The 226727-nt window shown below is 63.0% G+C and carries 215 protein-coding genes, 3 pseudogenes and 1 riboswitch (2 of these 219 running past the window's edge); of the genes and pseudogenes, 139 read left to right on the top strand and 79 right to left on the bottom strand.

What is annotated here, in order from left to right:
* Both gdhA and priA read right to left on the bottom strand, forming a co-directional pair.
* Nucleotides 1-1257 carry the 5' portion of an NADP-specific glutamate dehydrogenase gene (gene gdhA / locus ACYQ8E_RS16705; RefSeq protein WP_066725292.1) on the bottom strand. It extends 90 nt beyond the left edge of the window, so the window shows 1257 of its 1347 coding nt (coding positions 1-1257); it begins with the start codon at nucleotides 1255-1257; its stop codon lies off the left edge, out of view.
* 298 nt (nucleotides 1258-1555) lie between these two features.
* Nucleotides 1556-3751, bottom strand: coding sequence for a replication restart helicase PriA (gene priA / locus ACYQ8E_RS16700; protein ID WP_066725290.1), 2196 nt, complete (start codon nucleotides 3749-3751; stop codon nucleotides 1556-1558).
* A 264-nt stretch (nucleotides 3752-4015) separates the two neighbouring features.
* Between priA and ACYQ8E_RS16695 the strand changes: the two genes are divergently transcribed.
* Nucleotides 4016-5380 carry a glycerate kinase type-2 family protein gene (locus ACYQ8E_RS16695; RefSeq protein WP_066725288.1) on the top strand — a complete coding sequence of 455 codons (1365 nt, stop codon included), beginning with the start codon at nucleotides 4016-4018 and terminating at the stop codon, nucleotides 5378-5380.
* A 166-nt stretch (nucleotides 5381-5546) separates the two neighbouring features.
* Here the strand turns inward: ACYQ8E_RS16695 and ACYQ8E_RS16690 are convergent.
* Nucleotides 5547-6647, bottom strand: a pseudogene (locus ACYQ8E_RS16690) (IS4 family transposase); the annotation flags it as partial.
* A gap of 237 nt (nucleotides 6648-6884) precedes the next feature.
* Here ACYQ8E_RS16690 and ACYQ8E_RS16685 point away from each other — a divergent pair.
* Nucleotides 6885-7580 (top strand): DUF6901 family protein, encoded by a 696-nt coding sequence (locus ACYQ8E_RS16685; RefSeq protein WP_066725287.1) that lies wholly within the window; start codon nucleotides 6885-6887, stop codon nucleotides 7578-7580.
* A gap of 12 nt (nucleotides 7581-7592) precedes the next feature.
* Here the strand turns inward: ACYQ8E_RS16685 and ACYQ8E_RS16680 are convergent, their stop codons facing one another.
* From ACYQ8E_RS16680 to tnpA (ACYQ8E_RS16665), 4 genes are all read right to left on the bottom strand, one after another.
* Nucleotides 7593-8123, bottom strand: coding sequence for a GAF domain-containing protein (locus tag ACYQ8E_RS16680; RefSeq protein ID WP_066725285.1), 531 nt, complete (start codon nucleotides 8121-8123; stop codon nucleotides 7593-7595).
* 193 nt (nucleotides 8124-8316) lie between these two features.
* Nucleotides 8317-9513 (bottom strand): FprA family A-type flavoprotein, encoded by a 1197-nt coding sequence (locus tag ACYQ8E_RS16675; protein WP_066725283.1) that lies wholly within the window; start codon nucleotides 9511-9513, stop codon nucleotides 8317-8319.
* Nucleotides 9514-9669: 156 nt separating this feature from the next.
* Nucleotides 9670-10680, bottom strand: coding sequence for a 3-deoxy-7-phosphoheptulonate synthase (gene aroF / locus ACYQ8E_RS16670; RefSeq protein WP_066725281.1), 1011 nt, complete (start codon nucleotides 10678-10680; stop codon nucleotides 9670-9672).
* 223 nt (nucleotides 10681-10903) lie between these two features.
* Entirely contained in the window at nucleotides 10904-11359 is a 456-nt protein-coding gene (tnpA, locus tag ACYQ8E_RS16665; protein WP_082820217.1) for an IS200/IS605 family transposase, read from the bottom strand.
* An 82-nt stretch (nucleotides 11360-11441) separates the two neighbouring features.
* Between tnpA (ACYQ8E_RS16665) and ACYQ8E_RS16660 the strand changes: the two genes are divergently transcribed.
* Nucleotides 11442-11642, top strand: coding sequence for a GSU3473 family protein (locus ACYQ8E_RS16660; RefSeq protein ID WP_066725279.1), 201 nt, complete (start codon nucleotides 11442-11444; stop codon nucleotides 11640-11642).
* 15 nt (nucleotides 11643-11657) lie between these two features.
* On the opposite strand, the gene ACYQ8E_RS16655 is transcribed toward ACYQ8E_RS16660, so the two are convergent.
* The 5 genes from ACYQ8E_RS16655 to ACYQ8E_RS16635 are packed head-to-tail and all read right to left on the bottom strand — an operon-like array spanning nucleotide 11658 to nucleotide 15298.
* Nucleotides 11658-12668: a hypothetical protein gene (locus ACYQ8E_RS16655; RefSeq protein WP_066725277.1), complete on the bottom strand. Its 1011-nt coding sequence runs from the start codon at nucleotides 12666-12668 to the stop codon at nucleotides 11658-11660.
* Entirely contained in the window at nucleotides 12665-13354 is a 690-nt protein-coding gene (locus ACYQ8E_RS16650) for an ABC transporter ATP-binding protein (protein WP_231875389.1), read from the bottom strand. The genes ACYQ8E_RS16655 and ACYQ8E_RS16650 overlap by 4 nt, the downstream gene beginning before the upstream one ends.
* A gap of 5 nt (nucleotides 13355-13359) precedes the next feature.
* A complete protein-coding gene (locus tag ACYQ8E_RS16645; RefSeq protein WP_066725268.1) occupies nucleotides 13360-14526 on the bottom strand; it encodes an ABC transporter permease in 1167 nt (388 codons plus the stop codon).
* Nucleotides 14526-14822, bottom strand: a complete 297-nt coding sequence (locus ACYQ8E_RS16640) for a hypothetical protein (protein WP_066725266.1) — start codon at nucleotides 14820-14822, stop codon at nucleotides 14526-14528. Before ACYQ8E_RS16640 ends, ACYQ8E_RS16645 begins: the two co-directional genes overlap by 1 nt.
* Nucleotides 14819-15298 (bottom strand): nitrous oxide reductase accessory protein NosL, encoded by a 480-nt coding sequence (locus tag ACYQ8E_RS16635; RefSeq protein ID WP_082820193.1) that lies wholly within the window; start codon nucleotides 15296-15298, stop codon nucleotides 14819-14821. The genes ACYQ8E_RS16640 and ACYQ8E_RS16635 overlap by 4 nt, the downstream gene beginning before the upstream one ends.
* Before the next feature lie 174 nt (nucleotides 15299-15472).
* On the opposite strand from ACYQ8E_RS16635, the gene ACYQ8E_RS16630 reads away from it, so the two are divergent.
* From ACYQ8E_RS16630 to def, 3 genes are all read left to right on the top strand, one after another.
* Nucleotides 15473-15742 carry a cytochrome c3 family protein gene (locus ACYQ8E_RS16630; RefSeq protein ID WP_066725264.1) on the top strand — a complete coding sequence of 90 codons (270 nt, stop codon included), beginning with the start codon at nucleotides 15473-15475 and terminating at the stop codon, nucleotides 15740-15742.
* A 300-nt stretch (nucleotides 15743-16042) separates the two neighbouring features.
* Nucleotides 16043-16582, top strand: a complete 540-nt coding sequence (locus tag ACYQ8E_RS16625; RefSeq protein ID WP_066725262.1) for a glycine cleavage system transcriptional repressor — start codon at nucleotides 16043-16045, stop codon at nucleotides 16580-16582.
* A gap of 4 nt (nucleotides 16583-16586) precedes the next feature.
* Nucleotides 16587-17087 (top strand): peptide deformylase, encoded by a 501-nt coding sequence (def, locus tag ACYQ8E_RS16620; RefSeq protein ID WP_066725259.1) that lies wholly within the window; start codon nucleotides 16587-16589, stop codon nucleotides 17085-17087.
* A gap of 49 nt (nucleotides 17088-17136) precedes the next feature.
* Here def and hemG read toward each other — a convergent pair whose 3' ends face one another.
* Together hemG and ACYQ8E_RS16610 are read right to left on the bottom strand one after the other, a co-directional pair.
* Nucleotides 17137-18546, bottom strand: a complete 1410-nt coding sequence (gene hemG, locus ACYQ8E_RS16615) for a protoporphyrinogen oxidase (RefSeq protein ID WP_459861474.1) — start codon at nucleotides 18544-18546, stop codon at nucleotides 17137-17139.
* A 65-nt stretch (nucleotides 18547-18611) separates the two neighbouring features.
* A complete protein-coding gene (locus ACYQ8E_RS16610; RefSeq protein ID WP_066725253.1) occupies nucleotides 18612-19040 on the bottom strand; it encodes a MarR family winged helix-turn-helix transcriptional regulator in 429 nt (142 codons plus the stop codon).
* A 143-nt stretch (nucleotides 19041-19183) separates the two neighbouring features.
* Here ACYQ8E_RS16610 and ACYQ8E_RS16605 point away from each other — a divergent pair, with 143 nt between their 5' ends.
* Together ACYQ8E_RS16605 and ACYQ8E_RS16600 are read left to right on the top strand one after the other, a co-directional pair.
* The gene (locus ACYQ8E_RS16605; protein WP_066725250.1) at nucleotides 19184-20071 is read left to right on the top strand and encodes a DnaJ C-terminal domain-containing protein; all 888 of its coding nucleotides are present in this window, start codon (nucleotides 19184-19186) and stop codon (nucleotides 20069-20071) included.
* 106 nt (nucleotides 20072-20177) lie between these two features.
* The gene (locus tag ACYQ8E_RS16600; RefSeq protein ID WP_197463735.1) at nucleotides 20178-23000 is read left to right on the top strand and encodes a sensor domain-containing diguanylate cyclase; all 2823 of its coding nucleotides are present in this window, start codon (nucleotides 20178-20180) and stop codon (nucleotides 22998-23000) included.
* Between the two features lie 10 nt (nucleotides 23001-23010).
* Here the strand turns inward: ACYQ8E_RS16600 and ACYQ8E_RS16595 are convergent, their stop codons facing one another.
* From ACYQ8E_RS16595 to ACYQ8E_RS16505, 19 genes are all read right to left on the bottom strand, one after another.
* Nucleotides 23011-23478 carry a Crp/Fnr family transcriptional regulator gene (locus ACYQ8E_RS16595; RefSeq protein WP_066725242.1) on the bottom strand — a complete coding sequence of 156 codons (468 nt, stop codon included), beginning with the start codon at nucleotides 23476-23478 and terminating at the stop codon, nucleotides 23011-23013.
* Between the two features lie 14 nt (nucleotides 23479-23492).
* Nucleotides 23493-24101, bottom strand: a complete 609-nt coding sequence (locus ACYQ8E_RS16590) for an MlaC/ttg2D family ABC transporter substrate-binding protein (protein WP_066725240.1) — start codon at nucleotides 24099-24101, stop codon at nucleotides 23493-23495.
* Between the two features lie 17 nt (nucleotides 24102-24118).
* On the bottom strand, nucleotides 24119-24859 hold the full coding sequence (locus ACYQ8E_RS16585) for an MlaA family lipoprotein (protein ID WP_197463734.1): 741 nt from the start codon (nucleotides 24857-24859) through the stop codon (nucleotides 24119-24121).
* Nucleotides 24860-24886: 27 nt separating this feature from the next.
* Nucleotides 24887-25333 carry an outer membrane lipid asymmetry maintenance protein MlaD gene (mlaD, locus tag ACYQ8E_RS16580; protein WP_066725234.1) on the bottom strand — a complete coding sequence of 149 codons (447 nt, stop codon included), beginning with the start codon at nucleotides 25331-25333 and terminating at the stop codon, nucleotides 24887-24889.
* A complete protein-coding gene (locus ACYQ8E_RS16575; protein ID WP_459861470.1) occupies nucleotides 25320-26132 on the bottom strand; it encodes an ABC transporter ATP-binding protein in 813 nt (270 codons plus the stop codon). The genes mlaD and ACYQ8E_RS16575 overlap by 14 nt, the downstream gene beginning before the upstream one ends.
* A 7-nt stretch (nucleotides 26133-26139) precedes the next feature.
* The gene (locus tag ACYQ8E_RS16570; RefSeq protein WP_066725230.1) at nucleotides 26140-26928 is read right to left on the bottom strand and encodes an MlaE family lipid ABC transporter permease subunit; all 789 of its coding nucleotides are present in this window, start codon (nucleotides 26926-26928) and stop codon (nucleotides 26140-26142) included.
* A gap of 112 nt (nucleotides 26929-27040) precedes the next feature.
* Nucleotides 27041-27232: a hypothetical protein gene (locus ACYQ8E_RS16565; RefSeq protein WP_066725228.1), complete on the bottom strand. Its 192-nt coding sequence runs from the start codon at nucleotides 27230-27232 to the stop codon at nucleotides 27041-27043.
* Entirely contained in the window at nucleotides 27225-28205 is a 981-nt protein-coding gene (gene hemH / locus ACYQ8E_RS16560) for a ferrochelatase (RefSeq protein WP_066725225.1), read from the bottom strand. Before hemH ends, ACYQ8E_RS16565 begins: the two co-directional genes overlap by 8 nt.
* A gap of 74 nt (nucleotides 28206-28279) precedes the next feature.
* Nucleotides 28280-30085 carry a caspase family protein gene (locus tag ACYQ8E_RS16555; protein WP_157471783.1) on the bottom strand — a complete coding sequence of 602 codons (1806 nt, stop codon included), beginning with the start codon at nucleotides 30083-30085 and terminating at the stop codon, nucleotides 28280-28282.
* A gap of 77 nt (nucleotides 30086-30162) precedes the next feature.
* The gene (locus tag ACYQ8E_RS16550; protein ID WP_459861467.1) at nucleotides 30163-30624 is read right to left on the bottom strand and encodes a hypothetical protein; all 462 of its coding nucleotides are present in this window, start codon (nucleotides 30622-30624) and stop codon (nucleotides 30163-30165) included.
* A gap of 244 nt (nucleotides 30625-30868) precedes the next feature.
* Entirely contained in the window at nucleotides 30869-31081 is a 213-nt protein-coding gene (locus ACYQ8E_RS16545) for an SUMF1/EgtB/PvdO family nonheme iron enzyme (protein ID WP_459861465.1), read from the bottom strand.
* Nucleotides 31078-32106, bottom strand: a complete 1029-nt coding sequence (locus tag ACYQ8E_RS16540) for a reverse transcriptase/maturase family protein (RefSeq protein ID WP_066725219.1) — start codon at nucleotides 32104-32106, stop codon at nucleotides 31078-31080. The genes ACYQ8E_RS16545 and ACYQ8E_RS16540 overlap by 4 nt, the downstream gene beginning before the upstream one ends.
* Entirely contained in the window at nucleotides 32090-32326 is a 237-nt protein-coding gene (locus tag ACYQ8E_RS16535) for an HRDC domain-containing protein (protein WP_459861464.1), read from the bottom strand. Before ACYQ8E_RS16535 ends, ACYQ8E_RS16540 begins: the two co-directional genes overlap by 17 nt.
* 92 nt (nucleotides 32327-32418) lie before the next feature.
* The gene (locus ACYQ8E_RS16530) at nucleotides 32419-32640 is read right to left on the bottom strand and encodes a hypothetical protein (protein WP_459861462.1); all 222 of its coding nucleotides are present in this window, start codon (nucleotides 32638-32640) and stop codon (nucleotides 32419-32421) included.
* 94 nt (nucleotides 32641-32734) lie between these two features.
* Nucleotides 32735-33727, bottom strand: coding sequence for a formylglycine-generating enzyme family protein (locus tag ACYQ8E_RS16525; protein WP_459861459.1), 993 nt, complete (start codon nucleotides 33725-33727; stop codon nucleotides 32735-32737).
* Between the two features lie 182 nt (nucleotides 33728-33909).
* Entirely contained in the window at nucleotides 33910-34209 is a 300-nt protein-coding gene (locus ACYQ8E_RS16520; protein ID WP_459861601.1) for a HepT-like ribonuclease domain-containing protein, read from the bottom strand.
* Nucleotides 34210-34244: 35 nt separating this feature from the next.
* Nucleotides 34245-34529, bottom strand: coding sequence for a nucleotidyltransferase family protein (locus tag ACYQ8E_RS16515; protein WP_459861457.1), 285 nt, complete (start codon nucleotides 34527-34529; stop codon nucleotides 34245-34247).
* Nucleotides 34530-34706: 177 nt separating this feature from the next.
* A complete protein-coding gene (gene hemE / locus ACYQ8E_RS16510; protein ID WP_066725210.1) occupies nucleotides 34707-35744 on the bottom strand; it encodes a uroporphyrinogen decarboxylase in 1038 nt (345 codons plus the stop codon).
* A gap of 96 nt (nucleotides 35745-35840) precedes the next feature.
* The gene (locus ACYQ8E_RS16505) at nucleotides 35841-36950 is read right to left on the bottom strand and encodes a radical SAM/SPASM domain-containing protein (protein ID WP_066725208.1); all 1110 of its coding nucleotides are present in this window, start codon (nucleotides 36948-36950) and stop codon (nucleotides 35841-35843) included.
* A 154-nt stretch (nucleotides 36951-37104) separates the two neighbouring features.
* Nucleotides 37105-37212, top strand: a riboswitch (TPP riboswitch).
* A gap of 50 nt (nucleotides 37213-37262) precedes the next feature.
* On the opposite strand from ACYQ8E_RS16505, the gene thiF reads away from it, so the two are divergent.
* The 12 genes from thiF to ACYQ8E_RS16445 all read left to right on the top strand — a co-directional run bounded on the left by thiF (nucleotide 37263) and on the right by ACYQ8E_RS16445 (nucleotide 50944).
* Nucleotides 37263-38069: a sulfur carrier protein ThiS adenylyltransferase ThiF gene (thiF, locus tag ACYQ8E_RS16500; protein WP_066725204.1), complete on the top strand. Its 807-nt coding sequence runs from the start codon at nucleotides 37263-37265 to the stop codon at nucleotides 38067-38069.
* A gap of 10 nt (nucleotides 38070-38079) precedes the next feature.
* The gene (thiS, locus tag ACYQ8E_RS16495) at nucleotides 38080-38280 is read left to right on the top strand and encodes a sulfur carrier protein ThiS (RefSeq protein WP_066725201.1); all 201 of its coding nucleotides are present in this window, start codon (nucleotides 38080-38082) and stop codon (nucleotides 38278-38280) included.
* A gap of 109 nt (nucleotides 38281-38389) precedes the next feature.
* Nucleotides 38390-39160 (top strand): thiazole synthase, encoded by a 771-nt coding sequence (locus ACYQ8E_RS16490; RefSeq protein WP_066725198.1) that lies wholly within the window; start codon nucleotides 38390-38392, stop codon nucleotides 39158-39160.
* A 57-nt stretch (nucleotides 39161-39217) separates the two neighbouring features.
* Entirely contained in the window at nucleotides 39218-40348 is a 1131-nt protein-coding gene (gene thiH, locus ACYQ8E_RS16485) for a 2-iminoacetate synthase ThiH (protein ID WP_066725195.1), read from the top strand.
* 4 nt (nucleotides 40349-40352) lie between these two features.
* Nucleotides 40353-41024: a thiamine phosphate synthase gene (gene thiE, locus ACYQ8E_RS16480; protein WP_066725192.1), complete on the top strand. Its 672-nt coding sequence runs from the start codon at nucleotides 40353-40355 to the stop codon at nucleotides 41022-41024.
* Nucleotides 41025-41236: 212 nt separating this feature from the next.
* Nucleotides 41237-42049 (top strand): hypothetical protein, encoded by an 813-nt coding sequence (locus ACYQ8E_RS16475; RefSeq protein ID WP_066725189.1) that lies wholly within the window; start codon nucleotides 41237-41239, stop codon nucleotides 42047-42049.
* Nucleotides 42042-42554, top strand: coding sequence for a hypothetical protein (locus ACYQ8E_RS16470; RefSeq protein ID WP_066725186.1), 513 nt, complete (start codon nucleotides 42042-42044; stop codon nucleotides 42552-42554). Before ACYQ8E_RS16475 ends, ACYQ8E_RS16470 begins: the two co-directional genes overlap by 8 nt.
* Nucleotides 42551-43093 (top strand): hypothetical protein, encoded by a 543-nt coding sequence (locus ACYQ8E_RS16465; protein ID WP_066725183.1) that lies wholly within the window; start codon nucleotides 42551-42553, stop codon nucleotides 43091-43093. Before ACYQ8E_RS16470 ends, ACYQ8E_RS16465 begins: the two co-directional genes overlap by 4 nt.
* 240 nt (nucleotides 43094-43333) lie before the next feature.
* The gene (locus ACYQ8E_RS16460) at nucleotides 43334-45340 is read left to right on the top strand and encodes a TonB-dependent receptor plug domain-containing protein (protein WP_459861453.1); all 2007 of its coding nucleotides are present in this window, start codon (nucleotides 43334-43336) and stop codon (nucleotides 45338-45340) included.
* A gap of 11 nt (nucleotides 45341-45351) precedes the next feature.
* The gene (locus ACYQ8E_RS16455; protein ID WP_066725172.1) at nucleotides 45352-46299 is read left to right on the top strand and encodes an ABC transporter substrate-binding protein; all 948 of its coding nucleotides are present in this window, start codon (nucleotides 45352-45354) and stop codon (nucleotides 46297-46299) included.
* Between the two features lies 1 nt (nucleotide 46300).
* On the top strand, nucleotides 46301-48394 hold the full coding sequence (locus ACYQ8E_RS16450; RefSeq protein WP_066725169.1) for an ATP-binding protein: 2094 nt from the start codon (nucleotides 46301-46303) through the stop codon (nucleotides 48392-48394).
* A gap of 162 nt (nucleotides 48395-48556) precedes the next feature.
* Entirely contained in the window at nucleotides 48557-50944 is a 2388-nt protein-coding gene (locus ACYQ8E_RS16445) for a sensor domain-containing protein (RefSeq protein WP_066725166.1), read from the top strand.
* 77 nt (nucleotides 50945-51021) lie between these two features.
* Here ACYQ8E_RS16445 and ltrA read toward each other — a convergent pair whose 3' ends face one another.
* The 5 genes from ltrA to ACYQ8E_RS16420 all read right to left on the bottom strand — a co-directional run bounded on the left by ltrA (nucleotide 51022) and on the right by ACYQ8E_RS16420 (nucleotide 57911).
* A complete protein-coding gene (gene ltrA / locus ACYQ8E_RS16440) occupies nucleotides 51022-52425 on the bottom strand; it encodes a group II intron reverse transcriptase/maturase (protein WP_066724184.1) in 1404 nt (467 codons plus the stop codon).
* 613 nt (nucleotides 52426-53038) lie between these two features.
* On the bottom strand, nucleotides 53039-54604 hold the full coding sequence (gene traF / locus ACYQ8E_RS16435; protein ID WP_197463732.1) for a conjugal transfer protein TraF: 1566 nt from the start codon (nucleotides 54602-54604) through the stop codon (nucleotides 53039-53041).
* A 266-nt stretch (nucleotides 54605-54870) separates the two neighbouring features.
* Nucleotides 54871-55761, bottom strand: a complete 891-nt coding sequence (locus ACYQ8E_RS16430) for a radical SAM protein (protein ID WP_066725160.1) — start codon at nucleotides 55759-55761, stop codon at nucleotides 54871-54873.
* Between the two features lie 2 nt (nucleotides 55762-55763).
* Nucleotides 55764-56570 (bottom strand): TrmH family RNA methyltransferase, encoded by an 807-nt coding sequence (locus ACYQ8E_RS16425; RefSeq protein WP_066725157.1) that lies wholly within the window; start codon nucleotides 56568-56570, stop codon nucleotides 55764-55766.
* A 153-nt stretch (nucleotides 56571-56723) separates the two neighbouring features.
* Entirely contained in the window at nucleotides 56724-57911 is a 1188-nt protein-coding gene (locus ACYQ8E_RS16420; RefSeq protein ID WP_066725154.1) for a rhomboid family intramembrane serine protease, read from the bottom strand.
* 130 nt (nucleotides 57912-58041) lie between these two features.
* Here ACYQ8E_RS16420 and ACYQ8E_RS16415 point away from each other — a divergent pair, with 130 nt between their 5' ends.
* A complete protein-coding gene (locus tag ACYQ8E_RS16415; RefSeq protein WP_066725151.1) occupies nucleotides 58042-58644 on the top strand; it encodes a trimeric intracellular cation channel family protein in 603 nt (200 codons plus the stop codon).
* Nucleotides 58645-58928: 284 nt separating this feature from the next.
* Here ACYQ8E_RS16415 and tnpA (ACYQ8E_RS16410) read toward each other — a convergent pair whose 3' ends face one another.
* A complete protein-coding gene (gene tnpA / locus ACYQ8E_RS16410) occupies nucleotides 58929-59363 on the bottom strand; it encodes an IS200/IS605 family transposase (RefSeq protein WP_066724805.1) in 435 nt (144 codons plus the stop codon).
* Between the two features lie 229 nt (nucleotides 59364-59592).
* A complete protein-coding gene (gene tnpA, locus ACYQ8E_RS16405) occupies nucleotides 59593-60015 on the bottom strand; it encodes an IS200/IS605 family transposase (RefSeq protein ID WP_459861599.1) in 423 nt (140 codons plus the stop codon).
* Between the two features lie 417 nt (nucleotides 60016-60432).
* On the opposite strand from tnpA (ACYQ8E_RS16405), the gene ACYQ8E_RS16400 reads away from it, so the two are divergent.
* Entirely contained in the window at nucleotides 60433-61089 is a 657-nt protein-coding gene (locus ACYQ8E_RS16400; RefSeq protein ID WP_066725148.1) for a fumarylacetoacetate hydrolase family protein, read from the top strand.
* 10 nt (nucleotides 61090-61099) lie between these two features.
* On the opposite strand, the gene nfi is transcribed toward ACYQ8E_RS16400, so the two are convergent.
* From nfi to ACYQ8E_RS16335, 13 genes are all read right to left on the bottom strand, one after another.
* Nucleotides 61100-61786: a deoxyribonuclease V gene (gene nfi, locus ACYQ8E_RS16395; protein ID WP_082820191.1), complete on the bottom strand. Its 687-nt coding sequence runs from the start codon at nucleotides 61784-61786 to the stop codon at nucleotides 61100-61102.
* Between the two features lie 95 nt (nucleotides 61787-61881).
* Nucleotides 61882-62310: a hypothetical protein gene (locus ACYQ8E_RS16390; protein ID WP_066725142.1), complete on the bottom strand. Its 429-nt coding sequence runs from the start codon at nucleotides 62308-62310 to the stop codon at nucleotides 61882-61884.
* A 195-nt stretch (nucleotides 62311-62505) separates the two neighbouring features.
* On the bottom strand, nucleotides 62506-63465 hold the full coding sequence (locus tag ACYQ8E_RS16385) for a D-2-hydroxyacid dehydrogenase (protein ID WP_066725140.1): 960 nt from the start codon (nucleotides 63463-63465) through the stop codon (nucleotides 62506-62508).
* Between the two features lie 228 nt (nucleotides 63466-63693).
* Nucleotides 63694-66354 carry a pyruvate, phosphate dikinase gene (gene ppdK, locus ACYQ8E_RS16380; protein ID WP_066725138.1) on the bottom strand — a complete coding sequence of 887 codons (2661 nt, stop codon included), beginning with the start codon at nucleotides 66352-66354 and terminating at the stop codon, nucleotides 63694-63696.
* Nucleotides 66355-66658: 304 nt separating this feature from the next.
* Nucleotides 66659-68722: a glycine--tRNA ligase subunit beta gene (gene glyS / locus ACYQ8E_RS16375; RefSeq protein ID WP_066725135.1), complete on the bottom strand. Its 2064-nt coding sequence runs from the start codon at nucleotides 68720-68722 to the stop codon at nucleotides 66659-66661.
* Nucleotides 68723-68761: 39 nt separating this feature from the next.
* Nucleotides 68762-69631, bottom strand: a complete 870-nt coding sequence (gene glyQ / locus ACYQ8E_RS16370; RefSeq protein ID WP_066725129.1) for a glycine--tRNA ligase subunit alpha — start codon at nucleotides 69629-69631, stop codon at nucleotides 68762-68764.
* Nucleotides 69632-69775: 144 nt separating this feature from the next.
* On the bottom strand, nucleotides 69776-70531 hold the full coding sequence (gene recO, locus ACYQ8E_RS16365) for a DNA repair protein RecO (RefSeq protein ID WP_066725127.1): 756 nt from the start codon (nucleotides 70529-70531) through the stop codon (nucleotides 69776-69778).
* A gap of 56 nt (nucleotides 70532-70587) precedes the next feature.
* Nucleotides 70588-70839 carry a CDGSH iron-sulfur domain-containing protein gene (locus tag ACYQ8E_RS16360; protein ID WP_066725125.1) on the bottom strand — a complete coding sequence of 84 codons (252 nt, stop codon included), beginning with the start codon at nucleotides 70837-70839 and terminating at the stop codon, nucleotides 70588-70590.
* Nucleotides 70840-70879: 40 nt separating this feature from the next.
* Nucleotides 70880-72235 (bottom strand): magnesium transporter, encoded by a 1356-nt coding sequence (mgtE, locus tag ACYQ8E_RS16355; RefSeq protein WP_066725123.1) that lies wholly within the window; start codon nucleotides 72233-72235, stop codon nucleotides 70880-70882.
* Nucleotides 72236-72366: 131 nt separating this feature from the next.
* Nucleotides 72367-73482: an AI-2E family transporter YdiK gene (gene ydiK, locus ACYQ8E_RS16350; RefSeq protein ID WP_066725121.1), complete on the bottom strand. Its 1116-nt coding sequence runs from the start codon at nucleotides 73480-73482 to the stop codon at nucleotides 72367-72369.
* A gap of 19 nt (nucleotides 73483-73501) precedes the next feature.
* Nucleotides 73502-73945: an Lcl C-terminal domain-containing protein gene (locus tag ACYQ8E_RS16345; protein WP_066725120.1), complete on the bottom strand. Its 444-nt coding sequence runs from the start codon at nucleotides 73943-73945 to the stop codon at nucleotides 73502-73504.
* Between the two features lie 119 nt (nucleotides 73946-74064).
* On the bottom strand, nucleotides 74065-74733 hold the full coding sequence (locus ACYQ8E_RS16340) for a response regulator (RefSeq protein ID WP_066725118.1): 669 nt from the start codon (nucleotides 74731-74733) through the stop codon (nucleotides 74065-74067).
* On the bottom strand, nucleotides 74730-76187 hold the full coding sequence (locus ACYQ8E_RS16335; protein WP_335339863.1) for an ATP-binding protein: 1458 nt from the start codon (nucleotides 76185-76187) through the stop codon (nucleotides 74730-74732). Before ACYQ8E_RS16335 ends, ACYQ8E_RS16340 begins: the two co-directional genes overlap by 4 nt.
* Before the next feature lie 222 nt (nucleotides 76188-76409).
* Between ACYQ8E_RS16335 and ACYQ8E_RS16330 the strand changes: the two genes are divergently transcribed.
* Nucleotides 76410-76859, top strand: coding sequence for a Spy/CpxP family protein refolding chaperone (locus tag ACYQ8E_RS16330; RefSeq protein WP_066725116.1), 450 nt, complete (start codon nucleotides 76410-76412; stop codon nucleotides 76857-76859).
* 436 nt (nucleotides 76860-77295) lie between these two features.
* Here the strand turns inward: ACYQ8E_RS16330 and ACYQ8E_RS16325 are convergent, their stop codons facing one another.
* Nucleotides 77296-78345, bottom strand: a complete 1050-nt coding sequence (locus ACYQ8E_RS16325; RefSeq protein WP_066723639.1) for an IS110 family RNA-guided transposase — start codon at nucleotides 78343-78345, stop codon at nucleotides 77296-77298.
* Between the two features lie 359 nt (nucleotides 78346-78704).
* Here ACYQ8E_RS16325 and ACYQ8E_RS16320 point away from each other — a divergent pair, with 359 nt between their 5' ends.
* From ACYQ8E_RS16320 to ACYQ8E_RS16300, 5 genes are all read left to right on the top strand, one after another.
* Nucleotides 78705-80099, top strand: coding sequence for an MFS transporter (locus tag ACYQ8E_RS16320; RefSeq protein ID WP_066725114.1), 1395 nt, complete (start codon nucleotides 78705-78707; stop codon nucleotides 80097-80099).
* Nucleotides 80100-80178: 79 nt separating this feature from the next.
* Nucleotides 80179-80964 carry an ABC transporter permease gene (locus ACYQ8E_RS16315; protein ID WP_066725112.1) on the top strand — a complete coding sequence of 262 codons (786 nt, stop codon included), beginning with the start codon at nucleotides 80179-80181 and terminating at the stop codon, nucleotides 80962-80964.
* A gap of 24 nt (nucleotides 80965-80988) precedes the next feature.
* Nucleotides 80989-81645 (top strand): ATP-binding cassette domain-containing protein, encoded by a 657-nt coding sequence (locus ACYQ8E_RS16310; RefSeq protein ID WP_066725110.1) that lies wholly within the window; start codon nucleotides 80989-80991, stop codon nucleotides 81643-81645.
* Nucleotides 81642-82613, top strand: a complete 972-nt coding sequence (locus tag ACYQ8E_RS16305; protein ID WP_066725107.1) for an MlaD family protein — start codon at nucleotides 81642-81644, stop codon at nucleotides 82611-82613. The genes ACYQ8E_RS16310 and ACYQ8E_RS16305 overlap by 4 nt, the downstream gene beginning before the upstream one ends.
* Nucleotides 82606-83550, top strand: a complete 945-nt coding sequence (locus ACYQ8E_RS16300) for a tetratricopeptide repeat protein (RefSeq protein WP_066725104.1) — start codon at nucleotides 82606-82608, stop codon at nucleotides 83548-83550. Before ACYQ8E_RS16305 ends, ACYQ8E_RS16300 begins: the two co-directional genes overlap by 8 nt.
* Before the next feature lie 90 nt (nucleotides 83551-83640).
* On the opposite strand, the gene ACYQ8E_RS16295 is transcribed toward ACYQ8E_RS16300, so the two are convergent.
* The 3 genes from ACYQ8E_RS16295 to ACYQ8E_RS16285 form a co-directional block, all read right to left on the bottom strand.
* The gene (locus ACYQ8E_RS16295) at nucleotides 83641-84201 is read right to left on the bottom strand and encodes a hemerythrin domain-containing protein (protein WP_066725101.1); all 561 of its coding nucleotides are present in this window, start codon (nucleotides 84199-84201) and stop codon (nucleotides 83641-83643) included.
* A gap of 2 nt (nucleotides 84202-84203) precedes the next feature.
* The gene (locus ACYQ8E_RS16290) at nucleotides 84204-84659 is read right to left on the bottom strand and encodes a hypothetical protein (protein WP_066725098.1); all 456 of its coding nucleotides are present in this window, start codon (nucleotides 84657-84659) and stop codon (nucleotides 84204-84206) included.
* A gap of 63 nt (nucleotides 84660-84722) precedes the next feature.
* On the bottom strand, nucleotides 84723-84941 hold the full coding sequence (locus ACYQ8E_RS16285; RefSeq protein WP_066725096.1) for a hypothetical protein: 219 nt from the start codon (nucleotides 84939-84941) through the stop codon (nucleotides 84723-84725).
* Between the two features lie 313 nt (nucleotides 84942-85254).
* Here ACYQ8E_RS16285 and ACYQ8E_RS16280 point away from each other — a divergent pair, with 313 nt between their 5' ends.
* The 3 genes from ACYQ8E_RS16280 to ACYQ8E_RS16270 all read left to right on the top strand — a co-directional run bounded on the left by ACYQ8E_RS16280 (nucleotide 85255) and on the right by ACYQ8E_RS16270 (nucleotide 87581).
* The gene (locus tag ACYQ8E_RS16280; RefSeq protein ID WP_066725094.1) at nucleotides 85255-86472 is read left to right on the top strand and encodes a hypothetical protein; all 1218 of its coding nucleotides are present in this window, start codon (nucleotides 85255-85257) and stop codon (nucleotides 86470-86472) included.
* 69 nt (nucleotides 86473-86541) lie between these two features.
* The gene (locus tag ACYQ8E_RS16275) at nucleotides 86542-87075 is read left to right on the top strand and encodes an FMN-binding protein (protein WP_066725091.1); all 534 of its coding nucleotides are present in this window, start codon (nucleotides 86542-86544) and stop codon (nucleotides 87073-87075) included.
* A 101-nt stretch (nucleotides 87076-87176) separates the two neighbouring features.
* A complete protein-coding gene (locus tag ACYQ8E_RS16270) occupies nucleotides 87177-87581 on the top strand; it encodes a hypothetical protein (protein ID WP_459861441.1) in 405 nt (134 codons plus the stop codon).
* A 53-nt stretch (nucleotides 87582-87634) separates the two neighbouring features.
* Here ACYQ8E_RS16270 and ACYQ8E_RS16265 read toward each other — a convergent pair whose 3' ends face one another.
* The 3 genes from ACYQ8E_RS16265 to polA all read right to left on the bottom strand — a co-directional run bounded on the left by ACYQ8E_RS16265 (nucleotide 87635) and on the right by polA (nucleotide 92040).
* Complete coding sequence (locus ACYQ8E_RS16265; protein WP_066725085.1) at nucleotides 87635-88501, bottom strand: NAD(P)-dependent oxidoreductase; 867 nt, start codon at nucleotides 88499-88501, stop codon at nucleotides 87635-87637.
* A gap of 85 nt (nucleotides 88502-88586) precedes the next feature.
* Nucleotides 88587-89240, bottom strand: a complete 654-nt coding sequence (locus tag ACYQ8E_RS16260) for a class II aldolase/adducin family protein (RefSeq protein WP_066725082.1) — start codon at nucleotides 89238-89240, stop codon at nucleotides 88587-88589.
* 127 nt (nucleotides 89241-89367) lie between these two features.
* On the bottom strand, nucleotides 89368-92040 hold the full coding sequence (polA, locus tag ACYQ8E_RS16255; protein WP_066725079.1) for a DNA polymerase I: 2673 nt from the start codon (nucleotides 92038-92040) through the stop codon (nucleotides 89368-89370).
* Nucleotides 92041-92340: 300 nt separating this feature from the next.
* Here polA and gspC point away from each other — a divergent pair, with 300 nt between their 5' ends.
* The 14 genes from gspC (at nucleotide 92341) to lon (ending at nucleotide 107759) form a co-directional block, all read left to right on the top strand.
* Complete coding sequence (gene gspC / locus ACYQ8E_RS16250) at nucleotides 92341-93231, top strand: type II secretion system protein GspC (protein WP_066725072.1); 891 nt, start codon at nucleotides 92341-92343, stop codon at nucleotides 93229-93231.
* 9 nt (nucleotides 93232-93240) lie between these two features.
* A complete protein-coding gene (gene gspD, locus ACYQ8E_RS16245) occupies nucleotides 93241-95346 on the top strand; it encodes a type II secretion system secretin GspD (RefSeq protein ID WP_066725068.1) in 2106 nt (701 codons plus the stop codon).
* The gene (gene gspE / locus ACYQ8E_RS16240; protein ID WP_082820189.1) at nucleotides 95347-97041 is read left to right on the top strand and encodes a type II secretion system ATPase GspE; all 1695 of its coding nucleotides are present in this window, start codon (nucleotides 95347-95349) and stop codon (nucleotides 97039-97041) included.
* A gap of 13 nt (nucleotides 97042-97054) precedes the next feature.
* Nucleotides 97055-98272, top strand: a complete 1218-nt coding sequence (gspF, locus tag ACYQ8E_RS16235; RefSeq protein ID WP_066725064.1) for a type II secretion system inner membrane protein GspF — start codon at nucleotides 97055-97057, stop codon at nucleotides 98270-98272.
* Nucleotides 98273-98352: 80 nt separating this feature from the next.
* Nucleotides 98353-98793: a type II secretion system major pseudopilin GspG gene (gspG, locus tag ACYQ8E_RS16230; RefSeq protein ID WP_066725061.1), complete on the top strand. Its 441-nt coding sequence runs from the start codon at nucleotides 98353-98355 to the stop codon at nucleotides 98791-98793.
* Nucleotides 98786-99355: a pilus assembly FimT family protein gene (locus tag ACYQ8E_RS16225; RefSeq protein WP_197463731.1), complete on the top strand. Its 570-nt coding sequence runs from the start codon at nucleotides 98786-98788 to the stop codon at nucleotides 99353-99355. Before gspG ends, ACYQ8E_RS16225 begins: the two co-directional genes overlap by 8 nt.
* Before the next feature lie 13 nt (nucleotides 99356-99368).
* Nucleotides 99369-99773 (top strand): type II secretion system minor pseudopilin GspI, encoded by a 405-nt coding sequence (gene gspI, locus ACYQ8E_RS16220; protein WP_197463730.1) that lies wholly within the window; start codon nucleotides 99369-99371, stop codon nucleotides 99771-99773.
* Between the two features lie 2 nt (nucleotides 99774-99775).
* On the top strand, nucleotides 99776-100372 hold the full coding sequence (locus tag ACYQ8E_RS16215) for a type II secretion system protein GspJ (protein ID WP_066725053.1): 597 nt from the start codon (nucleotides 99776-99778) through the stop codon (nucleotides 100370-100372).
* A complete protein-coding gene (gspK, locus tag ACYQ8E_RS16210) occupies nucleotides 100369-101292 on the top strand; it encodes a type II secretion system minor pseudopilin GspK (protein WP_082820186.1) in 924 nt (307 codons plus the stop codon). The genes ACYQ8E_RS16215 and gspK overlap by 4 nt, the downstream gene beginning before the upstream one ends.
* Before the next feature lie 4 nt (nucleotides 101293-101296).
* Nucleotides 101297-102676 (top strand): PilN domain-containing protein, encoded by a 1380-nt coding sequence (locus tag ACYQ8E_RS16205; RefSeq protein ID WP_066725045.1) that lies wholly within the window; start codon nucleotides 101297-101299, stop codon nucleotides 102674-102676.
* Complete coding sequence (gspM, locus tag ACYQ8E_RS16200; RefSeq protein ID WP_066725043.1) at nucleotides 102673-103200, top strand: type II secretion system protein M; 528 nt, start codon at nucleotides 102673-102675, stop codon at nucleotides 103198-103200. Before ACYQ8E_RS16205 ends, gspM begins: the two co-directional genes overlap by 4 nt.
* Nucleotides 103197-104081 (top strand): type II secretion system protein GspN, encoded by an 885-nt coding sequence (gene gspN, locus ACYQ8E_RS16195; protein WP_066725040.1) that lies wholly within the window; start codon nucleotides 103197-103199, stop codon nucleotides 104079-104081. Before gspM ends, gspN begins: the two co-directional genes overlap by 4 nt.
* A complete protein-coding gene (locus tag ACYQ8E_RS16190; RefSeq protein WP_066725036.1) occupies nucleotides 104078-105097 on the top strand; it encodes a DUF3187 family protein in 1020 nt (339 codons plus the stop codon). The genes gspN and ACYQ8E_RS16190 overlap by 4 nt, the downstream gene beginning before the upstream one ends.
* A gap of 97 nt (nucleotides 105098-105194) precedes the next feature.
* Entirely contained in the window at nucleotides 105195-107759 is a 2565-nt protein-coding gene (gene lon / locus ACYQ8E_RS16185) for an endopeptidase La (RefSeq protein WP_082820185.1), read from the top strand.
* Here lon and ACYQ8E_RS16180 read toward each other — a convergent pair.
* On the bottom strand, nucleotides 107661-108875 hold the full coding sequence (locus ACYQ8E_RS16180; RefSeq protein ID WP_066725531.1) for an IS256 family transposase: 1215 nt from the start codon (nucleotides 108873-108875) through the stop codon (nucleotides 107661-107663). The two genes, lon and ACYQ8E_RS16180, sit on opposite strands and share 99 nt — an antisense overlap.
* Nucleotides 108876-109029: 154 nt before the next feature.
* Between ACYQ8E_RS16180 and ACYQ8E_RS16175 the strand changes: the two genes are divergently transcribed.
* The 3 genes and pseudogenes from ACYQ8E_RS16175 to ACYQ8E_RS16165 all read left to right on the top strand — a co-directional run bounded on the left by ACYQ8E_RS16175 (nucleotide 109030) and on the right by ACYQ8E_RS16165 (nucleotide 111292).
* On the top strand, nucleotides 109030-109269 hold the full coding sequence (locus ACYQ8E_RS16175) for a hypothetical protein (RefSeq protein ID WP_066725031.1): 240 nt from the start codon (nucleotides 109030-109032) through the stop codon (nucleotides 109267-109269).
* A gap of 287 nt (nucleotides 109270-109556) precedes the next feature.
* Nucleotides 109557-109862: a hypothetical protein gene (locus ACYQ8E_RS16170; protein WP_157471772.1), complete on the top strand. Its 306-nt coding sequence runs from the start codon at nucleotides 109557-109559 to the stop codon at nucleotides 109860-109862.
* 473 nt (nucleotides 109863-110335) lie between these two features.
* Nucleotides 110336-111292 (top strand): annotated as a pseudogene (locus tag ACYQ8E_RS16165) (IS1595 family transposase).
* A 145-nt stretch (nucleotides 111293-111437) separates the two neighbouring features.
* Here the strand turns inward: ACYQ8E_RS16165 and ACYQ8E_RS16160 are convergent.
* Nucleotides 111438-111701 carry a Txe/YoeB family addiction module toxin gene (locus ACYQ8E_RS16160; protein WP_459861432.1) on the bottom strand — a complete coding sequence of 88 codons (264 nt, stop codon included), beginning with the start codon at nucleotides 111699-111701 and terminating at the stop codon, nucleotides 111438-111440.
* Nucleotides 111698-111949 carry a type II toxin-antitoxin system Phd/YefM family antitoxin gene (locus ACYQ8E_RS16155; protein WP_082820183.1) on the bottom strand — a complete coding sequence of 84 codons (252 nt, stop codon included), beginning with the start codon at nucleotides 111947-111949 and terminating at the stop codon, nucleotides 111698-111700. The genes ACYQ8E_RS16160 and ACYQ8E_RS16155 overlap by 4 nt, the downstream gene beginning before the upstream one ends.
* Nucleotides 111950-112150: 201 nt before the next feature.
* Here ACYQ8E_RS16155 and ACYQ8E_RS16150 point away from each other — a divergent pair, with 201 nt between their 5' ends.
* Together ACYQ8E_RS16150 and ACYQ8E_RS16145 are read left to right on the top strand one after the other, a co-directional pair.
* A complete protein-coding gene (locus ACYQ8E_RS16150) occupies nucleotides 112151-112453 on the top strand; it encodes a (2Fe-2S) ferredoxin domain-containing protein (RefSeq protein WP_066725028.1) in 303 nt (100 codons plus the stop codon).
* Between the two features lie 56 nt (nucleotides 112454-112509).
* Nucleotides 112510-112935 carry an EamA family transporter gene (locus ACYQ8E_RS16145; protein ID WP_066725025.1) on the top strand — a complete coding sequence of 142 codons (426 nt, stop codon included), beginning with the start codon at nucleotides 112510-112512 and terminating at the stop codon, nucleotides 112933-112935.
* A gap of 9 nt (nucleotides 112936-112944) precedes the next feature.
* Here the strand turns inward: ACYQ8E_RS16145 and ACYQ8E_RS16140 are convergent, their stop codons facing one another.
* Complete coding sequence (locus ACYQ8E_RS16140) at nucleotides 112945-114186, bottom strand: GGDEF domain-containing protein (protein WP_459861428.1); 1242 nt, start codon at nucleotides 114184-114186, stop codon at nucleotides 112945-112947.
* Between the two features lie 149 nt (nucleotides 114187-114335).
* On the opposite strand from ACYQ8E_RS16140, the gene ACYQ8E_RS16135 reads away from it, so the two are divergent.
* From ACYQ8E_RS16135 to ACYQ8E_RS16125, 3 genes are all read left to right on the top strand, one after another.
* Nucleotides 114336-115109 (top strand): hypothetical protein, encoded by a 774-nt coding sequence (locus ACYQ8E_RS16135; protein ID WP_066725019.1) that lies wholly within the window; start codon nucleotides 114336-114338, stop codon nucleotides 115107-115109.
* Nucleotides 115110-115341: 232 nt separating this feature from the next.
* Nucleotides 115342-116307: a tryptophan--tRNA ligase gene (gene trpS, locus ACYQ8E_RS16130; RefSeq protein ID WP_066725016.1), complete on the top strand. Its 966-nt coding sequence runs from the start codon at nucleotides 115342-115344 to the stop codon at nucleotides 116305-116307.
* A 132-nt stretch (nucleotides 116308-116439) separates the two neighbouring features.
* On the top strand, nucleotides 116440-116619 hold the full coding sequence (locus tag ACYQ8E_RS16125; RefSeq protein ID WP_066725013.1) for a hypothetical protein: 180 nt from the start codon (nucleotides 116440-116442) through the stop codon (nucleotides 116617-116619).
* A gap of 6 nt (nucleotides 116620-116625) precedes the next feature.
* On the opposite strand, the gene ACYQ8E_RS16120 is transcribed toward ACYQ8E_RS16125, so the two are convergent.
* Nucleotides 116626-116796: a DUF4177 domain-containing protein gene (locus ACYQ8E_RS16120; RefSeq protein WP_082820182.1), complete on the bottom strand. Its 171-nt coding sequence runs from the start codon at nucleotides 116794-116796 to the stop codon at nucleotides 116626-116628.
* A gap of 97 nt (nucleotides 116797-116893) precedes the next feature.
* On the opposite strand from ACYQ8E_RS16120, the gene ACYQ8E_RS16115 reads away from it, so the two are divergent.
* The 6 genes from ACYQ8E_RS16115 (at nucleotide 116894) to ACYQ8E_RS16090 (ending at nucleotide 121576) form a co-directional block, all read left to right on the top strand.
* Nucleotides 116894-117163 (top strand): hypothetical protein, encoded by a 270-nt coding sequence (locus tag ACYQ8E_RS16115; RefSeq protein ID WP_066725009.1) that lies wholly within the window; start codon nucleotides 116894-116896, stop codon nucleotides 117161-117163.
* A gap of 432 nt (nucleotides 117164-117595) precedes the next feature.
* Nucleotides 117596-117862 (top strand): DUF485 domain-containing protein, encoded by a 267-nt coding sequence (locus tag ACYQ8E_RS16110; RefSeq protein WP_066725005.1) that lies wholly within the window; start codon nucleotides 117596-117598, stop codon nucleotides 117860-117862.
* A gap of 13 nt (nucleotides 117863-117875) precedes the next feature.
* The gene (locus ACYQ8E_RS16105) at nucleotides 117876-119819 is read left to right on the top strand and encodes a sodium/solute symporter (RefSeq protein ID WP_066725002.1); all 1944 of its coding nucleotides are present in this window, start codon (nucleotides 117876-117878) and stop codon (nucleotides 119817-119819) included.
* A 127-nt stretch (nucleotides 119820-119946) separates the two neighbouring features.
* Nucleotides 119947-120558 carry a hypothetical protein gene (locus tag ACYQ8E_RS16100; protein ID WP_066724998.1) on the top strand — a complete coding sequence of 204 codons (612 nt, stop codon included), beginning with the start codon at nucleotides 119947-119949 and terminating at the stop codon, nucleotides 120556-120558.
* A 99-nt stretch (nucleotides 120559-120657) separates the two neighbouring features.
* Entirely contained in the window at nucleotides 120658-121050 is a 393-nt protein-coding gene (locus ACYQ8E_RS16095; protein ID WP_066724996.1) for an RNA recognition motif domain-containing protein, read from the top strand.
* Between the two features lie 73 nt (nucleotides 121051-121123).
* Nucleotides 121124-121576: a YaiI/YqxD family protein gene (locus tag ACYQ8E_RS16090; protein ID WP_066724993.1), complete on the top strand. Its 453-nt coding sequence runs from the start codon at nucleotides 121124-121126 to the stop codon at nucleotides 121574-121576.
* A gap of 113 nt (nucleotides 121577-121689) precedes the next feature.
* Here the strand turns inward: ACYQ8E_RS16090 and asnS are convergent, their stop codons facing one another.
* On the bottom strand, nucleotides 121690-123093 hold the full coding sequence (asnS, locus tag ACYQ8E_RS16085; protein WP_066724990.1) for an asparagine--tRNA ligase: 1404 nt from the start codon (nucleotides 123091-123093) through the stop codon (nucleotides 121690-121692).
* A 170-nt stretch (nucleotides 123094-123263) separates the two neighbouring features.
* Here asnS and ACYQ8E_RS16080 point away from each other — a divergent pair, with 170 nt between their 5' ends.
* The gene (locus tag ACYQ8E_RS16080) at nucleotides 123264-125411 is read left to right on the top strand and encodes an ATP-binding protein (RefSeq protein ID WP_066724986.1); all 2148 of its coding nucleotides are present in this window, start codon (nucleotides 123264-123266) and stop codon (nucleotides 125409-125411) included.
* 92 nt (nucleotides 125412-125503) lie between these two features.
* Here the strand turns inward: ACYQ8E_RS16080 and ACYQ8E_RS16075 are convergent, their stop codons facing one another.
* Nucleotides 125504-127090, bottom strand: coding sequence for a peptide chain release factor 3 (locus tag ACYQ8E_RS16075; protein WP_066724983.1), 1587 nt, complete (start codon nucleotides 127088-127090; stop codon nucleotides 125504-125506).
* A 139-nt stretch (nucleotides 127091-127229) separates the two neighbouring features.
* Nucleotides 127230-129077, bottom strand: a complete 1848-nt coding sequence (locus ACYQ8E_RS16070; RefSeq protein WP_197463729.1) for a sensor histidine kinase — start codon at nucleotides 129075-129077, stop codon at nucleotides 127230-127232.
* Nucleotides 129078-129375: 298 nt separating this feature from the next.
* On the opposite strand from ACYQ8E_RS16070, the gene malQ reads away from it, so the two are divergent.
* The 3 genes from malQ (at nucleotide 129376) to ACYQ8E_RS16055 (ending at nucleotide 132403) form a co-directional block, all read left to right on the top strand.
* Nucleotides 129376-130875, top strand: a complete 1500-nt coding sequence (gene malQ, locus ACYQ8E_RS16065) for a 4-alpha-glucanotransferase (protein WP_066724977.1) — start codon at nucleotides 129376-129378, stop codon at nucleotides 130873-130875.
* Nucleotides 130876-131003: 128 nt separating this feature from the next.
* Nucleotides 131004-131768 carry a hypothetical protein gene (locus tag ACYQ8E_RS16060; RefSeq protein WP_157471770.1) on the top strand — a complete coding sequence of 255 codons (765 nt, stop codon included), beginning with the start codon at nucleotides 131004-131006 and terminating at the stop codon, nucleotides 131766-131768.
* 176 nt (nucleotides 131769-131944) lie between these two features.
* Complete coding sequence (locus ACYQ8E_RS16055; RefSeq protein ID WP_066724966.1) at nucleotides 131945-132403, top strand: universal stress protein; 459 nt, start codon at nucleotides 131945-131947, stop codon at nucleotides 132401-132403.
* Between the two features lie 13 nt (nucleotides 132404-132416).
* On the opposite strand, the gene uvrC is transcribed toward ACYQ8E_RS16055, so the two are convergent.
* Entirely contained in the window at nucleotides 132417-134261 is a 1845-nt protein-coding gene (gene uvrC / locus ACYQ8E_RS16050; RefSeq protein WP_066724963.1) for an excinuclease ABC subunit UvrC, read from the bottom strand.
* Nucleotides 134262-134436: 175 nt separating this feature from the next.
* Here uvrC and ACYQ8E_RS16045 point away from each other — a divergent pair, with 175 nt between their 5' ends.
* The 15 genes from ACYQ8E_RS16045 to ACYQ8E_RS15975 all read left to right on the top strand — a co-directional run bounded on the left by ACYQ8E_RS16045 (nucleotide 134437) and on the right by ACYQ8E_RS15975 (nucleotide 148768).
* Nucleotides 134437-135303, top strand: a complete 867-nt coding sequence (locus ACYQ8E_RS16045; protein WP_066724961.1) for a hypothetical protein — start codon at nucleotides 134437-134439, stop codon at nucleotides 135301-135303.
* An 84-nt stretch (nucleotides 135304-135387) separates the two neighbouring features.
* Complete coding sequence (locus ACYQ8E_RS16040; protein WP_066724959.1) at nucleotides 135388-135930, top strand: Crp/Fnr family transcriptional regulator; 543 nt, start codon at nucleotides 135388-135390, stop codon at nucleotides 135928-135930.
* Nucleotides 135927-137066: an AI-2E family transporter gene (locus ACYQ8E_RS16035; RefSeq protein ID WP_066724956.1), complete on the top strand. Its 1140-nt coding sequence runs from the start codon at nucleotides 135927-135929 to the stop codon at nucleotides 137064-137066. The genes ACYQ8E_RS16040 and ACYQ8E_RS16035 overlap by 4 nt, the downstream gene beginning before the upstream one ends.
* An 81-nt stretch (nucleotides 137067-137147) precedes the next feature.
* Nucleotides 137148-139115 (top strand): cache domain-containing protein, encoded by a 1968-nt coding sequence (locus tag ACYQ8E_RS16030; protein WP_066724953.1) that lies wholly within the window; start codon nucleotides 137148-137150, stop codon nucleotides 139113-139115.
* 40 nt (nucleotides 139116-139155) lie between these two features.
* A complete protein-coding gene (locus ACYQ8E_RS16025; protein WP_066724950.1) occupies nucleotides 139156-140535 on the top strand; it encodes a sigma-54-dependent transcriptional regulator in 1380 nt (459 codons plus the stop codon).
* A 427-nt stretch (nucleotides 140536-140962) separates the two neighbouring features.
* Nucleotides 140963-141556: an acetate uptake transporter gene (locus tag ACYQ8E_RS16020; protein ID WP_066724946.1), complete on the top strand. Its 594-nt coding sequence runs from the start codon at nucleotides 140963-140965 to the stop codon at nucleotides 141554-141556.
* A 121-nt stretch (nucleotides 141557-141677) separates the two neighbouring features.
* Nucleotides 141678-142049, top strand: a complete 372-nt coding sequence (locus tag ACYQ8E_RS16015) for a hypothetical protein (protein ID WP_157471768.1) — start codon at nucleotides 141678-141680, stop codon at nucleotides 142047-142049.
* Nucleotides 142050-142202: 153 nt separating this feature from the next.
* On the top strand, nucleotides 142203-142520 hold the full coding sequence (locus tag ACYQ8E_RS16010; RefSeq protein WP_082820180.1) for a c-type cytochrome: 318 nt from the start codon (nucleotides 142203-142205) through the stop codon (nucleotides 142518-142520).
* 138 nt (nucleotides 142521-142658) lie between these two features.
* Nucleotides 142659-143000: a transposase gene (locus tag ACYQ8E_RS16005; protein ID WP_066724938.1), complete on the top strand. Its 342-nt coding sequence runs from the start codon at nucleotides 142659-142661 to the stop codon at nucleotides 142998-143000.
* Nucleotides 142997-143866, top strand: a complete 870-nt coding sequence (locus tag ACYQ8E_RS16000; RefSeq protein ID WP_066724935.1) for an IS3 family transposase — start codon at nucleotides 142997-142999, stop codon at nucleotides 143864-143866. The genes ACYQ8E_RS16005 and ACYQ8E_RS16000 overlap by 4 nt, the downstream gene beginning before the upstream one ends.
* Before the next feature lie 58 nt (nucleotides 143867-143924).
* Nucleotides 143925-144626, top strand: a complete 702-nt coding sequence (gene trmB, locus ACYQ8E_RS15995; protein ID WP_066724930.1) for a tRNA (guanosine(46)-N7)-methyltransferase TrmB — start codon at nucleotides 143925-143927, stop codon at nucleotides 144624-144626.
* A complete protein-coding gene (truD, locus tag ACYQ8E_RS15990; protein ID WP_066724926.1) occupies nucleotides 144619-145851 on the top strand; it encodes a tRNA pseudouridine(13) synthase TruD in 1233 nt (410 codons plus the stop codon). The genes trmB and truD overlap by 8 nt, the downstream gene beginning before the upstream one ends.
* 81 nt (nucleotides 145852-145932) lie before the next feature.
* The gene (locus ACYQ8E_RS15985) at nucleotides 145933-146289 is read left to right on the top strand and encodes a DUF4212 domain-containing protein (RefSeq protein WP_066724922.1); all 357 of its coding nucleotides are present in this window, start codon (nucleotides 145933-145935) and stop codon (nucleotides 146287-146289) included.
* Complete coding sequence (locus tag ACYQ8E_RS15980) at nucleotides 146279-147799, top strand: VC_2705 family sodium/solute symporter (protein ID WP_066724920.1); 1521 nt, start codon at nucleotides 146279-146281, stop codon at nucleotides 147797-147799. The genes ACYQ8E_RS15985 and ACYQ8E_RS15980 overlap by 11 nt, the downstream gene beginning before the upstream one ends.
* A gap of 153 nt (nucleotides 147800-147952) precedes the next feature.
* Nucleotides 147953-148768 (top strand): sugar phosphate isomerase/epimerase family protein, encoded by an 816-nt coding sequence (locus ACYQ8E_RS15975; RefSeq protein ID WP_335339862.1) that lies wholly within the window; start codon nucleotides 147953-147955, stop codon nucleotides 148766-148768.
* Between the two features lie 39 nt (nucleotides 148769-148807).
* Here ACYQ8E_RS15975 and ACYQ8E_RS15970 read toward each other — a convergent pair whose 3' ends face one another.
* Nucleotides 148808-149260 (bottom strand): universal stress protein, encoded by a 453-nt coding sequence (locus ACYQ8E_RS15970; RefSeq protein WP_066724918.1) that lies wholly within the window; start codon nucleotides 149258-149260, stop codon nucleotides 148808-148810.
* 266 nt (nucleotides 149261-149526) lie between these two features.
* On the opposite strand from ACYQ8E_RS15970, the gene ACYQ8E_RS15965 reads away from it, so the two are divergent.
* Nucleotides 149527-150309, top strand: coding sequence for an IclR family transcriptional regulator (locus ACYQ8E_RS15965; RefSeq protein WP_066724913.1), 783 nt, complete (start codon nucleotides 149527-149529; stop codon nucleotides 150307-150309).
* A 239-nt stretch (nucleotides 150310-150548) separates the two neighbouring features.
* A complete protein-coding gene (locus ACYQ8E_RS15960) occupies nucleotides 150549-151325 on the top strand; it encodes an alpha/beta hydrolase (protein ID WP_066724910.1) in 777 nt (258 codons plus the stop codon).
* On the opposite strand, the gene coaE is transcribed toward ACYQ8E_RS15960, so the two are convergent.
* The gene (coaE, locus tag ACYQ8E_RS15955; protein WP_066724907.1) at nucleotides 151291-151905 is read right to left on the bottom strand and encodes a dephospho-CoA kinase; all 615 of its coding nucleotides are present in this window, start codon (nucleotides 151903-151905) and stop codon (nucleotides 151291-151293) included. The genes ACYQ8E_RS15960 and coaE overlap by 35 nt on opposite strands.
* A gap of 105 nt (nucleotides 151906-152010) precedes the next feature.
* Here coaE and ACYQ8E_RS15950 point away from each other — a divergent pair, with 105 nt between their 5' ends.
* The 3 genes from ACYQ8E_RS15950 (at nucleotide 152011) to ACYQ8E_RS15940 (ending at nucleotide 156899) form a co-directional block, all read left to right on the top strand.
* Nucleotides 152011-153870, top strand: coding sequence for an AMP-dependent synthetase/ligase (locus ACYQ8E_RS15950; protein WP_066724905.1), 1860 nt, complete (start codon nucleotides 152011-152013; stop codon nucleotides 153868-153870).
* A 75-nt stretch (nucleotides 153871-153945) separates the two neighbouring features.
* A complete protein-coding gene (locus ACYQ8E_RS15945) occupies nucleotides 153946-155559 on the top strand; it encodes a HEAT repeat domain-containing protein (RefSeq protein WP_157471766.1) in 1614 nt (537 codons plus the stop codon).
* A 2-nt stretch (nucleotides 155560-155561) separates the two neighbouring features.
* Entirely contained in the window at nucleotides 155562-156899 is a 1338-nt protein-coding gene (locus ACYQ8E_RS15940; protein ID WP_066724899.1) for an HD-GYP domain-containing protein, read from the top strand.
* A gap of 89 nt (nucleotides 156900-156988) precedes the next feature.
* On the opposite strand, the gene ACYQ8E_RS15935 is transcribed toward ACYQ8E_RS15940, so the two are convergent.
* The gene (locus ACYQ8E_RS15935) at nucleotides 156989-157555 is read right to left on the bottom strand and encodes a HEAT repeat domain-containing protein (RefSeq protein WP_082820178.1); all 567 of its coding nucleotides are present in this window, start codon (nucleotides 157553-157555) and stop codon (nucleotides 156989-156991) included.
* Between the two features lie 155 nt (nucleotides 157556-157710).
* Entirely contained in the window at nucleotides 157711-158172 is a 462-nt protein-coding gene (locus ACYQ8E_RS15930; protein ID WP_157471764.1) for a single-stranded DNA-binding protein, read from the bottom strand.
* A 183-nt stretch (nucleotides 158173-158355) separates the two neighbouring features.
* On the opposite strand from ACYQ8E_RS15930, the gene ACYQ8E_RS15925 reads away from it, so the two are divergent.
* The 32 genes and pseudogenes from ACYQ8E_RS15925 to ACYQ8E_RS15770 all read left to right on the top strand — a co-directional run bounded on the left by ACYQ8E_RS15925 (nucleotide 158356) and on the right by ACYQ8E_RS15770 (nucleotide 195611).
* The gene (locus ACYQ8E_RS15925) at nucleotides 158356-159312 is read left to right on the top strand and encodes an IS1595 family transposase (RefSeq protein WP_066723323.1); all 957 of its coding nucleotides are present in this window, start codon (nucleotides 158356-158358) and stop codon (nucleotides 159310-159312) included.
* A 72-nt stretch (nucleotides 159313-159384) separates the two neighbouring features.
* The gene (locus ACYQ8E_RS15920; RefSeq protein ID WP_066724894.1) at nucleotides 159385-160101 is read left to right on the top strand and encodes a lysophospholipid acyltransferase family protein; all 717 of its coding nucleotides are present in this window, start codon (nucleotides 159385-159387) and stop codon (nucleotides 160099-160101) included.
* A 34-nt stretch (nucleotides 160102-160135) separates the two neighbouring features.
* The gene (locus tag ACYQ8E_RS15915; protein WP_459861408.1) at nucleotides 160136-161848 is read left to right on the top strand and encodes a ribonuclease J; all 1713 of its coding nucleotides are present in this window, start codon (nucleotides 160136-160138) and stop codon (nucleotides 161846-161848) included.
* Between the two features lie 70 nt (nucleotides 161849-161918).
* Nucleotides 161919-162710 (top strand): undecaprenyl-diphosphate phosphatase, encoded by a 792-nt coding sequence (locus tag ACYQ8E_RS15910; RefSeq protein ID WP_066724886.1) that lies wholly within the window; start codon nucleotides 161919-161921, stop codon nucleotides 162708-162710.
* Nucleotides 162711-162759: 49 nt separating this feature from the next.
* A complete protein-coding gene (locus tag ACYQ8E_RS15905; protein ID WP_066724883.1) occupies nucleotides 162760-165045 on the top strand; it encodes a DNA translocase FtsK in 2286 nt (761 codons plus the stop codon).
* A gap of 214 nt (nucleotides 165046-165259) precedes the next feature.
* Nucleotides 165260-166024 carry a nickel pincer cofactor biosynthesis protein LarB gene (gene larB, locus ACYQ8E_RS15900; RefSeq protein ID WP_066724879.1) on the top strand — a complete coding sequence of 255 codons (765 nt, stop codon included), beginning with the start codon at nucleotides 165260-165262 and terminating at the stop codon, nucleotides 166022-166024.
* Entirely contained in the window at nucleotides 166021-167208 is a 1188-nt protein-coding gene (gene larC, locus ACYQ8E_RS15895; RefSeq protein WP_066724876.1) for a nickel pincer cofactor biosynthesis protein LarC, read from the top strand. Before larB ends, larC begins: the two co-directional genes overlap by 4 nt.
* Nucleotides 167209-167243: 35 nt before the next feature.
* A complete protein-coding gene (locus ACYQ8E_RS15890; RefSeq protein ID WP_066724873.1) occupies nucleotides 167244-167702 on the top strand; it encodes a phosphatidylglycerophosphatase A family protein in 459 nt (152 codons plus the stop codon).
* A 33-nt stretch (nucleotides 167703-167735) separates the two neighbouring features.
* Nucleotides 167736-168980, top strand: coding sequence for a CinA family nicotinamide mononucleotide deamidase-related protein (locus tag ACYQ8E_RS15885; protein ID WP_066724870.1), 1245 nt, complete (start codon nucleotides 167736-167738; stop codon nucleotides 168978-168980).
* Nucleotides 168981-169017: 37 nt separating this feature from the next.
* Nucleotides 169018-171882: a sensor histidine kinase gene (locus ACYQ8E_RS15880; protein WP_066724866.1), complete on the top strand. Its 2865-nt coding sequence runs from the start codon at nucleotides 169018-169020 to the stop codon at nucleotides 171880-171882.
* Entirely contained in the window at nucleotides 171879-172463 is a 585-nt protein-coding gene (thpR, locus tag ACYQ8E_RS15875; protein ID WP_066724864.1) for an RNA 2',3'-cyclic phosphodiesterase, read from the top strand. The genes ACYQ8E_RS15880 and thpR overlap by 4 nt, the downstream gene beginning before the upstream one ends.
* A gap of 24 nt (nucleotides 172464-172487) precedes the next feature.
* A complete protein-coding gene (gene recA / locus ACYQ8E_RS15870) occupies nucleotides 172488-173504 on the top strand; it encodes a recombinase RecA (RefSeq protein WP_066724862.1) in 1017 nt (338 codons plus the stop codon).
* 4 nt (nucleotides 173505-173508) lie between these two features.
* Nucleotides 173509-174675, top strand: a complete 1167-nt coding sequence (locus ACYQ8E_RS15865) for a type IV pilus twitching motility protein PilT (RefSeq protein WP_066724859.1) — start codon at nucleotides 173509-173511, stop codon at nucleotides 174673-174675.
* Nucleotides 174644-175126: a regulatory protein RecX gene (locus tag ACYQ8E_RS15860; RefSeq protein ID WP_066724857.1), complete on the top strand. Its 483-nt coding sequence runs from the start codon at nucleotides 174644-174646 to the stop codon at nucleotides 175124-175126. The genes ACYQ8E_RS15865 and ACYQ8E_RS15860 overlap by 32 nt, the downstream gene beginning before the upstream one ends.
* Nucleotides 175127-175141: 15 nt before the next feature.
* Nucleotides 175142-177784, top strand: coding sequence for an alanine--tRNA ligase (alaS, locus tag ACYQ8E_RS15855; protein WP_066729676.1), 2643 nt, complete (start codon nucleotides 175142-175144; stop codon nucleotides 177782-177784).
* A gap of 69 nt (nucleotides 177785-177853) precedes the next feature.
* Nucleotides 177854-178201, top strand: coding sequence for a cupin domain-containing protein (locus tag ACYQ8E_RS15850; RefSeq protein ID WP_066724855.1), 348 nt, complete (start codon nucleotides 177854-177856; stop codon nucleotides 178199-178201).
* A 15-nt stretch (nucleotides 178202-178216) separates the two neighbouring features.
* Entirely contained in the window at nucleotides 178217-179341 is a 1125-nt protein-coding gene (locus ACYQ8E_RS15845; protein ID WP_157471760.1) for a sensor histidine kinase, read from the top strand.
* A 143-nt stretch (nucleotides 179342-179484) separates the two neighbouring features.
* The gene (gene hslV, locus ACYQ8E_RS15840; protein WP_066724852.1) at nucleotides 179485-180015 is read left to right on the top strand and encodes an ATP-dependent protease subunit HslV; all 531 of its coding nucleotides are present in this window, start codon (nucleotides 179485-179487) and stop codon (nucleotides 180013-180015) included.
* A complete protein-coding gene (gene hslU, locus ACYQ8E_RS15835; protein ID WP_066724849.1) occupies nucleotides 180012-181355 on the top strand; it encodes an ATP-dependent protease ATPase subunit HslU in 1344 nt (447 codons plus the stop codon). The genes hslV and hslU overlap by 4 nt, the downstream gene beginning before the upstream one ends.
* A gap of 65 nt (nucleotides 181356-181420) precedes the next feature.
* Complete coding sequence (gene argB / locus ACYQ8E_RS15830; protein ID WP_066724845.1) at nucleotides 181421-182311, top strand: acetylglutamate kinase; 891 nt, start codon at nucleotides 181421-181423, stop codon at nucleotides 182309-182311.
* Nucleotides 182308-183501 (top strand): acetylornithine transaminase, encoded by a 1194-nt coding sequence (locus ACYQ8E_RS15825; protein ID WP_066724842.1) that lies wholly within the window; start codon nucleotides 182308-182310, stop codon nucleotides 183499-183501. Before argB ends, ACYQ8E_RS15825 begins: the two co-directional genes overlap by 4 nt.
* A gap of 66 nt (nucleotides 183502-183567) precedes the next feature.
* Entirely contained in the window at nucleotides 183568-184476 is a 909-nt protein-coding gene (gene argF / locus ACYQ8E_RS15820; protein WP_066724840.1) for an ornithine carbamoyltransferase, read from the top strand.
* Nucleotides 184477-184489: 13 nt separating this feature from the next.
* Entirely contained in the window at nucleotides 184490-185116 is a 627-nt protein-coding gene (locus ACYQ8E_RS15815) for an RDD family protein (RefSeq protein WP_066724837.1), read from the top strand.
* Between the two features lie 99 nt (nucleotides 185117-185215).
* Nucleotides 185216-186436 (top strand): argininosuccinate synthase, encoded by a 1221-nt coding sequence (locus tag ACYQ8E_RS15810; protein WP_066724834.1) that lies wholly within the window; start codon nucleotides 185216-185218, stop codon nucleotides 186434-186436.
* 140 nt (nucleotides 186437-186576) lie between these two features.
* Nucleotides 186577-187080, top strand: coding sequence for an NUDIX domain-containing protein (locus ACYQ8E_RS15805; protein WP_066724831.1), 504 nt, complete (start codon nucleotides 186577-186579; stop codon nucleotides 187078-187080).
* Between the two features lie 4 nt (nucleotides 187081-187084).
* Entirely contained in the window at nucleotides 187085-188242 is a 1158-nt protein-coding gene (locus tag ACYQ8E_RS15800; protein WP_066724828.1) for a hypothetical protein, read from the top strand.
* A 42-nt stretch (nucleotides 188243-188284) separates the two neighbouring features.
* On the top strand, nucleotides 188285-189673 hold the full coding sequence (gene argH / locus ACYQ8E_RS15795) for an argininosuccinate lyase (RefSeq protein ID WP_066724824.1): 1389 nt from the start codon (nucleotides 188285-188287) through the stop codon (nucleotides 189671-189673).
* Between the two features lie 303 nt (nucleotides 189674-189976).
* Nucleotides 189977-191077, top strand: a pseudogene (locus ACYQ8E_RS15790) (IS4 family transposase); the annotation flags it as partial.
* A 121-nt stretch (nucleotides 191078-191198) separates the two neighbouring features.
* Entirely contained in the window at nucleotides 191199-191954 is a 756-nt protein-coding gene (locus ACYQ8E_RS15785) for a fibronectin type III domain-containing protein (RefSeq protein WP_066724821.1), read from the top strand.
* A gap of 135 nt (nucleotides 191955-192089) precedes the next feature.
* On the top strand, nucleotides 192090-192965 hold the full coding sequence (dapA, locus tag ACYQ8E_RS15780; RefSeq protein ID WP_066724818.1) for a 4-hydroxy-tetrahydrodipicolinate synthase: 876 nt from the start codon (nucleotides 192090-192092) through the stop codon (nucleotides 192963-192965).
* A gap of 62 nt (nucleotides 192966-193027) precedes the next feature.
* On the top strand, nucleotides 193028-193831 hold the full coding sequence (gene dapB / locus ACYQ8E_RS15775; RefSeq protein ID WP_066724814.1) for a 4-hydroxy-tetrahydrodipicolinate reductase: 804 nt from the start codon (nucleotides 193028-193030) through the stop codon (nucleotides 193829-193831).
* 544 nt (nucleotides 193832-194375) lie between these two features.
* The gene (locus tag ACYQ8E_RS15770) at nucleotides 194376-195611 is read left to right on the top strand and encodes an LL-diaminopimelate aminotransferase (RefSeq protein WP_066724806.1); all 1236 of its coding nucleotides are present in this window, start codon (nucleotides 194376-194378) and stop codon (nucleotides 195609-195611) included.
* Between the two features lie 463 nt (nucleotides 195612-196074).
* Here the strand turns inward: ACYQ8E_RS15770 and tnpA (ACYQ8E_RS15765) are convergent, their stop codons facing one another.
* On the bottom strand, nucleotides 196075-196509 hold the full coding sequence (gene tnpA, locus ACYQ8E_RS15765; RefSeq protein ID WP_066724805.1) for an IS200/IS605 family transposase: 435 nt from the start codon (nucleotides 196507-196509) through the stop codon (nucleotides 196075-196077).
* Between the two features lie 1072 nt (nucleotides 196510-197581).
* On the opposite strand from tnpA (ACYQ8E_RS15765), the gene ACYQ8E_RS15760 reads away from it, so the two are divergent.
* The 8 genes from ACYQ8E_RS15760 to ACYQ8E_RS15725 all read left to right on the top strand — a co-directional run bounded on the left by ACYQ8E_RS15760 (nucleotide 197582) and on the right by ACYQ8E_RS15725 (nucleotide 211372).
* A complete protein-coding gene (locus ACYQ8E_RS15760; RefSeq protein WP_459861396.1) occupies nucleotides 197582-200524 on the top strand; it encodes a hypothetical protein in 2943 nt (980 codons plus the stop codon).
* Between the two features lie 242 nt (nucleotides 200525-200766).
* A complete protein-coding gene (locus ACYQ8E_RS15755; protein ID WP_066724799.1) occupies nucleotides 200767-201426 on the top strand; it encodes a transposase in 660 nt (219 codons plus the stop codon).
* A 406-nt stretch (nucleotides 201427-201832) separates the two neighbouring features.
* Nucleotides 201833-202168, top strand: a complete 336-nt coding sequence (locus tag ACYQ8E_RS15750) for a YegP family protein (protein WP_066724793.1) — start codon at nucleotides 201833-201835, stop codon at nucleotides 202166-202168.
* A 454-nt stretch (nucleotides 202169-202622) separates the two neighbouring features.
* On the top strand, nucleotides 202623-205187 hold the full coding sequence (locus ACYQ8E_RS15745; RefSeq protein WP_066724791.1) for a hypothetical protein: 2565 nt from the start codon (nucleotides 202623-202625) through the stop codon (nucleotides 205185-205187).
* A 108-nt stretch (nucleotides 205188-205295) separates the two neighbouring features.
* Nucleotides 205296-206846, top strand: a complete 1551-nt coding sequence (locus ACYQ8E_RS15740) for a hypothetical protein (RefSeq protein ID WP_157471758.1) — start codon at nucleotides 205296-205298, stop codon at nucleotides 206844-206846.
* A 527-nt stretch (nucleotides 206847-207373) separates the two neighbouring features.
* Complete coding sequence (locus ACYQ8E_RS15735; RefSeq protein ID WP_066724785.1) at nucleotides 207374-209542, top strand: PKD domain-containing protein; 2169 nt, start codon at nucleotides 207374-207376, stop codon at nucleotides 209540-209542.
* 121 nt (nucleotides 209543-209663) lie between these two features.
* The gene (locus ACYQ8E_RS15730) at nucleotides 209664-210344 is read left to right on the top strand and encodes an SOS response-associated peptidase (RefSeq protein WP_066724775.1); all 681 of its coding nucleotides are present in this window, start codon (nucleotides 209664-209666) and stop codon (nucleotides 210342-210344) included.
* Nucleotides 210345-210736: 392 nt separating this feature from the next.
* Nucleotides 210737-211372, top strand: coding sequence for a flavodoxin family protein (locus ACYQ8E_RS15725; protein WP_066724772.1), 636 nt, complete (start codon nucleotides 210737-210739; stop codon nucleotides 211370-211372).
* A 109-nt stretch (nucleotides 211373-211481) separates the two neighbouring features.
* Here the strand turns inward: ACYQ8E_RS15725 and ACYQ8E_RS15720 are convergent, their stop codons facing one another.
* Nucleotides 211482-212174 (bottom strand): SDR family oxidoreductase, encoded by a 693-nt coding sequence (locus tag ACYQ8E_RS15720; protein ID WP_066724769.1) that lies wholly within the window; start codon nucleotides 212172-212174, stop codon nucleotides 211482-211484.
* A 149-nt stretch (nucleotides 212175-212323) separates the two neighbouring features.
* Here ACYQ8E_RS15720 and ACYQ8E_RS15715 point away from each other — a divergent pair, with 149 nt between their 5' ends.
* The 10 genes from ACYQ8E_RS15715 (at nucleotide 212324) to ACYQ8E_RS15670 (ending at nucleotide 218189) form a co-directional block, all read left to right on the top strand.
* The gene (locus ACYQ8E_RS15715; protein ID WP_157471753.1) at nucleotides 212324-212473 is read left to right on the top strand and encodes a hypothetical protein; all 150 of its coding nucleotides are present in this window, start codon (nucleotides 212324-212326) and stop codon (nucleotides 212471-212473) included.
* A 37-nt stretch (nucleotides 212474-212510) separates the two neighbouring features.
* Nucleotides 212511-213194 carry a metal-dependent hydrolase gene (locus tag ACYQ8E_RS15710; RefSeq protein ID WP_066724766.1) on the top strand — a complete coding sequence of 228 codons (684 nt, stop codon included), beginning with the start codon at nucleotides 212511-212513 and terminating at the stop codon, nucleotides 213192-213194.
* A 323-nt stretch (nucleotides 213195-213517) separates the two neighbouring features.
* Nucleotides 213518-213733 carry a DUF3185 family protein gene (locus ACYQ8E_RS15705; protein WP_066724763.1) on the top strand — a complete coding sequence of 72 codons (216 nt, stop codon included), beginning with the start codon at nucleotides 213518-213520 and terminating at the stop codon, nucleotides 213731-213733.
* A 5-nt stretch (nucleotides 213734-213738) separates the two neighbouring features.
* On the top strand, nucleotides 213739-213933 hold the full coding sequence (locus ACYQ8E_RS15700) for a hypothetical protein (protein WP_066724761.1): 195 nt from the start codon (nucleotides 213739-213741) through the stop codon (nucleotides 213931-213933).
* Nucleotides 213934-214225: 292 nt separating this feature from the next.
* Nucleotides 214226-214624 carry a DoxX family protein gene (locus ACYQ8E_RS15695; protein ID WP_066724759.1) on the top strand — a complete coding sequence of 133 codons (399 nt, stop codon included), beginning with the start codon at nucleotides 214226-214228 and terminating at the stop codon, nucleotides 214622-214624.
* Between the two features lie 108 nt (nucleotides 214625-214732).
* Nucleotides 214733-215929: a 6-phosphofructokinase gene (locus ACYQ8E_RS15690; RefSeq protein WP_066724757.1), complete on the top strand. Its 1197-nt coding sequence runs from the start codon at nucleotides 214733-214735 to the stop codon at nucleotides 215927-215929.
* 243 nt (nucleotides 215930-216172) lie between these two features.
* Nucleotides 216173-216631, top strand: a complete 459-nt coding sequence (locus ACYQ8E_RS15685) for a hypothetical protein (protein WP_066724754.1) — start codon at nucleotides 216173-216175, stop codon at nucleotides 216629-216631.
* Between the two features lie 99 nt (nucleotides 216632-216730).
* Nucleotides 216731-217135: a hypothetical protein gene (locus tag ACYQ8E_RS15680; protein ID WP_066724752.1), complete on the top strand. Its 405-nt coding sequence runs from the start codon at nucleotides 216731-216733 to the stop codon at nucleotides 217133-217135.
* A gap of 47 nt (nucleotides 217136-217182) precedes the next feature.
* Nucleotides 217183-217857, top strand: coding sequence for a spermidine synthase (locus ACYQ8E_RS15675; RefSeq protein ID WP_066724749.1), 675 nt, complete (start codon nucleotides 217183-217185; stop codon nucleotides 217855-217857).
* A 53-nt stretch (nucleotides 217858-217910) separates the two neighbouring features.
* Nucleotides 217911-218189 carry a hypothetical protein gene (locus ACYQ8E_RS15670; RefSeq protein ID WP_066724746.1) on the top strand — a complete coding sequence of 93 codons (279 nt, stop codon included), beginning with the start codon at nucleotides 217911-217913 and terminating at the stop codon, nucleotides 218187-218189.
* Nucleotides 218190-218218: 29 nt separating this feature from the next.
* Here the strand turns inward: ACYQ8E_RS15670 and ACYQ8E_RS15665 are convergent, their stop codons facing one another.
* The 3 genes from ACYQ8E_RS15665 to ACYQ8E_RS15655 all read right to left on the bottom strand — a co-directional run bounded on the left by ACYQ8E_RS15665 (nucleotide 218219) and on the right by ACYQ8E_RS15655 (nucleotide 221916).
* Nucleotides 218219-219067: a class I SAM-dependent methyltransferase gene (locus tag ACYQ8E_RS15665; RefSeq protein ID WP_066724744.1), complete on the bottom strand. Its 849-nt coding sequence runs from the start codon at nucleotides 219065-219067 to the stop codon at nucleotides 218219-218221.
* A complete protein-coding gene (locus tag ACYQ8E_RS15660) occupies nucleotides 219064-219330 on the bottom strand; it encodes a YheU family protein (RefSeq protein WP_066724743.1) in 267 nt (88 codons plus the stop codon). The genes ACYQ8E_RS15665 and ACYQ8E_RS15660 overlap by 4 nt, the downstream gene beginning before the upstream one ends.
* An 87-nt stretch (nucleotides 219331-219417) precedes the next feature.
* The gene (locus ACYQ8E_RS15655) at nucleotides 219418-221916 is read right to left on the bottom strand and encodes a glycogen/starch/alpha-glucan phosphorylase (protein ID WP_066724741.1); all 2499 of its coding nucleotides are present in this window, start codon (nucleotides 221914-221916) and stop codon (nucleotides 219418-219420) included.
* A gap of 416 nt (nucleotides 221917-222332) precedes the next feature.
* Between ACYQ8E_RS15655 and ACYQ8E_RS15650 the strand changes: the two genes are divergently transcribed.
* The 6 genes from ACYQ8E_RS15650 (at nucleotide 222333) to ACYQ8E_RS15625 (ending at nucleotide 225739) form a co-directional block, all read left to right on the top strand.
* A complete protein-coding gene (locus ACYQ8E_RS15650; RefSeq protein ID WP_066724738.1) occupies nucleotides 222333-222533 on the top strand; it encodes a cold-shock protein in 201 nt (66 codons plus the stop codon).
* A 149-nt stretch (nucleotides 222534-222682) separates the two neighbouring features.
* Nucleotides 222683-222808, top strand: coding sequence for a hypothetical protein (locus tag ACYQ8E_RS15645; RefSeq protein ID WP_257722364.1), 126 nt, complete (start codon nucleotides 222683-222685; stop codon nucleotides 222806-222808).
* 399 nt (nucleotides 222809-223207) lie between these two features.
* Entirely contained in the window at nucleotides 223208-223939 is a 732-nt protein-coding gene (locus ACYQ8E_RS15640) for a substrate-binding domain-containing protein (RefSeq protein WP_082820176.1), read from the top strand.
* A 105-nt stretch (nucleotides 223940-224044) separates the two neighbouring features.
* Nucleotides 224045-224845 carry a putative 4-mercaptohistidine N1-methyltransferase gene (locus tag ACYQ8E_RS15635; RefSeq protein WP_066724734.1) on the top strand — a complete coding sequence of 267 codons (801 nt, stop codon included), beginning with the start codon at nucleotides 224045-224047 and terminating at the stop codon, nucleotides 224843-224845.
* A gap of 71 nt (nucleotides 224846-224916) precedes the next feature.
* Nucleotides 224917-225186 carry a hypothetical protein gene (locus ACYQ8E_RS15630; protein ID WP_157471751.1) on the top strand — a complete coding sequence of 90 codons (270 nt, stop codon included), beginning with the start codon at nucleotides 224917-224919 and terminating at the stop codon, nucleotides 225184-225186.
* Nucleotides 225176-225739, top strand: a complete 564-nt coding sequence (locus tag ACYQ8E_RS15625; protein ID WP_066724725.1) for a DUF3750 domain-containing protein — start codon at nucleotides 225176-225178, stop codon at nucleotides 225737-225739. Before ACYQ8E_RS15630 ends, ACYQ8E_RS15625 begins: the two co-directional genes overlap by 11 nt.
* Before the next feature lie 88 nt (nucleotides 225740-225827).
* Here the strand turns inward: ACYQ8E_RS15625 and ACYQ8E_RS15620 are convergent, their stop codons facing one another.
* Nucleotides 225828-226727, bottom strand: partial view of a DEAD/DEAH box helicase gene (locus tag ACYQ8E_RS15620; RefSeq protein ID WP_082820174.1) — the 3' portion only. The gene runs 384 nt beyond the window's last position; only the last 900 of its 1284 coding nucleotides appear in the window; its start codon lies off the right edge, out of view; it ends in the stop codon at nucleotides 225828-225830.

Raw genomic sequence — 226727 nt, 5'->3', positions numbered from 1 at the left:
TTCGAGGGCGGTTTCGTAGCACGATTCGTGGATGTTCTTCATGATCTGCTGCAACCGCTGCTCGGTGTACTCAAAGTTCCAGGAGTCGCGGCTGGCGTTCTGCTGCATCTCCAGAGCGCTAGTGGCAACGCCGCCGGCGTTGGCCGCCTTGCCCGGACCGTAGGCGATGTTCGCCTCGAGGAAGACCTTGACCCCCTCGGGAGTGGTCGGCATGTTCGCCCCTTCGCCGACCGCGATGCAGCCGTTCTTCACCAGCAGCTGGGCATCCTTGCCGTTGATCTCGTTCTGGGTCGCCGAGGGCATCGCCACCTGGCAGGGAATGGTCCAGATATTGCCGCCCGCCACGTACTTGGCATCCTTGTGGTAATTGACATAATCCTTGATACGGCGCCGTTCCACTTCCTTGAGCTGCTGCACCAGGTCGAGGTCAATCCCCTTCTCGTGAACGATATAGCCGTTGGAGTCGGAGCAGGCGATCACCTTGCCACCGAGCTGATGGATCTTCTCGATGGTATAGATCGCCACGTTCCCCGAGCCGGAGACGACACAGGTCTTGCCGTCGAAGGAATCCTTGCGCACTTTCAGCATCTCGTCGACAAAGAAGGTGGCGCCGTAGCCGGTCGCCTCGGGACGCACCAGCGAACCGCCCCAGTCGAGCCCCTTGCCGGTCAGCACGCCCGATTCGTAGCGGTTGGTGATGCGCTTGTACTGGCCGAACATGAAACCGATTTCGCGCCCGCCGACGCCGATGTCCCCGGCCGGGACGTCGGTGTACTCGCCGAGGTGGCGATAGAGCTCGGTCATGAACGACTGGCAGAAGCGCATGATCTCGTCGTCCGACTTCCCCTTCGGATCGAAATCCGAGCCCCCCTTGCCGCCGCCGATCGGCATGCCGGTCAGGGCGTTCTTGAAAATCTGCTCGAAGCCGAGAAACTTGATGATGCCGAGATAGACCGAGGGGTGGAAGCGCAGGCCGCCCTTGTAGGGGCCGAGGGCGCTGTTGAACTCGACGCGGAAGCCGCGGTTGATGTGGACCTGCCCCTTGTCGTCCTGCCAGGGAACCCGGAAGATGATCTGCCGCTCCGGCTCGCAGATCCGCTCGATGATCTTGTGGTGGGTGAACTCGGGGTGCTTGACCAGCACCGGGCCGAGAGTTTCGACCACTTCGCGGACCGCCTGGTGGAACTCCACCTCGCCGGGATTGCGGTCAAGCACTTCCTTGTAGATCGGTTCCAGCTTTTCGTCGAGCTTGGTCATGGGGTCTCTCCTCCTGTTGGGTTGGTGGATTTGCCTAACAAATGACCACCTTAAATTTTTAACGTTTAGCCTGACTAAGTTTTATTATCCACAATCCATGCCAATTTGCCCATTTTTTGCCCTTCATGCCAAAATTCGCGGCACAACTGGGCGCGAGACAGAGAGGGGGACCTGATCAGACAGAGAGGCCAGTCGGCAAAAATGGCAAAAAGAGTACCGAAGGCACTCAACAGGGTACTCCTCGATGACTCAGCGGGGAGAAGGGGAGGCTTGTTGTGACCGGGCCGGGCCGCCGGGGCTAGAGCATATCGACCGGGTCGACGTCGATTGCCAGGGAGACGGCGGCCGGCAACGATTTCTGCAGGGGAGGGAGGCGATCAAGCAGGTGGCGCAGCGCTGGGCGGGTGGCCGACTTGAGCAGGAGCTGGCGCCGGTGCCGGCCACGCAGTCGGGCCAGGGGACAGGGTGCGGGGCCGAGCACCTCGACCGCGCCGGCATGGCGGGAAATCCCGGCGGCAAAGCGGTCGGCGGCCGCCTCGACCTGCTCGCCGTTGTTGCCGGAAAAGACGAGATTGACCAGATACCCATAGGGGGGATAGCCAAGCTCGCGGCGGAAGGCGAGCTCCTGCTCGGCAAAGGCGAGGTAGTCATGCTGCGCCGCGCATTGCAGCGCGTAGTGCTCCGGGCTGTAGGTCTGGATCAGCACCTGGCCCGGCCGGTCGCCGCGGCCGGCGCGGCCGGCGACCTGGGCGAGGAGGGTGAAGGTCCGCTCGGCACTGCGGAAGTCGGGGAAATTGAGGGTCGCGTCGGCGCTTGCCACGCCGACCAGGGTCACTCCCGGAAAGTCATGCCCCTTCGCCACCATCTGAGTGCCGACCAGGATATCGATCTTGCGCGCCAGCATCTCTTCGACCAGGGCCCGGTGGGCGCCCTTGCGGGTCGTGGTGTCGCGGTCCATGCGCGCCACCCGCGCTCCCGGCAGGAGCACGGCGAGTTCCTCCTCGAGCCGCTCGGTCCCCGCGCCCTGGGGGAGGATATTGATGCCGTTGCAGCCGGGGCAGAGCTCCGCCGGCCGTTCGACATAATCACAGTAATGGCAGCGCAGCCGGCGCTCCCCCTGGTGGTAGGTGAGGGTGATCTCGCAGTTGGGGCAGCGAAAGGTGGTGCCACAGTCGGCGCAGAGCAGAAACGGGGAAAATCCGCGCCGGTTGAGCAGGAGCAGCGCCTGCTCGCCGCGCTCCAGGGTCTCGGTGAGCGCCTTCACAAGGGGGGGCGCCAGCACCCCGGCCGGCGCCGCCTGCCGCAAATCGAGCAGTTCCACTGCCGGCATCGGCCGGCCACCGACGCGGTTGCCGAGGGAGAGATAGCCAATCTGGCCCTCCCGGGCGCGCTGAAAGCTGGTCAAAGCCGGGGTCGCGCTGCCAAGTAGGACCGTCGCCCCTTCCATCTGTCCGCGTAGCAGGGCGAGATCGCGGGCATGGTAACGAAACCCTTCCGCCTGCTTGTAACTCGCCTCATGTTCCTCGTCGACGACAAGGATTCCAAGTTCGGCGAGAGGGGCGAAGATCGCCGAGCGCGCCCCGATCACGATCGCGATCTCGCCGGCGGCGATGGCGCGCCAGGCATCGTAGCGCTCGCCGTCGGAGAGCCCGGAATGAAGGACGGCAATCGTCTTGCCGGCGCCGAAGCGGGCCCGGAAGCGGGCGACCAGCTGCGGCGTCAGGGCGATTTCCGGCACCAGCACCAGCGCCCGCCGTCCCGCCGCGAGGGCACCGGCAATCGCCTGCAGGTAGACTTCGGTCTTGCCGCTGCCGGTCACCCCGTGCAGCAGCAGCGGCCGGAAGCCGCCAGCAGCAATCGCCGCGGCAATCTGTTCCAGGCCCGCCGCCTGCTCCGCGGTCGGCACGGCCGGGCGGTCGGGAACCAGCGGCAGATCGAGGAACGGGTCGCGGTGGCGTTCGACCTCCTCGACCGCCAGAAAGCCGAGTTCCACCAGGCGCTTGAGGGGCGCGTGGGGAGCAGCGAAAAGGGTGCGCAGGGTCGACAGGGAAAGCGGGCCGGCGGCACGGATCTGCGCCAGGACTTCCCGTTGCCGGCTACCGGCGGGCTGGTCGTCGCGGGGGAGCGCAGTGTAAACCGCTTCGTGGAGGATCGAGACCTCGTTCCCCTTCCCGGAAAGACCGGCCGGCAGGGCGCAACGGATCACCTCCCCCGGCGGGTGCCGATAATAGTCGGCGGCGCGCAGCAACAGGCGGATCAGCTGCGGTGTCAGCAGCGGGGCCGGATCGAGTACCCTGCGAATCGCCTTGAGCCCGGCGGCATCCCCCGAACCGAGGGCGAGCAGGTAACCGACGACTTGGCGCCGTCCGAGGGGGACCTCAAGGCGCATGCCGACCCGCGCCTGGTCCCGCAATTCGGCGGGAACCAGGTAGGAGTAGGGCTTGGCCAGGGGGGCGGCCACGGCCACAGTAGCGATCAGGGCAGACTCGGTCATAGGGAAGACATTCTAGCGCAGGGGTCACCACGGGACCAGCATTCTTTCAACTGCGCCGCAAGCACCGGCCACACCGCCGGGAAGAGTCGGAAACAACGTCAAGAGACCGGAAATTTCAAGAAAAGGTGACCGGACACTTCTCTTTTCAAAAAGTCGGGGTATCTTAATCCTGCGCCCGCGTGCTAAGGAGCGGCCTGAAAGAATCATGGCCGACCCGATGCGGAGGGCCCGAACCGGCAAATGCATGGAGAGCAAGGGGGCACGATGCAACACCCCGTCCCCGGTAAGGAACTCGAAGAAATCTTCCGGGCCGCTCTCGCCAGCGTCGACCCGCAGCAGCTGATCGCATCCCGCCTGCAGCTCTCCGGCTCCCGGCTCACCGTCACCAGTGAATCGACTCCCCTCACCATCGACCTTGACGACTATGATCAGCTCATGGTTTTCGGCGCCGGCAAAGCGACCGCCGCCATGGCACGTGGCCTGGAGAAGCTTCTCGGGTCCCGCATCGGCAACGGCCTGATTGTCGTCAAGTACGGCCACACCGCGCCCCTGACTCGCATCGAAACCCTGGAGGCCGGACACCCGATCCCCGACCAGGCGAGCCTGCTCGGCGCCCGGCGCATCGCGGCGCTGGCCCTCCGGGCCGATTCCCGGACCCTGGTCATCAATCTGATCTCCGGCGGCGGTTCGGCCCTGCTCGCCGCGCCCCGCACAGACTCGGGCCTGGCCTTGAGCCTGACCGACAAACAGGCGACCACCCGCCTGCTGCTCCGCTGCGGGGCGACCATCGATGAACTGAACTGCGTGCGCAAACACCTCTCGGCCCTCAAGGGGGGTGGCCTGGCGCGCCTGCTCGCCCCTGCCCGCAGCCTCAACCTGATCCTCTCCGATGTCATCGGTGACCGTCTCGACGTCATCGCCTCGGGACTCTGCGTCCCCGATCCGACGACCTTCAGTGACGCTCTGGCGATACTCGACCGCTACCGCTTGCCGGACCGGGTACCGGGTCCGGTCCTGGACCTGCTCCGGGCCGGCGCCGCCGGAAAGATCGCGGAAACTCCGAAACCGGGAGACCCGGCCTTTCGCTGGTGTGACAACCTCCTGCTCGGCAACAACAAGGTGGCGCTGCAAGCAGCATCCCGAGAAGCATCATCTCGTGGCTTCACAACCACCATCGTTACCGACCACGCCTGCGGCGAAGCCCGGGAACTGGCGCGACGGCTGCTGGCGGCCGCTCTCGACTATCGGGACCGGCAGCGCCCCGGGCGCGGTCCCGCCTGCCTTTTGGCGGGCGGGGAAACGACGGTTACCCTGCGGGGGGATGGCAAGGGGGGCCGCAACCAGGAACTTGCCCTCGCTTTCCTCGCGGCAATGGCGGAATTACCCGACCTTGGCACCGGTCTCTACCTCCTCTCCGCCGCCAGTGACGGCAACGACGGGCCGACCGACGCTGCCGGCGCCTTTGCCTGCAGTGAACTTTTGGCCGCAGCGACCGTGGCGGGGCTCGACCCCGCCGACTACCTGGCCCGCAATGATGCCTATTCTTTTTTCGACCGCCTCGGCGCCCTGCTGCGGACCGGGCCGACCAACACCAATGTCTGCGACCTGCAGCTGATCCTGATCCCCTGAGACACTCCAGCGCCCCCATGGGGCAGGCAACCTGCCCATCCTGCTTCCAGGCAGGACCTTTGGTCCGGTCATTTTTCCCCTCTCCATCAGTAGTGTCCGGTTAAGAAGTTGCATAGGCTCCGAAGTCCAAGTCAATGATATCGGGAGGCCCTAAGCCTGCGGCCGCATCCTCGGCGGCCTCGTTGCGAATATTGTTGCGAAGCTCACGCACCCTGTTGATGCTGACACGTTCGCCATGCTCTTCGTGGCAGTAGATGGCCAGAAGCAAATAAGTAATCAACCCTGCGAGGATCTGCACCAGCAGGCCGTAGGGACTGCGGGCAATCAGGTGATACACCTTGAGGTGGCGCTTCCACCAGGCGAAGAAGGACTCGATCGTCCAGCGTAGCTTGTAGATCAAGGCAATCTGCTCGGCGGTCAGATCGAAGCGGTCGGTGGCGACCCAATAGGATTTTTGGTCAACCTTGTAGCCGACCACACGCACTTCTCGTTCGGTCTGGTTGACATCTTTGGTGCCGAGCAACACCCTGGCGTCATAGAAAACATGACTGCCGGGGACAACAGGATTGGCGCTCAACTCCGTCTTACGAGAACTGGCTTTGATGCGGCAGACAAAGTGGCGCCCCTGATCCTGCCAGTCGTCAAAGTTTTTGTAACACTGGTAATAGCGGTCATAGACACCTGTCTGACCGGGAGCCACGAGCCGTTCCGCCTGAGGACGCTCGTCGCCCTTGCCGTCGGTTAATGTGACTTTCTGGGGGACACCACGACCGATATCGAACCCCAGGTGAACCTTGGCCTTTTTGGCTCCGTCTCGATAGTCCGCCCAGAGCATGGACAGCGTAGCGTCAATCAGCGAACCATCGACGGCGATCAGATCGCCGAGATCGGAGATGTCTTTGGCGACAGGAATCTTTTGTGAGACCTGTTTCTGCAGGTCTTCGTAAACATGAATCATCTGCTCCAGCCCTCGGGTATTGATCGCCTCAAAGAAGGCGCTTTTCCGGATACCGCCGGGCGGTGCAATATGAGTCGCGGCAAAATCTTCCTGCGTCAGAACCTGAAGCAGATGACGCCCCGAAGAATGCTCTTCGAGGTGATAGTAGGTCAGGATTTTCAACTGATCTTCAAACGTCATCTGCAGTGGCCTGTTGCCTCGGGCCTCAAGAACCGGGGCATGTTCGAGAGCGCCCTTGAACGGGGTAAAAAGTCGGACAATGGAGCGCCTGCTAAGCCGGGTACGGTGGCAGCGAACAAGTAATGACATTTTCGTAAATCCTCATATAAAATAGGTATTTACGAAAATCACCGCGCCGACTTCACGACGATTTGTCAAGCAAAAAATACGCTAACTTGTGAAAATATTTACAATTATCTGCAACTTTGGGTGAATGCAATTTGCTAACCGGACACTACTGCCTCTCCATGGCAAAAAACACCTTAACGACTGCCATTGGATCGGGTATCCTGATTACTCACTTGTAAAAGGGGAGGGAACCGAATCATGGAGCATGGTCTGAGCATTGCCTACCGGTTCAGTTTCGACAACGGAGAGACCAAGGAGTTTTCGGTTCTGCTCGACAGCGAAACCCTGCACATGGCACCCCCGCCGGTCCCCCGGCCGCCGGTCTGGACCGCGCTCGACAGCCATCGCTGCCCCTGTTGCCGGTTCGACCGCACCACAACCCTCTGCTGCCCGATTGCCCTGAACATGGCCCAGGTCGTCGAAGAGTTCAAGGAATACCTCTCCTACGACGAGGCCGAGGTGACGGTCACCACCGCCGAACGGAGTTACGTCAAGCGCACCTGCCTGCAGCTCGGGCTGAGTCCGCTGCTCGGCATCATCATGGTCAGCAGCGGCTGTCCGTCGATGGAAAAGCTCAAACCGATGGTCCGCTTTCATCTCCCCTTTGCCTCGCTGGAGGAGACGATCTTTCGCGCTATATCGATGTACCTGGTCAGCCTCTACTACCGGCAGCGGCGCGGAGAAGCGGTGAACTGGTCATTGCAGGGGATGGATGCGATCTACCGGGAGGTTGGCGTGGTCAACAAGGCCTTTGCCGAAAGGTTGCGGGAGGCGGCGAAAAAGGATGCCAACGTCAACGCGCTGGTCAACCTGCACTGCCTCGGGGAGATGGTGCCGCCAGCGGCGGAGGAGATGCTCGACCAGCTGCAGGGGCACTTTGCCGCCCTGGTCTGAAGTCGGGGGTTGTCAGAGGTAATTGCCGACCTCGCTGGCCAGGATCAGCAGAGCATCGGCATCGGCTTGGCTGAAATCATCAATTTCCGGACCATCGAGATCCCCCTTGCGGGAGATTTGGATCACGCCGATAACGGTCTCTCCCTGCAAAATCGGCGCGCTGATGATCTTGCGAATCGGCTTCGGGGGTGACGAGATACCCGGCTCCAGCCGCACCTTCTCGTAGGCATTGGCATGCCGCTGGGCCGCAAAGGTATTCTCCAGGAAGACCACCCCTTCCCGGGCGGTGCGGGCCGCCAGGGAATCGAGGCTTGAGAAGGGGATGGCTCCGACCTGGCGCAGCTTGGCCGGCCAGAGGAAGCGCAGCAGATTGCGGTCGGCGCTGAGGCGAAAGAGGGCCACTTCGTTTTCGCTGACGCCGAAGGCCCCGCTCAGTGTGGCAACGATCTTTTCGACCTGAGCGTCACCTGTCCCTTTCGTCGCCGCAAGATCATCGGCCAACTGAGCGCAGAGCGCCTGCAGTGTCTGCTCGTCGAAACCCATGGTTCACCTCGTCAGAGGGAGAAAAATCCGGCAACCGCCCTCCCCTTTTACCATGAAAGATCCAGCGGGAAAAGGGGAGAGGGGCGCGGACCACCCGTTTTTTTTTCAGGCGTCCGCTTCCGGTTCGACAACAAAGCGCAGCAGCCGCTATCGGCTGCTGCGCTTTGTCCTTCTTCATTCCCGGTTGCCTGGCTTACTCCTCGCAGAGAACGGCGTTGGCCACCTGGTCGGCAAACTGCCGGCAGGTCTGAAGGTTTTCTGCAGTCGGGGTAAAGCGGAAGGAGATGCTCGGCGCCGCCAGCTTGTAACGAAGTCCTTCGAGTCGCTGCTCAACCATCTTCACCGCCTCGCCGCTCCAGCCAAAGCTGCCGAAGACGGCGCCCAGCTTGGCCTTGGGCGTCACCGAGGAGATCAGCGTCAGCGCATGCCAGACATGGGGGGGCGCATCCCGCTGAATGGTCGGCGTGCCGATGATCAGGACATCGGCCTGTTCCAGGGCGTTGCGGTAGTCATCGTCCCGCATGCCGCAGAGGGCAAATTCATTGACCTCGATCCCCTGTCTTTCCAGCTCCTCGCGCACCACCTGGGCCATGGTCCGGGTATTGCCATGGGAGGAAAGGACCGCCAGCAGGGCCCGTGGCTTCTCTTCTTTGGGCGGCGGTGCCGCCCATTTGCGATAGGCATTGATCGCGTGGTCAAAGCTGGAACGCAGGAGCGGCCCGTGGGAGGGGCAGACCATGCGCAGCGGCAGACCGTCGAGCTTGGCCAGAGCGTCGCGGATCTTGTCCTTGAAGGGACGCATGATGCAGTCAAAATAGAAATGGAAATCGGCGGAAAAATCGGCGATCTCGTCATCGAAGAGTTTGCTGGCACAGTAGTGGGCACCGAAGGCGTCGCAGGGGAAGAGGATCTGGTCCTCGACCAGGTAGGTGAAGATGGTATCGGGCCAGTGCAGGTAGGGGGCGAGGATAAAGCGCAGGGTGCGCCCCCCCAGATCAACCTCTTCGCCGTCGGCGACGACATGGGATTTGAAGGGCTTGTGAAGCAGCTGCTTGAGAAAATTTTCCGCCGCCTTGCTGCAATAGACGGTAATCTGCGGGTTCTTTTCGATCAGCCCGGCGAGAGCGCCCGAGTGGTCCGGCTCGGTGTGATTGACGACGACGATATCAATCTGCTTGAGCGGGAGGAGCTTCTCGACCTTGGCAAAGAACTCGGCGCTGAACGGCTCCTTCACGGTGTCGATCAGGGCGTTGCGGGTGCGACCGCGGATCAGGTAGGAATTGTAGGTGGTGCCGTTGTGGGTCGGGAAAAGGTCATCGAAGACCTGCAGTTCCCTGTGCTTGGCACCGACCCAGTCGATACCGGGAGCAATTTCAACACTGGGTGTCATGAGCGTCCTTCCTTTGGCTGCAGTTGCCGCCTTGGTGCTGCGATTCGACCAAAAGGATAGACCAACCTGGCGACGGTGGCACGTCGTCTATCCAGCCCAGGACCGGAGTCCGTTCTCCGGACAACCTCTCTTCAACCAGCCCGGTTGCTACGGCTGTCAATACCCAAGGTAGCCAAGCAGGCCGCGAATATCAACCATGAGTTCGCCGAAACCATCCCCCGTCAGGCTCTGGGCGCCATCGCACAGGGCCTTTTCCGGCTCGGGGTGGACCTCGACCATGACACCGTGCGCACCGGCAACCAGGGCCGCCTTCGCCATCACCGGCACCAGCGAACGCTTGCCGGTCGCGTGGGACGGATCGACGATAATCGGCAGGTGGCTCATCGAACGGATCAGCGGAACGACCGACAGGTCGAGGGTGTTGCGGGTCGCCCGCTCAAAGGTGCGGATACCGCGCTCGCAGAGAATCACCCGGCCATTTCCTTCGGCCAGCAGGTACTCGGCAGCGGAGAGAAATTCTTCGATTGTCGCCGACATGCCGCGCTTGAGAAGGACCGGATGGGAAAGGCGCCCGACCTCCTTGAGAAGATCGAAGTTCTGCATGTTGCGGGCGCCGATCTGCAGGATGTCGGCATAACGGCAGACCGCTTCGAGCTGCTCGATGCGCATCACCTCGGTGATCACCGGCAGACCGACCGCATCGCCGGCCTGGCGCAACAGCTTCAGCCCCGGCACGCCGAGCCCCTGAAACGAATGGGGACCGGTACGGGGCTTGAAGGCGCCGCCCCGCAGCACCTGGCCGCCGCCAGCTTTGACCACCTGGGCAGCGGCCAGCATCTGCGCCTCGCTCTCGATGGAGCAGGGCCCGGCAATCACCACCGGCCTGGCGCCATCGCCGATGCGAACCCCGCCCACCTCGACCACCGTCGGTTGCGGATGGAAATCCCGGGAGACCAGTTTGTAGGGCTTGCTGACATGAATGATTTCGCGTACGCCGGGCAATTCGCGAATCGCCGTATCGTCGACCGGCCCCTGGTTGCCGAGCACGCCGATGGCGGTACGCTGGCTCCCCGGAATCGGCTCGGCCTGAAGACCGGCCGCGGTGACGGTTTCGATAACCGCCTGGATCTGCTCCGGGGTAGCACTGTGGTCCATGACAATGAGCATCGAACCCTTCTCCTTGGTTGCAGCCGGCCGTTGCCAGCTGGATCACACTTTAAGGCAGGACAGTCCTGAAATCAGGGCTCCAGAGTCGCTAAGCTTAGCGAGGCGCGGAGTGGATTTCAAGCCTTTTCCCTTGCCCTGCCATACCACTCTTTTCCCCTGTTGCCATCAATGACCGATACGGTAATATATTCCCATAAAAACTAATGAACTACCCCGCAGCAAGCTACGGGGTATCAAAAAGCGTTAACTGCTCGCGGTGCAATTGCTGATACTCTTTTTCTCGGCCTTGATTTCTAACATAGGTCGCAATGGTTTTCTCATTACCCTTTTGGCCTACAGTGTTCACAAAATAGCCCTTTGTCCAAAATTCGCCACCCCATAGTTGCTTTTTAACCGATGGGACTCGTTTGAATATTTCTCTGGCCGTAATGCTTTTGATGACTCGTGCAATCTGCGTTGGGCTGTACATTGGAACCGACTGCACCAAAAAGTGAACATGGTCTTTGTCGGTCCCAATTTCTACGAACTGAATCTCGTATCTTTTGGCGATCTCAAGGCAGACCTCTTTGAGACAGCCATCAACCTCTGGGGTGAAAACAACCCGGCGGTATTTTGCTGGGCAAACAAGATGGTATAACAGCACAGAAACATTATGACTTTTGTGTACATATTCGCTCATGTCGCCAATATTTCATATTGGCGATAGCGAAGCAAGCTTCGGGGAATTGGACCCCCCTGAGATTCAACCAGGGAGGTTTCCCATGATGATCCAGGTTCAGTATACCGATGGCCGGCACGATATGGTCAAAGCGCATCTGCTCGACCGCCTCTTTGAATCCCACAAGCTGGCCCGCTTTCGCCGCCGCGCCGGCTGGGTGGTCGTCGGCAAGGATCCGGTCCGGCGAAAACCGTCCGCACTGCTCACGCCAAGGCCGGGGGACCGGCGCCACGCTCACGTCTGAGTCACCTGGGCAGCTTCAACCATAACCGATCAGGACCATCTGCCCCAACAGGGCGGGTGCCGTTGCCAGGGCGAGGAAAATCAGCAGGGCAACCAGCGCCCGCCACAACCAGCGCCGATCAGTTTCATAAAGCGCGGTGGCGAGAGACGGGTGACGTGCCAGGGGCCGGAACAAGCCCGGCAGCGCACCGTAAAGGACCGCAGCAAACAGGCTTAGATAGAGGGGGTAGCCGATAAAATGATAATGCCCCTGGAACAGGTCGAAGGGGCAGTGATGACTCGGCATCTGGTAGATATAAAGGGAGATGAAGGAGATAACCGCGGCCAGGGCGAGGGGGAGAAAGCCGGCCGCCACCAGCGTCAGTAACAGCCGCAACCAACCGGACCGCCAGACCAGACAGGCCATCAACAGCACCAGCAGCACCCCGGCCCCGCCATAGAACGCGATCATCGCCGGCTTTGCCGGCAGCCCGGCGAGTTCCCCGGCCAACCCGCCACCGCTGGCGGTGAAGAGGGCGCCACAGCAGGAGGTGATGACTTCGGGCTGCAGGCCGAGAAAATAACTGAGCTGGTAGTAACAGTCGAGTCCGACCAGGTAGGTGACCAGCGGCAGCAGGGCATACTTGACCCGCACCAGGGGGAAGTCCTCGGCCTGCTCGTCAAAGCGGTTGAGCACTAGCCAGAGGGCGGCGACAAACCAGATGGCGAGCTTGACGAGGAGGGCGTTCCAGCCCACCGGGTTGGCGTTGAGAGAGCCGGTGGCGCACATGGCGCCGACGAAGAGCGGGTGCAGGTCGTCGACGGTGTAGATGAAGAGGATCCCGGAAAGGATCTCGAAAGCAAGGGCGTAGCGGACCAGGGTCGAGACCAGGACGGTGCGCAATTCGAGCTGATACTGCAGTTCGCTGCTGCTGCTGCGATCCCAGCGCAGCAGAATGCGGGCCCCGGTGACCGACGCGTAAAGGCAGAGAAGCAGGACGATGCCGCTACCGGTGAGCAGCGCGAGGATACCGGGATGGAGAATCACGGCGCCTCCACCGCGAGGCGCCCGTCACGCATTGCCACCACCCGGGTGATCAGCGGATGTTCGAAGACGAAGCGGTCATGGGTGGCGATGACAATGGTCTTCCCCTCCCGCTGCAGACCCGTCAAAATTTCCAGCAGTTCTGCCGCCAACTCACTGTCGAGATGAGCGGTCGGCTCATCGGCGACCACGATCTGCGGCGCGTTGACCAGCGCCCGCGCAATCGCCACCCGCTGCTGTTCGCCGCCGGAGAGCTGGCGGACCTTGAGCTGGCGCCGCTGGCCCAGGCCAAGCTGGTCGAGCAGTTCCGTGGCACGGCGCTGCATCTCCCGCGGCGGGCAATCCTGCGGGTAGAGGGGGAGCAGGACATTTTCCAGCACCCCGACATCCCGCAGCAGGTTGAATTGCTGAAAAATGAATCCGAAGGTCTGACGGCGGACCTCGGTCAGAAAACGCTCCGGCAGACGGGAGACATCGCGCCCGGCCACCGTCACCCGCCCCGAAGTGGGGCGGCTCATGCAGCCGAGCAGGCTCAGCAGCGTGGTCTTGCCCGACCCGCTCGGACCCTTGAGGGCCACCACCTCCCCCGCCTCGATCTGCACCGACACCCCCTGCAGGGCACGGATTTCATCCGGTCGCCCCGGGTTGTAGGTCTTGTACAGATCCATGGTTTCAATCAGCGGCGCCATCGCTATCAGCTCCTCATCATGCTTTCCGGGTCGGTGATTGCAGCCTTCCACGAAGGGATGACGGTGCTGGCCACGTACGGGGTGACGGTCAAAAACGCAATCACGCAGAGCTGGTAGAGATCGACGGCCGGCGTCAGCGCGAAGGGGGGAAAGAGGATCGACCACCCCTTGAGCACCGGCGCCAGCCACTGGGAGTCGAACCAGAAGACATGGAGCCAGGCGAGGATGAGGCCGATCAGCAGCGCCGTGAGGGAGAGGATGAGCCCTTCCCAGAATTTGAGGGCCAGGACATCGGCCGTATCCCAGCCGACCGCCTTGAGTATCCCGATCTCCCGCTTCTCCTCGGCACTGAGACCGGTCGCCTTGTCCCAGGCGAGGATACAGAAGGCGAGCAGCGCGGAAGCAAAGACGGTGAGCAGCATGCCGCTGCGCCAGCTGAAGACCGAATCGTAGGTACGCAGGATCTCACTGCGGGTGATCGGGCGGGTATCGGGCAAAAGCTGCTTGATCTTCGCCGCCACCGTATCCACCTCCTGGGGATTGAAGACCTCGACGGCGAAGTCGGTGGCCCGGTCATCCGGCATGGCAAAGAACTGGCGCAGATCCTCTTCCCCGAGCAGCACCAGGTCGTTGGTCAGCAGCGCCGAATCGCTGGCAAAAACCCCGGTGACCTCAAAGACGACCCCGGTATTGCGACTGTCGACGATGATCAGGTCCCCCTCGGGACCGGTGCGCCTGATGCCGGCGACGCCGGCCCCGAGGGCACATTCCCCTGGGCCCTGCGGCAGGCTTCCGCGCAACAGCTCCAGCCCAACCGGGGCCGCTGCGCCGACACCCATCAGGGTGTAGTTGCTGTGGGTCAGGCCGTCGTAGTAATACCCCCAGACTCGCGGCGTCACCTTGCCGACCCCGGGGATTGCGGCCAGGGTCTTGCCGTAATCGAGGGAGATCAGATCATGGCGGCCGGCGATAACCCGCTGCACCACCAGTTCCGGAGCCCGGGCCAGCAGCTGGGCCGCCTCCTCCTTGAGCCCGCGGGTCAAAAAGAGGATCGAGGCGAGGACCGTGATGACCAGGGTGTAAACGATCAGGATCGACAGGTTGCGGCCACGCTGGCGCAGGGTTGCCGCGAGGGCGAATTCGAGGATTTTCAGCTGGCGGGTCACAGACATCAGCGGATCAGGTCGGCAGGGGGAGGAGGAATGATCGACCCCGCGGGAAAGTGGTCAAAGGCGCCGGGCAGATCCTGAAAGGCGGTGAAGCGGTCGGCCTGGGAGGGATGGCGGGCATAGCGGGCCTCGGTCCAGATCGCCAGGTCGGTGAGGCCGAGCGCTCCGCCGAGCCGCGCCAGCGCCGGGCCACTGGTGGCAGCAAAGTGCCGGGCCTGCAACTCCCCATTCACCAGCAGTGCCGCCAGCACCAGCACCAGCACCGTGGTCAGGGCCAGAAAGGCCAGGGCACGATTCATTCGGCGTCCCGCACTTCGACCAGGGCCTTGCCGTTAAACTGCATCAGCTTGGCACCACCGTGGTCACGCATGAACCCCCGCGCCTGCTCCAGGCCGGCGACCGGGACTATCTCCTTCCCCATGGGGCCGAGCACATCGCTGCCACTGACAAAATAGACCTCCGTCGCCGCCATGCTCAGCATCGAATAATACTCGGTGACAAAGATCACCTCGATGTCGTCGGGAGTCCCCGCCGGGCGGTATTTGCCCAGGTCGAAAAAGTAGCGGAACATATCCTTGGGCCCGTCAAAGAAGACGCGGCTGCCATCCTTAAAAACCATCGAGCTGACCCAGTTGGGATAACCGGCGACAAACATGCCGCAGGTCGGACAGCGGTCCCCTTTCCCCGGAGGTTGCGGCTCAGCCGCGGTAGCCGGGACAACAACCATAAGGCTCCCGAGCAGGGCGAAAAAAACGGGAAGAAATTTGCCACGCATGCCATTTTACTCCTTCACACAGGTCTGACAGGTGTACTGAAAAGGTAGCCGATCTACCCGCCAGATGCAAGCCGCCCCCCCCCCTGCCAAAAAGTCTTGACAAGGATTCATGAGACAATTACAGTTAGCAACATTTAATTCCCATCAACACCAACTGAAGGAGGAAACACCGTCATGAAGAAACTGCTCGTTGCTACCCTGCTGGTCCTGTTTGCTGTTGCCCCGGCTCTCGCCGTCGACAGCGTCGTCCTGCCCGCCAAGAACGGCGACGTCACCTTCAACCACAAGGCTCACAGCGAAACGATGGAGTGCAAGGTCTGTCACGGCGAAGGGACCCCGGCCAAGATCGAGCTCACCAAGGACTCGGCCCACGCCCTGTGCAAGGACTGCCACAAGACCAAGGGTGCCGGTCCCACCAAGTGCGGCGACTGCCACAAGAAGTAATCCCGCCAAAACATGAATTCAGCGGTCCCAGGGACCGCGAATCGGATAACGGCCTTCGTGGCCAACCCTGCGCGGGAACGGCGTCAGCCGCTCCCGCGCTTTTTTATTTTCCCGGCACCTCTCCCGGCCCTGCAGGGAAATCTGGAATTTCCGGCCAAAAGATGGTACTAGGAGACTGTCGGACTATCCATGCGCCGACTGCAAATCCGGCTGTTCTCCAATATCCGAATTTTCGCTTCGCCCCGCATAGTCCGACAGGCTCCTAGAAGCTGCAACAGCAACTGCAACAGGGAGGTCATCATGCAGCATTTCGCCCTGACGATCATCGGCCGGGATCGCCCCGGCATCGTCTCCCAGGTCACTGAAATCCTTTTTCGCCTCGGCTGTAACATCGCCGATTCGAGCTGTTCGATTCTCGGCGGCCAATTTGCCATGATCCTGATCATCTCCCATCCGGCCTATACCGGTCGGGAAAGTTTCGGTGCTGCGTTTGCTCCCCTCGAGGAGAGCGGGCTCTCGGTTTTTTTGCGCACGCTCAAGCCCGGCGGCGAAAGGCATCCGCAGATGACCGGTGAGCTCTGCCTGATTTCAGTCTACGGATCGGACCAACCGGGGATCGTCTACCAGGTGGCCAAGGAACTCGGCGACCGTCAGGTCAATATCACCGATCTCAACACCAAGCTGGTGGGGAGCGAGGAACGGCCCGTCTACGTAATGATGCTGGAGGCGGTCCTCCCCCAGGGGGTCGAGGTCGACGACCTTTCCCTCGTCATGCAGCAGCTGCGCGACCGGCTCAAGGTCGATATCAGCATCCGCTCCATTACCCCGGTGGAGTTCTGAAACCATGGCGGTCAGGGAAATTCTGCTTTACCCCGACCCACGGCTGAAAGCGGTGGCGGAGCCAGTGGCAGCTGCGGACCCCAGCGTTGACGCCCTGGTCCAGGATCTGATCGACACTATGGTCGCCGCCGGGCATTCGGTCGGGGTGGCCGCGACCCAGATCGGCGATGGGCGCCGGGTGGTGGTGGTCGACGTCTCCCACAGCAAGCTCGGCCGCGAATGCAACCACGGCCTGCTGGCCATGATCAACCCGGAAGTGCTCGAGGGGGAAGGACAGCAGTCGATGCGCGAGGGGTGCATGAGCGTCCCCGACTATACCGGCAATGTCACCCGTGCCGAGAGTATCGTGGTCCAGTTTCTCGACCGCGACGGGCAGGAGCGGGTGATCCGGGCCAGCGGGTTCGAAGCCGTGGCGATCCAGCACGAGATTGACCACCTCGACGGCTACCTCTTCCTCGACCGCGTCTCCAGCCTCAAGACCGACCTCTTCCGCCGCAAACGCTGAAGGCGCGCCACCCGGCGCGCCTTCAAACCTCAAACTTCAAACCTCAAAACTACCCCCGCTTCAGCAGAAAAGCGACCACCCGTGCCGCCGCCTGATTGGAGGCATTGACGCAGTCGTTGAGGCCGACGCCGAAAAAGGCATTCCCCGTCAGGAAGAGTCCCGGCAGGGCATCGAGGCGTTCCGCGATCGCCTCCAGGCGGCGTCCGTGGCCGGCGACGTATTGGGGGATGGCCCGCCGGTGGCGAAAAATCCGCACAAAGTCGGGAGCAGCGGTGATCCCCATGATCTCCTTGAGGTCGGCCGCGACCCGGGACTGGACCTCGCTGTCGGCGAGCTCGATGGCACCGGGATTGGTGGCCCCGCCCATCATCGAGCGCAGCAGCACCGAACCCTCCGGCGCGCGGTTGGCAAAGATGCTTGAGTCCCAGAGGGTGCCAAGAATCCCCTTCCCCTCCTTTTTCGGGATCAGGTAGCCAAAACCGTCGAGATCCCGGGCGATCTTCTCCCGCTGGTAACCGAAGCAGACGACGTTCATCGGGGCGTAGGGAATCTCCCGCAGCAGCAATGCCAGGGCCGGATCGAGGCCGGCGACCTGTCCGGCGACGGCCCAGGACGGGGCGGCACTGACCACCAGGTCGGCTTCAACGCTGCCGCCGGCAGCGAGATCGAGAGCATAACCCCCATCGAGGCGCCGAATGGCGGTTACCGCGGCGCCCAGGCGCAGCTCAGCGGCAAGGGCCTGGCCTATCCCGGCGGTCAATTCCTGAATCCCCTCGGCAAAGGAGGTCAACACCCCGCCGGGACCGGCGGCGCTGGCCACCGCCTTGCCCGCCTTGCGTTCGGCCTTCTTCTGTTTCGCCAGCCGGACCATCGCCTTGATCAGACCGCCGTACTCGACTTCGAGCTGACGGATGCGGGGAAAACAGCTCTTCAGGCTCATTGTCTCCGGGTCGCCGGCGAAAATGCCGGAGACCATCGGTGCGATCAGCTTGTCGAGGGCCTCCTGGCCGAGACGCCGGCGGGCGAAATCGGCCAGGGTCTCATCCGCGTCGTCCCGCCGCGCAGGGATCAGCGGTTCGCAGGCCAGGCGCAGCTTGCCCGGCCAGGAGATCAACCCCGAGCGGAGAAAGGAGGGGCCATTTTCCGGCAGCTGGTGGAGCTTGCCACCGCTGTAGATGAAACGTTTGCGGGCGTTGTCATCGGACCGAAGCAAGCGATCACTGATGTCCAGCTGCCGGCAGAGGTCGAGAGTCATCGGCTTGTTGTCAAGAAAACCATTGGGCCCCCACTCGCACAGGTAGCCCTCCTCCCGCCGGCTCCAGATTTTCCCCCCGCTCCGTTCCTCCTTCTCGAGTAGGACGATCTGCACGGGGAGGTCTGCAGCTTTGGCAAGGGACTCAATAGCCCAGGCGGTCGACAGACCGGAAATCCCGGCTCCGACGATGGCAATACGGGTCATGGTAGCGATTCCTTTCACGGACAGATGGGCGGAAATAACCTTGGATGGTCCGGGGTCCTGGGCCGTCACGTCACCTTGCCGAGAATCCGGGCGATCGACTCGAATGCGGTAACCAGTTCCTCCTGCTCGGCCGGGTCGAGGGCTTTGAGCAGCTTGCGGTAGCGCGCCAGGATGCCACGCCGCAGTTCGCCGATCAGCGCCTGCCCCCGCGGCGTGAGGCGGATAATGACCTGGCGCCGGTTGTCGGCGTCCTGCTGACGCTGGACCAGGCCCTGGGCGACCAGCCGGTCGACCATCTGGCTGGCGCTGCTCATGGCGACCTCCAGTTCCCGTCCGAGATCCCCGAGGGAGCAACGCCCGGAGGCGGCAATGGTCAACAGGGTCTTGTACTGGTTGTAGGTCAGATCGATCCCCTCGTGGACCAGGGCCCGCAACCGCCCCATGCGCCCAAGAAGTTCCGGGTATAAATGCTCGAGCCGCTCGATCTTCTCCATTGTTCGACCTCCAAAAGTTTAGCCTGCCGAAATATTAGCCGGTCCCGGGCGAGAGGTCAACCATTTCCGCACCGCGCCCTTGACGGGACCCCCGGCCGACCCTATATTGACAGGGCACAACACCTGCGCCCCAAGGAGCGACCATGGCCAAGGACTACTACCAGGTGCTCGGTGTCCCCAAGGGGACCGACAGTGCCGGGATCAAGAAAGCCTACCGCAAGCTGGCCCTTAAGTATCATCCCGACAAGAACCCCGGCGACAAGGCGGCCGAGGAACGGTTCAAGGAGATTACCGAGGCCTATGCGGTCCTCTCCGATCCGGAGAAGAAGAAGCAGTACGACCAGTTCGGCGAGGCCGGTTTTCACCAGAGATATTCCCAGGAGGATATCTTCCGCGGCTTCGATGTCGGCGACCTCTTTCGTGAATTCGGCTTGGGTAACGACGACATCTTCAGCCAGCTCTTCGGCGGCGGCAGGGGGCGCACCACCTTCCACGCCGGCGGGCGTCCGCGACCGGTTCGCGGCCAGGATTTTTCCCTGCAGGTGGCGATTCCGCTGCGCCAGGCGATCTCCGGTGGCGAGCGCCACATCGCCTTCAGCCATGCCGGCAAGAGCGAATCACTGCAGGTGCGCATCCCCGCCGGCGTCGAATCGGGCCAGAAACTGCGTGTCGCCGGCAAGGGGGGGGCAAGCCCCGGCGGCGGTCCCGCCGGCGACCTTTACCTCGAAATCGAGGTCGAGCCCGACCCGGTCTTCCGCCGCGAGGGGAAGGACCTCCTTGTTACCGTGAAGATTCCCTTTTCGGCGGCCTGCCTCGGGACCAGTGTTGAGGTCCCGACCCTCGATGGTGAAAAGCGCGTCAAAGTCCCGGCCGGCATGGTCCCAGGCGGCAAAATCCGCCTGCGCGGCTTCGGGGTGCCGGGTGACGGCAAGAAGGGTGATCTCTACGCAGTCATCGAAGTTTTCGTCCCCACCCACCTCAACGACACCCAGCGGCAACTGCTGGAGAAGTTGCGCGACCTCGGCCTCTAGGGCGGATAGTCTCTCCCGAATTTACCGCTTGTCTTCCCGACAAGATCCGTTAGAGTGAAGTTCTTTAGCGAAGTTGCGCAAGCCTGCCAGCAATTGGGACACCAGCGTGGCGTCATTGAGCCTGAAAACCAAATTGGCGGGAACTGTCGGCCTGCTGCTCTGCGTGCTGCTGAGCCTGCTCGGGGCTGCGACACTTCATTTTTTTGCCACCGAATTCCGCCATTTTATCGGCCGCCAGCAACTCACGGTCCTGAGTGGAAACGCCCAGGCCCTCGACCAGAACCTGGCCTATGGCCGCGAATTGATTGTAAAGACCGCGGCCAGCATCCCGCCGGAGATTGTCGCCAACCCCGACCTGGCCCAGGCCTTTTTCGACCAGCGCCTTGGCATCGGCACGACCCAGTTCTTCGACAACGGCATCTTCCTGTTTTCGGCCAACGGCGACCTGATCGCCGAATGGCCCTTCAAGCCGGATCGCCGCGGGAGGAGCTATGCCTTTCGCGACTATTTCCGCCGCACCATCGAAAGTGGTGCCCCGATCATTTCCGACCCCTACCTTTCCAGCCAGCCCCACCACCATCCGGCCGTCAACTTCACCGCCCCGCTCTTCGACCCGAAGGGACAACTCCTCGGCGTTCTCGCCGGCAGCCTCGACCTGACCCGGGACAATTTTCTCGGTCGCCTCTCCCGCACCCGGATCGGTGAAACCGGTTATTACTACCTCTTCAACACCGACCGCTTGATGATCATGCACCCCGATCCGAGCCGGGTGTTGCAGAGGGACATCCCGCCCGGCGCCAACCTGCTGCTCGATCAGGCCATCGAAGGGTTTGAGGGGAGTGGGGAGACGGTGAATTCCCGGGGGGTGCCGATGCTCGCCGCCTTCAAGCACCTCGCCGCAACCAACTGGATTCTCGCCGCAAACTACCCGCAAAAGGAAGCCTATGCTCCCCTGCACCGCGCCTTGCGGGGAACCGCGGTCGGGGTCGTCGCGGCCCTGGCGATCTGCACCCTGATCTTCTGGCTGGTTCTGCGCCGGCAGTTGCACCCCCTGGCCCTGCTGACCCGGCAGGTCCGGGAACTCTCCGCCCAACCCGAGCCGCGGCGGCCTCTCCGAATCAGCAGTGGCGACGAAATCGGCGCCCTGGCCGGCGCCTTCAACCAGCTCATCGGCGAGGTCACGCAACAGACCACCCTCTCCCGGGAGCGCCTCGATTTTCTGCAGATGATTCTCGATTCCATCCCGTTACCGGTCTACTACAAGGGACTCGACGGCCACTACCTCGGCTGCAACACCGCCTTCGAGCTGAGTTTCGGCATCCCGCGCGCTGAACTCCCGGGCAAAACAGTCAGCGATCTCGTCCCGGTGGACGAAGCGGCGACGCACCTGCGCATCGACGCCAAACTTTTGAACGAACACAGCTCGATCGTGGAAAGTTTTGAACAGACCCTGCCCCTGGCTGACGGCAACCGGCACGACATCCTCTTCTTCAAGGCGGGCTTTCGCAACCCCCAGGGGGAGCCGGCCGGGCTGGTCGCCACCATGATAGACATTACCGAGCGCAAAGCGGTGGAAGCGGCACTTGCCGAACAGCGGGAATTTTCTGAAAATCTGCTGCAGAATTCCGCCGTCGCCTGCTTCGTTCTCGACTCCAGCCACCGGGTCCTGACCTGGACCCGGGCCTGCGAAGAGTTGACCGGCATTGCCGCCGCCGAGGTCCTCGGTACCAACTTGCAATGGAAAGCGTTCTACAAAGAACCGCGCCCCTGCATGGCCGATTTGATTATCGACCAGGACCTGGAAAAGACCCTCGATCTCTACAGCACCTTCGCCAGTTCGCAACTGATCCCCGAAGGGTTGCAGGCGGAAGGATGGTTTGCCAACGTCGGCGGAAAACGCCGCTATCTCTTCTTCGAAGCAGCGCCGATCCGCAACCGCCAGGGTGAGATGATCGCCGCCATTGAAACCCTGCAGGACCTCTCCGCCCTCAAGCAGGTCGAACAGGCGCTGCGCGAGAGCGAACAGAGCTATCGCGCCCTCATTGACCGCTCGCCCGATGCCATCGTCGTCCATCGCAAGGGGAAAATCATCTTCGCCAACCAGGCCGCCGGTCGACTCTTCGCCGCCAACGAAGCCGACCAGCTTGCCGGCATGGACAACCTCGACCTGATTCACCCCGAGTTCCGTGATCTGGTTGAGGCACGCGTTCAACAGGAGGGAGAGCTGCAGAAGGATCACCCCTACATTGAGGCCCGAATTGTCCGCCTCGATGGCCTGCCGGTCGAGGTCGAGATCAGCTCGGCGCCGGTCTTTTATGGTGGGAAGTGGGCAGTGCAGACTATTCTGCGGGACATCACCCTGCGCAAGGAACTGCAGGAGAAGATCTGGCACCAGGCCAATTTCGACGCCCTTACCGGACTACCCAACCGCATGCTCTTCCACGACCGGCTGCGCCAGGCCATTGAACAGGCCCGGCGGGAGGGGTATCGGGTGGCGTTAATGTTCATCGATCTCGATCACTTCAAGGAGATCAACGACACCCTCGGCCATGATGCCGGGGATTGTCTGTTGCAACTGGCGGCGCAACGGCTGCTGCAATCGGTGCGTAAGAGTGACACTGCGGCGCGTCTTGGAGGTGACGAATTCACCGTCATCATGCCCTGTGTTACTGCCGCCACCCAGGTCGGCGTGGTCGCCCGCCGGATTCTGGTTGCCCTGGATCGGCCTTTCGACCTGCCGGGCGGCCGGCGGCGGATTTCAGGTTCCGTCGGGATTGCGATCTTTCCGGAGGATGGGGAGGAGATGTCGGCCCTGCTGGAAAACGCCGATGCGGCCATGTACCGCGCCAAACAGGCAGGACGCAATGCTTACTGCTTCTTTCGGGGGGCGGCTCCCGGTGAAGAACCGGGGCCGGGCAGGACGGGGTAACGGGAGCGAATCAGAAAATCGATGCCAGTCGCTCGAAGGATTTGCGCAGGCGGATGGAAACCACCATCAGCATCCCCTTGAGGAGCTTGCTCCCCAGGGCCGGGTTGACGGTCAGCAACTGTTCCAGATTGTCCCGGCTGAGGAGCAGCAGCGCGGTCTCTTCCAGGGCGACCGCGGTGACCGCCCGCGGACGATCCTCCATGATACAGAGCTCTCCGACCACCGTCCCCGGGCTGTAGACGCCGACCACCACCTGCTTGCCGGGGAATTCGGTCTCCTTGCTGATCTCGACCTTCCCTTCGATAATAAATGCCTCGAAGTCCCCCACGTCCCCTTCGCGCCAGAGGGTATCGCCGGCGCCCACCGAGGCGCAGGTGAAATAGTCGGTCAGCTCAGGAAGATCTTCGGCCTGCAGAAAATGGAAACAGCGCAGCTGGTTTTTGAGGAGCGCGCAGCGCTCGGCCTGGACCTGAATCATCGTTGCTCTTCTCCCTACCCCTTGCGGGCAGCCCGCGCCTGGCGCTGCTCCTCGACCTTTTGCGCCACCTGTTTCAGCAACCCCTCAATTCCATCCTTGCGGGCAATTTCACCAAAGCTGCCGCGGTAGGTTCGCACCAGGCTTACCCCCTCAATCACCACGTCGTAGACCTTCCATTCCGTACCTTCCAGGCTCAGACGATAATTCAAGGGGATATTGGCCTGGGCGGTAGCGATCTCCGTCTCCACCTCGGCCCGCTGGTCTTCGATCCGCTCGCCGATAAAATGGACCTTTTCATCGGTATAGGACTCGACCTTGCCCAGGTAACTCGCTTCCAGCAGGTCGCTGTAGAGGTCGATAAAGCGCCGTTGCTGGTCCGGGCTGGCCTGGCGCCAATAGGTACCTAGGGTCCATTGGGACATCAGGGCAAAATCGAACCGGTCCCGCACCAGGGTGCGCAGCTGCTCGCGCCGGGCGGTCTCATCGAGCCCCTTGTTGCGCAGCACTTCGAGGACCTGGTTCACCGTCGCACGGACCTGGTCGATGGCACTGGGGGCGGCCAGCGCCGGCAGGGGGAGGAGTAAAAGCAGAGGAAGGAGGAAAATCAGCACCTGTTTGTTCATGGCGGCAACTCCTTGGCCTATTTTTCGACCTGCGCCTGGCGGCGCTGGAGGTAGGCATTGCGAATAAAAAGGTAGGGATCGACGGCATCCTGTTTGATCCCTTCGTAGGTATCCCTGTCGAGAGAAAGCCAGTTGATGGTCTGCCCCGCCCTGAGCCCGCCCCGTTCGGCCAGGGTCAGACCGGTATAAGCGAGGGGATCGAGAAAGGAATCGCCGACCGACCCGAGGCCATCGCGCAGGCTCGAAGCGCCGAGCAGCGGCAGAACCAGGTAGCAGCCATGACCGATGCCGTACGAACCGAAGGTCTGGCCGAGGTCTTCGACCTGCGGCCGCAGTTCCGGGATGTTGCTGGCGGGATCGAACAGCCCGGCCAGGCCGATGGTCGAATTGATCAGGAAGCGGTCGAACTCGATCGTGGCTGCGCGGAATTTCAGCTGCAGCAGGTTATTGACGAAGCGCACCGGGAAGGCAAGATTGGTGAAGGCCTTGCCGACCGAACTCCGCACCGGCCTCGGCACCACCCGGTAGCCCCGGGCAATCGGCTTGAGGAGGTAGAAGTAGAGCTTGTCGTTGACCCAGAAAACACCGCGATTAAACGGTTCGATCGGATCGGCGATGCTCGGCGCCACCACCTCGTCGGCGAAGGGGTCGGGCCCTGGGTCGAAAGGCTCCTCGGCCCACGCCAGTGCGCCCCCCGAAAGAGTCAGGAGCACCAGAGCGAACAAAAGGATTCGCCCCTGCTGAGCGATCCGCAGCATGATTAGCGAGGCATCCATCAATTCGGCTCACTTCTTCTCAAAGATATACTTGCTCACCAGTTCCTCGAGATTGATCGCCGACTCGGTCTCGGTAATCTTTCCGCCCGGCGCGATCAGTTCCGGGGAGCCGCCGGGGGAGATAGCGACGTAGCGGTCGCCAATGATGCCGGCGGTGCGGATCGAGGCGATACTGTCTTCCTGCAGCTGGACACCATTATCAATCTCCAGCTTCACCTGCGCCTGGTACAATTCCGGGTCGAGGGTAATGGCTGCGACCTTGCCGACCGGGACACCGGCAATTTCGATGGCCGCGCCGACCTTGAGGCCGGAGACCGATCCGAAACGGGCCTGCACCGTGTAGGTGCGGTTGGCGAAGAGGTTGACGTCACCGAGGCGCACCGACAACCAGGCGAAGCAGGCGAAGCCGACCACCATGAAGAGGCCGACTGCAATTTCCAGGTTAAACCGTTTCATAAAGACCCGGCTCCTCCTCTGCGCTTGAGTAGATCGGACCCATGGTCGTCTCCACGTAGTCACGGATCAACGGGTTGTCCGCCATCTGAAAAGCCTCGGGGGAGAGACAACCCTGAATCTTCCCCTCGGCGAGCAACGCCACATAGTCGGACAGCTTGAAGATCTTCGGCACATCGTGGCTGACAATCACCGCAGTATAACCCAGCTGCTTTTGCGTTTCGAAAAAGAGCCGGTAGATCTCGTTGCTCTTGTGGACATCAAGACCGGTGGTCGGCTCGTCGAAAAAGACCACCCTGGGATCGAGGACCAGCGCCCGCGCCAGCCCGACCCGCTTGCGCATCCCGCCGGAGAGCTGAGCCGGGAACTTGGCCTGGCTCCCCTTGAGATCCATCAGGGCCAACCGGGATTCGACGATGGTGCGAATTTCCTCGTCCTCCTTGGCGGTTCGCTCGCGCAGGGGGAGCGCCACATTATCGAAGACCGTCATCGAATCGAAGAGGGCTCCGTTCTGGAACAGAACGCCGAAGTTCATGCGCATCGCCCCCAGTTCCTTGCGGGAAATCTTCGCCAGATCCTGGCCGAAGACCAGCACCCGGCCGCGGTCGGGCCGGACCAGGCCGAGCATGTGCTTGAGGATGACGCTCTTCCCCTGGCCGCTGGCGCCGACGATGACGGTGGTCTTGCCGGCCATCACCTTGAGATCGATGCCGCGCAGCACCAGCTGGCGCCCAAAGCGCTTGGTCACCCCGTCGAGTTCGATCGCCACCTCTGGCGAATCCTGATCCTGGGACTGTGTCACCGTATCCTCACAACATGATGGCGCTGAGCAGGTAGTCCCAGACCAGGACCGTGACCGAAGCCATCACCACCGAACGGGTGGTGGTGCGACTCACCCCTTCGGCGCCGAATCCGCCATCCCGCTCCAGATGCAGGTAGTAGCCGCGCGCCGCCGAGATCCAGACCAGCAGCAGACCGAAGACCAGCGACTTGACCAGTCCCATCTTGATATCGGCCCAGACGACGCTGGCGAACATCCCCTGGAAGTAGGCGCCGTCACTGACGCCAAGCAGTTTGACCCCGACCAGCCAGCCGCCCCAGATGCCGACGACGTCGAAGATGGCGGTGAGCAGAGGGAGGGAGAGGATGGCGGCGATGAACTTGGGGGCCATCAGGTAGCGGCAGGGTTCGATCGCCATGCATTCGAGGGCGTCGATCTGCTCCGAATTGCGCATGATGCCGATTTCGGCGGTGATCGCCGACCCGGCGCGCCCGATCACCATCAGCGCGGCGAGGACCGGCCCGAGCTCGCGGATCAGACTCAGGGCCACCGCCGAGCCGAGGGCACTCGTCGAGCCGTACTTGGTCAGGGTGTAGTACCCCTGCAGGCCAAGGACCATGCCGGTGAAGCCGCCGGTGAAGAAGATGACGAAGATCGAGCGGGCGCCGATAAACTGCAGCTGCTGCAGGATCGCCCCCAGCTTGTAGGGGGGGGTGACGACGCAGCGCAGGCACGCCAGCAGAAAAAGCCCCATACGGCCGGCCATCTCCAGCACGTACAGGGTCTGGTCGCCAATATTTTCCAGGACCCGTCGCATGGCTAGATCATAGCTGACAAAATGGGTTTTTGAAAGGGGGAGGAAAGCGATGAGCGATGAGACCCGAGTGAGGAGCGATCCCAAAGGAACTCATCGCTCATCGCCTTCTTTTTCACCCTTCGCCGAACTCCGGGCAGTACATCATCGCCAGGGTGCCGCGGCTGGCGAGGCAATCGCGGCACAGGGCGCCGGCATCGCCATAGCGTTCGAGGGCGACGTAGGCGCCGGCCTCCTCGGCCGGGGAGGCCGGCGGGGCGGGGGTGAAGGGCGCACCGCAGATGGCGCAGGGACGCGGCTCAGCCATGGACCGCCTCCCGGCTGCGCACCAGCGCCGCCATGGCATCGAGAAGGTCGGCGCCGTCGTTGAGCGATGGGGCGCGGAAGAAGTGGCGCAGCCCGTGGAGCTCGGCGTGGTGGCGGTACTCGATGTCGATCTCGTGGAGGGTTTCGATATGGTCGGAGACGAAGGAGATCGGCACGATCAGCACCGCCGTCTTCCCCTCCTCGGCGAGGCGGTCCATCACCGCCACCGTGTCCGGCTCCATCCACTGCACCGGGCCGCTGCGGCTCTGAAAACCGACCGTCCAGGGGCGCGCGCCAACCCGTTCCATGGTACCGCGCACCGTCGCCATCACATGGTCAAGATAGGGGTCCCCTTCGTCGATGAACTTTTGTGGCAGGGCGTGGGCGGAGAAGAGGATCTGCACCTCGTCGCGCAGCAGCTCGTGGAACTTCTCCAGTCCCTGGTTGATGCGGTTGGCCAGCGCGTCAAGGTAACCGGGCCAGTCGTACCACTGCTCGATGACGGTCAGTTCCAGCCCGGGATGGATTTTGGCGACGGCGCGCCTGAAGTCACCCAGACTGCTGCCAGTGGTGGCGCTGGTGTAGTGGGGATACATCGACAGCACCACCGCCTTGCCAATCCCCGCCGCCTTGATCGCCCGCACCGTCTCCTCGGCCCGTGGCGCCGTGTAACGCATCGCCACGAAAGGGACCCAGTTCGCCCCCAGCCGCTGCGTGATCCCCGCTGCCTGCTTGTTGGTCCACTCAAGCAGCGGCGATTTGCCGCCGATCGCCTGGTAATTGAGACGTACCCGCTTGGCGCGGAAATGACTGATCAGCCTGGCGAAGGGTTTCTGCAACAACGCTCCGGCCGGCAGCCGGATCAGCTCGCGGTCGGAGAAGAGGTTGTAGAGAAACGGCTCCACCGCCGCCAGCGAGTCGGGCCCCCCCATGTTGAGGAGGACCAGGGCTCTTTTTTCAGAAGATACAGACATTCCCAAGGGTACCCCATCGTTTCAACGGATGTAGGATGTAGGTTGGGTAGAGCGCAGCGAAACCCAACACAAAGTTACCGCAGTTCCGCCAGCACGGCATTGCGGTCGCCGGAAACCTGCGGCGCCTGCGCCGCCCCCTTGAGCCGCCGTGCCATGCGCGGCACCTCGGCGTCCAGGTAGTTTTCCATCTCCGCCACCGTCACCTTGCGGTTACGGTCGGCGTCGGCCTCGCCGCCGAGGCCTTTGAGGAAGTAATAGGTAAAAAGGCTGTGGCGCTTCTCATCGTACCAGTTGGACATCTGGTCGTCGCGGGAACTGGCGAAGACCGTCAGCTGTTGCGGCGCCGTCACCGCCTTGGCCCGCAGGCTGATCGAGCTGACCCCCTTGAAGAGGAGTCCGCCGGCCGAATTGCCGGAGAAGCAGGAGTCGAGCACCACGGTGACCGACTTGGCCGGCAGCTGCGCGAGGTTGTCGTAAAAGGTCTGCAGGCGATAACCACTGGTGCGCAAAAACTGGGGATCGGCATCGACCGGCACGAAGTAGGCATCGCCCGTCTCCGGGTCAGGAGCGCCGTGGCCGACGTAGTAGACAAAGACTTCCGATTTTCCCGGCACCACGTAATTGGCGAGTTTGCCGCGCGGATCCCCCTGGCGGCCAAAGAGCTGGGCGAAGCCGGCATAGGTGGCGTTCTCGACATAGAGAATGTTCTTGGCATCAAAACCGAGGGTCTTCTCCAGGTACTGACGCATCACCGCCGCGTCGCGCTGGGCGTATTCGACGTTCGGCGTCCCCGCCACGCCGTAGTTGCGGTTACCGATCACCACCGCCACATCGTCACGGCCGGCCTGCTTGCCGGCCGGAATCTTCTCGTCGATGTCGACCCGCAGGTTGATCTCGCCGGCCGACGCGGCGCCGCCGCCGAGCCCCGCCAGCAACGCCTCCGCCGAGCCCGAAGCCGCCTGGGTGCGGCGCTTGCCCGCCTCGGGGACGGCAATGGTGGTGGCGTCGGCAAGGAGCGCCTCCAGCAGTTTGTCGTAGGCGCTCTTCAGCGCAGTGACCTGCGGGTAAGCCTCGGAGAGCCCCTTCGCCTGCTGCACCGCCTGCGCCGTCTTGCCGCTCTGGTAATCACTGTAGAGCGCCGCCGCCACCTGCTCGCCCACCTCGCCAGCCGCCTCGCGGATGCTGTTGTCGCCGGGGAAATCGCGCTGCGCCGCGCCGACCGCCTGCAGGGCCGCCTCGCCTCGACCGATGCGCGCCAGCGCCAGGGCGTAAGTACGCGCCCCGGCGGGGAGGAAGGTGACCGCCTTCAGCCCGGCCAGGGCCGGCTCGGTCTCCCCCTGTTGCAGGCGACTGAGATACGCGGCCAGGTAGCGGTCAAGCAGAAGGTCGCGTGTTTTGGTCAGGGTGGAATCGCTTTCGGCCGCCAGCCCGCGCAGTGCCGCCACTTCCTGCCCGGAGGCAAAACGCGCCTGCGCCAGGGTCTCCTTGATGGCAACGGTCGACCCGTCGAGCCTGGCCGCCTGTTCCGCCAGCTTCAGCGCCTGGTCGGCCGGCAGCCCCTGCTCCAGCCGCACCACCGCCAGGTTGTTGAGCCAGAGCGCCTTGCTGCCGTCGGCGGCCACCGCCGCTTCCAGCAGCGGCAGGGCATCGACGGGACGCCCGTACTGGTAGTAGGCGACGCCGAGGTTGTAGCTGTAGGCCGCCTCGTTGGGGCAAAGTTCCTTCGCCTTGATCAGCAACTTCAGCCCCTCCGCCTTGTCGGCAGCAAAGGTTTTCGCCCCCTTTTCCGCCAGGGTCGCGGCGAGATCGCAGGTGTCGGCGGCCAGGGCTGGAGCGGCGACAATGGCCAGAAGCAGAATGGTGAGGATAATACGTTGCATGGTTCCCTCCAATTTCAATTCCCTCATCGGATCGGTAGGTTGGGTAGAGCAAAGCGAAACCCAACACACCTATTAATCTACTCCTCCCGTACGCCCCAAGCGTTGCGGTGCGCCACGGTGTCTGCCCGGTGGGCGGTCAGATCGGCGGCAATACTATCGATTTTGGTATCCAGTTGATCGAATCGGCTGTCGTGGCCGTCGACCTTGGTTTCCAGCCTGTCGACCTTGGTTTCCAGCCTGTCGACCTTGGTTTCCAGGTTGTCCACCTTGGTTTCCAGGTTGTCCACCTTGGTCTCCAGCCTGTCCATGCGATGTTCCACTGCTGTCAGGCGCACTTCAACGCGCTCCATCTTCACTTCCAGGTTACCGACCCGGCCATCGAGATGATCGATCTTCTCGCCCAGCATCTGCTGCCCCTCGACTACCAGGTCGAGCTTGTGCTGAAACGCCTCATGGACGACACCAATCTGGGTGCTGATCCGTTCGGCGATCTGGTCGCCGATCTGATGTGCTAACTTTTCCACCTCTGCCTTGTCCATGTTTCTCCCCTCCTTCGATGTTTTTTTTGCAACTATCGCCCTCGCAACCGGTCACCACCAACGTAGGTTGGGTAGAGCAAAGCGAAACCCAACATTTCCCCCAACACCGGAGACCGCAATGGTTTACACCCGAATTATTCACCGGCGGTGCGGTGCCGACAACGTTGGGTTTAATTCCATTCAACCCAACCTACCATGCTTTCGATTTATTCGGCCCCGCAACCTTCGAACCGTCTCCGACGGCCTACCAGCAACCGGGCCGTGCTGCTCTCTTCGCCCCACACATAACGGGGACGGGATGCCGTTCGGGTCGGCGACGGTCTTCGCGCATCGCCGAGCTGGCGGGGAAAGCCAGCCGGAAGCCGAGGTGGTCGTAGCGGTAGTCGGGCGTGTTCCTGTTGCGATTCGCCGACCGCACGTTCTCCGGCCTGTTGTTCCAGCTGCCGCCGCGATTCACGCGGTTGGAGCCCCTTGTAGAACGGCACCCTTTCTTCTGTTGGTCAGCACCTGTCGTCGAAAACTGGCGGCAGATGCAACGCGGGTAAACTCTACCAGCGGACCGACATGACAGGCAAGCTCTGCTTCGTTCCACGACCCGGCCGCAAAAAACGTCTCATACTCAACGAGCCGCCTGGCAAAACGTTCACGACTGCGCGGCGCCAGACGCACAGTATGCGGGTAGAGACGAAAACCAAGAAACGGCAGCCCGTGCGCGACGCGATTGAGCTGGATATTCTCTTTCAACTCCAGGCCGAGATGATCGCGAATAAAAGTTTCAATCGCCGCCAGTTCGGTACGCAGGGTCTCGCGGTCGGCGGCAAACAGCACAAAATCGTCCATGTAACGCAGATACCCTTTGACTTGCCGCTGCTCTTTTAGCCAATGGTCGAGAGCCCCAAGATAGAAGTTGGCAAAATGCTGCGACAGCAGGTTGCCGATGGGCAGACCGCGACCGGGCTCCGTCTCATAGGCGGCAAGAATACGCGCGAACAACTCCAGAAGGTCCCTGTCCTTGAAGCGCCGCGCCAACAGCGCCAGCAGCCGGTCGTGGGGGATACTGTCGAAATACTTGCGAATGTCGAGCTTCAGATACCAGCTGTTACAGCGCGTAAATTGCTGCGCCCGCTTGAGAGCTGTATGCAACCCCTTTCCTTGACGGCAGGCGAAGGAATCGTCGATAGCATACCCTTCAAGCACCGGCTCGCAGATATTCATGATCGCGTGATGCAACACCCGCTCGCGGAAACTCGCCGCGCAGATCTGCCGCACCTTGGGGTCACGCACGATGAAGAAACGATAATCGCCGACGACGACCTCATGCGCCAGAAGTTGCCGGTGCAGCTCCATCAGGTTGGCGTCGAGGTTGGCGGTATACTCACGCACCTCCCGCCGCTGCCGCTTGCCACGCGCCGCCTTGAGAAAAGCCCGACGCAGGTTGTCCGGGTCGGCAATTGACAGATAAAGGTTACCGACCCGCTTCATTCAGCACCGCCAGGAGGTTATTTCCGTAGCGCTCGATGCGCCCCTTGCCGATGCCGTCGATCTCGGCCAGCGCCGCCGCGCTGGCGCAGCGCCGTTGGGCCACCTCAGCCAGCTGCTCGTTGGTGAAGATGGTGTAGACCGGCACCGCCTCCTCTTCGGCCACCTTTTTCCGCCACTCCCGCAGCCGGGCATAGAGAGCGAAATCCTCGGGCGAGAGCACCTCGCGCCAATCAACCTTGTTTCGTTTACCCGATTCGCGGCGGGCGGCTACGCCGCCCTCGCATGAATCTCCCCGCAGCAAGCTACGGGGTATCAAAAGTTTAGATTGATCGCTTTCATCGAAGCAAGCTTCGGGGAATTCGACCCACCTGAGATTAAAAACTCCACGGCCAAAGCCCAATACGAACTTTCGCCCTGCACGACAAACTCTCGGTGTACCGCCAGGACCCGCGCCCCGCGCAAAAACCGGTTGAATTCCGAGGCCGCCTCAGCGCCATTATTCACCGGCACCCGAAAAAATTGCCATTGCTGCATCGCCCCCTCCTAATCGAAGACCCTCGCTCCAGCACCCGTCCAGCGCCTGGCCTGCGGCTCCGCCTTGTCCTTGCGCTTCCCGTCGCGCTTCCGCTTACCTGGCGGGGAAAGCCAGCCGGAAGCCGAGGTGGACGTAGCGGTAGTCGGGCGCGCCCCCGCCGCGAAACGCCGACCGCACGTACTCCGGCCCGAAGCGCCAGCTGCCGCCGCGAAGCACGCGGTAGGAGCCCCCGGTCGGCCCCTGCGGGTTGTTGCGCAGGCTCGACCCGTAATAGTCGTTGCCGTACCAGTCGCTGCACCACTCCCAGACGTTCCCCAGCATGTCAAAGAGTCCCAGACCGTTGGGCAGAAAACTACCCACCGCGGCGGTGGTCTCGTAACCGTCGTCGCAGTCGTGGACGGTCCAGCCACTCCACTTGCGCTTCGCGGTCCGGTCGGCCACGTTGGCATAGCGACAGGCCTGGCCGGAATCTTCCCCCCAGAAGCGGGCGCTGCGGGTGCCGGCGCGGGCGGCGTACTCCCACTCGGCCTCGGTCGGCAGACGCAGCGAGCGACCGCTCTTGCCGGCGAGCCACTTGGCGCAGGCGACGGCATCGTTCCAGGAGACATGCACCACCGGGTGCCGGTCGTCGGCCGGGCCGTCGCCCAAGGCGTTGCGGCGCCAGTTGACGCCGGCCTGCTTCTCCCACTTCGCGCCCTTATAGACATAACTACCGTCGCCACTCTCCGCCTCGGTGCGGTAGCCGGTTGCCTCGACGAAGCGGCGGAATTGAGCGACGGTCACCTCGGTCTTGCCCAAATAAAAATCATCGACGCAGACCTCGTGCACCGGCCCCTCATCACCATCGCGACCTGTTTCGCTGGCGGGGCTCCCCATCTGGAAACACCCCCCCTTGACGAATACGAACTCCATCCCGGTGGTCGGGTCGGTCCAGGAGCTGCCAGAGTTGGTCCCGCCGGACGGGGCCGGTAAGGAGGCACGCCGGTACTTCTCCCACACCGGTTCGAACCCGGGGATGAAGCCGGCGATAACAGGCTGGGCGGCGCAGAAGACAAGGGCGAACAGGGCGATGGATGATTTAACCATGGGGATACCCTCCAAACAGATCAGGACCGGGAAAGTTCCATTTCAGGACAAAATGTAGGTTGGGTAGAGCAAAGCGAAACCCAACATGCTCCGCGACCCCGGAAACCACGCTGGATTTCACCCGAATTATTCACCGCCGTTGTGATGCCGGCAACGTTGGGTTTCATTACATTCAAGCCAACCTACGCGGCGAGCATCGCTTCAAGTGCGCGCTTCAACAGGGGGAGTTCCTTCTCAACCACCAGCCAGATCAATTTCAGATCGATCCCGAGGTAATCATGAACCAGAATATTGCGGAATCCGGAAATTGCCCTCCAGTCAATTTCTGGTCGGCTCTCCTTGCACCCGTCACTCAAACGCTGACTTGATTCCGCCATCGTCTGAAGATTCCTGATGACCCCGTCCTGCACCAGATCGGAGGCGAAAAACCGCTCACTCTCCCCCGCAGCATACTTTTCAATGCGGGCGATGCACTCCAGCATATGTTCGATCAGCAACTGATCTCGATCTGCCCCGGTCACAGGTCAACTGCCTGTTTCAGGACATCTTCCCGAATGCGAGGATGCAGGGCCATCGGGGTCACCACATCGACCCGTCGGCCGAGGCATTCTTCAAGATCCTTCAGCAGCCCGCCCAAAGCCAGGGCGGAACGTCCCTCCTCAAGATCAACCAGCAAATCGATATCGCTCTTTGGTCCTCCCTCATCCCGCGCCAGGGAACCAAACAGCCTGACCCGGGTGGCGCCGCGAAGAGTCGCCAGGCGCTTGATGATTTCTCGATGTTCTTCAATGAATTTATCCATTGTTTCGCTCCTGGAAAGTATCAGAATTATTCACCGCCGTTGCGATGCTGGCACCGTTGGGTTTCATTGCATTCAACCCACCCTACGGATTCCCCAAAAAAGCAGGAGGCACAGCACCGGGGGACGTTTGAAGTTCTCCGTGCGCTGTGCCTCCTGAGCGATGGTTAAAAAGTTGGCTTACTTCCCGCTCAAGCGGTGTACGCACTCCACCATGTGAATCGCATTCTCCGGCGGCACCGTCGGCAGGATGCCGTGGCCGAGGTTGAAGATGAAGCCGGGGCGGCCGGCGTTCTCGTCGAGGATGCGCTGCACTTCCTTCTCGATGTAGGGTTTCGGGGCGTAGAGGACGGTCGGGTCGAGGTTCCCCTGCACGGCGATCTTGTCGCCGAGGATGTCGCGGGCCTTGCCGAGATTGACGTGCCAGTCGAGGCCGAGGACATCGGCGCCGGCTTCCTTGACCAGCTCGAGCATGGTGCCGCCGTTCTTGACGAAGTAGATCACCGGGATCCCCTTGCGGTCGAGGCCGTCGATCAGCTCCTTGACGTAGGGGAGGATGTAGCGCTCGAAGTCGTGGGGGGCGAGGAGCCCGCCCCAGGTGTCGAAGATCTGGATCGCCTGGGCGCCGGCGGCGATCTGCATGTTGAGGTAGCGCCGGTCCATCTCGGTGATCTTTTTCATCAGGGCGTCGTAAAGGGGGAAGTCGGCGTACATCATCTGCTTCAGTGCCGCGAAGTCCTTGCTCCCCTTCCCTTCGACCATGTAGCAGGCAAGTGTGAAAGGGGCGCCGCCAAAACCGATGAGCGGCACCCGCCCTTCGAAGGCTTTACGCAGGCGCTGGATGATCGCCGGCACGTAGGGCACGGCCTGGGCCATATCCTCCGGCACGATGAGCGCGTCGACATCGGCGGCGGTACGGACCGGTTTTTCGAAGACCGGACCGGGCACAAAATCGAGGGCCATCCCCATCGGCTCGATGGGGGTGAGGATGTCGGAGAAGAGGATCGCGGCGTCGACGCCCAGGATATCGATCGGCTGGATCGTCACCTCGGCGGCGCGCTCGGGGTCCTTGCAGAGGTCGAGAAAGGTGCCGCCCCCCTTGGCGCGGACATCCTTGTAGCACTGCAGGTAGCGGCCGGCCTGGCGCATCAGCCAGACGGGGACATAATCGGTCGGCTGGCCCCAGCAGGCCTTGAGAAAGGTGTATTCGGTGGACATCGGTTTATTGCCTCCTGAAAAAATAGCGATGAGCAACGAGCGATGAGCAACGGGAAAGGCATCCTTCTCATTGCTCATCGCTCATCGCCGGGAACTTCACTTGGGCGCGTTTTCCGCGGCTTCTTTCTCCATCCGCTTGCGGGTGCGGTTGGGGATGTAGTTGCAGAAGGGCTCTTCTGCCATGTAGTCACCATGGACGGCGTCGGCGCGGGCGCGGCAGCCGCCGCAGGCGTTGATGAACTCGCACTCGCCGCATTTCCCCTTGTACTTCTTGAAGTCGCGCAGGTCGTTGAAGACCCTGGAATTGAACCAGAGATCCTTGAAGGAGATCTGCTTGACGTTGCCGACCGAGGAATGGAAGTAGGAGCAGGGCTTGAGGTTGCCGAAGCAGTCGATCAGGCAGATCGTCTGGGCGGCGATGCACCCCTTGCCGCCGCCGGTGGAGAAAGTGAGGCTGCGGCGCTTGAAGTCGACCCCCTCGGCCTTGGCCATCTGCGGCACGATGCGGTAATAGTGGGGGGCGCAGGTCGGGCGCATCAGGATGTCCTCCTCCCCCTTCTCCTGCTCGTAGTGCCAGGCGAGAATCTCCTCGTAGTCGTCGGCGCTGATCAGTTCGTTCATGATCTCCTCGCCGCGCCCGGTAGGGACGATCATGAACATGTACCAGGCAGTGGCGCCGAGTCCCTTGGCGACCTTGAAGGTGGCGGCGATATCGGCCTGGTTGCGTTTGGTGAAGGAGGAGTTGACCAAAAACTTGATGCCGTTGCGCTTGAGGGTTTCGGCGCCGCGCACCACCCCTTCGAAGGCCCCGGGGCAGGAGCGGAAGTCGTCGTGGATGGCAGCGGTGGAGCCGTCGAGGGAGAGGGAGACCATCTTGATATCGGCCTCCTTCATCTTGGCGCAGACTTCGTCGGTGATCAAGGTGCCGTTGGTCGCCATGCACATGCGCAGCCCCTTCGACGTCCCGTACCTGGCGATGTCGAAGATGTCGGGGCGCAGCAGCGGTTCGCCGCCGGAGAGGACCATCACCGGCGTGCTGACCTCGCAGATGTCGTCGATCAGTTTGAAGGCTTCCTCGGTATTGAAATCGCCGATGGCGGCATCCATGTCGGAGGAACAGCGGCAGTGAACACAGTTGAGGTTACAGCGCTGGGTCGATTCCCAGGCGATCCATTTGGGGATGAACTCGGGATTGGGTGCGGTCATCATGACTCCTTTGTCGAAACGCCCTGCCCTATCCGGCAAAGCTCGCTAATCCTACACCAAACCGCCGCGAAAAAACAAGGCTTCCGGGCGCCGACCGAAGACAAAGCCGTTGACAAGCGACGGCCGCGGCTGGTAGGTTCAGCATACAATTCGACAGCAGCCCTAGGGGAGTGATTTTCTTTCACTGAGAGTCCGCGCGAGCGGACGACCCTTCGAACCTGATCCGGGTCATTCCGGCGTAGGAAAGCGGCGCACCATCCGGACGCATTGTTCCGCAGGGGCCGCTTTTCGCGGCCCTTGGTATTTTCGGACATGCGCATCTTTGTCAACGAACAATCCCACGACATCCCCGCCGGCACCACCGTCGCCGCGCTGTGCCAGCAATTCAAACCCGACGCCGACCTGGTGATCCGCAACGGCTTCCCCCTGGAGGGGGACCAGCCCCTGGCGGAGGACGACCGCCTGGTGCTGATCCGCCGCGGCGAAATCCCCGCCGCCGAGGAACTCGAAACCCTGCTCGTCGCCCGCCACACCCCGGGAGTCCATGCCCGGCTGAAGAAGGCCCATGTCGGCATCGCCGGCGTCGGCGGTCTCGGCTCGAGCATTGCCGTCGCCCTCGCCCGCTGCGGCATCGGCCGGCTGACCATCGCCGACTTCGACCTGGTCGAACCTTCCAATCTCAACCGGCAGCAATACTTCATCGACCAGCTCGGCCTGCCCAAGGTGGTGGCGCTGCGGGACAACCTGGCGCGGATCAACCCGTATGTGCAGGTCGCCACCCATCACCTCCGACTGACGACCGACAACATCCCGACCCTCTTCGCCGGCGTCGATGTCATGGTCGAGGCCTTCGACCGTGCCGAGCAAAAGGCGATGCTGGTCGAAACCTTCCTCGGCAAGGTCGCCGACAAGCCGCTGGTCGCCGCCTCGGGGATGGCCGGCTTTGGCCCCGCCAACACGATCGTCAGCCGGCAGGTCGGGGGCCGCCTGACCCTGGTCGGCGACGGCACCAGCGCCGCCGCTCCCGGCCAGGGGCTGATGGCGCCGCGGGTTGGGATCGCCGCCCACCACCAGGCCAACGCCGTACTGCGCCTGCTGCTCGGCGCAGACCCGGTTTAGGAGAGAATCCATGCAGATCATCGCCAACGGCAAGCCCGTCGACATCCCCGCCGGCAGCAGCGTTGCTTCGCTCCTCGCCGCCCTCGGCCTCGACCCCGCCCGGGTCGCGGTGGAGCGCAACCGCGCCATTGTTCCCCGGGCCGCCTTCGCTGCCACCTTGCTGGCGGAGGGAGACCAGGTCGAGATCGTCCAGTTTGTCGGCGGCGGATAAGGATCCGGGACGAGGAACGCAGGACGGGAACGATCCCGTCCTTGCCTGTCCGCGTCCCTCCTCCCACGTCCCGAACAAAAGCAACCAAGCCTTAACCAAGGATTCGATCATGGACAAACTCATTATCGCCGGCCGCGAATTCACCTCCCGCCTCCTCGTCGGCACCGGCAAGTTCGCCTCCAGCGCCCTGATGGTCGCGGCGATGGAGCAGTCCGGCTGCGAGATCGTCACCGTGGCGTTGCGCCGGATCGACATCGACAACCCGGCCGACGACATGCTTGCCCATATCGACCCGGCCCGCTATCTGCTCCTCCCCAACACCAGCGGCGCCCGCGACGCCGAGGAGGCGATCCGCCTGGCGCGGCTCGCCCGCGCGGCCGGCTGCGAACCCTGGGTCAAGCTGGAGGTGACCCCCGACCCCTACTATCTCCTCCCCGACCCGATCGAGACCATCAAGGCGGCGGAGGTCCTGGTCAAGGAAGGATTCATCGTTCTTCCCTACATCAATGCCGACCCGGTGCTGGCCAAGCACCTGCAGGAAGCTGGTACCGCCACGGTAATGCCGCTGGGGGCCCCCATCGGCACCAACCGCGGGGTGCGCACCCGCGAGCAGATCGCCATCATCATCGAGCAGGCGATCGTTCCGGTCATCGTCGATGCCGGCCTCGGTGCCCCCTCCCACGCCGCCGAGGCGATGGAGATGGGGGCCGACGCGGTGCTGGTCAATACCGCCCTCGCCGTCGCCCGCGCCCCCGGCGCCATGGGTGCCGCCTTCAAAAAGGGAGTCGAGGCCGGCCGCGAAGCGTTCCTGGCCGGGCTCGGCGAGCAGCGCACCCGGGCCGAGGCGAGCAGCCCCCTGACCGGTTTTCTGCGGGATTAGCAAGAGCTTTTTATAGGTCCCATACGACTTATGGGACCCATAGGATCTATAACGACCATGAGTTTTCTCGACATTATCCAGCGTTACACCCCCGAACAGGTCGAGTCCGACATCGCGGCCAAGACTTCCACCGACGTCGAGCGGGCCCTGGCAGCCGAACGGCTGACCGAGTCCGACTACATGGCGCTCCTCTCGCCGGCCGCCGAGGACTACCTGGAGCCGCTGGCGCAGAAGGCGCACCGCATCACCCGGCGCCGCTTCGGCAACACCATCCTCCTCTACGCCCCGATCTATCTCTCCAACGAGTGCCACAACGGCTGCCGCTACTGCGGCTTTGCCGCCCAGAACCGGGTCGCCCGCAACACCCTTAATCTCGATGAAATCGAGGCGGAGGCCCGGGTCCTCGCCGACCAGGGGTTCCGCCACGTCCTGCTCTTGACCGGGGAAGCCCCCCAGGCCGCGGATGTCGGCTATCTCGAGGCTGCCGTGCGCCGGGTCCGCCCCCTCTTCGCCTCCATCGGCCTCGAAGTCTTCCCGATGGCAGCGGACGAATACCGCCGTCTGGCGGCCGCCGGGGTCGATGCCCTGACCATCTACCAGGAGACCTACGATCCGGCCCTCTACGCCGAGATGCACCCCTTTGGCCGCAAGCGCGATTACGCCTGGCGCCTCGCCACCCCGGAGCGCGGCGGCGCCGCCGGCCTGCGCAAACTCGGTATCGGCGCCCTCCTCGGCCTCGGCCCCTTCCGCAGCGAGGCCTTCTTCACCGGTCTGCACGGCCGCTACCTCGCCCGCCACTTCTGGCGCAGCCAGCTGACCGTCTCCTTTCCACGCATGCGCCCCGCCGACGGCGGTTTCCAGCCACCGTATCTGGTCTCCGACCGCAGTTTCGTGCAGCTGATCTGCGCCATGCGCCTGCTCCTCCACGACGCCGGCCTGGTCCTGTCGACCCGGGAGAGCGCCACTTTCCGCGACCACCTCCTCCCTTTGGGTATCACCCAGATGAGCGCCGGTTCCTGCACCGCTCCCGGCGGTTACGCCGGGGCCGGGAAGCAGACCGAACAGTTTGCCATCGACGACGACCGCACCCCGGCCGAGTTTGCGGCAATGCTGCGCAGCAAGGGATACGACCCGGTCTGGAAAGACTGGGACAGCGCCTTTCTCGACCGAACCACCGGGGCGGCCTGACCTCATGACGCCCGCCATCCCCTTCTCCCTCTACCTGATTACCGACCGCCACGTCGTCCCCGGTGGCGACCTCCTCGCTGCGGTTGAGCGCGCCCTGGCCGGCGGCGTAGAGGCGGTGCAACTGCGGGAGAAGGATCTGCCCGCAGCGGAATTTCTCCACCTCGCCCGGCAGTTGCGCAGCCTGACCTCCCGCTACCACGCCAGGCTGCTGATCAACCGGCGTCTCGATGTCGCCCGGGCCGTCGCCGCTGACGGCCTTCATCTCGGCCCGGACCCGCCCGCCCTTCTCGAAGCGCGGCGGCAGCTCGGGCCCAGGGCGCTCCTCGGTGTCTCCACCCACGACCTGACGGAGCTGCGCCGGGCCGCCACGGCCGGGGCCGACTTCGCCACCTTTGGCCCCATCTGGCATACCCCCGCCAAGGCCCCCTTTGGCGAGCCGGTCGGCACTCCCCAGTTGGCTGCGGCCTGTGTCGCCGGGGCACTCCCCGTCTTTGCTCTCGGCGGCGTCACCCCGGACCGCGTCCCGCAACTGCGCACCGCCGGGGCTGCCGGAGCCGCGGCCATTGCCGCCCTGCTCGCCGTCGCCGACCCGACCCGCGCTGCGCAGCAGTTCCGCGCCGCACTCGATGCTGCGCCCCCCTCAATCTCCTCGTCTGGTTCCTTGCCACCCTGCTGATCCCGCTCTTCTTCCCCTTCTGAAGCTCCCCCCGGTTATCCAATCCTCTCCCATGCGCCAGCCGCTGCCCGCGACCGGTCAGTTAATTAGTGCCCCCCGGCTGCTACCCTAGGGTTCAAAGCCCCGCTGCCGGAATCCTCCTGCAGCGGATTTGCCAGGTCTCACCGGTCACCCCGGGGGACTCCCATCAGCGTGGAAAGGAGAATACCGCCATGTACGTCAACGCCCAAACAGCTCGTCTCGCCCTGTGGCAGCGCCGGGAAGATGCGCAACTCCAGGAACGGTTAAGGAATGACCTGGGGCCCCTCCCCGACTTTCTGCGGGCGGGTCCGCGGGCGGTCCTCGCCCGGCAACTGGCAACCCCCAACTTCGAATTCCATATCTTTGCAGCCCGGGTCCGATCGGTCGGTTTGAAAATTGTCTGTCCCGACTATGGCGAGGACAAATTCTGTTCCGGCAATCCGGACAAACTCTCCTTGGCCAAGCAGACCTTTTACCTGGGCGAGGGGAAGAACGGCGGTTACCGCACCCGAAGCCACTGGCTTATCGATGTCGAACGTTACGACGGCAAGCCCTTGCGGGTGGTTCAAACCCGCTGGGGGGAAGGACTTATCCACTTCCATCATCGCCTCCTGCAACAGCATTTCCCCGGGGTGGAAGTTCTGGACAACAGTCGCTGGCTGGCGCGGATGGGGGGGCAGCCGGCCCGCTTCTGGCCGAAACTGCTGAGCCTCTTCATCTGTGATGGCATCCTCTTTGAGAACTTTCACACCGAGGGTCAGGAATCGGAATTCACCCGGCGGATCATCCGCCCGGCGTTCCAGGAGGTCACCGCCCGCTACGGACTCCAGCCGCTGATCGTACCCCTGCTGCCGATTGCCAGAGAGCGGGACCCCTACTGGTCCTGGTACCCCTCGCTGCTGGAGCAGGAGGTACTGCGGGCGCTGCCCGCCCCTTCTCCGGTGGCGGAGGACTGCACCTTTGTGCCGCTCCCCCTGACGACCTGGGGAGAGCACCATGCCTGAGCGGCCGATCAAATCCGAACGCCGCTCGCGACTGCTGCTGGCGGCCCTTGTTCCGACCTTTTACCTCACCGAATGGCTGCTGCTGGCGGTCAGTGCCACCCTGTTCGGCTGGCTGAAACTGCGGGGGTTTTCGACGACCGAGATCTGGCTGGCCTTCTGGGCCGCAAACCTGGCCCTCGCCAGCTTCTTCATCCGTTGCAATGACCGCCTCGGCGTAGATATCACCCTGATGCAGGCGTTGCGCCGCTGGACCGAGTTCTCCGGCAACCGCACCCCCTGGGTCGGCCACCTGCTGGAAGGGGCGATCTGCGTCCGGCTGCTCCTCTGGGAGGGCCCCTGCCAACTCCTGATCTACCTGCGCCGACGCCTCACCTCCCGCGGGGCGCAACTGGCCCTGCTGGTGGCCGCCAGCGGCCTCCAGATGTTCATCTGGGTCCAGGTCTATACCCTCGGCTGCGGTGGCATCACCGACCTGATTCTTCTCTGGAAAGGAGTCCAACCATGAATCGCCTCATCCGAATCGAAATCGCCGCGGGCTGCCAACCGCAACTGGTCGCCGAGCTGGTCGCCTTGCAGCAGAGCGCCTTTCCCCCGCGCATGCAGTTTCCGGACCCCGAAGCCTACTACCGGCAGGGCCTCTCCGACCGGTTGAATATCAACGTGATCGCCCGGACGGTGGAAGGGGTGATCGCCGGCTATCTCCTGGCCATTCCCCAGGATCGGGTTGGCGCCGAGCTGCGTCCCTGGGACCCGGCGATGACGGAGAATCCCCGGACTCTCTACATCGACCTGATCCAGACGCTACCGGGGCGCCGCCAGACGGTCGGGGTCAAATCCCTGATGGCCGGCCTCTGCCGGGAAGCGGGGGAACGCGGTTTTGACCGGCTGTCGGCCCATGTCCGCACCACTACCGGGCTGAGCCGGGTGATGCAGCGGATGATGATGGGCTGTTGCTGCCTGCGCCGACTTGACAATTGGTTTGACAGCGGCGAGAGTTTCGATTACCTCGAATCGATGACCCGCCTGCAGCGCCGGGAGAGCTGAAAAAGCGGCCCGGGTTCCGGCGCCTTCCGCCGGAGTCCGGGCCGCCATCCGGGGGAAATTGACAGACCCCTTATTTGCGATATAAGTAGTCAGCATTAATGTCAGGTCATGCGTACCTGCAGACATTCATTGGAATCGCCCGGTACAAGGCCGGTGCATGCAAAGGTTGCGGTCCGGGAGCATTACCCTCCGGCCCGCCCCGCGAAATGACCCGCTACCCATTGCTGTCTGGAGGGCACCGTGGCTGACCGGCGACATCTCCTGGGACGCAGTTTCTGCCGCCTGGTAACCATGGGCCTCCTGCTCGGGAGTGCCTGCCCAGGGCTGGCCCAACCTCCGGGAGGCGAAGAGAACATCCTGTTCGCGGAAATTCCCTCGGTCTTTACTGCCTCCAAGTACGAACAGAAAGTCACCGCGGCGCCATCGGCGGTCAGTATCATTACCGCCGCGGAAATCCGCAAATACGGTTACCGCACCCTCGCCGACATTCTGCGCAGCCAGCGCGGTTTTTACACCAGCTACGACCGGCAGACCGAATTTCTCGGGGTCCGTGGCTTCGGCCGCCCCGGCGACTTCAATTCCCGCATCCTCCTCCTGATTGATGGCAGTCGCAGCAACAACAACATTTTTGACACCGCTGCCATCGGCAACGACTTCATCCTCGATGTCGCCCTGATCGATCGAATCGAGGTGGTCCGCGGTCCGGGGTCCTCCCTCTACGGCAGCAACGCCTTCTTTGCCGTCATCAATGTCATCACCCGCCGCGGGCGTGACCTGCAGGGGACTGAATTGGCTGCCACCGCTGCCAGCCAGGAGACTTACCGCGGTCGCCTCAGTTACGGCAGGCGCTTTCCCGGGGGGGGCGAGTTCCTCCTGTCCGGCAGCAGCTACCGCAGCAACGGGGATTCGTCCCTCTACTACGCGGAATTTGACGCTCCGGAAACCAACGCCGGGGTCGCTACCGACCGCGACGGGGAGAAGGTTTATACCCTGTTCGGCAAGGTCTCCCTCGGCGACTTCACCTTGGAGACCGCCTTCGGCGACCGTGAAAAGGAAACCCCCACCGGGGCCTTCGGCACCGTCTTCAACGACCCCCGCAACCGGACCTCCGGGCGCCAGGCTTCCGCCCGCCTCCACTACCAGCACCTTTTCCCCGGGGAGCTGGAGCTGCTCTTCCGCGCCAGCTATGAAGACTTCCGGGCCGAGGGTGACTATGTCTATGACTTTGCGCCGGTCCCGCCCCCGTTGCTGGTCGTCAACCAGGACCGGTTCAGGGGTGAATGGTGGGGGAGCGAATTCCAGCTCGGCAAATCGATCGGACCACACCATCTCGTCGCCGGCGGCGAGTACCGGGATAACTTCCGCCAGGATCTGCAGAATTCGGACCTTGCCGTCAACCTCGATTCCCGGCAGCAGACCTCCAATATCGGCCTTTTTCTGCAGGACGAATACCGGGTCGGCCAGGACCTTTCGCTCAGCCTGGGGGTGCGCTGCGACCGTTTCAGCACCTTCGGCTGGTCCACCAGCCCGCGCCTCGCCCTGATCTACACCCCCCGGCCAAAAACGGCGCTGAAGTTTCTTTACGGCCAGGCCTTCCGTGCCCCGTCGGCCTTTGAAAACTACTATCACGACGGACTCGTGACCCAGAAACCGAATCCCGACCTCGACCCGGAGACGATCCGGACCTGGGAACTGGTCTGGGAGCAGTATTTCGGAGATGCCCTGCGCGCAGTGGCCACCGGATACTATTACCGGATTGATGACCTGATCAATCTGACCCTCGACCCGGCAGACGGACTTCTGGTATTTCGCAATCTTGACAAGGTGGAGGCTAGAGGGCTGGAACTGGAGCTGGAAGGACGCCTTAACGGCGGCTGGGAAGGACGGGGGAGCTACACCCTGCAGCGCGCTGAGGATCAGCGCAGCGGGGAAACGCTCAGCAATGCACCGCGCCACCTGGTAAAATTCGGCCTGGTCGCCCCCCTGGTGACCGAATACCTGTTCCTGGCGGTGGAAGAGCGCTATACCAGCAGCCGCAGGACCGTCTCCGGCAGGGAGTGCGGCGGGTTCGCGATTACCAACCTGACCCTTTCCGGAAGAAAACTGCTGCCAGGTCTCGAACTGACCCTGAGCCTCTTCAATCTGTTCGACAAGCGTTATTCCGACCCGGTTTCGGCGGCTCACCTTCAGGACAGCATCGTCCAGGACGGCCGTACCATCCGGGGCCAATTGACCTACAGTTTCTGAAGGGACCGGCGATGGTTTCAGTCCCCGACATGCGACGGCTGGCCTGGGTGCTGGCCCTGACCCTGGCGCTGCTCCTTTTGGCGCTCGCCGGGTTGGCGCATGCCGCCGTGGTCGTCTCCGTGGTGACAACCCAGGCCGAGGCCCCGGTCACGGCGATGCTGGCAGGTTTCCGGGAGCGCTTCGCCGGCCTCGGCGAGGACCTCGATCTGGAAGTCTATTCTCTGGCCGCGGACGAATCGCTGGTCGCCGAGCAGATCGCCAGCATCCGCAACCGCCGGCCGCAGGTGATCTTCGTTCTCGGTTCGCGCGCCCTTAACACCATCGCCAGCGAGGTCGCCGATATCCCCGTCGTTTTCGGCCTGGTTCTGAGTGAACAGCTGCTCCCCGTGAATGCCAACGTCACCGGGGTGGTGCTCGATTTCCCGGTCGCCACCCAACTCGCCTGGCTGCAACGGCTGCTGCCGCAGGCCCGCACTATCGGAGTCGCCTACAACCCGGCGGAAAATGCCGCGCGCATCGCGGATGCCCGCGAGTTTGCCCGGCGCAGTGGTCTCACCCTGGATGCTGTTCCCATCACCTCCCCCCGTGAGCTACCGGCGGCCTTGACCACCCTGGCCAGGCATGCCGATGTCCTGTGGGGCCTCAGCGATCAGATGGTGATCAACACCCAGACGGCACGCAGCCTGTTGCTCTTCTCCTTCCGCAACCGCATCCCCTTTTTCGGACTTTCTGCGGCCTGGGTCAAAGCAGGAGCTTTGGTCGCCCTGGAACGTGATTATCAGGATATCGGTCGCCAGTGCGCCGAACTGGCACAACAGGTCATTGCCGGGGCCAGCCCCGCCAGCCTGCCGTTGCAGACACCGCGAAAGGTTCTTTACACCCTCAACCGGCGTACCGCCGAGCAGATGAAGATCGAGTTCCCGGAGAAGGTCCTGCGGGCTGCCCAGGAGGTTTACTGATATGGAGCTGCGGCGACCCTGGAAAGACGGGCACAGCTGGCGCCTTGCCACCAAATTCAACCTGCTGACGATCGGGTTGATTCTGGTTACTGCCCTCGCCTTGGGCGCCTATCTGGCCGTAACCGAGATTCGTTCGCACACTCAACAGCTGGTCAACCGGCTGAAAACCACTGCGGCCATGGTTGCTCAGAACAGCGCATACGCCATCTATACCGCCGACCCCGCTGCCTTGCGTGAACTGATCGACCTGGCCTTTGCGGACGAGAATATCGCCTATGTCGCCATCTTCGACCACCAGCAGCAGCTGCTGATCCAGGATCCTGCGACCCCTGGCGGCTCCTTCAACGAAATTTCTGCCGAACCCGCCCCTGGGAGCCTGGACGCAGCCCCCCGCGAATGGACCGGCAGCAACGGCCACCCCTACCTGGAACTGGTGGTGCCAGTCTTCGGCCAGAGGGGTGATGTCATCGCCAGAATCAACCACGGCATTGCCCCGGCTCCCGGACTCATCGGCAGTATCCGCCTCGGCCTCGACCTCGGCCCCCACCGCGAGAAGATTACCGCCCTGGCCCTTTCTACCGGATTGACCTCACTGTTGCTCGCCCTTGGCGGAGTGGCGCTGACCGTTATCGCAACCCGAAAAATTACCGCGCCGCTCAAGGCCCTGGAAGAGGCGACCCGGAATATAGCCGGTGGCAACTTCGATCAGAATGTTGCCATGACCGGTTCCCGGGAGATTGTCGCCCTTGGCGACGCCTTCATGCTCATGCTTGAACATCTGCGGGACTACCGCCACCGGGTTGCCCGGCAGCAGGAGGAGCTTGAAGAACTGGTCGCGCAACGCACACGGGAGTTGCAGAAGGCTCTCGATATCTCCGTCGACCTGGCCGACCGGGCCGAGGCCGCAAGCCGGGCCAAATCGCGTTTTCTGGCCAACATGAGCCACGAAATTCGCACCCCGATGAGCGGCATCATCGGCATGACGGAGCTCCTGCTGCAAGGGGACCTTTCCGTTCTGCAGCGGCAGCAGGCTGCGGCGGTGATGCACTCTTCCGAAGTCCTGCTCGACCTGATCAACGACATCCTCGACCTCTCCAAAATCGAGGCGGGCAAGATGACCCTCGGCTGCGGTCCTTTCATCTTGCGGCAGCTGATTGCCGAAGCCTGCGACCTCTTCCTGGTCCAGGTCGAACGCAAGGGGCTGACTTTGCAGTATGCGGTGGCCGACGACATCCCCGCGCTCCTGGAAGGGGACGCCAAAAAGATACGTCAGATCCTGCTCAACCTGATCAGCAACAGTGTCAAATTTACCGAGCTGGGCGGCATCACGATTTCGGTGCGGCGGGATGATGCCTCCGGCCGGCCCGAGATGCTGTGCTTTGCGGTGAGCGACACCGGCATTGGCATACCGCCGGAATACCATCGCAGCATCTTCGAATCCTTCTCCCAGGTGGACGACTCCCGCAGCCGCTCCTTCGGCGGCACCGGCCTTGGTCTGGCCATTGTCCGCCAGCTCGTGGAACTGATGAAGGGGGAGATCGGCGTCGAGAGCTCCCCGGGCGGCGGAACAACCTTCTGGTTCCGCATTCCCCTGGTTGTTCCCCTGCCGTCGCACCAGGCCCTGGCGGCCATGCCGGCGGAACCGGAAATCGCTCTTCCCCAGCAGGCAGGCCCGGTGCTGGAAGCCGGAACCGGTCGCGGACTGGTTCTGATCGCGGAGGACAACCCCGTCAACCAGGACGTCATCAAGACCCTGCTCGAGACCTTTGGCTGCAGATCCGAGCTTGCCGGGAATGGGAAAGAGGCTTTCCAGATGTGGACTAGGACCCCCTACGACCTGATCTTCATGGACTGTCAGATGCCGGAACTGGATGGCTATGCCGCAACCCGCATGATCCGTGCCGAGGAACGCACCGCCGGAAGTGGCCAGCGGGTGCCGATTGTCGCTCTGACCGCCAACACTCTGGATGAGGATCGCCAGGACTGCCTTGACGCCGGGATGGATGACCACCTCGGCAAACCTTTCCGCACTCCCCAGCTGCGCAGCATCCTCGACCGCTGGCTTCCCCTGCCGCCATCGACAGGGACCCCCTGAACCAAAAACCCAGACCTGCAGGGAGCCTCTTCCCGCCAAGCGGAAACGGACACCCCTGTTATACTTCATGAACCCAGTCCCCCAAAGCTTCCCGCTGCCGGCAGCGGCCGGCGGCAAAAGGTTTTCGCAGTTGGAAACAGCGACCGGAGCGACGACAGCTGCATGACTACCACCATCGTCCTGCTCATTCTGACCGCAACCATCCTGCTACGGGGCGCCGCTGCCGTGCTGGCCCTGCGCCTGGCTCGTCATCTCCGGCACCGCTGGCACTGCTATCTCCTCCTCGGGTCACTCATCGTCGCTACCCTCCGGCCCCTCTATACCCTCTGCCGCGCCTTGATCTCGCCCCAGGGCTTTGCCCCCGATATTCTTGAAGAAATCCTAAGCCTGGGCGTTTCCTTCCTGTTGCTCGGCGGCATTTACGGCCTGCAGCCGGTGCTGGAGGAGATTCGCAACCAGGGGGAACGCTACCGGCGGGTCGTCGAAGCGACCAAAGAGGGAATCCTGATTGTCTCTCCGGCCGGCATGGTCAACTTCGTCAACCGGCAGATGGCGAAAATGCTCGGTTTCCCCGAGGAGGCGCTGTTGCAGCGCCCCTATCTCGACCTGATCGTTCCCGCCAGCCGCGAGCGGGCCGCGGCGCTGCTGCGGGAAAAACCGGACGGCCCGGGTTCGGTCGCCGATCTCTGCCTGCAAACCGCCGGCGGCGGCGAGCTCTGCACCCTGGTCTCCTGCACCCCCATCGCTGCCGAGACCAATAGTCCGGGCGGAACCCTGCTGATGGCGATGGACATCAGCGAACGCCGCCGCATCGAAGAGGCGCTGCGCTCCTCGGAGAACTTCGCCCGGGCCACGGTCGATGCCCTCGCCCAGCGGGTCGCGATCCTCTCGGCGGACGGGGGTATCCTGGCGGCCAATCGCTGCTGGCAGGAGCATGCCCACTGCCCCTTCCCGGAGCAGCCGGTGCAGGGAGACAATTATCTTGACCTTCTCGATCACGCCGCAACCAGGGGGCACGCGGCGGCCGACGCCTTTGCCCGCGGCATCCGCGGGGTCCTGGTCGGCCAGTTGAGTGAGTTCACTCTCGAATACTCCCGCACCAATGATGGGGAAGTGCGCTGGTACCTGGGGAGAATCACCCCCTTCAACAATGACGGCGGCACCTTTGCCGTCGTTACCCACGACGATATCACAGCCCTCAAAACCGCCGAGGCGGCGGTCAAGGAGTTGGCCTACCAGGACACCCTCACCGGGCTTCCCAACCGGCTGCTGCTGCAGGACCGTCTCGACCAGCAACTGATCCAGGCCGGCCGGGAGCAGGAGCAGGTGGCGGTCCTCTTCCTCGACCTCGACCACTTCAAGGTGGTCAATGACACCCTCGGCCATGGCGCCGGCGACCACTTGCTTCAGGTCGTCGCCAAGCGCCTGCTCGGCTGCGTGCGCAAGAGTGATACCGTGGCTCGCATTGGCGGGGATGAGTTCGTGATTATTCTCAACGGCCTCGACAACTCCGGCGATGCCACCGTCACCGCCCGCAAGATCCTGCACGCACTGACCCTGCCGGTCCGCCTGGAGGGGCAGGAAGTCTTTACCTCGACCAGCATCGGTATCGCCCTCTTTCCCGACGATGCCGACAAGGCCGAAAACCTGATCAGCCACGCCGATATGGCAATGTACCTCGCCAAGGAACAGGGGCGCAACACCTACCGTTACTTCTCCCGCAACCTCAACGACCGGGCCCAGCAGCGTCTGCGCACCGAGGTGGACCTGCGCCACGCCCTCGATCGGCGCGAGATCCAGCTCTATTTCCAGGACCAGGTGGCGGTCGCCGACAACCGCATCTGCGGGGTCGAGGCGCTGATTCGCTGGAACCACCCGGAACGAGGGATGCTCCTCCCCGGAGAATTTCTGCCGCTGGCCGAGGAGACCGGCCTGATCCTTCCCCTCGGCAACTGGATTCTGCGCCGGGCCTGCGAAAAGGCCCGGGAGTGGGACCGCCAGGGATGTCCCCCAGTACGCATCGCCATCAATCTGTCACGCCGGCAACTGGCCGACCCCGAGCTGTTACCCACCCTGCGACAGACCCTCGCCGACACCGGGCTTCCGCCGGAGCGGATTGAACTCGAAGTCACCGAGAATATCCTGCAGCAGGACCCGGCCATGGCGGCGGCGGTCCTCCCCCGTCTTTCCGGGCTCGGGGTCACCATCGCCGTCGATGATTTCGGCACCGGTTTTACCTCTCTCAACCTGCTGCGCCGCCTGCCGGTGAAACGATTGAAGATCGACCACACCTTCATCCACGAAATCTTCACCGACCAGGCCGCCGCCGCCATCGTCCGCACCACGATCGGCCTTGCCCATAATCTCGGGCTGACCGTCATTGCCGAAGGGGTGGAAAATGAACAGCAGCGAGCCTTTCTCCTGGTCCAGGGGTGCGATGAGCTGCAGGGGGTCCACCTCACCCGGCCGGCACCGGAGATCGAATTCCTGCGCCTTTTGCGCCCTCCCACCCCCCCCGTACCATCCCCTTCATCCACTTCGGGGACCTGAAGTCCCATCGGGTAGGAGGCGGGGTCGCCCCCGCCGTCCTCCCACACCACCGTGCGTACGGTTCCGTACACGGCGGTTCACAAGGCGCTCTGAAAGCGGCGGTGCTGATCGGTCAAGCGGATCAGCCCCAAGTAGCGAAAGAAGGATGTCGGATACGCTTCATTCATGTGCGAGGCCCCTGAGTTCCACCAGGGGCCTCGCCCGTTCGTGGCCGATTTCCACGCCCGGGCTTCCGGCAATCCCCGCTGCATCAACCTCTTGGCCCGGGTATAGGGGCGCTTCCACTGTCGCCATAGAATGCAGCGCAGCTTCCGCCGCAGCCATTTGTCCAGTTCTTCGAAGATGCCTTTGACCTCCGCCAGGCGGAAGTAAGAGGCCCACCCCCGTAGCTTCGGGGTGATTTCTTTGATGACCTGAGCGAGACTGCGTCCCCTGCCCCGTCGGCAGACCTTCCTGAGTCCGGCCTTGAACCGCTTCACTCTCGACTCCGCCACTTTGAGGCGGGGTTTCTTGTGAAAGGTCATGCTGTAACCCAGAAAGACCCTTTTCCAAGGACGGTCGACGGCGCTTTTGGCGACGTTGACCTTGAGTGCCAGCCGCTCCTCCAGGAACCGGGTGAGACTGGCCATGACCCTTTGGCCGCTGCGCCTGGTCTGCACGTAAATGTTGCAGTCGTCGGCGTAGCGGCAGAAGGCGTGACCGCGCCTCTCCAGTTCCTTGTCGAACGCGTCGAGCAGGATGTTCGACAGAAGAGGTGAGAGGGGACCACCCTGCGGCGTCCCTTCCACCCTCTGCGACACAAGCCCGCCTTCGAGCACTCCGGCTTGCAGGTACCGCCGGATGAGCAGCAATACCCGCTTGTCTTCGACCTTACGGGCGACCCGCGACATGAGGATGTCGTGGTTCACCCGGTCGAAGAACTTCTCCAGGTCGATATCGACCACCCAGCGCTTGCCGTCGGCCACATGCCGACGGGCGGCTCTAACCGCCTGCCAGGCACTCCGTCCGGGACGATACCCGTAGGAGCTCTCGGAGAAGTCCGGATCGAATAGCGGCGTCAGCACCTGATGCAGCGCCTGCTGAATGAGCCGATCGCACACCGTGGGGATTCCCAGGGTGCGCACTCCCCCGTCGGGCTTCTCGATTTCCACCTTCCGCACCGGCTGGGGGCGATACGTCCCATTCAGCAACTCTTCCCTGATGGTCGGCCACTTCTCCTTGAGAAAACCGCGAAGCTCGCCCGTCGTCATCTCGTCGATGCCGGGGGCGCCCTTGTTGGCTTCCACCCGCTCTAAGGCCGCCATCATGTTCGGGCGGCTGACGACGTCTTCCATCAGCCCCCTTTCCGCTTTCGTCCAGGAAGGGTCTCTCGTTGCCGTGACGTTTGACGCACCGCTCCCATGCTCTGGCGGCTTCCGGCCGCTGCCCTCCGGGACGGCTCCCGGTATCTCGACCGGGACTTCTGCTGCTCTTGTCGTCATCGAAACGCGAGTCTCCTGAAACGACGCCTCGTGTTCGGCCCTTTGCCGGGTGGTTACTCCGGCTACTACGGCCTCTGCTGACTTCTGCCGGCCCGTCCCGACACCTTACGGTGACGGTAGCACGAGGCAGACCGACAGATCTCCCAGGGTAATGCGCGTGACCTTCCTCCCATCTACCCGCCGCATCTACAGCCCCACCCTCCCGGATGGCTATCGGGCTTTGAAGATATTGGCCTTCTCGCCCGGATGAGACTGCCTCATGCGGTTTCTGTTCGTCGGACCGGGATTTTGCCTGCGGCTTCCTTCAGATTCCACCTCGCGATGGACACCCTTGCCGTCCGGCTAGCGGTTCCCGCCATCAGGGTCCGCAGGGGACTTTCACCCCCAAGTCACTGATTCACCACCACAGTGAATCAGACAGCGCCAGTCAAGGCGCTACGCGCCATGCCTGGCGCACCAATAAAAAAGCCCCCTGCCGCAACGGCAGGGGGCGAAGAACCAGAAGTTGCCCGAGTTAGAGAATGAATCTCCCCGCAGCAAGCTACGGGGTATCAAAAGTTTAGATTGATCGCTTTCATCGAAGCAAGCTTCGGGGAATTCGACCCACCTGAGATTAAAAGTCGAAACTCAACTGGGCGGCAAGCCGTGACTCTTTCGGGTAGTCCTCACCATCGTAACGTGCGGTTTCGCCAGAGTAGGCGCCACCAACATCGAGGCGCATCAGCCAGAAATTGAGGCCGAGGCCAGCGGTGTAGACCACATCGATATCGCTCTCCGCCAGGTTCTTGTAAATGCCGACGCGCAGGGCCAGGAAACGGAAGGCGTCCCATTCCAGGCCGGCGGAAATGTTCTGAGTGGAATAGTGTTCCTGGGTGACCGGATTTTTAAGCACAGTTTCGTTCTTGGTCAGATCGTAATCGACCTCCAGGGTCAAGGTTTCAAAGGGAATGAAAGCCACGCCGATGGCTGCCTGAGGTTTGATTTTGACGGCGGCGACGTTGACCGTCTGGGTAGTTCCATTGCTCAACTGGGTCGTGGAAGTAAAACCGTCGAACTCCGGCGAGTTGAGGTTGCGTCCAATCAAGCCGAAATTGACCATCTTGTAGCGCCCCATCACCCCCAGGTCAACTCCGAAGGTAGTCGAATCCTGATAATTATCCCTCACATTGGAGAGCAGATCGCTGGAGCCGTCATCGAAAACCAGCACTTCGGTTCCATAGACCCGCCCCTTCATCACCTTGAGGTTGGCCCCGACCGCCCAGTGATCGTTGATGGCATAGCCGTAGGAGAGGGGAACTTCTGCCACCGCAAAACCGTTCAGAGCCACGGTGGTCGTGTTGTTCTGCAGATCCCCGCCACCGCCATTCAGGGTCTGGTCGACCAGAGTCTCCAGGTTGGGGACCAGGGCTCCGACTTCTGCTACCGTCAGGCCCTGTTGGTTGGCAACGAAATCGATCCGATTGATGGCATCCTGAGTCAGCCCGGCCGCAAGCAGGGACCCCTGATCCGCGGCGGAAAGGAGTGCCGGCTGGTAGCCGGTCGGCAGCGTCGTTACGGCATTGGTGATTTGGTCGTTAAGGTTGGAACCTGAACCCAGGCTGGAATTGGTGATCCCCAAATTCTGGTCGTCGACATTCAACACCCGACCGGCCGCTTCGAAGCTGCCGCGACCGCCGATGGCGAAATGTCCGGCCCGCACTGCCAGAGCGGCATTGGCGCTGGAAGTAATGGCATTGCCCGGATCTTCCAAGGCCTTGAGGCCATTCAGCAGATTCACCAGGTCGGCCAGGTCCGATTCGGACTGAATCCCTTCGTTACTCAGTCGCTGATAGTCGATATTGGCCAGGGTGTCAATATAATCACCAAAATCCTGGTGCAAGCGGATGCCGGCACCGACATTGACATCGATCCCCCAGTCCTTGCGCCCCAGGTTGTTGTTATCGCTATCGGTCCTTCCGCCGTCCTCGGTCTGGTGTCCCATAAACCCGAACGCCGCCGGATTGTAATATTGAGCGTTGGTGTCGTTGACCGAGGCCACGTTGGCTCCCGCCATCCCCAAAGCCCGTGGCCCGGAGAAGAACGTGTCCATGGCCATTGCCGGCAACGCACACAAGGCCGTGGCGACCATAACCCCCAGCAATCCGGCGACCTTCCCTGACGAATACATAAAATCCCTCATAACCCTCTCCTTTCCAGCCACGTATGAAGCACGCAAAGAGGTCGGCGTTGAAACGCCGCCTCGCCCATTTCAATGTAAAGTGGGTTGAAACAGTGCAGCCATTGTGCCAAGCCCGGAAACCTAACCATCCCCCCCATCTCACCAGCCATTTCCATCACAACTTCATCCCCCCAAGTGTTAATCGGTTCCAAAGAGGTTGAAGTACAACCGCAAAATAGCTTACTTCCAGTGAATCAGATGGCGAAAAGACCGGTAGCCCCGGTGAATCAATAGACCTCCTCCCGGTAATCGGGAACCCGGGCGTACCAGTCGGGATGACGGCGGGCTTCGCGGATCGCGCTTTCGACCTGGGCGATCAACCGTTCCCGGTCCTTGGGGTAACTGCCCGCCAGTTCGAGAAAGTTGGAGACATGGTTGGAACGCAGGATGGTCTGCTGCGGAGCCAGATGCTGCAACAGTTCGCGGGCCTCTTCGAGGATACCGCCATGGCTGAGCGGTTCGATGCTGTGCAAAAAGGCGTCGTTGTGGCGGGTGAAAAGGGTGAGCAGGGAGAAGTACTCGGGAGAGAGTTCGGTGATCCAGGCGCCGGTGGCGCGGGCATGTTCCAGGCTGCGCACGCGACCGGCGAGGCCGAGGATGGCGGTGACAGAGAGCTTGATGCCGGCAGCGCGGGCCTTGCGGCATTCCGCCAGCATCTGCTCGGGGCTGAAGCCTTTGCGGATTGCAGTGAGGGTGACGGCATCGCCGCTCTCCAGGCCGAAATAGAGGATGCGCAGCTTCCTGGCGCGCAGTTCCTCCAGCTCGGTGCCGCTTTTGGTCGTCAGGCTCCCCGGCGAGGCATAGGCGCCAACCCGGGTCAGATTGGGGAAGGTGGCTGCCAGCAGCTCCAGAATTTCCCGCAGCCCGGCCTGGGGATAGACCAGACCGTCGCCATCGCCGAGAAAGACCCGGCGGATGTGGGCACGGTGATGCAACGGCACCGCGGCGATTTCGGCGGCAATCTCCGCCAGCGGCCGGACCCGGAAGCGTTTGGTCTTGTACATGCCGCAGAAGGTGCAGTTGTTCTGGGAACAGCCGATGGTGATCTGGAAGATCAGGCTCTGCGCTTCCGAAGGCGGGCGAAAGAGGGGCTCGTCGTAGTCGAAGTACCAGTACATGGTCAGCCGCCGCAACTGCGCTGGCGCAGCGCCTCGTAGACCAGCAGGGTCAGCGCCTGGGCGACGTTGAGGGAATTGACCGCTCCGTGCATCGGGATGACGACGCCGAGATCGGCCCCTTCCAGCCAGAGGGTTGACAGTCCCTCCTTCTCGGTACCGACCGCGATTGCCACCCCGCCACGGAGGTCGGCGTCCCAGTGGGCGCAGCGCGCCGCCGGTGTCGCCGACACCACCTTGATCCCCCGTTCCCGCAACCAGGCGAAGGTTTCGCTGCTCCCCGCCTCGACCACCGGCACCCGGAAAAGCGCCCCCTTGCTCGCCCGGACGACATTGGGATTGGCGAGGTCGGTCCCGCCGTCACAGACGATCAGGGCATCGACTCCGGCGGCATCGGCCGAACGCAGGATGGCACCGAGATTCCCGGGCTTTTCGACCCCCTCGGCGACAATCAGTAGCGGGTTGGCGGACAGCTGGAGATCGGTCAGCGCGTGCCGCGGCGCCGCTGCCGTCGCCAGCCAGGCGTCGGGGTGATCGCGGTAAGCGAGCTTCCCCATCACCGCCGCGGTCACATTATAGACCCGGGTGCCGGCAGCGCGCAGTTCGTCCCGCAGGCCGAGCTCCGCGGCGCGGGCAAGTTCGGGGCAGAAGAAGAGTTCCTGCGGCACCACCCCGCAGCGCCACGCCAGGTCGAGTTCGAAAAAACCCTCGATCAGCAGCAGGCCACTCGCCGCCCGGCCGCGGCGGTCGCGCAGTTTGATCGCCGCCTTGATGCGCGGATTCTGCAGGCTGCTGACAAGTAAATCGTTCAACGCACACCTCTTTTAATGGGGCCGTGATTCGTGATTCGTGATTCGTGATTCGCGATTCGCGATTCGGAAACTGGGGGCCGGGCCATTGTTTTCAACTCAAAACCAAAAACGCAAAACTTAGAACTTTTAACGCAAAGCTCCTTCCCGCGCCTTTCACTCTGTAACCTCCAACCGCTCGATGGCCCGCAACTGGCGGCGGGCGGCCTCGGCAGTCTGCGGGGTGCGGGCAGCGTCGATGGCGGCGAGAAAATAATGGTAGGCGGCGGTCAGTCCCCGCGGCTGCCGCATCATCGCCAGGCCGGCGCCGAGATAGGCGCGGTCGATGCCCGGATCACCGGAGCGTTCGGCGATGAAGCGTCGAAAAACCGCCAGGGCCTGGGAAAAGAGCCAGTTCTCGAGGAGAAATTCGCCGATGCGCAAAACATCTTCGCTGGCCACCGCGTTGCGGCTGGCGCGGTCGGGTGCATCGAGGAAAAGCCCGGTGGCCCTGGCCATGCGCCCCGCGGCGATACTGCGGGAGATCAGTTCCGGCCGGTCATCGGACGCGGGAGCCGTTTCGACCGGTTCGGCTTCGGGCGAAAAACGGACACTGCTCCGGGTTGGATGATGGGCGCGACGATCGACCAGCCAGGAGACGCCGAGGCCGGCCAAAAAGCCGCCGATGTGGGCGCCGTGGGCGACCCCGCTGCCGCCCCCCCGGGTGAGGAGGAAGGGGAGCAGGTTGTCGACCAGCAGGAAGAAACCGAGCACCCAGCGCGCCGGAATCAGGTAGTTGCCGATGATAAAGGGAAAGAGGAAGACAAAGGTCTTGACCCGGTTGCGTGGATACCAGAGAAAATAACAGCCGAGCACGCCGGAGATCGCCCCCGAAGCTCCGATCAACGGTATCGGCGAGCCGGGGACGAAAAAACCGAAAAAGAGGGTCGCCGCGATCCCGGTGCCGATGTAGACGAGGAGATAACCGAGGTGGCCGAGACGGTACTCGACGTTGTCGCCGAAGATCGCCAGAAAGAGCATGTTGCCGATGATGTGCATCCACCCGCCATGGAGAAAGAGCGAGGTGAAGAGCGTCAGCAACGAGGGAGAAACGGGGCGAAACCCGTACTCGAAGGTGAGAAGATCGTAGGCCGAAACGTGTTGCAGGATGTCGCGCACCGGGAGGGTGCCGCGCGCGCCCATGGCGCGCAGGTACTCACTGAGGAGCGGATCGTTGAGGTCGGGGCGCGTCCACATCAGCGGCAGGGAGACGCCGAGGAAGACCGCGATATTGATCCCGATCAGCAGGTAGTTGACGTAAGGGCGTCCGGGGGGATTCGGGCTGTCGCCAAGGGGGAGGAGCATGCCGGCCTCGCGCTGCTGGATTCGCCGGGCGACGGGGCCACGACCGGGCTATCTTAGCACACCTTGGCGCCGCTGCCACCCCTTGCATTTTCCCCGGCAAGGGGCTATTCTGCCGGTCCGGAGGCGTGCCATGAACCTGCTCTACATCCTCGACCTGATCGGTACCGCCGCCTTCGCCGCCTCCGGCGCCTGGGCCGGCATCCGTCGCGAGATGGACCTCTTCGGTGTGGTCGTCCTCGGCCTGGTCACCGCCACCGGCGGCGGCACCCTGCGCGACCTCCTCCTCGGCGCCCGTCCCTTCTGCCTCGAGAACGAAACCTACCTCTATATCTCTCTGGCGGTGGCCCTGGCCGTCTTCTGCTGGCACCGCCATCTCGATTTTCTCCAGCACCCCCTCCTCTACTTCGACGCCGTCGGCCTCGGCACCTTTGTCGTCATCGGCAGCGGCAAGGCCCTCGCCCTCGGCAGCGGCTGGCTCGGCGCGGTGCTGATGGGGGTGATGACCGCCACTGCCGGCGGCGTGCTGCGCGATGTCCTTTCCGGCCAGGTACCCCTGATCCTGCGCCGCGAAATCTACGCCTCGGCCTGCCTCGCTGGCGGCGTCCTGCTGGTAGCGCTGCGCCAGACGCCGCTGCCGCCGGGGCTGGCCGCCCTGCTCGCCGCACTGCTGACCATCGTCGTCCGGCTGCTGGCGATCCGCGGCAACTGGGCGCTGCCGCGGGCAAGTCGTTAGAACGAAAAGCCAAAAGCGTTTCACGCGGATCAAGTCCGATCACTTCGGATAAATTTCGGATCAGGCCTGGACACCAAAAATTGTGAAAGGGCGATTCTCACGCGACGACGTAACGACGCGACGAAAGCGAAACCTCAAAACTGAACCCGATTTTGGCAAGAATGCCTGGACCTGGGTAAAAAAACCCCGCCCAGAGGACGGGGCTTTAAAGGCGCCCCCAGAGGGGGCGTTGCCGGTGACCCCCAAAGAGGGTCACCGGAGCGTTGTTCCCACGTCCACAACAATTAGAATTTGAGTTGCTGTTGTTCCACTTTCTTCTCATGCTGCTCTTGATACCGCACGTAGCGCCTGATCATCTCGGCATCCAGGCCTACCGTGTCAACGCAGTAGCCGGGCGCCCAAAAATGATTGCCCCAGTAGCGTTTCTTCCGCAACTTGGGATGGTTCTTTAAAATACGTATCGCTGATCGGCCCTTCAGGCGCCCCATCAACTCCGAAATGGACACCTTGGGCGGCACCATGATGATCAGGTGAATATGGTCTTTCTGGACATTCAGCTCGACGACCTCGCAGTGACTCTGCTCGCTGAAGATCCGGATACACGCTCGAACTTCTTGCGCCAGTTCACCTTCCAATATCCGGAAGCGATACTTGGGCACCCAGACGATGTGATACTGGCAGTGCCAGATCGCATGTGTTAATTTTCGAAAACGGCTCATGGCTTTCCTTTCTGTTCAGGTCGTTGCGGGAACAACGCCTGAATATGGATTGCCATGAGCCCTTTTGGCAAAGCCAAAGGACTCTGACCCCGTCCAGAGGACGGGGGTTTCTACTTCACAGTAAAAAAACCCCGCCCAGAGGACGGGGCTTTAAAGGCGCCCCCAGAGGGGGCGTTGCCGGTGACCCCCAAAGAGGGTCACCGGAGCGTTGTTCCCACGTCCACAACAATTAGAATTTGAGTTGCTGTTGTTCCACTTTCTTCTCATGCTGCTCTTGATACCGCACGTAGCGCCTGATCATCTCGGCATCCAGGCCTACCGTGTCAACGCAGTAGCCGGGCGCCCAAAAATGATTGCCCCAGTAGCGTTTCTTCCGCAACTTGGGATGGTTCTTTAAAATACGTATCGCTGATCGGCCCTTCAGGCGCCCCATCAACTCCGAAATGGACACCTTGGGCGGCACCATGATGATCAGGTGAATATGGTCTTTCTGGACATTCAGCTCGACGACCTCGCAGTGACTCTGCTCGCTGAAGATCCGGATACACGCTCGAACTTCTTGCGCCAGTTCACCTTCCAATATCCGGAAGCGATACTTGGGCACCCAGACGATGTGATACTGGCAGTGCCAGATCGCATGTGTTAATCTCAGGTGGGTCGAATTCCCCGAAGCTTGCTTCGATGAAAGCGATCAATCTAAACTTTTGATACCCCGTAGCTTGCTGCGGGGAGATTCATTTTTCGAAAACGGCTCATGGCTTTCCTTTCTGTTCAGGTCGTTGCGGGAACAACGCCTGAATATGGATTGCCATGAGCCCTTTTGGCAAAGCCAAAGGACTCTGACCCCGTCCAGAGGACGGGGGTTTCTACTTCACACTAAAGAACCGCAACCCCGCGGCATAGCGGCGTTGCGTGAGACAATTGTTGCCCTTTGGCAAATCCGAATTGCATCAAATCTTACCCGAAGTGATTCGCGCGAAAGGTTTTTCCGGTCCTGGCCTGCACGCCCTTCTGACCATCCCGGTCAGGGTCGGTAAACTGATTTCATCCCCCAGAGAAGGAGCAGAATATGGCAACCGTCCGCATCCCCGCCACCGGCCAGGAATTCAGCGTCGGCAAGGTCGTCTGCCTGGCGCGCAACTACGTCGACCACATCAAGGAACTCGGCAATGCCGTCCCCGACGCCCCGGTCCTCTTCATCAAGCCGGCCACCAGTATCATCGGCAACGGCGGCACCGTAGTGATCCCGGCCAGCTCCAGCGACTGCCACCACGAGGTGGAGCTGGCAGTCCTCATCGGCCGCACCGTCAAGGATGTATCTCCCGAGGAGGCGATGGCCTGCGTCGCCGGCTATGGCGTCGGTATCGACCTGACCCTGCGCGACCTGCAGGGGGCGCTCAAGGCCAAGGGGCTCCCCTGGGAAGCGGCCAAGGGCTTCGACACTGCCTGCCCCCTCTCCGACTTCGTCCCCGCCGCGCAGGTCGCCGACCCCCACGAGCTGCCGATCCGCTTCACCATCGATGGCGTCGTGAAGCAGGATGCGACCACGGCCCTGATGATGCGGCAGTTGCCGGAGATCATCAGCTACGCCTCCCGCCTCTTCACCCTCGAAGCGGGCGACGTCATCCTCACCGGCACCCCGGCCGGCGTCGGTCCGGTCAAGAGCGGCGAGACCCTGGTCGGCGAGATCGACGGCGTCGGCCGCCTCGAAGTCAGCGTCGCCTGAAACGGCCTAGCTACGCCTCCCGCGCAGCAAGGCGCAGGCGGTTGGTCAGCAGGTGGGCCTGCCGGGTCGGCTCCGGCAACCGGTAGCGGCCGCCGCAGGCGAGGGCCAGGGCGACGGCGGAGTCGATGTCAATGCAATGTCCGGGGGAGATATAAAGGGGCTTGACGCAATCGCGGGTGGTGAGGACAGCGCCGACCGGCGCGCCCTCCAGCAGCAGGACTTCCCGGTCGCCACGGCACGGACCGGGAGGAGCATGTTCGCCGCAGAGGCGGCTCTTGGCGCAGCCGACGGTCGGTAGCCCGAGCCAAAGGCCAAGATGGCTTGCCAGCCCCAAGCCGCGGGGATGGGCGATCCCCTGACCATCCACCAGGACGGCATCGGGAACCGTTTCGAGACGCCGGAAGGCTTCGAGCAGCACCGGCAGCTCCCGAAAGGAGAGCAGGCCCGGGATGTAGGGGAAGCTGACCCGGGCCTGCGCCGTTGCCACCGCCAGCGGCGTCAGCTCGGGAAACCGCAGCACCACCACTGCGGCAAAGAAGAGCTCGCCGTGCTTTTCATACGAGACATCGACCCCGGCGACGCTGCGTCCCTGCCAGCCCGGGGGGAGCTGCAGTACTACCTGATCGGCGAGGCGGCGCTGCAGGGCAACAGCCTGCCGGTAGTCCATCTCCCAGGCATGCAGTTCGACAATATCCACTGTCCCTCCATCCGCTCCGCCTTCTCTGCCCGCCATAACGACAGCCAGGTCGATTCAGTATCAAGCTTAGCGGCGATTGACGGCGGGGCAACGGCTCAGGCGCAGCGCAGCAGTTTGCGACCGGCCTGGAAGAGGATCTCGACCTTGTTGGGCGGAGTGAGAAGAGTAACGATACCAACCCCGAAAAGGGGATGGTTGACGAGCGTCCCGACCTTGTAGCTGCGGTCCATGGCATAGGGTGCGGCGCTGGCGGGATCGGCTTCGCTGCAGGCCTGCTGCCAGGCGAGCTGGTCCCCTTTCCCCTTGGCGGAAACCCGGGGTTCGGCCTTGGTCCTGACGGCTTTGGTCCGCGACTTGGCCGGCTCGGCCGGGGGATGAAAATTGTGGGTCCCGCCGCAGGTGTTGCACTGAACCCGGGCGATGCGGGTTTCGACCAGGGCGACGATGGTGTGGTTGGTGAGGGTCCGACAGCGGGTACAGCGGGCTTCGACGGTGTCGCCGGGAGCGGGGGTCTTACCAGTCATGGAGGTCCTTGCAGGCAAAGAGCCGCCGGGGGAATCCCCCCCGGCGGCCCGGTTTGTTCGTTCGAGGAGGGCGATTTATACCACCCGCCCGCCAGTGCTGTCAAGGCAGGGTGCGCCATCAGCCCCCGGAAACTTCGCCTGCCCTCTCCTCACTATCGGCCCTCCTCGTCCCCTCCGGCATAGCAGTCCCCCCCCTCAGTTCACCACATTCTGCGGCGCCCCGGCGATGAAGGCCGCGACATTGGCGACCACTACCGCCAGCAGCCGGGAACGGGCGGCCCGGGTCGCCCAGGCAGTGTGCGGCGTAATCAGGCAGTTGCGGGCGCTGAGCAGCGGGTTGTCGGGGGCCGGCGGTTCCGCGGCAAGAACATCGAGGCCGGCCCCGGCGAGCTGGCCCGCGTTAAGGGCCGCGGCCAAGGCCGCCTCGTCGACCAGCGGCCCGCGGCCGGTGTTGAGCAGGTAAGCGCCGGTACGCAGCAGCGCCAGCCGGCGGGCGTCGAGCAGCTTTTCCGTCGCCGGGGTCAGCGGGCAATGGAGACTGACCACGTCGCTGCTTGCCAGCAGCTCCTCCAGCGGCAGGAATGCCACGCCCGGCAACTCCGCCCGGTGGCGTTCCGGATGGGCGGTGTGCGCCGCCACCTCCATGCCGAAGGCCTGGCCGATCCGGATCACGGCCCGGCCGATGGCGCCGCAACCGACCACCCCCAGACGCCGCCCCGCCAGTTCCACCAGCTCCCCTTCCCAGAAAGAGAAATCCGGTGCCGAACTCCAGCGCCCTTCCCGCACCAGCGCCGCGTGCCCCTCGACCCGGCGCGCCAGGGCGAGGAGGAGGGCGAAGACATGCTCCGCCACCGACGGCGTGCTGTAGGCCGGGACGTTGGTCACCGTCACCCCCTGCGCCCGGGCCGCGGCGAGGTCAACCACGTTGGTGCCGGTGGCAGTCACGCCGAGGTAGCGCAGCTCAGGGAGGCGTCCCAGGCGCGCGGCGTCGAAGGGGACCTTGTTGGTCAGCACGATTTCGGCCCCGGCGCAGCGCACCTCCACCTCGCCGGGGACGCTGCGTTCAAAAATCTCCAGTTTCCCCAGGGCGGCCAGCGGCGCCCAGTCGAGGTCTCCGGGGTTGAGGGTGTGTCCATCCAGCACGACAATTTTCATGATAACCTCCGTTGTCACCGCTCAGCAGGGCACTTCCATTGCGGAACAGGAGCCAGAACCGGAACCACAGGGAGCAGGTACATTCCTGGCGGAATAGTAACGGTTCAATTTAACCACAATAATTTGCAGACAGGTTCCGGCCGGAATCAGCAATGGCCAAAAAGTTCGGCCCCCGGGAACAAGCCGGGGGCCGAGTGCTAATGCCGGTGGGAGGAAAATCACCCTGGCTTACTTCTCCTTCAGCACCGCGTGGGCCGCGGCGAGCCGGGCGATGGGAACCCGGAAGGGGGAGCAGGAGACGTAGTCGAGGCCGATCTGGTGGCAGAAGATGACGCTGGTGGGCTCGCCGCCGTGTTCGCCACAGATGCCGAGCTTGATGTTGGGGCGGGTGGCGCGTCCCTTCTCGCAGCCCATCTGCACCAGCTGGCCGACGCCGGCCTGGTCGAGCGCCACGAAGGGATCGACCGGGAAGAGCTCCTTCTCGACGTAGAAGGGAAGGAACTTGCCGGCGTCATCGCGGGAGAGGCCGTAGGTGGTCTGGGTCAGGTCGTTGGTGCCGAAGGAGAAGAACTCGGCCTCTTCGGCAATCTTGTCGGCGGTCAGCGCGGCGCGCGGCAGTTCGATCATGGTGCCGATCAGGTACTCGACCTTGACCCCGTACTTGGCGATTACCTCGTCGGCGACGCGGACAGCGTTGGCCTTGAGGACCGCCAGCTCCTTCACCTCGGCGACGAGGGGAATCATGATCTCGGGGACGATCTGGTACCCCTCGTTCTTGATCAGTTCGCAGGCCGCCTCCATGATCGCCTGGACCTGCATGTCGTAGATTTCGGGGAAGGTGATGCCGAGGCGGCAGCCGCGGTGACCGAGCATCGGGTTGAACTCATGCAGAAATTCCGCCTTGTTCTTGAGGATCGCGGGCGTCACCTTCATCACCCCGGCGAGTTCCTCGATCTCCTTGTCGGTGTGCGGCAGGAACTCGTGCAGCGGCGGATCGAGCAGGCGGATGGTGACCGGCAGCCCCTTCATCTCGCGGAAGAGGCCGAGGAAGTCCCCTTTCTGCATCGGCAGGATCTTGGCCAGGGCCTTCTTGCGCCCCTCGAGGTCGGCAGCGAGGATCATCTCGCGCACCGCCATGATCCGCTCTCCTTCGAAGAACATGTGCTCGGTGCGGCAGAGGCCGATCCCCTCGGCGCCGAACTCGCGCGCGACCTTGGCATCGTGGGGGGTGTCGGCGTTGGTGCGCACCTTGAGGCGCCGGATCTGGTCGACCCAGGTCATCAGCTTGCCGAAGTCGCCGGAAAGCTCGGGCTGCACCGTCGGCACCGCCCCCTTGATCACTTCGCCGGTGGAACCGTCGAGGGTGATGATTTCCCCCTTCTTGATGACGGTGCCGTCCCTGGTGGTGAACTGCTCATTGCGGTAATCGACCTTGATGTCGCCGCAGCCGGAGACGCAGCACTTGCCCATGCCGCGGGCGACCACCGCCGCGTGGCTGGTCATGCCGCCTCTAGCGGTCAGAATCCCCTGGGCGGCGTGCATGCCGTGGATATCCTCGGGGCTCGTCTCGACCCGCACCAGGATCACCTTGAGGCCGATTTTTGCGGCATTCTCGGCGTCGTCGGCGGAGAAGACCACCTCGCCGCCGGCCGCGCCGGGGGAGGCGGGCAGCCCCTTGGCGATGACATCCTTCTTCGCTGCCGGGTCGAGGGAGGGGTGCAACAGCTGGTCAAGCTGGGACGGCTCGACGCGCAGCACCGCTTCCTGCTCGCTGATCAGCCCCTCGCTCGCCATATCGACGGCGACCTTCACCGCCGCCCTGGCGGTGCGCTTGCCGTTGCGGGTCTGCAGCATGAAGAGCTTCCCTTTTTCGATGGTGAACTCGATATCCTGCATATCGCGGTAATGCTTTTCGAGGATGGCGCGGATTTTCACCAGCTGGCCGTAGCACTCGGGCATCACCTCTTCCATCGACGGCAGGGTACCGTCGCCGCCGGCCCTGTTGATCGGCTGCGGGGTGCGGATGCCGGCGACCACGTCCTCGCCCTGGGCGTTGACCAGGAACTCGCCGTAGAAGTAGTCCTCGCCGGTCGCCGGGTCGCGGGTGAAGGCGACGCCGGTGGCGCAATCATCCCCCATATTGCCGAAAACCATCGACTGGACATTGACCGCGGTTCCCCATTCGGCAGGGATGTTGTTGAGCTTGCGGTAGGTGATGGCGCGGGGATTCATCCAGGAACCGAAGACGGCGCCGATGGCGCCCCAGAGCTGCTCTTCCGGATCTTCGGGGAAGTCGCGGCCGAGCTCCGACTTGACCTGCTGCTTGAACAGGCCGACCAGTTCCTTGAGGTCGGCGGCGGTGAGCTGGGTATCCTGGTGGACGCCGCGCTTCTCCTTCATCTGCTCGAGGATATGCTCGAGGATGTCGCCGTCGAGATCGAGGACGACGTTGGAATACATCTGGATAAAGCGCCGGTAGGAGTCGTAGGCGAAGCGCTCGTCACCGCTCTGGGCGATGACCCCCTGCACGGTGGTGTCGTTGAGACCGAGATTGAGGACGGTGTCCATCATCCCCGGCATCGAGGCGCGGGCGCCGGAGCGCACCGAGACCAGCAGGGGGTTTTTGGCGTCGCCGAAGGTCTTCCCCATCAGCTTCTCGACCCGCGCCAGGTGCTCGGCCACTTCGCCTTTGAGGCTGGCGGGGTAGTTGCGGTTGTTCTTGTAGAACTCGGTGCAGACCTCGGTGGTGATGGTAAAGCCTGCCGGCACCGGCAGTCCGATGCTGGTCATCTCGGCCAGGTTGGCGCCTTTGCCGCCGAGCAGGTTCTTCATGTCCCCTTTGCCTTCGGCCTTGCCGTCGCCGAAGAAATATACGTACTTCGCAGCCATCAACCTCTCCTCCTCAGAATGATTTGGCCGGGAGCGTCAGTGCCCCCATGTTTCCCCGTTTTATGGATGCCGGAACAGCCGGCGGAAAAATAGAAATATACCGGAACGGTGTTGGGTTTCATTTCAAATGAATCTCCCCGCAGCAAGCTACGGGGTATCAAAAGTTTAGATTGATCGCTTTCATCGAAGCAAGCTTCGGGGAATTCGACCCACCTGAGATTCAACCCAACCTACACCAACGGAACGATGAATCGGTAGGTTGGGTTGAGCGCAGCGAAACCCAACACATTCCGCAGCTCGCGGTTCAGGCGATGCGCGAGAAGTCGGCGATCCCCTCGAACAGCCGCGCCACCCCGGTGAGCAGGGCAAGGCGGTTCTCTTTCACCTTTTCGTCCTTGGCCATGACCATGACGCCGTCGAAGAAGGCATCGACCGGGGCGCGCAGGCCGGCGATGGTGCGCAGCGCCGCCGGGTAGTCGCCGGCGGCGACCTGCTTGCCGACTTCGCCGGCGGCGGCAGTCAGCGCCTGCTGCAGGGCGTGCTCGCATTCGGCTTCGAAGAGCGCCGGGTCGACTGGGGTGGCGATCCCCCCCTTGATGATATTGACGACGCGCTTGAAAGCGATGGCCAGCGGTTCGAAGTCGGCGCGTCCCTTGAGCTCGGCGAGAGCCTTGACCCGGGCGACGGCGTCGACGACGTCGTCGAAGGCAGCCGAGAGGACCGCCTCGATAACGTCGGCCGGATAGTCCTGGCCGGCGAGCAGGTTGACCAGGCGCAGGCGGATGAACTCGACGACCTCGGCCCGGACCTCGGCCGCGGGGCGGGTCAGCTTCCCTTCCAGCAGGGCGACGCTCTGGCGCACCAGCTGCGGCAGGGAGAGGCGGAAGCCCCGGTCGAGGATGATATTGAGGATGCCGATGGCGCTGCGGCGCAGGGCGTAGGGGTCGGCGGTGCCGGTCGGGATCAGCCCGACGCCGAAGCAGCCGCAGATGGTGTCGATCTTGTCGGCGATGGAGACGAAGGCGCCGACGTTGTCGGACGGCAGCTCGCCGCCGGCGCCGGTCGGCAGGTAGTGCTCAAAGATCGCCAGCGCGACCCGCTCTTCCTCCCCTTCGAGGCGGGCGTACTCGCGCCCCATCACCCCCTGCAGCTCGGGAAACTCGTAGACCATCCCGGTCTCGAGGTCGCACTTGGCAAGGAGCGCGGCGCGCTCGGTGAGCCCCTTCACCGCCGGGTCGAGCTGGTCGGCGAGGCCGACGGCCAGCTCCTGAAAGCGCATCACCTTCTCATAGCTGGTGCCGAGCTTCTGCTGGTAGACAACATTCTTCAGCGCCTCGAGACGGCTCTCGAGCTTCACCTTCTGGTCTTCGCTCCAGAAGAACATGGCGTCGGAGAGGCGCGCCCGCAGCACCCGCTCGTTCCCCTTGATGACAACCGAGGGATCGGTGGGACGGGTATTGGAGATGGTGATGAAGTGCGGCAGCAGCTGGCCGTCGGCGCCGGCGACAGTGAAGTAGCGCTGGTGCTCGCGCATCGAGGTGATCAGCAGCTCCCGCGGCAGCTGCAGGAAGCGCTCCTCGATCGAACCGCAGAGCGGGGTAACGTCCTCGACCAGGTAGCTGACCTCGTCGAGCAGCTCGGGGTCGGGGTTGACGGTGCCGCCGACCTGCTGGGCTGCGGTGACAATCCCCTTTTCGATCAGCGCCCGGCGCTCGTCCTTGTCGACCATGACGAAGCGCTTGGCAAGCTCGGCCTGCCACTGGGCGACAGTCTCGACCACGAACTCCTCACTGGCCATGAAGCGGTGGCCGCGGGAGCGGTTGCCGGCGCTCAGGTTGCCGAAACCGAAGGGGACTACCTTGCCGCCGAAGAGGGCGACGATCCAGTGCACCGGCCGCGCGAAGCGGATGTCGAGATCCTTCCAGCGCATCGACTTCTTGAAGGGGATCGCGGTGATCACCCGCGGCAGGATCTCGGGAAGGAGCTCGGCGCTCGGCCGGCCCTCTTCGACCTTGGAGAGGTAGAGGTATTCCCCCTTGTCGGTGGTCATGCGCGACAGCGCGGCAACTTCGACGCCGTTGGCGCGGGCGAAGCCTTCGGCGGCCCGGGTCGGCTTACCGTCGGCATCGAAGGCGACCTTCACCGAGGGGCCGGCGACGGTCAGCTCCATGCGCTCCTGGAGGTCGGCGACCCCCTGCACGGCGATCGCCAGCCGTCGCGGCGTGGCAAAGGTGCGGATGGCGCCAAAGCCGATGCGGGCGTTCTCGAGCTCCTTGCGCAGCAGGCGCTCGAGGTCCTGCATCGCCGGGCGCAGAAAGCCGGCGGGAATCTCTTCGGTACCGATTTCGAGGAACAGTTCAGCGGACATGGAAACTCCAGAGATGGGTAAGCCGGACCTGGCCGGCCGTTACTTTTTCAGCAGCGGGAAACCGAGCTTCTCGCGCATTGCCACGTACCCCTCGGCGCAGAGGCGCGCCATGTTGCGCACCCGGCCGATGTAGCTGGCGCGCTCGGTGACCGAGATCGCGCCGCGCGCATCGAGGAGGTTGAAGGCATGGGAGCACTTCATCACATAGTCGTAGGCCGGCAGCACCAGCCCGGTCTCGACCAGGCGGATCGCTTCCTTCTCGTACATGGTGAAGAGGTTGAGGAGCATCGAGACATCGGCCTGTTCGAAGTTGTAGGTCGAGAATTCGACCTCACTGCGGTGGTGGACGTCGCCGTACCTGATCCCCTTGACCCACTCCAGATCGTAGACGTTGTCGACTCCCTGCAGGTACATGGCGATACGTTCGCAGCCGTAAGTGATTTCACCGGAGACCGGCTTGAGGTCGATGCCGCCGGCCTGCTGGAAGTAGGTGAACTGGGTGATTTCCATACCGTCGAGCCAGACCTCCCACCCCAGCCCCCAGGCGCCGAGGGTCGGCGACTCCCAGTCATCCTCGACGAAACGGATGTCGTGCCTGGCCGGGTCAATGCCGAAGCTCTTCAGCGAATCGAGGTAGAGCTCCTGGATGTTCATCGGCGACGGCTTGAGAATCACCTGGAACTGGTAGTAGTGCTGCAGGCGGTTGGGATTCTCGCCGTAACGGCCGTCGGTGGGACGGCGCGACGGCTCGACGTAAGCGACGTTCCACGGTTCGGGACCGAGGACGCGCAGGAAGGTGGCGGGGTTGAAGGTGCCGGCCCCCTTTTCGACGTCGTAGGGCTGCTGGATGATGCACCCCTGTTTGGCCCAGTAGTTCTGGAGCGAAAGGATGAGGTCCTGAAAGGTCACGTTGCCTCCGGAAAAAGACGGTTCCGGTCCGCCGGGGCGGACCGTGAAAAGTATACTGTATACAAAGCGACAGGCGAAAAATTCTAGCCCTTTTGCCCCTGGCTGTCAAGCCAAAGAGCCAGGAAAATCGCGGCTGAAGCGCACTTAATGTGGGGGCTGACGCAGCACCTCGTCGAGGAAGGCGAGGGAGCGGATCGGCTGATGCAGATGTTCGCGCAGGGCGTTGCCGACCAGCGCCGCGCCTTCGGCCAGGGTGGTCGCCGAGAGGCGCACCCCGGCAAAGGCCGTCACCGGTCCGCGCAGCAGCCGCGACAGGGTGCCGATGGTGAGCAGATCGACGGCGATCCGCCCCGGCCCGCAGGCGGCGCAGAGGCTGCCGCCACGGGCGGCGTCAAAATCGACCATTCCCGGAGCGAGGGGACCGAAGCACTCGGCACAGTGGAGCAGGTGGGGGATGTAGCCGGCGATCTCGATCAGCCGCAGCTCGAAAAGAAGCCGCGCCACCGGCGCCGCGCCGCCCGCGGCGAGATGATCGAGGAACGAGGCAAGCAGCAGGTAGGCCTGTTCCTGCCCGGTCTGGTCCCCCAGCAGCGCCGCGACCAGTTCGCAGCCGTAACCGGCCAGCGCCAGCGCCACCAGGTCGCCGCGCAACCCGGAGCGCAGATCGACCAGCTCCGCCTCGCGAAGGGAAGCGAGCCGCTCCCCTTGCGCCGGCACCCAGTGCATCCGCACCTGGGCAAAGGGCTCCAGCGCCGCGCCGAAGCGTTTGCGGCTCTTGCGCGCGCTGCGGGCGAACCCCTTGCAGACACCATGCTCGGCGCTGAAGAAGGTGACGATACGGTCGGATTCGCCGTAATCGATATGGCGCAGGATGATGGCGTCGGTGCGCAGCAGGTTCATGGAGGGGCTCGGCAGGGGAAGTGTACCGGGGGGAGGAGACTGGCGTGGGCGTGGGCTTACTCCCGCCCCGCCAGCGATACCCCGCAGCTGCCGTCGCAGAAAGGCTGGTCGCCGCTCAGGCCGCAACCGCAGAGGTAAACCTTCTGCCGCTTCTTGATCTTGAACTGGATCGGCGAGTTCTCCGACCCGCTGTGGGACTCGTCGCAGAACGGGAGGTTCTGGGACTTGCCGCAGGTGCAGCGGTAGTAGGTGCCGGGGTCGAGGGTGAGGCCGATCGGCATCCCTTCGACGGGGGTCTCTTTGCTCATGGGCGGCTCCTTGAATTGGTAATCGGCATAATGGCCGGCGTCAGTGCAGGAATTTCAAAAATATCGTCGCGGTACCGAAATAGATGAGAATGCCGGTGATGTCGTTGGCAGTCTGGACAAAAGGGCTGGAGGCGATGGCGGGGTCGATACCGATCTTCTTGAAGAAGGAGGGGGCAAGGACCCCCATGCAGGCGGCGACGGTCATTGCCGCCACCATCGCCAGCGCCACCACCAGACCAAGGGCGATATTGTGGTGCCAGATCAGCGCCACCAGGCCGACAGTGACGCCGCAGACGCCACCCATGATCACCCCGACCCGCAGCTCCTTGAAGAAGACCTGCCTGAGGGTCGAAAAATCGATGCGGCCGGTGGCGAAGCCGCGCACCACGATGGTCGAGGACTGGCCGCCGACGTTGCCGCCCATGCCGGTGATAACCGGGATGAAGGAGATCAGCGCGATGACCTCGGCGAGGGTCGCCTTGAAGAGCCACATCAGGTAGCCGGTGATGATGCCGCCGAAGAGATTGGTGATCAGCCACGGCAGCCGCAGCCGGGCGATCTTGAAGGAGCGGTTGCCGTAGAGGAGCTCCTCCTCGCTGGCACCGGCCATCTTGTAGATATCCTCGGTCGCCTCCTGGCGCATGACGTCGATGACGTCGTCAACGGTGATCAGACCCATCAGCTTGTTGGCGTCGTCGACGACCGGGATGGCGAGGATGTTGTACTTGGCGACGAGGTGGGCGACCTCCTCCTGGTCCATGTCGGTGCGCACGCTGATCACCTCGCGCCCCATGATCTCCTTGAGGAGTTTCTTCGGCGAGACCGTTAGCAGCTGGCGCAGAGAGAGGACGCCGACGAGGTGGTTGTGCTCGTCGGTAACGTAGAGGTAGAAGACCATCTCGACGTCGCCGGCCTGCTGCACCGCCTCGATCGCCGCCTGAACCGAGAGGTCCTGGTTGAGGGAGAAGATCTCCGTCGACATGATGCCGCCGGCGGTGTCCTCGTCATAGAGGAGGAGCTGTTCGATCTCCTCCGAGTCCTCGTCCTGCATGATGCCGAGGATCTCTTCGGCGAGTTCCTCGGGCATGTTGCGGATGATGTCGACGGCATCGTCGTAGGGCATCTCCTGCAGGACTTCGGTGATCGTCTCCTTGTCGATCTGCTCTAAGAGCTGGGCGCCGGTAGCGTGATCGAGTTCCGAGAGGACGTAGGCGGCGGTCTCGGGGTTATCGATCAGGTTGAAGAGGATCTTCTGTTCCTTGAGATCGAGATAGCGGAAAAGATGGGCAATATCCGCGGGATGGGACTTGCCGATCACCTTGGAAAGGTTGGGACTCGCCCCCCGGCGGATCAGCTTGCGGACGGTGTCGAGGAGAAGCTGGAGTTTCTGGTCCATAGCGCATGCCTTTTCGGGGCGGGGGGAGACGGGAAGGAAAAACGTGTAACTCTAACACCGGCCAGGAAAGGGTGTCAATCGCCCGCCAGGGCTTTTAGGGTGGGGACGCGACGGCGGAAGAGGGTCCGGACTCAGTTTTCGCCAGCCGGGTTGTCGCCCGCAACGTCTGCCCGGGCCGAGGCGACCTGCGCGGTGGAATGGTCGCCGATCCAGGCCATCAACAGGGTGTAGGAGACCGCCAGCACCACCGGTCCGATGAACAGCCCGATAATGCCGAAAGCGAAGAGACCACCGAGAACGCCACCGAAGATCAGAATCAGGGGGAGGTTGGAGCCGCGTTTGATCAACATCGGCCGGAGGAAGGCATCCAGATTGACTACCACCAGGGACCAGACCAGAAGGACCGTCCCCCACAGAATGTCGTCCTGCCAGTAAAGCCAGATGACCGCAGGGACCAGCACTGGCAGTGGCCCGATCTGGGCGACGGTCAGGACGAAGACCAGAGCGGTCAGCAGGGTGGCGAGGGGAATGCCGGCCAGGGCGAGCCCGAGGCCGGCGAGAATCGACTGGACCAGGGAGGTCACCACCACGCCGAGAGCGACCGCCCGGATTGCCAGACTCGCAAGACGGACGCTGGTCTCTCCCTGGCTCCCGGCGACCTTGTGCGCGAAGCGGACCAGGGTCTGACCCGCCTGCTCGCCCCGGGCATATAGGAGCGCCGAAAGCCCCAAGGTCAGCAGGATGTGCACAAACATCATGCCGAAACTTCCCGCTTTGGCCGCCAGCCACCCCCCGGTACTTTTCAGGTAGGGGGCAAACCGGCCGCTCCATTCCTCCGGTGGCATGGCCGCCAGATGCTGCCACCCCCCGGCCAGCTTCGGTCCGACCAGCGGCAGCCCGCCCAGCGAGGCGGGCGGCGCAGGGAGACTGAGTTGGCTCAGCGACTTGGCCCAGGCACCGATCTGCGGCGCATGGTCGACGATGGTGCCGATAGCCAGAGCGAAGGGGATGACGAAGACGAGGAGCATGGTCCCGGTCATCACCAGTACCGCCAGGTAACGGTTCCCCCGCAACCGCGCCTGAACCCCAAGCAGGAGCGGCCAGGTAGCAACCACGATCATGACCGCCCAGGCCAGGGAGAGGAGAAAGGGGCGCAGAATCCAGAAGCAGGCCGCAACCATCAGGCAGAGGAAGAAGATCCCGAGGGTGGCGCGGGTCAGGTCGATGGCGGGCGGGCGGTTGGTCATGATCTGGTCCTCGGGGGGCTCAATGCACGCAACGCACGAAATTCATCCGGCCGACGTCGTCGAGGCCGGCGAGGCCGCTGCCGAAACCGACGGTCCAGGCAAAGGTGTCGAACTTCGTATCCCGCTCCGCGGTCCAGTACTTGAGCGCCTTGGTGAGGGGGAAGAGGGTTTCGTCGATCAGGGGCGCCGCGCCGTCCTTGCGCAGCAGGGATTGAAGTTCCGGCCGGTGGGGAAGGCGCCAGCCCTGAAGGCCGCCCAGGTTCAACTCCTGGCAGTAGATCTCGGCGTTGCTCCAGGAACGCGGCGTCCCGTCGTCCATGGCCTGCCAGACCAGCCCCGATTGGCGATCGCGGACGGTGCCGTCGGCGCGGGCGACGAAGTCGGCCGCGTGGCCCGCAGTTGCCAGGAGCAGGAGGAGACTGCCAAGCAGGGCCAGGTACCGAAGATTTATGATTTGAAACATAGCGTTGTTCTCCTAGTCGTTGCGGGGATTCCTGAGAGGCCGTTGCCATCCGAACCTGGATTCTGGCCAAAAATAGATGCTTTCCAAAGGGTTGTCGCTGCCTTATTTCGCGGATTGTATCAATATTCAAATTTATAGCCAACACTGTACACCGAATGAACCAGCTCGGCCGTGGTATCGATATCGGCAATTTTTTTCCGCAGCTTCTTGATATGGCTGTCGATGGTGCGATCGCTGACAATGCGCTGGTCATGGTAGATGCGGTCCATGAGCTGCTGGCGGGAGAAGATCCTCCCGGGATGGGCGAAGAGGAACTGCAGCAGGTTGAACTCCAGGGCAGTCAGCCCGAGGTCGCGGCCGTGCAGAGTAGCCCGGTAGCGCTCGGGATCGAGGATCAGCCCCGCGTCCACCCCGTCCCGCCCCTCGCCGGTCCGGCGCAGCACTGCCTTGACCCGGGCCACCACCTCCCGCGGCGAGAAGGGCTTGCAGATGTAGTCGTCGGCGCCGAGTTCGAGGCCGAGCAGGCGGTCGATCTCCTCGATCCGAGCCGTCACCATGATGATCGGCACCGCACAGAAGCTGCGCAGCTCCTTGCAGACCTCCAGTCCATCGCGACCCGGCAGCATCAGGTCGAGCAGGACCAGCGCCGGCGCCGCTGCGCGCACCCGCGGCGCCACCGCCAGGCCGTTATCGAGGCGCTCACTGGCAAAGCCGGCCTGGTGCAGGTAGTCGGCGAGGAGCGCGGCGAGTTTCGGTTCGTCTTCGACGATCAGGATGGTGTCGTTCATGCGCTCGCTCCGGCGCGGGGCAGTTCCACCTGGATCCAGACTCCGCCGAAGGGCGAAGGCCGGGCGCTGATGCTGCCGCCGTGGGCCTCGGCGATATTGCGACAGATCGCCAGTCCGAGCCCGGCGCCACCGCTGGCCCGGTTGCGCGAGCCTTCGCCGCGGTAGAGCCGGTCGAAGAGCTTGTCGAGATCGGCGGACGCGACCCCGGGGGCGCTGTCGAAAAGGTCGAGGGTGGCCCGCGCCCCCGCAGTCGAGAGGTTGACGGCGAGCCGCCCCCCCGGGTCAGTATAGCGCAGACTGTTCTCGAGGAGGTTGCCGAGGAGCTGGTACAGCCGTTCTCCGTCGGCGAAGAGGGGAACCGGGCCGGGCGGCAGCGTCACCACCAGAGAGAGCTCCTTGCGCCCGAAGGCGTCGCGGTAGCCCTCGACCACCGTTTCCACCAGCGTGCGCAGGTCGAGCTTTTGCTTGCGGTAATTGAGAGCCCCGAGATCGGAGAGGGACAGCTGGTAAAGGTCGTCGACCAGTCGCCCGAGGTGGAGCACTTCGCTGTGCAACGAACCGATTGTCGCCGGACCGGGCTGGCGGACGCCGTCTTGCAGCGCCTCGATCTCGCCGCGCAGGATCGCCAGCGGGGTGCGCAGCTCGTGGGAGATATCCGCCACCCACTGGCGGCGCGCCGCTTCGTTCTTCTCCAGGGTGAGGGCGAGGGCATTGAAGTCGGCGGCGAGCTGGCCGAGCTCGTCGCGGGAGGTCACCGCGACCCGCGTGCCGTATTCGCCGGCGGCGAGGCGATGGGTCGCCGCCGCCAGCGCCTTGAGGGGGCGCACCAGGCGCTTGGCGAGGGGGAGGGCGAGGAGCGCGGAGACCAGCAGCATGACACCCGCGATCAGCACCAGGCCGAGGCGCTGCTGGCGCACGAAACGGAGCTGGCTGGCATCGGCCAGGCCCTGGCGTGGCAACAGACCGAGATAGCCGATCACCTGCGCACCCTGGCGCAGCGGGCGCAGGTTGAGGTCGGGCGGCGCGGGTGGACCGAAGATCGGCTGCCGGTCGCCATCAAGCAGCAGCACCCGCAATTCAAAGCGCTGCTCCAGGCCGGGCGGACCCTCCCGCGGCAGCGGCGGCTGGCCGCGCTCGGCACGGCGCTCGAGGCGCCGCTCAAGGCGCTGCAGCCGCTCACTGTCGACCGTTCCCGGCGGCAGGGTGCCGACCATCAGGCGCAACCAGGCGGCCGGATCACGCTGCAGAAAATCCCAGCCCCCTTCCCGTTCATAGGCCTGCTGCAGCTCCCCGGCGAGGCTCTCCAGGCGTTCCTCCTCCAGGGTATTGATATACTGCAGGAATCCGCGGTTGAAGCTCCACTGCACGATGACGTACATGCAACCGACGACCACCACGGTAGCGGCGAGCATGGCGAGAAAGAGACGGTATCGGATTCCTAACTTCAGCATCATGGTCTCCGGGATAGGAATTGCTTCACCTCTCTCCTACCACACCTGCAGCGGAAAAAATATCCCTTCGCCCCGCTCCACCTCGCCTTTTCACATTTCTTCCACAATTGCTGCGCATTCGGTGCCTAGCCTTGACTCAACTCAGGTGGAGCGGAGCGACGTCACCGCACCGCAAAAGCATCCTATCGGGTCGAACCGCGACCCCACAACCAAGGAGATTGCGCCATGAAAAAATCGTTGTTACCGATCCTGCTGTTCACCGCCACCCTCGTCGGTGGCTCTTTCCTCCCCCTCGCGGCGAACGCCGCGCAGCCAGGAAACGAACGCCGCCAGGGCGAAGGGCGGGACCAGCGCCAGGAGCGCATGGCCGAAATCCTCGGTCTCAGCGCCGAGCAGCAGGCGAGCATCGCCGCACTCATCGAGGCGGAGCGCGCCGCCAACGCCCCGCTGCGGGAGCGGCTACGGGCCAACCGCGAACAGATGCACCAGGCGGTCACGGCGGAAACCTTCGACGAATCCGCGGTCCGCGCCCTGGCGGCCAGCCAGGTGGCCGACCGCACCGAGCTCCTTGTCAGCCACGCCCGCGCCCAACACTTATCAGGCCCCCGGCCGTCAAGGGTAAAAAAGTCCGATAACGAAAAAGGTTTTCCCTCCCGTTCTTTGACATGCGACTGATCACTTAAGAGCCAACCGGGTTCCGGCTTGGGATTCTCTTCTGGCTGCAGACGAATTCTGCTCCAAACACTTATCGAGGCTCTTGATGCAGGGGCCGGTCTTTGTCGACCTGGTTCTCCCTGCCGCCTGGAATCACGCTCGTGCCCTCATGCCGTCCCAATCAAAATAGCGAGGTCCATCTTGGTGCCGATGGCCGCAGTTAGGTGCGGGATCGGGGAAGGGGCAGAATCCGGCGCGGGCCCTTTGGACCATCGCGCAAGCTGTTGGAGCGGGGCGGACCTCCAATCAAAACAAACCGGCTGGCGGAAGTTGGCGGATGATGCGGCCCAAGTCGGGCTGTTGGCCCAGAAGTCTGCGCTTGCTTATGGCCGCCGAGCTTATCTCGCCGCTGTGGTTGCCTCCAGTTAGACGGTCTGGCTGATCCGCCCCCTCCGCGTCAGGCGGCCTTGCGCAGGAACCTGTCCTGGTCGAAGGGCACCTGATTTTTGAGCATGTAATAGACGGCACGACCGAGACGATGGGCCAGGATGGCCAGGGCTTTCCCCTTGCCGTGCTTGCTGGCCAGGCGTTGCAGCATGGTTTGAGCCGGCTTGTTCCCTTTGAGCATCAGCACCACGGCCTCGCCAAAAGCCCAGCGCAGATGGGCGTTGCCGATCTTCTTGCCCGAATGGCCATAATGCTTGCCGTTCGATTCCTTGCCCGGCTTGACCAGCCGGCAATAGGAGGCAAAGTCCTGCTCGCGGGGGAAGCGGGCGATGTCCTCGATCTCGTAGAGCATCACCATGCCGAGGATCTTGCCGACCCCGGGAATCGATTTGAGCAGCGCCAGGTTGATCGGATCATGACCGGTGGCGATGCGCTCCAGTTCCCGCTCCAGTCGATCCAGCAGCTGTTCGTAATGTTCGATGGTGAGCAGGTCGACCTCGACCATGCGACGTACCACCGAATCGGGAAACTTTTTGAGCAGATCACCGCGCTCGCTCGGTTTGGCGATACGTCCCAGCGGCTCGGGGAGGTTGTACTGGGTGGCGGTGTTCTGGATGTGGGCGAAGAGTTCGCCCCGTTTGCGGGCGAGATGATTGCGGCGGCGCAGCAAGTCCCTCGTCGCCCGCATCGGCTTGGGGTAGGTATAGGCCAGCGGAAAAGAACCGCCGCGCAGCAGTACGGCGATCTTGTGGGAATCGATGCGATCGTTCTTGGCCTTGCCGCCGTGAATTGCCTTCATGTAGAGGGCATGACCGAGGACGAAGTCAATCTCCTGCTCGGTGCACAGATCGGCCAGCCAGTACCAGGTAAACATGCACTCGCAGCCGACCACGATGCCGGAGCGGTAGGGTTTGATCAGTCGCAGGAAGTTTTTCGGTTTGGTCGGGATGTTCTGATGAACCACCACCTCGCCGGTCGCATCAAGGATGCAGACGTACATGGCGTCTGCATGCAGATCGACGCCGCAATAGAATTGGTGCTGTTTCGTGTAGAATTTCATGGTGCAGGCTCCTTTCTTTGAGAGGGTTTCTTGTTTCTCAAAGGATACCGGATGGTCCGGTATCTATGGAGGGGGCCTGCACTAGTATCACAACATTCAGGCGATCCTCACCCCCGAACAGCGCGTTCTGGCAGAGAAACTGCGCCCCCTGCTGCACAAGGGACCGGGCCAGCGCCACCGCCACGGCGATGAAAGCCCGGAACTGTAACCCCACCAGGGTCCGGCCTGCGCTTTGCGGGCCGGACCAGCCTCCCAGCGCCCGTGAACCCGATCTCTGTTCCGGAACACACCTCCCCCTTTCCCCCTGCCCTGCGCCGTGCTAAGGTGGGCGCCATTCCATCTCGCCGCAGGAAGCGCCCATGTCGCAAACCGTCTCCCGCAGCGCCACCCTGCTGGTGGTCTGTACCGCCCATTTCCTGATGCCCTTCATGATGTCGGCGGTCGGCGTCGCCCTGCCGGCCATCGGCCGGGAGTTCGCCGCCAGCGCCCGCCAGCTCGGGCTGGTGGAGACGACTTACGTCCTCTCGGCCTCAATCTTCCTGCTTACCATGGGGCGGCTCGGCGACATCCACGGCCGGCGCCGCGTCTTCCAGAACGGCATCGCCCTCTTCACCCTCGCCGGCGGGCTCCTCTCCCAGGCCTGGTCGATCGAATCGCTGATCGCCTTCCGCTTCCTGCAGGGGATGGGGGGCGCAATGGTGATGTCGACCTCCCTGGCGATCGTGGTCTCGGTCTTTCCCGGCGCCGAGCGCGGCAAGGCGCTCGGCATCGCGGTGGCGGCGGTCTACGCCGGCATCTCCTGCGGACCGCTGATCGGCGGCACCCTGGTCGCCGCTTTCGGCTGGCGCGCCATCTTCTACTGCAGCGTGCCCCTGGGCCTGGCCGCCTTTCTGGTGACGCTGCGCAAACTGCGCGGCGAATGGGCCGAGGCGAAAGGGGAACCCTTCGACTGGCGCGGCAGCCTGGTCTACGCCGCCGGCATCCTGCTGCTGATCAGCGGCGCCTCCAACCTCGAACAGGGGTACTGGGCCTGGGGGCTGCTCGGGCTGGGTGTTATCGTCCTGGCCCTCTTCGTAGCACTGGAGCGGCGCTGCCCCTTTCCGCTCCTCAACATCACCCTGCTCACCGGCAACCGGGTCTTTGCCCTGAGCAACCTGGCGGCCCTCTTCAACTACGCCGCGACCTTCGGCGTCACCTTCTTCCTCAGCCTCTACCTGCAATACGTCAAGGGTTTCGATCCACGCCAGGCCGGCCTGATCCTGATCCTGCAGCCGGTGACCCAGAGTCTCCTCTCGCCGGCCTGCGGACGGCTCTCCGACCGCATTCCCGCCCCCTGGGTGGCGACCGCCGGCATGGCCCTCTGTGCCGCCGGGCTCGGGCTTGCCGCCAGCGTCAGTGCCAGCTCGCCCCTCGGCCTGATCCTCGCCCTGCTCACCCTGCTCGGCCTGGGCTTCGCCCTCTTCTCCTCCCCTAACATGAGTGTCATCCTCGGGGCGGTCGCCCCGCGCTACCTCGGCGTCGCCACCGGCCTCTCGGCGAGCATGCGCACCCTGGGGATGATGACCAGCATGACGATCATCACCATCATCTTCTCGGTGCTGATGGGGGACCGGCCCATCGCCGCCGAAACCCTCCCCGACTTCCTGCGCAGCATGCGCAGCGCCCTCCTGGTCTTCTGCGGGCTCTGCGTCGTGGGCATCTTCTGCTCGGTCGGCCGCGCCGTCGCCCCCCGCCCACCTGCAGATCACGGTTGATTCCCCGGGCAGATACCCTATAATCGACGAGTTGCCCCCATCTACGCGCTCCGGCCGGTCGCCGCGGGAGAAACTGCCTGTGACCTTCTTTGCCACATTTGGCCACTGGGCCCTGAAAAAAACATCCCAGCTTCTGGCAACCCTGCGACTGATCCTGGCGGCCCTGTCCGGGGTGGCGGGTTTGCGCAACCAGGCGACCACCCCGGTTTTGCTCAAGCAGATCTACTTTACCGGCTTCGAGTCGGCCAAGGTCATCATCGTTATCTCGATGGCGATTGGCACCGTCATCATCGCCCAGGTGATGCTCCTGGTCGGCAGCGCCAATGCCTCCCTCACCGGCAAGGTCCTGATCTGGACCGTCGTGCGCGAGCTCGGGCCGATGCTGACCGCCCTGATCGTGATCGCCCGCAGCGGTGCAGCAATCGCCTCCGAACTCGGCACGATGAAGCTCAATGGCGAGGTCGAGACCCTGCTGGGACTCGGCATCTCCCCGATCGCCTACCTGGCGACCCCGCGGATTCTCGGCGGCATGCTTGCCGTCTTCGCCCTGACTGTCTATTTCGAGGCCGGCGCGATTCTCGGCGGGGTGCTGGTCGCCTCCTTCGGCTGGCACCTGCCGCTGGAACAGTTCTCCCAGGGGCTCTACGCCGCCCTCACCCTGCAGGACCTGGCCATGAGCGCCGTCAAGAGCCTTCTCTTCGGGCTTTTCATCACCGCCGCCGCCTGCCAGCAGGGACTGGCGGTGGGCCGCAGCGCGACGATGATCCCGCAGGCGGCGACTCTCGGCGTCATGCACAGTCTCTTTCTGGTCTTCGTTCTCGACGGGATCGTGACCCTGACCTTCCAGTATCTCCATGCCGGCTAGGGCCCCCTGGAGGCAGAGCGAACCATGACCGATACCCTGGTTCTCGAAAACCTCAGCGGGTGGGAGGAGATCGCCCCCTTCAACTGCCGCGTCCCGGCAGGCGGGATGGCGGTCATCCTGACGCCCAAGGATGAATACAACAGCGACCTCGCCCGGCTCCTGCTCGGCCTGGTCCTGCCGCCACAGGGGCGGGTCGAACTCTTCGAACGGGAACCGGGCAGACTGAACGAACGGGACGGTCGGGAGCTGCGCCGCCGCATCGGCACCGTCGCCGCCGCCGGTGGCCTGATCTCCAACCTCAAGGCCTGGGAGAACCTGCTCCTGCCGACCCTCTACCACCGCAAACTCTCGCGGGAGACCCTGGCGAGTGCCGGGCGCGCGGCGCTTGACAGGGTCGGTTACCAGGGGCAGGAGATGGCACTGCCGGGGTTGATGAACCTGTTTCAGCGCAAGCAGGTCGGCTTCGCCCGGGCGCTTCTTCTCGATCCCGACCTGATGATCTACGAATCGCTCCTGTTCGGCCTCAACCAGCGGGAGCGCAACCTCCTGCTCGACATCGCCCGCAGCTTTCACGGTGAGAAGGCCGGGAGGACCTCCCTCTTTCTTACTTCGGACCCGGGTCTGCCCCGCCTCCTTCCCGAGGCCGAGGTCCATTACCTGACGAAGGGATTGCAGCCATGATCGAGGAGGTCGATACCAGGTTTCGCCATCTGGAAACCAAGATCGGCCTGTTCCTGGCGCTGGCGCTGGCCGCCTGCCTGGGAGCAGTCTTCTATATCGGCACCGCCAGTGACCTGTTCACCCCCAAGTATCTGCTGCACTTCACCGTCGACAAGGGGACCGGGTTCGCCGCCGGCATGCCGATCAAGCTCTCCGGTTTTCGCATCGGCCGGATCGAGGATATCGCCCTCAACCAGGACGCCCGGGTCGACATCCAGGTGCAGATCGCCAGGAAGTACCAGCAATGGATCCGCGCCGACTCGGTAGCGCGCCTCGCCAAGGAGGGTCTGGTCGGCGACGAAATCATCGAATTGAGCGTCGGCTCCCCGGACCAGCCCATGCTCGAGGACGGCGACCTGCTCACCTTTGAAAAGACCAAGTCCCTTGAGGAACAGGCCGCCGAGATCGCCGACAAGGTCAAACCGGTGCTGATCGAAGTCGCCGAGATCATCGCATATATCAACGACCCGGACGGGGATCTCAAGCAATCGCTGCGCAACATCCAGGTCCTCAGCAACGACTTGAAGACGATCCGCGGCGAGGCGGGACGCCAGCTCACCACCACCGTCGACAATCTCAACCTGACCATCGACAAGGCTGCCTCGATTCTTGGCCACTCGCAGGATTCGCTCCACGCTTTCGAGGCAACGCTGGGGAATGTCGACCGCGTGGTCGGCGAGGTCGAAACGAGTTTGCCGGACCTGCTGCAGCGTTTTGATCGGATTCTCGGCAACCTCGAAGCAACTTCCTGCACCCTGCGCCAGGTTGCGACCGAGGCGGCGCCGCAGATTCCCGAGCTTCTCGCCGAAGTCGACGGCAGTGTCAAGGAGGCCCGGCAGGTGATCGGTGCGGTGCAGGACATCTGGCTGATCCGCGGCAACCTGCCGCAGGAGAAGCCGCTGCTGTTGCCGGGAGACAGTCATGAATAGGGAGACCACGGGCTTCGGGCCGGCTGCCGGCAGGGTCGTACTGCTGTTCCTGGCGCTCCTGTTCAGCGGCTGCGCGAGCACCAGCCCCCCCCAATCGCCGGCCCTGCAGGCCGCCGTCGCCGAAAGCCGGCGCGGGATCGAGGCCGAGAGCCGCGGCAAGCCGCGGATCGCCCTCGCCGCCTTCAACCGGGCGCTGGACGGATACGCCGCCATCGAGGATACCCCTGGCGTGGTCAAAAGCCTGGTCAATATCGCCCGCCTCGAGCGCCGCGGGGGGAACAGCGAGGCGGCCGCCACCCACATCGAGCGCGCCCTGGCGCTCAATCCTGATAATCCGGCCCTGGCGGCGGAGCTCCGCTTTGAAAAGGCGCTGCTGCTTCTCGACCGTGAAGAACCGGCCGTCGCGCTGGTCTGGGCGCAACAGGCCCTCGCCACGGCACCGGCGGCGGAACGGGGCCGCGCCCGCAACCTGGTGGCGCGCATCCTGCTGCTGCAGGGGGAGCGGGACCAGGCTGCCGCGGCGGCGACCCGGGCCCTTTCCGAACTCGCGGGGCCGCAACTGGCCGAGCGGGCCAACGCCCACCGCCTGCTCGGCGAGATCGCCCTGGCCGGCGGCCAGGCCGTCGGCGCCGAAGCTGAATTCAACCAGGCCCTCGCCCTCGACAAGGAGGCGGGGCTCTGTCCGCGCATCGCCGCCGACCTGCAAGGGCTGACCCGCGCCGCCGACCTGCGTCAATCTCCCGGAGAGGCGATGGCGCTGCTCCAGCGCGCCTTCACCGTCGCCAGCGCCGGCGCCGAATATCCACTGGCCATCCAGCTTCTCGACGACCTCGCCACCCGTTATCGGGCGAGTGGGGACAGCAGTGCCGCGCAACAGCTCGCCAGAGAACGGGAACGCCTCGCCCAGCTGGTGAATGGTGGCGACCTGCCCCGCTGATTTCCTCCCGCCAGGTCCCCAAAAAAAGGGCGGCCCCCGGAATCCTCCGGGGGCCGCCCTTTTTTCCTCATCGCTCAGGACGGGTCCTTTTCACGCCGCCAGCCGCGCCTCGTAGCGCTCGACCAGCTGCCGGTATTTCGCCTCCAGATCGGGACTGGCCGCTTCGGCGGCGGCGTAGTCGGCGAGCATCCGCGGCCGCACCGCGGCCGGCAGGGTGCGCTCGGCCAAGGGGTAGAGGATCTGGTCCTCCTTGTCGATATGATCGCGCAGCAACGCTGCGTAGCCCCGGGCGTTCTCGGCAATCGCGTCGGCCTGTCCGACTTCTCCGGCCAGCGCCTTCTGTGCTCCTTCTTCCATGCCGCGCACGAAGGCGCGCCCCTGGTCGTGGGCCATCAGCATCGCCGCTACCGGCGAGTGCTCCTTCGGCATGCCGTTGGCGAGGAACTCGCGGAAGAGGACATCCTCCTCCTTGGCGTGGTGAAAGCGGTCGGCATAGTTGCGGATGAAATCGACGGCGTCGAAGTAGAACTGCCAGTCGCGGAACTTCCCCGCCGCGAGCAGGGCGGTGTTGCCCTCGACCAGGGCAATCATGCGCAGGATCAGCCGGTGTTCCTCGACCATCACGGCGGTGACGTTGATCTTCTCGTCCATGGTCAGCTCCTCCGCTCGCCGTCGACGCCGATCACGGCGATCTCCAGCGGCACCTCCTTGCCCGACTGTGCTATCGCCTGCTGTGCCATCAGCGCCAGGCCGCGGCAGCAGGGAACCTCCATGATCGTCACCGTCACCGACTTGAGGTCGTTGTGGCGGATGATGGCGGCGAGCTTCTCCACGTAAGGGGAGGTATCGTCGAGCTTGGGACAGGCGTTGACCAGTACCTTCCCCTTGATGAAATCGCGGTGAAATTCGGCGTAGGCGAAGGGGGTGCAGTCGGCGGCGATCAGCAACTCGGCGTTGCGCAGCCAGGGGGCGGTTGGCGGCACCAGGTGGAGCTGGGTCGGCCACTGGCGCAACTCCGAGGCGATGCGGCCGCTCGATTCGTTGCTGGTTTCTTTCTTTTCGATGGTCCGGACATGGGAACCGGGGCAGCCGCAGGCAAGATTACTCATGGTGGTTCTCCTTTTTGAAATCGGTAAATGGATGATTCGTGACTGGTTTAAACCCGAAGCCGCTCAGGCGGCCGTTTCCAGGTAGCTGTTGATTTCAGCCTCGATCTGCGCCTCGATCTCGGCGCCGAGGGCGTGGATGGCGACGACGTCCTTGAGCAGGCAGATGCCGACGCCGCAGGTGACGCAGCCGATCTCGTAGTGATTGAGGATCTCCCCGATGCGGGGATGGGCGATGATGACATCCTTGATGGCGCTGTTGCCGATATCGCTTTTCAGGTCCATGGCGTTCTCCCTTTGCTGTAGGTGGCTGCAGAATAACCACCGCCAGGGAAAACAAACATGATGCAGATCAAAATTCTCGATTTTCCGTTTTCTTCTCTCCCCCGGGACTGATTCATTCGCCTCCCACCCGCTTCAGCCCGTATTACCTCCAGACTAAAGTTCAGCCTATTTGAAAACGGTTTTCATTTTCCCCTTGACATGGCGCGACCGCCTCAGTATTTTCTGAAACTCGTTTTCATTTTCACCCCGATTGGCAGCCGGGCCCAGCCGCCAATCGCCCTGTCCACTACTATTTCAAACCAAGGAGACTCGCATGAAATCCGGACTTACCGCAGCGCTGGCGCTGCTGGCACTGCTCTCCCTCGCCCCCGCAAGCGGGGCCGCCACGGTCGACGAACTCGAACGTCGGCTCGATCTTGTGACGACCGAATTGCAGCAACTGAAGAACGAGGCGACCGTGGCAGAGCCCCAATATGTCTCTATCTACGGTTCCGGGCCTGCCGCTTCAAGGATCTACCAGCTCGGCCGGGGACTTTCGGTCGGCGGCTACGGCGAAGCGAAATATACCCATTACACGGACGACCAGGGGACAGCCAAGGACCGTGCCGACCTGGTTCGGCTGATCCTCTACACCGGCTACAAGTTCAGCGACAAAATTGTTCTCAACACCGAACTGGAATTCGAACACGCCAAGATCGAAGGGGGAGAAGAAGGAGGGGAGGTCGCGGTCGAGTTCGCGCAGCTCGATTTCCTGCTTCAGCAGAAGATCAACCTGCGCGCCGGCCTGATGCTGGTACCGGTCGGCATCACCAACGAACAGCACGAACCGACCCAGTTTCACGGCAACGACCGTCCGCTGGTGGAACGTCAGGTCATCCCGGCAACCTGGCGGGAACTCGGTGTCGGTGCCTTTGGCACCCTCGCCGACGGCATCGATTACAAACTCTACCTGGTGACCGGACTCGACGCGACCGGATTCAATGCCACCGGCATCCGCGGGGGGCGGCAGGAGGGGAGCAAAGCGACCGCGGAGGATTGGGGGGTGGTCGCCAGACTCGACTTCCAGCCACTCCTCGGCCTCGATCTCGGGGCGAGTGTTTACCTCGGCAACTCCGGCCAAGGGAGCGAATTCAGCGGTCAGCACCCGGACGTCTTTACCCAGCTCTACGAAGCACACCTCCAGGCCCGGCACTCCGGCCTGGAGGTAAAGGGCCTGGCGACCTTGCTCCGCATCGATGAGACCGGCCTGTTGAATGGCGTACCGAGTCAGGCCATGGCCGGCTATGGCGAACTTGCCTATGACCTGCTTGCCTGGCTCGCCCCCCGCTCCGGCCAGTACCTGGCGCCCTTTGTCCGGGTCGAAAAGATCGACTACCAGGGGAGCAGCGAGGATGTCGAACTATATGTGGCCGGCCTCTCTTATAAGCCCCACCCTCAGGTGGTTCTCAAGGCCGACTATCGTAAGTTCGATCTCCAGGCCAAGGCCGATGCCCCTGGCGAAATCAACCTCGGACTCGGTTTCATCTTCTGACCACCCACCGAATATCCCCGGGCACCGGCTGGAAAGCAGCCTGCCGGTGCCCGGATCTGGAGCCTGCGCATGAAAAGTCTGATTAGGGTCGCCCTGCTTCTGGTCCTGATGGCCGGCACGTCACCCGCCCAGGGTCTGCACTCCCGGGAGGAAGCCTTGCAGCAAGCTTTTCCGGAGGCAGAGCACATCGAAGCCATCCATCTTTATCTCACCGCAACCCAACGCCAGGCGTATGAACGGGTGACCGGGACCGCCAGCGACACTTCCCTTTATACCTTTTACATAGGTTACCTGGAGGGTCGCCGGCTCGGTATCGCCGCCATCGAGTCTGCGCCGGTACGCACGCAACCGGCGACCCTGCTGGTGGTCCTCAATCCCGATCTCAGCGTTTGCTTCGTCGAAGTTTTAGCCTTCTTCGAGCCCTCGGAATACTCCCCTTCGCCGCGCTGGCTCGGCCAGTTCGCCGGGCGAAGCGGGGTGATGGACTTGCGCCTCGGCAAGGACCTTCACGGCATCACCGGAGCGACCCTCACCACCCAGGCGGTCCTGCGCCAGGTCCGCAGAACGACCGCCATGGCCGCCTTCCTCCCCGGGGAGAACTGAATATGAAATTAACCAGCGCGAGCCCAAGTCGTCCCCTCCCCGGTGCAATCCTCGGCTTCTGCTATCTCTACACCCTGTTTCACGGCGTCACCGGAACCGTTATGTTCGCTCTCAAGCTTGGGTTTACCCCCAGCTCGGTCGCCCGCTATTATCTCGGCGATCCCGATCGGTTCATGAATCCCCGCAGCCTTTCCGGGCTGCTGGAAATCACCCATTTTCACCTATTTTCGATGGCCCTTTTTTACCTGGTCTTTTGCCACCTGCTCGCCTTCACCCCGCTGAGAAGCAACTACAAACGGTGGCTGGGCTGCACGCTGGCCTTCTCCCTTTCCGCCGACCTTGTCTGTGGATGGCTCATTCGCTATGTCTGGGCCGGATTTGCCGTGGTCAAACTGGGCGCCTTCTTTCTGTTGCAAGGCACCATCCTCCTGCTGCTGCTCACGCTTGCCGTCCATCACTTTGGAAACCGCAGCCGGTGCAGAGAAATAATCGGGGAGACCGTTTAGGCGGTCTCCCCGATTTAACTGCAACAATTATCCGGTGCTGACCTGCGGCCAGATTACTTGCGCAGCACCTTGACGATGGCGGAGAAATCCTCCTCGCCGCGGCCGTCGGCGACCGCCTGATCGTAGACCTTGAGCGTCGCGGCGACGACGGGGAGATCGAGGTGGTGCTGGAGGGCGACCTTCTGCACTGCCTGCAGCCCTTCGCGCACGTACTTGAGGGCGAGATTGCGGGAAAAGTCGCCGCGGGCAATGGAGCGCCCCTTGGCATTGAAGAGCGGAGAGGCGGCGCCCCCCGACTCGAGACACTCGAGAATCTTTTCGGCCTTGAAGCCGAGCTTTTCGCCAAAGACCAGGCCTTCGGCAAGGGCGGCCATCAGCTCGGCCTGGACCAGGTTGACGATGAACTTCATCTGCGTCGCCTCGCCGACCTCGCCGATATGGATGACGCTCAGGCCGAGGTAGGAAAAGACCTCGCGGCAGCGCCCGAGGAGCGACGGGTCGCCCCCGACCAGGATCGTCAGCAGGCCATTGGCGGCATGCTCGCGGGTCCCCCAGACCGGCGCTTCGAGGAAGAGAACCCGTTCCTTGCTCGCCTGGGCAGCCAGTTCCCGCGTCGCCTCCAGGGAGTGGGTCCCCATATCGACAAGAATCGTCCCCGGGTCGATCCCGGCGAGAAAACCGTTGTCACCGCCAAGCGCCGCTTCCCGTTCCTCGATTTCCGGCAGGATGACGATGACGAGGTCACGCCCCTTGGCCGCGGCGAAAGGGGTCGGCGCCGCCTTGGCGCCCGCCTTGACCAGCTCCTGCAACGCGTCGTCCTGGCGGTCGTAAACCGTCAGCCGGTAATCCCCCTTGAGCAGGTTGAGAGCCATATGCTTGCCGACGGTACCCAGGCCGATAAATCCGATTTCCCTGATCATGCAAACCTCCCCAATAAAAAATTAACGATTGCTTATTAGACCACGATCGGGCCCAGGATTCAACCATGCTGTTTGCCGGCCGTGACTATGGGCCGGTGGCACCATAAGCCCGGGCCAGCCAGGTCAACAGCACCGTGCCGGCTACCGCAGGGTCGGCGCCGAAAGCGACCAGCCCGTCCTCGTGGCCAGCCATGGCAAGGATGCCGCCGGCGCGCACCGCCGGGTCGGCATAGAGCGAGGCGACTGCGGTCGCCATCGCCGGGGTGCCGTAGGCAGCAGCGGGATCGGTGGCCGGCAGACCAAGGGCTGCGGCCCGTTGCCAGAGCAGGGGCGAGTGAACGTGGAGGACGCAACGCAACTCGGGGTCGAGGGCATAGAGGGCACCGTGGGTCAGCGCTTCCGAGGAGGGACGGATCGGGCCTTGCGCCACCACCCGGTTGGCCTGCGCATCGCAGTTGCGCACCAGGGCATAGTGCTCGGGACCGAGCAAGGCCAAGGGCCCGGTCTGGGTACCGCTGATGGTGAAGGGGCGCTGTTGCGGCGGCGCCGCAAACGGGGGAAGTCGCAGGCTGACATTGCCGAAACCGAGCCCCGCGTAGCGCTTCGGGTCGCACCCGACCAGGCCGACCTGGAACAGGATGCGCCGCCAGCCGTTGAGCTCGGCCAGCTCCGCCATCGGCAGAGGCGGGGCCGGGGTGAACTCGAGGTCGAACTTGATGACACCTTCCTGTTGACTCATGGGACTCCTAGGCCGCCTGTCGTTTGAAGGACCTGTTGGGTTTCATTACATTCAACCCAACCTACGCCGTATGCCCGGAGCGGTTACCACGTAGGTTGGGTTGAGCAACGCGAAACCCAACAATACCTTAATGCGCTTCGCGCCAGTTGTTGCCGACACCGATATCGACCACCAGCGGTACCGACAACGGAATCGCCCCCTCCATCTCTTCCCGCACCAGCGCCCGCACCGTCTCCAGTTCCCCCTGCGGCACATCGAAAACCAGTTCGTCATGGACCTGCAGCACCATCTTCGCCTGCAGTCCCTCCTCCGCCAGCCGCCGGTGGATATGGACCATGGCGACCTTGATCAGGTCGGCAGCGGAACCCTGGATCGGATAGTTGATGGCGTTGCGTTCGGCGTAGCTGCGGATCGCGCCGTTTTTGCTATGGATCTCGGCGACGGCACAGCGCCGGCCGAGGATGGTGGTGACAAAGAGCTTCTCCCGCGCCTCCTGGCGCTTGCTCTCCATGAAGGCCTTGATGCCGGGATAGCGGGCGAAATAGTTGTCGATAAACGTCTGCGCCTCGCGGGTCGGGATACCGAGGTCCTTGCCGAGGGAAAAAGCACCCATGCCGTAAATCACCCCGAAATTGATGGTCTTGGCCTGGCGGCGCATCTCGGGCGTAACCATTTCCGGGAAGACGCCGAAGACCTCGCTGGCGGTGCGGGCGTGGATATCCTCCCCCTTGGCGAAAGCTTCCTTCAGCACCGCTTCGTCGGCGAGGTGGGCAAGCAGACGCAGCTCGACCTGGGAGTAGTCGGCGGAGAGGAGCAGGTTTCCCGGCGCCGGGATGAAGGCTTCGCGGATGCGCCCTCCTTCCTCGCTGCGGATCGGGATGTTCTGCAGATTGGGGTCGCTGGAGGAAAGCCTTCCGGTCGCCGTCACCGCCTGGTTGAAGGAGGTGTGGATGCGTCCGCTGTCGGGATTGACCAGTTTCGGCAAGGCGTCGCTGTAGGTCCCTTTCAGCTTGGAAAGGGAGCGATGTTCGAGCAGCCGGGCCGCGATCGGGTGCTCCACGGCGAGGTTGCTCAGCACCTCGACATCGGTCGACCAGCCGGTCTTGGTCTTCCTGCCGCGCGGCAGCTTGAGGCGCTCGAAGAGGATCTCGCCGAGTTGCTTGGGGGAGGCGACATTGAAGGGGGTGCCGGCGAGCTGGTGGATCGTCTCCTCAAGCACGGCGAGCTTGGCGGCGAATTCCCGGGAGAGGGCGCCGAGGAAGCCGGCGTCGATCGCCACCCCGGTCCACTCCATGTCGGTGAGCACCGTCATTAGCGGCATCTCGACTTCGTGAAAGAGTCGCTCCTGGCCGTTTTCGGCGAGCAGCGGCTCGAGCTTTTCTGCCAGCCGCAGGGTGATGTCGGCGTCTTCGGCGGCGTAGACCACCGCCTTCTCCACCTCGACTTCGGCGAACCCGATCTGGTTCTTGCCGCTGCCGGTCATCTCCTTGTAGCTGATCGTCTTGTAGCCAAGCAGCTCGGCGGCGAGGGCGTCCATGCCATGAGAGCTGGCGGCCGGGTTGCCGAGATAGGAGGCAAGCATGGTGTCGACTGCCACCCCCTGCACCCGGATTCCGGCGCGCCGCAACACCAGCAGATCGTATTTGGCGTTCTGGGCGATCTTTGCCTTGGAGGGATCTTCCAGCAGCGGCCGCAGTCGCTCCAGCACCCCGGCACGATCGAGCTGGTCGGGGACACCGAGGTAGTAGTGACCGACCGGGATATACCAGGCTTCGCCGGGCGTTACGGCGAAGGAGAGCCCGACCAGGTCGGCACGCACTGCGTCGAGACTGGTGGTTTCGGTGTCGAAGGCGAAGCGCTCGGCCGCCTCCAGCTCGGCAAGCAGGGTATTGAGGTCGGCTTCACTCAGCACTCCGCGGTAACCTTCACCGCTGGCGCGCTCGTCGCTGGAGAACTCCTGCAGCAGTTTGTGGAATTCGAGTTGTTTGAAGAGATCGGTCAGCGCCGCATTATCGGGCGGCGTCAGGGCGAAATCGGCGAAATCGCAGTCGAGGGGGACGTCGTCCTTCAGGGTCACCAGCTGCTTCGACAGCCGCGCCGAGTCGGCATGCTCGCGCAGCTTTTCCTGCAACTTCCCCTTGACCCGGTCGAGATTGGCGAGCAGGTTCTCCACCGTGCCGAACTCCTGGATCAGTTTGACCGCGGTCTTCTCGCCGACGCCGGGAACGCCGGGGATGTTGTCGGAGGCGTCCCCGGAAAGGGCCTGCACCTCGATCACCTTTTCCGGGCCGCCACCGAAGCGCTCCGCCACCTCGGCCAGCCCCGAAACCTGGTCCTTCATGGTGTCGAGCAGGGTGATTCGCTCCGAGACCACCTGCATCAAATCCTTGTCCCCGGTAACCACCGTTACCGCCAGCCCGTCGGCGGCAAACTTCTTGGCCAGGGTGGCGATGATGTCGTCGGCTTCGAACCCCTGCTTTTCGATCGCCGGCATGTTGAACGCCCGCACCAACTCCTTGATCACCGGGATTTGCGGCACCAGGTCTTCGGGCATCTGCGCCCGGTTCGCTTTGTACTCGGGGTAGAGCTCCTTGCGAAAGGTCGGCCCCTTGGCGTCGAAAATCACCGCCAGGTGGTCAGGGGCGTGTTCGCGCACCACCTTGAGGAGCATATTGACGAAGCCGAAGACGGCGTTGGTCGCTTCCCCTCTGCTGTTGGAGAGATGGCGAATGGCGAAGTAGGCGCGGTAGATGTAGCTCGAACCGTCGATCAAAAAGAGGCGCTGCGGCTGCTCGGTCATGGGACTCCCGGATCTTTGAGTGCTGAGTGCTGAGTGCTGGGAAATTATTTCATAGGACGGGGGAAATACCAAGCGCCGGAAAGCGGGTGCCGGAAAGCCGTGGAGGTAAGCGCAGGGAAACAGGGCGGCAAACTGGGTTAAAGACCCCGTCTTTTTCCAATCAGCTTGGCGAACCGTCAAACCGCCAGGAAAGCCACGATGGATATAGCCATTATGAAAGTCTTGCAAACAAAGGGCATTATCCCTATCCTTGTGAGCGTTGTCACTTCACCCTCCCCAGACATCCCCCGGAGTTACCCGATGCTCGCTGCGCTCCACAAATACCTCCCCGGCCTGCTCCTGCTCCTGGCCGGTGCGACTGGCCTTGCGCTCGCCGGGCTGGTCATGGGCGTAGCATCGATGAGCCTGGCACCAGCGACGAACATCAGCCGGGGCAAGCCTCGCCCCCCTCTCCCGTTACCGGAAAAACCGACCCTCGCCGACTACGAAGTGATCGTGCAGCGCAATATCTTCGATTCGACCGGCGCGGGACGGGAAACGCTTCTCGGCACCTCCGAGTCCGGCGCGAGCCCGACCGCCGGGGCGACGGCGCGCAGCCGTCAGGATCTGGCGCTGGTTGGCACCATCGCCAACCAGGAACATTCCCTGGCACTGCTGACGATCGCCAAGGAGCCCCGGGTGCTGCGTCTCGAGGAGGAGCTCCCGGGTGGCGGCACCCTGGTCGCCGTACGCCGCAACGAAGTGGACATTCGCTACGCCGACGGTAGTCTTGAGACCCTGATCCTCCCCCGCCAAGGGGCAAATGCGACGGCCGGCCCGGCGGCGCGTCCCGCCGCAGCCAGTGGCGGTGCGCAGGTCCAGGCCCTCGGCGGCAACCGCTTTGCCATTGCCCGCGCCGAGGTCGAGAAGGCCCGGTCCAACATCGGCGAGTTGCTGAAGCAGGCGCGGATGGAACCGTACATCGTCAATGGCGAAACCAGCGGCTTCATCGTCAAGATGATCCAACCGGGGTCGATCCTCGCCCAGCTCGGCATGCAGCTCGGCGATGTGGTGACCCGGGTCAACGGCGTCGAGCTCAACAGTCCGGAAAAAGCGTTGCAGATATTTCAGCAGCTGCGGGAGGCCCGCCGGCTCAACGTCGACCTGACGCGCGGCGGCCAGCCCCTCTCCCTGCAGTACGAAGTCAACTAGGAGGATCTCGTGATTCCGAATCATCGTCTCTGGGCCGGCCTGCTGTTACTGCTCGGTCTTCTCCTCCCCTACCAGGCGCTGGCCGAGCCGCCGACGCCGGCGCCGGAAGGGGTCTCCCTTGACTTCAAGGACGTCGAGCTCACCGACCTGATCCAGACCATCAGCGAGCTGACCGGCCGCAATTTCATCTACGACGATACCGTGCGCGGCAAGGTGACGATCATCTCCCCCCAGCGGATATCCCTCGACGAGGCCTACCAGCTCTTCCTCACTGTTCTCAATGTCAAGGGCTTCACCGTCGTCCCCTCCGGCCAGGTCAACAAGATCGTGATGGTCAAGGACGCCAAGGAGAACAACCTGCCGACGGTCTTCGAGGCAGGGAAGCAGCGCAAGGGGGACCAGTTCGTCACCCGGCTCATCCCGCTGCAGAACGTCGATGCCAACGTGCTGGCCACCACCGTCCTCGCCCCGCTGATTCCCAAGACCAGCAATATCGTCGCCTATCCACCGTCGAATACCCTGATCATCACCGACAGCGCGGCGAACATCGAACGCCTGGTGCAGATCATTCATGAACTCGATGTCACCAGCCCGCCGGACAAGCTGGAAATCATCTCCCTGAAATTCGCCAGCGCCGAGGAGGTAGCCCAGATCTGCAACCAGATCCTCGCCCAGGCGGCGACCACCCCACGCCGTGGCCGCGCCGCGGCGAACGTGGCAACGGCGGGCGGAGCGTCGGTAAGTAAAATTCTCCCCTACGGCCGGACCAACCAGCTGGTAGTCATGGCGAGCACCGAGGACATGCTCACCATCCGCAATATCCTCGCCCAGCTCGACCAGAAACCGGAGACCGAGCGTTCCCACATCAACGTCTACTACCTCGAAAACGCCGACGCCGAGACCCTCGCCAAGACCCTCAACGAAATCCTCACCGGCATCAAGGCCCAGGCGAAGCAGACCCGCACCACACCCGGCCAGGCCGGTGTTGCGCAGGGCACCCCCCTCGCCAGCGAGCCGGTCACCATCACGGCAGACAAACCGACCAATGCCCTGATTGTCAACGCCAACCCGGAAGATTACGAAATCCTCCGCGGCATCATCAGCCAGCTCGATATCAAGCGCAAACAGGTCTTCGTCGAGGCGTTGATTCTCGAGCTGTCGATGGACGCCACCCGCAAGCTCGGTGCTTCGCTGCAGGGCGCCATCGGCATCAACGGCGACAGCGTCGTCTTCGGGACTAGCAATCTCAACAGCGGCTCGGTCACCCTCGGCGACCTCGCCGGCAGCTCCAGCTCAAGTACGCCCAACCTGCTTGGCAAGGCGGTCGAGGGGATCCTCCTTGGCGGCCTCTTCGACCCGATCAGCATCACCAACCCCGACGGTTCCACCACCACGGTGCCGGCCCTCTCGGCCCTGATCCAGGCCTCCAAGACCGACGCCGATATCAATATCCTCTCGGCGCCGCGCCTGCTGACCTCGGACAACGAGGAGGCGGAGATCATCGTCGGCCAGAACGTGCCGATCATCACCTCGCGCCTGACCGGCGCCAACAGCTCCACCGACGCCACCAACCTCGCCCAGAGCGTCACCATCGAGCGCAAGGACGTCGCCCTCACCCTGCGCCTGACGCCGCAGATCACCGAGGGGAATCTGGTCCGCCTCACCGTCATGCAGGAGCTCACCGACCTCGCCGCTACCAGCGTCGGCAGCATCGACCAGGTCGGCCCGACCCTGACCAAGCGCTCGATCCGCAATACCGTGGTCGCCGAAAACGGCCGCACCATCGTGCTCGGCGGACTGATCGGCAACAACGTTCAGAACAGCATCACCAAGGTGCCGCTGCTCGGTGACATTCCGATCCTCGGCTGGCTCTTCAAGACCAAGAGCACCACCACCAAGAAGACCAACCTGCTGGTCTTCATCACCCCCCACGTGATCCGTGGCGCCGACGACCTCGCCGACGTCACCCGCAAGAGCCGCCAGGCGATGGACGACTTCCGCGACCGCAGCATCGCCCCCGGCTGGCAGATCGATCCGCCCCCGGCCAGGGTTCCGGCCGCGCCCGAGCTGCCGCCCCCTGCGCCGGCCAGCCCGGCCGAACCGATGGGGAACTAGATGGCCTGGAGACTCCTCGGGGAAATCCTGCGCGACGACTTCAAGGTGCCGGCGGCCCAGATCGAGACCGCCCTCGCCCTGCAGGGGGAAGACCACCGGCGCATCGGCCAGATCCTGGTCGGCCGCAAACTCCTCGACAGCAAGGACCTGGCGGCGGCGCTGGCACTCCAGCAGGGGCTCGAATTCCTGGCGACGCTGCCGGAACAGATCGACCCCGAACTCCTCAACCTGGTGCCGATCGGCTTCGCCAAGGACTACCGCGTCATCCCCCTGGAACGCCACGAGGGGCGCCTGCGCGTCGCCATCGCCGATCCCGGCGACAGTCGCGCTCTCAACGACCTGGCGGCGCTGACCGGGGAAGAGCTGGAGGTGGTGGTCGCCCCCAGCGAAGAGATCCTCGCCACCATCAACCGCGGTTTCGAGCGCCAGGCCGGGGAAGCCCGGGAGATGGTCGAGGAGATCGGCGGCGAGGCGAGCGGCGACCTCGCGGTCAGCCTCGAACCCCAGGATCTGATCGACGTCGCCGACGAGGCGCCGATCATCCGCTTCGTCAACAGCCTGATCACCCAGGGGTACAAGGAGCGCGCCAGCGACATCCACCTCGAACCCTTCGAAGGGGAGATGATCGTCCGCTACCGCATCGACGGCATCCTCTACGAGGTACTGCGCCCCCCCCACAAGGCCCAGGCGAGCATCACCTCGCGCCTGAAGATCATGGCCGGCCTCAACATTGCCGAAAAGCGTCTCCCCCAGGACGGCCGCTTCCGGGTGCGCATTGCCGGCAAGGATGTCGACGTCCGCGTCTCGACCCTGCCGACCGCCTTCGGCGAGCGGGTGGTGCTGCGCCTCCTAGACAAGGCGTCCAACGTCCTCGCCCTTGAGGATATCGGCATGGACCCCGACATGCTGCGCCAGGTCGGCGCCATGATCCACAAGAGCCACGGCATCTTCCTCGTCACCGGTCCGACCGGTTCCGGCAAGACCACCACCCTCTATGCGGCGCTGACCCGGCTCAACAGCCGCGAGAAGAATATCATTACCGTCGAGGACCCGATCGAGTACCAGCTCGCCGGAGTCGGCCAGATCCAGGTCAACCCGAAGATCAACCTGACCTTCGCCGCCGGCCTGCGCTCGATCCTGCGCCAGGACCCGGACATCATCATGGTCGGCGAGATCCGCGACGGCGAAACCGCCGAGATCGCCGTGCAGTCGGCGCTGACCGGACACATGGTCTTCTCGACCCTGCACACCAACGACGCCGCCGGTGCCATGACCCGCCTGGTGGAGATGGGGATCGAGCCATTCCTGGCTGCCTCCTCCATCGTCGGCATCATCGCCCAGCGCCTGGTGCGCACCATCTGCCCGCACTGCAAGGAGGCCTACCAGCCGACCCCGCAACTGCTTTCCGAGATGGGCCTGGAGCGGGCGCTGCCACCCGGAGCGCAGCTCTTTCGCGGGCGCGGCTGTGCCAAGTGCATGGAGATCGGCTACCGCGGCCGCAGCGGCATCTACGAGCTCCTCCCCGTCGACGAGCAGGTGCGCGACCTTCTGCTGCAGAAGAAGGATGCCGCGACGATCAAGAATGCCGCCGTGAAGAAGGGGATGCGCACGCTGCGCGATGCCGGACTGGCGATGGCGCTTTCGGGCGAAACGACCATCGAGGAAGTGCTGCGCGTAACCCAGGACGAGACCTGAGCAGGGAGATTCGATGCCCCTCTTCGATTACAGCGGTTTCGACGCCGCCGGGAAGAAGGTCACCGGGGTGATCGAAGCGGCCGGCCGCCGCGCCGCCATGGCCCGCCTGCACGAGCAGGGGGTCTACCCGACCGATCTGCGCGAGGAGCGCCAGGCTGGCGTCCGCCGGCGCTGGTCCACCCTCCTCGAGCGGCGCCGGGTCGCGCCGCTGGAGCTCGCCGCCGCCACCCGCCAGCTCGCCACCCTGCTCGGCGCCGGGCTGACCCTCGACGAGACCCTGGCGACGGTCGCCGACCAGCTCGACCAGCCGCAGCTGCAGCGGATTCTCGGCCAGGTGCGCAACGCCGTGATCCAGGGCGAGGCCCTGCACGCGGCGCTGGCCGCCCACCCGGAGACCTTCCCGCTCCTCTTCGTCAACATGGTCCAGGTCGGGGAGAACAGCGGCACCCTCGACGCGGCGCTGGCCCGGCTCGCCGATTTTCTGGAGGAACAGGTCCGGCTGCGCTCGCGGATTCGGGCGGCGATGGCCTACCCGGTGCTGATGGCGGTGGTCGGCGTCGGCGTCCTCTTTTTCCTCCTCAGTTTCGTGGTGCCGAAGGTGACGCGAATGCTCACCGACCTCGACCAGGCGTTGCCGCTGCCAACGCAGTTGCTGATCAGCCTCAGCGACTTCCTCGCCGTCTGGTGGTGGCTGCTGCTCTTGCTGGTCTGCGGCGGACTGCTGCTCCTCGATCGCTACCGCCGGACCGCGACCGGGCGCCTCGCCCTCGACCGCCTGACTCTGCGCCTGCCCCTGCTCGGGCGGCTCAACCTGCTGCTGGCCACGGCCCGCTTCACCCGCACCCTGTCGACCCTGCTCGCCAGCGGCGTGCCGCTCCTCAAGGCGCTGGAGATCGCCCGCAACCTGCTGCAGAACCAGGTTCTTGCCGAGGCGATCGCCGCCACCACCGATGCGGTGCGCGAAGGGGAATCCCTCGCCGCCCCCCTCAGACGCAGCGGCGTCTTCCCGCCGATGGTGGCACAGATGGCGGCGATCGGCGAACGCAGCGGCGAACTGGAAGGGATGCTGCTGCGGGTGGCCGACGCCTACGAACACCAGGTGGAACTTTCCATCGGTGGTCTCCTCTCGCTCCTCGAACCCTTGATGATCCTGGTGATGGGGAGCGTCGTCGGCTTCATCGTCATGGCGATCCTGCTGCCGATCTTCCAGGCGAGCCAGGGGATGGGGTAAGGTGGGCAGGGGGAGATTTTGAATTTTGAATTTGAGTTCTGCGTTCTGAATTCGGGAAAAACTGACGAAAGGCGAACAACATGCATAACGACATCAGGCGCGATCAGCGCGGTTTCACCCTCATCGAAATCATGGTCGTGGTCGTCATCCTTGGCATCCTGGCGGCGATTGTGGTACCGCGGCTGCTGAGCCGCCCCGACGAGGCGCGGGTGACCAAAGCACAGGCCGACATCAAGGGACTGGAGTCCTCCATCGGTCTCTTCAAGCTCGACAACGGCTTCTACCCCGCTACCGAGCAGGGGCTGCAAGCCCTGGTCAGCAAGCCGACGGTGGGACGAATTCCCTCCAAGTATCCCGACGGCGGCTACCTGAAGAAGGTCCCCCTCGACCCCTGGGGCAACAATTACCTCTATCTCTCGCCGGGGGTGCATGGCGATTACGACCTCCTCTCCTACGGTGCCGACGGGGAACCGGGCGGCGAGGGGGTCAATGCCGACATCCAGAACTGGAACCTTGACTAGAGCCTTGTCCACCACGGTTGGCCGACGGCCCCATTGGTCCGCGGCGGGCTTCACCCTGATCGAGCTGGCGGTGGTCCTGCTCCTGCTCGGGATCTTCACTGCCCTGGTCGTGCCGCTCTTTGCCGGTATCGGCGACGACGCCCTGCAGATCAGTGCCCGGCGCCTGGCCGGGACGGCCAAGTATCTTTACAATGAAGCGGCCCTGACCGGCCGCCCCCATCGCCTCGTCTTCGATCTCGATGGCGGGGAGTTCGGCGGACGGCGGCTCGAAACCAGCAACGAGCTGGTTACCCTCGGCGGGACCGGCAGCGACCACGCCCTGCCGGACGCCGTCCGCTTCCGCGATGTCGTCGTCGCCGGTCGCGGCAAGCTCAGCAGCGGGTCGATCTACGCCGCGGTCCTGCCAGTCGGCTGGATCGACGAAACCGTGGTTCATCTTGAAGGGTCGGGCGGTAAACAGCTGACGCTGCGCATCGCCCCCCTGACCGGCAGCAGCGAGGTTTATGAAGGCTACCGCGAGTTCGACAACCTGGCCGCTTCCGAGCAAAGCAAAGGACGTTAAGGACACGATGGGGTTGACCTTTCCCGTCCCGCGTCCCGCGTCCCGCGTTGCGGCCTCCGGCTTCACCTTGCTCGAAGTGATGGTCGCCCTGGCGATCGTCGCCACCGCCCTGGTCGCGCTCCTCGGCCTATCGACCCGGACCCTGACCGTCAACGAACGGGTGCAGCACATCACCCGGGCGACCCTCCTCGCCCAGCAGCGCCTGGCGGAGATCGAAACCGGGGTGCCGTTGCGCCCGGGTGATGAGGAATTGCGCGGGGGGTTCCCGCCCCCCTTCGAGGGCTACCGTTGGCGCATTAGCTACGAGGAGACCCCTTTGCCGTCGGTACGCCAGGTCAATGTCGTCGTCGCCTGGGGCGCCGAGGAGAAGAATGAGGCGGTTGAGTTCGCTTCCTTCCTCTTCCGCCCGGGGAGTTGAGGATGGCCGACCAACGCGGGTTTACCCTGATCGAGGTGCTGGTGGCGGTGATCGTCACCTCCCTGCTGCTGCTCACCGTCTACGGCGTCTTCACCACCGTCGACGGCGCCCGGCAGCGGGTTGAGGGGGATGCCGAACGTTTTCACCAGGCGCGGGTGATCTTCGACCGTATCGGCCGCGAACTGCATGGCGTCTACTGGTCGGCGAGCAACCTGCAGACCCGCTTCCAAGGGGGGCTCAACCAGGCGGGACTTTCCTACCTCGAGCTGTCGACAACCACCGCGACGCCGCAAAGCGGGGGGGGCGGCATCGTCGTGGTCCGCTACGAAATGCAGCCCGACCCGGACCACGTCGGCACCTTCATGCTGCTGCGCAGCGAGCGGCAGCTCTTTACCGAGGCGTTCGGCGCCACCGATACCCTGCGCATGGCGGGCGGCATCGAGAGCTTTAATCTGCGCTTCTTTGCGCGGGGTGCCTGGCACGACAACTGGGACGCCGCCAGCGGCGGCCTGCCAGCGCTGGTGGAATTGACCCTGAACGAAGCGTCTCCCGCCGGGTCGGTTCCTTTTATTTCCAGCTTTGCGGTAACAGCGCTATGAGGTCGCCCCTCGGCAACGAGCGCGGCATGGTGCTGCTCCTGGTTCTGGTGGTGGTCACCCTGCTGGCGGCGCTGCTCAGCGAGTTCTCCTTTTCGAGCCTGGTTGATCTGCGCCTTGCCGAGACCTTCCGTGACAGCAGCCGCGCCTATTATCTCGCCAACGGCGGGGTGCGGGCCGGGCGCATGCTGCTGCAGGAGGACCGGAACAGTTACGACGGGCCCGACGAAGTCTGGAGCCAGGGGGTGGTCGGCTACCCGGTGGCCGACGGCGCCGTCACCATCTCCATCGCGGACCTCGGCGGGCGGGTTGACCTCAACCGCCTGGTGACGAGCGGGGTCAACGTCGATGCCTTCGTCAAGGACCGCTGCCTGCGCCTCTTTACCAATCTCGACCTCGAGGATCCGGCAGGCCTGGTCGACGCCCTGATCGACTGGCTCGATTTCGGCGACAGCGACCAGGAACAGCCCCTCGGTGCCGAATCGGCGTATTACCTCGGCCTGCCGCGCCCCTATCCGGCGGGGAACGGCCCCCTCGCCAGCTTCGACGAGCTCAGCCTCGTCAAGGGGTTCACCGCCGAGGTACTGGCGACCCTGGCGCCGCATGTGACGGTCTACGGCGGCGCCAGGATCAATATCAATACCGCCAGCAAGGAGGTCATTCTCGCCCTCTCCGAGCAGATGGACGAGCAGACCGCCGAGGAGATCGTGACCTCCCGCGCGGAGACGCCTTTCAAAACCCTGCAGCAGCTCCAGGACCTGCCGGGGATGGAAACCCTGTACGGAGCGATAGCGACCTTCATCGATCTCAAGAGCGACAACTTTCGCATCGAGTCACTGGGACAGGTCGGGGACGGTGCCCGCACCGTCGTCGCAGTGGTGCAGAAATCGGGCGACCGGATCCTTTACCAGCGAGTGTACTGACATCATGGCCAAGCGCTTTATCGGAATCGACATCGACACGACCCATGTCCGGGTCGCGATCCTCGAAGCGGAACGGGGGACGACCACCTTGAGCGCGGTCGCGGGGCGTTCCTACGCCGGCGCCGCGGAGCTGTTGCCGGCCATCCGCGAACTGCTCGGCGCCCCTCCGGCCATCGGCGACCGCCTGGCGACAGCGTTGCCAGCCGGCAGCGCCTTCGTGCGCTGGCTGCAGTTCCCCTTCGCCGAACCGCGCAAGCTCGCCGCGGCCCTGCCGCTGGAACTCGACAGCCAGCTGCCGGTGAGCCTCGACGCCTTCCTCGTCGATTCCCTCCCGCCGCAAGCGGCCGGGGAGCTCTTCCGGGTGCCGGCGGTGGCGGTGCGCAGGAGCGCTGTCGCCGAACTGACCGCCGCCTTCGACGAAGACGGCCTGCCGCTGCACATCGTCGATCTCGCTCCTTTCGCCTACCTCGCCGGATTGGCGGCTGACTTCCGCGACGGCCTGCTGATCCACCTCGGCGCGAGCGCCACCACCCTCACCCTGGTGCGAGCCGGGGAGCCCCGGGATCTACGCCTCCTCCCCGGCCCGCCACCGGAGCTGGTCCCCCTGCAGCGGGCGATCGCCCCCCTGCGCAGCACCGCCGGCGAGGACCTGCCGCTGTTGCTGATCGGTCCCGGCGCGACGAGTGAACTGCTCGCAGGGCTGCGCCAGGCCGGCGCGATCCTGGCGCCGGCCCCGACCGGGAGCGACGGCCAGCCCCTCGCCGCCGAGTTTCTCCCCGCCCTCGCCATCGCCCGGCGGGCAGCCCGGGAGCGGGACCGGCTCTTCAACTTCCGGCGCGGCCCCTTTGCCCTGAAGAGCGAATGGATGGCCCTCAAGCGGCGCCTGGTCGCCGCCGCCATCCTGCTGGCGGTCGCCGTCGGCGCCGCCGGCGCCACCGCCTGGCTCAACTATGCTGACCGCGCCGGTCGCGCGGCGGCGCTCAACCGGCAACTCCTGGAGATCTTTCACCAGACCTTTCCCGGGGAGCCGGTGGTGGTCGAGGTCCCCTTGCAGATGGCGAGCAAGCTCAAGGGTGTCGAACAGCGCCTCGCTGTGATCGGCACCACCGGCAGCCAGTCTCCCCTGGCAGTGCTGCGCGAGGTATCGCGCCTGACGCCGACCGATATTCGCGTCGATATCAGCGATTTCAACTTCAGCGCCGACGGCCTGCGCCTGGAAGGGACGAGCGACGATTTTGCCGCTGTCACCCGCCTCGCCGGGGAACTCGGCACCTCGCCCCTCTTCAGCAAGGTCCAGGTCGCCGATTCGAAAGCGAGCCTCGCCGGCAACCAGATCGAGTTCCGCCTCGCCATCAGCCTTGGCAACGAACAGGAGCGCCCATGATCTCCCAACTCAGCCAGCGTGATCGCCTTGCCCTTCTCGTCGGCGCGGTGGCCGTACTCTTTGCCCTCCTCTATTTTGGCGTCCTCAGCCCCTACCAGGGCGCGCTGGCACGCCTTGACGCCCGCATTACCACGCGCCAGCAGCAACTGGTGGAGGTCCAGGACCTGGCACGTCGCTACCAGCTGCTGCAGCGGGTTCTGGCCCAGGCCGACCAGCGTATTGCCCAGGGCGAGCAGCTCACCCTGACCTCCTTTCTCGAGGATCTGGTAAAGCGTTACGCTACCCAGGAGAACCTGGTCGGCATGCGGCCACAACCGGCGAGTGCCCAGGGGGACCTGCGCCAGGAAACGGTAGAGGTGCGGCTGGAGAAGGTCCGCCTCGGTCAGGTGGTCCAGCTCCTCAACGCCATTGATGGCGCTCCGGGCTATCTCAAGGTCCAGAATCTGCGCTTCAAGACCCGCTTTGACGACCGCAGCCAGCTCGACGCGACCTTCACCGTCGCCGCCTACAGGAGGAGCGCATGAAACTCTTTCGCCTCCCCCGGCGCGCCGCCGCAGCCGCCCGGCCACGCCGCCAGCGCTCCCACCTGCTGCTCGGCACCCTCGGCGTCGGCCTGCTCGGTTTCCTGGCCGGCTGCTTCCTCTTCTTTCCGACCACACTGCTGCGCGACTGGCTGGTCGCCGAGGTCGCCGCCAAGACCCCGTGCCAGCTGGAAATGAAAAGTATCGCCCTGCGCTTTCCCTTCGGCTTGACCGCCCGCGACCTGGTCCTCAGCGGTGGCGGGCTGCCAACACCGGTGCCGGTTGACCGGCTGCAGGTCACCCCGCGCTGGTTCTCCTTCTTCAGCGGCAACCCCGGCGCCGTTATCGAGGCGGAGCTTTTCGGTGGTGAGCTGAACGGCGAGATTCACCGCGACGGCGCCTTCAGCGCGCGCGGCCAGGGGCTGACCCTCGACCTGCCGCTGGGGGAGAAGCTCCCCCTGACCGTGGCCGGCAACCTGCGCGACCTCGTCGCCCGCGGCGCCCTGCCGCTCACGACCGGCACCGCCAGCAAGCTGCAACTGACCATCAACGAGCTGCGCCTGAACGGCGCCAAGGCCCTCGGCAGTGGCAAGGACGTGCTGCGCCTCGGCACTGCCAGCTTAAAAGCCACCGGCCAGGGGAACAGCTTTCGCATCGAGGAGCTGAAATGCAGCGGCGGCGATCTCACCCTCGAAGCCGGCGGCAGCCTGCTCCTTGCCACCCCGCCGCCCCAGAGCCGGCTCAACCTGACCCTCAACCTCCAGCCCACGGCGAGCTTCGATCCGGCATTGAAGGATCTTCTGAGCGTCTTTGGCAAACCGGCGCGCGACGGCTCCCTGCGCCTGCGCCTGACCGGCTCCCTGGCCAAGCCGAGTCTGCAATGATGCGATCACCTTCATCCCGCCGCCTCGCCCCCCTGCTCGGCCTGCTGTTGCTGCTCCTGCCGGCGACTGCCGGCAGCGCCGCGAATCCCCTGGCGCCCTTCACCGTCAGCAACCAGAGCCCGCTGGCGGCCGGCTTCGGCCTGCCGGCCCAGCTCGACGCCGAGCTGCCGGCGGCCGGGAGCTGGCAGGGAGCGCTGCGCTACGACCTTGCCAGCAACTACACCGAGAACAGCAACACCCACGAGGAGATTCTCCTCGATGGGGAGAGCCAGCGCCTGACTCTGGCGCTGAACCGGAGCTTTGCCGGCGGCTGGAACCTTGGCCTCGAAATCCCCTGGGTCAGTCACCGCGGCGGCTCCCTCGACTCCTTCATCGAAGACTGGCACGATACCTTCAGTCTCCCCCAGGGGGGACGCGACACTGCCCCGAAAGGGCGGCTCGAATACCGCTACGTTCGCGACGGCGTCACCCTGCTCGAGATGACCGACGCGGCCGAGGGGCTCGGCGATGTCGCCCTCAGCTGCGGCTGGCAGGCTTCGCTCGAAACAAAACCGACCCGCACCGCCCTCGCCTTCGGCGCCCGCCTCAAACTCCCCACCGGCGACAGCGACCGGCTGCTCGGCAGCGGCAGCACCGACCTCGCCCTCTGGCTGGCGGGCCGTGCCGAAGAGGAGAGCGAAGAAGGGAACTTTGCGGCCTGGTTCGCCCTCGGCGGGCTCGCCATGACCCGCGGCGACCTCCTCGGCGACCAGCAGCAGCCTCTCGCCGCCTTTGGCCGCTTCGGCCTCGGTTGGAGCCCGGCCCGCTTCATCTCCTTCAAACTGCAGCTTGACGGCAACAGCCCGCTCTACTCGGACAGCGACCTCGACGAGCTCGGCTCGGCCCTGGTGCTGACCATGGGCGGCAGCCTGCTCCTGCCGGCACAGCTGCGCCTCGATCTCGGCGTCGGCGAAGATCTGGCCGTCGGCGCCTCCCCCGATGTCGTCTTCCACCTCGCCCTGAGCCGCGATTTTTAACCGACGTTCCCGCGCTTTTGCTCCGGCAACGGTTGACAGCCGCCCCGGCAGTGATTAGTTTCAGCGGAACCGCATTTTCTTTTGAAAGTGAGCTCCGATGAACGACGACAACGAGAAGATTATCGACGCCGAAATCAATGGGAACGACCAGGCTGCGGAGGAACCACCAGTCGCGGATGGACTGATCCTCGCCTCGGACATCCTCCCCGGCGAACTGCCGATCCTGCCGCTGCGGCCGCGGCCGGCCTTCCCCTCGCTGATGATCCCGATGGTCGCCAACGGCCCGCTGCAGACGGCCGCCGTCACCCGGGCCCTGGCCACCCCGAGCCAGGCGCTCGGCCTGATCCTGGTCAAGCACCTCGAAGGCGAGGACAGCCCCGCCAACCTGCACCGGGTCGGCGTGGTCGGCAAGATCCTCAAGGTGATCCACCAGGAGGAGGAGAGCATCCACTTCCTGGTCAACTGCCTCGAACGCTTCACCTGCGACGAGATCTATGCCCACAACGGCGGTCTCAGCGCCCGGGTGAGCTACCGCTACAGCGCCGAACTCTCGGTCAACGCCGAGCTCAAGGCCTATTCGATGGCGATCATCGGCACCCTCAAGGAGCTGGTACAGATCAACCCGCTCTACTCCGAGGAGATCAAGATGTTCCTCGGCCGCTCGAGCATGGACGACCCGGGCCGGCTCGCCGACTTCGCCGCCAACCTGACCAGCGCCGACGGTCAGGAACTGCAGCAGATCCTCGCCACCATCGAGGTGCGCCGCCGCATCGACAAGGTGCTGGTGCTGCTGAAAAAAGAGCTCGAGGTCTCACGCCTGCAGACCCGGATCAGCAAGCAGATCGAGGAGAAGATCTCCAAGCAGCAGCGCGAGTTCTTCCTCAAGGAGCAGTTCAAGGCGATCAAGAAGGAACTGGGGCTGGAGAAGGAGGGGAAGACCGCCGAGGTCGAGAAGTTCCAGGCGCGGCTGAAGAAGCTCAAGCTGAACCCCGAGGCGCAGAAGACGGTCGAGGAGGAGCTGGAGAAGCTGCGCCTTTTGGAGCCCAACTCCCCCGAGTACACCGTCACCCGCAACTACCTCGACTGGCTGACGATCCTCCCCTGGGGAAAATTCAGCAAGGACTCCTATAACCTGGAGAAGGCGCGCAAGGTCCTCGACCGCGACCACTTCGGCCTCCAGGATGTCAAGGACCGCATCCTCGAGTTCATCGCCGTCGGCAAAATGAAGGGGGATATCTCCGGCTCGATCCTCTGCCTGGTCGGCCCCCCTGGGGTCGGCAAGACCTCCATCGGCCACTCCATCGCCGATGCGTTGGGGCGCACCTTCTACCGTTTCTCTTTAGGTGGCATGCGCGACGAGGCCGAGATCAAGGGGCACCGCCGCACCTACATTGGCGCCATGCCCGGCAAGTTCGTGCAGGCGATGAAGACCGCCGCCAGCGCCAACCCGGTGCTGATGCTCGACGAGATCGACAAGATCGGCGCCTCCTTCCAGGGCGACCCGGCCTCGGCGCTGCTTGAGGTCCTCGACCCGGAGCAGAACGCCACTTTCCGCGACCACTACCTCGACGTCCCCTTCGACCTGTCGAACGTTCTCTTCGTCTGCACCGCCAACCAGCTCGACACCATCCCGGCGGCGCTGCTCGACCGCATGGAAGTGATCCGCCTCTCCGGCTACATCCTCGAGGAGAAGCTCGAAATCGCCCGCCGCTACCTGATCCCCAAGGCCCTCGCTGCCCACGGTCTGAAGAAAGGGCAGGTGACGATTGCCAAGCCGGCGCTCGCCGCCATTATCGACGGCTACGCCCGCGAGGCCGGGGTGCGCAACCTGGAAAACCGCATCCGCAAGATCATGCGCAAAGCGGCGATGGCCTTCGCCAGCGGCCGCACGGAGAAGCTCACGGTGGCAAAGAAGGATCTGGTCGACTACCTCGGCCAGCCCCTCTTCTCCCCCGAGGAACTCTTCGAGGGGGTCGCCGGCGTCGCCACCGGACTGGCCTGGACCAGCATGGGCGGCGCGACGCTGCAGATCGAAGCGACTGCCATGCCGAGCAAGGCCAAGGGGTTCAAACAGACCGGCCAGCTCGGCAAGGTGATGGTCGAATCGTCGGAGATCGCCTACTCCTACGTCATGGCCCACCTCACCGAGTACGGGGAAAAGGACGACTATTTCGACAATCACTTCGTCCACCTCCACGTCCCCGCCGGCGCCACCCCCAAGGACGGCCCCTCGGCCGGGGTTACCATGACCACCGCGCTCCTCTCGATGATCAGCGGCGTGCCGATCCGCCCCAAGCTCGGCATGACCGGCGAGCTGACCCTCACCGGCCGCGTCCTGCCGATCGGCGGCGTCAAGGAGAAGACCATCGCCGCCCGCCGCGCCGGCCTGAAGACGCTGATCTTTCCGGCCGAGAACGAGAAGGATTTCGACGAGCTTCCCGACTACCTCAAGGAGGGCCTCGACGTTCACTTCGCCCACGACTATGCGGAGGTCCACAAGGTCGCCTTCGGCGACCAGCACCGGGGCGAACGGGTCTGTCAAACGAACTGTGTATCCGCTCTTTCAATAGACCAGATTCAACGGCACCCGGTCTTCGCCGAACATCACTTGGAATGTCTGCAGCGCTGGCTTCCAGTTGTGGATCATCTTCCAGTTGCGTGACGCCTGCCGGATTGCCAGATAGAGCGCCTTGATCGCCGATTCGTCGTTGGGGAATATCCTCCGGTTGCGGGTCAGCTTGCGCAGGCTCATGTTTAGCGATTCGATCGCGTTGGTCGTGTAAATGACCTTGCGAATTTCCGGCGGAAACTGGAAAAACGGGATGATGTTGTCCCAGTTGCTCCGCCACAAGCGGATTACCGAACGATAGGACTTGCCCCAATCGGCGTCCAGTTGTTCCAACTCCGCCGCCGCTTCTTCGGCGGTCGCCGACTGGTAGATACGCTTGAGGGCCGCGACCACGGCCTTGCTGTCCTTGACCGTGACGTAACGCAGGCTCGCCCGCACCAGATGGACGATGCAGAGTTGGGTCAGGGTCTTGGGGAAAATGGCGTTGACCGCTTCCGGCAGCCCTTTCAGCCCGTCCATGCAGGCGATGTAAACATCCTGCACGCCGCGATGGCGCAGTTCGGTGAGGACCGAGAGCCAGAACTTGGCCCCTTCGGTCTCGGCGATCCACAGGCCGAGAACTTCCTTCTCGCCGCGCAGGTTGACGCCGAGAACCACATGGGCCGACTTGTTGACCACCTGCTTGCCGTGATGAATCTTGACCGTCAGGCCATCGAGCCACAGGATCGGGTAGACGGCTTCCAGTGGGCGATTCTGCCAGGCCCGGACCTCGTCCAGAACCGATTCGGTCACCTGGGAGATGACGGCATGGGAAATCTCCACGCCGTAGAGATCCTTCAGGGCGTCCTCGATGTCGCGGGTCGTCATCCCTTTGGCATAGAGGGTCAGGATCTTTCCTTCCATCCCGGCCAGGCGAATCTGGCGTTTGCGAACCAGTTGCGGCTCGAAAGACCCCGCCCGGTCGCGGGGCGTTTCGATCTCCAGTTCGCCGAAGGTGCCCTTGACGGTTTTACTGCTCTTGCCGTTGCGGGTGTTGGCGCGTTTCGCCGGCCCGGCTTCGCCGGCTCCGTAACCCAGATGCGCGGTCATTTCGGCGTCCAGGCTGCGGTTGATCATGCGCTGTAGCAACCGCGAATAGAGTTTGTCGACGTCCTCGGGGGTTTTGCAGTCGACCAAAAGCTCGTCCAATTTGTCTGATTTAATCGCCATCGTTTCTGCTCCTCGGTGGGGGAATTGCCCCACTCTCTCATGGAGCAGATACACAGTTCAATTTACAGGCTCGGGCGAACGGAAAAAGTCGCGCCAATAGAACCCCCGGCCCTTAACCATCACCGCTATCGATCCCCTGAACCCGGAGTTTTCCATGACAGTAGCCGAACTGAAACAAGCGACCCTGGCCCTCTCCCGCGAAGAGAAGCAGGCCTTCATCCTCGACACCCTGCAGCCGCTGGCCAAGGACGCCATGGCCGACCCCGCCTTTTTGATGCAGCTCTTCCCGGTCTTTCTCGCCATCATCAAGGAGAGCGGCCTCGACCTCCAGCAGTTGATCCAGTTCGCATCGATGTTCGGCACCACTCAGCCGGGCAGCAACAGCGTCCCCTGACCTTCCTGGCCGGCCATCCGGCCTAAATCCTTGACATTCCCGACACGAAGCGGTTGAATGCTGCTTGTGTTTACTGGAATGGCAAGGAGGAGGGAGATGCCGCACCGCTCCGACAACCGACCATAAATCAACCGCCCGTACCGGCTCAGTGCCGGACGGGCGGTTTTTGTTTATGCCGCTGTAGGGGAATTTACAACTTATTGAAATCTTGGCGATTTAAAACCGATATGACAGTTGCTGTTATATCCGATATAACAGCAACTGCCTAATCACTGTTGGGTGTTCAAATGACAAAAGTTGAAACAACAATAAATGGTGAACTTTACACACACAAGTTATTGTGGAAATGTTGTTTTCAACAATTTGATGCTGCCAATAAAGCAATTATAAATTTTGAAAGTTCTTACTATTTTGAACTTTCGGCAATGCTTCTTGCTTATTTAACATTTGAGTCTTATATAAATTTTTTGGGTGATCGCCTTGCTCCAGAAATATGGAAATCGGAAAAATATTTTTTCAATAATCCACAATATAAAGGAATTGACGGAAAAATGAATCTCCCCGCAGCAAGCTACGGGGTATCAAAAGTTTAGATTGATCGCTTTCATCGAAGCAAGCTTCGGGGAATTCGACCCACCTGAGATTAATTGGTTACATGAAATCGCAAAGAAAAATACCGACGAGTATTGGCTCGAAAATGATGCACTTGACGGCATAGTTGAATCATCATTCGGAGACACAAGATCCTTATAAATACCTAACACTACCGTTATGGAGATAAAATTTGCAGACATGGAGGGGGCAGATCGGGAGGCAATCGTGTCACGGGATGCAATCGTGTCAGGCCTGCAAACATGGTAATAGTTGAACGGGGCATTCGTGCCAGGCCTGCAAACATGCAATTAGGTGATAAAATTCGCGCATACCAAGAAAGCCACGGGGAACCCTTTCAGTGTCAACTTTGACAATCCTGATTAGGTCTGATTCTCAGCTATGACACATTCTGTCGCACAGGGAGCATAGAGTTTGGCCATGGAACTCATGAATAACAAGGAGGTTGGCATCCATGGCCATCAATCGTATCCAGTTCCAACCGGGGCTGAGCTTGGCTGATTTTCTCAAAGACTATGGTACGGAGGCCCAATGCGAGGCGATCCTTGAGCACTCGCGCTGGCCCCAAGGATTTGTCTGTCCAGCATGCGGTGCAAGCCGCGCGGTCCAGTTTCGGCGAGGACGGTCGAACATCTTCCAGTGCTGTCGCTGCCGCAAACAGATCTCGCTGATCTCCGGAACGATTTTCCATGGGAGCAATCTGCCGCTGACCCAGTGGTTTCTGGCCCTCTACTTCATGACACAAGGCAAGTCCGGCCTGTCGATGCTGGAGTTGAGACGAATGCTGGGTTTGAGCTACAAAGCGGCTTGGCGGCTCAAGCACAAGCTCATGCAGGCGATGTTCGAGCGCGAAGAGACAACGGTTCTGGCCCAGCGGGTCGAGATCGACGACGCCTACTTGGGCGGGGAACGCTCCGGCGGTAAGGTTGGTCGCGGTTCGGAGAACAAAGTTCCCTTCATTGCGGCAGTGGAGACCAGTCACGAGGGCCATCCGCTGCGAGCTGTTTTTAGCCGGGTGACGACCTTCAGCAGCCATGACGTTGATCAATGGGCCAAGAATCACTTGGCACCGACGGCGCTGGTCGTTTCTGATGGCCTGAATTGCTTCCGCGCCGTCACCAAGACTGGGTGCTACCATCAGCGAGAGGTGGTTGGTGATCAACGCAGAAGTACCGACATGGGCTGCTTCCACTGGATCAACACCATCCTGGGCAATCTTAAGACGGCCATGGCCGGAACGTATCATGCGTTTGACTTCGACAAATATGCGCATCGCTAACTGGCCGAGTTTCAGTACCGGTTCAACCGGCGGTTCGATCTGCGCAGCATGCTGCCAAGACTGCTGTTCGCCTGTGTCTCAATCGGCAAGCGGCCCGAGGCCTGGCTTCGCCGAGCTGAGAATTGGACCTAATCAGGTTGACAATTGGACATTTGCATGAGCGATTTCTACCTGCTCGTTGCGCAAGAATCATTATCAGTAATGGTATCGAACTTGGGCGATAAATATTGAATCAAAAGTTGGGTTCAATTCCCCGCAGCTTGCTGCGCGATTTTTACTAAGGGTGTAGGCTGTTGATACCCCGTAGCTTGCTGCGGGGTAGTTCATTTACAATTTTATAAACGATTCTGTGCTCATCATTGATTCGACGAGACCAATAACCCGATAAGCCATGCTTCAAAGGTTCAGGCTTCCCGATACCAGAAAGAGGCGAACGCTGAATATCCTGAATCAAAGCATTCACCCGCTTGAGGATTTTTTGATCAGTTTGTACCCAATATTGGTAATCTTCCCAGGAATTTTCGGAAAATATCAGCTTCAAAGGGTAAGCTCCCGCTCGGTGCCACCACCTGTTTCAAGTTGAGCAATTGACTCGAGAAGGCGTCGAACATTTTTGGGGCTTCTCAGTAAGTAAGCAGTCTCTTCAAGAGCTTGAAAGTCTTCAAGAGACATCATGACAACTGAGCTTTCATTGCGGCGCGTGATAATGACCGGGTCATGATCCTCGCACACTTTTTCCATTGTTTTTGCTAAGTTACTTCGTGCACTGGTATATGTAATTGCATCCATGATTTTCAGCTCCCTTCAGAATATGTACGTGACACTGTACCACAAGCAAGGGCTCAGAACAAGACCGGGTTATGGACCTTACAGGCTTCAGGTCTGCACTTTGCACAAGCAGACGATCAACCAGCGGCAGCGCGCGGTCTTCTCTTTGCTTCACTGATTCGCCTTGTGACCTTGAGAACAACAAAGAATCGGAGCCTCTTTATGCCTGCCCAGAGCCAATCCCCCTACACAGCCCACATCTTCGTCTGCACCAACGACCGCAAGGGTGAGAGAAAATCGTGCGCCGACAACCAGAGCCAGTTGGTCCGGGCCAGGCTGAAGGAGGTCGCTGACGAGAAGGGCTGGCAGGGAAAGGTCAGAATCTCCAACTCGGGCTGCATGGGGCTGTGCGCCCAGGGGCCCAACGTGATGATTTACCCGCAGAAGATCTGGTTCTCCGAAGTCTCCCCTGAGGATGTGGAGGAAATCGTCGCTGCCATGGGACGCTTCCTGGCGGCGGATTGAAATGAGTACCCGGCAACAGAAATCGCTCCATCTCTCTGCCCAATAGGAACCGATTCATGGCACCCTGGTTCTGGTATGCCATCGCCGCCGCCGTCCTCTACGGCGCCCATCAGATCTTCACCCGCCTCGCCGCCGACCACATCGGCGAAGGGGTCGGCGGCTTCGTCGTCGAGGCAGTCGCGACCCTGACGATCCTGCTCTATCTCGGCGTCCTCTGGCTCAACGGCCGCTGGGAGCAGAAGCTCACCCTCTCCGGCTTCAGCTACTCGGCCCTCACCGGCATCTGCGTCGGCGCCGGCACCGTCGCCTTCTTCCTGCTGTTCCAGCGCGGCGGCCCGATCTCCGCGGTGCCGGCGATCCTCGCCGGCGGCGCCGCGATCATGGCGGTGGCCGGCATCCTCTTTTTTCACGAGGCGGTCACCCTGCAGCGCACCCTCGGCATCCTCTTTTCGATCCTCGGGCTTTTCCTGCTGCGGCGCTGACCCGCTTTCTCACCCCCGCGTCCGAATCCCTTTCCCCGCCTTCTCCCCCGCCCCACAAATCCGGTTGCGCCCGGTCTGCTTCGCCTTGTAGAGGGCCTGGTCGGCGGCCTTGATCACCTGCTCGGGGTGCTGGCCAGGCTGCCGCTCAGCGACGCCGATGCTGGCGGTGACCGAAAGACGCTGGCTGCCGGTCCTGGCCGGCGGCTGCTGCGGCCGTTTGGCCGGGCGGGCGGCGTCGCGCAGGGTGAAACCGGCGGCGGCGATGGCCTGGTGCAGGGCCTCGAGATGGGGGAGCGCCGTCGCCGCATCCTTGCCGGGGAAGAGGACGGTGAACTCCTCGCCGCCGTAGCGAAACGCCCGCCCCCCGCCTTTGACCCGCGCCAGCCGCGCCGCCACCATCTTCAGCACCTGGTCGCCGACATCGTGACCGTAGCGGTCGTTGACCTTCTTGAAGTGATCGACATCGACCATCGCCAGGGTGTAGCGCCGCCCGACCCGCAGCAACGCCTCGTTGAGGGAACGGCGCGCCGGCAGCCCGGTCAGCTCGTCGCGAAAGGCCATGCTGTAGGAGAGCTCGATCACCGCCGCCACCAGGATCAGCCCAGCGCTGGCGAAGGCGACGCTGGCGCCGGCGCCGGGCGAGGCGCCCAGGAGCGGGTAGCAAGAGAGCCCTGTCGCCCAGACGAAACCCCCTTCGAGGGGACCGGGGCGGCGCAACAGCCAGAACAGCAACAGGGCCGCGCTGATCAGCAGGACGAGGAGGAGCGGCTCGGTCAGAGGGGGCGGCAGGACGAATGGGAGCGGCCCGGGGAGAAGCGGGCGACGATAAATCTCCTGCAGCAGCCCGGGACGCTGGAGGTGGAGCGCGGCGACGGCTACGGGCTGCAGCCCGATCAGAAGCAGGCGCAGCAGACCGGGGAGCGTAAAGAGGCCGCGCTCGCTGAAGCCGGCGACCAGCGCCAGGTTGAGGGGAAGCAGGAGGCGCAGGGCGGCAAGAAACTCGGGAGCGGGCGCCAGCGCCAAGGTGCGTTCGGCGATCACCAGCAGCAGTAGCGCAAAGAGGAGCCGGCTGCGGTTGAAGCGCCAGCCGAAGAAGAGCCCGGCGCCGAGGACGAGCAGCGGGTAGAAGGGGAGAAAGGCCTGCAGACCGGGTGGCAGCGGCAGAAAACGGGCAATGGAAACAACCAGCGCGGTGATCAGCCCGCCGGGGATCAGGAGATGGTAGCCAGTTTTTCGGGCGCTGGTCGGCATCGGTCACGCTGTCCGGTCGAGGGGCGATTGGCGGCTGCCACGATAGCACGTCAGCGCATTGGGGGGAAGGCTGTGGGAGGGTTGCATTTCGGCGTCCGGGAAGGCATGCTGGTGTGGTCCAAATCCTCAGCCCTAACCCGGGAGGAAACATGCGCGTCGTCGCTATCTACAAGCTGCAGGGGAGCCCGGAGGAGCTGGCTGCCAAGCTCGGCACCGCCCTCAACATTCTTCCTTACGAGGCCCGCGCCCGGGTCATCGCCCCCGGCGGCGGACCGGCGGTGGTCGGCTGCTTTGCCGAGGCTGGCGCCGCGGCAACCTGCGCCAGCCGTCTGCGTGAAGAGGGCTTTGCCGTGCTCGAACTCGATTCGGCCGCTGCCGAGCGGGAGGCCGCCCGCTTTATCGCCCATCAGCTCACCCTGACGGATGCCGGGCTGGCGGCGGTCGATCGCCAGGGGGGACGACTCCTTCTCCCCTGGAGCGAGATCCGGCTGCTGCTGCGCGGCACCGGCATCATCACCACCACCACGACGAGCACCACCAAGGAAAAGAAGTTCAGCCCCGGCCTGGCGGTCGCCACGGGGGGACTGATGATGCGCAAGACCGTAAAGAGCACCAGCGAATCGACCACCCAGGAGCGCCAGCCCTTCCTCCTCGTCTATGCCAGCGGCCGGCAGCCACTCCTCGTCCGCCAGGACCAGACCGATTACAGCACCCTCGGCGAACAGCGTCAGCTCAGCCGCGAGGCCAACTACAACTGGATCTGCGCCGAACTGCGCCGGCGTGCGCCGCAGGCGGTTTACGACGATCGGCTGCAGACGCGCCCCGGTCAGGCCCAGCTGCTCGGTTCCACCCTCCCGCCTGAGCAGCATCTGGACCTGGCCATCACCCTGCTGGCCCGGGCCGCCGGGGCATTTCCCCGTTGACGAAGGGGCTGCGAACTGCTAGCTTATCGGCGCTATGAACCGATATGACAGCGACAACCTGAGCCTGGGCCAGTGGTGGTGGCGGACCTTTCCTTTGTGGTCTGCGCGCCCCTGACTCGTCGTCACGCTGCGGACCTCCCGGTCGGCGGCGCTCGCATCGAATCAAAAGCCGCGGCCCTGATGCCCGCGGCTTTTCTGTTAACCAGCATTCCTTTTTCCGAGGTGAACGAAAATGCGCGTCCTCTCCGGCATTCAGCCCTCCGGCTCCCTGCACCTGGGGAACTACTTCGGCATGATGAAGAAGATGATCGACTACCAGGAGCAGGAGGAGCTCTTCTGCTTTATCGCCAACTACCACGCCATGACCTCGGTCAGCGACGGCAAGGCGCTCGCCCAGGGGACCCTCGAGGCGGCGGCCAACTTCCTGGCGCTGGGGATGGACCCGGAAAAGAGCACCTTCTGGGTCCAGTCCGACCTCCCCGAGGTCCAGGAGCTGACCTGGTTCCTCTCGACCTTCACGCCGATGGGTCTGCTCGAGCGCTGCCACAGCTACAAGGACAAGATCGCCAAAGGGATCGCCGCCAACCACGCCCTCTTCGCCTACCCGGTGCTGATGACCGCTGACATCCTGCTGTTCCAGAGCGACAAGGTGCCGGTCGGCAAGGACCAGAAGCAGCACCTCGAGGTCGCCCGCGACATCGCCATCAAGGTCAACAATCACTACGGCGAGCTCTTCGTGGTGCCGGAAGCGGAGATCGACGACGAGGTGGCGACAATCCCTGGCATCGACGGCCAGAAGATGAGCAAGAGCTACGGCAACGCCATCGACCTCTTCCTTGAGGAGAAGGCGCTGCGCAAGCAGGTGATGCGCATCGTCACCGACCCGACCCCGGTGGAAGACCCGAAGGACCCGGATAAGTGCAACGTCTTCCAGATCTACCGGCTCTTTCTCGACAAGGCGGCGGAAAACGCGTTGCGTCAGCGCTACCTGGCCGGCGGGCTCGGCTACGGCGAAGTGAAGCAGGAGCTGTTCGAGACGGTGCGCGACTTCTTCGCTCCCTACGCCGAACGGCGCCGGGAGCTGCTCGCCGATCCCGACGGCATCCGCGCCACCCTCGCCAAAGGGGCCGAGAAGGCCCGATTTGTGGCCAGCAAGACGCTGCGCAAGGTGCGCAAGAAGGCGGGCCTCGTCTACTGAAGCGGAGAAGCCGCCGACAATCGGCGCCGCGCGCCTGTTGCGCCTTGCGTCGTCAGCGCCACGCTGTCATACTGGAGCGACCGGCAGCTTCCTGCGGACTCCCCCGCAAACCCCAGACAAAGGAGGTCGGTCATGGCCATCTACCGCAAGTGGTACTGCACTTGCTCCGGAATGCCGGTGGAACTTGCGCCGGCGCCCCCGGTTCTCGACGACGAGCCGGACGAGGTGGCCTGTGAACATTGCGGCGCCACCCCCTCCTCCGACCCGAAGAAGACCGTCATCTACCGCGACATCGAGGACTGGGAGGACTGAAACAGGCTAATCGTTACGATTGAAAAAGACGAAGGCCATGCTTGGGCGCCGGCTTCCTTCCTTGGTGACAAAGCGGATGTCGTCCAGGGTCCAACCGGCGCCGACCGCTTCGTTGAGGATCGTTTCCAGCGCCTCGTCGGTCACTGTGGTGGTTTCCACGACCTTGTATCTGAGCATCGGCAACTCCTTGTTCTGCACCGGGCCAAGCGCCCGCCTTGAAATGGGAACCTGACGGCCCACCGCTGTCATTTGTTTTTTGCATCAGGAGGATATCATGGCCATCGCCGGCAATCCCAAGAAATTGGCCCAGGACATCGCCGAAGGTTATTTCAACCTTTCGCCGCCGACCCTGAAGCAGTTCACCGGCGCTGACCTCAAGACCATCATCGTCAACCTCGGCATCGTCGCCCGCGAGCTGCGCGGTGAAAAGATCGCCAGCGAGGACGCCCTCGCCATCAAGGCGCGGAACATGAAGCTCTCCCGCCTCAACCAGACCGAGATGGTAATCCGCGCCTTCTGCAAGAAAAAACGGATTCCGATCTGACCTCCCCCCCCGAATGCCCGTCCCCACCCCCAGCCGGAAGTAAAAATTCCAGTCCTGTTGCATCCTTGACCGTTCCACAAAAAGCCGTTTGAGAATTTTCCATAACAGATCGGGAATGTTTTCCCCGATCACGCAAGATGGCGTTTACGGCATCAGATAGGAGATTTTTTCTCATTCCGGAATGCTCTGCAATATCAAATAAATGGTAAATTTTCATCCTGTCTGTGCGAGGTTTTCACGGAAGTTTTCTGTTGACAGGTTTTTATAACGACGTATTATGTTGCGAAATTTTTATCACAAGATAAGGCATTTTTTACCACAACGTCTTAAGCGAAAAATTACCGGCTGCTGCACATCCCGATCGTTCCCTCACGATCCGCGGCAGCATTTTATTGTTGGCCCCATTACCAGAGAGAGAAAAGGAGTATCACCATGGGACACGGACCCGCCGTCAAGCTGGGCAAGGATAATGCCTCCAGCTACAAAACCAGGCTCGGCATCTGGATGTTCATCGCCTACACCCTCGTCTATGCCGGCTTCGTCGTCATCAACGCCACCCGTCCCCACCTGATGGAAGAGATCGTCTTTGGCCAGACCCTCGCGGTCGTCTACGGTTTCGGCCTGCTTGGCCTCGCCCTGGTGCTGGCTGTCATCTACAACTCGCTCTGCAATGCTGCAGAAGCGCGTCTGAACAAGTAAGGGGGCGACGACCATGATCTACCATACTTCTCCGCTGGCCATCGGCCTCTTTTTCTGTTTCGTCGCCTTCGTCCTCGGCCTCTCCTTCTACCTGGCACGCCGCACAACCTCCTCGGCCGGCTACTACGCCGCCGGCGGCAACATCCACTGGTTCACCAACGGCATCGCCTTCGCCGGAGACTACCTCTCGGCCGCCTCCTTCCTCGGCATCTGCGGCATGATCGCCACCGCCGGCTTCGATGGCTGGATGTACGCCATCGGCTACCTCGCTGGCTGGATGGTCGCCCTGTTTCTGGTCGCCGAGCCGATGAAGCGCCTTGGCAAGTACACCTTCACCGACGCCCTCGACTCCAAGTTCAACTCCAAGGGGATCCAGCTGATGGCGGCGATCTCCACCCTCTGCGTCTCGGTCTTCTACCTGATCCCGCAGATGGTCGGCGCCGGCGTGCTGGTCAAGCCGCTCCTCGGCATGCCGCACTGGGTCGGCGTCTGCATCGTCGGCGTCGTCGTAACGATCATCGTCGCCACTGCCGGCATGGCCTCCACCACCTACGTCCAGTTCTTCAAGGGGGCCCTGCTCCTCATCGTCTCCACCGTGGTGGTCGTCGCCCTGCTGACCCGCGGTCTCTCCACCGATCCCAAGGGCTGGGGCGACCGTGAAGTCCATCATTTCCAGACCCTGAACGCCCAGGTAAACGCCGACGGCCTGCTCCAGGCCGGCGCCTACAGCTCTGCCGCCGGCTGGCAGCAGAACGATTTCGGCAAGGCCAACCTGGTGCGGATGAGCAACAACGGCGCCGAGTCGATCTGGCATTTCGCCAGCAACAGTGACGGCAGCTACACCCTCGATGAAACCCTCTTCGTCGAGACCAAAGCCGACGGCACCAAGCTCTACAACGGTGCCGAGAAGGGCGAAGGGAAGTTCTTCCCGGTCGGCCATATCAAGGAGCTCAAGATCGACGGCGAGTCGGTGGCGCAGACCGGGGCGGTCGGGCCCTTTGCCTTCCTCTCGGCGGTCAAGAACTCGACCATCGTCCTCTGGGGCAAGAAGTACGTCATCGACGGCGGCACCAAGTACGAGATCTTCTACCAGAAGCCGACCGCCGGCGCCCGCATCCTGCGCCCGGGCCTGAAGTTCAAGGTCGACAACGCCTCCGGAACCGAGAAGTTCAACTTCATCTCGCTGATGCTCGCCCTCTTCTGCGGTACCGCGGCGCTCCCCCACATCCTGATCCGCTACTACACCGTGCCGAGCCAGGCGGCGGCGCGCAAGTCGACCATCGTCGCTATCGCCGCCATCGGCTTCTTCTACGTGTTGACCCTCTTCCTCGGCGTCGGCGCCATGACCAACGGCGTCATCAACCTCACCGACAACAACATGAGTGCGCCCCTTTTGGCCCTCTCCTTCGGCGTGATTCTCTTCGCGGTGATTTCGTCGCTCGCCTTCGCCACCGTACTCGGCACCGTCTCGGGCCTGATCGTCGCGGCGAGCGGCGCCGTCGCCCATGACCTGATGGACAACTTCCTCGGCCTGCACATGACCGACGCCGGCAAGGTCAAGGCAGGCAAGATCGCCGCCGTCGTCGTCGGTCTTATCGCCATCTACCTCGGAATCGTCTTCGAGGGGATGAACGTCTCCTTCCTCGTCGGCTGGGCCTTCGCCGTGGCGGCTTCCGCCAACCTGCCGGCGATCCTGATGCTGCTGTTCTGGAAGAAGACCACCGCCAAGGGGGTGGCCGCCTCGATCTTCGTCGGCCTGACTTCGGCCCTCGGCCTGATCCTGATCTCCCCCGACATGTGGGTACGCTATGGCCTGCTCCCGGCCGATGCGCCGATCCAGATCAACAGCCCGGCGGCAATCTCGATTCCGCTCTCCTTCCTCGCCCTGGTCATCGTCTCGCTGCTGACCCAGAAGGACGCAGTCGTCGACAGTGTCAGCGAAGTCGCCGGCGCCTGATCTGCTTGCCGATTGCCTGCTGAATCTGTCATACTTTGGGGTCGCCGCCTGGCGGCCCCATTTTTCTGTCTTACCGCAGCACCCGGCCGCTGCAGGCAGGTCGGGTGTCAGCCCTTTCAGGAGAACCATGAAGCGTTTCCGTTTTACCCTGCTCGCCATCTGCATGCTGCTCCTCTGGCTCGGCTGGAACGACCTCTCGCTGATGCTGCGGAACCCCGAACCGCAGGTCATCCCCCTGGAGCAGTTGACCCGCAGCGGTCCGCCCCGGGACTGGCTGCAGGTGACCGGGGGTTACGAGGACCTGGCCGAGGCGATTTCCACCTCCGGCAGTCTCGAACTCGAGGCCTTCCTCGTCCCGCTCAAGAGCAGCCCCACCGACCCGACCTTTCAGGTCCTGGTTGAGACCCGCGATCCACGCATCCTCAACCTGTTGCAGACCTATTATTTCAAGCTCGACACCCCCGCCGCCCAGGAAGAGTTTCGCGCCAAGCATCGCCAGGAGTTCAACGGCCGCCGCGACATCACCGGCATGGTCGTCAGCGGTCTCGTTGCCGACGGCAACCGCGACAAGCTGATGTCCCTGGCCCGGCAATTGGGCATGAACGTTCCGGAGAACGTGATCTTCATCAGCGAAGGGAAGGAGCCCGGCACCTGGCGCGGTTTTCTCTTCATCGCCCTGGCCCTGGCCGGTTTGGTCAAGTTCGCCCTGATGGGGAAGCAGCAGCCGACCGCTTCCTGAACCGGCGCCGGCCAGCGTATTCCTGCTTGGATTGCCGGGTGGAACGCGCTATCTTGGCAGCAGGTTTACGGTAACCGGCAGCACGAAGGGGGAATACCCATGAGCAAGGACCTGTACGTCAAGCACCTCCCGCACGAAATGACCGAAGAGGAGTTGCGCAAACTCTTTGCCGTCGCCGGCAAGGTCTCCTACGTCTTTCTGGTGACCGATCCGGTCAGCGGCGAATCGCGCAACTGCGCCTATGTCAAGATGGCAAGCGAGGCCGAAGCAAAAGAGGCGATCAACTGCCTCGACGGCGCGCGCCTCACCGGAACCATCCTCGCAGTGGAGATCGCCCGGCCGCAGACGCCCGGGGGACCCAAGGGGGGCAAACGACCCGGCGCCGCCAGGAGTTCTGAAGCAACAACCGAGAAACGGCCCAAACCGGCGCCCGGCCGGCCCGCCGGCAAATCGAAACCGGCCCCGCGCGGCGGCGGCAGCCGGCGCCGCTGACACCGGACCCGCGCAATGCAGGCGTTGCGCCGACTACGGCCCAATTACCCTGCCCCCGCCAGGAGTTCCAAAGATGCAGATCTGGGTCGATGCCGATGCCTGCCCCCGCAGTGTCAAGGAAATCCTCTACCGCGCCGCCCAGCGCGTCGGGGTCTCCCTGATCCTGGTCGCCAACCAGCCGCTGCGCACCCCGCCATCCCCCCTGATCAGTTCCCTCCAGGTTGCCGCCGGGATCGATGTCGCCGACCAGGAGATTGCCGACCGGGTTCAACCGGGCGACCTGGTGGTCACCGCCGACATCCCGCTGGCCGCCGCGGTGATCCGTCGCGGCGGGCACGCCCTCAACCCGCGCGGTGAACTCTACACCAGCGACAACATCCAGGAGCGCCTCGCGGTGCGCAACATGCTCGACGAGCTGCGCGGCGTCGGCGTCGAGACCGGCGGCCCCGCCGCCCTCGGCCCCGCTGACCGGCAGGCGTTTGCCAACCAGCTCGACCGCTTCCTGCGCGCCGCCACCGGCCGCTGAGAGGCCCCTTCGCCACGCCCCAAAAAGCAGGCGGCGGAACCATCCGGTTCCGCCGCTTCCTTTTTGACAGCGACCGCCATTGGCGGTCCTGCGGGGTGAGCCTTGCAGCCGGATCAAAACCTGGCGCTTCCCGGGGTGCGCGGGAAGGGGATGACATCACGGATGTTCTCCATGCCGGTGACGTACATCAGCAGCCGCTCGAAGCCGAGGCCGAAACCGGCGTGGGGGCAGCTCCCCCAACGGCGGATGTCGCGGTACCAGTCGAGACTCTGCGGCTCGATGCCGACCGCGCGCATCTTCGCATCGAGCACCTCGAGGCGCTCCTCGCGCTGGCTGCCACCGATGATCTCGCCGACCCGCGGCACCAGCAGGTCCATCGCCGCCACCGTCCGGCCGTCGTCGTTGCGACGCATGTAGAAGGCCTTGATCGCTTCGGGGTAGTCGGTGACGAAGAGCGGCCCGCCGACATACTCCTCGGTGAGGAAACGCTCGTGCTCCGATTGCAGGTCGCTCCCCCAGGCGACCGGGAACTGGAAACTGCGGCCACTCTGTTCGAGCACCCGCACCGCGTCACTGTAGCTCATGGTGCGGAACTCGGCGGCGGCGAGGGTTTCGAGACGGGCGATCAGCCCCGGTTCGATGCGCTGGTCGAAGAAGGCGAGGTCTTCGCCGCAGTGGTCAAGAGCATAACGCACCAGGTAGCGCAGGAAGTCCTCGGCGAGAAGGCAGTCGGCGGCGAGGTCGGCAAAGGCCATCTCCGGCTCAATCATCCAGAACTCGGCGGCGTGGCGGCTGGTATTGCTGTTCTCGGCGCGGAAGGTCGGGCCAAAGGTATAGACATCGGAGAAGGCGGTGGCAAAGAGCTCCCCCTCGAGCTGGCCGGAGACGGTCAGGCCGGTCTTTTCGCCGAAGAAATCCTCGCGCCAGTTGACTGCGCCGTCGACCAGCGGCGGTCGCACCGGGTCGAGGGTGGTGACGCGGAAGAGTTCACCGGCCCCCTCGCAGTCGCTGGCGGTGATTATCGGTGTCTGCACGTAGAGAAAGCCGCGCTCCTGAAAGAAGCGATGGACGGCGAAGGCGAGGGCGCTGCGCACCCTAAAGACGGCGCCGAAGGTGTTGGTGCGCGGCCGCAGGTGAGCGATGCCGCGCAGAAACTCGAGGCTGTGCCGCTTTTTCTGCAGCGGGTAGTCCGAAGCGGCATCACCAAGCAGCGTCACCGATCGCGCGTGCAGCTCCCAGGCCTGGCCCGCCGCCGGGGAGGGGACGAGATCGCCGGTGACCGCGAGGCAGGCTCCGGTGCTGGCGCGGGAGACGGTCTCGTAATTGTCCAGCTCGGGAGCCAGCACCACCTGCAGCGATGCAAAGCAGCTGCCATCATTGAGCTCGACGAAAGCCAGCTCCTTGCCGCGCCGCAGGGTGCGCGCCCACCCCCTGACCCCGATTCCGCCCTGCGGCGCCGCGGTCGCGAGGACCTCGCGCACCCGCAACCATGCGCCAGCCTGATCTTCTCTTCCCATCCGCAACCTGCTCCTTTCCCGCGTGAAGTGGCCGAGCGACAGCCGCCGGCATGGAAAAACATTATTGACGATCGCCCCGCGGAGCGCAACGCCATCCCTTGTGACGTGTCTTTTATTTGTTATCGTTAATTTACCCTTGCCCCAATTTATCCTTCTGGAGAGAGTCGCCTATGGTCAGGGAGCCGGTCTCCACCTCCGACCCACGAATTCCCAGGCGCCTGCAGCGGAAGATCGTCAGCTATACCATTGGCTACACCCTGATCGCTCTGATCCTGGTCGCTGCCCTCAGCATATTTCCTCTCCGCGCCCATCTCCGGGAGTCGGCAGAAGCCAACCTGCAGGCCACCGGGCGGATCCGCGCGGTAGCGATTGGTGAATATGTCAGCCGTCTGTCCGATATCGCCCGCCAGATTACCAGCCGCAGCGCCATCCGCAACCGGCTGGCGGCCTTCTACGCCGGGGAGGTTTCCCGCGCCGAACTGGTGGCCTTCACCCGACCGAAGCTGGCGGATGCCTTGCACAGTTCGGTGGAGACCCTCGGTATCATCCGCCTGGACGTCGACGGCCAGGTGGTGGTTCGGGTCGGTCAGGAGTTTCCGGCCAGCGGATGGGAACTTCCTGCCGACGGCAGCCCTGCCCCGGTCATCAGCGGGCCGGTTCTCCTTGACGACGCGCCGGTGCTGGTGGTCGCCGCACCGATCATTGCCAGCGGAGAGAGGCGGTTGGGAACCGATTTGGTCCTCTTCGCCACGACCGCCCTGCAGCAGATCGTACAGGCTCCGGACGCCCTCGGCCAAACCGGGAGTTGCATGATCGGCGAGGTTCGCGGGGAGGAGGCGACCATTCTCTTTCCGGGACGTTTCGGCGATCAGCGACAGATCAACCAGCCCGCAGCCACTCCCGGCCAGGCGCGAGCTCTGCAGCAGGCCGCACGCGGGGAATCGGGTCGCCTGCTGCGGGTCGGGGAGAGGGGCAGGAGCCTGCTGGCCTACGCGCCGATTCCGGCCACCGACTGGGGTCTGCTGGTCACCATGGATCAGAGGGAGCTCTTCGCCGAGGGAAACCGCGAGCTCGCCGCGGTGGGACTGGCCGCTCTGCTGCTCTCCCTTTGTGGCGGGACGGGTATTTTCTTCCTCCTGCACCCGCTTACCAATCGTCTGCTCGCCTATTCCGAGTCCATGGCGGAACTCAACGCGGACCTGCAGCAAGAGATCGAAGGACATTCTCTGGCCTTGAGCAGGCTCCGGCGCAGCGAGCAGGAGTGGGCCCAGACCTTCGAATCGATTACCGATGCGGTAGCAATTGTCGATACCTGCGGCGAGGTGACCAAGATTAATCGTGCCGCCGCCGCGATTCGTAAAAAGGCTGCCGAGGCTGGAGTGTCGACGGTTTTTGGTTGCAGGGTCTTCCCCGGATTGCAACGCTACGAGGGGGGCTGCCCGTTCGAGCGCCTGATGGACAGCAAACATCCGGAATATTGTACCTTGCACCAGCAAGAGAGTAACCAGGACTTTCTGGTTTCCGTCTTCCCGGTGCTGGACCCGCAGGGGGAACTACAGGGGGCGGTACATATTGCCCGGGACATCACCCGGCAGAAACAGATGGAACGGCTCAAGGACGAGATGATCTCCTCGGTAAGTCATGAAATGCGCACTCCACTCACTGCCATACTCGGCTTTCTGGAGTTCATTCTGGAATACGCTCCCCCCCCGGAACAGCAACGCGACTGCCTGCAGACTGCTTACCACGAGGCCCAGCGCCTCAACGATCTGGTCAGCAACTTTCTCGACCTGCAACGCCTCAAGGCCAGGCTGGAAAGCTGCCGGATGGAACCGCTTGCCATCGCACCCCTGCTGGCGGAAGCGAGCCGCCAGTTCCCCTTTACCGCCGACAAGCATCCGATAGAGGTGGTCTGCCCGGATGACCTGCCGATGGTCTTCGGGGATGCTTACCGGATCGGCCAGATCCTGAAAAACCTGCTCGTCAATGCCATCCGCTTCTCGCCCAAAGGGGGGAGGATCACATTGGGCGCGACCGCAGGGCTAGAGGCTGTGACGGTTTGGGTGCGCGACGAAGGGATAGGCATTCCTCAGGAGGACCTGGAGCAGATCTTCTTCCGCTTTTACCGGGTCGACGACAGCGACCGGCGCATCCCCGGCGGCATCGGCCTCGGGCTGGCCCTGGTGCGCGAATTGGTTCTCGCCCATCAGGGACGGGTCTGGGCGGAGAGTATTCCGGGCGAGGGGAGCACCTTCTACTTCACCCTGCCGACTGTCAGGGAGCAGCCGTCTCAGTCGCCGCCTCCCCCGCCCCCTTGATGGACCGACATTCGCTGCACGAAAAAACGCCCCGGGGGTCCAGTGCTGGACCCCCGGGGCGTTTTTTTCAGGCCCGGTGCAGGGCATTAGCGTCAGCTGTGCTCGCGGGTCTTGAGAAAGGTGACCTTGGGCCACTGCTCGGCAACGAAACCGAGCCGCCACTCGCTCGGGGCGAGGTAGGTCAGGTTTCCTTCGGCGTCGTGGGCGAGATTCCCCTGGTTCTTCTTCTCGAATTCGGCGAGCAGCTTCCTGTCCTCACACTCGATCCAGCGGGCGGTGGCGAAATCGATCCCTTCATAGATCGCGTCGACGCTGTACTCGTTCTTGAGCCGGGCCATGGTGACATCGAACTGCAGCACGCCGACCGCACCGAGGATATAGTCGTTCCCCATCAGCGGCCGGAAGACCTGGACCGCCCCCTCTTCGGAGAGCTGCACCAGCCCTTTCTCCAGCTGCTTGGTCTTGAGGGGGTTCTTCAGCCGCACCCGCCGGAAATGCTCGGGGGCGAAGTTGGGGATACCGGTAAACTTGAGGGGCTCCTTGTCGGAGAAGGTGTCACCGATCTTGATGGTTCCGTGGTTGTGCAGGCCGATGATGTCCCCGGGCCAGGCTTCCTCGACGTTGGCCCGGTCCTGGGCCATGAAGATGGTGGCGTTGGCGAGGGTGACATCCTTGCCGATGCGGTGATGGCGCACCTTCATGCCGCGGCTAAATTTCCCGGAGCAGATGCGCAGGAAAGCAATGCGGTCGCGGTGCGCCGGGTCCATGTTCGCCTGAATCTTGAAGACGAAACCGGAGAAGGATTCCTCCAGCGGAGAAACCGGGCGGCTCAGCGTCGGCCGCGGGCCGGGTGGCGGCGCCAGGTCGACCAGGGCGTCGAGCAGTTCCTCGATGCCGAAGTTGTTGATACCGCTGCCGAAGAAGACCGGGGTCTGGTTCCCCTTGAGATATTCCTGCAGATCAAAGGGACTGGCCGCCCCCTCGAGGAGCTCGATATCGCCGCGCAGTTCATCGGCCTGGCTGCCGACCAGCTGGTCGAGTTGCGGGTCGGCCAGGTCCTTGATGACGATGGCGTCGTGCCGGCGGGTCTCACCACCGGGGGTGAAGAGGCGCAGTTCCTTGCGGTAGAGGTTGTAGACGCCACGGAAGCGCTTGCCCATGCCGATCGGCCAGGACATCGGGGTGCACTCGATCTGCAGCTTCTCCTCGATGTCCGAAAGCAGATCCAGCGGTTCGCGTCCCTCCCGATCGAGCTTGTTGATAAAGGTGATCACCGGGGTGTTGCGCATCCGGCAGACCTCCATCAGCTTCTCGGTCTGGGTCTCGACCCCCTTGGCCGAGTCGATCACCATCAGCGCCGAGTCGACGGCGGTCAGCACCCGGTAGGTATCTTCGGAGAAGTCCTGGTGACCGGGGGTGTCGAGAAGATTGATTTCGCAGTCGCGATGGCCGAACTTCATCACCGAGGTGGTGACGGAGATGCCGCGCTCCTGTTCGATGCTCATCCAGTCGCTGGTGGCGTGGCGGGTTGCCTTGCGGGCCTTGACCGCGCCGGCCATCTGGATCGCCCCGCCAAAGAGGAGGAGCTTTTCGGTGAGGGTGGTCTTGCCGGCGTCGGGATGGCTGATGATGCCGAAGGTGCGGCGGCGGGCGACTTCCTGCTGCAGTTGCTTGCTCACGGGGAACCTGGTCTCTCTCTTGCGTTGTCGGGGTGGTTACCGGAATAAAAAGCGGGCCGGATAACGGCCCGTGAAGACTGCGCGGATCATACCGCATCCGCCGGGGCGGGTCAATGCCGGTGGACGGAGAAGGAGGCAGCTATTCCGCCGGAGCGAGGGGGAGGGAGACGATCATCGTCGTCCCCTTGCCGATCTCGCTCTGCACCTGCAATTCACCGCCATGGGCGTCGACCAGGTGTTTCGCAACACTCAAGCCGAGCCCGGTCCCCCGGATCGCCGTATCGGAGGCATCGGCCCGGTAGAAGGTTTCGAAGACCCGGTCGGCCTGCTCCGGCGTCATGCCGATCCCCTCATCACTGACCCGGATCACGCAGCGGGACCCGCGGACCCCGGCAACGATCCGCACGGTTCCGCCCGCGGGAGAGTACTTGACGGCGTTGCTGAGGAGATTCTCCAGCACCTGTTCGACCCGGCCCGGATCGCCGATCAGCTCGATCTCCGCGCCGGCGATCTCCAACTCGAAAGGGTGCGATCCCTGCTGGCGGTACTGGCCGACCACGCGCTTGAGGATGTCGGTCAGGGCGAAGGGACGATGCTGCAGGTTGATCGATTGCCCGGCCTCGATGCGGCTGATATCGAGCAGATCGTCGACAATCCGCGACAGACCGATCGCCTTGTTGTAGAGATAGCCAAGGAATTCCCGTTGCTGCTCCTCGGAAAAGGCCCCGGCGGCCGCCGTCGAGAGGAGCTCCGAATAGCCGACGATGGTCGTCAGCGGCGTTTGCAGTTCGTGGGCCGCCATCGCCAGAAACTCGCTCTTCATCCGCTCCACCGCCCGCTCGTGGGAAACATCCTGGATGAGAATAATCATCCCGGGGCCGGCATCCTCCAGTTCACCGAGAAAGAGCTGGGAAGTTCGCCCCTGGAAGACCCGGGGCTGCTCCTGTCCCGGCGGCGCCAGTTCAAAATCGAACTGGTGAATCGTCTCCCCCACCGGCAATAGGCCGCAGACCGTATCGCGCAGGGTCGATGGCTGTAGCACTTCGCAGAGCGGGCGGCCGACGGCCTCCTGGTCGATGCCGAAGAGCACCTCCGCCGCCGGGTTGACGAGCAGGACCCGCCCCTCGCCATCGACGGCCAGCAGCCCGTCATCGACCGAGGAGAGGATGGCGTCGAGTTTCTGTTTCCCCTCCCGGGAATCTTCCAGCGCGCCGGCGAGGGCCATTTGCGCCAGGGTGCGTTCCGCAACCTCGGCGTTCAGCTTTTCGTTGGCAAGGAGCAATTCCCGGGTCCGTTCCGCCACCCGTCCTTCGAGCAGGTCATTGGCCCGGTACAACGCTTCCTCGGCCTCGGCCCGCGCCGTCAGCAGCTGACTCGCCTTGCGCGACAGCAGCAGCACTGCCAGTAAAAAGCCGCCGCAGATCAGGGCCAGGGGAATGAAGGAGTGGCGGGTGAGGAGAGCGACCCGTTGGCGACTGGCGGTAATGTCATAGTAAGTCTCGACCGCCCCCCGGAAGCGACCTGCACCCATGATCGGGACATAGGTCTCGACGACATCGGTCCGGACCCGTTGTCCCTCGGCGGTGTAGTCGTTTTTTTCCACCACCTTCGAATAACGTTGCCCGCGCGCCACGACATCCCGGAAGTACGGTTTAGCGTTGACCTCGCCGACCTCTTCGGGCACGGTGGAGTAAAGGATCGTCCCGGATGGACCGAAGAGCCGCAACTTGCGGAGCAGGGCATCGTCCTGCAACTGGCCGACCTCTTCGCCGATCAGTTCGGGAACGGAGCCCGGAGCGAGGTCCTGCTGATCGAGGTGCAGGGTCCGCACCAGATAGCGGGCAAAGCGCTCGGCTTCGTCTTCAGTCTCTTCGACCAGCAGTTCCTGGTAGGCGGGATGGATATAGAGAAGCTGGTAGAGCGGAAAGAGCCCGGCCATGAGAAAGGAGAGGATAAGGATTTTTTTCAGCAAGCTGTCTTTCGGCACCCCGGCCCCCGGCCCGCGAAGGGAAAATCGAACCATTTCGGAACAATGCGACTGTTGCCGAGTCTACTTTTTTCCTGATTAGGTCCGATTCTCAGCTTGATGCGGATCGCCCCTACAAGAGCCCAAGCCGTAGCGATGAATTGAACAATGGGGCCCCTACATATTGGATGCCCAAGCGCTCTCGCCCCTCAGCTGAGAATTAGGGCTAATCAGGACTTTTTTTGTATCCTTAAGCCAAGTTGATTTTTCCCACCCGGCTTAGCAGCGGCACCTGCCCGCCCCTTTGGAGAAATATTCTATGCAATTGCAGCGCTCCAGCGGCATCCTGCTCCATCCGACCTCCCTCCCCGGACCATTCGGCATCGGCACCCTTGGGCGCGAAGCCGAACTTTTCCTCGATTTTCTCGCCGCCGCCGGCCAGTCGGTCTGGCAGATCTTGCCCCTCGGGCCAACCGGCTATGGCGACTCCCCCTACAGCGCCTACAGCGCCTTCGCCGGCAACCCGCTGCTGATCTGTCCGCGCCAGCTGGTAACGGCCGGGGAGCTGCTCGCCGGCGAGCTGGAAGATTTTGGTGATAATCCGGAGCGTATCGACTTCGCCCGCGTCCATCGCCAGTCAAGGCGCCTCCTCGCCAGGGCCGCCAAGCGTTTCTTTGCCAGCTCCGGCGGCAAACGTCGACAGGCTTTCACCGAATTCTGCACCAGCCAGGCCTACTGGCTTAACGATTACGCCATCTTCCAGGCGCTGCGCCAGCACTTCGGCGGACAACCCTGGTACGAGTGGGAACCGGCGCTGCGCCACCGGGAAGAGGCGGCCCTGCAGCACTGGGGAGAAGCGCTGGCCGAGGAGATCAACGCCGAAAAATATGCCCAGTTCGCATTCTTCGACCAGTGGTTCAGGTTGCGCCAGCAGGCGACCGAGCGCGGCATCCGCATCCTCGGCGACATGCCAATTTTCGTCGCCCTCGACTCCGCCGATGTCTGGGCCAACAGCATCAATTTCCAGCTCGACGCCGAATTGCGCCCGACGGTGGTCGCCGGCGTCCCTCCCGACTACTTCAGCGCCACCGGCCAGCGTTGGGGGAACCCCCTCTACCACTGGGAACGGATGGCCGCCGACGGCTTCTCCTGGTGGCTCGACCGGCTGCGCTGGGCTCTGGCGCAGACCGACCTGGTCCGCATCGATCATTTCCGCGGCTTCGAAGCCTGCTGGGAGATTCCTGCCGCCGAACCGACCGCCGAGAATGGCAACTGGCGCGCCGTCCCGGGCGAAGCACTGTTCCAGCGCTTCGCCGAAGTCTTCGGCACGGTGCCGGTCGTTGCCGAGGACCTCGGCCTCATCACCACCGAAGTGGAGGCGCTGCGCGACCGTTTCGGCCTGCCGGGGATGAAGATTCTCCAGTTCGCTTTCGGTTCCGGCCCGGCCAACCCCTACCTCCCCCATAATCTCCAGCGCCACAGCGTCGTCTATACCGGCACCCACGACAACGACACCACCCTCGGCTGGTGGCAGGCCTTGGGGGAAGAGGAACGGCAGGCCGTCTGCGACTATCTCGGCCCCGGTACCCGGGAGATGCCCTGGGACCTGATCCGGCTCGCCCTGGCCAGCGTCGCCGAACTGGCGATCATCCCGGCCCAGGACCTGCTTGGCCTCGACAGCACAGCGCGCATGAACCGTCCCGGCCAGGCCGCAGGCAACTGGGGATGGCGGGCAAGCGCAGACTCCTGGAGCCCAGCGCTCGCGGCGCGCCTCGCCCGGCTCACCTCCTGTTATGGCAGAGAACCCGCCGCACGGTAATTGGTCTTGTACCCAATCCTGAAGATGTGCTAAGGTTCAAAACTGTATGCATGGCGCTGAAACCAGGCGTCGCGAAGCCCCCGAATCCGGGTCGGAGACGACCCGAAAACCCTGCTGGAGGAATGCTCGTGAAAAACGCTCTGACACTTCTGGTGGCCGGCCTGATGGCCCTGGGCCTGGCCGTTGGCTGCAAAAACGAGACCCCGAAAACGGCCGAAACCCCGGCCCCGGCTACAGCCCCCGCGGCGGCACCGGCCGCCAAGGGAAAATCGGGTACCGTCCTCGAAACCATGAACTCGGGTGGTTATACCTACGTTCAGGTCGACACCGGAACCGAAAAAATCTGGGCTGCCGCCCCCGAGTTCCAAGTCAAGGTCGGTGACGCGGTCGTCGTTCCCGAAGGGATGGCGATGGCCAACTACCACAGCAAAACCCTCGACCGCGACTTCGAAATGGTCTACTTCGTCGATGGCATCATGGTCGGCGGCGCCGAGGCGATGGCCCAGGCTGCGCAGATGCCGGAGAATCACCCGGTCGCCAATGAGCGGACCAAAGTCGACGCGGCGCCGGTCGACCTCAAGGGGATCACGAAGGCCGAAGGCGGCAACACCGTGGCCGACGTCTTCACCAACAAGGAGCAGCTGGTTGGCAAGGAAGTCAAGATCCGCGGCAAGGTCGTCAAGTTCAGCCCCGAGATCATGGGTAAGAACTGGATTCACCTGCAGGACGGCACCGGCGCCGCCGGCAGCAACGACCTGACCGTGACCACCAACGTCGCGGCCAAGGTCGGCGACACCGTCCTGGTTGTCGGCAAGGTCGTCGCTGACAAGGATTTCGGCTATGGCTACAAGTACGATGTGATTCTTGAAGATGCCCAGGTGACGGTCGAGTAACAACCGACCAATCACCCAGAACAACGAAACAGCAACGGCCCCCGGCAATCCCGGGGGCCGTTGCTGTTTTGGGCCCGGCGCCGAGGGGCCGGGAATCGGTTGACTCTCGCGACAGTAGCGATACCCTAAAGATAAAGGACTAAAATCAATAACCTTTTTCAAAGGGAGGTTGCCAGATGACCGGATTCGAACGGATTCTCGTCGTCAGTCGCATGACCCAATACTGTCGCGAAGCTGTTGAACAAGGGATTTCCCTGGCCAGAAAGTACGGCAGCGAGCTTTACGTGATCCATGTCGTCCACAACCCCTTCGGCTACGAAGGCTGGAACCTGCCGATCGTCTCGCTGGAGAAAGACTATCAGCGGCTGCTGGCTGGGACCAAGGCCGACCTCGATCAGCTGGTCAAGGCCGCCAAGGATGAAGGATTGCCGGTAACCGTGCTGATCCGCGAAGGTGAACCTACCGCCGAGATCGTAGCGGCGGTAAAAGCACATCAGGTTGACCTGATGATCATGCTCGCCCACGAGGAAGGGCGCCTGGAGCATTTCCTCTTCGGGCGCAGCAACGATGACCTGGTGCGGCGCATGCCCTGCTCCATCATGCTGGTCAAGAAGGAGCCACAGCCCCTCGGTTGAAGACTGCAAAGCGCTAAGGCTTCCCGCCGGTGGGCGGATGGAGCACCCGGTAGACGGCCCGGGCGACCGTCTGGGGAACCCCGGGGACGGCACAGAGAGCCTCCTCGGTCGCCTCCCGCAGCTTCTGCAGGCTGCCGAAATGGCGCAGCAGGAGACGGCGGCGGCGGGCGCCAACGCCGGGGATTTCTTCCAGTACCGAGTGGAGTGCGCCCTTGCCGCGCAGTTTGCGGTGATAGGTGATGGCGAAGCGATGGGCCTCGTCCCGCAGGCGTTCCAGCAGGAAGAGGGGGGGCGACCCCTGCCGCAGCAGGACCGGGTTTTTTCGCCCGGGAAGAAAGAAGCGTTCCTCGCTGCGCTCCACCGCGCTGCCGCCGACATTGGCGATCACCCGGCTCTTGGCAATCCCGACCAGGTCAACCACTCCGGCCAGCCCCTCCGCCGCAAGGACCGCGGCTACGGCCGAGAGCTGCCCCTTGCCACCATCGATCAGGATCAGGTCCGGGAGTAGTCCCTCTGCCTTCCCCCGCTGCAACCGCCGCTCCAGAACCTCGGCCAGAGCGGCAAAGTCGTTGCTCCCCGCCACGCTGCGGATCCGGTAATGGCGATATTCGCCGGGGGCCGGTTCGCCGTCGAGGACCACGGCCATGCTCCCCACAGTATGGGTTCCCTGGACATTGGAAATATCGAAGCATTCCATGCGCCGTGGCAAAAGCTGCAGGTGCAGACGATCACGAATCTCTTCGAGGACCCGTTCCCGAGCATCGAGACGGCTGCCACGCTCGCGGAACGATTCGGCGGCATTGCGGTCCGCCAGGTCGACAAGTCGCCGTTTTTCGCCCCGGCACGGAGCCGTGACCATCACCTTGCGCCCCTTGCGTTCACCGAGCCATTCCGCCAGGGCCGCGCTGTCCTCCGGCAGAAAGGGGAGCAGCACCTGGTCCGGGATCAGCACCTCGCGACCATAGAATTCCTGCAGGAAGGAGGAGAGGAGCTCGCCCTCGTCGAGGCGCCATTCGAGCCCGTACTGGCGCCGACCGATAAGCTTGCCGCCGCGGACAAAGAGGAGAACCACCTCCACCTCCCCTCCTTCGCGATGCAGGCCAACCACGTCCTGGTCACCGCCGCCGGCCGCTACCACCTTCTGTTTCTCCACCGTCTGAAGGATCGACCCGATCTGGTCGCGCAGCCGGGCGGCCTCCTCGTAGCGCAGCTCGGCCGCCGCCAGCGTCATCCGGGCGCGCAACTGATCGATCACCTGCCGTTCGCGCCCGGCGAGAAGATCGGTCACCCCCTTGACCAGCTGCTGGTAATCGGCCGGGCTGATCAGCCCGTGGCAGGGGGCGCTGCACTGGCCGATCTGGTGAAAGAGACAGGGCCGACCGCGCCGCCGGCAGGTTGCCAGGGGGTGATGCCGCAGGGGGAAGATGCGGTAAATTTCCTTGAGGGTTTCTCGTACCGCGGTGGCCGAGGCATAGGGACCGAAATAGTAGGCGCCGTCCTTGCGGACCTTGCGCACCACCTGCAGGGTAGGAAACTCTTCCTGCGGATCGAGGCGGAGCGAGACGTAGGTCTTGTCGTCGCGCAGGTCGATATTGTAGCGGGGGCGGTGTTCCTTGATCAGGGTATTCTCAAGGATCAGGGCCTCCTTTTCGGTATCGGTGAGGATCGTCTCGATCCGGGCCAGCCGGCCGAGCAGAAAACGGATCTGGGCGCGCTCATCGCGGCCGGAAAAGTAGCTCCGCAGCCGGGTCCGGAGGTTTTTCGCCTTGCCGACATACAGCACGGTTCCGGCCGCGTCGTACATCAGGTAGACGCCGCAGGCAGTGGGGTATTTCCGTGCATCGAGAAGATCACTCATTCCTGCACTCCGGCCATGCTGGCCCTGCCAGCGATTGCGGCCCGAGAATAGCAGCGCGCCGCAAAGAGTGTCAACTGCCGCCGCTGTCCCTTGTCCCCCCCGGCGACCGCGCTATACTTTCGTTGAGATCCACGCCATCCCTGGCGCAATCCTCGACCCTTTTCCGGAGGCTGCCATGACCCGCCTGCTCGTTCTGCTGCTGCTGTTCGCTCTCCCCCTGCCGGCCCGGGCCGGCTTCGACCCGGTGCTCCTTGAGCAGATCGGCAGCAACTACCGCTCCAGTCAACCCGGACTCGAAAGTTACGCCGTCACCGTCAGCACGCCGAAGGTCGGCGAGATGATCACCCAGATGACCAGCAGCCTCCCGGCGGAAGTCCCGCGGCCGGAAGTTCCGGTGCTGACCAAGTACTGGTCGCGGGCGGTGATGGCGAGCGTCGTTCTCGCCGAAGGGAAGAACCTGCAGCCAACCATGCAGGAAATGGTGGAGCGTTTTTCCCGGGAGTTTGCCGTCGACCTGCCGCTCTCCCTCTTCCCGCCCAGCCGTGCCATTGACCGCGCTGACTGGCTCAGGCAGGGGACGGTCGAGGTGACCGAAACCCGACTCGATGGCCATCGCCGACTGGGCGTCCGGCTGCGCTTTGCCGGGCCGGTCAATCTCGACGGCGCTTTCTTCGGCCGCTCCCTCCCGGTACCACAGAACAATCTGACCGAGCTTAGCTTTGACCTCGACCCCGACCTCAGGCTCCTCTACCAGGTCGATTTCGTTTCCGCCGCCAACCAGCACATCAGCATGGAGATCCGCCACCAGGAATTTTCCGGAAAAATGCTGCCGACCGAGGTGCGCGTCACTTCTCCAGACGGGCGCATCGACGACCACCTGCAGACGGAAATGGGCCGGGTTCAGAGCTTCTGGCTACCGGTGCGGCAGGTTCGCAGCACGGTCCGGCCCGAGCGCAAGGAGACAGTGACCGTCACCTTTTCCGGCTACCGCCTCAACCTGCCACTCCCGCCGGCCGTGCTGCAGCGGCTCGGTGGCTACTGACCCTGGAAGGATGCAATTTCACTGGCCAACCGGCGGCGAAACGCGTATAATTGCGTTTTATTATTCCCCTTGGGAGGGTCGGCAGTGAACCCGCTCTGGAGCAATATCTTCCGCAAGACTCCCGCCGAGGAATCCCTCGGCGGCTTTCTCAGCACGGTGCCGGTCTTTGCCGGGCTGGCGGGTCGGGATCTCGGTTTCCTGGAAAACCTGGTCCACCTGCGCCGCTACCATCCCGGCGAGACCGTCTTCAGCGCCGGCGATCCCGGTTCGGGGATGTACGTTATCCGCAGCGGCCGCGTGCAGATTTTTCTGCACCATGACGACGGCCGCGAAGAGGAACTGGCGCAGCTTGGTAGTGGAGATTTCTTCGGCGAAACCACCCTGACCGCCCCGGCGGTCCGCAGCGCCTCGGTCCGGGTCCTGGAGCACACCGAGCTGATCGGCCTGTTTCGCGCTGACCTCCTCGAGGCCGCCCAGAAACACCCCGCCATCGCCAACCGCATCCTCTTCGGGCTGACCCGGGTGGTCAGCGAACGGCTGCAGGCGGCGGGCCAGGAAATTTCCCGCCTGCGCCTCCTGCTCGCCGAGCAGGAAGCCCGCCTCGCCACCCAGCCTGCCGAAACATGAAGGCTTCCGAGCAGTTCCTGAAACAGCGCCAGGGCCGGGTCCATTATCTTCTCTTTTACCTGAGCATGACCGCGGCAATTGCCAGCGGCCTCGCGATCTATTTCTCGGCATCGACCATTCTCGAACTCGCCAGGGACGCGACCTCCGGGCTGCTTCTTCCGCTGCTCCTCTCCCTGATCTTCACCTTCCTGCTGCAACCCGCAGTCAGCTTTGTCGAACGGGAGGAGATCAGCCGCTCGACGGCGATCCTGCTCGTCTACCTGCTGCTCACCATCGCCGGCAGCCTGCTGACCAGTCTCTTCATTCCCAAGTGGCAGCAGACCTGGGCATCGATCCAGATCGACCTGCCCCGCTACACGGCGATGCTCGGCTCCGCCCTCAAGGAGTTGCAGGCCACTCTCCTGGCCCACTTCCCACTGATGGAGAATTACGACCTCGCCGGCCGTTCGCGGCGCTCCGTCGAGCAATTCGTCGCCCAGCTCCTGGTGCAGTCGCCGCGCCAGGCGCTGCGGCTGGGCAGCCTGATTTTGATGGTGCCGCTCTTTACCTTCTTCTTTTTGCGTGACGGCCGCAAAATCATGCGTACCTTTATCGCCCTGGCGCCGAACCGTTATTTCGAAATGGCGCACGACCTCTCCGCCCTCGTCACCCGGCAGCTCTCTCACTTCATCCGCGGCCGCATCCTCGAGGCGGCGATTGTCGGCCTGGTGGTCACCATCGGCCTCTCCTTCACCGACATCCGCTATGCGATCTTCCTCGGCGTCTTCGCCGGGGTCACCAACCTGGTCCCTTATATCGGGCCGCTCATCGGCATGGTCCCCGGCCTGCTCATCGCCCTGGTCGATCTCGGCATGGGCGGCCAGTTCTGGTGGATTGTCATCGTCTACTTCCTCATCGCCCAGATCATCGTCGACAACTTCCTGCTGATCCCGATCCTCATCTCCCGGGTCTCGAACCTTCATCCCATCTGGGTGATTATCGCCATCGTCATGGGGGGAAAACTCTACGGGGTGCTGGGGATGATCATCGGTGTACCGGTGGCCAGCATCCTGAAAATCGTCATCATCGAAATCCGCCAATACCGTCGGGCTTTCGCCCTCCCCGACCCTGTCGCCGAAAGCGAGCGCCACCCGTGAACTTCGCGCCGCCGCGCCCTTGACACCCGGACCCCGTATACCGCATAATTCGTTAATTTTTCCAAAGAATTACCGGGGCCCATGAGTAGACACCTCTTCAAATTCGTCAACAACCTGAAGCTGCGCTGGAAGATGCTGGTGGTGGTGCTGCCGCTGGTGATCGTCCCCATCGTCCTCGTCGGCAGCGTGGTCGGTTACATCGCCGTGCGCCAGGCCTCCCTCGGAATTACCCAGACCAGCAAGGACGACCTCGATCACATGGCGACCTTCGCCATCGACCTGCTCAACTCCCACTACCAGCAGTTCCAGGTCTACAAGCAGGACAAGCAGAAGATCTTCATCCGCGACCTCGCTGCGCTCGACAATATCGCCTACAACCTGGTCGAGAGTGAAGATCGCCAGTACCGCAGGGGGCGACTCTCTCTCGCGGCCGCGCGGGAGGAGGCGAAGAAGGCGCTGCGCCGGGTCAATGTCGGCGACACCGGCTATATCTTCGCCATGACCAGCACCGGCGACCTCGCCATGCATGTCGCCCGCGAGGGGGAAAACATCTGGGACGAACAGGACGAGAACGGCCGCTACTTTATCCGCGAAATGGCCCGCTCGGCGGTCGCCTCGACCAGCGGCGAGGTCCAGTACATCATCTATCCCTGGCGCAATGCGGTCCTCGGCGACCGGGCGCCGCGCAAGAAGATCGCCGCCTTCCGCTATTTCAAGGAGTGGGACTGGATCATTGCCGCCAGCGGCTACCTCGAAGAGACCTACGAGGACATGGACTTCGAGCGCCGCTCTTTCGAGGAGCTCAAGGCCAAGCTGAAAAGCAAGAAGGTCGGTCAGACCGGCTACCTTTACTGCATGGATGGCAAGGGGACCTTTACCATTCACCCCGACGCCGAAGGGGAAAATCACCTCGAGGCTCGCGACAGCTCCGGGCATGCCTTCATCCGTGAGATGATCGAGAACAAGACCGGCTGGATTCGCTATCCCTGGCAGAACGCCGGCGACCGCGCGCCGCGCATGAAGATCGTGCGCTACGCCTATTTCGCCCCCTGGGACTGGATTGTGGCGGTCGGCTCCTACGAAGATGAGTTCTATCGGGAGGCGAATGCCATCAAGGGGCGGACCCTCACCAGCGTCCTGGTCCTGGTCCTGATGGCGAGTCTGGTCTCGGTCCTGACCGTCTCTCTCGCTGCCAAGGTGCTGACCGAGCCGATCCACCGCATGATTGCCGTCATCCGCCGCATCAAGCAGGGACGCCTCGACCAGCAGGTGGAAATCGAAAGTAACGACGAGCTCGGCGAACTCGCGGCGGCGTTCAACCGCATGACGGGGATCATGCGGCGCAACCAGGAGATGGAGACGGCTCTCGCCCAGCAGGGGAAGATGGCCTCCCTCGGCGTCCTCTCCTCGGGGGTCGCCCACGAGATCAACAACCCCCTCGGGGTCATTCTCGGCTACGCCAGCTACCTGGAGGGGAAACTCGCCCCCGAAGACCCCCACTATCATTACATCCACGAGATCAAGCGGGAGAGCAAACGCTGCAAGAAGATCGTCCAGGACCTGCTCAGCTATGCGCGCACCCCGAAACCGAACCTGGAAGAGACCGACCTCAACCTGCTCCTCGGCCAGATCGCGGATTTCGCCGCCAATCACGCCGACCTGCACCACGTCACCATCGAGCGCCAATTGGCGACGGACCTGCCGCAACTGCTCGCCGACGGCGACCAGCTGCGGCAGGTGGCGATCAACCTGATCCTCAATGCCGGCGCCGCCATGCCCGAAGGGGGAACCCTCACCATCCGCACCGAGCAGGACGAACCGGGCCGGGTGAAGATGGTTTTCAGCGACACTGGCGCGGGTATCCCGAGCGATTACCAGGAACGGATTTTTGAACCCTTCTTCACCACCAAGGCGCGCGGGACCGGTCTTGGCCTGGCGATTACCCGGCAGATTGTCGAATTGCACCACGGCCGGATCCACCTGGAAAGCAGCGTCGGCGTCGGCACCACCATCAGCGTCATACTTCCCGTCGACCGCGACCACGACTGATGCGCGAGCTTGACTTTTCCTCCTTCACGGGGCCCAAAGAATGACCCAGAAACGTATCCTGCTGATCGATAACGAGGAAGGCCTCTGCCGGATGATGACGGCAGTGCTCGCGGATCACGACTATGCCGTCCGCGCCTACACCCGTTCCTTTGAAGCGATGGAGGAATTCGACCCTGCCGCCTGGGACCTGGTGATCACCGACATCAAGATGCCGGGGATGGACGGCATGGAGGTGCTGCAACGGGTAAAGGAACGGGCGCCGACCCTGCCGGTCATCATGATCACCGCCTTTGCGACCGTGGAAATGTCGATCCAGGCCCTGCGCAAGGGGGCCTACGACATGCTGACCAAACCCTTCGAACCGGAGGAGCTGCTCTACCGGGTGAAGAACGCCCTGACCCAGACCCACCTGATCGAGGAGAACCGGGAACTGCGCGAGGAGCTGGCCGGCAAGTTCCGCTTCGACAAGATCATCGGCGCCTCAGCCGGGCTCAAGTCGGTACTGGAGAAGGCGGCCCGGGTCTCGGTCCGGGACACCTCGGTGCTGATTACCGGCGAATCGGGGACCGGCAAGGAGCTGATCGCCCAGGCCCTGCATTACAACTCGCCGCGCAAAGAGAAGCGTTTCGTCGCCATCAACTGCGGCGCGCTCCCCGAATCGTTGCTGGAAAGCGAGTTGTTCGGCTACAAAAAGGGCGCCTTCACCGGTGCCGCCCAGGACCGCCAGGGGCTGCTGGAAGCGGCGGACGGCGGCACCCTCTTCCTCGACGAGGTCGGCAACCTGCCGATGAACGTGCAAAAAACTTTGCTGCGTTTTTTGCAGGAACACGAATTCATGCGCCTCGGTGAGACCCGGCCAACCAAGGTCGACGTCCGGATCATCTCCGCCACCAACTCCGACCTGCAGGCCGCGGTCAAGGACGGCAGTTTCCGGGAAGATCTCTACTACCGCTTCAATGTCGTCAACCTGCATCTGCCGCCGCTGCGGGAACGCCGCAGCGATATCCCGCTGCTGATTGCTCACTTCATCCGCGAACAGAACGTCAAGTTCGGCACCCGGGTCAAAGGGCTGACCCCGGAGGCACTGGCGGTCGCCTGCGATTTCGGCTGGCCCGGCAATATCCGGCAGTTGTGCAATGCCATCGAGGCTTCAATGGCCATCGAGACGGGGGAGACCATCACCCTGCCGGTCTTCTCCCAGTTCATTGCGACCGGACCGCCTGCAGAAGTAACCGAGGAGCAGGAAGACGACAGCGACTACGCCTCCGCCATGGCGCGCTTTGAAACCTCCTATCTCCGGGAACTTTTGCGCCGCCATCAATGGAACGTCGAGGCGGCGGCCCGGGAAGCGGGAATGAACATGGCCACGATTTACCGCAAACTGAAGAAGTACGACCTGCGCAAGGAAGACCAGGAGTGAGCCTGCCCCCCGGGGCACCCCGCAACCTTCGCACAACTGCAAAAACGCACCAGCGCTTTTGCTCTCCCGCAAATCCGCCGACCCGCCCGCTCAAAACAAACCCCAACTATTTGAATTTAAAGCCTATTTTCTGGGGGCAAAATACTTCCGGCGACTTTCGGCCTGGTTCCGTCCGGCCGCTGGCCGCCCGTTTTTTGCAAAGCTGCAAAATGATACCCTTCGCAACGCGCGCCGACGCTGGCGGCGGATGGCGCAAAACCTTTGTTTTTAAAGGTAAATTAATTTTTTCCCCGAATCCTCGGAGTTGGTACGCCGGTTGCTAAAACAAAACCACGTTACTCCATCTCTCGGCACCAGGTGGGGTCGGTTGTTGAGGGACAGCCGACCCCACGCCGGGCTTCCGCCCAAGGCGCTCAAGGAGGACTTCATGCCTGAAACTTCCCGCCACGAACCGCAGCTGTCACTGCCGCCGGCCCCCCTTGCCCTGCTCTTCCTCGGTGCGACGGCCAGCCTTTACGGGCTCCACAACTGCGGCCTCTTCACCCTTGACCCACGACTGCTCGGTACCGGCCTCTTTTACGGCGGGATCGGCCTGGTCCTGACCGGGATCGCCGACTGGCGGCACCACTCCCCCCTCGGCGCGGTTGTCGGCATCGCCTACGGCCTCTTCTGGCTCTCGCTGCTGGGCATGATTGCCCTGCCGGCCGCCGGCTACGGCCATTCCCCGGCAACCATCTCGACCGGAGCCTACCTGGCGATCTGGGGGCTCTTTACCGCGGTCCTCTTTGTCGGCGTTGAACAGGGGGGGCGAGGTCTGCAGGCGACCCTTGGCCTGCTGCTGGCAAGCCTGCTCCTCCTCGCCGTCGGTGAACTCGGCGCCGCGCCCCTGCCGCGCATGGCTGGCGGCTGGCTCGCCCTGGCTGCCGGAGTGGTCGCCCTGCACAACGGCACTCTGCGACTCCTCTTCGAGGCCGGTCGTCGCCGCCAGACAGCAACCCGCACCCCGGTCGGCACCCCCTGACCGCTGCCGCGAGGCTTGACATTCTCTGCGCCGCCGGGTAATTTTAGCGAGGAAATTGCGAAAATTAAGGCAGCGCAACCCGGTACGACCTGCGCTGCAAGGGTAAGCGATGAATGCCAAAATGAGCCAACACCTGACCCTGCTCGGCCTTTGCGCCATGGCCTTTTACGGGGTAATGCTTGCCACCGGGACCCTTTCGATCGAGGTCATGCCCCAGTTCGTCGTTTCCGCCCTGATCTTTCTGACGTCGGGGCGGCTGCTGCGGCGCTCCGCGCGCGCGCGCGGCGACGAGGAACCGAACAGCGATGAGGAGCCCCGGACCAAGGTGGAGGCCGACTGGCCCTGGCTGACCGCCCTCCTCAACTGGAGCGCCGCCCTGCTGATCATCGGCATCATGGCGATCATCATCATGAAGCCGGCCGGCGTCAGCTTCAGCGAGGCCATCCAGCAGTCGGACGCGCACGAGCATTATTTTTCTACCGCCGTCCCCTGAGCCGGTTTCTGTCATGGTCAACAGGCCCCGCCGCCGGTCCCGGATGGCGGGGTTTCGTTTTACTGCGCCCCGAGGCGCAAAGGGCTCGCCGCTGTCCCTGATTCGCCGGGGGGCGCCGCCGATCATCCGACAGCTGGCATACCTTGGAGCTCGATGATGTCACGCTACCTGTTGCTCCCCTTCCTGCTCTTTTCCGCCCTGGCCCTGACCCAGACGGCAGCGGCCGATGAGGCCCAGGCCCGAGAGCTTCTCAACGCGCAGGGGTGCAAGGGCTGTCACCGCCTCGGCGGTGAGGGGGGGACGGTCGGGCCAGACCTGACGGGGGTGGGCGCGAGATTGTCCCGGGAACAGCTCCGGCAACAGCTCCTCGACCCGCGCAGCCGCAACAGCGACGGCAGCATGCCAGCCTTCAACCACCTCCCGGCCAATGACATCGAAACCCTTGTCGATTTCCTCGCCGAACTCCGCTAACCTCCCTCCGTGGTTGAAAAAACCACCTCCCTGTGGTAACGTCCGCGAGCAATGCTGACCGCCGAGAAACGGTGGGGCGGCGTCGGTTTTCTTGGACACTGAATTGGGGTAAAGTCCTCGTGTCCAAGGAGATTGAAAATGACCAAACAGAACCAGAACGAAACCGTTACAGGGCCGTTGGCCGAGGGACAACGCTGGAGTGCTGCCCGCAAGCGTGAAGTTGTCCTGCGTCTGCTGCGGGGCGAATCGGTGGACGAGCTGTCCCGCGAGCTGAGTATTGAGATCTACCGCCTGGAGCAGTGGCGGGAGAAAGCGTTGGCCGGGATCGATGAGTCGCTGAAAAAGCGCCAGAACGATCCCGTTCAGGCGGAACTCAACCAGGCCATGCGCCGGATCGGCGAGTTGACCATGGAGAACGAACTGCTGTGGGAACGGGTTAAAAAACCCGGCCCTTTAGCCAAACGGAGGTCGTCGAAATGAGCCAAACGATCTCCCTGGGAGCCGACAGGCCCTACGGCGTTCAACGGGTTTGCGCTATCTGGGAGCAGGCTCGCTCCTCGTTCTACCATGCCTCGCGCCCGGTTGCGCCAGCGGTTCTCAAACGTCGTGGCCCAAGGCCGTTAATCAGCGACGAGAACCTGTTGGCTCTGATCCGTGATGACCTGGCCGCCTCTCCGTTCACGGGCGAGGGGCACCGCAAGGTCTGGGGGCGGTTACGCTACCGCGATGGCCACCGCGTGCCACGCAAACGGGTTCTGCGGCTCATGCGCGAGAACCATCTGCTTTCTCCGCACCGGGGTCGTCCCAAGGCCGCCAAGACGCATGATGGCAAGATCATCACCCTGGCCCCCAACCTGATGTGGGGCACCGATGGTACTCGCGTCTTCACTCTTGACGAGGGCTGGGTCTGGATCTTTACCGCCGTGGAGCACTGGAACGCCGAATGCGTCGGCTGGCATGTGTGTAAGACCGGCGACCGTTATGCCGCCCTTCAACCGCTGTCCATGGCCCTGAGCCGCCTTTACGGCAGCGTAGAAAAAGGAATTGCCCGAGGGCTATCCCTGCGTATGGATCATGGCCCCCAGTACCTCTCCGACCATTTTCAGAACCAAATCAAGTTCTGGGGGATCACTCCCAGCTTTGCCTTCGTTGCCGAACCTCAGACCAACGGAGTGGCCGAACGGTTCAATCGCACCTTGAAAGAGCAAGCCATCTATGGCCGAGTATTCCGCAATGTCGATGATGTTCGCAACGCAGTAAAAACCTTCGTTGAGCTTTACAACAGCGAATGGCGTGTCGAGAAAAACGGCTTCAGGTCGCCCGACGAAATCCGTCAGGCGGCATAATCTAAACTTGTGTCCAAGGAACCGGTTCCGCTACACCGCCGAGAAACGGACCCTGCCCATGACCCAGCGAATCATCCCGATCGATTCAGCACTCTTCGTCCCTGAAGAGGTCCTCGCTACCAGCGCTGATCTCTCCGGTCTCTTTTCCCGCAAGGCTCCGCTGGAGCTGGAAATCGGCTGTGGCATCGGCGACTTCATCCTGCAGTTGGCGAGGGAAAAACCCGAGTCCAATTTCCTCGCTATCGACATTTACAACAAGGGTTGCCTGAAAACCTGCCGCCGCCTGGAAAAAGAGGGCCTCGACAACGTCCGCGTCCTGCGCCTCGAAGCCCGTTACCTTCTCGTTCACTTCTGCAAGCCCGGCGAGCTGGCGGCAATCTACATCAACTGTCCCGACCCCTGGCCCAAGAAACGTCACCGCAAGCGGCGCCTGGTCAACCGGGATTTCCTGCAAACCCTCCTCTATCACCTGGCGCCGACCGGTGAGCTCTTCTTCAGCAGCGACATAGCCGACTATGCCGCCGAGGTCGCCGAGCAGATCGCGACCCTCCCCGGGTTTCGCAACCGCCTCCCGGCCCCGGTCGTCACCGACCTGCCGGGCTACCCCCGCTCCAAGTACATGCGCCGCTTCCTCGAGCACGGCCAGCCGATCCACTTTCTCCACGCTTACCGCGACCCGTGCTGGCTGGCCGACCCGGCCGAACTGCCGGCGGTGCAAACCGGATTCAGGGTTCGCTGGAGCAACGCCGGCAATGGCTGAGACCTTTTTGACCGCTTCCCTCCCCGGCATCGGCGGGCGCATCAAGGTTTCGCCTGAGGACTTCCGGGTAGAGGAGATCCCCCTCTATCCCCCCTGCGGGGAGGGCGATCACCTCTACCTCGAGGTCGAGAAGACCGGGTTGACGACCTTTGACCTGCTCCAGCAGGTCTCCCGGGCGTTGGGGGTCAAGGAGCGGGAACTCGGCTACGCCGGGCTCAAGGACGCCCGGGCGACCACCCGGCAGACGATCTCGGTGCCCGGTGTCGATGCGGCGCGCGCCCTGGCGCTGACGATTCCCGGGGTCCGCATCCTCAGTGCCACCCGCCACCGCAACAAGCTTCGCACCGGCCACCTGGCCGGCAATCGTTTTGTCATCCGCGTTCGCGATGTCGGACCCGGCGCTCTTGATGCGGCCCTTGATATTCTCCATGTGCTGGCGGACCTCGGCGTCCCCAACCGCTTCGGCCCGCAGCGCTATGGTGCCCTCGGCAATTCTCACCGGGTTGGCCGCGCCCTGCTGCAGGGGGAGTTCGACGTCGCGGTCCGCGAGATCCTCGGCACCCCGGAGGCGATCAGCAACCCGCGCTGGCGCCAGGCGGCAGAGGCGTTCAGCAACGGCGATATCGAAACGGCCCTTGCAGCCCTCCCCCGGCGCTTCCGGGACGAGCGGCGGATGCTGCAGCAGCTGCGGGACGGCAGCTCTACCAGGGCGGCACTCATGGGGCTGCCGCGCAAACTCCTGCGGCTCTACCTTTCAGCCCTGCAATCGCACCTCTTCGATCGCCTGGTGACCATGCGCCTTACCTCTCTCGGCACCCTCTGGAGCGGCGACCTCGCCTATAAACACGCCAACGGCGCCTGCTTTTCGGTGCTTGACCCCGCCGCCGAACAGCCCCGGGCCGACGCCTTCGAGATCAGCCCCTCCGCCCCCCTTTTCGGCTACAAGGTGACCCTCGCAGCGGGTCAGGCCGGCCTGCTGGAGCGAGCGCTGCTCGACAAGGAGAAGCTCTGCCCCGCCGACTTTCGCCTCGGCGAAGGGCTCAGCATGGAAGGAGAGCGCCGCCCCTTGCGGGTGCCCCTGGCCGATGTCAACGTCACCCGGCAGGGCTCCGACCTGCTGCTCACCTTTGCCCTGCCGCGGGGAAGCTTCGCCACCAGCGTTCTTGCCGAAGTGATGAAACCGGCAGCAGAGGAGAGTGATCTGGCGGCCTGCACTGTGGCATAATCGACCTGCCACAACCATCTTGATTTTGTCATCGGCGCGGTGACCCGGCCGGGTCACTTCAGCAGCGACAAGGAGGGTTCGATGTCCAGAGGGAGCAAAGTCGAGGCGCCGGAGAAAGACTACCGGGTCAATTTCTTTCGGCCCCGCCCCGGGTTCATGCGCCGGGAAGTACGCTTCATCTGGCTGATGCTGGCCGGCTGGGGGTTATTGATCTTCGGCTTCCCCCTCTACCTGGTTTCGGCGGAATGGACGGCCGACGGCACCGGCCCTTTGACCGCCACGACCATCTTCGGCTTTCCTTTCCACTACTGGTTCAGCGGCCAATTTCTCATCCTCTGGTTCATTCTCCTCTGTTTCCTGTTCAATCTCCTCGTCGACCATCTGATCGATCGCTACCGCCATCCACGCGCCCACGGGGGAGGCCGCCATGTCCACTGAAGCCTTCAAGGCAACGCCAGCCCTGCTGCTGGTTCTGGCGCTGGTGATCTTCCTTTTGGTCGGGCTCTTCGGCAGCCTCCGCCGCCAAACCGGGTCCTCCTATTACGGTATCGGCGTCCGCTCCATCGGCCGCATCGGCATCGGCGCCGCCATTGCCTCCAACTGGATGAGTGCCGCATCCTTCCTTGGCATCGCCGGCATCTTCTACCTGAAAGGCTATTTCGCTTTTGCTTATGTGGTCGGCTGGACTGGCGGCTACGTGCTGCTGCTGATCCTGATGGCGGGTCAGATCCGCCGCTTCGGCAAATATACCGCGCCGGAATTTGTCGGCGCCCGCTACGATTCGCCGCTGGCCCGGCTGATCGCCGCGGTGGTGGCAATCCTGATCTCGCTGATCTATTGCATCGCCCAGTACAAGGGGATCGGGCTGGTCTTCTCCTGGATTTTCGGCCTCGATTATACCCATTCCCTGTTGCTCGGAACCCTGGTGGTCATTTCCTACCTGGTGCTCTCCGGGATCCTCGGCGCTGCCCGCAACCAGCGTTTTCAGTATGCGGTCCTGATACTTTCTTTCCTCATCCCGCTGATGTTGATTGCCAGGAAACTCGGTTACAACTGGCTGCTCCCCCAGTTCAGCTACGGTGAGGCCCTGCAGGACCTCGCCGCCACTCCGGCTCGGATGGAAACGGCGCCCTGGGCCCATGGCACCCCCTATCAATGGCTGGCGCTCTGCATCACCCTGATGGTCGGCACCGCCGGCCTGCCCCACGTGCTGTCCCGTTTTTATACCGTCCCCAATGTCCGTGACGCCCGCTGGAGCGTCGTCTGGGGCCTCTGCTTTATCGGCCTGCTCTACTGGAGCGCTCCGGCCTATGCGACCTTCGCCCACCTCTGGGAAGCCAGGAACGGAACCCCCCCTCTCCCTCCGGATATGGCGGACCTGGTGGTCATCAAGGCCGGCGAATGGGCGGGGGTACCGATCTGGGCCGTCGGCATTATCGCCGTCGGTGCCATCAGCGCGGCCTTTTCCACCGTCAGCGGTCTGCTGATCACCGGAGCCGGCGCCTTCTCCTACGACATCTACTGCCGTTTCCTCAATCCCCAGGCGACCGAACAGGAACGGATGCAGATCGCCAAGGGGGCGACCCTGGTACTGGCGGCGCTGGTGCTGCTCGTCGCGGCCCAGCCATTGGGGCTGATAGCGGAGGTCACCGCGGTAGCCTTCGCCCTCGCCGGCAACACCCTTTTCCCGGTCTTTCTCCTTGGCATCTGGTGGGATCGGGCCAACAAGCAGGGCGCCATCGCCGGCATGCTGACCGGCATCGTGATCACCTTCGGAGCGATGCTGCTGCCGACCGGAAGCCTGCTCGGCACCCTCTTTCCAGCAACCTCCTCCGCCTTCCTCGGCGCTCCACTGGTTATCCTCGTCATGATTGCCACCTCGTTGGCGACGCCGCAACCTCCCGAGGAAATTCGCCGCTTCCTCGCCGAGGAGGTTCATAGCCCCTGATGGGCTGCCAACCATTGTTATCCGCTAATACACCACAGCCGCTGCCCTCTTGAGTCTTGGACAAACACCCCCATCGAGCCCCTTGACAAGGCCCGTTGTTCCCGGTAGAAAAAGTAACTTTCAAAAAAGCGTTCTACAAAAAACGACAACGCCGTGATCAAGCTGATACTGTCTGCAGGCAGTCTCTATACACTCCCCCTGGACAAGGTTTTTGAAATTGCCCGGGATACGGGGTTCGAAGGAATGGAAGTCATTATCGGCTATGATTTCCAGTACGGGGATAACCTCGCCCTGCTCAAGGACCTGCAGCAGATTCTCCCCATCGCCTCGTTACATGCCCCGTTTCTGGAACTTGACGGCTGGGGTGACAAAATCGCGCAGGTGATTCGCACCACCGAACTGGCGCTGCAGGCCGAGGTGCCGCTGATCAACTTCCATCCCCCCGCCTGGATGGCCCTTGAGTTCCGGTTTTGGAACTGGTTCAATAAAGTCAAGGACTTCCAGAGCTTTCTCGGGCAGGACACGGTCCAGATTACCATCGAAAACATGCCCGCCACCGGCGCCTTTGGTCTCAACCCCTACCTCCTCGCCCAGACCCAGAAAATGATTGACTTCATCGATGCCCACAACCTCTTCCTGACCTTCGACACCGCTCACATGGGTTCCTCGAAGGCTGACTTCCTGCACGATTTCCACCTGCTTTATAATTCCGGGCGCATGCGCAACATCCATTTTTCCGATTATGGCTACGGCCGCGAACATCTCCTGCCCGGGCATGGCGTCCTGCCATTGACCCGTTTTTTAAACCACCTGCGGGAAACCGGCTATAACGCCTCCCTGGTCCTGGAACTGTCTCCCCATGAATTTCCGGAAGAAGAGAGCCAGATTCGCGAGGCGATGGCGGAGATTTTCGCTTATCTCTGCGCGGAGACACGCCACCCGGCACCATCGCAGGCAGCGATCATCTAATTCCTGACAGCCGGGAGGGGAAACGGGGAGAGGGGGAACCTAGCGGACGATGTAGACTGAACAGCGGGCGTGAAGGGCAACCTTGGTGGAAACACTCCCGAGCAGGGTTCGTTTCATCCGTCCCTTGCCGGAAGAGCCGATAACGATGACATCGCACTCCTTCTCCTCGGCAAGGTTCAGGATTTCCTCGGCAGCATCTCCATAGACAACGAGGCTTTCCAGCGGGACCTTCTGTTCGGCGGCGACCTTCTCGACCACGTAGAAGAGCCGTTTCCTGGTCTCTTCCCAATTGGGTCGTTCGGTTACCGGCGGTGACGGGAAAAAATCGGTAAAAGAGGGGGGGCGCATGCTGGGCAGGACCAAAACGGCATAGACTATGCTTTTCATTCGACTGGCGGCGGCAGCGGCGAGTCGGACCGCCTCTTCGGCCGCCTTGTCGGACTGTGGTGACCCATCAACGGCGACGAGAATCTTTTTGCCAATATTGAGCATTGTCTCCTCCCCGAATCCGGACCTAATCTAGCGGAAAGCGACCGAACTGTCAATCGGCAGACCGGTTGCAGTTGACTTTTTTAAAACAACATTTTATATTTTCCGAAACTACCAGAATTGTGGTTCGGGTTATTTTTCTGCAGCGGGCGTGCCAATGGCCCATATTTCGCATTTTGTTCCAGTTCTTCTTGACATGCTGGTACGAATAAATAATATGTGGACGGCGAAGCCCCCTGATCAATTCTCTGGAGAGGGAAAATTTCATCATGGCGAAAAAAGACAAAGCTGAATATATCATCCAGGCCGTCTCCCATGCCCTGGACCTGCTTGAGCAATTTCATGACGACGTCGATGAGCTCGGCGTGACGGAGCTAAGCAAGCGCCTCAAGTTGCACAAGAACAATGTGTTCCGACTCCTGGCGACATTGGAGTCCCGTGGCTACATCGAACAGAACAAGGCGACCGAGAACTACCGCCTGGGACTCAAATCCCTGGAACTGGGGCAGACCTTCATCAAACAGATGGGCCTGTTGCGCCAGGCCAAACCGATCCTCGAGAAGCTGGTGGCCGACTGCAATGAGACCTCCTACGTCGCCATCTTCAAGGAAGGCTATATCGTTTACCTCGATGTCGTCGAGACTGACCTCACGGTCCGCGTAGTCTCCCGGGTCGGTTCGCGGCTCCCCGCCTACTGTACCGCTGCCGGCAAAGTTCACCTCGCCTTCATGTCCGACGAGGAGGTCGATGCGATTCTGCCTCCCGGAGAACTCAAGCAATATTCCGCCAACACCTTCAGCAACCGGGAGGCCCTCAAGCGTGAGCTGCGGGCGGTTGCCGAGCAGGGATACGCCATCGACAACGAAGAACTCGACCTGGGGGTCCGTTGTGTCGCGGCACCCATCCGCGATTACACTCGCCGCATCGTCGGGGCCGTCAGCATTTCGGGCCCTTCCATGCGCCTGGGGGACGACCGCATCGTCAAGGAGCTGGTGCCGCTGGCCCTGCAGGCGGCGGAGGAGCTGTCGACACGCCTCGGCTACCACCGCTGAAACCGACCCACTTCGAAAAACCCCTGGCTTGCCAGGGGTTTTTTTTGCCCGGTTCATCTGGCCGCTTTGACACCGGATCGGGGGAATGCTAGAATCTAGCTAGAATTATTGAATAATTTCAGGAGGGAAGGGATTCGATGCGATCATCCCACAGACAGTCCCAGCACCCCCCTCCTCCCGTTGTAATAGACGCGACAATTCCGGAGGGGAAAAGACAGTCCCCCGCCTCCTTGGAACAGATGATTCTGGAGGCACGGCAGCAGGGGGTGACCCGCGATGACGCCTTTCCTTTTCTGCTGGAGCCGGAAGGGCGCCCCGTGGGGGGAGTGTTGCTGGTTCACGGTTTTACCGCTACGCCCTGGGAGATGCGCCTCCTCGCCGAAGGGTTGGCAACGGCCGGCTATCTCGCCCTGGCGGTTCGCCTGCCCGGGCACGGCACCCGGCCCGAGGACCTGGCCAGCCGCAACCGTCACGACTGGCTGGAGACGGTAGCCGTGGGGTACCGGTTATTGCGGGAGCGGGACCAGCCGGTCTTCGGTGTCGGCATGAGTACTGGTGGGCTGTTGCTGGCGACACTGGCAACCCGGGAGCCGCTGGTGGCGCTGGCACTACTCAGCCCCTTCCTGCGCCTGGCCCACCCCCTGGCGCCCCTGGCCGGGCTGCTCAAGCGCTGGCATCCCTACCAGGAACGACCGCTGGCCACGGGGAGCGAAAAACACTACTATCGCCGCCGGCCACTGGCCGGAATCGCTGAAGTGCAACATCTCGCCCGCGAACTCGCCCCGCGCCTGCCGCAGCTGATACTGCCGGTCCTGGCGATTGCGGCGGAAGGCGACGAAACCGTCGATGTGGCCAGCGGGTTGACCCTCTTCCAGCGCCTGGGGAGCCGGCACAAGGAGTACCACCGGTTCGGCCCCGGCGCTCCCCATGTCCTGGCCACCGCCGAGAATCCCTTCCAGGTGCGGGTTCTGGAGCAGCTGCTCAGCTTTTTTGCCGCGGCGCCGGGGTGGCGGTAAGCCGCGTCCAGAGGGCAGCGACCTGATCTTCGGTGAGCTTGCGGCTGCCGGAATTGTCGATGACGAAGTCGGCACGGGCGAGCTTTTCAGCCTGGGGCATCTGGGCAGCGACCCGCTGCCGGGCCGCCTCGGCATCGAGGCCATCCCGACGCATCAGCCGCTGCAGCTGCACTTCGGGGTCGACCGTTACGACCAGCACCCGGTCGACGCGATCGCTCGCTCCTGCCTCGAAGAGGAGTGGCGCCTCATAGACAACCAGTGGCGCTCCGCTGCGACGTAATATGGCAAGCTCTTCCTCGGCAAGGGCGGCGATCGCAGGATGAATGATTCGATTGAGGTCCTGGCGGGCCGCCGGATCGGCAAAGATCATGGTTCCCAGCCGGGCCCGGTCCAATTTTCCGCTGGACGCGAGGATTTCCGCCCCGAAACGTTCGACCAGCCGGGCCAGGGTTGCCGAACCGGGGCGGACGGCCTCCCGGGCCAGCTGGTCGGCGCTGACCAGGACCGCGCCACGGGCTTCGAACATGGCGCTGACAGTGCTCTTGCCCGAGGCGATGCTGCCGGTAATACCAAGGATCATTTAAGCAACCTCTTTAGGGGGTTTTCCCGCACAAGCTTTCACCACCAGGGACAGGTTGTCAACCGCTTTCAGAAGACCGCCCGGAGCGGTGGAAAGGAGTTGGCCATGCAAAAATCCATTCCAGCGATGGTCAGGGAGCGCTGCCAGAAACATCCGGAAAAAACTGTCCTGCGCCGCAAGGACCAGGGCCATTACCGCGATATCAGCTGGCAGGCCATGGGCGAGCAGGTCGATGCCTGCGGGCGCAGCCTGCTGGCATCGGGGATAGAGCCCGGCGACCGGGTGGCGATCATGGCCCGCAACTGCCCGGAATGGGTCTATGCCGACCTCGGCGCTCTCAGCGCTGGGGCGGTCACCGTCCCGGTTTACCACACCGAAGGGCTGGACGCCCTGGAACATATCCTTGCCGATTCCGGCAGCCGGGTCCTGTTTCTGCAGTCGCCCTTGACGGCAGCGGACCTCGAAACGCGCCTGGAGCATCTGCCCGGGCTTGAGCTGGTCATTCTGCTGGAGGGGAGCCTCCCTCACCCGCGAATTGTTACGCTGAAGGAATTCCTCGCCCGTGGCTCGGAAATTGACGCTGCCGCCCTGGAAGCCCGCCTGGAGAAGCTGACGCCCGGGGATCTGGCGACCTTGGTCTACACTTCGGGGACGACCGGTCCGCCCAAAGGCGCCATGCTGACCCACGAAAACATCCTTTCCAATGTCCGCGCGGCGGTCTCGGTCTTTCCCATCAACGACGAGGACGTCAGCCTCTCCTTCCTTCCCCTGTCGCACGTCTTTGAACGGGTCGACGGCTATTACCTGATGCTCCACCAGGGGGCCGTCATCGCCTATGCGGAGAGCATCGACACGGTGCCGCTCAACCTCACCGAGGTGCAACCGACGGTGGTCATCAGCGTTCCGCGTCTCTACGAGAAGATGTTCGCCCGGGTCATGGAACGGGTTCTCAATGGTCCCTGGCTGAAGAAGCAGCTCTTTTTCGGGGCGGTCAAGATTGGGCGCCAATACACCACAAGGCAACTCGCCGGCGAAACAAAGGGGTTCCTGCTCGAAACCGGCATGGCCCTCGCCCGCAAGGCGGTTTTCAGCAAGCTGCAGGAACGCCTCGGCGGCCGGCTGCGCTTTTTCATCTCCGGCGGGGCGCCGCTGATGCGGAATATTGCTGAATTTTTCCTTGCCGCCGACATTCCGATCTACGAAGGGTACGGCCTGACCGAAACCGCCGCCGGCATTGCCGTCAACACCCCCGAAAAGATGCGTCTTGGCACCGTCGGTCGCCCCCTGCCGGGAATCGAGCTGAAGATTGCCGCGGACGGTGAGATCCTGGCACGGGGCCCGGGGGTCTTCGGAGGCTACTGGAACCGCGCGGAGTTGACCCGGGACGCCTTCCGGGACGGCTGGTTCTGCACCGGGGATATTGGCGAACTCGATGGCGACGGCTTTCTTGCCATCACCGACCGCAAAAAGGACCTCATCGTTACGGCGGGCGGGGAGAATATCGCCCCGCAGAACCTTGAAAACCGTTTCAAGAGCGACAAGTACCTGGCGAATGCCATGGTTTACGGCGACGGCAAACCATTTTTGACCGCCCTGCTGGTGCCGAATTTTGAAAATCTGGAGAAATACGCCGACTACAAGAAGATTGACTATCTTAACCACTGCGATCTGGTCAGCCACCCGCGAATTCTCGACCTGATTCGCCGCCGGATCGACCAGATGCAGGCCGAGCTGCCGAGCTTTAAACGGGTCAAGCGTTTTACCCTGATTTCCCGGGATTTTTCGGCGGAAGAAGGGGAGGTGACGCCTACCCTGAAGATCAAGCGCAAGGCGATCCGGGACCACTTTGACAAGGTCCTCGAAGGGATGTACCAGGCCAGTGATCACGGCAGTCACGACAGTGGTTTTTGTATCATCGCCGACACCCCGGGCGAAGCGCAGCCCCCCGGGAAGCAGACGCGCTGAAAGGCATTTACAAGCCGGAACTCAAACGCTATCTTGTAGGGAATTTTCAGGATTCACCCCTTGCAGGAGGAGCGCGTGAGCGACCCGAACCAGCCAGAGCAGCCGAAAGTTATGGAGAACGCCCTGCGCGGCCTGGTCAAGCTGATCAAGGCGGTCCAGTATTATCCGCCGTCGCATCCGACGCTGAAGGCTGCCGCGGCGGAATGCCTGGAAGGTTTCGCTCCGCTCTTTACCGCAGGTGAGCCCAGCACCTGCACTATCCGCAAGGAAGGCTTCTTCCTCGGCGAAAATGCGGTCGGCCGGCAAAATCCGATTCTCGACAAACTGGCCCAGTTCCTCTTTACCCGACGTATTCACACCCTCCTGCTCCTGCCCGACCTGAATGGTGAAGACCTCCGCGGTTTCGCCCGCGGCCTGACCCTCGACGCGCGGGAGCTGCTGAAACTCGGTGGTATCCAGGAGGTGCTGGCCAAGGCCCTGGTTGCGACGATCTGGGTCAACGAAGTCGACCTGAAAAGTGTCCTCGCCCGCAAGGAAGAGATCGAGGCCGAAAAACTCGCCCATCCCGGCGGCGAAGAGGGCGCGGAAGACACGGAGTACGCCGAGGGGACCGATGAGGGAGTCGGGGGAAAAGAGAACAGCGCCGAGGAACGCAACCTCGCCCGGGTGCTGGAAGAGCTGAAGCAGGAGACTGGCGACCAGCGCTATCGCTACCTGCTCCAGGAACTGGCGCCCCTGGTTCATCTCAACCTGACCGACAGCGCCCGCTACCTGATCCTCGACGCCCTGACCCTGCTCGCCAGCAACGCCGGTGACCCGGGGTTGAGTGCGGCTCGCCAGGAGTTCTCGGCCCAGGCCCTTACCCAGCTCGCGACCGAAGATGTCCTCGACTTCCTGGTGACCATCCTCTGCAGTGCCGATGCCGAGGAAGGCCGCGATGCCGGCGCGGACGACAGGGAACTGGTCCTGGAAATCCTGGTCTCCCTGCAGGGCAAACTGGTGGTCTGGCGACTGATGGACCACCTTGCCCAGGAGAGTGACAGCCGGGTGCGAAAAATTCTGACCGAGGCCTTGCTGCGCCAGGGCCCGGCCGCGATCCCGATCCTCCAGGAGCATCTCGGGGACGAACGCTGGTTCGTGGTCCGCAATGCCGTCGCCATCCTCGGCGAACTGCGCGACCAGGAAGCGACGGCGGGGCTGAAGCCCCTCCTCAAGCACAAGGATGTGCGGGTACGCCGGGAGACAATCCGTTCGCTGACCAAGATCGGCGGCCAGTCGGCCGTCGGCATCCTGCTGCGAACCGTCGAAGAGGGGGACCCGGACTTGCGCCGGCAGGCTCTCCTCTCCCTGGGCGCGATGAAGAACCAGGCCGCGGTTCCGACCCTGTTGCGCCTGGTGGCGGAGCCGGATCCGATGCAGAATCGCACCGAGGTCAAGAAGGAAGCGCTCAAGGCGTTGGGGGAAATCGGCTCCAGCCTGGCGGTGCCGGTCCTGGTCGAGATATTGGGCCAGCGCAAACTCTGGCGCCGGTCGCTGCACAACGAACTGCGGGCGGCCGCGGCCGCCGCCCTTGGCGAAATCGGCGACCCAACGACCGCGGATCTTCTCACCGCGACGACCAATGACCGCGCGGCGATCGTGGTGCGGGCGGCAACCCAGGCCCTCAAACAGATCCGCAGGGGAGAGTAGGAATGGAATTTGATCTGCCGCAAAAGGTCGTTCAGGGACTGGCCGGTGCCATCAAGGGCCTGCGTCTCTATCCGGCACAACATCCGGCGATCCAGCGCCAGTTCGAGGCGCTGCAGACCAATTTCTACGCCGCCTTTACCGATGCGGACAGTCTGCGCCTCGGCCTGCTCGAAGGAAGTCTCTTTTTCGGTGAGATGCTCTTCACGGACGAGCTGCCAGCAGCCCAGGAGCTCACCCGCCTGTTCACCCAGCTCGAACTCGATGGCCTCGAATTCCGCAAGGGTCTGTCGACCCCCGATCTTAACGTCCTGGCCACCCTGCTCGATGGTGCCGCGCTGAAGGGGGAAGCGTTTGCCGCCGAGCTCCAGGCCCGGGGTATCGAGCATATTCACGCGGTGGTGGCCCGAACCAGCGACGAACCGCCCGTCGACCGCGCACCGCGCAAGGTCTACAGCAGGGCGCTGAAGGTGGTCGACTCGGTTTTCGAGGATGTGCGCCTCGGGAAGATCCCCTCCTCGGCGGAAGCCCGCGAAGTGGTGCGGGAGATGGCACGCCTGACCCTCACCGACCCCCACGCCCTCTTCGCCCTCTCCATGCTCAAGGACTACGACAACTACACCTTCACCCATTCGGTCAACGTTTCGGTCATCGCGCTGGCGGTCGGCCGGGCCTGCGGCCTGGGCGAGGAGGAGCTGCGCACCCTGGGACTCGGCGGCCTGCTGCACGACCTCGGCAAGCTCAAGATAGACATCTCTATCATTAACAAGCCGGGGCGGCTCACGGAAGAAGAGTTTGACCAGATTCGCAAACACCCCCGCACCGGTGCCGACATCGTTGCGGAGATGGAGGGGGTCACCGCCGGCGTCATTGACATTGTGCTCGGCCATCACCTGCATTACAACCGCAAAGGCTATCCCGCCGATGCCCGTGGCCGTGCCGTTTCCCCGCTCGCCGACATGGCGGCTATCGCCGATTCCTACGATGCGATGACTACCCTGCGTTCCTACCAGCAGCCAGTAACTCCGCGCAAGGCGATCAAGATGCTGCGCGAAGTCACCGGCACCATTCTTCATCCCGATTTCGTCGAGAAATTCATCGCATCCCTCGGCTCCTATCCGGTCGGAACCCTGGTGCGCCTCAACAGCAATGAGATCGGGCTGGTCGTCCGGGTCGGAATCGACTGCCCCGACGACGTCCAGTTGAAAATTCTCTTTGACAGCGACGGCGAGCCCCTCGACGATCCGCTGCTGATGGAACTCTCCAGCGACAACGCCAGACGTATCGTCGCCGAAGTCGACCCCTTCGTGCGCGGCATCGATGTCACCGATTACTTCGAATAGGCAGTAAAAACGCCTGGGGGCACACAGACAGAGACGGCCGGGGAACTTTCCCCGGCCGTCTCGATGTGAACCAGCTTTTCGCGCTCAGATCAGATTTCGAGCTGTCCCAGGGCGCGCGCCGCTTCGCGGCGGATTGCCGGCCGGGAGTCTTCGAGCATGGCAAAGAGCACGGCTTCGCCCTCCGGAGCGCCGATCATGCCGATGGCGCGCAGGGCGCTTTTGACCAGCTCCTCGTCCTGCGCAGTCAGCAGTTTGGCCAGATAGGGGACCAGCCGCCGGTCACCGAACTTGCCAAGAGCCTCGGCCGTATGCACCCGGACGGCAGGATGGGGATCACGCAGATGTCTGACCAGCTGCGGCAGCGTCTTTGGATTCTGCTTGCGTCCGAGAACCTGAACCGCTGCGGCCCGCAAGTCTTCGTCCTTGTCAGCGAGGGCAGTCAGCAGCGGCGGAAAAACCTGACTGCTGTTGATCCGCTCGAGGGCGTAAACCGCGCGCACCCGCTGGCCACGGTTGTCACCTGCCAGAACAGCAATGACCTGGTCGAGAGCAAGGGCCGACTCCAGCCGTTCCAGGGCGTCGGCTGCGGCAAACCGCACCCCCTCGTCGCTGTCGTTCAACGCTGCCCTGAGTCGCTCTTTACGTGTTCCCAGCATACCCGCGGTCTGTCTCTGGACGCTCAGCCGGACAAGGCCGATCCGGCTCGGTTGGAAACAAGGGACCTGATTGCAAATACATCCCGCCGTCGTCGACGGCAACAGGGGGCGTAGGGAGACCACACCCGCAGCAGCGTCGCCGCGCCTGACCTGGATCAGAACGGAATGTCGTCATCCGGATTGAACGGGGGATCACTGAAGTCGTCGGCGGCCGGACGCGAGCCCCCCCCCTGCCCCTGGGCGGGGCGCCGGCTCTCGCCGCCGCGGGACGGTTGCCCGCTGTCATCGCCGGCCCGGCCCAGCATCTGCATCTGGTCGGCGACGATCTCGGTCATATAGCGTTTGTTGCCGTCGCGGTCGTCATAGCTGCGGGTCTGGATTTTCCCCTCGATGTAAACCTGCTTCCCCTTGTGGAGAAACTTGCCGCAGATCTCGGCGAGCTGCCGCCAGGCCACGATATTGTGCCATTCGGTCTTTTCCTGCATCTCGCCGTTCTTGTCCTTGTAACGGTCGCTGGTGGCGAGCGAAAAGGTCGCCACCGCCACCCCGGCCGGGGTGTAGCGCAGTTCCGGATCCTTGCCGAGATTGCCTACCAGAATCACCTTGTTGACCGACATGATGGTGCCCTCCCTCGTCGTGCTTGGAATGGGCACGAGTCTAGCGGAAATAGCCGATACTGTAAAGATGATTAAGGAAAAAGGTTCCTGATTAGGTCTGATTCTCAGCTATGACACATTCTGTCGCACAGGGAGCATAGAGTTTGGCCATGGAACTCATGAATAACAAGGAGGTTAGCATCCATGGCCATCAATCGTATCCAGTTCCAACCGGGGCTGAGCTTGGCTGATTTTCTCAAAGACTATGGTACGGAGGCCCAATGCGAGGCGATCCTTGAGCACTCGCGCTGGCCCCAAGGATTTGTCTGTCCAGCATGCGGTGCAAGCCGCGCGGTCCAGTTTCGGCGAGGACGGTCGAACATCTTCCAGTGCTGTCGCTGCCGCAAACAGATCTCGCTGATCTCCGGAACGATTTTCCATGGGAGCAATCTGCCGCTGACCCAGTGGTTTCTGGCCCTCTACTTCATGACACAAGGCAAGTCCGGCCTGTCGATGCTGGAGTTGAGACGAATGCTGGGTTTGAGCTACAAAGCGGCTTGGCGGCTCAAGCACAAGCTCATGCAGGCGATGTTCGAGCGCGAAGAGACAACGGTTCTGGCCCAGCGGGTCGAGATCGACGACGCCTACTTGGGCGGGGAACGCTCCGGCGGTAAGGTTGGTCGCGGTTCGGAGAACAAAGTTCCCTTCATTGCGGCAGTGGAGACCAGTCACGAGGGCCATCCGCTGCGAGCTGTTTTTAGCCGGGTGACGACCTTCAGCAGCCATGACGTTGATCAATGGGCCAAGAATCACTTGGCACCGACGGCGCTGGTCGTTTCTGATGGCCTGAATTGCTTCCGCGCCGTCACCAAGACTGGGTGCTACCATCAGCGAAAGGTGGTTGGTGATCAACGCAGAAGTACCGACATGGGCTGCTTCCACTGGATCAACACCATCCTGGGCAATCTTAAGACGGCCATGGCCGGAACGTATCATGCGTTTGACTTCGACAAATATGCGCATCGCTATCTGGCCGAGTTTCAGTACCGGTTCAACCGGCGGTTCGATCTGCGCAGCATGCTGCCAAGACTGCTGTTCGCCTGTGTCTCAATCGGCAAGCGGCCCGAGGCCTGGCTTCGCCGAGCTGAGAATTGGACCTAATCAGGAAAAGGTTTGACTGCTTCCGGCAACTTCCCTAGACTGTTTGCTTTCCAGCGCAAGGAGTTGCCGCCGATGCTGCGGACGACTGTTTTTTGGGCCCTGTTCCTGCCGCTGACCCTTCTCGTGATCCTGGCGGGACTGCCGGCATCGTTGTTCAGCCCCGACTACCTGCACAACTGCGGACGGTTCTGGGGCCGGGCCGCCCTGCGCCTGGCCGGCACCCGGCTTCAGGTCAACGGCCAGGAGCACCTTCCGGTCGGGCAGCCGGTAATCTACATGGCCAACCACCAGAGCCAGTTCGATATCCTGGCGCTCTTTGCCGGGATTCCCGGCCAGTTTCGCTGGCTCGCCAAGGCCGAACTCTTCCGCATTCCCCTCTTCGGGCTGGCGATGCTCCGCGCCGGCTATATCCCGGTCAACCGTGGCAACCGCCGGGAGGCGATGCAGAGCATGACCGCCGCCGCCCGCCGCATTGCCAGCGGCACCTCGGTAGTGGTCTTCCCGGAAGGAACCCGCTCCGACGATGGCCAACTCCTGCCGCTGAAAAAGGGTGGTTTTCTCCTCGCCATCCACTCCCAGGTGCCGATTGTTCCTATCGCCATCCACAACAGCGGGCGTCTGCTCCCCAAGGGGAGCCGCATCCTGCGGCCTGGCAAAATCCAGATCGAGATCCTGCCTGCCATCCCGACCACCGGGCTGCGCAGCGCGGCCAGCGAAGAGCTGAGCATGCAGGTTCGCCAAGCGCTGGAAGCGGCCCTCGCGCGGGGCGCCGACCGCTTTGCCTTCTGATGCGACGGGTCGCCTGCCACGCCAGAGGAGTCCTGTGACCGAACTCCACCCCAAACACAAAAGCCACTCCGAACTCGCTCCCCTCGCGAGCGGAGCGGTTCGCATTCTTGCGCTTGGCGGCCTCGGCGAAATCGGCCTCAACCTGCTGGTGGTCGAAGCGGAGGGGGCCCTGCTGATCGTCGATTGCGGCCTGATGTTCCCCGAGGCCGCGATGCTCGGCGTCGACCTGGTCCTGCCCGACGTTGCCGTCCTGGCACCGCGCAGCGCCGACATCGTGGCGATTCTCCTCACCCACGGCCACGAGGACCACATTGGCGCCCTCCCCTTCCTCCTCGGCCAGCTCGGCTACCCACCGATCTACGGCACGCCGCTGACCCTCGGCCTGGTCGAGGGAAAACTGGAGGAGCACGGCATCCGTGGTCACGCCCGGCTGCACCAGGTCGAACTGCGGCAACCCTTCTCCCTCGGCCCTTTCGCCATCGAGTTTTTTCGCGCCGCCCATTCGATCGTCGACGGTGCCGGCCTGAGTATCGGCACCCCGGCCGGGCGCATTGTCCATACCGGGGACTTCAAGCTCGACCCGACCCCGGTTGATGGTCAGCCGACCGACCTGGCCCGGCTCGCCGCCTACGGCGAGGAAGGGGTCCTGCTCCTGCTGGCCGACTCGACCAACGTCGAGCGGGAAGGGTTCACCCTCAGCGAGCGGGTCGTTGGTGAGGCATTTGCCGAGATCCTCCCCGGCTGCAGCGGCAAGGTCATCGTCGCCACCTTCTCCTCCAACATCCACCGCATCCAGCAGGTTGCCGACGCCGCCCGTGCCAGCGGCCGTCGGCTGCTGGTCAACGGCCGCAGCATGCTGCAGAATATCGCTATCGCATGCAGGCTCGGCTACCTGCATATCGCCGACGAGGACTTCATCGACCTGCGGCAACTGGAACAGCTTCCCCCGGAAGAGGTCCTGATCCTGACCACCGGCAGCCAGGGCGAACCGCTCTCCGCCCTGGTGCGCATTGCCACCGACGACCACAAACAGATCCATATCGAACCCGGGGACACGGTGATCCTCTCCTCCAAGTTCATCCCCGGCAACGAGAAGGCGATCAGCGAGTTGATCAACCACCTCTACCGGCGCGGCGCCGAGGTCTTTTACGAGACCACCAGCGAGGTCCATGTCTCCGGCCATGCCGCCCAGGAGGAGCTGAAGCTGGTCCTGGGCCTGGTCCGGCCACACTTTTTCGTGCCGGTCCATGGCGAGTATCGCCACCTGGTCCGCCACGCCCGCCTCGCCCGGCAGACCGGGGTCGCCGCGGAGCGGGTTTTTGTCCTCGAGAATGGCGAGCCACTGGTCCTTTCGCCCAATGGCCATCGCCACGAGCCAAGGGTCGAATGTGGCCGGATCTTTGTCGACGGCAAGGGGGTCGGTGATGTCGGCGCGATGGAACTGCGCGACCGCCGCCACCTGGCCAACCACGGCATGGTGGTGGTCCTTCTGGCCCTCAGCCAAAAGGACGGCCGGCTCGTCTACGGCCCCGAGTTGCTGACCCGCGGCTTTGTCCCTGAAGGGGAAAGCGGTGACTATCTCGACCAGGCCCGCCGGGTGGTGGAGGAGATGCTCGCCGAACACAGCCTGGCCGCCTTGGCCGATCGTGAAGAACTGCGTATTGAAGTCCGCAAGACCCTGCGCCGGTTTTTCAACCGCACCATCGAAAGGCGCCCCCTGATCCTGCCGGTGATCATGGAACTGTAAACCGGTTTTGCGTTCTACGGCCTGCGTTAAACTCAAAACTCAAAACTCAAAACTCAAAACGGATTTCATCATGACCCTTGCCCAATCCCTGCTCCTCGGCCTGCTCCAGGGAGTAACCGAATTCCTGCCGGTCTCCTCCTCCGGACATCTGGCCATCGTCCAGCACCTGCTGCCGGGGTTTTCCCAGCCCGGGGTCTTCTTCGATGTCCTTCTCCACCTCGCCACCATGCTCGCGGTGGTCCTCTATTTTCGCCGTGACCTCTTTGCCCTGGCGCGTTCGCCGCTGCGGCGCGACCAGGCCGATCGCGACCACTTCCGGATTCTGCTCCTGCTGCTGCTCGCCTCGCTGCCGACCGCCGTCATCGGCCTGGCCGGCAAGGATTTTTTCGAGGGGCTCTTCACCAACCTCCCGGTGGTGGGGCTGATGCTGCTCGTCACCGGCAGTCTCCTCTTCGTCGCCGCCCGCTACCAGCGCCCCGGCCGCCTGCAGCCGGAATTGCGAGTCAGCGATGCGCTCTGGGTCGGAACCGTCCAGGGGCTGGCCATTATCCCCGGCATTTCCCGTTCGGGGTCGACCATCGCCACCCTGCTGCTCAAGGGGGTGGATGGCGAAACCGCCGCCCGCTTCTCCTTCCTCCTTGCGTTGCCGGCGGTCCTTGGCGCCGCCCTCCTCTCGCTGCGCGATCTCCATGCCGTCCCGACCGGTCAGCTGCCGATCTACTTTGCCGGCGCCGCTGCTGCTTTCGCCGCCGGGCTCGCCTCCATCCATCTCCTGCTCGGCGTCATCCGCCAGCGCCGGCTGACGCTTTTCGCCATCTACTGCTGGGGGCTCGGCGGGCTGGTATTTTGGCTCACAATATGAGAGGATTGCCCGGGCTCCCGAATTATCTGGAACGGATCGACCAACCGTGATGAACGAAGACGCCAAACCGCTATTCCGTGAACATCTAAGAAAAGAGATCGCCGGCGTCTTCTGGCTGGCGGTCGGTGCTTTTCTGCTTTTGGCCCTGGTCTCCTATCACGGCAGTGACCCCTCCTTCAACAACAACCTCCACCCGCAGACGGTGCGCAATTTCGGCGGCGTCGTCGGCGCCCATCTCGCCGACCTCTTCTTCCAGGTCTGCGGCCTGCCGGCGCTGCTGATCCCCGGCGCCTGCCTCCTTCTCGCCTGGCGGCTTCTCAAATTCCGCGACATCAAGGTCCGGGCCTACAAGGTCGGCGCCTTTTTGCTGCTGCTGGTCTCCCTCGACGGGCTGATCGCCCTGCGCTGGCAGGAGGTGACCTTTGCCGGCCAGCCGATCGCCAAGGCCGGCGGCGCCATCGGCAGCCTGCTCGCCGACGCCCTGGTCAGTTACCTCAACATCACCGGTGCGGCGATCTTCCTTTCGGTCTTCTTCCTGGTCGGCGTCATGCTGGTGGCCCGCTTTTCGATGGTCCTCTTCCTCGAGGGGGTGCTGGCGCGCCTCGCCGGCTGGCTCGAACAGCGCCGGGAAGCGCGCCGGGCAAAAAAGGAACAGCGGGCCCGGGCCGCAGGGACTCGTCTCGACCACGCCCCGCTGATCGTCCAGCCCGAGCCGAAACCGCTGCTGCCGGCACCCAAGCCCCAGGCGAAGAAGAAAAAGAAGGACGAGACCGGCCCGCAGGAGACCTTCTCCTTCCTCGAACCGAGTGGCACCTACCACCGCCCGCTCCTCTCCCTGCTCGACCACGAAGGAGAGAGCCTGCGTCCCATCGACCGCGATTCGCTGATGATGCAGGCCAGGATTCTGGAGAAGAAGCTCAAGGACTTCAACGTCGAGGGGGAGGTGGTCGAGGTCAAGCCGGGACCGGTCGTCACCATGTACGAGTTCGCGCCGGCGCCGGGGGTCAAGGTGAGCAAGATCGCCGGCCTCTCCGACGACCTGACCATGGCCCTGAAGGCTCTTTCGATCCGCATCGTCGCGCCGATTCCGGGCCGCGGCGTGGTCGGCATCGAGATCCCCAACAAGGACCGGGAAACGGTCTGGCTCAAGGATATTCTCGACTCCGAAGAGTTCCAGAAGACTGGCGGCCGGCTGCCGATGGCGCTCGGCAAGGACATCTTCGGCCGCACCGTGGTCGCCGACCTCGCCAAGATGCCCCATGTCCTCGTCGCCGGCTCCACCGGCAGCGGCAAGTCGGTGTCGATCAACACCATGATCCTTTCGCTCCTCTACCGCGCCACCCCGGAGGATGTGCGCATCATCATGGTCGACCCGAAGATGCTCGAGCTCTCCATCTACGAAGGGATTCCGCACCTGCTGCTGCCGGTCGTCACCAATCCGAAGAAGGCCGCCCTCGCCCTCAACTGGGCGGTGCGCGAGATGGAGCGCCGCTACAAGCTGATGGCCGACAAGGGGGTACGCAACATCGACGGCTACAACAAGAAGCTGGCGCGGGAAGCGAAGGAAAAAGAGGAGCTGCGCAAGAAGGGGCAGGTGGTGATCGAGGCGATCGACCCCGACGAGGAGGAGTTGCCGGAGATCGAGCTCGCCGAGGGGGAGATCCTCGAGCATGGGCATCTGCCGTTTATCGTCGTCATTGTCGACGAACTGGCCGATCTGATGATGGTTGCCGGCCGCGAGATCGAGGAATCGATTGCCCGCCTCGCGCAGATGGCCCGGGCGTCGGGTATCCACCTGATCCTCGCCACCCAGCGCCCGTCGGTCGATGTCATCACCGGCCTGATCAAGGCCAACTTCCCGACCCGCATCTCCTTCAAGGTCTTCTCCCGCACCGACTCGCGCACCATCCTCGATTCGATGGGGGCCGAAACCCTGCTCGGCATGGGGGACATGCTCTACCTCCCCCCCGGAACCGGCGCCCTGCAACGGGTCCATGGCGCCTTCGTCTCCGAGCTGGAAGTGCAGCGGGTGGTCGACTTTCTCAAGAAGCAGGGGGAGCCCGAATACGACAAGTCGATCCTCGACCCCCCGCCGAGCAGTGATGGCGGCGGGTCAGGAGACGAGGAAGGGGACGACGAGAAGTGGGACGAGGCGCTGGCGCTGGTCGCCGAGACCCGCCAGGCATCGATCTCCATGCTGCAGCGCCGCCTGCGGGTCGGCTACAACCGCGCCGCGCGCATGATCGAAAAGATGGAGCAGGAAGGGGTCGTCGGCCCCTCCGACGGCACCAGCCGGCCGCGGGAGGTCTTCATCAACCGCATCCAGGCCCCGTAAGTCTGTTCCTCCTTTTCAGACTGCAAGCAGACAGCCCCTGCCATCTTCGGTGGGGGCTGTCTGCATTGACGCAATGGCAGTTTCCGGACAAGAAACCATTCCTGTGCTGGTGACAGGGCCGGTGCCGGGCCAGATCAATTGGGCCGATTTGGTCGTTGCAATCCCGGTCCAAGCTGATAGATTTGGACACTTGCAAAGCCAGACTGGACGGACCATGAATCAGAACGAATTGAAACAGCTCCTGGACGCTATTCGCAGCGGCGAACTGTCGGTGAACGCCGGGCTGGAGCAATTGCGCGCCCTCCCCTTCGCCGACCTCGGCGTGGCGCACATCGATCACCACCGGGAGTTGCGCCAGGGCGCGCCGGAGGTGATCCTCGGCCAAGGCAAGAGTCTTGCCCAACTGCGGACGATCATCGGTCACATGGCCGAGCGCCGACGCAACATCCTCGTCACCCGCCTCGACGCGGAGAAGGCCGCAGCCCTGCGGCAGGAGCACCCCGCGGCCGAGTACGACAGCGACGCCCGCACCTGGTGCCTGGTGCAAGCGCCGATCGCCCCGGTCGGCAGCGGCACGGTGCTGGTCGTCTGTGCCGGCACCTCCGACCTGCCGGTTGCCCGGGAGGCGGCGATCACCGCCCGGATGCTCGGCAACAGCGTGGAAGAGCTGGTCGATGTCGGCGTCGCCGGCATTCACCGCCTGCTGGCGCGCCAGGAGCTGTTGCAGCGGGCGGCGGTTATCATCGTCGTCGCCGGCATGGAGGGGGCCCTGCCGTCGGTGGTCGGTGGCATCGTCGCGGTGCCGGTGATCGCCGTCCCCACCTCCGTCGGCTACGGTGCGGCCTTCGCCGGCGTCGCCGCACTGCTCGGCATGCTCAATTCCTGCGCCAGCGGCGTTACCGTGGTCAATATCGACAACGGCTTCGGCGCCGCCTTCGCCGCCACCCGCATCAACCGCCTGGGGGGAGCCCGGGAATGAGCCTGCTCTACCTCGATCCCTTCTCCGGAATTTCCGGCGACATGTTCCTCGGCCTGCTGATCGATCTCGGCCTGACCGAGAACGAACTTCTCGCCGGCCTTGCCCCCCTTGCCCTGCCCGGCTGGCGCCTCGAATGCCGGCGCGAACAGCGTCGTGGTCTGGCCGGCAGCCGGGTCCTGGTCCATTGCGCCGAAGAAGACCAGCATCGCACCTGGGCCGGCATCGACCAACTGCTGACACAAGCCCCCCTCGATCCGCCGGTGCGCGACCTCGCCCGGCGCATCTTTCGCCGCCTCGGCAAAGCCGAGGCCAGGGTCCACGGCATCCCCCTCGAAAAGGTCCACTTCCACGAGGTCGGCGCCCTCGATTCGATCATCGACATCGTCGGCGCGGCCGTCGGCCTGACCCGGCTCGCGCCGCAACAGATCGTCTGCGCCCCCCTCCCCCTCCCCCTCGCCCACGGCCTCGTCGCGACCGGTCATGGACGCTACCCGCTGCCGGCGCCGGCCACCGCCGAACTGCTGCGCGGGGCGCCGATCACCAGCGGCGACTGCGCCCAGGAACTGGTCACGCCGACCGGGGCGGCGATCGTGGCCGAGGTCGCCCGCTTTGGCCCGATGCCGGCCATGACCCTGGAACGGATCGGCTACGGTGTCGGCAGCCGCGACCTCTCCGACCGGCCGAACCTGCTGCGCGGATTCCTCGGTACCCTGGAGAGCGGTGGCCTGGAGAGCGACGAAGTCACGGTCCTTGAGAGCCATCTCGACGACAGCAACCCCGAATGGCTGGGGGGGCTGCTGGAGCGACTGCTGGCCGCCGGCGCGCTCGATGCCGGCTTCGCGCCGCTGCAGATGAAGAAAAACCGGCCGGGCCTGCGCCTGACCGTGGTCGCGCCGCCGGAACTGGAGAGTGCCCTGGCCCGGCTGATTCTGCGCGAAAGCAGCGCCAGCGGCCTGCGTCTGCGCCGGGAACGCCGCCTCAAGTTGCACCGGGAGACCGCCAGCGTCGAAACCCTCCTCGGCACCGCCCGCATCAAGCTGCTCTACGAGGGGAGCGAGCTGTTGCGCATCACCCCCGAGTTCGAAAGCTGCCGCGAGCTGGCCGCCGCCAGCGGCACTCCGCTGCCGGCCGTCTACCGACAGGTTGAGCAGGCCGCCGCGGCCCGCTTCGAAAAACAGCCCTAACCCCGCACCGCGTCCCCTGGGAGCCGCCGAAGTCCATGCGCCGTTTCATCCTCTTTCTCTCCAGCAATGCCGGCCTCGGCTACGCCCCGGTCGCCTCGGGGACCTTCGGCACCCTCGCCGGGATCCCGGTCTTCTGGCTCCTCGCCGGCCTGCCGGCGCCGCTCTGGCTTCTCACCTGGTGCGCCCTGCTCGCCCTCGCCTGCTGGGTCGCCGAGGCGGCCGGGCGCATCTACGGAGTGACCGACGACGGCCGCATCGTCATCGACGAGTTGGTCGGCTACCTGGCCACCGTCGCCCTCCTCCCCTTCTCCTGGCCGGCGGCGCTCCTCGGCTTCTTCTGGTTCCGCCTCTTCGACGTTTTCAAGCCGCCGCCGGTCTCCTGGATCGACCGGCGCTGGAAGAACGGGGTCGGCGTGGTCTTCGACGATGTCATGGCGGGCCTCTACGCGGCGGCGGCGCTGCGCCTCACCTTGTCGGTGTTCGGGCTCGGCTGATGCCAGCGCACGATTGCAGCGAAGGGAAACCTCATGGGCCCTGATCTCGCCATCCTTACCATTGGCGACGAACTGCTAAATGGTGAGATTGCCGACACCAACACCCCGGCCATGGCCCGGCTCCTCGCTGACTACGGCTACCGGGTGCGGGAGCGCCTGAGTGTCGGCGACAGCGAAACGGCGATTGCCGATACCCTGCTGACTCTCGCCAGCCGCAACCAGGTGATTCTCGTCAGCGGCGGCCTCGGCCCGACCGCCGACGATTTGACCGCCCGCGGTGCCGCGCGTGCCTTTGGCCGTCGCCTGATCCTCAACGACGAAGCCCTGGCCCAGATCCGCGCCTGGTTCGACTCGCGGCGCAGCAGCATGCATACCGGGGACGAAAAGCAGGCGCTGCTGCCGCAAAAGGCGACCCTGCTTCCCAACCGCCAGGGGAGCGCTCCCGGTTTCCAGCTCCGGGAACGGGGACGGAGCCTTTACTTCCTGCCGGGGGTACCGGCCGAGATGATCGCCATGTTGCGGGAGGAAGTTCTCCCCCGGCTGGAGGCGGATCATCCCGGCGCCCCAGCGAGCCGGCAGCGGGTGCTGCGGCTCTTCGGCCTCGCCGAGCCGCGCTGTGAGGAGCTCCTGGCCGACAGCGGCCTCCCGGCGGGGATCGAACTGGCCTACGCGGTCGAGTTCCCCGAGGTCCTGGTCAAGCTCCGCGCGACCGGGGAAGATGCCGATGCCCGGCTCGATCGGGCCGAGGTTTGGGCGCGGCGGGCCTGCGACAGCTACCTTGTCGCCAGCGGTGAAGAGACCCTGGCCGGCAACGTCGCCCGCCTGCTGACCAATGCCGGACAGACCCTGGCGCTGGCCGAATCCTGCACCGGCGGCCTGGTCGCCAAGCTGCTGACCGACATCCCGGGCGCTTCCACCTTTTTCGAACGGGGCGCCGTGACCTACGCCAACAGCGCCAAGCAAGACTGGCTCGGCGTCCCGGAGACGATCCTCAACGGGCCGGGGGCGGTCAGCGCCGAGTGTGCCGAGGCGATGGCCCGCGGCCTGCGTCTTGCCGCCGGGACCGATCTCGCCCTGGCCATTACCGGCATCGCCGGGCCCGCGGGCGGCACCCCGGGAAAACCGGTGGGGACGGTCTTCATCGCCCTGGCCGGCGACGCCGGAGCTGCGGTCAACCGCTACCTCTTTCCCGGTGATCGCCAGGCGGTGCGCACCTTAAGCGCCTACACGGCCCTCGACAGCCTGCGCCGCCATTTGATGGCAGTTGCGGCCGGCTGAAGGCAAGCCCCATCACGCAAGGATGAAAGAGCCCGTCATGAACCGGTCGCATCGATGGCAGCGCACCGCACTTTTCCTGGTCCTCGCCGGGATGCTGCTGCTCGCTCTCATCGAGCTGCTGACCGCGCTGCAGGCAGGGACGGCGAGCAAATCTGACCGGCTCCGGCTCGGACGCCAGGCGGCCCTCGCCGCGCAGGCGGCACGGCGCCTCGAATGGCCCTTGCAGCGGCTGCAGGAAGGACTGGCCCACCTCGCGGAATCGGCCGGGCAGGGGAGCCCCCCCCCGGCCAGCGACTCCGCCGGAATGGAACTGCTCTACCACGAATTCCCGGAGCCCCTCCTGACCGCCCTATACCGTCTCGACAGTCATGGTCGAGCGATAGGCGCATACCCGGCGGGTGTCCTCACCGACCTGGGCGGGCTCCCGCAACTGCAGCAGCTATCCACCCACCCCTCCCGGCTGCAACTCCTCAGCGAAGCCGACCCGCCGCTACTCGCGCTGCGGCAGCCGTTCTACTCCGGCACCACGATCAGCGGGGAATACGGTGCGCTGGTCGACCTGCGCCGCTTGGCCGCCGCGACCCTGGCGGAACTGACGGGGCAGGCCGACCTCGCTTTTATCGTCGATGCCGGCGGGCGTTTCCTGCTTCACACCAACCCCGGCCTCGACGGCCGGCCGGCAATCTACCTCGCTGCCGAAGAGGAAGAAACTTCCCTCCGCAAATGGCTCCGGCAAGGCTGCGCCGAGCCGGTAGCGGATCTGCCGACGCCACTGGCCGCCGCGCTGCTGCTGCAATCACCCGCGGCAGCAGCCGGTGGCACGACCCTGCGTCTCACGCCGCTGCGAATCGGCGAGAGCCACTGGTCACTGGGGCTGGTTTTCCCGGTGCCGGAACCGAGCGCACCCTTGCCGCACGCCCCCTGGGCCGGTCCCCTGCTGCTCCTTGCCAGCGCCACCCTGGCCGGTTTCGCCTGGCGGCAACAACGTTTGCAACAGGAGCTGGCCACCCGCACCGCGACCTGCCGCGGGCAGGGGAGCGATCTCCAGCAACTGAGCGCGGATCTCGAACTCGCCAACCAGCGCTATCAGCACCTGCTCGACCATGCCGGTGACGCCCTCTTTTTCCTCGACCCGGGGGACGGCTCCCTGCTCGAAATCAACCGGCAGGCCGAGGAGCTGCTCGGCTACAGTGCCGCGGAGATTCACTGCCTCTCCCTCGAAGTTCTCTTTCCCGGCCAGCAACGGCGCCGCTTTCTGCGCCTGGTGCACACCGTTCGCCAAAAGGGCTACGGGGAGAGTGACGACCTCATCTTCCGCCGCAAGGACGGCAGCCTCTTCACCGGCGCTGTGCACGCCCGCCTCGGCCAGCTCGGCCAACAGAAGGTCGTACATGGCGTGCTGCGCGACGTCACCGAACGCAAGCGGATCAACCAGGAACTGCGCCAGCGCAACCGCGACCTCACCCTGGTCAACGAAATCAGTCTGCTCGCTGCCAACAGCAGCGACCTGCCGGGGATGCTCGCCGCCATCCTGCAGCGCCTGGTGGAAAACTTCGCCGCCAGCGGCGGCGGCATCTTCCTCGCCCGGGAGTCCGGCACCCGCCTGCGGCTGGAGGCTCATCACGGCCTCCCCCCTGAGATCGTTGCCATGTTCGCTGAAATCGCCAGCGACATCGGCGTCGTCGGCCGGGTCATGAAGAGCGGCCAGCCCAAAGGCTCTGCCGACTTGCAACGGGACCGCCGGGTTCATTTCGAGCCGGTCCGGGAAGCGGGCTGGCGGGCCTTCCAGGCCGTCCCCCTGATCGCCAATGACCAGACGGTCGGGGTCTTTTTCCTCTTCGCCCGGCACAAGCAACTCTACCGGCGCGACGAAATCAACCTGCTGCTGGCGATCGGCCGCCAGCTCGGCACCGCCGTCCAGGGCGCCAACCTCTTCGAGGCCCTGGCCTGGCAGAACCGGCTCACCCAGGCCAGCAACCGCGAGCTCAGGATTTCGCGCCAGCGGCTGCGTGACAACCTCAGCCGGATGACGGAAAGCAAGCGCTCGCTGGAACACCTGGAGCGGATGAAGAGCCAGTTCCTCGCCCTCGCCTCCCACGAACTGCGCACGCCGCTGACCTACATTCTTTCCGGCAGTGAACTCCTTGCCGACCGTTTCGGCAGCAGCCTCGACGACGACGGGAGAATCGCCCTCTCCGCCGTGCAGCAGGGGGGATTGCGCCTCAACGAGGTGGTCGGCGACCTGCTGGAAGTGGCCCGCATCGAGTCCCAGGACCTCTACCTGAGCCGGGAGCCGGTCGCCGCCTTCGACCTCGTCAGCCGCCTCCACGAGGAATTTAAGCCGCGGATGGACGAGCGCAGCCTGCGCCTCGAAATCATCATGTTCCCCGATGCAGTCCGGCTCAACGGAGACGCCCACCACCTGCGCCGCACCTTCGGTCGCCTGCTCGAAAATGCCGTCAAATTCACCCCGGCCGGTGGGGTCATAACGATATCCGGCCACCTGCGCCGCAGTGCCGAGATTCTGGCGCGGCAAGAACAGCTCAAACCCTTTTCTCCGCGCTTCTTCCGCACCCCGCCCCCGGACCAGTTGCTGCAGATCACCATCCGGGATTCGGGGGTCGGGATCGATCCCGAAGAGCAGCTGCGCATCTTCGACAAGTTCTATGAAGTCGGCGAGATCGCCAGCCATTTCACCTCCACCAGCCGTTTCGGTGGCAAGGGGGTGGGACTGGGCCTGGCCCTGGTGAAAGGGGTGATCGAGGCCCACGGCGGCATGGTCTGGGTCGAAAGCTCGGGGACCGCCGACGGCGACGGGAGTGCCTTCCACCTGCTGCTGCCGGCCATCGCCCCCGAGGCTGGGAGCGCCGCCGTCGCCCCGGCCCTGGCGGAGGGCGGATGACCCGTGCCTTCCTCGCCATCCCCCTTCCCGGGGAAGTCCGCGACCGGTTGCATGATTTGATTGCGGGGTTGCGCGCCGACCTCCCGGCAGTCCGCTGGAGCCGGCCTGAAACCCTTCACCTGACGCTGCGCTTTTTCGGCGACCTCGACGAAGAATCGCTTGAAAAAATAGGCAAAATCATGCTATCGATAGGGCGCCTGCACGCCCCTTTCGCCGTCGACCTGATCGGCCTCGGCAGCTTCCCCGCAGCGAACCGGGCCCGGGTTTTCTGGCTGGGAGTCCGCGACCGGGGGGAGTTGGCGGCGCTCCACGACGCCTTCGAACGACAGCTTCCGGATGCGGGTATCCCCCGAGAGCAGCGCCCCTTTTTCCCACACCTCACCCTCGGTCGGCACCGCGGATCAGGGCTTGCCGCCGGACCGCTGCTGGCCCGGCATGGGGAATGGGACTGTGGCCGGTTGCCGGTGACCCGCCTGGTCCTCTATGAAAGTCGCCTGCGACCGGGCGGAGCGCTCCATCTCCCCCGGCACAGCGTTCCCCTTGGCGCCGCGGCACCCCGGTCCGGAACCGTTAACCAGTAACCCAACATTTCGGAGGACGAGCAGATGGCAGAGAATAACCGCGAGCGCGCTATCGACCTGGCCATGGGCCAGATCGAAAAACAGTTCGGCAAGGGGAGCATCATGCGCCTCGGCACCGACGCTGTTCTCCCCAACGTGGAGACGATCTCCACCGGCTCGCTGGCCCTCGACATCGCCCTGGGCGTCGGCGGCGTCCCGCGCGGCCGCATCATCGAGATCTTCGGCCCCGAGTCCTCGGGGAAGACGACGCTGGCATTGCACATTATCGCCGAAGCCCAGAAGCATGGCGGCATCTCCGCCTTCGTCGATGCCGAGCATGCCCTCGACATCGGTTACGCCCGCAAGCTCGGCGTCAAGACCGACGACCTGCTCGTTTCCCAACCCGACACCGGGGAACAGGCGCTGGAGATCGTCGAGGTCCTGGTCCGCAGCGGCGCCATCGACGTGCTGGTGGTCGACTCGGTGGCGGCGCTCGTCCCCCGGGCCGAAATCGAGGGGGAGATGGGCGATTCCCACATGGGCCTGCAGGCGCGCCTGATGTCCCAGGCGCTGCGCAAGCTGACGGGGACCATCAGCAAGTCGAACTGCTGCGTCATCTTCATCAACCAGATCCGCATGAAGATCGGTGTCATGTTCGGCAACCCCGAGACGACCACCGGCGGCAACGCCCTCAAGTTCTACGCCTCCCTGCGCATGGACATCCGCCGCATCGCCGCCCTCAAGCAGGGGCAGGACGTGATCGGCAACCGCACCCGGGTCAAGGTGGTGAAGAACAAGGTCGCGCCCCCCTTCAAGGAAGCGGAGTTCGACATCATGTACGGTGCCGGCATCTCGCGGGTTGGCGATATCGTCGATCTCGGCGCCGAAACCGGCATCATCGAAAAGAGCGGCGCCTGGTACTCCTACGCCGGCGAACGGATCGGCCAGGGGCGCGAGAATGCCAAGCAGTTCCTCACCGAGCACCCGGAGACCGCCGCCGCCATCGAGGCCCGGGTCACGGAACACTTCGGACTCCACCCGGCCGCGGCCAAGGAAGGCTGACACCATGCAACTCAACGACATCCTCGGCATGGCCCTCAAATCCCGCGCCTCGGACGTCCACCTCAAGGCCGGCCTGCCCCCCATCTACCGTATCGACGGTGCGCTGCGTCCGCTCCCCAAGGCGCCGCGCATCGGTCCCGACCAGACCCGGCAGATGGCCCTCGACATCATGAACGAGCAGCAGCAGGCGCGCTTCGAGCAGGTCCACGAGGTCGACCTCTCCTACGGCGTGCCGGGCCTCGGCCGCTTCCGCGTCAACGTCTTCGCCCAGCGCGGTTCGGTGTCGATGGTCTTCCGCGCCATTCCCTTTGAAATCAAGTCTCTCGACGACCTGCTGCTGCCGCCAGCGCTGAAAAAGATCGCCATGGAGCCGCGCGGACTGATCCTCGTTACCGGCGCCACCGGTTCCGGCAAGTCGACCACCCTGGCGGCGATGATCGACTTCATCAACGCCAACCGCACCGCCCACATCGTCACCATCGAAGATCCGATCGAGTACCTGCATCGCGACAAGAAAAGCATCATCAACCAGCGCGAGGTCGGCTTCGACACCGAGGGCTTCGACATCGCCCTGAAGAGCGCCCTGCGCCAGGATCCGGACGTCATCCTGGTCGGCGAGATGCGCGACTACGAGACGATCGAAACGGCGATCACCGCCGCCGAGACCGGTCACCTCGTCCTCTCGACCCTGCACACCATCGACGCCCCGGAGACGATCAACCGCATCATCTCGGTCTTCCCCCCCTACCAGCAGCGCCAGGTCCGGCTGCAGCTCTCGGCCATCCTCAAGGGGGTCGTCTCGCAGCGCCTGGTGCCGCGGGCCGACGGCAAGGGGCGCGTCGCCGCCGTCGAAGTCATGATCTCCTCGGCCCGGGTGCGCGAGCTGATCGACGACAAGGAAAAGACGCGGCTTTTGCGCGACGCCATCGCCCAGGGGTTCGTCTCCTACGGCATGCAGACCTTCGACCAGGCGCTGATGGGTCTTTTGCAGAAGAAGCTGATCACCTTCGACGAGGCGCTGCGTCAATGCTCCAACCCCGACGACTTCAAGCTCAAGGTCTCGGGGATCTCCTCCGCCTCCGACCTCTCCTGGGAGGACTTCGAAAAGGACGCTCCGGAAGAGCCCGGGGCGGGAGCGAATGACGAGCAGATCGACATCGAACGCTTCTGATCCCTACCTAGTCGCTCTGCGCCTGCTCACGCGCTGCGAACGGAGCTGTTCCGACCTGCGCCAGAATCTGCAGCAGCGCGGCTTCGAGGAGGGGGCGATCGCCGCCGCCCTGCAGCGCTGCCAGGAGCTCGGCTACCTCGACGACGCCCGTTACGCACGGCTGCGGGCGCGCAGCCTGGTGGCCAGCGGGCGCGCCTTCGGGGTGCGCCTGAAGCAGGACCTGCTGCGCCACGGCATCGACCCGGAAGAGGCGGACGCCGCCATCGCCGAAGTCGGCGGCGACGATCCTGCCGGCGAACAGCTCGCCGCCCTCCTTGCGCGCCGCTACCCGGACTTTTCCTGGGAAGAGGCCGATGATCGCCTGCGGCGCCGGGTAACCGGCTTTTTCCTGCGCCGGGGATTTCCCCTTCCCCTGGTGCTGACCCGACTGAAACAGAAACGAGAGAGGTAGACCAGGCACGCCATGATAACCGGAAACGAACTCCGCAGCCGCTTTCTCCGCTACTTCGCCGAGCGCGGCCACACCGTGATCGCCTCGTCGTCGCTGATCCCCCACAACGACCCGACGCTCCTCTTCACCAACGCCGGCATGAACCAGTTCAAGGACTGCTTCCTCGGCAACGAAAAGCGCGACTACGTGCGGGCGGCGACCTCGCAGAAGTGCGTGCGCGCCGGCGGCAAGCACAACGACCTCGAGAATGTCGGGCGCACCGCCCGCCATCACACCTTTTTCGAGATGCTCGGCAACTTCTCCTTCGGCGACTACTTCAAGAAGGAGGCGATCGCCTACGCCTGGGAGTTTTTGACCAAGGACCTGCAACTCGACAAGAGCCGGCTCTATGTCACCGTCTACAACGACGACGACGAAGCGGCGGCGATCTGGCACGAGCAGGAGGGGGTCCCGAAGGAGCGCATCTTCCGCTTCGGCGAGAAGGACAACTTCTGGTCGATGGGGGACACCGGACCCTGCGGACCCTGCAGCGAGATCTTCTGGGACAACGGCCCCACGGTCGGCTGCGGCCGCCCCGAATGCGCCGTCGGTTGCGACTGCGACCGCTACATGGAGATCTGGAACAACGTCTTCATGCAGTTCGACCGCGCCAAGGACGGCACCCTGACCCCGCTGCCGAAACCGGCGGTTGACACCGGCATGGGGCTGGAGCGGATCACCACGGTGATGCAGGGAGTCACCTCGAACTACGATACCGACCTGCTGCGCGGAATCATCGCCTTTGTCGAACAGCTCAGCGGCAAGCGCTACGGCGCCGATGCCGATCACGACGTCTCGATGCGGGTCATCGCCGACCACAGCCGCGCCACCGCCTACCTGATCGCCGACGGCGTGCTGCCGGCCAACGAGGGTCGCGGCTACGTGCTGCGCCGGATCATGCGCCGCGCCATGCGCCATGCCCGGATGCTCGGCTTCGACACCCCGGTTCTCTACCGTGCGGCGGTCTTCGTCCTCGAGTCGATGGCCGGCGCCTACCCGGAAGAAGCGCGGCGCAGGGAGTTCGTCGCCCGCGTCGTGAAAAACGAGGAGGAGCGCTTCATCCAGACCCTCGGCAATGGCCTGCGCATCCTCGAAGAAGAGATTGACCGGCTGCGCCAGGCCGGCGAGTCGGCGATTTCGGGGGAGACGGTCTTCAAGCTTTACGACACCTTCGGCTTCCCGATCGACCTGACCGCCGACATCGTCGAGAAGGACGGCTTCACCCTCGACGAGGCCGGCTTCGAGGCTTGCATGGAAGAGCAGCGCCGCAAGGCCCGCGAGCACTGGAAGGGGTCGGGGGAGGCGGCCATCGCCGGCATCTACCGCAAGCTCCTTGAGTCGGGACTGCGCAGCGAGTTCACCGGCTACCAGGCGACCTTCGGCGACGGCACCATCACCGCCCTGCTCAGGGAGGGCGCCCAGGTCGAGACCGCCGCGGCCGGTGAGGAGGTCGAGGTGATCTCTTCGCAGACTCCCTTCTATGGCGAGTCGGGGGGGCAGATCGGCGACCGCGGCCGGATTCTCGCCGCCGGCGCCGAGCTGGAAGTTCTCGATACCCGCAAGCCCCTCCCTGAACTGACGGTCCATGTCGCCCGGGTCGTCTCCGGCACCATTCATTGTGGTGACGCGGTCAACCTCCAGGTCGACCAGCAGGCGCGCCAGGCGACCGCCCTCAACCACACAGCCACCCACATCCTGCAGGCGGTGCTGGTCGAACTGCTCGGCGACCATGTCAAGCAGGCCGGTTCCCTGGTCTCCCCGGAGCGGCTGCGCTTCGACTTCACCCACTTCTCGGCGCTAACGGCCGTGGAAATCGAAGAGATCGAACGCCGCGTCAACCTGCGCATCCGCCAGAACCAGGGGGTCGAGGTCGATGAAATGGCGGCCGACGCCGCCATTGCCGCAGGCGCCACCGCCCTCTTCGGCGAGAAGTACGGCGAACGGGTGCGGGTGGTGCGGGTCGGCGATTTCTCGATGGAACTGTGTGGTGGCACCCACACCCAGGCCGCCGGCGACATCGGCCTCTTCAAGATCCTTCAGGAGAGCGGCATCGCCGCCGGCGTGCGCCGTATCGAAGCGGTCACCGGCGCCCGGGCGCTGGCCGCCGTGCAGCAGCAGGAGAACGCCCTGGAGGGCCTCGCCCGGCTCCTCAAGAGCGAACCGACCCAGCTCGAGCCGCGCCTGCAACGGCTGCTGGAGCGCCAGAAGGAGCTGGAGCGGGAGATTGAAACCCTGCAGGCCCGGTTCAACGCCAACCGCTCGCTGCAGCTCGTCGAGCAGGCGACCGAGGTGGCCGGGGTGAAACTCCTCGCGGCACGGACCGACGGCCTCGACGGCAAGCAGCTGCGCGAGCTGGCCGATCAGCTGCGCGAGCGCCTCGCCTCGGGTGTCATCGTCCTCGCCGCCAGCGATGGCGCGCGGGTCAGCCTGCTGGTGGCAGTCACCAGGGATCTGACCGGCCGGGTCCAGGCCGGTGCGCTGATCAAACCGCTGGCCGAAGCGGTGGGCGGTCGCGGCGGCGGCCGTCCCGACCTCGCCCAGGCCGGCGGGAATGACCCCGGCCAGCTCGACGCCGCCCTCGCCCGGGTGCCGCAGCTCCTCGCCGACCTCCTCGGTTGAGTGCGACTCCGGAAAATTCCGGGCAATATGGTATAAGGTGAAGATGCAGCACCAGCCAGGAGAGAGATCATGTCAGCAGGAAGTGTCATCCGTACCGCCGAGCAGGAAGAATACCCCCATCCCAAGCATGAGCGCTTCTTCCTGCGCGACGTCGTCACCGCCACCAGCAATCCGGCGCTCTCGGTCCATCGCGGCCGCATCGAACCGGGGGGAGAAATCCTGCCCCACACCCACGACGGCCAGACCGAGACCTTCTACCTCCTCAGCGGCGAAGCGGTCTGCACCATGGGAGAGCAGCAGATTCCGGTCGCCGCCGGCAGCTGCTGCGTCGCGCCGTCGGGGATCACCCACGGCCTGAAAAACAGCGGCGATGCGCCGGTCGAGCTCCTGGCCCTCTTCACTCCACCCCTCAAGTAGCCTCCGGAGGCGGTCGTGCGCCTTGGTTTCGCCGAAGAACCGCAACTGATCCAGACCATTGACGGGCGCAGCATCCTCGTCGTTGACGACGAGATTGTCATCCGCGACCTCTGCTCCAAGGTCCTCAAGGGATATCGCATCCTGCAGGCCGGCAATGGGGAGGAGGCGCTCAAGATGCTGGAGCGGGAGAGCGTCGACATCGTCCTCACCGACGTCATGATGCCCCGTATGAACGGTCTCGACCTCCTCCGCCAGATCAAGGAGCGCCTGCCGAACCAGTTGGTAGTGGTGATGACCGGCTACGCCGACAAGGAGGTCATCCTCCGTGCTCTCAAGGCCGATGCCGACGACTTCATCAACAAGCCGATCAACCTGCTGCAGCTCAAGACCACCATCGACAAGGTGCTCGAAAAGAAGGCGCTCAAGGACGAGCTGATTCACCTCAAGCGCATGGACCGGCTCAAATCCGATTTCCTCGGCCTGGTTTCGCACAAGCTGAAGACCCCGATAACCGCCATCTCCCTCTTTATCCAGAACCTCGCCCGCGGCGTCGGCGGCCCCGGTGATGCCGCCTTCGAGCAGACCCTGCAGCTGATCCTGGAGGAATCGAATTACCTCGGCTACCTGATCCAGGACCTCCTCAACTACAGTGATGTCATCCTCCAGGAAGGGCTGCCGCAGCGGGAGCTGGTCGACCTGGGTGACCTCATCCTGAAGCTGCTCGTCGAGCGCGGTGGCACGGCCGAGAGCAAGGGGGTCGAGCTGACCTGCACCAGCTCCGGGCCGCTGCCGCAACTCTCGCTCGACCGCAAGCGCATCACCTTCGCCATTCAGGCCCTGCTTGACAATGCCATCAAGTTCACCCCTTCCGGGGGCCGGGTCACCCTCTCCAGCCGGGTGACGGCGGACGAGATCCACCTGGTGGTGCAGGACTCCGGGTGCGGCATCCCGCGGGAAGAACTGCCCAAGGTCTTCGAGAAGTTTTACCAGGTCGACCCGGAGCGGACCGGCCAGGTCCGCGGCTTTGGCCTCGGGCTCTATTACGCCCGGCTCTATGTCCAGGATCATGGCGGTAGCGTCCGCCTCGAAAGCCAGCCCGGGCTTGGGACCACCGTGACGCTGATCCTGCCGCGCGACTGATCCCAGCCCAACCCGCGCCGCAACTGCGCAGGCCGCTTTCCGCGGTGCTGCGCCGGGCGGCATTTTTCTTTTGCTGACCCCGGCGGCATGTTATATTGGGCGCATTTTCCCGAGCTTAACGAGCCGGACAGACGAGGAACAGGATGTTCAAAGGGACAACAATCCTCTGTGTACGCAGGGAGCACGACGTGGCCATGGCCGGTGACGGTCAGGTGACCCTCGGCACGACGGTGATGAAACACTCTGCCTGCAAGCTGCGGCGCATGCATGACGGCAGGGTTCTCGCCGGTTTTGCCGGCAGCACCGCCGATGCCTTCACCCTTTTCGAAAAGTTCGACGCCAAGCTCCAGGAGTACCGCGGCAACCTGCCGCGGGCCGCGGTGGCCCTGGCCAAGGACTGGCGAACCGATCGCATCCTGCGCCGGCTCGAAGCGCTGCTGATCGTCGCCGACACCTCAACCACCCTGGTCCTCTCCGGGGCCGGTGACGTCATCGAACCGGACGACGGCATCGCCGCCATCGGCTCCGGTGGCCCCTATGCCCAGGCCGCGGCGCAGGCGTTGGTCGCCCACTCCACCCTGACGGCCGCCGCCATCGCGGAGGAGGCCCTGAAGATTGCCGCCGGCATCTGCATCTACACCAACGACCGGATCGCCGTGGAGGTCCTGCCGTGACCAATTTCACCCCGCGCGAGATCGTTTCCGAACTCGATCGCTATATCGTCGGCCAGAAGGGGGCGAAGCGCGCCGTCGCCGTGGCGCTGCGCAACCGCTGGCGCCGCCAGCAGGTGCCGCCAGAGCTGCGTGATGAAATCGCGCCGAAGAACATCATCATGATCGGCCCCACCGGCGTCGGCAAGACCGAGATCGCCCGGCGCCTGGCCAGGCTCGCCCAGGCCCCCTTCGTCAAGGTCGAGGCCTCCAAGTTCACCGAGGTCGGCTATGTCGGACGGGATGTCGAGAGCATGGTCCGCGACCTGCTCGAACTGGCGATCATCCTGGTCAAGGAAGAAGAGGCGCAGGCGGTCCGGATCAAGGCCGAGGACCTCGCCGAGGAGCGGCTCCTCGAGCTGCTGCTGCCCGGGGAGACGGCCAGCCTTGCCGCCCAGGGAGAGGCCGGGGTGGCCGAACACGGTTCGGGGACCCGGGACAAGCTGCGCCAGCTGCTGCGCCAGGGGAAGCTCGACGAACGCTACGTCGAACTCGAGACCCAGGAAGTGAAGATGCCGATGATGGAGATCTTCACCCCCCAGGGGAACGAGGAGATGGGAATCAACTTCAAGGAGATGTTCGGCAACCTGCTGCCCAAGAAGACCAAGCGGCGCCGGGTCAAGGTGGCCGAGGCCCGCGAGCTGCTGATCCAGACCGAGGCGGAAAAGCTGGTCGACATGGAGAAGGTCCTGACCCTGGCCCGGGAGCGGACCGAGCAGAGCGGCATCATCTTCATCGACGAGATCGACAAGATCGCCAGCCGCGAGGGGGGACACGGCCCGGAGATTTCCCGGGAAGGGGTCCAGCGCGACATCCTGCCGATCGTCGAGGGGAGCACCGTCAACACCAAGCACGGCCCGGTCAAGACCGACCACATCCTCTTCATCGCCGCCGGCGCCTTCCATGTCGCCAAGCCCTCGGACCTGATCCCGGAGCTGCAGGGGCGCTTTCCGATCCGCGTCGAACTGGAGAGCCTCGGCGAGGAGGAGTTCGTGCGCATCCTCACCGAGCCGAAGAACGCCCTGATCCGCCAGTACCAGGCGCTGCTCGCCACCGAGGGGCTCGACCTCGAATTTACCGAAGACGGCATTCACGAGGTGGCCCGCACCGCGGCGACGGTCAATGACCGCACCGAGAACATCGGCGCCCGCCGCCTGCACACGATCCTGGAGAAGCTCCTCGAGGACCTCTCCTTCGATGCTCCGGAACGGCGCGAGAAGAAGATCGTCATCGATGCCGGTTTTGTCCGGGAGCGCCTGGCGGAAATTGTCCGCGACGAGGACCTGTCGCGCTATATACTTTAGACGGCTGACCGGTTACATTCGACACGCGGCCGCCATCACGAATCACGAATCACGGGTATCGAGCCATGCAAGAGATCATCAACAAGGCCAAGGTTCTGCTCGAAGCGCTCCCCTGGATCAAGCGCTTCTCCGGCGCCACCATTGTCATCAAGTACGGCGGCCACGCCATGGTCGAGGACCGGCTCAAGGAGTCCTTCGCCCAGGACATCATCCTGATGAAGTACATCGGCCTCAACCCGGTGGTGGTTCATGGCGGCGGCCCGCAGATCGGCGAGGTGCTCAAGTCGATGGGGATCGAGAGCCGCTTCGAGCAGGGGATGCGGATCACCGACCGGGCGACCATGGACGTGGTGGAGATGGTCCTCGGCGGCAAGGTCAACAAGGAGATCGTCGCCAACATCAACCGCCACGGCGGCAAGGCGGTCGGCCTGACCGGCAAGGACGGCAACCTGATCGTCGCCCGCAAGCTGGAGATGACCCGGGTCAACCCCGAGACCCTGACTCCGGAGATCATCGACATCGGCATGGTCGGCGAGGTCGAGACCGTCCACCCGGGCGTCATCCGCGCCCTCGAGCAGAGCAACTTCATCCCGGTGATCGCGCCGATCGGCGTCGGCCTGCAGGGGGAGACCTACAACATCAACGCCGATCTCGTCGCCGGCCGGATCGCCGGCGCTCTCAAGGCGGAGAAGCTGATCCTGCTCACCGATATCGAGGGGGTCAAGGACAAGGACGGACGACTGATCTCGACCATCGACATCTCCCGGGTTCCGGCCCTGATCAACGACGGCACCATTACCGGCGGCATGATCCCCAAGCTCAACTGCTGTGTCGACGCCGTCGAGGAGGGGGTCAAGAAGACCCACATCATCGACGGCCGCATGGAGCATGCCTGCCTGCTTGAAATCTTCACCGACAAGGGGATCGGTACTGCCCTCGCGAGGTTCGAACAATGACGACATCAGCAGAATGGATCGCCCGCGGCGATCAGGTCATCATGACCACCTACGGACGCTATCCCCTGGTCCCGGTGCGCGGCGCGGGGTGCCGGCTCTGGGACGCCGACGGCAAGGAGTACCTCGACTTTCTCGCCGGGGTGGCGGTCAACAATCTCGGCCACTGCCACCCAAAAGTGGTCAAGGTGCTGCAGGAGCAGGCGGCGACGCTGCTGCACTGCTCCAACTACTACAACATCCCGCAGCAGATCGAGCTCGCCGAGCTCCTCTGCCGGCTCACCTTTGCCGATCGCGCCTTCTTCTGCAACTCCGGCGCCGAGGCCAACGAGGCAGCGATCAAGCTCGCCCGCAAGTACAGCCGTGAGAAGTACGGCCCCGAGCGTTTCGCCATCATCACCGCCGCCGAGTCCTTCCATGGCCGCACCATGGCGACCGTCTCCGCCACCGGCCAGGAGAAGGTGCAGCGCTTCTTCGACCCGCTGCTGCACGGCTTCAAGCATGTCCCCTTCAACGACGCCGCGGCGATCGAAGCGGCGATCACGCCCGAGACCTGCGCGGTAATGCTCGAGCCGATCCAGGGTGAGGGCGGGGTCAACGTCCCCACCCCCGGCTATCTTAAGGAAGTGCGGGAGCTCTGCGACCGCTTTGGGCTGCTGCTGATCCTCGACGAGGTGCAGACCGGCATCGGCCGCACCGGCAAGCTCTTCGCCTACGAGCACTTTGGGGTTACCCCCGACATCATGACCCTGGCCAAGGCACTCGCCGGCGGGGCGCCGATCGGCACCATGCTCGCCCGCGCCGAGATCGCCGCCAGCTTCACCCCCGGCACCCACGGCTCGACCTTCGGCGGCAACCCGCTGGTGACGACGGCGGCCCTGGCGACCCTCCAGGCCATCCTCGACGAGGGGCTGCTGGAAAACGCCGAGACAATGGGCGACTACCTCGTCACGGCACTACGCGGCCTGCAGCAGAAGTACCCCTTTATCGGCCCGGTTCGCGGCATCGGCCTGATGGTCGGCATGCGCCTTACCATCCCCGGTGGCGACATCGTCAAGAAAGGGCACGCCCGCGGGGTCCTGCTCAACGTCACCCAGGATACGGTACTCCGTTTCGTCCCGCCGCTGACGGTGACCCGGAGCGAGATCGACGCGATGATCGAAATCCTCGACGGCATTTTCCAGGAGATCTGAGCCCGGGCCGCACCCCAGGCTGGTGCCCGGCACCAGCCGTTGCGTTTCATTTTCAGGAGTTGTGCAATGAACAAGGACTTCCTCTCCCTCGCCGACTGGACCCGGGACGATTTGGAGCAGATCTTCGCCCTGACCCGGGACCTCAAGTCGCGCCAGCAGCGGGGCGAACCGCACCGTTTGCTGGAAGGGAAAACCCTCGCCATGATCTTCGAGAAGAGCTCGACCCGCACCCGGGTCTCCTTCGAAGTCGGCATGTTCCAGCTCGGCGGCCACGCCCTCTTCCTCCATTCCGGCACCACCCAGCTTGGACGCGGCGAACCGGTCAAAGACACGGCCCGGGTGATGGCGCGTTACTGCGACGGCATCATGATCCGCACCTTCTCGCAGGCGGCGGTGGCCGAGCTCGCCCACCACGCCAGCGTGCCGGTCATCAACGGCCTGACCGACCTCTACCACCCCTGCCAGTTGATGGCCGACCTCTTCACGGTGAGCGAGCACAAGGAGAACTATCGCGACCTGACCTACGCCTGGATCGGCGACGGCAACAACATGGCCAACAGCTGGATCAACGCCGCCGCGGTCTTCGGTTTCAAGCTGCAGATCGCCACCCCGAAAGGGTATGAACCGGATGCCGTTGTCCGCCAGCGCGCCGCCGCCGCCGGGGCGCAGATCGTCTACAGCAACGATCCCTTCGCTGCTGCTGCTGGCGCCGATGTCCTCAACACTGATGTCTGGGCGAGCATGGGGCAGGAAGCGGAGCAGAAGGAACGGGAGCAGGCCTTTGCCGGCTTCCAGATCAACGGCGCGATCGTCCGCGCGGCCGCCGCCGACGCCATCGTTCTCCACTGCCTTCCCGCCCACCGCGGCGAGGAGATCAGCGACGAAGTGATCGAAGGACCGCACTCGGTGGTCTTCGACGAGGCGGAGAACCGCCTCCACGTGCAGAAGGCGATCATGGCCACGCTGATGGCCTGAGGCGGGTGCGGCGATGAACCTGACCTGCCCCCACTGTGGTTTCCAGCGCGAACTGCCGGCCGATCGGCTACCAAGAGTCGCGGTGCGGGTGACCTGCCCGCGCTGCCGCGAACAGTTCCGTTTCGAGCCGCCGGCGCCAATGCCGCCGGAACTGCCGGCGCCAGGGACCGCCCCTGCGGAAGAGGCCACGCCCCTCGACGCCGCCGGCGCCGCCGCCCTGCCCAAGGCCGGATTCTGGATCCGGGTGGTGGCGTCGCTGGTCGATTCGACCCTGGTCACCCTGCTGCAATTTTTCTTCGGCACCGCACTGATCGCCGCGGCGGTCGCCCTGACCGGGGGGAGTGCCGACCAGGGGCTCGGCATGGCCATCGCCTGGTCCTTCGGACCGGCCCTCGGCGTGATCTACTACGTCGGCTTCACCGGCTACTGCGGCCAGACGCCGGGCAAGATGGCACTGCGGATCAAGGTGATCCGCACCAACGGCAATGACATCGGCTACGGGGTGGCGCTGGTGCGCGAAACCGTCGGCAAATTTCTTTCCACCCTGATTCTCGGCATTGGCTACCTGATGGTCGCCTTCGACGAACAGAAGCAGGGGCTGCATGACCGGCTCGTCAAGACCTATGTGATAAAACTGTAGAGGCGAGAAGCAGACACGATCGGACGAGAAGGAACCTTCCCGTCCCGCGTCCCACCTCCCGCGTCCCATGCCACTCCATATTTCAAGGAGCACACCCAAATGTCCAGAAAAGGTTCCGTCAAAAAAGTCGTCCTCGCCTACTCCGGCGGCCTCGACACCTCGATCATCCTCAAGTGGCTGGTCGAAGAGTACCAGTGCGAAGTCGTCGCCTACTCCGCCGACCTCGGCCAGGGGGAAGAACTCGACCACATCCCGGAGAAGGCGAAGAAGACCGGCGCCAGCTCCTGCCACATCCTCGACCTCAAGGAGGAGTTCGCCCGCGACTTCGTCTTCCCGATGTTCCGCGCCAACGCCATCTACGAAGGGCGCTACTTCCTCGGCACCTCCATCGCCCGGCCGCTGATCGCCAAGGCGCAGATGGAGATCGCCGCGAAGGAAGGGGCCGACGCCGTCTCCCACGGCGCCACCGGCAAGGGGAACGACCAGGTCCGCTTCGAGATCGCCTACTACCACTACAACCCGGCGATCAAGGTCATCGCCCCCTGGCGCGAGTGGGACATGAAAAGCCGCACCGCCCTCGAAAACTACGCAAAAAAACATGGCATCCCGGTGCCGACCAGCAAGAAGTTCCCCTGGAGCAGTGACCGCAACCTGCTGCACATCTCCTTTGAAGGGGACGTCCTCGAGAACCCCTGGGCCGAGGCCCCGGAAGAGATGTATGTGCTGACGGTGCGCCCGGAAGATGCGCCCGACCAGCCCGAATATGTCGAGGTCGAGTTCGAAAAGGGGGACGCGGTCGCCGTCAACGGCGAGCGCCTCTCCCCGGCCAGGCTGATGGCCAAACTCAACGAACTCGGCGGCAAGCACGGTATCGGCCGCGTCGACCTCCTCGAAAACCGCTTCGTCGGCATGAAGAGCCGTGGCGTCTACGAGACCCCGGGCGGCACCATCCTCGAAGAGGCGCACCGCGCCGTCGAGTCGATCACCATGGATCGCGAGGTGATGCACCTGCGCGATTCCCTCGTCCCCCAGTACGCCAGCATGATCTACAACGGTTTCTGGTTCGCCCCGGAGCGCATCGCCCTGCAGGCGATGATCGACCAGACGCAAACCACCGTCAACGGCAAGGCGCGCATCAAGCTCTACAAGGGGCACGCCCGGGTGGTCGGGCGCGACTCGGCGACCGACTCGCTGTTCAACGTCGATTTCGCCACCTTCGAGACCGACGATGTCTACAACCAGGCTGATGCCGAGGGCTTCATCAAGCTCAACGCCCTGCGCCTGCGCATCGCCGCGATCCAGCGCGAGAACCGCAAATAGCCGCCGGCCATGAGCCGTAGTGCGTAGGTTGGGTTGACGGAACGGAAACCCAACGCGGTCGAAGTGCGCCGCGAAGAGCTGTTGGGTTTCGCTGCACTTAACCCAACCTACGTGTTACCTCTCCCCCCGGAGGGGGCAACATGGAATTTCGCAAACAGGCCATCAAAACCTCCGTCGTCGCCTGTGTCGTCGACGAACAGGAGCGGGTGCTGCTGACCCGGCGCTGCATCGAGCCCTTCTGTGACCAGTGGGTGATGCCCGGCGGCAAAATCGATCATGGCGAAGCGATCCTCGCCGCCCTGCACCGGGAGGTGCGCGAGGAGGTCGGCATCGAGATTCATGTCGACAGCCTGATCGATGTCTATGAACACCTCGGGATCGGCGAACGCGACGATCACTTCGTGATTCTCTACTACCGGGCCCATCCGCTGAGCCTGGAACTGGTCCCAAACGGCAGCGAGTGCACCGAAGCGGTCTGGATGGAGAAAGGGCGCCTGCCGCAGATCGACCTGCCGCCGGGGGCACGCCACATTCTCAACCGGGTTTTTCCCGAGCTTACCTGGCAAAGGGAGGCGCCGGCGACCAGGGTCGCCAACCCCTGCAGCAGCGCATCCCCCCAGTCCTGCCCCATCGACGGGGACTAGCACCATGTTTCGAATCGTCGAAAAGGATGTAACCCTCGAATTCTCGCCGGGGCACCACCAGCACCTTCTGCTCTGCCAGGTTCCCAACCTCCTCGGCGGCACCGGAGCGGAATGCCGAATCAGTGATCCGGAGGGACAGTGGGAGATGGTCGCCTCGGTCCTCGACCTGGTGGCGACCGGCCGCGGCAACCTGAAAAAGCTCCATTTTCTGGTCTTCCCGGAAACGGCCCTGCCGGCCGCCCGGGTCGAGGATGCCCTGGCCATTATCCGTGATCGCTTCCACCCCAACACCGTTACCATGTTCGGCGTCGAGCATGTACGTCTGACCGAGTTCCACCAGGTGCTGGAGCGCTACCGGGACGACAACGCGGAAGTCCTGGCGGCGCTGCTCGAGGATCTCGACGCCGGCGAAATCGAGGGGGTACCGGTGAACTGGGCGGTGACCGCGATCAAGGAGGCGGACGGCCGGCTGCGGGTTTTCCTGATGGCCAAGAGTCACCCCTATGCCGGTGAAGAGACCCTCGACCCCTTCCAGGACCTCTACCGGGGGAAGGTTTTTCCCCTGTTCCGGGCGCGCCCAACGGGGTTCAACTTCATGGCGCTGATCTGCCTCGACTACGTCTTTCGCGACCTTTACCAGTCGAACATCAGCAACGTTATCGACAAGGCCAACGAGCTCTTCTTCGAGACCCGCCAGCGCCTCGACCTGCTGGCGGTACTCGAATGCAACCCGAAACCGGAACACCGCGCCTTTCGCGACGTCGTCAATGGGTTTTACGGTGAGTATCTGGCCTATACCCCCGGGGTGCGCGATACGGTGACAATTTTCTGCAATTGCAGCGAGGAGACCAGCGGGATCGACCAGGGCGGACCCGGAAGCTTCGGCCGTTCCATGGTGATCATCCACAAGAGCCACAAGATCGCCCCGGCCGAGCTGCCCGAATTCGCCAGCGACAACTTTGACGGTCTGCCGGTCTGCCGGCTGCGTTTTGGCACGGCGACCCGGCTCTACTTCTTCAATCTGCCCCTGTTCCACGAACTCGACCCGCGTACCACCCGGGTGCCGCTCAAAATCCACAGCATCTTCCGCCCCGCGACGGAGAATGGCTGGCAGCGGCTCGAAGGGGAGACCGAACGGGGCTACGTTCCCGACAGTAACTGACCGCGCCCGGCGCGGATTTCGTCCACACGGAGAGTCACCGACATGAGCCAGGACAAACTCTGGGGCGGGCGCTTCAGCCAGCCGACCGACAAGTTCGTCGAGGAATTCACCGCCTCCATCGACTTCGACCAGCGCATGTACCGCTACGATATCCAGGGCTCCATCGCCCACTGCCGGATGCTGGCGAAGCAGGCGATCATTACCGATGCCGAGGCGGCGACGATCATCGCCGGGCTGGAATCGATCCGCGCTGACATCGATGCGGGTAACTTCGCGTTCAAGGTCAGCCTCGAAGACATTCACATGAACATCGAGGCGCGCCTGATCGAGCGCGTCGGCGCTGTCGGCGGCAAGCTCCACACCGCCCGCTCCCGCAACGACCAGGTCGCCCTCGACGTGCGCCTCTACCTGCGCGACGAGCTCGCCACCATTCTCGGCTACCTCGATCGCCTGCAGGAAGCGCTCCTGAACCAGGCGGAAGCCAACCTCGACGTCATCATGCCCGGCTATACCCACCTGCAGACCGCCCAGCCAATCCTCTTCGCCCACCACATGCTCGCCTACTACGAGATGCTGCGCCGCGACGCGGGACGCCTGGCCGACGTCCACAAACGCCTCAATGTTCTCCCCCTCGGCGCCGGGGCGCTCGCCGGGACGACCTTCCCCATCGACCGCGAGTTCGTCGCCCAGGAGCTCGGCTTCGACGGGGTCACCCGCAACTCCCTCGACTCGGTCTCCGACCGCGACTTCGCCGTCGAGTTCTGCGCCGCTGCGGCGCTGATCATGATGCACCTCTCGCGCCTGGCCGAGGAGCTGATCCTCTGGTCCAGCGCCGACTTCCACTTCATCGACCTCTCCGACGCCTTCTGCACCGGCTCCTCGATCATGCCGCAGAAGAAAAACCCCGACGTGCCTGAACTGGTGCGCGGCAAGACCGGCCGCGTCTACGGCAACCTGATCTCGCTGCTGACCCTGATGAAGTCGCTGCCGCTCGCCTACAACAAGGACATGCAGGAGGACAAGGAGCCCCTCTTCGACTCCATCGACACCGTCAAGGGGTCCCTCAAGGTCTTCGCCGACATGATCGCGCAGATGACGGTGCGCGCCGCCGAGATGCGCGTCGCTGCGGCGCGGGGCTTCTCCACCGCCACCGACGTCGCCGACTACTGTGTGCGCAAGGGGCTCCCCTTCCGCCAGGCCCACGAGGTGGTCGGCAAAACGGTGCGCTACTGTGTCGAGCAGGGGAAAGAGATTCCCGAGCTCTCTCTTGCCGAATTCCGCCAGTTCTCGCCCCTGATCGAGGCCGACATCTATGATTTCGTTACCCTCGAGGCCTCGGTCAACGCCCGCCGCGCCACCGGCGGCACCGCCCGCGCGGCGGTGGAGCGGGAGCTGAAACGGGCGCGGCACGAGCGCAACGGCAAAGGCTGAAGGGCGGCTCTCACCCGCTCCCCTTCGGTCGCTTGAGCGCACAGAGAACACAGAGAATAAGCTTTTGAACTGCTTTAATCTGGACCAGGGCCTTCTCCGTGCTCTCTGTGTCCTCTAGTGAGCGTAGTGAACGGGTGAGAGACGATTTTTTTCAGTAGTGTCCGGTTAGCAAATTGCATTCACCCAAAGTTGCAGATAATTGTAAATATTTTCACAAGTTAGCGTATTTTTTGCTTGACAAATCGTCGTGAAGTCGGCGCGGTGATTTTCGTAAATACCTATTTTATATGAGGATTTACGAAAATGTCATTACTTGTTCGCTGCCACCGTACCCGGCTTAGCAGGCGCTCCATTGTCCGACTTTTTACCCCGTTCAAGGGCGCTCTCGAACATGCCCCGGTTCTTGAGGCCCGAGGCAACAGGCCACTGCAGATGACGTTTGAAGATCAGTTGAAAATCCTGACCTACTATCACCTCGAAGAGCATTCTTCGGGGCGTCATCTGCTTCAGGTTCTGACGCAGGAAGATTTTGCCGCGACTCATATTGCACCGCCCGGCGGTATCCGGAAAAGCGCCTTCTTTGAGGCGATCAATACCCGAGGGCTGGAGCAGATGATTCATGTTTACGAAGACCTGCAGAAACAGGTCTCACAAAAGATTCCTGTCGCCAAAGACATCTCCGATCTCGGCGATCTGATCGCCGTCGATGGTTCGCTGATTGACGCTACGCTGTCCATGCTCTGGGCGGACTATCGAGACGGAGCCAAAAAGGCCAAGGTTCACCTGGGGTTCGATATCGGTCGTGGTGTCCCCCAGAAAGTCACATTAACCGACGGCAAGGGCGACGAGCGTCCTCAGGCGGAACGGCTCGTGGCTCCCGGTCAGACAGGTGTCTATGACCGCTATTACCAGTGTTACAAAAACTTTGACGACTGGCAGGATCAGGGACGCCACTTTGTCTGCCGCATCAAAGCCAGTTCTCGTAAGACGGAGTTGAGCGCCAATCCTGTTGTCCCCGGCAGTCATGTTTTCTATGACGCCAGGGTGTTGCTCGGCACCAAAGATGTCAACCAGACCGAACGAGAAGTGCGTGTGGTCGGCTACAAGGTTGACCAAAAATCCTATTGGGTCGCCACCGACCGCTTCGATCTGACCGCCGAGCAGATTGCCTTGATCTACAAGCTACGCTGGACGATCGAGTCCTTCTTCGCCTGGTGGAAGCGCCACCTCAAGGTGTATCACCTGATTGCCCGCAGTCCCTACGGCCTGCTGGTGCAGATCCTCGCAGGGTTGATTACTTATTTGCTGCTGGCCATCTACTGCCACGAAGAGCATGGCGAACGTGTCAGCATCAACAGGGTGCGTGAGCTTCGCAACAATATTCGCAACGAGGCCGCCGAGGATGCGGCCGCAGGCTTAGGGCCTCCCGATATCATTGACTTGGACTTCGGAGCCTATGCAACTTCTTAACCGGACACTACTGGATTTTTTTAATCATTCAGTTACCCACTTTCCGGGACTTTCCATGATCGCCAAGCGATATTCCATCCTGTTCATCCTTGTTCTCGCCCTGACCGCCTGCGGCAAGCGCGGCCCGGTGCGGCCGTTGCTGCAGGCACTGCCGGAAGCGCCGCAGGACCTGCGCGTGCAGCAGCAGGGGGAGCGCTTCCTGATCACCTTCGGCCTGCCTGGGAAGAACCAGGACGACTCGCCGCTGACCGACCTGCAGGGGTTCCAGGTCTACAAGATGAAGTACGACCCGCTGCGCGAGTGCCCCGAGTGCCGCGACACCTCGGTCCTGCTGCAGAGCATCGACCTCGATTACCTGCGCGACGTGCGCCGGGTCGGTGACCGCCTCGAACTCTGGGACAGTGGCCTGACGCCAGGGCTCGGCTACCAGTACCGGGTGGTAGCAGTCAACCGCAAGGGGGGAGGCGGCCGCCCGGCGGTGGTCAAGCGCCCCTTCTTCACCCCGCCCGCCGCACCGGCCCGGCTGACCGCGACCGGTCACGACCAGATGGTGCAGCTCGGCTGGCAACCAGTCACCGCGGGGGGCAAGGAACTGGTCGGCTACAACCTCTACCGCCGCACCCCCGCGGTCGCCTTTTCGAGCGACCCGATCAACCGCGAGCCGATCCCGACGACGCGCTTCGAGGAGTACGGCCTGCAAAACGGCACCACCTACGACTATGCCGTGCGCAGCGTAATTAAATCGGGGGAGTGGCTGGTGGAGAGCCCCCTTTCCGTGGCGGTGACGGTGACACCGGAAGCGGGCCGCTGAACTCGATCGATTTTGACAATCCCCCGTGGTTATGTTACGAATACAGGCTCGTTTCGCCGGGATTCCCGGCTTTTTCCACTGATTTTTTGGTTTACACACCCGTTTTGACCCTTTCTTCTCTGGAGGAGGAAACAGATGTTCAAGGGATCCATGGTCGCCATCGTCACCCCGTTCACTGCCGAGGGGAAGGTCGACGAGGAGAAGTACCGGGAGCTGATCGAGTTCCAGATCGAAAACGGCACCGATGTCATCGTCCCCTGCGGGACGACCGGGGAGTCGGCAACCCTCGACTACGAGGAGCATGACCGCGTCATCCGCATCTGCATCGAGCAGGTCAAAAAGCGGGTTCCGGTCATCGCCGGCACCGGTTCCAACGCGACCGCCGAAGCGATCGAAATCTCCCGGCACGCCAAGGAGATGGGAGCCGACGGCGTGCTGCTGGTCTCCCCCTACTACAACAAGCCGAGCCAGGAAGGGCTCTACCAGCACTACAAGGCACTCGCCGAGCAGGTCGCCCTGCCCCAGGTTCTCTACAACGTCCCGGGGCGCACCGGCATGAACATGGAGGCGAAGACCACCATCCGCCTTGCCGCGTTCAAGAACATCGTCGCCATCAAGGAGGCCTCGGGCAGCATCACCCAGGCGAGCGAGATCATCGCCGAAGCCGGTGACCAGATCGACGTCCTCTCCGGTGACGACTTTCTCACCCTGCCGCTGATGGCCTGCGGCGCCAAGGGGGTGATCTCGGTCACCGCCAACATCGCGCCGAAGCAGGTCAAGGCGATGGTCAGCGCCGTCCAGAACGGCAACTGGGAGGAAGCCAAACGCCTCCACCTGCAGCTTCTCGATCTGCACCAGGCGATGTTCATCGAATCGAACCCGGTGCCGGCCAAGACCACCCTGGCGCTGATGGGCAAGATCGACGCCGCAGTGCGCCTGCCGCTGGTGGCGATGCAGGATGCGACTCTGGAGAAGCTCAAGGTCGTACTGAAGAAGCACCAGCTGATTTAAAAATCATAGGTCCCATGGGACGCATGCGACCCATGGGACCTATAAAAAGCAAAGGCACTACCATGACCAAAGTTGCAGTCACCGGCGCCGCCGGGCGCATGGGCGGGCGCATCATTACCGCCATCAAGGAAGCCGAAGGGCTGGAACTGGGGGGCGCTGTCGAGCGGGCCGGCCACGCCCTCATCGGCCAGGACGCCGGGTCTGTCGCCGGCTGCGGGCCGGCCGACGTCGCGATCGTCGACGACCTCGCCACGGCGATGGGTACATCTAATGTCCTGATCGACTTCACCTTCCCCGAGGTGACCCTCGGCAACCTCGCGGTCTGCGCCAAGCTCGGCAAGAGCGTGGTGATCGGCTCCACCGGCTTCACCCCGGAGCAGCGCGCCGCGGTGGCGAAGTTCGCCGCGCAGATCCCGGTGGTCCTCGCACCCAACATGAGCGTCGGCGTCAACCTCTGCTTCAAAATCCTCAAGGATGTCGCCGCCACCCTCGGCAGCGATTTCGACATGGAGATCGTCGAGCTGCACCACAACAAGAAGAAGGACTCCCCCTCCGGCACCGCGGTGCGCATGGGGGAGATCATTGCCGAGGCGGTCGGCCGCGACTACAACGAGGTCGCCAACTACCACCGCCAGGGGATGTGCGGGGAGCGAAGCAAGGAGGAGATCGGCATGCAGACGGTGCGCGGCGGCGACATCGTCGGCGAGCACACCGTCTACTTCATCGGCATGGGCGAGCGCATCGAGATCTCCCACCGCGCCATGAGCCGCGACATGTTCGCCCGCGGTGCGGTGCGCGCTGCCGGCTGGCTGGCGGGGAAGCCGGCGGGGCTCTACGACATGCAGGACGTGCTCGGTTTGAAGTAGCCAGCGCTCTTCCTTTTGTTTTGCCCCGACTCCTCCCCCCCTGTGAGCGGAGCCGAGCGCAGGGATTTTAATCCGAGGAAGTCGGGGACGAATGTCCGAAGCCCGCAGGGCAAGTTTTCGTCGCCGTCGGATTAAAATCCCGCAGCGAGGGGCCCCCGCAGGGGCGTAGCGGTGGGGCGCCCTTTTCTTGGCCTACGTTCTTTTGGGCGAACAAAAGAAGGTAGGGCGGGGCCCGGGGGTGCAGCCCCCGTTGGTTTTTCGCGGCACCGGCAAAAGGTTTATCCCGGGGGTTTCGCCCCCCGCCGACGACTGACTCTTTTTGCTTGCCCAAAAAGAGTCAGCAGAAAAAGGGCACCCCAATCGCCCAGCCCGCCTGCGGCGGGTTCCCTGCGCTCCGCAGACGTTTCGGGGACGGACAAAAACTCGCTGCGCTCAGACAGTTTGTCCGTCTCTTTCCCGAAACGTCCACGGAACTCCGGCAGGGCGATAAGGGGAAATCTATACATCCATTCCATCCGGTCCAAATAAAAGGAGCAATCAAGGCATGGCCCACATCAACGACAACTACCTGAAACTCAAAGCCGGCTACCTCTTCCCCGAGATCGGCCGCCGCGTCCGTGAATTCACCGCCGCCAACCCACAGGCCAAGGTGATCCGCCTCGGCATCGGCGACGTCACCCGCCCCCTCGCCCCGACCGTCCTCAAGGCCTTCCATGCCGCCATCGACGACCTCGGTACCACCGAGAACTTCGCCGGCTACGGCCCCGAGCAGGGGTACGAATGGCTCGCCCAGGCGATCATCGACAACTCCTACAAGCCCCTCGGTGTCGAGCTGAAGACCAGCGAGATGTTCATCTCCGACGGCTCCAAGTGCGACTGCGCCAACATTCTCGACATCTTCGCCCTCGACAACGTGGTGGCGATCGGCGATCCGGTCTACCCGGTCTACAACGACACCAACGTCATGGTCGGGCGCACCGGCGAGGCGGACGACAAGGGGTACTACAAGGGGGTGGTCTACCTCCCCTGCACCGAGGCCAACGGCTTCGTCCCCGAGCTGCCGCAGCAGAAGGTCGACCTCATCTACCTCTGCTCGCCCAACAACCCGACCGGCACCGTCGCCAGCAAGGAGCAGCTCAAAGCCTGGGTCGACTACGCCAACGCCCATAACGCGATCATCCTTTTTGACGCCGCCTACGAGGCCTTCATCACCACCCCCGGCATCCCCCACTCGATCTACGAGGTGGAAGGCGCCAAGACCTGCGCCATCGAGTTCCGCTCCTTCTCCAAGACCGCCGGCTTCACCGGCGTCCGCTGCGGCCTGGTCGTGGTGCCGGAAGAGCTGACCGGGACCACCGCCAAGGGGGAGAAGTACAGCCTCAACAAGCTCTGGAACCGCCGCCAGACCACCAAGTTCAACGGCGCCTCCTACCCGGTACAGCGCGCCGCCGCCGCGGTCTACTCGGAGCAGGGATGGAAAGAGACCAAGGAGATCATCGACTACTACATGGACAACGCCCGCATCATCCGCGAGGGGCTTTCCAAGGCCGGCATCACCTGCTTCGGCGGCGTCGACTCCCCCTACATCTGGCTGAAAACGCCGGGCGGCCTCACCAGCTGGGACTTTTTTGACAAGCTTCTGGGCGAGTGCCATGTCGTCGGCACCCCGGGATCGGGCTTCGGGCCTTCCGGGGAAGGCTACTTCCGGCTCAGCGCCTTCGGGGATAAGGAGAAGGTGGTTGAGGCGGTGGAGCGGATCAAGCAGAAGTGGGGAAAGTAAGATGACACCAAGGGCGGCCGAAAAGGCCGCCCTTTTTATTCCAATAACTTATCATTGGCTTTCGTTCATCGACACGGTATCAAGGAGAGGCCTTTAAGGGCGACACGATGGGGGGACGAGGATTGACACCAGACGCCTGAGGCATTTGCCTTTGGCGTTTTTTTGTGCTTAGCGTGAAAAGTAGCAGAATATCCCGACCTTGCTAAAACCCCAGTGGATACTCTTCGAAATGTCGGAAAGTACGCCCGATAGAGAATTAAATAAACTGTCCCCGGAATTCGTGAAGCTCCCGATCTCCCCTCAACATTATCCACCACATGCTGAAGTTCCGCCAAATCCTGAGGGTAGACAGGAGTAAAAAAACCCCGCCCAGAGGACGGGGCTTTAAAGGCGCCCCCAGAGGGGGCGTTGCCGGTGACCCCCAAAGAGGGTCACCGGAGCGTTGTTCCCACGTCCACAACAATTAGAATTTGAGTTGCTGTTGTTCCACTTTCTTCTCATGCTGCTCTTGATACCGCACGTAGCGCCTGATCATCTCGGCATCCAGGCCTACCGTGTCAACGCAGTAGCCGGGCGCCCAAAAATGATTGCCCCAGTAGCGTTTCTTCCGCAACTTGGGATGGTTCTTTAAAATACGTATCGCTGATCGGCCCTTCAGGCGCCCCATCAACTCCGAAATGGACACCTTGGGCGGCACCATGATGATCAGGTGAATATGGTCTTTCTGGACATTCAGCTCGACGACCTCGCAGTGACTCTGCTCGCTGAAGATCCGGATACACGCTCGAACTTCTTGCGCCAGTTCACCTTCCAATATCCGGAAGCGATACTTGGGCACCCAGACGATGTGATACTGGCAGTGCCAGATCGCATGTGTTAATTTTCGAAAACGGCTCATGGCTTTCCTTTCTGTTCAGGTCGTTGCGGGAACAACGCCTGAATATGGATTGCCATGAGCCCTTTTGGCAAAGCCAAAGGACTCTGACCCCGTCCAGAGGACGGGGGTTTCTACTTCACACTAAAACGGACCTTTCCACTGCTCGCCATTCTTTCTCTAAAGAATTGTAATTAAAAGATAATTTTTCATCAATAGTGACCCATTGGTGGCTGGCTCCGCTTTTGCAATTCCAGGCCAGTGCGAAATCTATTGATCCTCAGGGAGGGTCCTTTCTTGATGGACTCAGCAATAAATCTTGAAAAAGCAGTTTCACGTGACGAACGCGACAGAAAACCGGACGATTATCCACTTTGGGCCGTTTACTTTCCCGGTGAGAGATACTTGAGTTTAAAGACCTAGATTTCGTTGCGCCCGTTGCGACATTGCGTGATCAACTGCCGTGTTTTGGACAAATACCAACCAAGCGATCCAATTGAAAAGTGGCGGTTCTATTTAGGCCAGAACCGACGATAAATAGCCCATCTGTCCATTTAGCATCATATTCAGCACTCCCACTGAGATTTTCCGCGGCTGTCCTTCTGGTGAAACCCAAAGCCCCAAGGTGCAGTCCTGTTCCATGGTTCGGAGAAGGGGTGACCCTACGAACTATGTGGTCAAGGCGATCCTGCTTCCGGTCAGCCCCTGCCAGAAGGGGACAATCGGGCCCAAGCGGAAACAAGTATCGCTCAGTCGCGGCCCGCTACCGAATTCAAATCACACAGGGCAGGACCAAATGGTGGGCTAGCCGGCCGATGCTGCAACGGGACATGTCAGGCAAAACGATTTGGATGAGATCATTGGTGCCACCCGCAGGGGGCTGGTGATGCTAACCAGGACTCAAAAACACGAGTCGTTCTGTTCATCCTTCGTGATAAATGATCGCCGCATTGGAAGCCTGCTCGTCGACACCCCCTTAATCGAGTACCGGCGAATCCCCGGAAAGGAGGAACCAACAGGAAAAGATGAACGCACGAGCACTGCACCGAATTGAACGGAATTACAAAATTTCGAAACTTAACGACGGAGGAAACAAATGAAGAGATCATCGCAAATGCTAGGCTATTCACACCTAAGCCAAAGAATCTGGGGACTATTTGTGGCACTCATGTGCATTACGGTGCTGGCAGGGTGTTCGGGAGATGATAAGACGGTCATCCAAAATCTCCCGACTGCGACGACCGGTTCCCTCAATGTCAACGTGAGTCCGGCTACGGCCACGGTGGTTGTGACGGGACCGGAGGCTTTCACACAAACCTTCACCGGCAACCAACTTTTGACTGATTTGGTGCCAGGCGTTTACACAATGACGGCGACCGCAACCGGTTTCGACGGCGTGGACGGTTCAATCAACGTCGTTGCCGCCCAGACCTCAAGCGTTTCATTAGACCTTCGAAAAACGCCTACAACCGGTTCCCTCAATGTCAATGTCACTCCGGCTTCGGCCACGGTGGTTGTAACGGGACCGGCGGCTTTCGCGCAGACCTTCACCGGCAACCAATTCTTACCCTCGTTGGCGCCGGGTCAGTACACAGCAACTGCAACCGCGCCTGGGTTTGTCGGTGCAAACCGTTCCATCAACGTCGTCGTTGGTGATACTTCGGTCATTTCGTTGGTCCTCAGTGCGACGCAAATCATTTCCGAGGCGCCCCAGGCAGTGTATCGCGTTGGTCAGGACCTCATTCCGCTCAGCCCCAGTGATGTACAATCAGGTGCGTTCTCGTTTTACGCTTGGGTCCAGAATCAGACCGGGGGGATTTCCACCACCGCGATGGAGGCCAACACACTTGCCACCGATCCCGGCGCACCCTTGCTCATCGAACAGACGGACACTGCGCCAAGCTACACCCAGAACCTTGCCGGCGCGTGGGTCGGGTTCACCGACGCCGAGGGGGTTGTCCGCCCGGTGATCGGCGCGGACGTACGCTGGGAGATCGACCAGTTGTGGACCGGAAGAATCAATAGTATCCAGTTCGGCACCTCCGATGACAACCGACTCGCGCTCGGTTACGGGGTCTTCGATGACCAAGCGGATACGCGGACCAATAACGCCAGGCTCATGAACGAGCGCTTCCCTCTTATTGCGACCCAATACCCGCTTTTTAACCTGACGGGAATTGGCACTCCCAATGTCGATGGGTTCACCTGGGTCACGCTCTTCTCACCGGACAAGCTGGCATCGGGCCGTCTTGTGGCCGTGGCCACCATCAACGGGGAAGAGATTGGAAAGCAGATTCTGTTCAAAAATTTCGCGCCCCAACCGAAACTCCAGATCACCAAAACCGTTTCGTCGCCAATCGTGAATCTCGTCGGCGGCACGGCCACCGACACCTGGACCATCACGGTCTCGAATGTTGGCGAAGGTGAGGCCACGAACATCGTCCTCGACGACACCCTAGCATCAGGCATCGGAGCAAATTACACCCTCGGTGCCCCGCTTCCCGCGGGCAGCACCCAGGATGCGGGCCTCGATGGTTTCACTTTCACTATCCCGTCCTTGCAGGGAGGGAGCAGCGCGACTGTGACTTACACCCCCGAGGCCACCGTCACCGCTGCCGGCGTCTTCTGCAACAATGCCCATATCGCCTCGTACTTGAACAGTAGCGGCGAAACCGTCACGGTCGACGCAGGCGACCTCAACGCGCAGGCATGCTTCACCGCTCTTGAGTCGAATGTGTCGATCGTCAAAGACTTCATCGTCAGTGCAACCGACAATACAAGCCTGGGCAAGTCTGTGACCGTGGCCAAAAATGTGCCTGCCACGCTGCGCGTGCAGGTGATCAACAACGGCAACGGTGCCGCCTCGACTGTCAATATCAGTGACGCGTTCAATGGGGCAGCACCCACCACCGGCCTTCTCGCCAACTATACGACCAGTGGCTTTTCGGCGGGTACGCCGAATGTCAACGGCGGCTTCGACGACACCATCGCCACGCTCGCCGCCGGTGCCACCGCGACCTATCTCTACACGGTTGCGGCCTCGGTTGATGCGGAATACTGCGACACCGCCACCATCAACTCAGTTATCAGCGGGACCATTGGCGTAGGCAGCAGCAGCGCTTGTCTGACCGTGGCAACACCCAACCTCACCATCGCGAAAACTAACACTCCGGCCAACGTCAATCCTGGGGCCAGTTATATCTCGACGATAGTGGTGAACAATACCGGCACCGCCGCTGCAACGGGTGTCGTCGTCGGCGACCTGCTCGGTCTCAACTCCATTGCCAACGTCCGGGCCATTTATGTAAGTTCGAGTTTGAACGGTGTTGCCGGCGCGCTGGCAGACAACATCATCAGGTCTGGCACCGTTGAAATTCCGGCGGGCGGGAGTATCACCTTCACCATCGTAAGCCAAATTCCGCCTAGCGCTGCCAGCGGCACCTACTGCAACACAGCGAGCGTCACGAGCACCAACGCCGCCTCCCCGACGCCGGTCGAGGCTTGTGTTGCCGTTCCGGCCTTCGTGGCCCTGCAGACTCAGCTCATCGACCTCAATGATCCGGTCTCGGTGGGATCCAATGTTACATTCTCCTCGACACTCTATGTCGAGTCGCTCTCCAACGAGGGAGTGAAAAACAACGTGCTGACCTACAGCTTCGGTCTCACCAGCCCGACCGTTCTCGGCATTCCCGGAGTCTTCCAGGTCGTCTCGTCGCAGGTCTATCTCGACACTGTGCCGGTTCGGGATCCCGTTACGGGCCTTGTTCTTTCGGATGCGTCGAGCCCCACCGCCGTATTGCTGACGGAGGGCACCGACTACACGCAAACCACGGTACTGGGCAAGCAGGTGATTACCATGAGCTCGAACGTCATCCTGCAACCAAAAACCGCGCTCTATGTCGTGCACGGGGCCACAATCCCAACTGGGACACCAACCAACAAACTGTATACCACGAGCTACATCTGGGATTCGACCGGGTTGATCTCGACGACGACTTACGAGGCCAGTTCGTCCGAGCCCACTACCATCCTCCCGTAGGCGAGGCAATGCCTCGTGAATGACCACGGGCAGATTCATTGGTAAGAACATTCTGAAGAGAAACCCGCGGGGTTCCCCCGCGGGTCAGGTCACTGAAAACCCCGCTTTTCATAAAGCGGGGTTTTCTTTTGTGGAATCCCGGAATTCGGAATTCCGGGGACAGTATGCAGTCCGAATTCCGGTGAATTCCGGGGACAGTATATTTAATTGCCCCCACACTCTCTCTCTGCTATCTTCCCCCAATGGCCCGTATCGCCCGCGTCATAGCCCCCGGCATCCCCCATCACGTTACCCAACGGGGTAATCGTCGCCAGCAGACCTTCTTCTGCGACGACGACTACCGGGCCTATATCGCCCTGATGGCCGAGTGGTGCAACAAGTGCGGGGTCGAGATCTGGGCCTGGTGCCTGATGCCGAACCACGTCCACCTGATCGCCGTCCCCGCCAGCGAAAACTCCCTGGCGCGCGCCATCGGCGAGGCCCACCGCCGCTACACCCGCCGCATCAACTTTCGTGAAGGCTGGCGCGGCCACCTCTGGCAGGAACGCTTTGCCTCCTTCCCCATGGACCTGACCCATCTCTTCGCCGCAACCCGTTATGTCGAGATGAACCCGGTGGCGGCGGGACTGGTGCAACACCCCGAGGACTACCCCTGGAGTAGCGCCCGTGCCCATCTGAGAAATGCGGACGATCCGCTGGTCAAGAACTCGTCCCTGTCGAAGATGGTCGGCAACTGGCGGGAGTTTCTGACCCTGACCGACGAGGAGGAACTCAACCTGCTCAAGAGGCACGAGCGCAGCGGTCGCCCGCTGGGAGGCGCTGCTTTTGTCGATCGCGTGGAGACGGAACTGGCGCGGATACTGCGGCCACAAAAACGGGGGCCGAAACCGAAGACAGGGTAATGCATATACTGTCCCCGAATTTGCCCGGCCTCTACTGCCCCTACACCGTCTCTCTGGCCACGGCGCTGCCCCTCGTCAAGTACGGCACGCTCCCGTTGCAGGAGCGGTTTCTGGCGCCCCTTTTGCGGCGGGGCTGCTTTTCTGGAAAGCAGCCCCGCCTTTTTGCCCAATCCCTTCGCATGGCGCAGTTCTGCCAAATATGATAGTGAAAGCCTGGCGCCGTGCCCCCCCTTCACTTCCCCCTGTTTTCTGGCTTTACCAAGAACAATCAGCATGTTGCACCTATGGTCCCGGCACATTTCCATTCCGGCACAGTCATTGCGCTACATACCCTCTCAATTTGGGAATCAATTCGAGACCCCTGCCTGGAACAGCTCCATAACCACTCACCCCGATGGGAGGCAATATGTCCGGGAAATTTGTCATCGAAAGAGCGAAAGACGACCACTTTTACTTCAACCTCAAAGCCGTCAACGGCCAGGTGATCCTGACCAGCGAGATGTACAAGACCAAGGCGAGTGCCCAGAACGGCATCGAGTCGATTCAGAAGAATGCGGCCGCGGATGACAACTACGAGCGAAAAGAATCGAAGAACAACCAGCCGTATTTTGTGTTGAAGGCCAAGAATCAACAGATCATCGGACAGAGCCAGATGTACTCATCCACCGCAGCAATGGAAGCGGGGATCGCTTCTGTTAAACAGAATGGACCCGGTGGGACGGTGGAAGATCTTACGCTTTAGGTTTGACGAAACAGCAAAGGGACAGGCTACTTTTTCAAAAGCAGCCTGTCCCTTTTTCCATCCTGGTCTTCCCCTGACCGCAGTCAGGGTGGACAATTGCCATACCCCCTCAACATGAGATCATTTTTTACTCCCCCCCCCTAGAATCACTCATATGAGTGATTCTATTTGTTGATTTCTATGCCAATTTAACCTCGATTACTCCCTGCCAAATGATCCGTTGGTATGGAATGCCCACTGCCGACTGCTTCCCAATATTATCGACTCCTCGCCAGATGGCTGGTTAGGGTGGTCCCTGGCGAGCCGTTCATCACATTTTTCAACCTGGGTAATGTTGCCCGCCTCGGCGTCGTTTCGGCATCGTGCTGGCCTGCCTAACTCGAAACGAATAGAGCAGCCCCGAGGGGGGCTTATGTCCATAAGCGAAGTAATCAATTCAATGAGGAAAAACCAAATGCGAAGTCTATTAGCCCTGATGGTATTGGTCGGCCTGGTTCTGGCCGGATGTGGTGGGGGGTCATCCAGCTCACCGCAAGTGACAACCCTTAGCGGAACGGCGGCTGCGGGTGCGGCAATTATCGGCCAGGTCACGGTCAAGGACAGCAGTACCCCAGTTAAGTCAAAGTCGGCAGTGATTGAAGCCAACGGCAATTATTCGGTGGATGTGTCCGGGATGACAGCTCCCTATGTTCTGCGGGCGGAAGGAACCGTTGGTGGCCGCACCTATAAATTGCACTCTTATGCCGTTGCCGAGGATGTTGGGGCGACAGTCAACATCACTCCCTTTACCGACCTGATTGTGGCCAACGCTGCCGGGCAACTGGCAGAGACCCTGTTTGACAACGGGGATTTCAGCGGCCTGACCAGCGCTGAAGTTGAGGCCCAGGAAACGGCGCTGCAAGCCAAACTGCAGAACGTTCTCACCTCTCTTGGAGTCGATGCTGCCGTCGATCTACTGCATACCGCATTCAGTGCTGACCATACCGCGCTGGACGCGGCCCTGGATCTGGTCAGAATCGAAACCGATCCGGCGACAATTCAGGCAACCATCACTAACCTGATCGACAATACCTCGATTACCGACAACCTTGAAAGCACGACGGACAATACCGAAGTATTGCCCGTGATTTCCGATCTGGGTGCAGTACAAACCAGCCAGCAGGCAATATATTCCAAATTTGACAGCTTTTCCGCCCTGTTTGTTGGCGGCCTTCCCAGCAGCAGCCAGTTGAGTCCCTTTCTTGCAGCGGACTTTCTCCAAAACGATCAGGGGGCGGATCAGTTTATTACCGAACTGACGACCGATCCTTCTCTGGTTGGCCTCTCTTTCAGCCATGTCGTTATCAATGGCCTCGATGAGCAGGCCGGCACGGCATCCGTCACTTTTAATGTGACCTTTGCCGGAGTGACCATATTGGAACCCGAAACCTGGCAACTCGCTAAAAACGGGGCGAATTGGGAACTGCGCGGGAACCAGGAAATCGTCGATCGCTACATGGGTTTTATTTGTGACTACAGAACGGAAAATGGCGTCAACTATAAGACCTGCGGCATCAATCTGGGGCTTGACGACAAAAATTTTACCAATAATGGTACCGGCGGCAGCCCGATAGCTTCAGCCAAAGTGACCCTGGTGCGCGAGGGTGTGGCGGTACCGGGAGCGGTGATCTACATGGGGGTACCCGCCTGGGGTGCCGCAGGAGAACTGCGCATTTTTGACAATGACTATTCGGATGATTTCATGGCCTTTGGCAGCGGGGCAGATCAGATTGACCCGGCACTGTTCCAGGTGGGCGATCTGGTGCAGTTCGAGCTGTTCACCGCTCCTCTCGACACGGCCACCCCGGCGGTGAGCGGCACGGCCGTGGCCACCTATGCGACGCCGGTCATGGCACTGCCGATTTCCAATGCTGCAACCGCTTCCTATCCCAGCGCGACCCAGGCTACTCTTGATGCCTTCAACGCGCTGACCACTGCCGGCGGTAATCTTAATGTGGCCTGGTCGATTCCGGCCGGGCAGCACATCGACGAAATTGCGGTGACGGTGAATGACGGATCGACCTGGGTTGACGTTTGGGAAGAAGGGCTGTCGGGTACCAGCAAAACCTTGACGATCGATACCTCTTCCTTGAACCCGGCGAATGCTCCTTACCACACAGAACTGCGGGTCTACTCGATGGATGCGCAAAACCGCTCGTTTTTAAGAACCTACATCGGTACGACCGATTCGGGGGGAGGATCGACTCCTACAACTCCGACAACACTTCAGGTTGGTCAAACTGTCACTGGATCTATTGTCAATGACTTCGGGCATGAGTATGTATTTGCTGCGATTGGCGGCACACAATATACCGTAACCTTAACACCCTCTTCACCGACTGATGACCCCGATCTTTTCGTATTCGACAGCCTGACAAAGATGTATCAACATTTTAATCTTGATGACACAACAAATGAAGCCGCTGCACTGCGCGTTGGGATGTCTAATAATGGGCCCGGAACTGTTGATAGCGTGACATTCACGGCGCAGGCCAGTCAGAATTACTATATTTTACTCAATGGTCCTGCTGATCAAACCGCGAATTATTCTTTACGCGTTTCCGCTGCGGCATCTCCTTCGCTCGAATTCACAACTGCGCTGCTCGATGAGTTCATTGCCGGCGGCGGAAAGATTTCTATCAGCTATCCCAGCGATTCAAGTTCTCCGGGCTATCCTGGCACGACGCAGGAAAATTTCACCCTGAGCGGAAACAGTACGAGTGGGTATGCGATTTCCTATATCGGTGATTATTTCGACGCAAATGGCACTTACGTCAGCTCAGAAGGGCCGTTGTCTGAGGCTCTGTTCTTGCAGCAGAATGGCACTCTCGATATCGGCAATCCGTCGCTCACGACCTGGTCGATCGTCAACGTACATAGTGCCAACCTCTATGAAATTGCAGGAACCGACGGTGTCGATAGCTGGACAGATTTCTGGTACATCAACACCACACCCCCGGGCTGGTTGACTGCACCCTGATAGTTTCATCACAAAGGTAAGGGCAGGCCATTCATTTGGTCTGCCCTTTTTTCAACGTGATATCGCCGGTTTTTACAATCTCAATTTGGAATTCACAGGAGGTAGCTCATGAATTGTTTGCTGAAAATACCAGTGTTACTATCGTTGACCATTCTTGCAGTCGCTTGTGGCGGAGGTGGCGGAGGCGGCGGAGATAATGCACCGGCCGCTGCGCCGTCAAGTACGATGGTTGGCAGTTTCATTGATTCACCGGTAGACGGTCTAACCTACCGGACCCCCAGCCAGAGTGGCAACACGAACAGCAGTGGAGAATTTACTTATAAAAAAGGTGAATTTATAGAATTCTTCCTCGGCAAAACCCGCCTCGGCCAGACCCTGGCGCGGTCGGTGGTGACTCCCGTCGATCTGTTTCTCGGTGCTTCACTTGAAGATAAACGAGTTGTCAACCTCGCCCGGCTTCTGCAAACCCTCGATCTTGACTCTGATCCAACCAATGGCATCACCCTGGGAAGTGGCATTGCAAATTTTGATCAAGCTCTCGACTTCGCGCAGGAATCCTCATTAATATCGGCGCTGGGCGCCTTCGATGCGTCCTTATCTTTAAAGGACAGCGCCGCGGCAAAAAGCCATATGGCCGGGAGTCTGGATAGCGTCGTGGCCGATATGCCCGAAGCGACCTTTCACAGTATTCTGATCGATCCACGCTACAGCCAGAGCAATCAATGCGTGGCCTATACAGGTGCGACGCTGGCGGTGGGAAAGAATTCCGGGGGTGAAACCACCCTCTCGGGTGTAGCAACGCGCACCACCGGTGAGACAGAAAGTTTCACGGCAACCTATACAAATGGCCTCTACACCCGCATGCAAAGTGTTCCTGAAAATGCCGCGATCAGTCCTGTTGATTTATCCATCAAGGTTGAAACGTATAAGGCTGAAATTTTCTGGAAAGAGTCACCGACTTGTGCCGGGTTTATTGTCATGTCCATTGACGATGCGCTGAACTACCCACCAACCGCACACATCGGGCCGGCATACCAGATTCCAAACGTTGCGGGAACGCCCGGCGTGAAGGATGTTCTGGTCTTTTATGGTGCTGGTTCTGACTCGGACGGTTACGTGACCGAGAATTATCTGACGACGACCGATTTCAATGCCGGCCCCCCGGTGAGCCACGCGATCCCATACACATTTCCCGAACTTAGCGGCTATCAGTTCACCTGGGAGTACACGCTTGACGGTGTGGTACAGCCTACGGAAAATGTCGATCGACTGCTGAGGGTCGAAAAATTTCCGTGGGAAAGTGCAGAAATCAAGTTAACAGTCTATGACAATGAAAATGCGGCCACGACTGTAACGAAAACGATTCCGGCCACGGGCACGGCACCGGTTACCTTGGGCAGTTGTACCATATCGTCCGGTTCCTTTCCCACCTGCTTCGAAATGTCAGGCACCGGGGTAGATACAGCTGTATTTCAAGCGAGCTGTAATGCGCAGAGCGGAACTTATTCAAGCGCGGTTTGCAATGGTAATTTTTTTGGTTCATGTACGACCACTACTTCAGGGCTGACGACACGTTTTTATTATCCAAGCACCGGTTATCCCATCTTAGATGCAGAATTGTCATCTTCATGTAATCTGAATGGTGGCGTTTGGCAGTAATAAAAATTATTTAGCGGATGAACTACCCCGCAGCAAGCTACGGGGTATCAACAGCCTACACCCTTAGTAAAAATCGCGCAGCAAGCTGCGGGGAATTGAACCCAACTTTTGATTAAATTTCAGTGATCTATCGAGTCTGAATGGTGGTGTTTGTGTAACATCAGCATTTACATCATCAACGCCAGAGAACATTTTTTTACCTGATTAGCCCTAATTCTCAGCTGAGGGGCGAGAGCGCTTGGGCATCCAATATGTAGGGGCCCCATTGTTCAATTCATCGCTACGGCTTGGGCTCTTGTAGGGGCGATCCGCATCAAGCTGAGAATCGGACCTAATCAGGTTTTTTTATGCTAAATGCGCAGTTTGATCGCTCAGGCGATAATCTGATCTACAAAAATCATTTTGGTCCTTATTCCAACACGACCAGAGCGGAGCTTATTTTCAACCATATTTTCAACCTGATCAACAACGCGCAGCTTCCTCAGGGGTGTTTCGTTTACTGAAGTTCAAAAACGGAGATGATATATATGAAGAAAAATTTTTTAATTTGGCTATTAGTGTTAATTTCCATCAACTTTCTTAGTGCCTGTGGCGGTGGCGGAGGTGATAGCGGCACGGGGAATCCGGATCCCTCTGTTCAATATTTTGTTGGGGGTACGGTGGAAGGGCACAATGGCACTTTGAGTGTTCAGAACAGCCAGGGAGATGTAAGGAAAATCTTTACCTTTAATGACAGCTTTATGTTCTCCTCCAAGTATTTTGGTGGCGACGAGTATGCGGTGGCCATCTATGAACATCCGATTGGCCAACACTGCACCATCGACCACCCGACTGGAATAGCGGGAGCCCCGGTCGATGGCCCCTTCGATTTCAAGATCGTCTGCACAGACGCTCCCCAAAAAGTCGAAATGATGGTGTTCGACGATGGCAGTGCAACCCTGGCCAACGTCTTTTCTTTCCCGAGCGGTGGTATTGTGATGGAGTTTTCGAGGGCGACAGGAGAGATCCTGAACGCGACCGCCGTTTATGAAGGGAAGGAAGTGGCACTGGCACTGGAGGCACCACTGGTTGCTTCCGCCATCGCGAGCGATATTGATGGGCTCATCGCTGGGATTCAGCAATCACTAGGCCGGTTAAAAAAAGTCCCCGTTGCCAATCTCGTTTCCCTCAAGCTGGCTACCGAAATTGAAAACTTCAAATCGAATCCGGATCCCTCAGCGGGAGCCTTGACCTGGCTCGCTTCTCCTCTCGACTTGGGTAAGGTCCAGGAATACCTCGCTGACAAAACCGGCCTGTTTAACTCGACAAGGCAAGCGACTCCCGAAGATAGCACTGAAGTGCCCGAGCCGTTGCTGACGCATCCGACCCAGCCCCAAACCCCGGCTCCCTTCACGGACGAAATTACTCCAAAGCTCAACACGGTTGATTCAAAAGGAATGATCGTTGCCCAAGGCAGTATTGCCGAATTCAGCATGTCTGCCGATTCTATCTCCTGGCCAGGAGAGATCAATTTCCAGGCGACTTTCGTCAACCCTGACGGCACCCTTCCTGGATATTCAGAGTGGTTTTATTTTCCGCCGAAAGATGTTTATACGTACATCGACCCGATTGTTTTCGGTGGTGGAATGCATGCCAGTCTGAGTAGAAACCTTAATCATCCAGGAACTTATACGGTTATCCATAAAGTATTTAAAAATGTGAGCTCAAACTGGCTTCTTGCCAGCGCGACCAAGACGTTCACCGTCACCATACCACCCACAGACGCGGCCTTTGTTGCCAATCCGACCACCGGTCCGGCTCCCCTGACGGTGTCTGCCACCGCAACCAATCCAACCGCTCCCTCTCAGGATCCATATGAGTTTGAATGGACTGTGAGCGGCACAACCCCCGTAAAGGGGAGCAGCTCATACAGTTACACGTTTACCACGCCAGGTGTGTACGCAATCAGCCTTAAAGCCACCGACCCGAGAACCGGCGCATCCTCAACCTCATCCGTTGCGATAACGGTTACCGAGCCTGCGATTGAACCGCCCCCGCAAGACCTGGTCACTGAAGCGAACGCCACGGTAAAAGGGGTAAAAATCAACCGGAACAGTTGGAATGGGAATTACTTCGCCTTCGCGAGCCCGTCCAGCAGTTATTATTTCCATGATGATAACGATTTTGTTTCCTCATTCATGATTATTCCGATTGGTTTTGGTGATATGCAGATGTCCCCTGTTACATCTCAGTATGGTGTTGGAGATATTCAGCTCTACATGGCCGTTGACGTGCAGGACAGCAGCATGTGCAGCCTAAATGCGACGATCAATCAAAACATGCCGAATTCGGCCTACACATGTGACCCCCTTTATCCCGTCTCCACCACAATCGATATCCGGATTTTCCGATACAATCTCGGCTCTACAGCGACTATCCGTGGGTGCGCGGATTTATTCGGTAACCAAAGTGGTACGCCTGGTGATGAACCGTGCTTTATCGTTAACAGTTACTATCCCCCGTATTCTTCCGGTAACGGTACTCTGTATAGCTCTCTGGGGCATTACACCCACGGCGAACTGTCCGTAACCGGAAAAACCGGGTCGGCGATTTCCGGCACCTTCAATTTTCGCATGGTCGATATGGAAACCAGCGCCACCCCCGTCCAGATCAGCCGCGGATCATTTAAGGTAGAGGAAAGCAATATTCAGCACTAATAGGCTCAAGTCGCGACAACAAAAAGGGGCAGGCTACTTTTTTGAAAAGTAGCCTGCCCCTTTTTCCATCCCCTGCTATCCCCCAGCAACCAACTCCCGCCGCATCTGCTAAAATCCTCCTATGTGCGGCCGCCTCTCCAACCATCTCCCGATCCCGGATCTGGTCGACTATTTCCAGCTCACCAAATGGCTGGACTTTGAGAACCGCTACAACATCGCCCCCTCCCAGAAGATCCCCGCCATCCGCCAGAATGAAGACCAAAGAGAATTGTTCTTGCTGCACTGGGGGCTGGTACCGCACTGGGCGAAGGACGTGAAGATCGGCTACCGGATGATTAACGCACGGGCCGAGACGCTGACAGAAAAACCCTCCTTCCGCGAGCCCTTCCACAAACGGCGCTGCATCATCCCGGCGAGCGGCTTCTACGAGTGGCAGCAGGGTGCCAAGACGCGGCAACCCTATTACCTCTTTCGCCAGGACCACGCGCCCCTCGCCCTGGCCGGCCTGTGGGAGCGCTGGGAGAACCCGGCAACCCCGGGCGTGGTGCTGGAGTCCTGCACCATCATCACCACCGCGGCGAATGCGCTGATGGCAGCGCTCCACCAGCGGATGCCGGCGATCCTCGAACCGGAAGAATTTGGCGCCTGGCTTGACCCCCGCCAGCAGGGAGCAGACCTCCTCCCCCTGCTGCGGCCCGCCGCCGCAGGGGTGCTCGCCTGCTTCCCGGTCTCGACCTATGTGAACAAACCGGGGAACGAGGGAGCGGACTGTGTCCGCCCCCTCGACTCGCCGGAGGCCTAAAGGGGTCAGAACCCCAACGGGGTCACATCCGATAAGAAAGGCGGCCGATTGGCCGCCTTTCTTATCCTTCCCTCCCGCCCGCTCCTCGGACCAGTAGCGCCCGCCGGTTCCGGGCCGGACGAAACCGAGGTGGCAGGCATGGCGGGTGAGCTGCAGCGTCATCATTTCGTTGGGGGCGCCTTCGTGGTTGATCCCAGCGACCATTCCCCCTAGAATGGCCGCTACTCTTTACCTGCACGGATGATATTTCATCACGACAATGCCACAAACCCGGCTCGAACCGACAGGGAGGAATGAATCTCCCCGCAGCAAGCTACGGGGTATCAAAAGTTTAGATTGATCGCTTTCATCGAAGCAAGCTTCGGGGAATTCGACCCACCTGAGATTGAAGCATGAAAGTCGTCGCATTCAACGGCAGTCCACGCAAGGAAGGAAACACCCGCCAGGCCTTGAACATGGTCACGGCGGAGCTGGAGGCGGCCGGGATCGCGACCGAGGTCGTCACCGTCGGCGACCAGGTGATCCGCGGCTGCATTGCCTGCGGCATGTGCGCCAAGAACAAGGACGAGAAGTGCGTCCTCCCCGGCGACGAGGTCAACACCTGGATTCAGCAGATCAAGGCGGCCGACGGCGTCCTCCTCGGCTCGCCGGTCCACTACGCCGCCATGTCGGGGGCGATGAAGTCCTTCCTCGACCGCGCCTTCTACGTCGCCGGCATGAACGGCGGCCTCTTCCGCCACAAGGTCGGCGCCGCGGTCGTCGCGGTGCGCCGCTCCGGCGGTATCCCGGCCTGGGAGCAGCTCAACAATTTCCTGATGTATTCGGAGATGCTGATCCCCACCTCCAACTACTGGAACGTGATCCACGGCCGCATGCCGGGGGAGGTGGCCCAGGACGAGGAAGGGGTGCAGATCATGCGGGTGCTCGGCAAGAACATGGCGTGGCTGCTGCAGCTGGTCAAACACGGCAAGGGGGCGGTGACGCCGCCCCCGCAGGAGAAAAAGGCCTACATGCACTTCATCCGCTGAGTCACCGAAGCGACGCGGCGGCAAGGCAATTGCCCAGCTCGCCGGCGCGCAGCCGGTCGAGGCGGTGCTGACCTGGTTCCACCAGCAGGGGTGAGGCGCCGGGCAAAGGTCACCAGGGACGCTCTTTCCCCTCGAAGTCGTAAAGTCCGCCGCTCTGTTCCGGGGTCAGGCCGAGGAGCACCTCTGCTAGCCCGGCGGCACTTTCGGCCGGCGCCACCGGGGCGGATTTCCCACCCATGCTGGTGCGTACCCAGCCGGGATGAAGGGAGACGGTGAGAATGCCCCGTGCCGCCAGGTCGATGGCAAGTCCCTTCATCAGCATATGCACCGCTGCCTTCGAGGTGCGGTAGGCGTAGTATCCGCCGCTGCTATTCTCCGCAATGCTCCCCATGACGGTGCCGAGGGTAGCGACGATGCGCCGCTCGCTGGCGGCGACCTGCTCAACCAGAGCCTCGGTCAGGCGCATCGGGGCAATGGTATTGACCCGGAAGGTCTCGAGCCAGCCCTCCTCGTCGCTCTGGCCGAAGCCCTGCTGCTTTGGCCCCTTGATCCCGGCGTTGTTGAGCAGGATATCGATCGGCGTGCCGGCGAGCTCCGTGGCCAGGGCGGCGATCTGCCCGCCGTCGGTCACCTCGAGGCGGTGGATCGTGACCCCGGATGCGGCGGCGGCCAGGGATTGCAGCTCCGTGGCCACCTCCGGGCGCCGGCAGCAGGCAAGCACCCGCCACCCCTTGCCGGCGAAGACCTTGACCAGCTCCAGGCCGATGCCGCGGTTGGCTCCAGTAATGAGAAGTGTCGACATGATGTACTCCTTTCCGGCCGGCGGTGCCGGTATGGCACAACAGCGGACCTATATTTAACTCAACCACGGCCGACGGGGGTTGGCAAGGCAGCGGCAACCGGTCCCGCCCGCCCGTGGTAAAATATAGGCAACCAGAAAAGGAGGATGCCATGCAAGAAGCACCCTGTACCGAATGTGGAGAACTCTGGCAGGAAGACGAACTGTTGGAGCGTGAAGATAATGGCGAGCGGGTCTGCCCGGTCTGCTCGGGCCTGCTGGCCGACGAAGATCTCAGCTGCCGCTTCGAAGAGACCGGCTGAGGCCCGCCCCCACTCTCCGCAGCCAAGGAGGAGGTCCATGAACAAACTGACCTGGTACGGCCACGCCACCCTCGGCCTCGAAACCGGTGGCCACCAACTGATCATCGACCCCTTTTTCAGCGGCAACCCGGCCGCCTCGACCACGGCGGACGAGGTCTCGCCCGATTTCATCCTGGTCAGCCACGGCCACGGCGACCATATCGGCGATGCCATCGCCATCGCCCGGCGCACTGGCACCCTGGTGATCGCCAACCACGAGATCGTCACCTGGCTCGGCCGGCAGGGGCTGGAGAAGCTCCACGGCCAGCACCTCGGCGGCGGCCACCGCCATCCCTTCGGCTACCTCAAGCTGACCCTCGCCCTGCACGGCTCGATGCTCCCCGACGGCTCCTACGGCGGCAACCCGGCCGGCTTTTTGCTGACCACCAACGACGGCAAGAAGATCTACACCGCCCAGGACACTGGGCTGTTCGGCGACATGCGGCTGATTGGCGAGGAGGGCCTGGAGGTGGCGGTGATCCCCATCGGCGACAACTACACCATGGGTCCCGACGACGCCCTGCGGGCGGTGAAGCTGCTGCAGCCGAAGACGGTGATTCCAATCCACTACAACACCTTCGAGCTGCTGCACCAGGACGCGGCGGCCTGGAAAGCCCGGGTCGAAGCCGAAACGGACACCAAGGTGGCGGTCCTGACGCCGGGGGAGAGCTTCAGCTTCTAGCTGCGAGGAGCGGCGCCGCGTGGCGGGAGGCCGCTTACCGGGATGCAACAACGACTGCCACCGCTGGGATTTTTCCTGTATAGTCTAGTTTCCGTCCGGAAACGGCTCTTTTCCGCCGTGGTGGCTTCAATCTTCGGCCTTGCTTGTGCGGCGTACCGGTGTACGCCTCCGCGCAAGTCCTCGATTTCCTTGCCACAACGAAAAATTCCTCGTTTCCGACTCGGAAACCACGCCGTGCCCATCTGGAGGTTCCGGATGGACACTAGTCTACGGGTCGCCGGCGTCTCATACAGGGGCGGGCGTTTCAGAAAGGATTTTCTGCCATGGCTGCAAGTTCGGGAACGGTTTCCAAAGCGCTCGGCCTCGCCCTGCTGGTGATCGGCATCGGTCTCGCCTACTGGGGACACCAGATTTCAGGTTCCCTCGCCTCCCAGGTCTCGGTCAAACTGACCGGCGCCATGCCCAACGAGGTGATGTACCGCTACATCGGCGGGGCGGTCAGTGCCGCCGTCGGCCTCTTCCTGCTGGTCAAAAGGTAATCTCCATGAACGAACTGCTGCCCAAGGGTGAAGAGCTGCGGCGCGCCATCCGCTGGATTTCGGAACGGCTGCAGGACCAGCCCGACCTCCCCTGGCGATCCCTGGTCCAGGAGGCGATCTTCAAGTTCGACCTCTCGCCCCGCGATGCCGACCTGCTCCTCGACTTCTTCTACCAGCGGGCCGCCGACTCCGGAACCTGACTTCCGCCGCCAGCTCCCGTTCCAGCTTTGCTGCAGGACGGGCGGCGCGCTCGCGATTGCCTCACTGGTTGCAATATGCGAAGGTGATGTGCATCAATCTCCTCTCGGGAGCAGTAGCCGCTCCCTGTTCCAAGACCCCGCGCCGGGCAAGGGCCTGCCAGCGGGGTCTTTTTTTTAGAGGATACAATCGCCTACCACCGATTAGCGACAGAAGCTGCCGGGGGCGTAACCAAAGCGTGCAGAACCGGTTATAATGAGTAAAACCGGTTCCACCCCAACCAGGGAGATTCCCATGCGAGATTCCGCTTTCCCGGCATCCTGGGCACCACCGCTGTTAAGCGTCATGCGTGCTATCGTCGGTTTTCTCTTCCTCCAGCACGGCGGGCAGAAACTCTTCAACCTTCCTGTCGCCATGCCCGGTCCGCCCCCTGAACTCTTTTCGCTGATCGGCCTGGCCGGTGTGCTCGAACTCGGCGGCGGCCTGCTGCTGCTCGTCGGGCTCTTCACCCGCTGGACCGCCTTCATCCTCTCGGGGCAGATGGCCTTCGCCTATTTCATGGTCCATGCCGGCAAGGGGTTCTGGCCTCTCGCCAACCAGGGAGAACTGGCGGTCTTCTACTGCTTCGTCTTCCTCTACCTGGCGGCCGCCGGAGGCGGCTCCTGGAGCCTCGACCGGCTCCGAATAAAGTGACGGCAGGGGCGGGCCCTGGTGCACTGCGCCGCTGGTAATTTGCCCCCCTTCCGGTAACATCGTGGCAAGAGCACAATCCCTCTTTTCCCGACCCCCAGGAGAACGCTCATGGCCAGCAAGGGAACCATCGGCATCCTGACCGGCGGCGGCGACGTCCCCGGCCTCAACCCGGCGATCCGCGCCATCACCATCCGCGCCCTGCGCGAAGGCTACCGGGTCCTCGGCATCCGCCGCGGCTGGGCGGGGCTGGTGGAACTGGTCCCCGACCCACACGCCGACAACAGCGCCTGCGTGCAGGAACTGACCCAGGATATCGTCAACCGCGCCGGGCGCACCGGCGGCACCTTCCTGCACACCTCGCGCACCCGGCCGAGCCACCTCCCCAAAGCCAACCTCCCCGCGCACCTGCGCGACAGGTACGCCGCCGACATCAACGATGTCACCCCTGACGTTTTGAAGCAGATCGAGTTTCTCGGCCTCGACTTTCTGATCCCGATCGGCGGCGACGATACCCTCAGCTATGCCCAGCGTCTCCACGAGGAGGGGGTCAAGGTGGTCGCCATCCCCAAGACGATGGACAATGACGTCCCCGGCACCGACTACTGCATCGGCTTCTCGACCTGCGTCACCCGCACCATCGAGTTGACCCACCGCCTGCGCACCTCGGCCGGCAGCCATGAACGCTACCTGGTGATCGAGGTCTTCGGCCGTTACGCCGGCTTCAGCGCCCTGCTGCCGACCATGGCCGGGGCGGCCGACCGCTGCATCATCCCCGAGCACGATTTCGACATCGAAAAACTTGCCGAACTCCTCACCGAGGACCGCAACCGCCACCCGAGCAAGTACTCGGTGGTGCTGGTCTCGGAAGGGGCGAAGATGCGCCACCAGCAGGGGATGAGTTTCGAAGGGGAGGAGGTCGACCAGTACGGTCACCGCAAGCTCGGTGGCATCGGCGACCAGGTTTCGGTCCTGCTCAAGGAGCTCTCGCCCAAATACAACAACGGCCGGCGCATCAACGTCCTCAACCAGCGCCTCGGCTACCTGGTCCGCAGCGGCGATCCCGACGCCCTCGACTCGATCGTGCCGATGGCTTTCGGCAACATGGCCCTCGACCTGGTCCTCGCCGGCACCTCGGGGCGGCTGGTGAGTATTCACAATGGCAGCTACGACACGGTGCCGATCACCATCGTCACCGGCCAGAAGAAGGTGGTCGACGTCGCCAAATATTACAGCGTCGACCGGCTGCGACCGAAGTACGATTCCTTCCTGCGCCAGCCCCTCTTCATCATGACCAGCGACAGCTGAGGCACTGCGGGGTCGGCACACCGGCATATTTTCTCCTTCCGGCAGATGGCAGAATTGGACTTTTTTCAGATCGGATTTTTTCCTCGCGCGCACCAGGGAGAAAAGAGCATGAGCAAAGGCCAGGACAGTAAAAAAGAGGCGAAAAAGGAGCCGGCCAAAACCCAGAAAGAGAAGAAGGCCGACAAGAAGGTCAAAAAGGCCGAGAAGAAGAGATAGGCCTACGCTCCCCCGGCCAAGGATATGATGCCGAGAATCGTCCCCTGCATCCTGCTTCTGCTCGCCCTGGCCGTCAGCGGCGAAGCTGCCGGTCCGGCCTTAAGGTGCACCCCTACCCCACCCGACGCCGAGGGTCCCTTCTACCGGCCGGAAGCGCCGGTGCGCAATGCCATCGGTCAGGGTTATCTTCTTTTCGGCCAGGTCAGGTCGGCACAGGATTGCGCGCCGATCGCCGGCGCCCGAATCGAGGTCTGGCTGACCGGACCGGACGGGCGCTACGACGACCGCTGGCGGGCGACCCTCTTCTCCCGCACGAACGGGAACTATTTCTTCCAGAGCCATTTCCCCGGCCGCTACGGCAGCCGGCCGCCCCACATCCACCTGCTCGTCACCGCCCCCGGCTTCAGCGAACTGATCACCCAGCACTACCCGCGCCCCGGCAGTGGCGAAGGTCACTTCGACCTGGTCCTGATTCCCGGCGACTAGCGTCAGCGGGGCTAACCGGCGATTGCCGCTATCGACAGCGGGCGAGGTGTGCTAAATTCCTTCCGGCAGTTTTCTTTTCGCCCGTCCCGCGGAGCCGCCATGGCCTTCGACAGTATCGACGATGCCTTCCACTTTGTCAGCGACGCCCCGCCCGGAGAGCGCCGGGCCCTGGTCCACCGCCCCACCGGCAAGGTCTACCTCGCCTCGCTGAAGGCGGGCTATGACGAGGCCCCGCCCGGCAGCGGCGACGATGCCGACTATCTCGCCATCCCCCACCGCCGCGACCTCGACCCCGGCAAGCCGCTGGTGCTGGAGTTCGTCGACCGTCACTGCCCGGGGGAACGGACCCGGATCGAAGCGCTCTTCGGCCGGCCCGGGGCTTTTCGCAACCTCAAGGAGCTGCTGCGCCGCAAGGGACTGCTTGACCTCTGGGAGATTTTCGCGACAGCCCAGCTCGAACAGCTGCTGCGCCAGTGGTGCAGCGACCACGGATTGCCAGTTTAACTTCTGCAACGGCCGCCATCGGCCCGCTACCCTGCGAAGGCTGCTCCATGGATGACTGGAAACTGATCGACAGCGCGCCGATCCCCGGACACGAAGGGGAGTTGCTGCTCTACAAGCGCGAGGAAGAATATTCGATCAGTGTCGCCGGCGGCGGCGCCCTGATGAGCACCTGGGCCCACGATTCGGAGGATGCGCTGGCGGCGGTGGCCTGCCGGCGCATCGCCGCCCGTCCCGGGGCGAGGGTCCTGGTCGGCGGCCTTGGCATGGGCTTTACCCTTGCCGCGGCGCTGCATCATCTCGGGCCGGACGCCGAGGTGGTCGTGGCCGAGCTGGTACCGGCGGTGGTGGCCTGGAACCGGGGGCCCCTCGGCGAGTTCGCCGGCCACCCGCTGCGCGACCCGCGCACCCGGGTGCGGGAGGGGGATGTCGCCCGCATCCTCAAGGCCGAACGCCGCGCCTTTGATGCAATCCTGCTCGATGTCGACAACGGTCCCGAGGGGTTCACCCGTCGCAAGAACGACTGGCTCTACAGCACCGACGGTCTGACGGCAAGCTACGGTGCCCTGCGGCCGCAGGGGATCCTCGCCGTCTGGTCGGCCGGTCCCTCGCGCAACTTCATGGAGCGGCTGCGCAAGGTCGGCTTCAGGGTGCAGCAGACGCGGGTGCATGAACATGACAAGCAGGGGGACCTGCATGCGATCTGGCTCGCCGAACGGGACTGATCGGAAAGAAGGGAGAGAGGAATGGCAATGACGGGTAGGCAGGGAGGTAAGGTATGAAGAAACTGATCGGACTGATTCTGGTGGCCGCCATCGGCTACGGCTACTACACCAATCCCGGCTTCGAAGCGCACCAGCAGGCGATTGTCGAAGTCTGCCAGCTCCCGGAAGGCGAAGCGACCGAGCAGGCCCTGGCCCAGCTCGATTACTCGAACTTCTTCATCGCCTCCACGGTCAAGGATACGATCCGCCTGACCCTGGTCAGCTACGGCTTCCTTGGCCGGGTCAAGGTTGTCGACCCGGAGTGGCCCGAGACCGGCAAAGCCGTCAAGTAGTAGCGGCGATGGCCGGCCTGGGGCGGGATTTATTTCGCGGCCCGGACCCCCATCAACGCATCGACCTTGACCAGGTTGCGAAAACCGGCGGAGCGCAGCCGGCGCATGGCATCCTCGACAAAGCCGGAGCCGCGCCTCAGCAGCTGCGGATTGCCGGTGTAGTGGAAGAGGCGACCGCGCCGGGTCAAAACCCGGTGCAGCTCGCGGTAGAAACGCTCGCCGTAGAGTTCGCCGGCCAGGGAGAAACGGGGCGGATCATGGATGACGCTATCAAATGATTCCGTCGCCAGCTCCCGGATATAGGCCTCGATATCTCCCGCCACCAGGCAAATGCCCGGATCGTCCAGCTGCTGCGACCAGGGGTTTTTACGGCGCAGGGCGCTGACGGCTGCGCTCTTCTCCACCGAAACGACCTCCCGCGCACCGAGTTCCAACGCCGCGATGGCGGCATAGCCAAGCCCGCCGCAGGTGTCGAGCACCCGGTCGCCGCGCCGCACCACCGCGGCGGCCATGGCCCCGGCACTGGCGTCGGGGGTGGTCCCTTGCGAGATGTGCATCTTCACTCCGCTGATCTCCAGCAGCGGGGCCTGGGCCGTCGGCACCAGCTTGCAATAGCCATCCTCCCGGGATTCGAGAATTTCGAGCCCCTCCCCGTCGCCAAGATAGAAGATCCGCGCCTCCCTGCCGGCAATCTCCTCCAGGTCGGCCCGCTCCAGGCGCCGACCCGAATCGAGAACCAGGCCGTCATCGACGAGGCGCAACCGGCTCCGGCTGCGATTGAGATCGAGGGAGAGCTCCACCTCCGCCTCCCCCCGCGCGAGGGCGGCAAGGACCTGGCGGGCCAGGGTCGCCTCGAACCAGTAGCCGTCACGGCTCATGACCGGCGCCGCCCCGCGGTCCCGGGGACGACGATATTCGCCGTCTGGGTGGTGAGATCAAAGACAACCCGGATCTTGCCGAGGCGCAGCTGCTGCAGCACCTGCGCGACCTTCTCCTCCAGCGCGCCGCCCACCTCCCCCCAATCGGCACCGTCCCGGCTCACGAATTCCTGGATCAGGCTGCGCAGGGTCTCGGGGTTGAGCCGCTGGTAGGGAATTTCGACCCCCTCTTCGGCGGGATGGTCCGCTTCACGCCCGGTCATCGTTGCGCTCCGTTCTCCCGCCAGGATCCGGATCCTGCCGATGCGGTTGCCCCGCGCCCACTGCGAACCGCCATGCTCCGCCCTCCCTCACGCCACCGGCGCCACCGGTTGCAGCTTCCAGATATCCCGGTTGTACTCGGCGATGGTGCGGTCGGTGGAGAAGTGGCCGCTGGAGGCGGTGTTGAGGATGCTCATGCGGGTCCACTGCTCCGCGTCCCGGTAAGCGACGGCGACCCGCTGCTGGGCGTCGACGTAGCTGCGAAAATCGGCCGCGGTCAGCCACTGGTCATTGGGGCTGGTGATCGCCCGCAGGATCGGGTCGAAAAGCCCGGGGTGGAACTGGTTGAAATGGCCCCATTCAAGCAGCTGCATGACCCGGCGCAGGTCCTCGTCGGCGGCGATGATCGCCGTCGGATCGTAATGGGGGCGCAGCGCCTCGACCTCGGCGGCGGAGAGGCCGAAGAGGAAGAAGTTCTCCGCCCCCGCCTCCTCGCGGATCTCGATATTGGCGCCGTCCAGGGTGCCGATGGTCAGCGCCCCGTTCATCATGAACTTCATGTTGCCGGTCCCGGAGGCTTCCTTGCCGGCGGTCGAAATCTGCTCCGAGAGATCGGTGCCGGGGGCGATCGCCTCCATCGCCGTCACCCGGTAGTTGGGGAGAAAAGCGAGACGCAGGCGGCCGGCGGTGACCGGGTCGGCATTGATCACGGCGGCGACGTTGTTGACCAGACGGATGATCAGCTTGGCCATAACGTAACCGGGGGCCGCCTTGCCGCCGATCAGGATGCAGCGCGGCGTCCAGTCGGCGTCGTCCCCCCGTTTGAGGCGGTCGTAGAGGTGAATGACATGGAGGACGTTGAGGAGCTGCCGCTTGTACTCGTGGATGCGTTTGACCTGGACGTCGAAGAGCGCATCGGGATCAAAGCTGACGCCGCAATCGTGCGCCACCAGCTGCGCCAGGTGGCGCTTGTTCTGCTGCTTCACTTCCCGCCAGCGACGCCGGAATTCGGCCTCTTCGGCATGGGGAGCAAGGCCGGACAGGCGCGAGAGGTCGGCCACCCAGCCCTCACCGACGGTGGCGGTGATCAGGGCAGAAAGCTCGGGATTGCAGAGCGCCAGCCAGCGGCGGGGGGTGACACCGTTGGTCTTGTTGTTGAACTTCTCCGGCCAGAGGGCGAAGAAATCACAAAACAGCCCCTCGGTCAGCAGCTGCGAATGGAGGGCGGCGACACCGTTGACGGAGAAGCTGCCGACGATGGCGAGGTAGGCCATGCGCACCTGCGGCACCTCTCCCTCCTCGATCAGCGACATGCGCCGCTGGCGTTCCACGTCGCCGGGCCAGCAGCGGGCGACTTCGGCGAGGAAGCGAGCGTTGATCTCGAGAATGATGTCGAGCAGGCGCGGCAGCAGGCGGGCGAAGATCGGCAGCGGCCAGCGTTCCAGCGCCTCGGGAAGGAGGGTGTGATTGGTGTAGGCCATGGTGCTGCTGGTGATCTGCCAGGCCTCGTCCCAGCCGAAATGATGGACATCCATCAGTAGGCGCATCAACTCGGGAACGGCACAGCTCGGATGGGTGTCGTTGAGCTGGAAACGGTTCTTGGCTGCGAACTCAGAGAAATCGCGTCCGTGGTTGCCGACCCAGCGCGCGACCACGTCCTGCAGGCTCGCCGAGGCGAGAAAGTATTGCTGGCGCAGGCGCAGCTCCTTGCCGCTCTCGCTGGCGTCGTTGGGGTAGAGAACGAGGGTGATCAGCTCGGCCGAATTTTTCGCCGCCACCGATTCAGGGTAGAGCCCGGCATTAAATTCATCGAGGTCGAATTCGTCGGTGGAACAAGCTTTCCAGAGGCGCAGGGTATTGACGGTTCCGTTGCGGTACCCGGGTACCGGCACGTCGTAAGGGACCGCCAGCACGTCGCGCGTCTCCACCCAGCGGGCCCGCTTGCCGCCGCCATTGTCGTGGCGCCATTCGGTGTATCCGCCAAACCGCACCCGCTGGGTATATTCGGGGCGTTCCAGCTCCCAGGGGTTGCCAGCGCGCAGCCAGTGATCGGGCTCCTCGACCTGCTCGCCACCGCTGATCGACTGGCGGAACATGCCGTATTCGTAACGCAGGCCGTAACCGGTGACCGGCAGTTGCAGGGTCGCGCAGCTATCGAGGAAACAGCTCGCCAGCCGGCCGAGGCCACCGTTGCCGAGGCCGGCGTCCTGCTCGATTTCGGCCAATTCCTCCAGGTCCATGCCGAGGCAGCGCACCGCCAACTCTGCCACCTCGTCGAGCCCGAGGTTGAGCGCGGCGTTGCCGAGGGCGCGCCCCATCAGGAATTCGAGGGATAGATAGTAGGCGTGACCGGTATCGGCTGCCTCATAACCGTAGCGGGTATTCTTCCAATTCTCCAGCAGCCGCTCCCGCAGGGTCAGGACCAGCGCCTGGTAGGCGTAATGAGCCGAGCGGCAGTGCCGGTCGCGGCCGAGGGTGTGGGTATAGTAACGTCGGAAGTCCTCCACCAGGCTGTGTACGTCGTTGCCCAGGGGAGGAAGGTCGGTGATGCTCGCCTCAAAATCCTTGCGCAGGGTCTTCTCGTCCAAGGTTCTCTCCTTTACCGGCCGGGGCCCGTCCCAACGGCGGGCGACCATCATAACCGAAAACGTATTGCTTAATTTACCGCAAAGATCGGGACCTGTCGCGCCCCAAGGCGCAGTCTGCCGCCCCATGCTGGTAGTGTCGCCGATTCGGGGACCACGGTCAACGACCAACTCCCGGCGCAGGCTGGAGACGGAGCCGATTCTGGCCGAATATTTAGTTCTTGCGTAGTTGCGGCCCAGCGTGGTAGGGTTGCTTCACTTAAGCTAAGGTTGTGTAGGTTTTTTCGTCATCCGCCGCATTGACAAGGTGTCAAGATGGATCAACACACAGTCCCCCTTGGGCTGTGTGTTTTTTGGTTTTCGGGTGAAGGAAGTGCACGACGAGAATCGTTCCCTACCGGGAACATGGAGAAAAGAAGATGGCAGAAGGCACCGTGAAATGGTTCAACGACGCAAAAGGTTTTGGTTTCATCGAGCAGGACAATGGTCCTGACGTATTCGTACATTTTTCCCAGATCCAGGGTGATGGTTTCAAATCCCTCGCCGAGGGAGACCGGGTGAGCTTTGATGTCACCCAAGGGCAGAAGGGTCCGCAGTCGGCCAATGTCAACAAAATCTAGGCACCAGCCATCCGCATGACGCGGATGGCACCTGCCCGGGTTTTACCCTCGCCCTGCAAAGGAGCCCTGCGTCATGCGTGGGGCTCTTTTGCTTGGCGTGATCCAAACCCTGAAACGATAGCGGGAGAAAACCCCGCGAGGAGGAATAGATGGCGCGAAAACCGAATTACAACTTTGAAAAACGCCAGAAGGAACTGGCCAAAAAGGCGAAAAAAGAAGAGAAGGCCAAGCGCAAGCAGGAAGAGAAGAGCGAAGAGCCGCCCACCGAGGAATGAGGCCGGGGCCCCCTCCCCTGTCCCACTACTCCTATCCCACCCAGAGTTACCTGCCCGACCCGCCTTTGGCACGCCCTTCCAGGCAATGAGCCGAAATACAATGAACTACCCCGCAGCAAGCTACGGGGTATCAACAGCCTACACCCTTAGTAAAAATCGCGCAGCAAGCTGCGGGGAATTGAACCCAACTTTTGATTAATATTGGCACATCGATTGCTTTCCCTTTAACCCGCAGCCACCCGCCCCTCGGGTCGCGATTCACCTCCCGGTGAAATCGTGCCCCCGGGCCGGGATGAACGGCCGTTTCCGGCCAATGGGGGAGCGGAGCCCTCGGTCTTTTCCCGGAATGTCACCGGTGAAGGGACAAAGGCGCAGAGACCGAGAGCTGGGGAGTGATTCATGGCAGGAAAAGGGTGGGTGATTTTTTTCGTGGTGCTGCTGCAGGCGCTGAGTGCCGGGGCGTCGATGAACGAATCGCCCAAATTATTGCGCGTCTATGGTCCGGGAGGACCGCACCATGTCCTCGAGGAATGCGCTGAACTCTTCCGGGAGCGCCACGGCATCGAGGTCGCAGTAATCAAGGCCATGCCCCGCGAGCTTGAAAGAAAGCTTCACGAGGATGGCGACCTCTACTATGGCGGCGCCGAGTACATGCTGGAAGACCTGGTGGACCGCCATCCCGACCTGCTCGACCTGAGCACGGCCGAAAACCTTCACCCCCGCCGCATCGGCGTTGTCGTACGCAAAGGGAATCCGCACGGCATCCAGACCTTTGCCGACCTGAGTCGCGACGGCATTGACCTGCTTGACGTCAAGCTGGAGCGGATGCGCCACTTCCACGGCGAGCAGGCCCGGCCGGGCCAAATCAGACACTTTGTCTTCACCGGCCAGCAGGGGGTTAGCGCCTGGCTGGCCACACCGGAGATCGACGCCTGGGTCACTTACCGCTCCTGGCACCTCTGGCTGGAAGACGAAGCAGACTTTGTGGAAATCCCCGGTCCGGCGGGACTGCGTTACACCCCGATGGCGCTGACCCTAAGAACCCCCCACCGCGCCGAGGCACTGCAATTTCTCACCTTCCTGAAATCCTCGGAGGCCCGGCAAATCTTCGCAGAACACGGCTGGTACTAGACCCGGCAGGCACAAATCCTCGACATCCGGGCCATTCTTTTATATAGTTCCAGGCAACACCGGCAACCGGGACCGCCGTGACCCCTCCCTGCGACCGGACTCCGTATGGTGAATCACCCTGCCGAGCCGTGCCCCTCCGACCTTGCCGCCCTGACGGCATGCCAGCTTCGCTACGCCTCCGATAGCGCCATCGCCCAGTACTGTGACGCCCACTTCGGGCCCGACAAATTCGGGGTGGAGAACTTTCCGGCCCGCATGGCCCGGATCTGCTGTGAGGCGATGGCCGGGCGACCACGGCATCGGGCCCTCGACCTTGGCTGTGCCGTCGGCCGCGCCAGTTTCGAACTGGCCGCCCGCTTCGAGCAGGTTACCGGAATCGACTTTTCCCGCCCCTTCATCGACACCGCCCGGCGCCTGCAGGAGCGTGGCACCCTCTGTTACCAGCTGACCGAAGAGGGCGAATTTTTGGCCGAGCGAAAAGTCTCGCTGCAGGAGCTGGGGCTGGCCCATGCCGCCGCGCGGGTCTTCTTTCACCAGGGGGATGCCCGGCACCTTCAGCCCCACCAGACCGGCTACGACCTGATCCTGGCCGCAAATCTCATCGACCGCCTGGGCGATCCGGCAGGCTTCCTCGCCGGCATTCACCAGCGCCTGGTCCCTGGCGGCCTGCTCGTCATCGCCTCCCCCTACACCTGGCTGGAGGAATTCACACCGCGGCGCAACTGGCTCGGCGGCCGCTACCGCTGCGGCGTCCCTCTCACCTCTCTGGCCGGCCTCGGTGAACACCTCGAGCAGCGCTTCACCATGATTCAGCCACCGCAGGAGGTCGAGTCCGTCCTGCGCGAGACGGCCCGCAAATTCCAGGTCAACATCTCCCAGGTGACAATCTGGCGCCGGGACCATTGAGGCAAACCACTGGTCAAGAGGACCGCTCTGCTGCTATGCTGAACAAAATCCATCCCTGCAAGGAGCCCCTCGTGTCGCTAGCGGAAATGATCGAACTCCCCTGCCCGAATTGCCAGGCCGGCCTCTACCAGCCCCTCGCCTGGTTCCGCGCCAGGTACAACACCTGCCCCCAGTGTGGCGGCGGAATCAGCGCCGACCAGCTGGCGCCGCTGCTCGATGCCATCGAAGCGGAATTCGACGCCCGCATCGACGAACTGCTGCAGGAGAAAGCCTGCGCCGGCGGCTGCTGCGGCCGGCAGCATGAACCGCCATCACCCCGCGAAGTCGGCAATGACGCCTGAGGCGTCTGCGCCAACCCGACGCCAGGCAGGCCTCGCTCTCGGCCTCTGCTTCCTGCTCCTCGGCGCCTGTTCCGGCGAAGACTGGCGCACCGCCAGCCGCGCCCCGGCGGGACTCGCCCCCGACCCGGCTGTGACCCGGGAGGCGGTGCTGCAGGTCTACGCCGCCCGGGCCTGGGGCTGGCGCGGCTGGTTCGCCGTACACACCTGGCTGGCGGCCAAACCGACCAACGCTCCCGGATACACCGTTTATGAGGTCATCGGCTGGCGCCAGCATCGTGGTCTGCCGGTGCTGCGCATCGAACAGGACCTCCCGGACCGGCTCTGGTACGGAGAGCGGCCGTGGCTGATCAGCGACCAGCGTGGCCCCGAGGTCGACGCCCTGATCACGGCGGTCGACCGGGCCGCACGCAGCTATCCCTGGCCCGAGACCTACAGCGCCTTTCCCGGCCCCAACAGCAACACCTTCACCGCCTGGATCGGCAGCCAGGTGCCAGACCTGAAGCTTGACCTCCCCTTCTCGGCCATTGGCAGCGGCTATCTCGATCGCCATTAGCAGTAACGACGTCAACCGATTAACAACGAGAACAGGGCGCCCCGAAGGACGCCCTGTTCTCGTTGTGCCGATAACCTGCCGCGGCCGCTCAGCTATTGCGGGCGGAGTTGCGGGAGGCGACAGCCCCGCCCTGGCGGGGTCCACGCCGCGGCGAGCGCGCGGGGGAGGCCGGAGACTTGCTGCGCCGGGCCGCCTCGGGCCGCGGCTGACGGGGTGCGCCGGCTGCCGTTTTGGGCCGCTCGGGAGCGGCCTGGTTGTAATCGAAAGCGGCCAGGGTGCGCCGCTCGATGGCACTGCCGAGGACCCGCTCGATCGATTGCACCATCGCCCGGTCTTCGCTGCTCACCAGGGTAAAGGCATCGCCACTGCAGGCGGCGCGGCCGGTGCGGCCGATCCGATGGATATAGGCCTCGGTGGTCGCCGGGATGTCGTAATTGATGACATGGGAAATCTGCGAGACATCGATGCCGCGGGCGGCGATGTCGGTGGCGACGAGGATCTGGAAACGGCCATCGCGGAACCCGTCAAGGGCCGCCTGGCGCCGCGACTGGGAGAGGTTCCCCTGCAGCGAGGCGGCCTTGAAGCCGCTCTTGCAGAGCTTTTCGTCCAGCCGCTTGGCGCGGTGCTTGGTCCGGGTGAAGATCAGGACCGAGCCGGTATCGGTATGCCGCAGCAGTTCGAGCAGCAGGTCGGTCTTGAGGTGCTGGGCGACCGGGTAGATGGCATGGCTGACGGTCGTCGCCGGCGCCAGGGTATCGACCTGGATCGTCTCCGGCGCGGTCAGGACCTCGGCTGCGAGCTTGCGGATCGCTACCGGCATGGTCGCCGAGAAGAGGAGGTTCTGGCGCTGCCGCGGCAGATGCCCGAGGATCTTCCGGATGTCGGGAAAGAATCCCATGTCGAACATCTGGTCGGCCTCGTCAAGAACCAGCACCTCGACGCGGGAGAGGTCAATGGTCTGTTGCCGGATATGGTCGAGCAGGCGCCC

This window comes from Desulfuromonas carbonis (assembly GCF_054658035.1).
This window is presented reverse-complemented; position numbering and strand designations above follow the sequence as displayed.

Bases quoted from the DNA above. Each gene is read 5' to 3' on its own strand.
- priA (WP_066725290.1), bottom strand. From the start codon at position 3,751: ATGACCGAGTCTGCCCTGATCGCTACTGTGGCCGTGGCCGCCCCCCTG.
- ACYQ8E_RS16695 (WP_066725288.1), top strand. From the start codon at position 4,016: ATGCAACACCCCGTCCCCGGTAAGGAACTCGAAGAAATCTTCCGGGCC.
- ACYQ8E_RS16685 (WP_066725287.1), top strand. From the start codon at position 6,885: ATGGAGCATGGTCTGAGCATTGCCTACCGGTTCAGTTTCGACAACGGA.
- ACYQ8E_RS16680 (WP_066725285.1), bottom strand. From the start codon at position 8,123: ATGGGTTTCGACGAGCAGACACTGCAGGCGCTCTGCGCTCAGTTGGCC.
- ACYQ8E_RS16675 (WP_066725283.1), bottom strand. From the start codon at position 9,513: ATGACACCCAGTGTTGAAATTGCTCCCGGTATCGACTGGGTCGGTGCC.
- aroF (WP_066725281.1), bottom strand. From the start codon at position 10,680: ATGCTCATTGTCATGGACCACAGTGCTACCCCGGAGCAGATCCAGGCG.
- tnpA (WP_082820217.1), bottom strand. From the start codon at position 11,359: ATGAGCGAATATGTACACAAAAGTCATAATGTTTCTGTGCTGTTATAC.
- ACYQ8E_RS16660 (WP_066725279.1), top strand. From the start codon at position 11,442: ATGATGATCCAGGTTCAGTATACCGATGGCCGGCACGATATGGTCAAA.
- ACYQ8E_RS16650 (WP_231875389.1), bottom strand. From the start codon at position 13,354: ATGGCGCCGCTGATTGAAACCATGGATCTGTACAAGACCTACAACCCG.
- ACYQ8E_RS16645 (WP_066725268.1), bottom strand. From the start codon at position 14,526: ATGTCTGTGACCCGCCAGCTGAAAATCCTCGAATTCGCCCTCGCGGCA.
- ACYQ8E_RS16640 (WP_066725266.1), bottom strand. From the start codon at position 14,822: ATGAATCGTGCCCTGGCCTTTCTGGCCCTGACCACGGTGCTGGTGCTG.
- ACYQ8E_RS16635 (WP_082820193.1), bottom strand. From the start codon at position 15,298: ATGCGTGGCAAATTTCTTCCCGTTTTTTTCGCCCTGCTCGGGAGCCTT.
- ACYQ8E_RS16630 (WP_066725264.1), top strand. From the start codon at position 15,473: ATGAAGAAACTGCTCGTTGCTACCCTGCTGGTCCTGTTTGCTGTTGCC.
- ACYQ8E_RS16625 (WP_066725262.1), top strand. From the start codon at position 16,043: ATGCAGCATTTCGCCCTGACGATCATCGGCCGGGATCGCCCCGGCATC.
- def (WP_066725259.1), top strand. From the start codon at position 16,587: ATGGCGGTCAGGGAAATTCTGCTTTACCCCGACCCACGGCTGAAAGCG.
- hemG (WP_459861474.1), bottom strand. From the start codon at position 18,546: ATGACCCGTATTGCCATCGTCGGAGCCGGGATTTCCGGTCTGTCGACC.
- ACYQ8E_RS16610 (WP_066725253.1), bottom strand. From the start codon at position 19,040: ATGGAGAAGATCGAGCGGCTCGAGCATTTATACCCGGAACTTCTTGGG.
- ACYQ8E_RS16605 (WP_066725250.1), top strand. From the start codon at position 19,184: ATGGCCAAGGACTACTACCAGGTGCTCGGTGTCCCCAAGGGGACCGAC.
- ACYQ8E_RS16595 (WP_066725242.1), bottom strand. From the start codon at position 23,478: ATGATTCAGGTCCAGGCCGAGCGCTGCGCGCTCCTCAAAAACCAGCTG.
- ACYQ8E_RS16590 (WP_066725240.1), bottom strand. From the start codon at position 24,101: ATGAACAAACAGGTGCTGATTTTCCTCCTTCCTCTGCTTTTACTCCTC.
- ACYQ8E_RS16585 (WP_197463734.1), bottom strand. From the start codon at position 24,859: ATGCTGCGGATCGCTCAGCAGGGGCGAATCCTTTTGTTCGCTCTGGTG.
- mlaD (WP_066725234.1), bottom strand. From the start codon at position 25,333: ATGAAACGGTTTAACCTGGAAATTGCAGTCGGCCTCTTCATGGTGGTC.
- ACYQ8E_RS16570 (WP_066725230.1), bottom strand. From the start codon at position 26,928: ATGCGACGGGTCCTGGAAAATATTGGCGACCAGACCCTGTACGTGCTG.
- ACYQ8E_RS16565 (WP_066725228.1), bottom strand. From the start codon at position 27,232: ATGGCTGAGCCGCGTCCCTGCGCCATCTGCGGTGCGCCCTTCACCCCC.
- hemH (WP_066725225.1), bottom strand. From the start codon at position 28,205: ATGTCTGTATCTTCTGAAAAAAGAGCCCTGGTCCTCCTCAACATGGGG.
- ACYQ8E_RS16555 (WP_157471783.1), bottom strand. From the start codon at position 30,085: ATGCAACGTATTATCCTCACCATTCTGCTTCTGGCCATTGTCGCCGCT.
- ACYQ8E_RS16550 (WP_459861467.1), bottom strand. From the start codon at position 30,624: ATGGACAAGGCAGAGGTGGAAAAGTTAGCACATCAGATCGGCGACCAG.
- ACYQ8E_RS16540 (WP_066725219.1), bottom strand. From the start codon at position 32,106: ATGAAGCGGGTCGGTAACCTTTATCTGTCAATTGCCGACCCGGACAAC.
- ACYQ8E_RS16530 (WP_459861462.1), bottom strand. From the start codon at position 32,640: ATGCAGCAATGGCAATTTTTTCGGGTGCCGGTGAATAATGGCGCTGAG.
- ACYQ8E_RS16525 (WP_459861459.1), bottom strand. From the start codon at position 33,727: ATGGTTAAATCATCCATCGCCCTGTTCGCCCTTGTCTTCTGCGCCGCC.
- ACYQ8E_RS16520 (WP_459861601.1), bottom strand. From the start codon at position 34,209: ATGCTGGAGTGCATCGCCCGCATTGAAAAGTATGCTGCGGGGGAGAGT.
- ACYQ8E_RS16515 (WP_459861457.1), bottom strand. From the start codon at position 34,529: ATGGATAAATTCATTGAAGAACATCGAGAAATCATCAAGCGCCTGGCG.
- hemE (WP_066725210.1), bottom strand. From the start codon at position 35,744: ATGTCCACCGAATACACCTTTCTCAAGGCCTGCTGGGGCCAGCCGACC.
- ACYQ8E_RS16505 (WP_066725208.1), bottom strand. From the start codon at position 36,950: ATGACCGCACCCAATCCCGAGTTCATCCCCAAATGGATCGCCTGGGAA.
- thiF (WP_066725204.1), top strand. From the start codon at position 37,263: ATGCGCATCTTTGTCAACGAACAATCCCACGACATCCCCGCCGGCACC.
- thiS (WP_066725201.1), top strand. From the start codon at position 38,080: ATGCAGATCATCGCCAACGGCAAGCCCGTCGACATCCCCGCCGGCAGC.
- ACYQ8E_RS16490 (WP_066725198.1), top strand. From the start codon at position 38,390: ATGGACAAACTCATTATCGCCGGCCGCGAATTCACCTCCCGCCTCCTC.
- thiH (WP_066725195.1), top strand. From the start codon at position 39,218: ATGAGTTTTCTCGACATTATCCAGCGTTACACCCCCGAACAGGTCGAG.
- thiE (WP_066725192.1), top strand. From the start codon at position 40,353: ATGACGCCCGCCATCCCCTTCTCCCTCTACCTGATTACCGACCGCCAC.
- ACYQ8E_RS16475 (WP_066725189.1), top strand. From the start codon at position 41,237: ATGTACGTCAACGCCCAAACAGCTCGTCTCGCCCTGTGGCAGCGCCGG.
- ACYQ8E_RS16470 (WP_066725186.1), top strand. From the start codon at position 42,042: ATGCCTGAGCGGCCGATCAAATCCGAACGCCGCTCGCGACTGCTGCTG.
- ACYQ8E_RS16465 (WP_066725183.1), top strand. From the start codon at position 42,551: ATGAATCGCCTCATCCGAATCGAAATCGCCGCGGGCTGCCAACCGCAA.
- ACYQ8E_RS16455 (WP_066725172.1), top strand. From the start codon at position 45,352: ATGGTTTCAGTCCCCGACATGCGACGGCTGGCCTGGGTGCTGGCCCTG.
- ACYQ8E_RS16450 (WP_066725169.1), top strand. From the start codon at position 46,301: ATGGAGCTGCGGCGACCCTGGAAAGACGGGCACAGCTGGCGCCTTGCC.
- ACYQ8E_RS16445 (WP_066725166.1), top strand. From the start codon at position 48,557: ATGACTACCACCATCGTCCTGCTCATTCTGACCGCAACCATCCTGCTA.
- ltrA (WP_066724184.1), bottom strand. From the start codon at position 52,425: ATGACGACAAGAGCAGCAGAAGTCCCGGTCGAGATACCGGGAGCCGTC.
- traF (WP_197463732.1), bottom strand. From the start codon at position 54,604: ATGAGGGATTTTATGTATTCGTCAGGGAAGGTCGCCGGATTGCTGGGG.
- ACYQ8E_RS16430 (WP_066725160.1), bottom strand. From the start codon at position 55,761: ATGTACTGGTACTTCGACTACGACGAGCCCCTCTTTCGCCCGCCTTCG.
- ACYQ8E_RS16420 (WP_066725154.1), bottom strand. From the start codon at position 57,911: ATGCTCCTCCCCCTTGGCGACAGCCCGAATCCCCCCGGACGCCCTTAC.
- ACYQ8E_RS16415 (WP_066725151.1), top strand. From the start codon at position 58,042: ATGAACCTGCTCTACATCCTCGACCTGATCGGTACCGCCGCCTTCGCC.
- tnpA (WP_066724805.1), bottom strand. From the start codon at position 59,363: ATGAGCCGTTTTCGAAAATTAACACATGCGATCTGGCACTGCCAGTAT.
- ACYQ8E_RS16400 (WP_066725148.1), top strand. From the start codon at position 60,433: ATGGCAACCGTCCGCATCCCCGCCACCGGCCAGGAATTCAGCGTCGGC.
- ACYQ8E_RS16390 (WP_066725142.1), bottom strand. From the start codon at position 62,310: ATGACTGGTAAGACCCCCGCTCCCGGCGACACCGTCGAAGCCCGCTGT.
- ACYQ8E_RS16385 (WP_066725140.1), bottom strand. From the start codon at position 63,465: ATGAAAATTGTCGTGCTGGATGGACACACCCTCAACCCCGGAGACCTC.
- ppdK (WP_066725138.1), bottom strand. From the start codon at position 66,354: ATGGCTGCGAAGTACGTATATTTCTTCGGCGACGGCAAGGCCGAAGGC.
- glyS (WP_066725135.1), bottom strand. From the start codon at position 68,722: ATGTCCGCTGAACTGTTCCTCGAAATCGGTACCGAAGAGATTCCCGCC.
- recO (WP_066725127.1), bottom strand. From the start codon at position 70,531: ATGAACCTGCTGCGCACCGACGCCATCATCCTGCGCCATATCGATTAC.
- ACYQ8E_RS16360 (WP_066725125.1), bottom strand. From the start codon at position 70,839: ATGAGCAAAGAGACCCCCGTCGAAGGGATGCCGATCGGCCTCACCCTC.
- mgtE (WP_066725123.1), bottom strand. From the start codon at position 72,235: ATGGACCAGAAACTCCAGCTTCTCCTCGACACCGTCCGCAAGCTGATC.
- ydiK (WP_066725121.1), bottom strand. From the start codon at position 73,482: ATGACCAACCGCCCGCCCGCCATCGACCTGACCCGCGCCACCCTCGGG.
- ACYQ8E_RS16345 (WP_066725120.1), bottom strand. From the start codon at position 73,945: ATGTTTCAAATCATAAATCTTCGGTACCTGGCCCTGCTTGGCAGTCTC.
- ACYQ8E_RS16340 (WP_066725118.1), bottom strand. From the start codon at position 74,733: ATGAACGACACCATCCTGATCGTCGAAGACGAACCGAAACTCGCCGCG.
- ACYQ8E_RS16335 (WP_335339863.1), bottom strand. From the start codon at position 76,187: ATGATGCTGAAGTTAGGAATCCGATACCGTCTCTTTCTCGCCATGCTC.
- ACYQ8E_RS16330 (WP_066725116.1), top strand. From the start codon at position 76,410: ATGAAAAAATCGTTGTTACCGATCCTGCTGTTCACCGCCACCCTCGTC.
- ACYQ8E_RS16325 (WP_066723639.1), bottom strand. From the start codon at position 78,345: ATGAAATTCTACACGAAACAGCACCAATTCTATTGCGGCGTCGATCTG.
- ACYQ8E_RS16320 (WP_066725114.1), top strand. From the start codon at position 78,705: ATGTCGCAAACCGTCTCCCGCAGCGCCACCCTGCTGGTGGTCTGTACC.
- ACYQ8E_RS16310 (WP_066725110.1), top strand. From the start codon at position 80,989: ATGACCGATACCCTGGTTCTCGAAAACCTCAGCGGGTGGGAGGAGATC.
- ACYQ8E_RS16305 (WP_066725107.1), top strand. From the start codon at position 81,642: ATGATCGAGGAGGTCGATACCAGGTTTCGCCATCTGGAAACCAAGATC.
- ACYQ8E_RS16300 (WP_066725104.1), top strand. From the start codon at position 82,606: ATGAATAGGGAGACCACGGGCTTCGGGCCGGCTGCCGGCAGGGTCGTA.
- ACYQ8E_RS16295 (WP_066725101.1), bottom strand. From the start codon at position 84,201: ATGGACGAGAAGATCAACGTCACCGCCGTGATGGTCGAGGAACACCGG.
- ACYQ8E_RS16290 (WP_066725098.1), bottom strand. From the start codon at position 84,659: ATGAGTAATCTTGCCTGCGGCTGCCCCGGTTCCCATGTCCGGACCATC.
- ACYQ8E_RS16285 (WP_066725096.1), bottom strand. From the start codon at position 84,941: ATGGACCTGAAAAGCGATATCGGCAACAGCGCCATCAAGGATGTCATC.
- ACYQ8E_RS16280 (WP_066725094.1), top strand. From the start codon at position 85,255: ATGAAATCCGGACTTACCGCAGCGCTGGCGCTGCTGGCACTGCTCTCC.
- ACYQ8E_RS16275 (WP_066725091.1), top strand. From the start codon at position 86,542: ATGAAAAGTCTGATTAGGGTCGCCCTGCTTCTGGTCCTGATGGCCGGC.
- ACYQ8E_RS16270 (WP_459861441.1), top strand. From the start codon at position 87,177: ATGTTCGCTCTCAAGCTTGGGTTTACCCCCAGCTCGGTCGCCCGCTAT.
- ACYQ8E_RS16265 (WP_066725085.1), bottom strand. From the start codon at position 88,501: ATGATCAGGGAAATCGGATTTATCGGCCTGGGTACCGTCGGCAAGCAT.
- ACYQ8E_RS16260 (WP_066725082.1), bottom strand. From the start codon at position 89,240: ATGAGTCAACAGGAAGGTGTCATCAAGTTCGACCTCGAGTTCACCCCG.
- polA (WP_066725079.1), bottom strand. From the start codon at position 92,040: ATGACCGAGCAGCCGCAGCGCCTCTTTTTGATCGACGGTTCGAGCTAC.
- gspC (WP_066725072.1), top strand. From the start codon at position 92,341: ATGCTCGCTGCGCTCCACAAATACCTCCCCGGCCTGCTCCTGCTCCTG.
- gspE (WP_082820189.1), top strand. From the start codon at position 95,347: ATGGCCTGGAGACTCCTCGGGGAAATCCTGCGCGACGACTTCAAGGTG.
- gspF (WP_066725064.1), top strand. From the start codon at position 97,055: ATGCCCCTCTTCGATTACAGCGGTTTCGACGCCGCCGGGAAGAAGGTC.
- gspG (WP_066725061.1), top strand. From the start codon at position 98,353: ATGCATAACGACATCAGGCGCGATCAGCGCGGTTTCACCCTCATCGAA.
- ACYQ8E_RS16215 (WP_066725053.1), top strand. From the start codon at position 99,776: ATGGCCGACCAACGCGGGTTTACCCTGATCGAGGTGCTGGTGGCGGTG.
- gspK (WP_082820186.1), top strand. From the start codon at position 100,369: ATGAGGTCGCCCCTCGGCAACGAGCGCGGCATGGTGCTGCTCCTGGTT.
- ACYQ8E_RS16205 (WP_066725045.1), top strand. From the start codon at position 101,297: ATGGCCAAGCGCTTTATCGGAATCGACATCGACACGACCCATGTCCGG.
- gspM (WP_066725043.1), top strand. From the start codon at position 102,673: ATGATCTCCCAACTCAGCCAGCGTGATCGCCTTGCCCTTCTCGTCGGC.
- gspN (WP_066725040.1), top strand. From the start codon at position 103,197: ATGAAACTCTTTCGCCTCCCCCGGCGCGCCGCCGCAGCCGCCCGGCCA.
- ACYQ8E_RS16190 (WP_066725036.1), top strand. From the start codon at position 104,078: ATGATGCGATCACCTTCATCCCGCCGCCTCGCCCCCCTGCTCGGCCTG.
- lon (WP_082820185.1), top strand. From the start codon at position 105,195: ATGAACGACGACAACGAGAAGATTATCGACGCCGAAATCAATGGGAAC.
- ACYQ8E_RS16180 (WP_066725531.1), bottom strand. From the start codon at position 108,875: ATGGCGATTAAATCAGACAAATTGGACGAGCTTTTGGTCGACTGCAAA.
- ACYQ8E_RS16175 (WP_066725031.1), top strand. From the start codon at position 109,030: ATGACAGTAGCCGAACTGAAACAAGCGACCCTGGCCCTCTCCCGCGAA.
- ACYQ8E_RS16170 (WP_157471772.1), top strand. From the start codon at position 109,557: ATGACAAAAGTTGAAACAACAATAAATGGTGAACTTTACACACACAAG.
- ACYQ8E_RS16155 (WP_082820183.1), bottom strand. From the start codon at position 111,949: ATGGATGCAATTACATATACCAGTGCACGAAGTAACTTAGCAAAAACA.
- ACYQ8E_RS16150 (WP_066725028.1), top strand. From the start codon at position 112,151: ATGCCTGCCCAGAGCCAATCCCCCTACACAGCCCACATCTTCGTCTGC.
- ACYQ8E_RS16145 (WP_066725025.1), top strand. From the start codon at position 112,510: ATGGCACCCTGGTTCTGGTATGCCATCGCCGCCGCCGTCCTCTACGGC.
- ACYQ8E_RS16140 (WP_459861428.1), bottom strand. From the start codon at position 114,186: ATGCCGACCAGCGCCCGAAAAACTGGCTACCATCTCCTGATCCCCGGC.
- ACYQ8E_RS16135 (WP_066725019.1), top strand. From the start codon at position 114,336: ATGCGCGTCGTCGCTATCTACAAGCTGCAGGGGAGCCCGGAGGAGCTG.
- trpS (WP_066725016.1), top strand. From the start codon at position 115,342: ATGCGCGTCCTCTCCGGCATTCAGCCCTCCGGCTCCCTGCACCTGGGG.
- ACYQ8E_RS16125 (WP_066725013.1), top strand. From the start codon at position 116,440: ATGGCCATCTACCGCAAGTGGTACTGCACTTGCTCCGGAATGCCGGTG.
- ACYQ8E_RS16120 (WP_082820182.1), bottom strand. From the start codon at position 116,796: ATGCTCAGATACAAGGTCGTGGAAACCACCACAGTGACCGACGAGGCG.
- ACYQ8E_RS16115 (WP_066725009.1), top strand. From the start codon at position 116,894: ATGGCCATCGCCGGCAATCCCAAGAAATTGGCCCAGGACATCGCCGAA.
- ACYQ8E_RS16110 (WP_066725005.1), top strand. From the start codon at position 117,596: ATGGGACACGGACCCGCCGTCAAGCTGGGCAAGGATAATGCCTCCAGC.
- ACYQ8E_RS16105 (WP_066725002.1), top strand. From the start codon at position 117,876: ATGATCTACCATACTTCTCCGCTGGCCATCGGCCTCTTTTTCTGTTTC.
- ACYQ8E_RS16100 (WP_066724998.1), top strand. From the start codon at position 119,947: ATGAAGCGTTTCCGTTTTACCCTGCTCGCCATCTGCATGCTGCTCCTC.
- ACYQ8E_RS16095 (WP_066724996.1), top strand. From the start codon at position 120,658: ATGAGCAAGGACCTGTACGTCAAGCACCTCCCGCACGAAATGACCGAA.
- ACYQ8E_RS16090 (WP_066724993.1), top strand. From the start codon at position 121,124: ATGCAGATCTGGGTCGATGCCGATGCCTGCCCCCGCAGTGTCAAGGAA.
- asnS (WP_066724990.1), bottom strand. From the start codon at position 123,093: ATGGGAAGAGAAGATCAGGCTGGCGCATGGTTGCGGGTGCGCGAGGTC.
- ACYQ8E_RS16080 (WP_066724986.1), top strand. From the start codon at position 123,264: ATGGTCAGGGAGCCGGTCTCCACCTCCGACCCACGAATTCCCAGGCGC.
- malQ (WP_066724977.1), top strand. From the start codon at position 129,376: ATGCAATTGCAGCGCTCCAGCGGCATCCTGCTCCATCCGACCTCCCTC.
- ACYQ8E_RS16055 (WP_066724966.1), top strand. From the start codon at position 131,945: ATGACCGGATTCGAACGGATTCTCGTCGTCAGTCGCATGACCCAATAC.
- uvrC (WP_066724963.1), bottom strand. From the start codon at position 134,261: ATGAGTGATCTTCTCGATGCACGGAAATACCCCACTGCCTGCGGCGTC.
- ACYQ8E_RS16045 (WP_066724961.1), top strand. From the start codon at position 134,437: ATGACCCGCCTGCTCGTTCTGCTGCTGCTGTTCGCTCTCCCCCTGCCG.
- ACYQ8E_RS16035 (WP_066724956.1), top strand. From the start codon at position 135,927: ATGAAGGCTTCCGAGCAGTTCCTGAAACAGCGCCAGGGCCGGGTCCAT.
- ACYQ8E_RS16030 (WP_066724953.1), top strand. From the start codon at position 137,148: ATGAGTAGACACCTCTTCAAATTCGTCAACAACCTGAAGCTGCGCTGG.
- ACYQ8E_RS16025 (WP_066724950.1), top strand. From the start codon at position 139,156: ATGACCCAGAAACGTATCCTGCTGATCGATAACGAGGAAGGCCTCTGC.
- ACYQ8E_RS16020 (WP_066724946.1), top strand. From the start codon at position 140,963: ATGCCTGAAACTTCCCGCCACGAACCGCAGCTGTCACTGCCGCCGGCC.
- ACYQ8E_RS16015 (WP_157471768.1), top strand. From the start codon at position 141,678: ATGAGCCAACACCTGACCCTGCTCGGCCTTTGCGCCATGGCCTTTTAC.
- ACYQ8E_RS16010 (WP_082820180.1), top strand. From the start codon at position 142,203: ATGATGTCACGCTACCTGTTGCTCCCCTTCCTGCTCTTTTCCGCCCTG.
- ACYQ8E_RS16005 (WP_066724938.1), top strand. From the start codon at position 142,659: ATGACCAAACAGAACCAGAACGAAACCGTTACAGGGCCGTTGGCCGAG.
- ACYQ8E_RS16000 (WP_066724935.1), top strand. From the start codon at position 142,997: ATGAGCCAAACGATCTCCCTGGGAGCCGACAGGCCCTACGGCGTTCAA.
- trmB (WP_066724930.1), top strand. From the start codon at position 143,925: ATGACCCAGCGAATCATCCCGATCGATTCAGCACTCTTCGTCCCTGAA.
- truD (WP_066724926.1), top strand. From the start codon at position 144,619: ATGGCTGAGACCTTTTTGACCGCTTCCCTCCCCGGCATCGGCGGGCGC.
- ACYQ8E_RS15985 (WP_066724922.1), top strand. From the start codon at position 145,933: ATGTCCAGAGGGAGCAAAGTCGAGGCGCCGGAGAAAGACTACCGGGTC.
- ACYQ8E_RS15980 (WP_066724920.1), top strand. From the start codon at position 146,279: ATGTCCACTGAAGCCTTCAAGGCAACGCCAGCCCTGCTGCTGGTTCTG.
- ACYQ8E_RS15970 (WP_066724918.1), bottom strand. From the start codon at position 149,260: ATGCTCAATATTGGCAAAAAGATTCTCGTCGCCGTTGATGGGTCACCA.
- ACYQ8E_RS15965 (WP_066724913.1), top strand. From the start codon at position 149,527: ATGGCGAAAAAAGACAAAGCTGAATATATCATCCAGGCCGTCTCCCAT.
- ACYQ8E_RS15960 (WP_066724910.1), top strand. From the start codon at position 150,549: ATGATTCTGGAGGCACGGCAGCAGGGGGTGACCCGCGATGACGCCTTT.
- coaE (WP_066724907.1), bottom strand. From the start codon at position 151,905: ATGATCCTTGGTATTACCGGCAGCATCGCCTCGGGCAAGAGCACTGTC.
- ACYQ8E_RS15950 (WP_066724905.1), top strand. From the start codon at position 152,011: ATGCAAAAATCCATTCCAGCGATGGTCAGGGAGCGCTGCCAGAAACAT.
- ACYQ8E_RS15940 (WP_066724899.1), top strand. From the start codon at position 155,562: ATGGAATTTGATCTGCCGCAAAAGGTCGTTCAGGGACTGGCCGGTGCC.
- ACYQ8E_RS15935 (WP_082820178.1), bottom strand. From the start codon at position 157,555: ATGCTGGGAACACGTAAAGAGCGACTCAGGGCAGCGTTGAACGACAGC.
- ACYQ8E_RS15930 (WP_157471764.1), bottom strand. From the start codon at position 158,172: ATGTCGGTCAACAAGGTGATTCTGGTAGGCAATCTCGGCAAGGATCCG.
- ACYQ8E_RS15925 (WP_066723323.1), top strand. From the start codon at position 158,356: ATGGCCATCAATCGTATCCAGTTCCAACCGGGGCTGAGCTTGGCTGAT.
- ACYQ8E_RS15920 (WP_066724894.1), top strand. From the start codon at position 159,385: ATGCTGCGGACGACTGTTTTTTGGGCCCTGTTCCTGCCGCTGACCCTT.
- ACYQ8E_RS15910 (WP_066724886.1), top strand. From the start codon at position 161,919: ATGACCCTTGCCCAATCCCTGCTCCTCGGCCTGCTCCAGGGAGTAACC.
- ACYQ8E_RS15905 (WP_066724883.1), top strand. From the start codon at position 162,760: ATGAACGAAGACGCCAAACCGCTATTCCGTGAACATCTAAGAAAAGAG.
- larB (WP_066724879.1), top strand. From the start codon at position 165,260: ATGAATCAGAACGAATTGAAACAGCTCCTGGACGCTATTCGCAGCGGC.
- larC (WP_066724876.1), top strand. From the start codon at position 166,021: ATGAGCCTGCTCTACCTCGATCCCTTCTCCGGAATTTCCGGCGACATG.
- ACYQ8E_RS15890 (WP_066724873.1), top strand. From the start codon at position 167,244: ATGCGCCGTTTCATCCTCTTTCTCTCCAGCAATGCCGGCCTCGGCTAC.
- ACYQ8E_RS15885 (WP_066724870.1), top strand. From the start codon at position 167,736: ATGGGCCCTGATCTCGCCATCCTTACCATTGGCGACGAACTGCTAAAT.
- ACYQ8E_RS15880 (WP_066724866.1), top strand. From the start codon at position 169,018: ATGAACCGGTCGCATCGATGGCAGCGCACCGCACTTTTCCTGGTCCTC.
- thpR (WP_066724864.1), top strand. From the start codon at position 171,879: ATGACCCGTGCCTTCCTCGCCATCCCCCTTCCCGGGGAAGTCCGCGAC.
- recA (WP_066724862.1), top strand. From the start codon at position 172,488: ATGGCAGAGAATAACCGCGAGCGCGCTATCGACCTGGCCATGGGCCAG.
- ACYQ8E_RS15865 (WP_066724859.1), top strand. From the start codon at position 173,509: ATGCAACTCAACGACATCCTCGGCATGGCCCTCAAATCCCGCGCCTCG.
- ACYQ8E_RS15860 (WP_066724857.1), top strand. From the start codon at position 174,644: ATGACGAGCAGATCGACATCGAACGCTTCTGATCCCTACCTAGTCGCT.
- ACYQ8E_RS15850 (WP_066724855.1), top strand. From the start codon at position 177,854: ATGTCAGCAGGAAGTGTCATCCGTACCGCCGAGCAGGAAGAATACCCC.
- hslV (WP_066724852.1), top strand. From the start codon at position 179,485: ATGTTCAAAGGGACAACAATCCTCTGTGTACGCAGGGAGCACGACGTG.
- argB (WP_066724845.1), top strand. From the start codon at position 181,421: ATGCAAGAGATCATCAACAAGGCCAAGGTTCTGCTCGAAGCGCTCCCC.
- ACYQ8E_RS15825 (WP_066724842.1), top strand. From the start codon at position 182,308: ATGACGACATCAGCAGAATGGATCGCCCGCGGCGATCAGGTCATCATG.
- argF (WP_066724840.1), top strand. From the start codon at position 183,568: ATGAACAAGGACTTCCTCTCCCTCGCCGACTGGACCCGGGACGATTTG.
- ACYQ8E_RS15815 (WP_066724837.1), top strand. From the start codon at position 184,490: ATGAACCTGACCTGCCCCCACTGTGGTTTCCAGCGCGAACTGCCGGCC.
- ACYQ8E_RS15810 (WP_066724834.1), top strand. From the start codon at position 185,216: ATGTCCAGAAAAGGTTCCGTCAAAAAAGTCGTCCTCGCCTACTCCGGC.
- ACYQ8E_RS15805 (WP_066724831.1), top strand. From the start codon at position 186,577: ATGGAATTTCGCAAACAGGCCATCAAAACCTCCGTCGTCGCCTGTGTC.
- ACYQ8E_RS15800 (WP_066724828.1), top strand. From the start codon at position 187,085: ATGTTTCGAATCGTCGAAAAGGATGTAACCCTCGAATTCTCGCCGGGG.
- argH (WP_066724824.1), top strand. From the start codon at position 188,285: ATGAGCCAGGACAAACTCTGGGGCGGGCGCTTCAGCCAGCCGACCGAC.
- ACYQ8E_RS15785 (WP_066724821.1), top strand. From the start codon at position 191,199: ATGATCGCCAAGCGATATTCCATCCTGTTCATCCTTGTTCTCGCCCTG.
- dapA (WP_066724818.1), top strand. From the start codon at position 192,090: ATGTTCAAGGGATCCATGGTCGCCATCGTCACCCCGTTCACTGCCGAG.
- dapB (WP_066724814.1), top strand. From the start codon at position 193,028: ATGACCAAAGTTGCAGTCACCGGCGCCGCCGGGCGCATGGGCGGGCGC.
- ACYQ8E_RS15770 (WP_066724806.1), top strand. From the start codon at position 194,376: ATGGCCCACATCAACGACAACTACCTGAAACTCAAAGCCGGCTACCTC.
- tnpA (WP_066724805.1), bottom strand. From the start codon at position 196,509: ATGAGCCGTTTTCGAAAATTAACACATGCGATCTGGCACTGCCAGTAT.
- ACYQ8E_RS15760 (WP_459861396.1), top strand. From the start codon at position 197,582: ATGAAGAGATCATCGCAAATGCTAGGCTATTCACACCTAAGCCAAAGA.
- ACYQ8E_RS15755 (WP_066724799.1), top strand. From the start codon at position 200,767: ATGGCCCGTATCGCCCGCGTCATAGCCCCCGGCATCCCCCATCACGTT.
- ACYQ8E_RS15750 (WP_066724793.1), top strand. From the start codon at position 201,833: ATGTCCGGGAAATTTGTCATCGAAAGAGCGAAAGACGACCACTTTTAC.
- ACYQ8E_RS15745 (WP_066724791.1), top strand. From the start codon at position 202,623: ATGCGAAGTCTATTAGCCCTGATGGTATTGGTCGGCCTGGTTCTGGCC.
- ACYQ8E_RS15740 (WP_157471758.1), top strand. From the start codon at position 205,296: ATGAATTGTTTGCTGAAAATACCAGTGTTACTATCGTTGACCATTCTT.
- ACYQ8E_RS15735 (WP_066724785.1), top strand. From the start codon at position 207,374: ATGAAGAAAAATTTTTTAATTTGGCTATTAGTGTTAATTTCCATCAAC.
- ACYQ8E_RS15730 (WP_066724775.1), top strand. From the start codon at position 209,664: ATGTGCGGCCGCCTCTCCAACCATCTCCCGATCCCGGATCTGGTCGAC.
- ACYQ8E_RS15725 (WP_066724772.1), top strand. From the start codon at position 210,737: ATGAAAGTCGTCGCATTCAACGGCAGTCCACGCAAGGAAGGAAACACC.
- ACYQ8E_RS15720 (WP_066724769.1), bottom strand. From the start codon at position 212,174: ATGTCGACACTTCTCATTACTGGAGCCAACCGCGGCATCGGCCTGGAG.
- ACYQ8E_RS15715 (WP_157471753.1), top strand. From the start codon at position 212,324: ATGCAAGAAGCACCCTGTACCGAATGTGGAGAACTCTGGCAGGAAGAC.
- ACYQ8E_RS15710 (WP_066724766.1), top strand. From the start codon at position 212,511: ATGAACAAACTGACCTGGTACGGCCACGCCACCCTCGGCCTCGAAACC.
- ACYQ8E_RS15705 (WP_066724763.1), top strand. From the start codon at position 213,518: ATGGCTGCAAGTTCGGGAACGGTTTCCAAAGCGCTCGGCCTCGCCCTG.
- ACYQ8E_RS15700 (WP_066724761.1), top strand. From the start codon at position 213,739: ATGAACGAACTGCTGCCCAAGGGTGAAGAGCTGCGGCGCGCCATCCGC.
- ACYQ8E_RS15695 (WP_066724759.1), top strand. From the start codon at position 214,226: ATGCGAGATTCCGCTTTCCCGGCATCCTGGGCACCACCGCTGTTAAGC.
- ACYQ8E_RS15690 (WP_066724757.1), top strand. From the start codon at position 214,733: ATGGCCAGCAAGGGAACCATCGGCATCCTGACCGGCGGCGGCGACGTC.
- ACYQ8E_RS15685 (WP_066724754.1), top strand. From the start codon at position 216,173: ATGCCGAGAATCGTCCCCTGCATCCTGCTTCTGCTCGCCCTGGCCGTC.
- ACYQ8E_RS15680 (WP_066724752.1), top strand. From the start codon at position 216,731: ATGGCCTTCGACAGTATCGACGATGCCTTCCACTTTGTCAGCGACGCC.
- ACYQ8E_RS15675 (WP_066724749.1), top strand. From the start codon at position 217,183: ATGGATGACTGGAAACTGATCGACAGCGCGCCGATCCCCGGACACGAA.
- ACYQ8E_RS15670 (WP_066724746.1), top strand. From the start codon at position 217,911: ATGAAGAAACTGATCGGACTGATTCTGGTGGCCGCCATCGGCTACGGC.
- ACYQ8E_RS15665 (WP_066724744.1), bottom strand. From the start codon at position 219,067: ATGAGCCGTGACGGCTACTGGTTCGAGGCGACCCTGGCCCGCCAGGTC.
- ACYQ8E_RS15660 (WP_066724743.1), bottom strand. From the start codon at position 219,330: ATGACCGGGCGTGAAGCGGACCATCCCGCCGAAGAGGGGGTCGAAATT.
- ACYQ8E_RS15650 (WP_066724738.1), top strand. From the start codon at position 222,333: ATGGCAGAAGGCACCGTGAAATGGTTCAACGACGCAAAAGGTTTTGGT.
- ACYQ8E_RS15645 (WP_257722364.1), top strand. From the start codon at position 222,683: ATGGCGCGAAAACCGAATTACAACTTTGAAAAACGCCAGAAGGAACTG.
- ACYQ8E_RS15640 (WP_082820176.1), top strand. From the start codon at position 223,208: ATGGCAGGAAAAGGGTGGGTGATTTTTTTCGTGGTGCTGCTGCAGGCG.
- ACYQ8E_RS15635 (WP_066724734.1), top strand. From the start codon at position 224,045: ATGGTGAATCACCCTGCCGAGCCGTGCCCCTCCGACCTTGCCGCCCTG.
- ACYQ8E_RS15625 (WP_066724725.1), top strand. From the start codon at position 225,176: ATGACGCCTGAGGCGTCTGCGCCAACCCGACGCCAGGCAGGCCTCGCT.